The sequence below is a fragment of the Murinocardiopsis flavida genome, assembly GCF_003014485.1.
GTDB classification, from domain to species: Bacteria; Actinomycetota; Actinomycetes; order Streptosporangiales; family Streptosporangiaceae; genus Murinocardiopsis; species Murinocardiopsis flavida.
In genome coordinates this window covers 55,748-234,618 of the sequence record NZ_PYGA01000012.1, presented here as the reverse complement: position 1 = coordinate 234,618, position 178,871 = coordinate 55,748, and the positions used below count along the sequence as shown (strand labels likewise).

156 protein-coding genes, 3 tRNA genes, 1 pseudogene and 1 riboswitch (1 of these 161 cut by a window edge) are annotated in these 178,871 nt (G+C 72.4%); of the genes and pseudogenes, 74 read left to right on the top strand and 86 right to left on the bottom strand.

The features are described 5' to 3' along the window. The coding region (locus CLV63_RS17985; protein WP_146165595.1) for a serine hydrolase domain-containing protein at positions 1–523 on the bottom strand (523 nt) is incomplete at its 3' end. Positions 524–595: 72 nt separating this feature from the next. On the opposite strand from CLV63_RS17985, the gene CLV63_RS17980 reads away from it, so the two are divergent. Further along, the gene (locus tag CLV63_RS17980) at positions 596–1,234 is read left to right on the top strand and encodes a TetR/AcrR family transcriptional regulator (protein ID WP_106584290.1); all 639 of its coding nucleotides are present in this window, start codon (positions 596–598) and stop codon (positions 1,232–1,234) included. A gap of 374 nt (positions 1,235–1,608) precedes the next feature. On the opposite strand, the gene CLV63_RS17975 is transcribed toward CLV63_RS17980, so the two are convergent. Then, positions 1,609–1,697 (bottom strand) — tRNA-Ser (locus tag CLV63_RS17975). A 52-nt stretch (positions 1,698–1,749) separates the two neighbouring features. Beyond that, positions 1,750–2,268 carry a SigE family RNA polymerase sigma factor gene (locus CLV63_RS17970; protein WP_245928886.1) on the bottom strand — a complete coding sequence of 173 codons (519 nt, stop codon included), beginning with the start codon at positions 2,266–2,268 and terminating at the stop codon, positions 1,750–1,752. A gap of 451 nt (positions 2,269–2,719) precedes the next feature. Between CLV63_RS17970 and CLV63_RS17965 the strand changes: the two genes are divergently transcribed. Beyond that, positions 2,720–3,181 (top strand): hypothetical protein, encoded by a 462-nt coding sequence (locus tag CLV63_RS17965; RefSeq protein WP_106584288.1) that lies wholly within the window; start codon positions 2,720–2,722, stop codon positions 3,179–3,181. A gap of 6 nt (positions 3,182–3,187) precedes the next feature. Here CLV63_RS17965 and CLV63_RS17960 read toward each other — a convergent pair whose 3' ends face one another. Further along, entirely contained in the window at positions 3,188–4,381 is a 1,194-nt protein-coding gene (locus CLV63_RS17960; RefSeq protein WP_106584287.1) for an ATP-binding protein, read from the bottom strand. 400 nt (positions 4,382–4,781) lie between these two features. Then, positions 4,782–5,468 carry a hypothetical protein gene (locus CLV63_RS17955; protein WP_106584286.1) on the bottom strand — a complete coding sequence of 229 codons (687 nt, stop codon included), beginning with the start codon at positions 5,466–5,468 and terminating at the stop codon, positions 4,782–4,784. Between the two features lie 128 nt (positions 5,469–5,596). On the opposite strand from CLV63_RS17955, the gene hisC reads away from it, so the two are divergent. After that, positions 5,597–6,676 (top strand): histidinol-phosphate transaminase, encoded by a 1,080-nt coding sequence (hisC, locus tag CLV63_RS17950; RefSeq protein WP_106584285.1) that lies wholly within the window; start codon positions 5,597–5,599, stop codon positions 6,674–6,676. A gap of 96 nt (positions 6,677–6,772) precedes the next feature. Here hisC and CLV63_RS17945 read toward each other — a convergent pair whose 3' ends face one another. The 3 genes from CLV63_RS17945 to CLV63_RS17935 form a co-directional block, all read right to left on the bottom strand. Beyond that, positions 6,773–8,020, bottom strand: coding sequence for a transcriptional regulator (locus tag CLV63_RS17945; RefSeq protein ID WP_106584284.1), 1,248 nt, complete (start codon positions 8,018–8,020; stop codon positions 6,773–6,775). Positions 8,021–8,284: 264 nt separating this feature from the next. After that, a complete protein-coding gene (gene murA, locus CLV63_RS17940) occupies positions 8,285–9,580 on the bottom strand; it encodes a UDP-N-acetylglucosamine 1-carboxyvinyltransferase (RefSeq protein WP_106584283.1) in 1,296 nt (431 codons plus the stop codon). A 341-nt stretch (positions 9,581–9,921) separates the two neighbouring features. Then, positions 9,922–10,830, bottom strand: coding sequence for a phosphoribosylaminoimidazolesuccinocarboxamide synthase (locus tag CLV63_RS17935; protein WP_106584282.1), 909 nt, complete (start codon positions 10,828–10,830; stop codon positions 9,922–9,924). Between the two features lie 205 nt (positions 10,831–11,035). Here CLV63_RS17935 and CLV63_RS17930 point away from each other — a divergent pair, with 205 nt between their 5' ends. Continuing rightward, a complete protein-coding gene (locus tag CLV63_RS17930; RefSeq protein ID WP_106584281.1) occupies positions 11,036–12,307 on the top strand; it encodes a serine hydrolase domain-containing protein in 1,272 nt (423 codons plus the stop codon). Between the two features lie 42 nt (positions 12,308–12,349). Here CLV63_RS17930 and purB read toward each other — a convergent pair whose 3' ends face one another. The 4 genes from purB to CLV63_RS17910 all read right to left on the bottom strand — a co-directional run bounded on the left by purB (position 12,350) and on the right by CLV63_RS17910 (position 15,339). Further along, a complete protein-coding gene (gene purB / locus CLV63_RS17925; RefSeq protein ID WP_106584280.1) occupies positions 12,350–13,657 on the bottom strand; it encodes an adenylosuccinate lyase in 1,308 nt (435 codons plus the stop codon). A gap of 77 nt (positions 13,658–13,734) precedes the next feature. Next, positions 13,735–14,607, bottom strand: coding sequence for a helix-turn-helix domain-containing protein (locus CLV63_RS17920; RefSeq protein WP_106584279.1), 873 nt, complete (start codon positions 14,605–14,607; stop codon positions 13,735–13,737). Continuing rightward, complete coding sequence (locus CLV63_RS17915) at positions 14,604–15,152, bottom strand: DUF6879 family protein (RefSeq protein ID WP_106584278.1); 549 nt, start codon at positions 15,150–15,152, stop codon at positions 14,604–14,606. Before CLV63_RS17915 ends, CLV63_RS17920 begins: the two co-directional genes overlap by 4 nt. Beyond that, a complete protein-coding gene (locus tag CLV63_RS17910) occupies positions 15,136–15,339 on the bottom strand; it encodes a hypothetical protein (RefSeq protein ID WP_106584277.1) in 204 nt (67 codons plus the stop codon). Before CLV63_RS17910 ends, CLV63_RS17915 begins: the two co-directional genes overlap by 17 nt. A 354-nt stretch (positions 15,340–15,693) precedes the next feature. Between CLV63_RS17910 and CLV63_RS33610 the strand changes: the two genes are divergently transcribed. Then, positions 15,694–15,837, top strand: coding sequence for a hypothetical protein (locus CLV63_RS33610; protein ID WP_170134254.1), 144 nt, complete (start codon positions 15,694–15,696; stop codon positions 15,835–15,837). Further along, positions 15,837–16,178, top strand: a pseudogene (locus tag CLV63_RS35260) (MvdC/MvdD family ATP grasp protein); the annotation flags it as partial. The gene CLV63_RS33610 and the pseudogene CLV63_RS35260, both read left to right, overlap by 1 nt. Positions 16,179–16,290: 112 nt before the next feature. On the opposite strand, the gene purD reads toward CLV63_RS35260, so the two are convergent. From purD to fbaA, 4 genes are all read right to left on the bottom strand, one after another. Next, positions 16,291–17,544 carry a phosphoribosylamine--glycine ligase gene (gene purD / locus CLV63_RS17905; RefSeq protein ID WP_106584276.1) on the bottom strand — a complete coding sequence of 418 codons (1,254 nt, stop codon included), beginning with the start codon at positions 17,542–17,544 and terminating at the stop codon, positions 16,291–16,293. A 49-nt stretch (positions 17,545–17,593) separates the two neighbouring features. Further along, positions 17,594–18,877, bottom strand: a complete 1,284-nt coding sequence (locus CLV63_RS17900) for an adenylosuccinate synthase (protein WP_106584275.1) — start codon at positions 18,875–18,877, stop codon at positions 17,594–17,596. A 219-nt stretch (positions 18,878–19,096) separates the two neighbouring features. Continuing rightward, positions 19,097–19,513, bottom strand: coding sequence for a DUF3151 domain-containing protein (locus CLV63_RS17895; protein WP_106584274.1), 417 nt, complete (start codon positions 19,511–19,513; stop codon positions 19,097–19,099). Between the two features lie 203 nt (positions 19,514–19,716). Continuing rightward, positions 19,717–20,739, bottom strand: a complete 1,023-nt coding sequence (fbaA, locus tag CLV63_RS17890; protein ID WP_106584273.1) for a class II fructose-bisphosphate aldolase — start codon at positions 20,737–20,739, stop codon at positions 19,717–19,719. A 371-nt stretch (positions 20,740–21,110) separates the two neighbouring features. Between fbaA and CLV63_RS17885 the strand changes: the two genes are divergently transcribed. Then, entirely contained in the window at positions 21,111–21,488 is a 378-nt protein-coding gene (locus CLV63_RS17885; RefSeq protein WP_342751416.1) for a RodZ domain-containing protein, read from the top strand. A 75-nt stretch (positions 21,489–21,563) separates the two neighbouring features. On the opposite strand, the gene pyrE is transcribed toward CLV63_RS17885, so the two are convergent. Further along, positions 21,564–22,097, bottom strand: coding sequence for an orotate phosphoribosyltransferase (pyrE, locus tag CLV63_RS17880; RefSeq protein WP_106584271.1), 534 nt, complete (start codon positions 22,095–22,097; stop codon positions 21,564–21,566). Between the two features lie 102 nt (positions 22,098–22,199). Here pyrE and cutA point away from each other — a divergent pair, with 102 nt between their 5' ends. The 3 genes from cutA to CLV63_RS17865 all read left to right on the top strand — a co-directional run bounded on the left by cutA (position 22,200) and on the right by CLV63_RS17865 (position 24,052). Continuing rightward, on the top strand, positions 22,200–22,544 hold the full coding sequence (gene cutA, locus CLV63_RS17875; RefSeq protein WP_106584270.1) for a divalent-cation tolerance protein CutA: 345 nt from the start codon (positions 22,200–22,202) through the stop codon (positions 22,542–22,544). Continuing rightward, the gene (locus tag CLV63_RS17870; RefSeq protein WP_106584269.1) at positions 22,541–23,173 is read left to right on the top strand and encodes a hypothetical protein; all 633 of its coding nucleotides are present in this window, start codon (positions 22,541–22,543) and stop codon (positions 23,171–23,173) included. Before cutA ends, CLV63_RS17870 begins: the two co-directional genes overlap by 4 nt. Positions 23,174–23,299: 126 nt before the next feature. Then, positions 23,300–24,052 carry a PepSY domain-containing protein gene (locus CLV63_RS17865; protein WP_106584268.1) on the top strand — a complete coding sequence of 251 codons (753 nt, stop codon included), beginning with the start codon at positions 23,300–23,302 and terminating at the stop codon, positions 24,050–24,052. 351 nt (positions 24,053–24,403) lie between these two features. Here the strand turns inward: CLV63_RS17865 and CLV63_RS17860 are convergent, their stop codons facing one another. Continuing rightward, positions 24,404–25,159 (bottom strand): hypothetical protein, encoded by a 756-nt coding sequence (locus CLV63_RS17860; protein WP_106584267.1) that lies wholly within the window; start codon positions 25,157–25,159, stop codon positions 24,404–24,406. A 281-nt stretch (positions 25,160–25,440) separates the two neighbouring features. On the opposite strand from CLV63_RS17860, the gene CLV63_RS17855 reads away from it, so the two are divergent. From CLV63_RS17855 to CLV63_RS17840, 4 genes are all read left to right on the top strand, one after another. After that, positions 25,441–28,296: a sigma-70 family RNA polymerase sigma factor gene (locus CLV63_RS17855; protein ID WP_106584266.1), complete on the top strand. Its 2,856-nt coding sequence runs from the start codon at positions 25,441–25,443 to the stop codon at positions 28,294–28,296. Between the two features lie 238 nt (positions 28,297–28,534). Continuing rightward, positions 28,535–30,280 (top strand): NYN domain-containing protein, encoded by a 1,746-nt coding sequence (locus tag CLV63_RS17850; protein ID WP_106584265.1) that lies wholly within the window; start codon positions 28,535–28,537, stop codon positions 30,278–30,280. 125 nt (positions 30,281–30,405) lie between these two features. Continuing rightward, on the top strand, positions 30,406–30,960 hold the full coding sequence (locus tag CLV63_RS17845) for a hypothetical protein (protein WP_170134253.1): 555 nt from the start codon (positions 30,406–30,408) through the stop codon (positions 30,958–30,960). 106 nt (positions 30,961–31,066) lie between these two features. Then, on the top strand, positions 31,067–31,774 hold the full coding sequence (locus CLV63_RS17840; protein WP_106584264.1) for a helix-turn-helix domain-containing protein: 708 nt from the start codon (positions 31,067–31,069) through the stop codon (positions 31,772–31,774). 295 nt (positions 31,775–32,069) lie between these two features. On the opposite strand, the gene CLV63_RS17835 is transcribed toward CLV63_RS17840, so the two are convergent. Further along, positions 32,070–32,672, bottom strand: coding sequence for a TetR/AcrR family transcriptional regulator (locus CLV63_RS17835; protein WP_106584263.1), 603 nt, complete (start codon positions 32,670–32,672; stop codon positions 32,070–32,072). A 132-nt stretch (positions 32,673–32,804) separates the two neighbouring features. On the opposite strand from CLV63_RS17835, the gene CLV63_RS17830 reads away from it, so the two are divergent. Further along, positions 32,805–34,007: a DUF418 domain-containing protein gene (locus tag CLV63_RS17830; RefSeq protein WP_106584262.1), complete on the top strand. Its 1,203-nt coding sequence runs from the start codon at positions 32,805–32,807 to the stop codon at positions 34,005–34,007. Here CLV63_RS17830 and CLV63_RS17825 read toward each other — a convergent pair. Continuing rightward, positions 33,991–34,632 carry an HAD family hydrolase gene (locus CLV63_RS17825; RefSeq protein WP_106584261.1) on the bottom strand — a complete coding sequence of 214 codons (642 nt, stop codon included), beginning with the start codon at positions 34,630–34,632 and terminating at the stop codon, positions 33,991–33,993. The two genes, CLV63_RS17830 and CLV63_RS17825, sit on opposite strands and share 17 nt — an antisense overlap. Positions 34,633–34,738: 106 nt before the next feature. Further along, positions 34,739–34,963, top strand: a riboswitch (cobalamin riboswitch). A 145-nt stretch (positions 34,964–35,108) separates the two neighbouring features. Here CLV63_RS17825 and CLV63_RS17820 point away from each other — a divergent pair. Together CLV63_RS17820 and CLV63_RS17815 are read left to right on the top strand one after the other, a co-directional pair. Next, positions 35,109–38,780, top strand: coding sequence for a ribonucleoside-diphosphate reductase subunit alpha (locus CLV63_RS17820; protein ID WP_106584260.1), 3,672 nt, complete (start codon positions 35,109–35,111; stop codon positions 38,778–38,780). A gap of 78 nt (positions 38,781–38,858) precedes the next feature. Continuing rightward, positions 38,859–39,950 (top strand): ribonucleotide-diphosphate reductase subunit beta, encoded by a 1,092-nt coding sequence (locus CLV63_RS17815; protein ID WP_106584259.1) that lies wholly within the window; start codon positions 38,859–38,861, stop codon positions 39,948–39,950. 154 nt (positions 39,951–40,104) lie between these two features. Here CLV63_RS17815 and CLV63_RS17810 read toward each other — a convergent pair whose 3' ends face one another. Beyond that, a complete protein-coding gene (locus CLV63_RS17810) occupies positions 40,105–40,800 on the bottom strand; it encodes a hypothetical protein (protein WP_106584258.1) in 696 nt (231 codons plus the stop codon). Positions 40,801–40,969: 169 nt separating this feature from the next. Between CLV63_RS17810 and CLV63_RS17805 the strand changes: the two genes are divergently transcribed. Further along, positions 40,970–41,542 carry a putative glycolipid-binding domain-containing protein gene (locus tag CLV63_RS17805; RefSeq protein ID WP_106584257.1) on the top strand — a complete coding sequence of 191 codons (573 nt, stop codon included), beginning with the start codon at positions 40,970–40,972 and terminating at the stop codon, positions 41,540–41,542. A 22-nt stretch (positions 41,543–41,564) separates the two neighbouring features. Here the strand turns inward: CLV63_RS17805 and CLV63_RS33605 are convergent, their stop codons facing one another. Next, positions 41,565–42,476 (bottom strand): Uma2 family endonuclease, encoded by a 912-nt coding sequence (locus CLV63_RS33605; RefSeq protein WP_170134252.1) that lies wholly within the window; start codon positions 42,474–42,476, stop codon positions 41,565–41,567. A 113-nt stretch (positions 42,477–42,589) separates the two neighbouring features. Here CLV63_RS33605 and CLV63_RS17795 point away from each other — a divergent pair, with 113 nt between their 5' ends. Next, the gene (locus CLV63_RS17795; RefSeq protein WP_106584256.1) at positions 42,590–43,255 is read left to right on the top strand and encodes a DUF11 domain-containing protein; all 666 of its coding nucleotides are present in this window, start codon (positions 42,590–42,592) and stop codon (positions 43,253–43,255) included. Between the two features lie 13 nt (positions 43,256–43,268). Here the strand turns inward: CLV63_RS17795 and CLV63_RS17790 are convergent, their stop codons facing one another. Next, positions 43,269–44,255 carry a helix-turn-helix transcriptional regulator gene (locus CLV63_RS17790; protein WP_106584255.1) on the bottom strand — a complete coding sequence of 329 codons (987 nt, stop codon included), beginning with the start codon at positions 44,253–44,255 and terminating at the stop codon, positions 43,269–43,271. A 114-nt stretch (positions 44,256–44,369) separates the two neighbouring features. On the opposite strand from CLV63_RS17790, the gene CLV63_RS17785 reads away from it, so the two are divergent. After that, the gene (locus CLV63_RS17785) at positions 44,370–44,786 is read left to right on the top strand and encodes a VOC family protein (protein ID WP_106584254.1); all 417 of its coding nucleotides are present in this window, start codon (positions 44,370–44,372) and stop codon (positions 44,784–44,786) included. A 25-nt stretch (positions 44,787–44,811) separates the two neighbouring features. Here the strand turns inward: CLV63_RS17785 and CLV63_RS17780 are convergent, their stop codons facing one another. Beyond that, positions 44,812–45,213, bottom strand: a complete 402-nt coding sequence (locus CLV63_RS17780) for an MmcQ/YjbR family DNA-binding protein (protein ID WP_106584253.1) — start codon at positions 45,211–45,213, stop codon at positions 44,812–44,814. A gap of 222 nt (positions 45,214–45,435) precedes the next feature. Between CLV63_RS17780 and CLV63_RS17775 the strand changes: the two genes are divergently transcribed. Continuing rightward, positions 45,436–46,641, top strand: a complete 1,206-nt coding sequence (locus tag CLV63_RS17775; RefSeq protein WP_106584252.1) for a CaiB/BaiF CoA transferase family protein — start codon at positions 45,436–45,438, stop codon at positions 46,639–46,641. Between the two features lie 123 nt (positions 46,642–46,764). Here CLV63_RS17775 and CLV63_RS17770 read toward each other — a convergent pair whose 3' ends face one another. Genes CLV63_RS17770 through CLV63_RS17740 form a run of 7 tightly spaced genes read right to left on the bottom strand, consistent with a single transcriptional unit; the run spans position 46,765 to position 56,419 of the window. Next, positions 46,765–47,622 (bottom strand): glutamate ABC transporter substrate-binding protein, encoded by an 858-nt coding sequence (locus CLV63_RS17770; protein ID WP_106584251.1) that lies wholly within the window; start codon positions 47,620–47,622, stop codon positions 46,765–46,767. Between the two features lie 54 nt (positions 47,623–47,676). After that, on the bottom strand, positions 47,677–49,230 hold the full coding sequence (locus tag CLV63_RS17765) for a hypothetical protein (protein ID WP_146165594.1): 1,554 nt from the start codon (positions 49,228–49,230) through the stop codon (positions 47,677–47,679). 6 nt (positions 49,231–49,236) lie between these two features. Next, positions 49,237–50,025 carry an FHA domain-containing protein gene (locus CLV63_RS17760; protein WP_106584249.1) on the bottom strand — a complete coding sequence of 263 codons (789 nt, stop codon included), beginning with the start codon at positions 50,023–50,025 and terminating at the stop codon, positions 49,237–49,239. A gap of 24 nt (positions 50,026–50,049) precedes the next feature. Continuing rightward, the gene (locus CLV63_RS17755) at positions 50,050–51,357 is read right to left on the bottom strand and encodes a vWA domain-containing protein (RefSeq protein ID WP_106584248.1); all 1,308 of its coding nucleotides are present in this window, start codon (positions 51,355–51,357) and stop codon (positions 50,050–50,052) included. Next, a complete protein-coding gene (locus CLV63_RS17750; RefSeq protein WP_106584247.1) occupies positions 51,350–52,582 on the bottom strand; it encodes a PP2C family protein-serine/threonine phosphatase in 1,233 nt (410 codons plus the stop codon). Before CLV63_RS17750 ends, CLV63_RS17755 begins: the two co-directional genes overlap by 8 nt. Further along, positions 52,582–55,107 (bottom strand): serine/threonine-protein kinase, encoded by a 2,526-nt coding sequence (locus CLV63_RS17745; protein ID WP_106584246.1) that lies wholly within the window; start codon positions 55,105–55,107, stop codon positions 52,582–52,584. Before CLV63_RS17745 ends, CLV63_RS17750 begins: the two co-directional genes overlap by 1 nt. Positions 55,108–55,138: 31 nt before the next feature. Next, entirely contained in the window at positions 55,139–56,419 is a 1,281-nt protein-coding gene (locus CLV63_RS17740) for a hypothetical protein (protein WP_211301353.1), read from the bottom strand. Positions 56,420–56,889: 470 nt separating this feature from the next. On the opposite strand from CLV63_RS17740, the gene CLV63_RS17735 reads away from it, so the two are divergent. Next, entirely contained in the window at positions 56,890–57,396 is a 507-nt protein-coding gene (locus CLV63_RS17735) for an SRPBCC domain-containing protein (RefSeq protein ID WP_211301352.1), read from the top strand. 51 nt (positions 57,397–57,447) lie between these two features. Here the strand turns inward: CLV63_RS17735 and CLV63_RS17730 are convergent, their stop codons facing one another. Then, on the bottom strand, positions 57,448–58,251 hold the full coding sequence (locus tag CLV63_RS17730; protein WP_106584245.1) for a TetR/AcrR family transcriptional regulator: 804 nt from the start codon (positions 58,249–58,251) through the stop codon (positions 57,448–57,450). Positions 58,252–58,350: 99 nt separating this feature from the next. Between CLV63_RS17730 and CLV63_RS17725 the strand changes: the two genes are divergently transcribed. Together CLV63_RS17725 and CLV63_RS17720 are read left to right on the top strand one after the other, a co-directional pair. Further along, positions 58,351–59,373 (top strand): ATP-binding cassette domain-containing protein, encoded by a 1,023-nt coding sequence (locus CLV63_RS17725; protein WP_106584244.1) that lies wholly within the window; start codon positions 58,351–58,353, stop codon positions 59,371–59,373. Further along, complete coding sequence (locus CLV63_RS17720) at positions 59,370–60,194, top strand: ABC transporter permease (protein ID WP_211301351.1); 825 nt, start codon at positions 59,370–59,372, stop codon at positions 60,192–60,194. Before CLV63_RS17725 ends, CLV63_RS17720 begins: the two co-directional genes overlap by 4 nt. 64 nt (positions 60,195–60,258) lie before the next feature. Here the strand turns inward: CLV63_RS17720 and CLV63_RS17715 are convergent, their stop codons facing one another. Genes CLV63_RS17715 through CLV63_RS17705 form a run of 3 tightly spaced genes read right to left on the bottom strand, consistent with a single transcriptional unit; the run spans position 60,259 to position 62,080 of the window. Further along, a complete protein-coding gene (locus CLV63_RS17715; protein ID WP_106584243.1) occupies positions 60,259–60,978 on the bottom strand; it encodes a hypothetical protein in 720 nt (239 codons plus the stop codon). Next, the gene (locus CLV63_RS17710) at positions 60,975–61,337 is read right to left on the bottom strand and encodes a PadR family transcriptional regulator (protein ID WP_106584242.1); all 363 of its coding nucleotides are present in this window, start codon (positions 61,335–61,337) and stop codon (positions 60,975–60,977) included. The genes CLV63_RS17715 and CLV63_RS17710 overlap by 4 nt, the downstream gene beginning before the upstream one ends. Then, positions 61,337–62,080, bottom strand: a complete 744-nt coding sequence (locus CLV63_RS17705) for a CPBP family glutamic-type intramembrane protease (RefSeq protein ID WP_106584241.1) — start codon at positions 62,078–62,080, stop codon at positions 61,337–61,339. Before CLV63_RS17705 ends, CLV63_RS17710 begins: the two co-directional genes overlap by 1 nt. Before the next feature lie 220 nt (positions 62,081–62,300). Between CLV63_RS17705 and CLV63_RS17700 the strand changes: the two genes are divergently transcribed. Further along, positions 62,301–62,373, top strand: a tRNA-Lys gene (locus CLV63_RS17700). Positions 62,374–62,495: 122 nt separating this feature from the next. Here the strand turns inward: CLV63_RS17700 and CLV63_RS17695 are convergent. The 4 genes from CLV63_RS17695 to CLV63_RS17680 form a co-directional block, all read right to left on the bottom strand. Beyond that, on the bottom strand, positions 62,496–63,218 hold the full coding sequence (locus CLV63_RS17695; protein ID WP_106584240.1) for a CPBP family intramembrane glutamic endopeptidase: 723 nt from the start codon (positions 63,216–63,218) through the stop codon (positions 62,496–62,498). A 157-nt stretch (positions 63,219–63,375) separates the two neighbouring features. After that, positions 63,376–64,020, bottom strand: a complete 645-nt coding sequence (locus CLV63_RS17690; RefSeq protein WP_106584239.1) for a GPP34 family phosphoprotein — start codon at positions 64,018–64,020, stop codon at positions 63,376–63,378. Positions 64,021–64,192: 172 nt separating this feature from the next. Next, complete coding sequence (locus CLV63_RS17685) at positions 64,193–64,909, bottom strand: ABC transporter permease (RefSeq protein ID WP_106584238.1); 717 nt, start codon at positions 64,907–64,909, stop codon at positions 64,193–64,195. A gap of 76 nt (positions 64,910–64,985) precedes the next feature. Next, positions 64,986–65,870: an ABC transporter ATP-binding protein gene (locus tag CLV63_RS17680; protein ID WP_106584237.1), complete on the bottom strand. Its 885-nt coding sequence runs from the start codon at positions 65,868–65,870 to the stop codon at positions 64,986–64,988. A 165-nt stretch (positions 65,871–66,035) separates the two neighbouring features. On the opposite strand from CLV63_RS17680, the gene CLV63_RS17675 reads away from it, so the two are divergent. Genes CLV63_RS17675 through CLV63_RS17665 form a run of 3 tightly spaced genes read left to right on the top strand, consistent with a single transcriptional unit; the run spans position 66,036 to position 68,011 of the window. After that, entirely contained in the window at positions 66,036–66,248 is a 213-nt protein-coding gene (locus CLV63_RS17675; RefSeq protein WP_106584236.1) for a hypothetical protein, read from the top strand. A gap of 23 nt (positions 66,249–66,271) precedes the next feature. Beyond that, positions 66,272–67,390, top strand: coding sequence for a sensor histidine kinase (locus tag CLV63_RS17670; RefSeq protein ID WP_106584235.1), 1,119 nt, complete (start codon positions 66,272–66,274; stop codon positions 67,388–67,390). Positions 67,391–67,408: 18 nt separating this feature from the next. Next, positions 67,409–68,011 (top strand): response regulator transcription factor, encoded by a 603-nt coding sequence (locus CLV63_RS17665; protein WP_106584234.1) that lies wholly within the window; start codon positions 67,409–67,411, stop codon positions 68,009–68,011. A gap of 40 nt (positions 68,012–68,051) precedes the next feature. Here the strand turns inward: CLV63_RS17665 and CLV63_RS17660 are convergent, their stop codons facing one another. Continuing rightward, on the bottom strand, positions 68,052–68,987 hold the full coding sequence (locus tag CLV63_RS17660; protein ID WP_106584233.1) for a LysR family transcriptional regulator: 936 nt from the start codon (positions 68,985–68,987) through the stop codon (positions 68,052–68,054). A 180-nt stretch (positions 68,988–69,167) separates the two neighbouring features. Between CLV63_RS17660 and CLV63_RS17655 the strand changes: the two genes are divergently transcribed. Continuing rightward, entirely contained in the window at positions 69,168–69,515 is a 348-nt protein-coding gene (locus CLV63_RS17655; RefSeq protein ID WP_106584232.1) for a DoxX family protein, read from the top strand. A gap of 319 nt (positions 69,516–69,834) precedes the next feature. Further along, complete coding sequence (locus CLV63_RS17650; protein WP_106584231.1) at positions 69,835–71,850, top strand: Flp family type IVb pilin; 2,016 nt, start codon at positions 69,835–69,837, stop codon at positions 71,848–71,850. A gap of 4 nt (positions 71,851–71,854) precedes the next feature. Here CLV63_RS17650 and CLV63_RS17645 read toward each other — a convergent pair whose 3' ends face one another. Further along, on the bottom strand, positions 71,855–72,214 hold the full coding sequence (locus CLV63_RS17645; protein WP_106584230.1) for a hypothetical protein: 360 nt from the start codon (positions 72,212–72,214) through the stop codon (positions 71,855–71,857). Positions 72,215–72,440: 226 nt separating this feature from the next. Further along, positions 72,441–73,493, bottom strand: coding sequence for a LacI family DNA-binding transcriptional regulator (locus CLV63_RS17640; RefSeq protein WP_170134251.1), 1,053 nt, complete (start codon positions 73,491–73,493; stop codon positions 72,441–72,443). A 203-nt stretch (positions 73,494–73,696) separates the two neighbouring features. On the opposite strand from CLV63_RS17640, the gene CLV63_RS17635 reads away from it, so the two are divergent. The 8 genes from CLV63_RS17635 to CLV63_RS17600 all read left to right on the top strand — a co-directional run bounded on the left by CLV63_RS17635 (position 73,697) and on the right by CLV63_RS17600 (position 83,625). Then, positions 73,697–74,863 carry an ABC transporter substrate-binding protein gene (locus CLV63_RS17635; RefSeq protein ID WP_106584228.1) on the top strand — a complete coding sequence of 389 codons (1,167 nt, stop codon included), beginning with the start codon at positions 73,697–73,699 and terminating at the stop codon, positions 74,861–74,863. Continuing rightward, positions 74,860–76,374, top strand: a complete 1,515-nt coding sequence (locus CLV63_RS17630) for a class I adenylate-forming enzyme family protein (RefSeq protein WP_106584227.1) — start codon at positions 74,860–74,862, stop codon at positions 76,372–76,374. Before CLV63_RS17635 ends, CLV63_RS17630 begins: the two co-directional genes overlap by 4 nt. Positions 76,375–76,382: 8 nt before the next feature. After that, positions 76,383–77,552: a CaiB/BaiF CoA transferase family protein gene (locus CLV63_RS17625; protein ID WP_106584226.1), complete on the top strand. Its 1,170-nt coding sequence runs from the start codon at positions 76,383–76,385 to the stop codon at positions 77,550–77,552. A gap of 100 nt (positions 77,553–77,652) precedes the next feature. Continuing rightward, positions 77,653–78,453 (top strand): enoyl-CoA hydratase/isomerase family protein, encoded by an 801-nt coding sequence (locus CLV63_RS17620; RefSeq protein ID WP_106584225.1) that lies wholly within the window; start codon positions 77,653–77,655, stop codon positions 78,451–78,453. A gap of 123 nt (positions 78,454–78,576) precedes the next feature. Then, entirely contained in the window at positions 78,577–80,052 is a 1,476-nt protein-coding gene (locus CLV63_RS17615; RefSeq protein ID WP_211301349.1) for an MFS transporter, read from the top strand. Between the two features lie 138 nt (positions 80,053–80,190). Next, on the top strand, positions 80,191–82,458 hold the full coding sequence (locus CLV63_RS17610; RefSeq protein ID WP_106584224.1) for an ATP-binding cassette domain-containing protein: 2,268 nt from the start codon (positions 80,191–80,193) through the stop codon (positions 82,456–82,458). Positions 82,459–82,576: 118 nt separating this feature from the next. Continuing rightward, the gene (locus CLV63_RS17605; RefSeq protein WP_106584223.1) at positions 82,577–83,107 is read left to right on the top strand and encodes a hypothetical protein; all 531 of its coding nucleotides are present in this window, start codon (positions 82,577–82,579) and stop codon (positions 83,105–83,107) included. Between the two features lie 77 nt (positions 83,108–83,184). After that, positions 83,185–83,625, top strand: a complete 441-nt coding sequence (locus CLV63_RS17600; RefSeq protein ID WP_106584222.1) for a type II toxin-antitoxin system PemK/MazF family toxin — start codon at positions 83,185–83,187, stop codon at positions 83,623–83,625. A 36-nt stretch (positions 83,626–83,661) separates the two neighbouring features. On the opposite strand, the gene CLV63_RS17595 is transcribed toward CLV63_RS17600, so the two are convergent. Both CLV63_RS17595 and CLV63_RS17590 read right to left on the bottom strand, forming a co-directional pair. Further along, complete coding sequence (locus CLV63_RS17595) at positions 83,662–84,633, bottom strand: aldo/keto reductase (protein WP_106584221.1); 972 nt, start codon at positions 84,631–84,633, stop codon at positions 83,662–83,664. 231 nt (positions 84,634–84,864) lie between these two features. After that, positions 84,865–86,466, bottom strand: coding sequence for an ABC-F family ATP-binding cassette domain-containing protein (locus CLV63_RS17590; RefSeq protein WP_106584220.1), 1,602 nt, complete (start codon positions 86,464–86,466; stop codon positions 84,865–84,867). Between the two features lie 380 nt (positions 86,467–86,846). Here CLV63_RS17590 and CLV63_RS17585 point away from each other — a divergent pair, with 380 nt between their 5' ends. Beyond that, positions 86,847–87,464: a TetR/AcrR family transcriptional regulator gene (locus tag CLV63_RS17585; protein WP_106584219.1), complete on the top strand. Its 618-nt coding sequence runs from the start codon at positions 86,847–86,849 to the stop codon at positions 87,462–87,464. A gap of 70 nt (positions 87,465–87,534) precedes the next feature. Here the strand turns inward: CLV63_RS17585 and CLV63_RS17580 are convergent, their stop codons facing one another. Continuing rightward, positions 87,535–88,656: an epoxide hydrolase family protein gene (locus CLV63_RS17580; RefSeq protein ID WP_106584218.1), complete on the bottom strand. Its 1,122-nt coding sequence runs from the start codon at positions 88,654–88,656 to the stop codon at positions 87,535–87,537. Positions 88,657–88,719: 63 nt separating this feature from the next. On the opposite strand from CLV63_RS17580, the gene CLV63_RS17575 reads away from it, so the two are divergent. Beyond that, the gene (locus CLV63_RS17575) at positions 88,720–89,688 is read left to right on the top strand and encodes a helix-turn-helix transcriptional regulator (RefSeq protein ID WP_106584217.1); all 969 of its coding nucleotides are present in this window, start codon (positions 88,720–88,722) and stop codon (positions 89,686–89,688) included. 18 nt (positions 89,689–89,706) lie between these two features. On the opposite strand, the gene CLV63_RS17570 is transcribed toward CLV63_RS17575, so the two are convergent. From CLV63_RS17570 to CLV63_RS17550, 5 genes are all read right to left on the bottom strand, one after another. Further along, the gene (locus CLV63_RS17570; RefSeq protein WP_106584216.1) at positions 89,707–92,406 is read right to left on the bottom strand and encodes a PEP/pyruvate-binding domain-containing protein; all 2,700 of its coding nucleotides are present in this window, start codon (positions 92,404–92,406) and stop codon (positions 89,707–89,709) included. After that, entirely contained in the window at positions 92,393–92,851 is a 459-nt protein-coding gene (locus CLV63_RS17565; protein WP_245928885.1) for a MarR family transcriptional regulator, read from the bottom strand. The genes CLV63_RS17570 and CLV63_RS17565 overlap by 14 nt, the downstream gene beginning before the upstream one ends. 206 nt (positions 92,852–93,057) lie before the next feature. Next, positions 93,058–97,350, bottom strand: a complete 4,293-nt coding sequence (locus CLV63_RS17560) for a TIGR02680 family protein (protein ID WP_106584215.1) — start codon at positions 97,348–97,350, stop codon at positions 93,058–93,060. Further along, the gene (locus CLV63_RS17555) at positions 97,347–98,750 is read right to left on the bottom strand and encodes a DUF2398 family protein (protein WP_106584214.1); all 1,404 of its coding nucleotides are present in this window, start codon (positions 98,748–98,750) and stop codon (positions 97,347–97,349) included. The genes CLV63_RS17560 and CLV63_RS17555 overlap by 4 nt, the downstream gene beginning before the upstream one ends. Continuing rightward, positions 98,750–100,327, bottom strand: a complete 1,578-nt coding sequence (locus CLV63_RS17550) for a TIGR02677 family protein (RefSeq protein WP_106584213.1) — start codon at positions 100,325–100,327, stop codon at positions 98,750–98,752. Before CLV63_RS17550 ends, CLV63_RS17555 begins: the two co-directional genes overlap by 1 nt. A gap of 110 nt (positions 100,328–100,437) precedes the next feature. Between CLV63_RS17550 and CLV63_RS17545 the strand changes: the two genes are divergently transcribed. From CLV63_RS17545 to CLV63_RS17535, 3 genes are all read left to right on the top strand, one after another. Then, positions 100,438–100,887 carry a hypothetical protein gene (locus tag CLV63_RS17545; RefSeq protein WP_106584212.1) on the top strand — a complete coding sequence of 150 codons (450 nt, stop codon included), beginning with the start codon at positions 100,438–100,440 and terminating at the stop codon, positions 100,885–100,887. Between the two features lie 110 nt (positions 100,888–100,997). Next, a complete protein-coding gene (locus CLV63_RS17540; RefSeq protein ID WP_106584211.1) occupies positions 100,998–101,582 on the top strand; it encodes a hypothetical protein in 585 nt (194 codons plus the stop codon). A 308-nt stretch (positions 101,583–101,890) separates the two neighbouring features. After that, a complete protein-coding gene (locus tag CLV63_RS17535; RefSeq protein ID WP_245928884.1) occupies positions 101,891–102,373 on the top strand; it encodes a hypothetical protein in 483 nt (160 codons plus the stop codon). A 97-nt stretch (positions 102,374–102,470) separates the two neighbouring features. Here CLV63_RS17535 and CLV63_RS17530 read toward each other — a convergent pair whose 3' ends face one another. The 3 genes from CLV63_RS17530 to CLV63_RS17520 form a co-directional block, all read right to left on the bottom strand. Continuing rightward, positions 102,471–103,433 carry a glycine betaine ABC transporter substrate-binding protein gene (locus CLV63_RS17530; RefSeq protein WP_106584210.1) on the bottom strand — a complete coding sequence of 321 codons (963 nt, stop codon included), beginning with the start codon at positions 103,431–103,433 and terminating at the stop codon, positions 102,471–102,473. 79 nt (positions 103,434–103,512) lie between these two features. Continuing rightward, entirely contained in the window at positions 103,513–104,766 is a 1,254-nt protein-coding gene (locus CLV63_RS17525) for an ABC transporter permease (RefSeq protein WP_211301348.1), read from the bottom strand. Beyond that, positions 104,763–106,145, bottom strand: a complete 1,383-nt coding sequence (locus tag CLV63_RS17520) for a quaternary amine ABC transporter ATP-binding protein (protein WP_106584302.1) — start codon at positions 106,143–106,145, stop codon at positions 104,763–104,765. The genes CLV63_RS17525 and CLV63_RS17520 overlap by 4 nt, the downstream gene beginning before the upstream one ends. Before the next feature lie 492 nt (positions 106,146–106,637). Here CLV63_RS17520 and CLV63_RS17515 point away from each other — a divergent pair, with 492 nt between their 5' ends. Further along, the gene (locus CLV63_RS17515; RefSeq protein WP_106584209.1) at positions 106,638–107,234 is read left to right on the top strand and encodes a rhomboid family intramembrane serine protease; all 597 of its coding nucleotides are present in this window, start codon (positions 106,638–106,640) and stop codon (positions 107,232–107,234) included. A gap of 13 nt (positions 107,235–107,247) precedes the next feature. Here CLV63_RS17515 and dcd read toward each other — a convergent pair whose 3' ends face one another. After that, positions 107,248–107,823, bottom strand: a complete 576-nt coding sequence (gene dcd / locus CLV63_RS17510; protein WP_106584208.1) for a dCTP deaminase — start codon at positions 107,821–107,823, stop codon at positions 107,248–107,250. A gap of 119 nt (positions 107,824–107,942) precedes the next feature. Here dcd and CLV63_RS17505 point away from each other — a divergent pair. Next, positions 107,943–108,016, top strand: a tRNA-Gly gene (locus CLV63_RS17505). Positions 108,017–108,824: 808 nt separating this feature from the next. Here CLV63_RS17505 and CLV63_RS17500 read toward each other — a convergent pair. Further along, positions 108,825–109,352 carry a putative phosphothreonine lyase domain-containing protein gene (locus CLV63_RS17500; RefSeq protein WP_106584207.1) on the bottom strand — a complete coding sequence of 176 codons (528 nt, stop codon included), beginning with the start codon at positions 109,350–109,352 and terminating at the stop codon, positions 108,825–108,827. Between the two features lie 395 nt (positions 109,353–109,747). Between CLV63_RS17500 and CLV63_RS17495 the strand changes: the two genes are divergently transcribed. The 4 genes from CLV63_RS17495 to CLV63_RS17475 all read left to right on the top strand — a co-directional run bounded on the left by CLV63_RS17495 (position 109,748) and on the right by CLV63_RS17475 (position 115,288). Further along, complete coding sequence (locus CLV63_RS17495) at positions 109,748–111,124, top strand: hypothetical protein (protein ID WP_106584206.1); 1,377 nt, start codon at positions 109,748–109,750, stop codon at positions 111,122–111,124. Positions 111,125–112,320: 1,196 nt separating this feature from the next. Further along, on the top strand, positions 112,321–113,178 hold the full coding sequence (locus CLV63_RS17485; protein ID WP_106584204.1) for a helix-turn-helix domain-containing protein: 858 nt from the start codon (positions 112,321–112,323) through the stop codon (positions 113,176–113,178). Between the two features lie 115 nt (positions 113,179–113,293). After that, entirely contained in the window at positions 113,294–113,602 is a 309-nt protein-coding gene (locus tag CLV63_RS17480) for a DUF397 domain-containing protein (RefSeq protein ID WP_342751415.1), read from the top strand. A 276-nt stretch (positions 113,603–113,878) separates the two neighbouring features. After that, entirely contained in the window at positions 113,879–115,288 is a 1,410-nt protein-coding gene (locus tag CLV63_RS17475) for a tyrosine-type recombinase/integrase (protein ID WP_106584202.1), read from the top strand. 793 nt (positions 115,289–116,081) lie between these two features. Here CLV63_RS17475 and CLV63_RS17470 read toward each other — a convergent pair. Beyond that, positions 116,082–116,345 carry a hypothetical protein gene (locus tag CLV63_RS17470; protein ID WP_106584201.1) on the bottom strand — a complete coding sequence of 88 codons (264 nt, stop codon included), beginning with the start codon at positions 116,343–116,345 and terminating at the stop codon, positions 116,082–116,084. 608 nt (positions 116,346–116,953) lie between these two features. On the opposite strand from CLV63_RS17470, the gene CLV63_RS17465 reads away from it, so the two are divergent. The 11 genes from CLV63_RS17465 (at position 116,954) to CLV63_RS17415 (ending at position 129,356) form a co-directional block, all read left to right on the top strand. Continuing rightward, positions 116,954–117,718, top strand: a complete 765-nt coding sequence (locus tag CLV63_RS17465) for a hypothetical protein (protein WP_106584200.1) — start codon at positions 116,954–116,956, stop codon at positions 117,716–117,718. Positions 117,719–118,068: 350 nt separating this feature from the next. Then, complete coding sequence (locus tag CLV63_RS17460; RefSeq protein WP_245928883.1) at positions 118,069–118,386, top strand: hypothetical protein; 318 nt, start codon at positions 118,069–118,071, stop codon at positions 118,384–118,386. After that, positions 118,386–120,410: a hypothetical protein gene (locus CLV63_RS17455; protein WP_106584199.1), complete on the top strand. Its 2,025-nt coding sequence runs from the start codon at positions 118,386–118,388 to the stop codon at positions 120,408–120,410. Before CLV63_RS17460 ends, CLV63_RS17455 begins: the two co-directional genes overlap by 1 nt. Beyond that, positions 120,400–121,326, top strand: coding sequence for a PrgI family protein (locus tag CLV63_RS17450; RefSeq protein WP_106584198.1), 927 nt, complete (start codon positions 120,400–120,402; stop codon positions 121,324–121,326). The genes CLV63_RS17455 and CLV63_RS17450 overlap by 11 nt, the downstream gene beginning before the upstream one ends. Then, the gene (locus CLV63_RS17445) at positions 121,323–123,104 is read left to right on the top strand and encodes a VirB4 family type IV secretion system protein (protein ID WP_106584197.1); all 1,782 of its coding nucleotides are present in this window, start codon (positions 121,323–121,325) and stop codon (positions 123,102–123,104) included. The genes CLV63_RS17450 and CLV63_RS17445 overlap by 4 nt, the downstream gene beginning before the upstream one ends. After that, positions 123,101–125,407, top strand: a complete 2,307-nt coding sequence (locus tag CLV63_RS17440; protein ID WP_106584300.1) for a type IV secretory system conjugative DNA transfer family protein — start codon at positions 123,101–123,103, stop codon at positions 125,405–125,407. The genes CLV63_RS17445 and CLV63_RS17440 overlap by 4 nt, the downstream gene beginning before the upstream one ends. Positions 125,408–125,417: 10 nt before the next feature. Continuing rightward, entirely contained in the window at positions 125,418–126,227 is an 810-nt protein-coding gene (locus CLV63_RS17435) for a replication-relaxation family protein (RefSeq protein ID WP_106584196.1), read from the top strand. An 18-nt stretch (positions 126,228–126,245) separates the two neighbouring features. Further along, the gene (locus CLV63_RS17430; protein WP_245928882.1) at positions 126,246–127,286 is read left to right on the top strand and encodes a C40 family peptidase; all 1,041 of its coding nucleotides are present in this window, start codon (positions 126,246–126,248) and stop codon (positions 127,284–127,286) included. 134 nt (positions 127,287–127,420) lie between these two features. Continuing rightward, positions 127,421–127,753 carry a histone-like nucleoid-structuring protein Lsr2 gene (locus CLV63_RS17425; protein ID WP_106584195.1) on the top strand — a complete coding sequence of 111 codons (333 nt, stop codon included), beginning with the start codon at positions 127,421–127,423 and terminating at the stop codon, positions 127,751–127,753. Between the two features lie 269 nt (positions 127,754–128,022). Next, positions 128,023–128,883, top strand: a complete 861-nt coding sequence (locus CLV63_RS17420; RefSeq protein ID WP_106584194.1) for an SAM-dependent methyltransferase — start codon at positions 128,023–128,025, stop codon at positions 128,881–128,883. Between the two features lie 8 nt (positions 128,884–128,891). Next, complete coding sequence (locus tag CLV63_RS17415) at positions 128,892–129,356, top strand: hypothetical protein (RefSeq protein WP_170134250.1); 465 nt, start codon at positions 128,892–128,894, stop codon at positions 129,354–129,356. Between the two features lie 100 nt (positions 129,357–129,456). Here CLV63_RS17415 and CLV63_RS17410 read toward each other — a convergent pair whose 3' ends face one another. From CLV63_RS17410 to CLV63_RS17395, 4 genes are all read right to left on the bottom strand, one after another. Further along, positions 129,457–130,590: a DUF5954 family protein gene (locus tag CLV63_RS17410; RefSeq protein WP_106584192.1), complete on the bottom strand. Its 1,134-nt coding sequence runs from the start codon at positions 130,588–130,590 to the stop codon at positions 129,457–129,459. A gap of 175 nt (positions 130,591–130,765) precedes the next feature. Then, positions 130,766–132,427, bottom strand: a complete 1,662-nt coding sequence (locus CLV63_RS17405) for a hypothetical protein (protein ID WP_106584191.1) — start codon at positions 132,425–132,427, stop codon at positions 130,766–130,768. Between the two features lie 52 nt (positions 132,428–132,479). Next, positions 132,480–133,550 (bottom strand): hypothetical protein, encoded by a 1,071-nt coding sequence (locus CLV63_RS17400; protein ID WP_146165592.1) that lies wholly within the window; start codon positions 133,548–133,550, stop codon positions 132,480–132,482. Positions 133,551–133,680: 130 nt separating this feature from the next. Next, positions 133,681–134,445 carry a hypothetical protein gene (locus CLV63_RS17395; RefSeq protein WP_106584189.1) on the bottom strand — a complete coding sequence of 255 codons (765 nt, stop codon included), beginning with the start codon at positions 134,443–134,445 and terminating at the stop codon, positions 133,681–133,683. A gap of 133 nt (positions 134,446–134,578) precedes the next feature. Between CLV63_RS17395 and CLV63_RS17390 the strand changes: the two genes are divergently transcribed. Then, positions 134,579–135,046 carry a hypothetical protein gene (locus tag CLV63_RS17390; RefSeq protein ID WP_106584188.1) on the top strand — a complete coding sequence of 156 codons (468 nt, stop codon included), beginning with the start codon at positions 134,579–134,581 and terminating at the stop codon, positions 135,044–135,046. Between the two features lie 200 nt (positions 135,047–135,246). On the opposite strand, the gene CLV63_RS17385 is transcribed toward CLV63_RS17390, so the two are convergent. The 22 genes from CLV63_RS17385 to CLV63_RS17285 form a co-directional block, all read right to left on the bottom strand. Then, positions 135,247–136,605, bottom strand: a complete 1,359-nt coding sequence (locus CLV63_RS17385) for a hypothetical protein (protein WP_106584187.1) — start codon at positions 136,603–136,605, stop codon at positions 135,247–135,249. 1,017 nt (positions 136,606–137,622) lie between these two features. Then, complete coding sequence (locus CLV63_RS17380; RefSeq protein WP_146165591.1) at positions 137,623–138,753, bottom strand: hypothetical protein; 1,131 nt, start codon at positions 138,751–138,753, stop codon at positions 137,623–137,625. Positions 138,754–139,053: 300 nt separating this feature from the next. Further along, positions 139,054–139,683, bottom strand: a complete 630-nt coding sequence (locus tag CLV63_RS17375) for a 2'-5' RNA ligase family protein (RefSeq protein ID WP_106584185.1) — start codon at positions 139,681–139,683, stop codon at positions 139,054–139,056. A 56-nt stretch (positions 139,684–139,739) separates the two neighbouring features. Further along, positions 139,740–140,585, bottom strand: a complete 846-nt coding sequence (locus CLV63_RS17370) for an endonuclease/exonuclease/phosphatase family protein (protein WP_106584184.1) — start codon at positions 140,583–140,585, stop codon at positions 139,740–139,742. A gap of 11 nt (positions 140,586–140,596) precedes the next feature. Then, positions 140,597–141,727 (bottom strand): sigma-70 family RNA polymerase sigma factor, encoded by a 1,131-nt coding sequence (locus tag CLV63_RS33600; protein ID WP_211301347.1) that lies wholly within the window; start codon positions 141,725–141,727, stop codon positions 140,597–140,599. A gap of 119 nt (positions 141,728–141,846) precedes the next feature. Then, entirely contained in the window at positions 141,847–142,341 is a 495-nt protein-coding gene (locus tag CLV63_RS33595; RefSeq protein ID WP_170134249.1) for a hypothetical protein, read from the bottom strand. 83 nt (positions 142,342–142,424) lie between these two features. Then, entirely contained in the window at positions 142,425–143,669 is a 1,245-nt protein-coding gene (locus tag CLV63_RS17360) for a hypothetical protein (protein WP_106584183.1), read from the bottom strand. Between the two features lie 30 nt (positions 143,670–143,699). After that, positions 143,700–144,563, bottom strand: a complete 864-nt coding sequence (locus CLV63_RS17355; protein WP_106584182.1) for a hypothetical protein — start codon at positions 144,561–144,563, stop codon at positions 143,700–143,702. Between the two features lie 42 nt (positions 144,564–144,605). Beyond that, a complete protein-coding gene (locus CLV63_RS17350) occupies positions 144,606–145,496 on the bottom strand; it encodes a hypothetical protein (protein ID WP_106584181.1) in 891 nt (296 codons plus the stop codon). 12 nt (positions 145,497–145,508) lie between these two features. Further along, positions 145,509–145,997: a BlaI/MecI/CopY family transcriptional regulator gene (locus CLV63_RS17345; RefSeq protein ID WP_106584180.1), complete on the bottom strand. Its 489-nt coding sequence runs from the start codon at positions 145,995–145,997 to the stop codon at positions 145,509–145,511. Continuing rightward, positions 145,994–146,335: a helix-turn-helix domain-containing protein gene (locus CLV63_RS35255; RefSeq protein WP_394339787.1), complete on the bottom strand. Its 342-nt coding sequence runs from the start codon at positions 146,333–146,335 to the stop codon at positions 145,994–145,996. Before CLV63_RS35255 ends, CLV63_RS17345 begins: the two co-directional genes overlap by 4 nt. 19 nt (positions 146,336–146,354) lie before the next feature. Then, positions 146,355–146,702, bottom strand: a complete 348-nt coding sequence (locus tag CLV63_RS17335) for a hypothetical protein (RefSeq protein ID WP_146165590.1) — start codon at positions 146,700–146,702, stop codon at positions 146,355–146,357. 591 nt (positions 146,703–147,293) lie between these two features. Then, complete coding sequence (locus tag CLV63_RS17330) at positions 147,294–148,175, bottom strand: CPBP family glutamic-type intramembrane protease (protein WP_106584178.1); 882 nt, start codon at positions 148,173–148,175, stop codon at positions 147,294–147,296. A gap of 132 nt (positions 148,176–148,307) precedes the next feature. Then, on the bottom strand, positions 148,308–149,189 hold the full coding sequence (locus CLV63_RS17325) for an SAM-dependent methyltransferase (protein WP_106584177.1): 882 nt from the start codon (positions 149,187–149,189) through the stop codon (positions 148,308–148,310). After that, complete coding sequence (locus tag CLV63_RS17320) at positions 149,176–152,115, bottom strand: type I polyketide synthase (protein ID WP_146165589.1); 2,940 nt, start codon at positions 152,113–152,115, stop codon at positions 149,176–149,178. Before CLV63_RS17320 ends, CLV63_RS17325 begins: the two co-directional genes overlap by 14 nt. Continuing rightward, positions 152,112–152,786: a methyltransferase domain-containing protein gene (locus tag CLV63_RS17315; RefSeq protein ID WP_106584175.1), complete on the bottom strand. Its 675-nt coding sequence runs from the start codon at positions 152,784–152,786 to the stop codon at positions 152,112–152,114. Before CLV63_RS17315 ends, CLV63_RS17320 begins: the two co-directional genes overlap by 4 nt. A 57-nt stretch (positions 152,787–152,843) precedes the next feature. Then, the gene (locus CLV63_RS17310) at positions 152,844–154,151 is read right to left on the bottom strand and encodes a styrene monooxygenase/indole monooxygenase family protein (protein ID WP_106584174.1); all 1,308 of its coding nucleotides are present in this window, start codon (positions 154,149–154,151) and stop codon (positions 152,844–152,846) included. After that, positions 154,148–154,546, bottom strand: coding sequence for a hypothetical protein (locus tag CLV63_RS17305; RefSeq protein ID WP_106584173.1), 399 nt, complete (start codon positions 154,544–154,546; stop codon positions 154,148–154,150). The genes CLV63_RS17310 and CLV63_RS17305 overlap by 4 nt, the downstream gene beginning before the upstream one ends. Continuing rightward, a complete protein-coding gene (locus CLV63_RS17300) occupies positions 154,543–154,989 on the bottom strand; it encodes a roadblock/LC7 domain-containing protein (RefSeq protein WP_245928881.1) in 447 nt (148 codons plus the stop codon). Before CLV63_RS17300 ends, CLV63_RS17305 begins: the two co-directional genes overlap by 4 nt. Continuing rightward, positions 154,986–156,116: a cytochrome P450 family protein gene (locus CLV63_RS17295; RefSeq protein ID WP_106584296.1), complete on the bottom strand. Its 1,131-nt coding sequence runs from the start codon at positions 156,114–156,116 to the stop codon at positions 154,986–154,988. The genes CLV63_RS17300 and CLV63_RS17295 overlap by 4 nt, the downstream gene beginning before the upstream one ends. Then, positions 156,086–157,435, bottom strand: a complete 1,350-nt coding sequence (locus CLV63_RS17290) for a cytochrome P450 (protein ID WP_245928880.1) — start codon at positions 157,433–157,435, stop codon at positions 156,086–156,088. Before CLV63_RS17290 ends, CLV63_RS17295 begins: the two co-directional genes overlap by 31 nt. 418 nt (positions 157,436–157,853) lie before the next feature. Beyond that, a complete protein-coding gene (locus tag CLV63_RS17285) occupies positions 157,854–159,029 on the bottom strand; it encodes a helix-turn-helix domain-containing protein (protein WP_106584171.1) in 1,176 nt (391 codons plus the stop codon). 186 nt (positions 159,030–159,215) lie between these two features. Between CLV63_RS17285 and CLV63_RS17280 the strand changes: the two genes are divergently transcribed. Together CLV63_RS17280 and CLV63_RS17275 are read left to right on the top strand one after the other, a co-directional pair. Further along, positions 159,216–159,959, top strand: a complete 744-nt coding sequence (locus CLV63_RS17280; RefSeq protein ID WP_106584170.1) for an HAD family hydrolase — start codon at positions 159,216–159,218, stop codon at positions 159,957–159,959. Then, a complete protein-coding gene (locus CLV63_RS17275; RefSeq protein ID WP_146165588.1) occupies positions 159,956–161,509 on the top strand; it encodes a helix-turn-helix domain-containing protein in 1,554 nt (517 codons plus the stop codon). The genes CLV63_RS17280 and CLV63_RS17275 overlap by 4 nt, the downstream gene beginning before the upstream one ends. Before the next feature lies 1 nt (position 161,510). Here the strand turns inward: CLV63_RS17275 and CLV63_RS17270 are convergent, their stop codons facing one another. Both CLV63_RS17270 and CLV63_RS17265 read right to left on the bottom strand, forming a co-directional pair. Further along, entirely contained in the window at positions 161,511–162,419 is a 909-nt protein-coding gene (locus CLV63_RS17270) for a phosphotransferase enzyme family protein (RefSeq protein ID WP_170134248.1), read from the bottom strand. A 107-nt stretch (positions 162,420–162,526) separates the two neighbouring features. After that, positions 162,527–163,411, bottom strand: coding sequence for an aminoglycoside phosphotransferase family protein (locus CLV63_RS17265; protein ID WP_106584167.1), 885 nt, complete (start codon positions 163,409–163,411; stop codon positions 162,527–162,529). Between the two features lie 507 nt (positions 163,412–163,918). Between CLV63_RS17265 and CLV63_RS17260 the strand changes: the two genes are divergently transcribed. From CLV63_RS17260 to CLV63_RS17235, 6 genes are all read left to right on the top strand, one after another. Beyond that, positions 163,919–164,431, top strand: coding sequence for a DUF6879 family protein (locus CLV63_RS17260; RefSeq protein ID WP_106584166.1), 513 nt, complete (start codon positions 163,919–163,921; stop codon positions 164,429–164,431). Positions 164,432–164,438: 7 nt separating this feature from the next. Next, complete coding sequence (locus CLV63_RS17255) at positions 164,439–165,287, top strand: helix-turn-helix domain-containing protein (protein ID WP_106584165.1); 849 nt, start codon at positions 164,439–164,441, stop codon at positions 165,285–165,287. Between the two features lie 139 nt (positions 165,288–165,426). Next, on the top strand, positions 165,427–166,677 hold the full coding sequence (fxlM, locus tag CLV63_RS17250) for a methyltransferase, FxLD system (RefSeq protein ID WP_106584164.1): 1,251 nt from the start codon (positions 165,427–165,429) through the stop codon (positions 166,675–166,677). After that, the gene (locus CLV63_RS17245; RefSeq protein WP_106584163.1) at positions 166,677–166,820 is read left to right on the top strand and encodes an FxLD family lanthipeptide; all 144 of its coding nucleotides are present in this window, start codon (positions 166,677–166,679) and stop codon (positions 166,818–166,820) included. The genes fxlM (CLV63_RS17250) and CLV63_RS17245 overlap by 1 nt, the downstream gene beginning before the upstream one ends. Before the next feature lie 185 nt (positions 166,821–167,005). Next, positions 167,006–169,648, top strand: a complete 2,643-nt coding sequence (locus CLV63_RS17240) for a lantibiotic dehydratase (protein ID WP_245928879.1) — start codon at positions 167,006–167,008, stop codon at positions 169,646–169,648. Further along, positions 169,645–170,724 (top strand): lanthionine synthetase C family protein, encoded by a 1,080-nt coding sequence (locus CLV63_RS17235; RefSeq protein ID WP_106584161.1) that lies wholly within the window; start codon positions 169,645–169,647, stop codon positions 170,722–170,724. The genes CLV63_RS17240 and CLV63_RS17235 overlap by 4 nt, the downstream gene beginning before the upstream one ends. Positions 170,725–170,780: 56 nt before the next feature. On the opposite strand, the gene CLV63_RS17230 is transcribed toward CLV63_RS17235, so the two are convergent. Then, on the bottom strand, positions 170,781–171,980 hold the full coding sequence (locus tag CLV63_RS17230) for an IS110 family transposase (protein ID WP_106584160.1): 1,200 nt from the start codon (positions 171,978–171,980) through the stop codon (positions 170,781–170,783). 242 nt (positions 171,981–172,222) lie between these two features. Between CLV63_RS17230 and CLV63_RS17225 the strand changes: the two genes are divergently transcribed. The 4 genes from CLV63_RS17225 to fxlM (CLV63_RS17210) all read left to right on the top strand — a co-directional run bounded on the left by CLV63_RS17225 (position 172,223) and on the right by fxlM (CLV63_RS17210) (position 177,410). Then, a complete protein-coding gene (locus tag CLV63_RS17225; RefSeq protein WP_106584159.1) occupies positions 172,223–173,071 on the top strand; it encodes a thiopeptide-type bacteriocin biosynthesis protein in 849 nt (282 codons plus the stop codon). 186 nt (positions 173,072–173,257) lie between these two features. Then, positions 173,258–173,809, top strand: a complete 552-nt coding sequence (locus tag CLV63_RS17220; RefSeq protein WP_106584158.1) for a hypothetical protein — start codon at positions 173,258–173,260, stop codon at positions 173,807–173,809. Positions 173,810–174,181: 372 nt separating this feature from the next. Next, the gene (locus CLV63_RS17215; RefSeq protein ID WP_106584157.1) at positions 174,182–176,098 is read left to right on the top strand and encodes an ABC transporter ATP-binding protein; all 1,917 of its coding nucleotides are present in this window, start codon (positions 174,182–174,184) and stop codon (positions 176,096–176,098) included. Positions 176,099–176,162: 64 nt separating this feature from the next. Beyond that, positions 176,163–177,410 (top strand): methyltransferase, FxLD system, encoded by a 1,248-nt coding sequence (gene fxlM / locus CLV63_RS17210; RefSeq protein WP_245928878.1) that lies wholly within the window; start codon positions 176,163–176,165, stop codon positions 177,408–177,410. 269 nt (positions 177,411–177,679) lie between these two features. On the opposite strand, the gene CLV63_RS17205 is transcribed toward fxlM (CLV63_RS17210), so the two are convergent. Continuing rightward, positions 177,680–177,964: a DUF6087 family protein gene (locus CLV63_RS17205; protein ID WP_106584155.1), complete on the bottom strand. Its 285-nt coding sequence runs from the start codon at positions 177,962–177,964 to the stop codon at positions 177,680–177,682. A gap of 210 nt (positions 177,965–178,174) precedes the next feature. On the opposite strand from CLV63_RS17205, the gene CLV63_RS17200 reads away from it, so the two are divergent. Next, on the top strand, positions 178,175–178,871 hold the 5' portion of the coding sequence (locus CLV63_RS17200; RefSeq protein WP_106584154.1) for a protein phosphatase 2C domain-containing protein. The gene runs 119 nt beyond the window's last position; only the first 697 of its 816 coding nucleotides appear in the window; its start codon is at positions 178,175–178,177; the stop codon falls past the right edge of the window.

Here is a 178,871-nt window from a genome sequence, read left to right as displayed (position 1 = left end):
CCAGGGCCTCGACCCGCTCCGCGGGCCGGGGGCACCGGTCGCCGTCGCAGTCGGCGACCGCGACGGCCGACTCCTCCGGCAGGCCGGAGGTCTGGCTGAGGAGGTGGCGCACCGTCACCCGGGACGCGTGGCCGGGGCCGCCGAAGGCGAATTCGGGGACCCATTCGGTGACCGGGTCGTCCAGGTCGAGTGGGCCCTGCTCGACCAGTGCCATGACGGCGGTGGCGGCGACGGGCTTGGCCACCGACCCCCACAGGAACGGGGTCTCGGGCGTGACGGGGTCGCCGCGCCCGTCCGTCCCCCAGGCTCGCCGGTGCAGCGGACCGTCGGGGCCGACCACGGCGTAGGCCAGGCCCGGCGTGCCCATCTCCGCCATCCGGCCGCGCACGTACCGGTCGATGTCCGCGTACCGGCCGGAGTCCGCAGCGGGTTCCTCGGCTGCGGCCGGCGGGCCGCTTCCGAGGCAGAGCAGCACGGCCGCGCATGCGGCGGCGCACCGGACGAGGAGGGGGAGGGGCGGCATGGGCGACCTTCGGGACGGAGCGAATAACCGTATGGACGTATTACATTAACCATATCCTGATACGGTTATCAAGTGCCCAGGACCGCGGACCACGACCAGCGCCGCCGCCAGATCGCCGATGCCGTCTGCGCGCTCATCGCCGAACACGGCCTCGACGCCGTGACCGTCGCGCGGACGGCCGCAACGGCGGGCATGTCCGTCGGCCTGGTCCAGCACTACTTCCGCACCAAGGACGCCATGCTCCTGCACGCCTTCACGGAGGTGGACGCGCGGATCCGCGGCAGGATCGGCGCGCACGCGCAGGAGGGGACGGCGCACCGGCGCCCCATCGCGCGCATCATGGCCGAGGCGATGGCAGAACTCGTCCCCCTCGACGAGGTCCGCCGCACGGAGTTCCGCGTCGCACGGGCCTTCGCGGGACGGGCGCTGGACGCGCCCGCTCTCGCCCGGGTCGACATCGAGACCGCGCACGCGCTGCGGGCGGACGCCGCCCGCGCCATCCGCAACGGGATGGAGTGCGGCGAGGTCGCCGAGGACGTCGCCCCCGGGCCCGCCGCGGCTCGCCTCACCGCTGTGGTCGAAGGGCTGGCGATGCAGGTCTACCGCGACCCCGCCGGGGTTGACGGGCTGTCGGCGGCGGAGTTCACGTCAGCGGTCATCGACGCCGAGCTGGCCGCGGTCTTCACCGGAGAGTGTCGCCAGTACGGATGACACGGCTCCGGCGGCACGCGGGAACGCAGCGGTCCGACGGCCTTCGAGCGCCTATCGGGCGGCACATCACCCACAGAGCGCAGTCATGGCGGGCTCGGACGCCTCCCCGCGGGCCCTTGAGATGGGCACTGCGGGGAACGGGCCCGCTCTTCGCCGAGGCGTGCGAGGCACCCGGAGTCCGGGGGCGGACCGGTCGGTGACGGGCGGTGCTGGTCCACGATCGACTTCTTCGGCCCCGGCCCCGTCGAGTTCCCGGCATGGCCCACGGCCGCCCTGGGCTTGGCTCGAACCCATGGCACTCACGCCGCGCTCACACAGCCATCGGGAGCACACGAAAGGGGCCCCTCGTTCAATGAGAGACCCCTCGCGAACTGCGGAGGATCGGGGATTTGAACCCCGGAGAGCGTTGCCACTCAACCGCATTAGCAGTGCGGCGCCATCGACCGGACTAGGCGAATCCTCCTGGCTGGGCCAAGCGTACGAGACCCGTGCTCGCAGCGCAAAACGAAATGCGGTCAGGTGGTGGCGCGCTCGATGGCGAGGTCGGCGTCGTGGCGGAGTTTGCCGACCGCGCGGGAGACCGTGCTCTTCACGGTGCCGACGCTCACACCGAGGCGTTCGGCGACCTCGGCCTCTGTGAGGTCCTCGTAGTAGCGCAGGACCACCGTGATGCGCTGCCGGTCGGGCAGCCTGCCGATCGCGCGGCCGACGACGTCGGCGAGGTCGGTCTGCCAGGTGAGGTCGTCGACCCGCTGCTCGGGGATCTCGTCGGTGGGGAAGACGTCGAGGCGCCTGCGCCGCCACTCCGAGATCTGGGTGTTCACCATGGCCCGGCGGACGTAGCCGTCGCGTGCGTTGGGGCTGCTGATGCGCTCCCATGCGAAGAAGGTCTTGACCAGGGCCGCCTGCAAGAGGTCCTCGGCGTCGGCGTGGTTCTTGGTGAGCGATCGGGCGATGCGCAGGAGCACCGCGCCGCGGTCCTCGACATAGCGAGAGAACTCCTCGTACCTGGTCGGACTCCCTGCACCAGCCACACGATCACCGTTCCGCGCTCTCGGGCGCGTGCCGTCCCTGCTCACCATGCCTGCTCGGGCTGGTCATCGCGCGTTCATCAGCCTTGCACGGACGGTGTAATCGGTGGCCCTGTCCAGCCCTAATTCCTGACAAACGGGACGCCGGGGGTGCCGAGGGGGCCACGGGGCGCCGGGCGCGAGCGCCGGGCCGGGGTTATGGCGATGTATAGCTGATTCTAGGAATGCTGCTAGAGGACGGTAGAAAGCGCGATTCGCGCATTCGCGGTCGTGGCCGGACTCGGCCGTCGCGCCCGTCGGGGTCCGCGGCGGTGGCGCCACGCTGGCCGCTCTGTGTGCCCCCGGCCGTCACCGCCGCAGCAGGGGCCTCCGGCCGGATCAGGACACCGGAAATCCGTTGCTCTTTTTTGTGCCGTCGGCGAACTATGAAGCAAATTTCGATTGGAGCATTGAAATGTGGCAGAAGATCGCGGCAATCGCTCTCGCATCGATTTCCATGAGCGCGGGGATGATCGCCGTCGCGGCGCCCGCCTCGGCCGGCCCCACCCCCGAAACCTCCGCCCTGACGTGGATCAACGAGAGCCAGGTCCTGGCCACCACCAACCGGCAGACCGCCGCGTCGACGGGGACGACGGTCGGCACCGTCCAGGTTCGCTACGGCAATTATCAGGGGCGCCAGCACGGCTGGGGGCGCATTCTGAATCCGCGGCAGGGCTACAGTCTCGTCTTCGAGGTGGACACCAACGGCGACCGTGTGCGCGACGAGGCCGCCACGAAGTATCTGACGGGCGGTACCGCTCATACCTGGGGGGCGCCCACCTCCTCCAGTAGTGCCCGTGCCTTCCGCGCGTGCGTGCTCGCTCCCTCGCAGCCCCCCTCGTGTTCGGAGACCATCAACCGCACCGGTTGGTGGTAGGGGCCGCTACTCGGGGCGGCGGCGGAGGAAGTCGCCGAAGTGGGGGACGGTGAAGGCGATCTGGCCGCGCTCGGCGCTGTAGATGAGCCCCTTCTTGATGAGGCTGTCGCGCGCGGGGGAGAGGCTGGACGGGCGGCGGCCCAGTGACGCGGCGACCTCGGTGGTGGCGACGGGGTCGTCGCCCAGCGCGGCCATGGCGCGCATGTAGTCGCGCTCGGCGGGGGTGGCGCGCTCGAACCGGCTGCCGAAGAAGCCCACCGCCAGCTCCTCCTCGGCCTCGGGCGCGGCGACCTTGACGTCCTCGGCGGTGATGGGGCTGTGCAGGGCGAGGTCCCAGGTGACCTTGCCGTACGCCTGGACGAAGTAGGGATAGCCGTCGGAGGCGTCGTAGAGGGCTTGCAAGGCGTCGGGCTCGAAGCCGACGTTCTCGAGCAGCGCCGGTGCGGTGAGGGCGTGGTCGGCCGCGCTGCGGGCCAGGCGGTCGATGCGCGTATAGCGGAACAGGCGCTCGGAGTAGCTCTTGCTGGCGGAGAGCACGGCCGGCAGGTGCGGCAGCCCGGCGCCCACGACGATGAGCGGCCCGCCGACCTGGGAGAGTTCGTGGCAGGCCGTGCACAGCGCGGAGATGTCGTCAGGCGGGACGTCCTGCATCTCGTCGATGAAGACGGCGACGCCGACACCGAGGTCGGTGGCGATGGACGAGGCGTCGACGAACAGCTCGACGAGGTCGATCTCCAGGTCACCGGAATCGGCCCGGCCGCGCACCGCCGGCGCCTCGATGCCCGGCTGCCAGCGCGGACCGCCCTTGCCGCCTTTGCCGGCGGACTCGGGGGCCGCCTGGGCGAACGCCTTGAGCACGCCGAGCACGTGCTCGATGCGCTCGGGCGCCCGGTGCCGCGGCGCGAGTTCGCGCAGCGCCATGTGCAGCGCCGCGGCGACCGGGCGCCGGATGGACTGGTCGGGCCGGGCCTCGATCTTGCCGGTGCCCCACATGCGCTGGATGGCGAGGGAGCGGAAGGTGTTGAGCATGACGGTCTTGCCCACGCCGCGGAGCCCGGTGAGGACCATGCTGCGCTCGGGGCGGCCGCGCGCCACGCGTTCGAGGACGACTTCGAACTGCTGGACCTCGCGCTCGCGGCCGGCGAGCTCGGGCGGGCGCTGGCCCGCGCCCGGGGCGTAGGGGTTGCGCACGGGGTCCATGGCATTGGACTCTATACGGCTCTCTAGTGCCGCCTCTAGAGATCGGTAGAAAGCCGCAGACGAGCGCGCCGCCCAGTCGAGGCCGCGCAGCGCCCGGCGGTCGTGCGAGCGTGTGTGGGGGACACGCCCCTCCCTCGCTGGCCTCGCCGCCGAAGGGCCGGCGGCGAGTGCTGCAATGGCCATACTCCCCTCCCTCGTCGAACGCTTGTTCGACAAGGACGACTGTAGGGCATTGGGACGGTGTGCGCCAGTCCGCGGCTCACCGTGCGTGCCGCGCGGGTCGCAGGGCGCACGGGGTCGCGCAAGCGGTCGTACACGCGGCGGTGCAGGCGCTCGCACACGGGGTCACGCAGGCGGTGGCGCACGGGCGGCGTGCGGGGATCCCGTGGCCGGAACCCCGTCAGGACAGCACCTCGGACTCGCGCTCGACGGCGGCCTCGGTGAACTCGCGCAGCATCTCCTCGGCGTCCTCCGGGCCCAGGACGGTGGTCGTGCCGAGGTACTCGCCGTGGCGGTAGACCAGGTTGTACATCTTGACGCGCTGCTTCCCGACCTTGGTCTCCACCAGGAAGGCCCGGGACTCCTCGCCGAAGGTGGGCAGGTCCAGCGTCCGCATCGAGTAGGTGCTCTTCGTGCCGTTGGCCGAGGTCGACTGGTAGGCCGAGCAGTCCTTAGGGGGGTTGATGTCGAGCGCCTTCTTCGCCGGCTCGCCGGGCAGGTGGACCAGCATGTGCGTGATGGTGGTGCGCCCCGTGGAGAAGGTCGCCAGCGAGGTGGGTGCCGAGCGCACCTCCTTCAGGCCGCCCCACTGGTTCACGGCGTCCAGGCAGGCGGGCTTGTCGAGGGTGGTGGCCTCGCGCAGCTTCTCGGTCTGCTGCACGGTGTCGAGCTTCGCGTAGGCGCCCGACTCGGTCTGGTCCGGGACGGGCTTGGTGCCGCTGAACTCGGTGAGCTGCGCCTCGCCGAGGTCGGTGGCCGTGACCCCTGCGCCCTGCACTCCGCCGGACCCGCACCCCGCGAGTGCGGCGAGTACGACGGCGCTCAGTGCGAGTGTGGTCGCTGTGCGTGGCTTGCGGGGGTGCTCCATGGTGCTGCTTCCTGTTCTGTGCGATATTGCGGCTGGGGTACTCGGTCGGGATCAGCAGGCGTGTTAGCTGTGTGTAGCTCAACGGTCGCACTGAGTGCCTAAGGTTCGAGTATCGAGGAAGGACAGCGGTGTCGGAGCGGATTTCGCCATATTTCAGGTCCGTACTCGGGTCGATCCCGCCGTACCGGCCCGGGCGCAAGGTCGAAGGGCCCGGCGGCCGGTCGGCGAAGCTCTCCTCCAACGAGTCGCCGTACGGCCCGCTCCCGGCGGTACGCGAGGCGGTCGCCGCCGCGGCGGCCGAGCTCAACCGGTACCCCGACAGCGGCGCCACCGAGCTGACCGAGGCCATCGCCGGGCGCTTCGGCGTCCCTGCCGACCACGTGGCCGTGGGCGCCGGATCCGTCGGCGTCCTCCAGCAGCTGCTGGAGACCGCCGCCGAGCCCGGGGCCGAGGTCTGCTACGCCTGGCGCTCGTTCGAGGCCTATCCGCTGCTCGCCGGGCTGTCCGGCGCCACAGCGGTCGAGGTGCCGCTGCGCGACGAGGTGCACGACCTCGACGCGATCGCCGCCGCCATCACCGACCGCACCCGGCTCGTGTTCGTGTGCAACCCCAACAACCCCACCGGCACCGTGGTCCGCGAATCCGAGCTGACCGCGTTCCTCGACCGGGTCCCCGACCACGTCCTGGTCGTCCTCGACGAGGCGTACCGCGAGTACGTGCGCGACACCGACGTCCCCGACGGCCTCCGGCTGTACCGCGACCGCCCCAACGTCGCGGTCCTGCGCACCTTCTCCAAGGCCTACGGCCTCGCAGCGCTGCGCGTCGGGTTCCTCATCGGGCACCCGCACGTCGCCGAGGCCGTCCGCAAGACGATGGTGCCGTTCGCCGTCAACCACCTCGCCCAGTCGGCGGCGATCGCGTCGCTCGCGGCAGAGGACGAGCTGCTGGAACGCGTCGAGGCGACCGTCAAGGAGCGCGAGCGGGTCCGCGACGCCCTGCTCGCCGACGGCTGGTCGGTCCCGCACACCGAGGCCAACTTCGTCTGGCTGCGCCTCGGCGAGCAGACCATGGACTTCGCGGCGGCGTGCGAGCGCGCCGGGGTGGCGGTCCGCCCGTTCGCGGGCGAGGGCGCGCGCGTCAGCATCGGCGCGCCCGACGACAACGACGCGTTCCTCGCGGTCGCCGTCGAGTTCCCCGGGCGCAACTGACCGGGCGGGCCCGCATAGCCCGGCCGCCGGGCCGCTCGACCGCCCCGGACCGTCCGCCGGACTACCCGATCGCCCGCTCCCGGTCCGTCCGCCGGGCTACTTGACCGCGCGGTCGAGCTTCTCGACGATCAGCCGGTAGAGCTGGCGCGGCCGCCCCGGTTGCAGCGTGCGGTTGGGCGGCAGCGGCCACGCAAGTCCCTCTTCGACAAGGGTCCGCAGCAGCCGCCGCGCCGTGCGCGGGGTGACTCCGAGCATGCGGCCGGCGTTCTCGGCGTCGACCACCAGCGGCGCCTCCTCCTCGGCGATCTTCTCCGACAGCCGAAGCAGGGTCTCGCGCCCCTTGGTGCGCAGCGGCTCGGCGCCCCCGGGCCGCTGTGGCGCGCGCTGCGCCGGGACAAGGGAGCGGCCTTCGCGGTCGACGGCGAAGCTCTGGCGGCTCGCCTGTGCCCGGTTCAGCGCCGCACGGGCGTGCGCTTCGGCGTCCTGGGTCGTGCGGCCCATGCCGATGCCGACCTCGATGGCGATGCCGAGCTCGGTCTTGATGCGCTCGACGAACGGCGGCTGCCGGAAGCCCTCGGTCGCCGCGACGAGCGACCCCCGCGTGGCGGTGATCATGAACGTGTGGTCGTCGACCGGGTGCGCCGTGGCGTTGATGCGGTGCGCCTCCTGGAGCAGCAGCCGGTGCAGCGACAGCCGCAGCTCGTCGCGCCAGTAGCGGGGTGTCGAGCGCCGAGTGGAGTCGCGCAGGGTCGGGACGTCCACGACCACCACCCCGAGCTGGGCCTCCTCCAGCCGGTGGTGCGCGCCGAGCAGGCCGGCGGTCTGGAGGGCGCTGCGCACGCCGGAGTTGGTGGGCCGCAGCCGGATCGTCGGCACCCCGATGGCGTCGAGCCGCTCGGCGACCCCGCGCACGCAGGTGATGGCCATCTTGGTGGCCTTGCGCCGCCACAGCCCCTCGTGGAAGGACGTGAGCTGGCCGGTGCTCAGCAGCTCCTCGTGGACCTGGATGCCGTCGACGGGGAGGTCCACCTCGGAGTACGCCTCGACCACATCGGTGCGGCCGAGCACGTCCAGGCTCGCGCGCGTGGGGTCGAACCGGTCGTCGAGCGTGGCCCGCAGCAGCGCCTCGTGCAGGCTGGCCCCGCCGAGCGGGACGTAGGTGGCCGGCATGGTCAGCACCCCGGCCTTACGCGCGTACTCGTAGGGGACCGGGCTCGCGAACAGGTAGGCGTCGATCGCGGACCCGAGCCGCAGAACCTTGTCGGTGGCCTCTTGCTCGTCTCGATACGCGGCGGCGATGAGTCTGGCGTTCAGGGGTCCCGTGGACCCGGGGCCCATCAGCATGACCCGCTCGACGACCTCATGCGGCCCAATGACACCAATTGTCAAATCGCCAGTACGCTGCGCACTCACCTCGGGCTGCTCCCCGCTACCACTTCACGCTCTTCACTATGTGCGCCCACTGGTCCCCGACCCGGTTCTTCGTCACGGCATGGTTGCCGAGATCGTACCCATTGTGCGGGGCCTATGAAGATCGTTTCCCGCAGAACGTCGAACAGCCGGGCGGATGTTCGTGCGTCCGCCCGGCATGAACTGGACGTTCGGGTACTAGGCGGTTTCCTCGCGCACGATGTCGGCACCGAGCGCGGCAAGGCGCGTTCCGAACTGAGAGTGACCGCGGTCGACCGGGTAGCCGGGGGACACGACGGTCTCGCCCTCGGCGACCAGCCCGGCCAGCACGACGGCCGCACCGCTGCGGAGGTCGTGGGCGACGACGTCGGCGCCGATCAGCTCGGTGGGCCCGTAGACGATGACGCGGGTGCCGTCGACCTCGATCTTGGCCCCCATCTTGGTCAACTCGTCGACCAGCGCGAACCGGCCGTCGTAGATGGCCTCGTGGATGTAGCTCTCGCCCTCGGCGAGGGTCGCCAGCGCCATGAGCGGCGACTGGAGGTCGGTGGCGAATCCGGGGTACGGGGAGGTCACCGCGTTGATCGGACGCAGCGGCACCGCGGGGTCGCGGTGGACGTGCAGCACGGCGCCCTGCTGGGCGAACTGCACGCCCATCTGCTCCATCTTCCAGCGCGCGACGCCCAGGTGCTCCAGTTTCGCGCCGACGAGGCTGACGTCGCCGCCGGTGGCGGCAGCCATCATCGCGAACACGCCGGCGTCGATCCGGTCGGACATGATCGTGTGCTCGACGGCCGTGAGCTCCTCGACACCGGTGACGGTGATGTGGCCGGTGCCGCCGCCGTGGATCTGCGCGCCCATGCGGGTGAGGAACCGGATGACGTCCAGCACCTCGGGCTCCAGCGCGACGTGGTCGATGACCGTGGTCCCTGGCGCCAGCGCCGCCGCCATGATCAGGTTCTCGGTGCCGGTGTGCGAGGGCGTGTCGAGGTAGAGGTGGCCGCCCCTGAGGTTGCCCGCCTCGACGGTGATGTGGTTGCGGTCCTCGTCCTCGGTGACCTCGGCGCCCAGGCGCGCGAAGCCGCGGTAGTGGAAGTCGAGGTTGCGGCTGCCGAGGTTGCAGCCGCCCACGCCCTCGATGCGGGCGTGGCCCATGCGGTGCATCAGCGCGGGCACGAAGAGAACGGAGCCGCGGAACCGGGAGGCGATATCGGCCGGCAGCACGGCGCGCTCGGGGTCGCCGATCTCGGAGGCGTCGATGACGATCGTGCGCTCGGCGACGTGGAACTCGGTCCTGGCGCCGATGTGCTCGGCGAGGTCGAGCGCGCGGTGGACGTCCTCGATGTCGGGGACGTTGCGCAGGACGGTGCGCCCCTTCGAGGCGAGCAGAGCGGCGCCGATCATGGGCAGAACGGCGTTCTTCGCGCCCTGGACGAATGCGGTCCCGTTCAGGGGACGGCCGCCGCGGACGCGGTAGCGAACCTCCTGGCTCATGCGCTCAAGCTCCTTCCTGGTGCGGTACTGCTGGTGCGGGACTGCGAAAATGCGACTCGGCGGGGGCCTTGTGCTCGGCGCGCTGCGCGATGCGGGGGTGTCGGTCGGCGGGCCGCCGTGCGGCGGGCGGCCCTGCGGAAACAACGAGGGCGGCGCCCGGACGTCCCGGTCGGTCCATTGGGTCGGAGGGCGCCGCCGGAGAACGGTCGGCCGACTGTGCGTGCGGGGCGCACCGGGTGCTTCCGGTGTGCTTTCGCGCAGGGAGCAGCCCCTTCACCGCGGGAACATCCTCACTGTACGTCCTGGGACCGCCGCGGCACACCACCACCGGGCCGGTTTTGTCAGCCGAGGTCGGGGCGCTCCCCGGTGAGCCGTTCGTAGGCCTCGACGTACTTCTCGCGGGTCCGCGCCACCACGTCGGCGGGCAGCGGCGGCGGGGGCGCGCCGCCCGCGGGGTCCCACTCGGCAGCGGGCGAGGTGAGCCAGTCGCGGATGTACTGCTTGTCGAACGACGGCTGCGGACGGCCGGGCGCCCAGCCCTCGGCCGGCCAGAACCGGGAGGAGTCGGGGGTGAGCACCTCGTCGGCGAGCACCAGCCGGCCGTCGGCGTCGTGCCCGAACTCGAACTTGGTGTCGGCGAGCAGGATGCCCCGCTCCTCGGCGACGGCGCGGCCCCGCGCGTAGATCGCGAGCGTGCGGTCGCGCAGCTCCGCGGCGAGGCCGGCGCCGTGGCGGGCGGCGACGGCCGCGAAGGACACGTTCTCGTCGTGGTCGCCGACCTCGGCCTTGAGCGCGGGGGTGAACACCGGTTCGGCCAGCCGCGACCCGTCGGTCAGCCCCGGCGGCAGTGGGACTTCGCACACGGTCCCGCGCTCGCGGTACTCGGCGAGCCCCGAACCGGTGAGGTAGCCGCGCGCCACGCACTCCACCGGGACCATCGCGAGGTTCCGGCAGACGAGGGTGCGGCCGGCCCAGTCGGCAGGGGCGCCGGGCGGCGGGTCGGTCGAGATCACGTGGTGGCCCACGAGGTCGGCGAGCCGGTCGAACCACCACAGGGACAGCGAGGTCAGCAGCCGCCCCTTGCCGGGGATCTCGGTCGGCAGCACCCAGTCGTAGGCGGAGACCCGGTCGCTGGCGACCAGCACCAGTGCACCGTCGGCGTCGGTGTAGAGGTCGCGGACCTTGCCGGTGTGCACGTGGGTGAGCCCGGGGACCTCGGCGGGGACGGGCGCGGTGACGAAACCGCTCATGAGCCTCTCTCCAGGGCGGGGGCGCGGGCCGGGCGCGGCGCGCGGAGGCGCCCGCCGGTCGGGAGCCATGCTACTGAGCTGGGTGGACGGACGTACCGGCGGACCGGTTGAACCGGATCGGCGCCCGATACGTCTGACACCATTGGTCCCTCTCGCCACAGAGCGACCCCAAAGGGCACGGAACGGACGGATGGACGGTCTACGTATGGCACTCAGCAGGCGCGGTTTCGGCAAGCTGGCCGGGACGGCGGGACTCGGCACCGCACTCGCCGGAACGGTCGCCGCCCCGGCCCCGGCAGCGGCGCGCACCTGGCACATGGGCGGCACCGCGGTCCCCGCGCTGAAGGGCTTCGACGCCACGCTCAAGAAGTTCATGCAGGACCGCGACATCCCCGGCGGCCAGATCGCCGTCACCTACAAGGGGCGGCTCGTCCTCGCGCGCTCCTACGCGTGGACCGCCGACCCCACCCTGCGGTTCGGCCCGACCGCGCTGTTCCGCACCGCCAGCCTGTCCAAGCCGGTCACAGCGGCGGCCGTCAACGTCCTGGTCCGGCGCGGCAAGCTGAAGCTCGCCACCCCGGTCACCGAGATCCTCGACCTCGAACCGCCGTCCGGCCAGACCGCCGACGCGCGGCTGCCCAAGATCACCGTGCAGCGCCTGCTCCAGCACCTCGGCGGCTGGGACCGCGATGTTTCCGGCGACATCACCACCAAGGACGCCGACGTCGCCAAGGTGCTCGGTGTCGAGCTGCCGGTCTCCGAGAAGCAGGTCGTCACCTACGGCGCCGGCAAGGCCCTCGACAACGCGCCCGGCGCCGCCTACGCCTACAGCAACTACGGATACCTGCTCCTCGGCCAGATCATCGAGAAGGTCACCGGGGAGTCCTACGAGGCGTTCGTCAAGCGCGAGGTCTTGAAGCCGGTCGGCATCGACCGGATGCGCCTGGCGCGCTCGCTGAAGGAGCAGGCCGCGCCGACCGAGGTCCCCTATTTCTCGCAGTACAAGGGCACCACCGTGCTCGACCCCTCCGGCGCGAAGGTCGCGGCGCCCTACGGGACGATCCGGCTGGAGACCCGCGACTCCGGCGGCGCCTGGCTGGCCTCGGCGGCCGACCTGGTGCGGTTCGCGTCGATCTTCGACTCCGCCGACTCCGGCGTCCTCGACGCCGCGGCGATCAAGCGGACCTTCGCCACCCCCGAGACCGGGGTCGGCAGCGGCGGCTCCTACTACGGCATGGGCTGGCACGTACGCCCGGTGTCCGGCGGGACCGGGCGCAACACCTGGCACACCGGCAGCCTGCCGGGAACCTCCACCCTGCTGGTGCGGACCTCGCAGAACATGAGCTGGGCGGTGCTGTTCAACCAGCGCGACGACCCCTCGGGGCTGAGCTACACCAGCATCGACGGCGCCATGTGGGACGCCGTCCGCGGAGTCGGCTCGTGGCCGTCGCACGACCTGTTCCCGAAGTACTTCTGACGCCGGGTCGCGGGGGCGGGCGCCGCCCGCCCCCGCTGACGGTCAGGACAGCGACTTCAGCCGGTCGAACACCGGGGCGAGCCGCCGCACGAACCGCTCCGGGCGGCACACCTCGTCGAGCCGGGCCTCGTCGAGGGCCACGCCCCGTTCGGCCGCCCCGGCGCGCAGGGTCTCCCGGAACGGGGTCTCGGTCTCCCAGGTGCGCATCGCCGCGGCCTGGACCAGCGCGTAGACGTCCTCGCGGGACAGCCCGGTCTCGATCAGCTCCGAGACGACGGTCGAGGAGTAGATGAGGCCGTGCGTGGAGTCGAGGTTCACCCGCATCCGGTCGGCGTCGACCACCAGCCCCTTCATCAGCCGGGTGGTGAGGTTGAGCAGGTAGTCGGTCGCGATGGCGGCGTCGGGCAGCGCGATGCGCTCGGTGGAGGAGTGCGAGATGTCGCGCTCGTGCCACAGCGGGATGCCCTCCATGACCGGCACGATCTGGGCGCGGACCACGCGCGCCATGCCGCTGATCCGCTCGGAGATGATCGGGTTCTTCTTGTGCGGCATCGCACTCGAACCCTTCTGCCCCTTGCCGAACGGCTCCCACAGCTCGCGGACCTCGGTGCGCTGGCCGTGCCGCACCTCGATCGCGATGGCCTCGCACACCGTGGCGATGACGGCGAGCGCCGACACCCACTCGGAGATGCCGTCGCGCAGCACCACCTGGGTGGACACGTCGGCCGCGAGCAGGCCCAGCCGCTCCGCGACGTAGGTTTCGACCGCGGGGTCGATGTTGGAGTAGGTGCCGACCGGCCCGGAGATCGCCATGACGCCGACGGCATCGCGGGCGCGCCGCAGCCGGTCGCGGGAGCGGGCCATGCCGAACGCGAAGTCCGCCACCCGGTGCCCCCAGACGTCGGGCTCGCCGTGGATGCCGTGGGTGCGGCCCACCCGCAGGGTGGCCGCGTGCTCGATGGCGTGGTCGCGCAGCACCGCCACCAGGGTGTCGGCCTTCTCCAGCAGGATGTCGGTGGCCTCGACCAGCTGCGCCGCGAGAGCGGTGTCGAGCAGGTCGGAGGAGGTCATACCGAAGTGGACCCACTTCGCCGCATCGCGGGGCTCGGTGTTGTCGGCCCACGCGGTGAGGAACGCGATGACGTCGTGCTGGGTGACCTCCTCGATCTCCCGAACCCGCTCCGGGGTGGGTGGCGGCGCCTGGCGGACGGGCGCAACGGAGTCGGCCGGGATCGTGCCCGCGGCCGCGTGGGCCTCCATGACCAGGGTCTCGACCTGGCACCAGAGCTCGTACTTGTGGGCGTCGCCGAAGACGCGCCCCATCTCGGGAAGGGTGTAACGCTCGATCACCCGCCCATTTTCGCAGGTGCGCCGGGCAGAACGCGCGGCGGTACGCGGACGCCGGACCGGACCGGCGCCGTTCGGCCTCAGCCGCCGGCCAGGCGGCGGTACTCGTCCGCTATACGGCCCAGGTGCGTGTGCGCTGCTGCGCCGAAAGACGCGATCTCTTCCAGACCGCGGAACAACTCGACGTACGTGGCGATGTCCGCGTCGCCGGTCAATGTGGCCGTGGCGGTTTCGGTGCCCACGATGACCGCGTCCTCGTCGTACAGGTGGAAGCCGTGCCGGGGGAACAGCCCTACCGGTGTCGTCCACGGGATCAGGCCGACGTCGAGATTCTCCAGGGAGGCGGCGTCGGCGATCGCCTGGACCTGGTCGGCCATGATCGCGGGCGACCCCGCATGCCATCGCAGCGCGCCCTCGGTCAGCACCAACCGGAACCGTGTCGGGCCGTCGCCGACCGCTTCCCTGCGGTCGCCCCGCGCCGCAACAGCCGCATCGACCTCCTCGGGCGACAGAGACGCACCTGCCGGTGACCCGAACACGCATCGCGCATAGGCCGGGGTCTGCACCAGGCCGGGGACCATGGTGGGCTGGAAGCCGCGCACCAGGGAGGCGGCGGCTTCCAGCCGCTCTACCCGCCGCTGGAACCCGGCGACACCGCGCGACATGATCACCCGCGCCGACGCCTCCTCCCGGAGACCGCGCACCAAGGCGAGGAGTTCGTCCCGCTGTTCGGCGCCGACCTCGTACACGCGGCAGAGCGCGCCGACGTCGTCGGCGGAGGGGAGGAGCAGCCCTCGTTCGATCTTGGAGATCTTGGACTGGGACATGCCGGCGTGCGTCCCGGCCTCGACCCCGCCGAGACCGCGTCGGCGCCGTGCGGCGCGCAGGGCATGCGCCAGCCGGGCACGGTCCGCGGGGCCGCGTCCGGCATCGGATGTCGGAGACTGCGTCATACGGGGTGCTGGTCTCTCCATTCTTCGGGATGACGAGCCCACCAGCTCGCGAACGGTTCCGCCATAGCGACGGCGGCGTCTCGGGCGCACCGATAGCGGTCCGGTTCATCGACGGGCTCGGCCCCGACGAACCTGCTGCTCTCGTCGTAGCGCATCGTGATGGCGTGGCTGTCGTCGATCAGCCAGAAGTCGTGGTCGACGAGCCCGTCGGGTTGGTCTACCTCGGTTGTGTCGATGATCAGAATCTCCTCCCCGGCCGCTGCGTTCGGCACGTAGCCCCATTCGCACTCGTACCTGAGGTAGGCGGTCAGAGGCGTCGAGAGGACGTGCACCCGTTGGCGGCGGATCCCCGCCTCGCGTTCGGCCGCGAGCTTGGCCAGCCACGGGCGCTTGCGCTCGGCCATGGGAGCCGCGTCCCCCTTGAGGTACCGGGCGAAGTCGCCGCCGTCGGAGGCGACCTCGTAGTGATCCAGCAACTCCAAGCGGAAGATCGAACGAGTGGCCCTTGTATCGATGTAGTCGCCCAGTTCAGTCGCTGTAAGCACGCGCGGCCTCCTTGAGGAGGGAAACGGGGATCTCCACAGCGGTTTCCCCGCTGGGGAGGGTGATCTTCGCCAGTTCATCGGCGGCCAGTTCGTAGCCCTGAACGACGATGCTGGCGCGATCGGTCGCAAATACCGTCGGGCAGGTCACGCCATCGGGACATTCTCCAGCGATACGAGTCAGTCGCATGTCTTCACCCCGGGAGGTGCGTCCATCGCGGGTCTGATGTGAAGGTCTTCATGGTGCGGGTTTCTGAATTCACTTGAGGTTACGCTGCATCACTGTATTATTCCAATAATAATGGAATAATGAAATGAGCACCACCTGAGCTACGTGCTGGAGGACCCCGTGACCAGTCGCCCTGATGAGCCCTCCACACCCCCTCCCGCGGGGACTGTTGCCACTGCATCGCCTCCACCGGGGTCAGCTCCCGGATACACGCGGTCCCTCCTGGTCACCTCCCGCGACCGCTTTCCTACCGGGCTTCCTGGACGCCGTGTCCCGATCTCCGATGCCGAGCCCACCAGGCAGCGTCCGTGGGGGATGGGTCATGCGGTGGTCCCGCGCCCCGTGGCGCGCGCCAAGCATGAGAAGCCGACGGAGAACCGGGTCGAGACGCGGCCGACCGAGAACAACATCGACAACAAGATCGAACGCGATACCCAGACGGTGACGGTGACCGACTAGTGGCCGGGACGATCGTGGCCCTCGCAGCCGCCGATGATGGGGACGCGCATTGCGCTGCGGAGGCGGTGCGGCGCCGTGGGCGCTCCGTGTCTTGGTTGGACCTCTCCTGGTTCCCCCAGCGCGCCACCGTGAGTGCCATGCTGACGGAAGACGGCTGGGCAGGTCGCATCGACACACCCGACGCCACGATCGAACTCGCGGACATCGACTCGGTGTACTACCGGAGTGTGCCCCCCTTCCAACCGCCCGAAGGGCTCAGCGAGCCCGAGCACCGGTTCGCGGTGGTCGAAGCCCGATTCGGGATCGGCGGCATCCTCACCTCGCTGCCCGCCCGATGGGTCTCGCACCCGTCTGCGGTGGCCGATGCCGAGTACAAGCCGGTACAACTGGCAGCGGCGGCGCGCGCGGGCTTCACGATTCCCCCGGTATGGCTGGGCACCGCGGGCCCGGGGGTCAGGTCTGGTCGGCGGCGGCCTTCTCGGCGATGTCGGTGCGGTGGTGGGAGCCGCGGAGGTCGATGCGGGACGCCGCCTCGTAGGCGCGGGCGCGGGCCTGGGCGAGGTCGGTGCCGGTGCCGACGATGTTCAGCACCCGGCCGCCGGCGGACTTGACGTCGCGCAGGCCACTCCACGCCGTGCCGGCGTGCAGCACGTAGGCGCCCTCGACGGCGTCGGCATGGTCGAGGCCGCCGATGAGGTCGCCCTTTGTCGGTTCGCCGGGGTAGCCCTCGGCGGCGACGACCACGGTGACGGCCGCGCCCGGGTGCCATTCGAGGGGGCCGGCGCGGCCGAGCTGGCCGAGGTCGGCCGCCTGGAGCAGGCCGCCGATGGGCGACGCGAGCCGGTCGAGGACCACCTGGGTCTCGGGGTCGCCGAACCGGGCGTTGAACTCCACCACCTTCGGGCCGCGCGAGGTGAGGGCCAGGCCGACGTACAGCAGGCCCTGGTAGCGCAGACCGCGGTCCATCATGGTGCGCAGGGTGGGGTGCACCACCGAGCCCATGACGTCGTCGACGAGGCCCGCGGGGATCCACGGCAGGGGGGCGTAGGCGCCCATGCCGCCGGTGTTGGGCCCTTCGTCGCGGTCGTAGGCGCGCTTGAAGTCCTGCGCCGGCAGCAGCGGGACGGCGTGCACGCCGTCGCTGAGGACGAACAGCGACACCTCGGGGCCGTCGAGGTACTCCTCGATGACCACGCGGCCGCATTCGCGCGCGTGGCGCTCTGCCACTGCGCGGTCGTCGGTGACCACCACGCCCTTGCCGGCCGCCAGGCCGTCGTTCTTCACCACGTAGGGCGGGCCGAACTCGGTCAGCGCCTCGGCGGCCTGCGACGGGGACCGGCACACCCGGAACCGGGCGGTGGGCACACCGGCGGCCTGCATGACCTCCTTGGCGAACGCCTTGGACCCTTCGAGGCGGGCCGCCTCGCTGTCGGGGCCGAAGACGGGGATGCCGCGCCGCCGCAGTTCGTCGGAGACCCCCGCCACCAGGGGGGCCTCGGGCCCGATGACGACCAGTTCGGCGCCGATGCGCGAGGCGAGCTGGGTGACCGCCAGGCCGTCGGTGACGTTGATGACGTGGTTCTCCGCCAGCGCGGAGATGCCCGGGTTCCCCGGAGCGCAGTGCAGGCCGGTGACGCCGGGGTCGAGGGACAACGCTCTGACGAGGGCATGCTCGCGGCCGCCGCCGCCGAGGACCAGGGCTTTCACGTGAGGACCCTTGTTGGTTGTGTGTCTGACAGGGGGTTCCCGGCGCGGATCAGACGAGGGAGCGGAGCTCCAGGGTCTGGTCGCGGCCGGGGCCGACTCCGATGGCGGAGACGGGTGCTCCGGACATCTCCTCCAGAGTACGCACGTAGGTCTGCGCGTTCTTGGGAAGCGCGTCGAAGGACCGCGCCGAGGTGATGTCGTCGGACCAGCCGTCGAGGTACTCGTAGACCGGTACCGCGTGGTGGAAGTCGGTCTGGGTCATGGGGATCTCGTCGTGGCGCACGCCGTCGACGTCGTAGCCCACGCACACCGGGATCCGGTCGAGCCCCGAGAGCACGTCGAGCTTTGTCAGGAAGAAGTCGGTGATGCCGTTGACGCGGGTGGCGTAGCGGGCGATGGGGGCGTCGAACCAGCCGCAGCGGCGGTTGCGCCCGGTGGTGACGCCGTACTCGTGGCCGTGGGTGCGCAGCCAGTCGCCCGACTCGTCCAGGAGCTCGGTGGGGAACGGCCCCGAGCCGACGCGGGTGGTGTAGGCCTTCACGATGCCGACGACCTTGGTGATGCGCGTGGGGCCGATGCCGGCGCCCGTCGCGGCCCCGCCCGCGGTGGGCGAGGACGAGGTGACGAACGGGTAGGTCCCGTGGTCGATGTCGAGCAGGGTGCCCTGGGAGCCTTCGAGGTAGACGGTCTTGCCGGCATCGAGCGCCTTGTTCAGGACGAGGGAGGTGTCGGCCACGTGCGGGCGGAGCAGCTCGGCGTAGCCGAGGAACTCCTCCATGATGGGTTCGAGCTCCAGCGCGCGGCGGTTGTACACCTTGCTGAGGAGCTGGTTCTTGTCGTGGAGGGCGAGCTCGACCTTCTTGCGGAGGATGCCTTCGTCGAACATGTCCTGGACGCGCACGCCCTGCCGGGAGATCTTGTCGGCGTAGGTGGGCCCGATGCCGCGCCCGGTGGTGCCGATGCGGCCCTTGCCGAGGAACCGCTCGCTGACCTTGTCGAGCGCCCGGTGGTAGGGCATGATCAGGTGCGCGTTCGCCGAGATGAGCAGCTTGGAGGTGTCGACGCCGCGCTCGTTCAGGCCGTTGAGCTCCTCGAACAGCACACCGGGGTCGATGACCACGCCGTTGGCGATGACCGGCACCACGCCGGGCGAGAGGATGCCCGAGGGCAGCAGGTGCAGGGCGTACTTCTGGTCGCCGATCACCACGGTGTGCCCGGCGTTGTTGCCGCCCTGGTAGCGCACGACGTAGTCGACCCGGCCGCCGACAAGGTCGGTGGCCTTGCCCTTGCCCTCGTCGCCCCACTGGGCGCCCACGAGTGTGATGGCAGGCATCGGCGTCCACCTCTACTTCGCTCTCGGGTACGGCTGTGGATGGCGGCCGCACATGGCTGAACCCCTGGCGCAAGATCACGACAGGGGCTCTTGCGTATAGAGGCTACACGACCAGGCCGAGAGGTCAGAGGCGCCGGCAGCGGGGTCTGCGGCGGGCGGCCGGTGACACAGCCGCCGACCGGGCGGGTGCGCGGACCCGCCCGGTGTGCGCGGCGCCGGTCAGTCGCCGAGCGCGTCGGCGGCTTCGGGGCTGCTGTCGCGCAGGAAGGTCGAGCAGCGCTCGTACTCCTCGGCCTCACCGATGGCGCCCGACGCAGCGGCGAGCAGGTGCAGGGCGTGCAGGAAGCCGCGGTTGGGCTCGTGGTCCCAGGGGATCGGCCCGTGGCCCTTCCACCCGGCGCGGCGGAGCTGGTCCAGGCCGCGGTGGTAGCCGGTGCGCGCGTAGGCGTAGGCGGCGACGGGGTCGCCCGATTCGTAGGCGCGGGCCGCCAGGGCGGCCCAGGCCGCGGAGTGGGCGGGGAAGTTCGCGGCGACCTCTTGAGGGTCGGCGCCCTTCTCCAGTGCCTCGCGCGCTTCGGCGTTGTCGGGCAGGCGGGTGGCCGGCGGCTCGCCGAGGAGGTTCGAGGAAAGGTCCATGCCCTCATCCTGCCAGGAGATCGCGCCGGTGGGACGCCGGGATGAGGGGAGAGGGCGCACAGCGCGGCGGTGGCGGCGCGTGCGCGAGGAGGGTGAGGAGGGGAGAGAGTGCCCGGCCGCTTCGTCCGCCCAAGGAATCGGCGGCCGGACACATCTGTGCCCCGGCCCTGACACGGTGGACCGGGGACAGCAATCGGGCCCCGCTACTTCATCCGGTTGCCCGCGGACTTGAGCTGCCGCGCGGCCTCGGCGACGCGCGCGGCCATGCCGGCCTCGCCGGCCTTGCCGTAGGCGCGCGGGTCGTACGCCTTCTTGTTGCCGACCTCGCCGTCGATCTTCAGGACGCCGTCGTAGTTCTTGAAGAAGTGCTCGGCGACCGGGCGGGTGTAGGCGTACTGGGTGTCGGTGTCGATGTTCATCTTCACGACGCCGTAGTCGATGGCGGCGTGGATCTCCTCGACCGTCGACCCGGAGCCGCCGTGGAACACGAAGTCGAACGGGCCGGCCTTGCCGTACTTCGCGCCGACCGCCTCCTGGGCCTCCTTGAGGACCTCGGGGCGCAGCTTGACGTGCCCCGGCTTGTACACGCCGTGCACGTTGCCGAAGGTCAGGGCGGTCATGTAGTAGCCCTTCTCGCCGAGGCCCAGCACCTCGGCCGTACGCAGGGCGTCGCCCGGCGTGGTGTAGAGCTTCTCGTTGATCTCCCCGACGACGCCGTCCTCCTCGCCGCCGACGACGCCGACCTCGATCTCGAGGATGGTGCCGGCGTCCTTGGACAGCGCCAGCAGCTCTTCGGCGATCTGGAGGTTCTCCTCCAGCTCGACGGCCGAGCCGTCCCACATGTGCGACTGGAACAGCGGCCCCTGGCCCTTGGCGACGCGCTCCTTGGAGATGGCGAGGAGCGGGCGCACGAAGCCGTCGAGCTTGTTCTTCGGGCAGTGGTCGGTGTGCAGGGCGATGTTGACGGGGTAGCTCTCGGCCGCGACCTTGGCGAACTCGGCGAACGCCACCGACCCGGCCACCATGTCCTTGATGGTGGCGCCGGAGAGGAACTCTGCGCCTCCCGTGGAGACCTGGATGATGCCGTCGCTCTCAGCCTCCGCGAATCCGCGCAGCGCGGCATGGAGCGTCTGGCTGGAGGTCACATTGATGGCGGGGTAGGCGAAGCCCTGGGACTTCGCGCGGCCCAGCATCTCCGTGTAGACCTCTGGCGTGGCGATAGGCATGGTGATGGCTCCCTAGCTCTGCCTGGGGTGGCGACGGCGCCGCCTGAGGGCGCGGTGCCGCCAAGTCTGTCACTGGACGGTGTGTACGGGGGACGGGACCAGTATTCCGTGCTCGCGGAGTAGAGGTCTAGACCAACATACGGGGCGGGGGCCGGCGGCGGGCGCGGGCTCGGCGTATGCGGACACGTGGCGATTTCGGCACGCTTCGCGTTCGTTCGATTGCGTAGGGTAATGATGCCGGTGAGGCGAATCGGATCGTCACCCGGAGTGCATCGATTGTCGGAGTGACAACCGCTACATTCGGCTCCGTGGGAAGGCATCGCAATGATCCTCGGGGCGTTGGGCAGATCGTGGCCATCGTCGGCGCGGTAGTGCTCTTGATCACCCTCGTGGCCCTTGGGGCGTTCTTCCTCTACCGCTCGTTACCGGGCAGCGGCAGCGCCTCCGTCGTCCCGATCGCCCCGGGGTCGGCCGACGACGCCACCGTGCAGTCCACGGTCGACATGAAGGTCCTCTACATCAAGGTCGTCGGCGACGACACCCACGTCCAGGTGCGCGTCCCCGGCGGTGAGGTCGTCACCGACACCGTCATGCGGCAGGGCCAGTACGCGTCCTACTCCCAGCCCACGCTCGACGTCACCATCGCCGACCCCGGCGCGGTCGAGGTCTACATCAACGGCGAGGAGCGCGACATGTCGGACAAGGACCCCGGGTACAGCTTCAAGGTCGACACCGAGACGGTCGGCTAGCGGCTCTCCGAGGCGCAGGCCGGAGATCCAGGTCAGAGGCGCAGTTCAGAGACCCAGGTCCGGCAGCGGCGCGGGTCAGAGGCCCAGGTCCGGCAGCGTGAACGCGGCGCGGTACTCCAGGTCGGCCTGTGCCACCGCGTCGCCCGCGCCGCGGTCGACGATCACCGCCACCCCCACGACCTCGGCGCCCTCCTCGCGCAGCGCCTCCACCGCTGTCAGCACCGAGCCCCCGGTGGTCGAGGTGTCCTCGACGGCGAGCACCCGGCGCCCCTTGACGTCGGGGCCCTCGATGCGCCGTTGCAGGCCGTGCGCCTTGCCCTCCTTGCGGACGACGAACGAGTCGAGCGCCCGACCGCGGGCCGCCGCCGCGTGCAGCATGGCCGCCGCCACCGGGTCGGCGCCGAGGGTGAGGCCGCCGACCGCGTCGTAGCCGAGATCGGCGGTGGCGTCGAGCATGACCCTGCCGACGACCGGGGCGGCGTCGCCGTCGAGGGTGACCCGGCGCAGATCGACGTAGTAGTCGGCCTGGATACCGGACGACAGGGTGACCGTGCCGTGGACGACGGCCTTGGCGGTGATGAAGCTGAGGAGGTCAGCGCGATCGCTCATGGGCCCCGAGCCTAACCGCAGCGCACCCGCTCCATGGTCGGATGGGGGCACCGGCCGCGGCGCGCGGCACCGGTCGACGGCAGCGGAGAGAGGAGACGCGCGATGAGCGATCCGGGGACGGGCACCGGACCGGTCCGGGTGGAGGTCACCACCGACGCACGAGAGGAGGCCGAGCGGCTCGCCGACTCGGTCATCGCGGCGCGCCTCGCGGCGTGCGCGCAGGTCGGCGGGCCGATCGTGAGCTTCTACCGGTGGGCGGGCGAGGTGTGCCGCGACGAGGAGTGGACCATCGTCTGCAAGACCTCGGCCGACCGCCTCGACGCGCTGACCGCGCACCTGGTCGCCGAGCACACCTACGACGTCCCCGAGGTCGTCGCGACGCCGATCGTCGGCGGCAACCCGCTGTACCTGGAGTGGGTCGCCGCCGAGACCCGGGCGGGCACGTGACACCCGCGACGCCCGTCCTGCTGCACGGGCCTGGCAGGGCGGCATCGGGGTGGGACGCCGTCGCGGCGGAGCTGCTGCGGCGGGGCCGCTCCCCGCTGGCACCCGCGATCGGCGACGACGACCGGCCGCCCTACGCCGCGCGCTACGTCGCCCGCGCCAGCCTGGAGATCGCCGCGGCCGCGCCGGACACCCCGCTGCTGCTGGTCGCGGCGGCGGGGGCCGGCCCGCTGCTGCCGCCCATCGCGGCCGCGCAGCGGGCGGCGCGGCGCCCGGTCGCCGGGTACGCGCTGGTCGACGCGCTGCTGCCGCAACCCGGCGGCACCGACCGGGCCGGCCTCGTCGCCGCGCAGGTCCCCGCCGGGCTGCCGGAGGAGGACGGGACGGCCGCCCGGCCCGCTGCGGGCGGCCTCGCCGTCGCGGGGGCGGCCGCGCCCCGCCCGCCCGACTTCTACACGGAGGCGCTGCCGCCGGCACCGGACTGGCCCGACGCCCCGTGCCGCTACCTGCTCACCGATCCCCGCTTCGCCGCCTGCGCGCGACTCGCCGGCCTGCGCGGCTGGCCGGTGTCCGACCTGGTCCGGACGGGTGGCGACCCCGTGGCCCTCGTCGACGCGCTGCTCGCCGAGTAGCGCCGCCGCGCGTTTAGGGGCGCGTTAACCCTGCGGCAGCGTGCGGCTAGTGCGCGCTCGGCGAGAGTGGGTCTTGCAAGCGAAACGACGCAAGCGACACGAATCGCCGATCGACAAGGAACCGACATGCGCACGACGTCCTTCGGTAGGACCCCGATGTTCATCGCCGGCGGTGCGACCGTCGGCCTCCTCGCACTCGGCGGCGCGGGGCTCGCCATCGCCACCGACGACGGCGGCGGCCCCGCCGCCGGATCCGGCGCCAACACGGTCACCGCCGCCGGCGACGGCACCGAGAACGGCAAGGGCGGCACGGGCGGCCAGAGCGGCGCGCCAAAGATCGACCTGCTCAAGGCGGCCGGGATCGCAGCCGACGAGGTGCCCGGCGGGGTCGTCCACAGCATCGAGCTCGACGACGGCACCTGGGAGGCCGAGGTCGTCGTCGCCGACGGCAAGCGCGACTACGACGTCCGCGTCGACGCCGCGACCGGCAAGGCCCAGTCGGACCGCGACGGCAGCGCCGACGCCGAGGACCTCCAGGCGGTCGACGCGAAGGTGAGTCTCACAGAGGCCTACAAGGCCGCCGAGAAGGACCTGGGCGCCGCACCGACCGAGGCCGGGTTCGACGGCCGCGACAATGACCGCGATGACGACCGGGACGACCGGGACGACCGGGACGACCGCATCGCGCACTGGAGCTTCGAGGGCGCCGGCGGCGACCGCGACGACAACGGCGGCGACCGCGACGACAACGGTGACGACCGCGACGACAACGGTGACGACGACGGCGACGACGACCGCGATGACCGCGGCGGCGACGACGGCGGCGAGGTCGCCATCGACGCCAAGAGCGGCAAGGTCCTCGCCGGCGACGACGACTGATCCGGGCCGGTCGGCCGGCCGGCGTTCCGGATCTCCGGCCACGGCATCGGACCGACGTCCCATCACGGGACGAATGGTCGGGGCGCGCCCGCCTCCCCTTGCGGACGCGCCCCTTTCTACGTCCGGTGAACGCGACGGGTAGCGTTCACCGGATTACCGGTCGGTTCACGAGGCCGCCCTCTCCCATGAGGGCCAGAAGACCCGGATCCGGACCGGCCTTCAGCCGGAGCCCGAAGGCTCCGGCGGCCGGCGCGGTGTCCGCCCCCTCAGCGGACGGCCGCGACCGGCCCTGCCGCCGGCATTCGGTCCAGCCCCCTCGAACCAGACCGTCGCGCCGGCGGCGTTCGGGGGTCAGGTCTCCATTGGCGGCTTCCCCACGTCGCTCACGAACTCCCATGCGTGCTCGTAGGTCGCGGGGAGCGGCACGCTCCACACCTCGGCCTGGTGCTCGCGCCCGAAGTCGCGCCGGATCGAGGCGACCCGGTCCGGCAGCCCGGTGTCGACCGGCGCCAGCGCGCACATGCGGCTCCTGCTGAGGAGCGCGAGCGACTCCCCGTGCGAGAAGTAGCGGCGCAGTTCGTGGCCCATGACGATCAGCTGCGCGGTGCGCCGCCACGGGTCGGCCGAACCGTCCAGCGAGACGATGACCATCCGGTGGGTCAGCGCGGGGGACACCGCAGCGCCCCGGTACAGCTCGCTGAGGCGGGTGCGCAGGTAGGCCGTTGTCGCCAGGCCGGTGAGGGGGTCCTGGCAGTCCTCCGTCGACCGGCCGCCGTCGACCCACCCCTCGGCCAGCGCCTTCACCAGTGGGAACGGTGGCTCGTCCCAGTCGAGCACCTGGCACAGCGCGGCGAAGTCGTCCAGTGCCGTGCCGATCGTCCGCCCCGACCGCGCCCGCGCCCGGCCGAACCGCGCGCAGTCGGAGGTCATGTCCGCACCGGCCGCCGCAGCCGCGCAGACCGCGTCGACCGCCGGGGTCCACCAGTCGTCGGGCGGGTCCCACCCCGCCGACCGGCTGCGGGCGCACCATTGCGCCCGCAGCCGTCGCCTCGACCCGGTTCTCGCGCCGCTGACCAGGCTGCGGCCGTCCGCCTCGGACCTCCCCATGCTGGCCTCCTCCTGATTGCTCGGTACTCCGCCGGTCGGGTCCGCCCGAGGCGGCCCGCCCCCGTTCCGGAGGGCCGCCGCGAGCGTCTTCACCCCCAATCACGCGGAATGCTGGCGGTCATGACGCGGGTTAGGAGATATTTTCCGTAGGTGATCTCGCGGTAATCGAAGAGTCACGCAGAGGCAAAGAGCGAGTGGAGGGGCGCGGGCGCTCAGTGGCCCCGCTGAGCGCCCGCCGTTGCGCCGATGGGGACACCCGGCGCCAGTGGAGAGGTCAGGCCATGACGGAGCCGCAGCACGACTACACCGAGGTGCTCTCAGGTGACGATCGGCTGATCGACGCTGTTCGCGAAGGCGACACCGGGGCGTACGCGACCCTGTACGAGCGCCATCACGGCGCGGCCCGCGGCCTCGCCCGGCAGATGGTGCGCGGCGACGCCGAGGTCGACGACGTCGTCGCCGAGGCGTTCACCCGGGTGCTGAGCGTCGTGCAGCGCGGGGGCGGCCCCCGCGACGGCTTCCGCCCGTACCTGCTGACCGCGGTGCGGCACGTCGTCTACGACCGCTCCAGAGGCGACAAGCGGCAGGTCGTCACCGACGACATGGAGTCCTTCGACCGCGGCGAGCCCTTTGTCGACCCCGCGCTCGAAGGACTGGAGCGCTCCCTGATCGCCCGCGCCTTCCTCTCCCTGCCCGAGCGGTGGCAGTCGGTGCTGTGGCACACCGAGATCGAGGGGAGCAAACCCGGGGAGGTGGCGCCCCACCTGGGCATGAGCGCCAACAGTGTCGCGGCGCTGGCCTACCGGGCGCGCGAGGGGCTGCGCCAGGCGTACCTCCAGATGCACCTCGCCAGCGGCGCCCCCGCCGAGTCGTGCCGCCCGACGCTCGATCAGCTCGGCGCCTACGTCAGGGACGGGCTCGCCAAGCGCGACACCGCGTCGGTCGACCGCCACCTCGACGGCTGCGGCGACTGCCGCGCGGTCTACGCCGAACTCATGGACGTCAACGTCGGGCTGCGCGGGATCGTCCTCCCCCTGTTCGCCGGCCCCGCGGCGGCCGGGTACCTCGCCGCGCTGCCCGCCGGAGCGTTCTCCGGCGGCTGGTGGGGGCGGATGCCCAAGCGCCAGCAGCAGGCCACCGCGGCGGGTGCCGCAGCGGTGGCCGTCGCGGCCGCCGCCGCGCTGGCGCTGGTCAGCGACGAGCAGCCCCTGCGGCCGCAGCCCGAGCAGCCCGCTGCGGCGCCGGGGCAGCCCGCCCCGCCGGGAGACGGCGGCGGTGGCGGCGGTTCCGGCGGCGGGCCGGGCGGCGGCAGCGGCGGCGGAGGGGGCGGCAACCCGCCCGGCGCCCCGCCCGCTGCGCCGCCCGGCGCCCCCCAGGCCGATCCGCCGGCCGACCCCGACGACCCGGCCGCCCCCGATCCGGCGCGGCCCGACGACCCCCGCGACCCCGCGCCGTCCCCGAAACCGCCGCGGCCCCCCGGCACGCCGGCGTTCGCCGCGGAGATCGACCCCGTCGGCTCCCTGGTCCCCGGCAAGCCCGGGATCATCGTGATGAACGTCCGCAACACGGGCGAGCGCACCGCCGAGGACGTCGTGGCATCGATCGACCTGCCCGAGGGGGTCACCCTGACGTCGGCGCCGGGCCGGGGCAACGCCGCACCGGCGGCCCCCGCACCCGAGGCCGGCGGCGACGGCTGGACCTGCAGCCCCGCCGACACCGGCGCCGAGTGCGTGCTCATGGGCATGGACGCCGGTGCCGACAGCTCCGAGTACCTCGACGTCGACGTCGCCGGCAACGCGAGCGAGGGCGACCCGCCGCGCATCTCCGTCAGCTCCGGCACCGCCGACGCCGTCGGCGAGGGCAGCCACGGCGTCGACCCCGAGGGCATGGCGGCGCGCTACGCCACCGCCGGCCCCGTGCGCACCGAATCGGTCGGCAACGCCCTCCTGAGCTGCGTCGATGAGGAAGAGGAGGAGGACGAGGGCGGCGACGGGCACCCGTGGCCGTGGTGGCCCGACACCCCGGCCGACACCCCGACCGACCCGCCGACCGGCCCTGCCGTGCCGACCCCGCCCACGACCCCGCCCACGGCCCCGCCCGGCGGCCCCGACGCCGACGACCGGCCCGCGCCCCCGGCCCTGCCCGGCGGGGACGCCCCGACCGAAGGCCCCGGCCTGCGCGCGCCCGAGCCGCCGAAACCCACGGCGCCCACTGCGCCGCCGCGCCTGCCCCGGCTCCCGATCCCGGACGACCCCGCCCCCGCGCCCACCGCACCCGCCGACCCCACCCCCTCGGCCCCGCCGAGCTCTTCGCCCGAGCCGCCGGACGACGACGGCCCGTGCGCGCAGGCGCAGCAGCGCAAGGGCGACAAGCTCGACAACGACCTGTGGGACATGCGGCCGATGGACCGCGACCGCGACCCGTCGACCACGTCGTCCAGTTCCGCGCGCTGGACCCTGCCCGAGGGCGGCAAGGTCCGCTGGGCCGGGCTGTACTTCTCCGGTGTGGGCGCGCGCGAGGGCGCCGACGCGAAGCTGCGCGGGCCCGGCGCCGCCGCCTACACCACGGTCCGCGCCTCGGAGGTCGAGTCGGCGGAACTCCCCGGGTACTCCGCCTACAAGGCGTTCGCCGACGTCACCGAGCAGGTCGCCGCGCACGGCGGGGGCGAGTGGTGGGTCGCCGACGCCCCCACCGAGACCGGCGTGAGCGCCTACGCCGGGTGGAGCCTGGTCGTGGTGCTGGAGGACCCCGCTGAGGCGTACAACCAGGCCATGGTCCTCGACGGCACGGGCAGCGTCTTCCAGGACGAGAGCGGGCTGCGCTTCCCGCTCGCCGGGCTGACCCCGAGGGCGGTGCCCGCCACCGTGGACGTCGCGGCATGGGAGGGCGACGCCGGGCTGGAGGGCGACCGGGTCCTGCTGAACGACGCCCCGCTCACCCCGCAGGGGGCGCGGCGCACCGCCGGAAACGCGTTCGCGAGCGCGTCGCGCGGAGCGGTCGGGGACACCCTGACCTTCGGCAACGACGTCGCGCGCTTCAGCTCGCGGCTCCCGGACCGGCCGGAGCTCAATCTCGTATCGACCGGCGACGCCTACCTCGCCGGGGTCGTCGCCGTCACATCGTCCATGCGAACATGAGACACCCGAAGTGCCGTGACCCCATGGTCACCGCAGGTGGCGGCCTGTGCGGGGGTCCGACCCCGACCCGCACCGCGCCGTCCGATGCGACACCGCGAGGCGGTGCGGGCACGCAAATCCGCACAGACTTGGCTAGGCTGTGCCCCGGCTTGTCCGTGGCCGCGCGGTGGACGCCGGAAGGACCTCCTTCCCCCGCACCCGCCGGGGCCGGCCGGACCGAACGAAGGGACGGTGTCGGGTGGATCGCTGTGCGCTGTTCGTAGACGCCGGTTACCTGCTCGCCGATGGCGCGATGGCCGTGCACGGCACGCGCAACCGCGACTCCGTGTCGTGGGACTACTCCGGGCTGATGCAGCTCCTCACCGAGGTGGCGAGCGACCGCACCGGCCTCCCGCTGCTCCGCTGCTACTGGTACGAGGCCACCGCCGACGGCCGCCGCACACAGGAGCAGGACGGAATCGCCGACATCCCCGGCATCAAGTTCCGGGCGGCGAGCATCCGGCCGGGCCGCAGGGAGGGGGTCGAGAGTTACGTCCAGCGCGACGTCCTGACCCTCGCCCGCACCGGGGTGCTGTGCGACGCCGTGCTCGTGAGCGGCGACGAGGACATGGCGCAGGTCGTCTCCGAGGTGCAGGACCTCGGCGTGCGCGTCACCGTCGTGCACATCTCGGTCGAGGGCAACTGGACCATCTCGCGCGCGCTGCGCCGCGAGTGCGACGACCTCATCGAGATCGGCGTGGGGCACCTGCGCCCGCACGTCACCCTGCTGTCGGGCGCGGCGGCTGGCGACCCCACGGTCGACACCACCATGCCCATGGGCAACGGACACGGCCACAGCGTGCCGAGCACCGTCCGCCAGCCCGTTGCCGCGCACGCCGGGTCCGCCCGGCCCGAGCCCGCACCGGTGCCGGTCCCGGCGGCCGAGCCCATGTACGACACCGGCACGCAGGGGCGCGTTCCCGGGTCGGCCATGGAGCAGCTCCGCGCCATGCAGCAGAGCATCGCCGCCCAGCAGCGCGGCGACCACCTGGCCCCGCAGAACGGCGGTATCGACCCCTCCCGCACGCCGTCCGGTCCGGTCGACGCCAACGGCTTCCCCACCGGGGGCCGGCCGCACCCGCCGGCGCCGCAGCAGCCGCCCATGGGCGGCACACCGCCGGCGGGCGCGAACCCCGGGTTCCCGAACCCGTCGACGGGCCCCAATCCGTCCTTCGCGAACCCGTCCACGGGGCCCAACCCGTCGTTCCGGAACCCCTCGACCGGGCCGAACCCCTCGTTCGCGAACCCGTCCACGGGCCCCAACCAGTCCTTCGCGAACCCTGCCAACGGCGCCGCCCGCCCCTACGGCGACCCCGCGAGCGGCCCGGCCCCGAACATGCACGACCAGCGCCAAGGGGGCTACGGGCCGGGGCCCCACACCACGGGCGCGCACCGCGACCCCCTGATGGGCGGCGGCACCCAGTACGAACGCGATATACCGCCATCGAGGGGCACACCACCGGGCCAGGACCCGCGGTACGGACCGAACACCGGGGAGAACCCGGGATACGGGGGTAACAGCGGCCCAAACCCTACCTATGGGGTCAGTACGGGGACTGAGAGCGGCGCACGCAGCGCCGCCGCCCACACGGGCTTCGGTTCACCTACTGGCCCCCGCCCCGACCACAGCGTCCAGCACGGGCCCTACACCAGCCCGACCCCGCGCGTCGACTACGTCGCCCCCGGGGCGGCCGCGACCCGCAGCGCCGAGGAGGCGGTGCGGGTCGCCCGCAAAGAGGGCTCCGACTTCGCCGAGTCGATCGCGCGCGACGCACCCATGCTCTGGCTGGAAGCGGTACTGGCCCGCCGTCCGCGGATGCCGTCCGACCTTGAGGCGCGCCTGCTCCAGGGCTCGGCCCTGCCGATCGACTTCCTGCTCCGCGACGAAGTCCGCGACGCGCTCCGCGAAGGATTCTGGGACGCCCTGGAGCGCGCCAGGACATAGCCGCCCTACCCGGACGTGTTCCACGGTCGCAGCCGCGCACCGGCCCTGGTGGCGGTATGAAGGAATGGACACGCGAATCCCGTCGCGCACGGCGCCGACGTATTCGACCGCGGCAGGAGGTGGCAGTGATCCGGGTGACGACGGCCGACCTCGACCGGTTGGAGTTCCGGGCCGTGCAGTCCGGCGAGCACGCCGAGACCGCGCGGCAGCTGACCGAACTCGCCAACGCGGTCGCCCCCGAGAGCGAGATCTCCCGCGCGGAGCTGTTCGTCCGCGCCGGTGAGCAGTGGGAGATGGCCCAGGAGTTCGAGCGCGCGTCGGCCGCCTACCGCCGCGCCATCGACGACGGCGGCGCAACCATCATCGACGCCCGCGCGCTGCAATGCGGCGCGCTGCTCGAACTCGACCGCATCGAGGCGGCCTACGACCAGCTCAAAGGCGTGAGCGACGACGGTCCCCGCAACCTGCCCACGGTCCTGCACATCACCGAGACCCTCTACGCCCACGACGACCTGCGCGGCGCGCACGAGTGGGCGACCCTCGGCGTGCGGCGGTTCCGGCACGAGGACGCCACCCCGTACGTCCGCGACCTGCTCCAGGAGCTCCTCCGCATCCGGTTCCGCATCGGCGGCGACCTCGGCCTGGCCGACGACGAGTTCGACCACCTCCTCGACGGCTGACCCCGCGGCGGGCGGCGTGCGGTCCACGGCGGGCCGCTGTCGGCGGGTCGGCCGGACGGCCCGGCCGCTGCCGACGGGTCGGCCTAGAGTGGACCGGGGGGTTCTGATGTACGTCGAACGGCGGGCGCGCGCCGGCGCCGCCGCCGCGCTGTGGAGCACGCCGGGGTCCGGTTCGGGCATCCGGGTGCTGCCCGACGGCTGCATGGACGTCGTCTGGTCGGGCGGGGCCCTGCTCGCCGTCGGCCCCGACACCCGTGCCCGGCTGGCCACCGAAGGCGGCGGCGCCCGCGTCTTCGGCATTCGGTTCGACCCGGGCACCGGCCCGGCGGCGTTGGGCGTCCCGGCGGCCGAGCTGCGCGACCTCCAGGTCCCGCTGGACGACCTGTGGTCGGCCCGCGCGGCGCGGGAGCTCGCCGAGCGCCTGGCGGCGGCGGCCGACCCCGCGGCGGTCCTGGACCGCGCGTTCGCTGGGGCCGACGGCCGCATTCCGGCGGCCGACCCGGTGGTGTCCGCCGTTCTCGCGGGGGTCCGCGCGGCGGGCGGCACGTCCGTCGCCGCGGTGGCCGACGAGGTGGGTCTCAGCGAGCGCCAGGTGCGCCGCCGCTGCGAGGCGGCGTTCGGGTACGGCATGAAGACGCTGGAGCGGATCCTGCGCATGGGCAGGGCCCTCGACGGCGTGCGCGCCGGTCTGCCCCTCGCCGAGGTCGCGGCTGCGGTCGGCTACGCCGACCAGCCGCACCTGAACCGCGAGGTCAAGGCGCTCGCCGGTACGGTACCGACCGCGTTCGCCCCGCAACCCGCCCTGGTCGGATAGGACGGGTCCCCGTCCGTGGGCGCGGGCGTCCGTTCCAAAGACGTCTGGGGCCAGGGCGTCCTTGACTCCAGAGGGCGTCCGGGGGCGAGGGCGTCCTTGACCCCAGGGGACAGGAGCCAGGCTGCCCGGCAGCCTTGCCCAGGTCCGCTGGGGGGCAGGACGTTCTCGGCCATTGCTGGCGGCACGAGGCCGGGGCGGCAACCCGTGTTCTCTGCGCTGGGTGGAGGCCCGTGCTCGAAGTCATGTGCATTGGAGCGGCGCGGAGCACCGCGGTCGGGTCGGGGCGCTGGTCAGCTCACTGTGAGGGGGGCAGGCCGAGGGCGGGGAGGATGGCCTCGTCGACGATGGCGGCGAGTTCCTCCTCGCCGGGCAGTGCCGTCGCGTCGACGCTGTGCTTGAGGACGAGCGCCTCGCCGATGTCGACCACCACGGGGGTGAGGCGGGCGGGGTCGACGACGCCGTGGTCGGCGTAGTGCCGCAGGACGGTCTTGGTGAAGCGGCCGCCGCGCGCGTCGAAGACCCGGGACACCATGGCCGCGACGAACTCGGGGTCGCGTTCGCGCTCGAACATGATGGTCCCCAGGGCCCGCGCGGAGGGGGTGCGCATCCAATCGACCATCAACCGGAGGCTGCGCAGCAGGTCGCCGCGGAGGTCGTCGGCCGCCGGGCTGGGCTCCTCCTGTGGGAACTGCTCGTAGTAGGCGTCGATCAGCAGTTCCCGCGGCGAGGCCCAGCGCCGGTACAGCGAGGTCTTCGCGGTTCCCGCGCGCTTGGCGATGCCCTCCATGGTCAGCCGCCCGAATCCGACCTCGATGAGCTCCTCGATCGCGGCGGCCCGGATGGCGTCGACCAGCTCCGCCCCGCGCCGCCGGGTCCGCCCGGACGCTGCACCGCTCATCCCGCCACTCCCTTTAGATACGAACGCGTAGCTTATATGGCGATTATTAGATACGATCGCGTATCTAATCAGTGGTCCCGACCGTACACCGGCCGACGACCGCGCACCCCTTCACCCCTATGAGGAGTCCCGATGTCCCGCCCAGCCACCCGAGCCGCGACGGGTCCCATCGCAGCGGCAGGACGGTCGCTCCCCCCTGACCTCGCACGCGGCATGATGCTGCTGATCATCGCGGTCGTGCACGCCTACCTTTTCGCGTTCCCCTTCCTCCCCGGCACCGGCCACACCGCCGACCTGGGCGCCGCCGACACGGTGACGAGCAGCCTGGTCACCCTGTTCGCCGAGTCTCGCGGCTACCCGATGTTCGCAGCGCTCTTCGGCTACGGCCTGGTCATGGTGGCCCGGCGCCAGGACGCCACCAACGGCGCCCGCGCGGCGCGCAGGCTGCTGCGCCGCCGCGGCGGCTGGCTCATCGCCTTCGGCTTCCTGCACGTCGTCCTGCTCTACGCCGGCGACATCCTGACCGCCTACGGCATCCTCGCGCTGGCGTTCGCCGGCGCCCCGCGGTGGACGCCGCGGCGGATCCTCACCACCGCGGCGCTCCTCGGCGGCGCGGGCGCCCTGCTCTACTCGGCCGGCATGCTCGGGATGACCGCCCTCGCGGGCTCCGCCGGCATCCCCGCACCGGACTCCCTGCCCGCCGACGTCGCCGGGCGCGCGACCGCGTGGCCGATCATGGCGGTCCTGCTCGCACTGACCTCCATCGCGCCCGTCCTGATCGGGGTCTGGGCCGCGCAGCAGCGCATCATGGAGCAGCCCGAACAGCATCGCGCGCTGCTGCGGCGCACCGCGGCGATCGGCATCCCGGTCGCGGTCCTCGGCGGCGTCCCGCAGGTGCTGATCATCACCGGCGCGATCGCGGACCCCGGAACCTGGGCGACGTCGGCGTTCTTCGTCCTGCACCTGTTCACCGGGTACGCCGGCGGGTTCGGCTACGCGGCCCTGATCGCCCTGGTCGCCGCGCGGCTCGTCCGGCGGCCGGCCGGTCCGGGCCGGATCGCCACCGCGCTCGCCGCCTGCGGCCAGTGGTCGATGACCTGCTACCTGCTCCAGTCGGTCGCGTGGTTCGTCCTGTTCTACGCCTACACCCTCGACCTCACCCGATTCCTGAACGTGACCGCGGCCGTGCTCGTGGGCGTCGCGGTCTGGCTGGCGACGGTGGTCGTGGCCGACCTCGGCCACCGCGCGGGACGGCGCGGCCCGGCCGAGGCGCTGCTGCGCCGCCTCACCTACGGCGCGCCGGCGGGCGCACCCCCGGTCACCGCGGGTCGATGAGGGCGCGCCCCGACGCGTAGGCATCCAGCAGGCTCGGGCCGGTGTACCCGGCCCGAGCGATCCCCTCCAGGTGGTGGTCGGCGTTGACCGCCACCGTGTGCGCCAGGTGCCGGAAGAGTGGCGCATCCGACATCGAGTCGCCGTAGGCGACGCAGCGGTCCGCCGGGATCTCCCACTCGGACCGGGTCTCCTCCACGATCCGCACCTTGTCGGCCGGAGTGAGAATCCTCCTGCTGTCGAGCGGTTCGCTGAACGGCAGAACGGGGAACCGCGAGGCCGCCACCCGGTCGAACCCGTACTCCAGCAGGCGCTCCGCGTAGAAGTCCGGCGACATCGTGATGACGAGCGACCGCTCGCCGCGCTCGCGGATGTCGGCGCACACCCGGTCGATCCCGTCGAGGAACGGCCCGGCGCGGAACGCCTCGGTAACGTGTGCTTCGGTGAGACCGGCCCACAGGGCGAAGACTCCCGCGGAGAATGCGCGTGTGTCGATCTCCGCCGCGGCGAACGCCCGCTCCAGCTCGGCCAGTTCGGACTCGGTCCCCACGATCTTCGCGATCTGCGTACTGGCCGTCGTGCCGGTGAGCAGAGTGCCGTCCATGTCGAAAATGTGCAGATGACTCATCGCGCTCCAGTATCGGCCATGGTCCGCGATGTCACGCCGACACACCGCAGTTCTGCGCCGACACTCCGCTATCTTGCGGTGTTCCACAGACTCGAACACAAGATGTAGTATCTGTCCCGCTGGTGGTTCACGGGGTCGATGCGCCCGGTGAGGCAAGAGGGAACCCGGTGCGAGTCCGGGACTGCCCCGCAGCGGTGAGTGGGAACGAAAGCCGCCAACCGAGCACTGGGCGCCGCGCCATGGCGCCCGGGAAGCGGCGGCCGGTAGGACGGAGCCCTGTGCGGCTCCGGTGCCCGCGAGTCCGAAGACCTGCCATCAGCGTGCACGCGCCACGTGCACGGAACGGGGCCTCGTGGGTGGGCCGCCGCGCAACGCTCCGGGGGAGCCGTGTCCGAATCGGGCCGCTCCCTCCGTGTGCCAGCGCCCCCCGCCGCCCCGGTCGGCCGTTGTCCTCTCGAACCTTGGTTGGAGCCAGCATGACCCTCTCCGATGTCGCCCCGGTACAGCCGGCGTCCGCGTCCCCGCCGGCCGACCCGATGCGGCGTGTCCGGTTGGTCGTGGAGGAGGCATGCGCCGACCTGCCGGGCGTTTCCGCGGAGGCGGTCCTCACCGAGACGCGGCGCACCCTCTACCCCGGGATCCGCCCGGACGAGCTGGAGCTGGCGCTGATCATGGCCGCCCGCACCTTTGTCGAGTCCGACCCCGAGTACTCCCAGGTCAGCGCGCGACTGCTGCTCGACCGGCTGCGCCGCGAAGCGCTCTCGTTCCTGTCCGGCGGGTTCGACGAGGCGTCGCAGGGCGAGATGGCGCGGCGCTACGCCGACTACCTGAAGTCCTATGTGGTCCGGGGCGTGGAGCTGGAGCAGCTCGACCCGCGGCTCGAAGGGTTCGACCTCGCCCGCCTCGGCGCGGCGCTGCGGCCCGAGCGCGACCTCGACTTCACCTTCCTCGGCCTGCAAACCCTCTACGACCGCTACTTCCTGCACAGCGCGGGCACCCGCTACGAGCTCCCGCAGGCGTTCTTCATGCGGGTCGCCATGGGCCTCGCGCTGAACGAGGACGACCGCGAGGGGCGCGCCATCGAGTTCTACGAGCTGCTCAGCTCGTTCGACTTCATGGCCTCCACGCCGACCCTGTTCAACTCGGGCACGCAGCGGGCCCAGCTGTCGTCCTGCTTCCTCACCACGGTCGGCGACGACCTCCAGGGCATCTTCCACGGCATCAGCAACAACGCCCTGCTGTCCAAGTACTCCGGCGGCCTTGGCAACGACTGGACCCCCGTCCGCGGCATGGGCGCCCACATCAAGGGCACCAACGGCCAGAGCCAGGGCGTCGTCCCCTTCCTCAAGATCGCCAACGACACCGCAGTAGCGGTCAACCAGTGCTTCGCGCCCGACACCGAGGTCTACACGGCCGGCGGGGCCAAGCCGATCAGCGAGGTGGAGGTCGGCGACCTCGTTCTCGGACTGAGCGGCAACTACCGCGAGGTCACCCAGGTCATGCTCTACGGCCAGACCGACCCGATGGTCGAACTGAACGTGAAGCACTCCATCGACACCCTCAAGGTCACGGCAGGCCACCCGTTCTACGCGATCCAGGGTGTGCCCCTGGACCAGTCGAACCGCCGGACGCTGAAGTGGCTGGCCGAGGACAAGGTCCGCCCCGAGTGGGTGGCGGCCGGCGAGCTCGGCAAGGGCGACTACGTCGGCCAGGTCGTCCCCAAGGAGGTGGCCCCCGTCCAGGGGTTCACCGAGGACGACGCCCGCCTCTACGGCATCCTGCTCGGCGACGGGCACCTCGCGAAGGACGGGTTCGAGTGGGGGGTGTCGGGCAACCCGGAACTCGACACGCACCTCGACTTCGTCCGGTCCTACCTGACCGCGCGCGGCATCCACTTCTGGGAGAACGGGCGCGACGAGAGCTACGTCCAGATCCACTGGGCGTCGGGCCGCGGCGTCACGCGCGACGCCGCGACGGGGCGGATCTCCGGCGCGGGCGAGCCGACGCTGCCGTTCACCCGCGAGGACCTCTACGACGGCGACCGCGCCAAGCGCATCGCGGCCAGGTTCAGCCACCTGCCGCAGGTGCAGACGCGGGCCCTCCTGCAAGGGCTTCTGGAGACCGACGGCGGGGTGTCGCGCGGTGTGGAGATCTACTTCACGACCACGTCGCGCCCGCTCGCCACGGGGGTGCGCTACCAGCTCCTGCGCCTGGGAGTCCCGGCGGCCGGACAGTACCGTGAGCGCGCGCAGGACCACGTGGGCCGCCGTTCGGACGGCTCGGAGATCTCGTCCTCCGGCGTGGTCAAGGCGTTCGACGTCCGTGTCCCGGCGGTGTCCGGCATCGCCGAGCTGGTGGGGTGCCGGCCGCTGACCAAGCGGAACTGGATCGAGCACGGCGGGATGGTCTTCTCCCGGGTCCGGGACGCCTCCCCTGCCGCGGTCAGCCCCACGGTGTTCGACCTGAAGGTGGAGACCGACGAGTCCTACATGACCGCCGCAGGGCTCGCGCACAACGGCGGAAAGCGCAAGGGGGCGGTGTGCGCGTTCTTGGAGACGTGGCACATCGACATCGAGGAATTCCTCGACCTGCGCAAGAACACCGGTGACGAGCGGCGGCGCACCCATGACATGAACACCGCCAACTGGGTGCCCGACCTGTTCATGCGCCGGGTCGAGAGCGACGGCGAGTGGACCCTGTTCTCCCCCGACGAGGTGCCGGACCTGCACGACCTTTACGGGGCGGCGTTCGCCGAGCGCTACGAGTCCTACGAGCGGGCCGCCGACAACGGCGAGATCAAGGTGCACCGCCGGGTCCGCGCCGTCGACCTGTGGCGGCGGATGCTCACCATGCTGTTCGAGACCGGCCACCCGTGGATCACGTTCAAGGACCCGTGCAACCTGCGCTCGCCGCAGCAGCACGCCGGTGTCGTGCACTCCTCCAACCTGTGCACCGAGATCACCCTGAACACCAGCGCCGACGAGGTCGCCGTGTGCAACCTGGGCTCGGTGAACCTGGCCCGGCACACCGGCCCTGGCGGGATCGACCGCGAGCGCCTCCGCCGTACCGTGCGCACCGCCGTGCGGATGCTCGACAACGTCATCGACGTGAACTACTACACGATCCCCGAGGCCGAGCGCGCCAACATGCGGCACCGGCCCATCGGGCTGGGGCTCATGGGCCACCAGGACGCCCTGTTCGAGCTGCGGCTGCCGATCTCCTCGCAGGGCGCCGTCGACTTCGCCGACGAGTCCATGGAGCTGATCAGCTACCACGCCATCGAGGCGTCCATGGAGCTCGCCGCGGAGCGGGGCAGCTACCCCAGCTTCGACGGCTCGCTGTGGAGCCAGGGCATCCTGCCCATCGACTCCATCCGGCTGCTCGCCGAGTCCCGCGGCGGCGAACTCGACATGGACACCACCGCCCGGCTCGACTGGGCCGGCCTGCGCGAGCGGGTCCGCGCCACGGGCATGCGCAACTCCAACGTCATGGCCATCGCGCCGACCGCGACGATCGCCAACATCACGGGTGTGGGCCAGTCGATCGAGCCGATCTACCGCAACCTGTTCGTGAAGTCGAACATGTCCGGCGACTTCACCGTCACCAACCCCTACCTGGTCCGCGACCTCAAGGCGCGCGGCCGCTGGGACGACGACATGGTCGCCCAGCTCAAGCTGCACGACGGCAGCCTCGGCCGGATCGACCGGGTCCCGGACGACCTCAAGGAGCTCTACGCCACCGCGTTCGAGATCGACTCGTCCTGGCTGGTCGACGCCGGATCGCGGCGGCAGAAGTGGCTCGACCAGGCGCAGTCGCTGAACCTGTACATGGCGGTGCCCAGCGGCCGCAAGCTCGACGAGCTGTACCGGCGCGCCTGGCGCAAGGGGCTCAAGACCACCTACTACCTCCGTTCGCAGAGCGCGACCCACGTGGAGAAGTCCACGCTGAAGGGCACCGACGGCAAGCTGAACGCCGTCGCGGCCGGGACGGCGGCGGCCGCTCCGGCCGCTCCGGTCGCACCCGAAGCGGCGGCGGTGCCCGCGGTGGTGCCAGCCGAGGAGCGGGCCCGCACGGAGGAGCTGGAGCTGGACCTCGACGAGGGCGCCACCTGCTCCATCGACGACCCCGAGTGCGAAGCCTGCCAGTAGACCCGCCGCCCCCGCCCGCCCCGGGCCTGCGCGCCCGGGGCGGGCCCCGCGCACCGATCCGATGAGAGACCAGCCTCGATGACCACCGAATCCGTTTCGCCCCCCGCCGACCCGGCCGACTCCACCGGCCTCGGCGAGATCCAGCGCGACGCCGGGCGGGTCGACGTCGCCGACAAGGCGATGATCAACTCCCGCGCCGACGTCAACCAGCTCCTCCCGCTGAAGTACACCTGGGCCTGGGACAAGTACCTGGCCGGGTGCAACAACCACTGGATGCCCACCGAAGTGGCGATGCAGGCCGACATCGCGCTGTGGAAGTCGCGCGACGGCCTCACCGAGGACGAGCGCCTCATGCTCAAGCGCAACCTCGGCTTCTTCGCCACAGCGGAGTCGCTGGTCGCCAACAACATCGTGCTCGCCGTGTACCGGCACCTCACCAACCCCGAATGCCGCCAGTACCTGCTGCGCCAGGCGTTCGAGGAGGCCGTGCACACGCACACCTTCCAGTACATCTGCGAGAGCCTCGGCCTGGACGAGGGCGAGCTGTTCAACATGTACCGCGAGATCCCCTCCATCACGGAGAAGGACGCGTGGGCGCTGCGCTACACCCAGAACCTGGAGGACCCCGACTTCCAGACCGGTACGCAAGAGGCCGACCAGGCGTTCCTGCGCGACCTCGTGGCGTTCTACGTGATCTTCGAGGGGATGTGGTTCTACACCGGGTTCGCGCAGATCCTCTCGCTGGGGCGGCGCAACAAGATGATCGGCATCGCCGAGCAGTACCAGTACATCCTGCGCGACGAGTCGATCCACCTGAACTTCGGCATCGACGTCATCAACCAGATCAAGATCGAGAACCCGCACCTGTGGACGGCGGAGTTCCAGGCCGAGATCCGCACCATGCTCACGGAGGCGTGCGCACTGGAGATCGCCTACGGCCGCGAGACCATGCCGCGCGGCATCCTCGGCCTGAACGCGGAGCTGTGCGAGCAGTACATGCACTTCATCACCGACCGCAGGGCGGAGCAGATCGGCCTCGCCCCCATCTTCGGGGCGGCGGAGAACCCGTTCCCGTGGATGTCGGAGATGATGGACCTGACGAAGGAGAAGAACTTCTTCGAGACCCGGGTCATCGAGTACCAGACCGGCGGCGGCCTGGACTGGGACTGACCCGCTTGAGACCCGGCCGGGTTCCCTCTTCGGCGGAGGGGGAGCCCTGCCGTTTCGGGAGGCGGACGCGCTCCCCCCGTCGGCGCCCTGCTTCGGCAGGGCGCCGGCTTTGTCCGCCGGGCGGGGCCGATGCGCCCGGGCGCGCCCCGCGGCCTCAGCGCCGGTATTCGCCGATCCACAGGTGGGGCGCCGTCTGGTGCAGGTGCGCCGCCATCTGCCGGTAGTCGCCGATACCGCGGATGACGATGCGCAGCCGCGCGCCCGGCAGGCCCGGTGCGGGCGGCGGCTCCTTCTCCGTTGCGGCGTGCAGCAGCGCGAGGCGGTTGCGCCGCCGCCCCGCGACGAATGCGGGGTCGTTCAGGAAGACCTCCACAGCGAAGTGCTGGCGTCCGTTGTCGGTGAGGGCGGCCTCGGCGATGGCCTTGCCGGCGGCCTGTCCCAGGCTGGTCGAGACCCCCTTCGCCGACATCGTGTAGCTGCCGCCGATGGCGCGCACCTGCGCCCACGGCACCAGTTCCGCCCCTTGCCGCATGACGTACCAGAGGCCGTGGCCGTCGACAGCGAGGCCGTGCGTGCGCAGGGCCGCCGGCAGCATGAGGAGCACGAGCAGCGAGATCGCTCCGAAGAACACGGCGATGACCGTCGCGATGATCCGCTCGCCGCCGGCCCCGCCGTTGGTCAGCACGGACTCCGGCCAGATCGCCCCCGCCGCGGCGCAGGCCGTGAGGAACAGCAGCGCCCCGACCCCCGCGAGGACGCAGCCGATCCCGCTGGCGCCCGAGTTGACGAACGCGGCGTCGGCCGCCGGCCACGGCCCGCCCGGGCGCCGGGGCGCCGGTAGCTGGTCCACGGTGGATTCCTCCTGTCGGGTGGGTGCGGGGACGCGCTGGTGCCGCCGCGCGGGGTGAGACGCGAGGGGCATCCTGTCGGTTCCCGCGTGCCCGGTAGGGGTGAGCGGTGGTGATCGCGGGCGCGCCGAGGGTTACGGCCCGAGGGCCTCCGTTGGTAGAACGGTGCCCATGGCCGACATGAGCGAACACCCCGTCGCGTGGCGCCGCATCGATGTGCCCGTGGGATCGGGACTCGGTTCGCTGATCGCGGAGCCCGACGGGTACCGCCTGGAGGGCGCCGAGATGGTGGCCGACGCCGCGCAGCGGTACTCCTGCCGGTTCACCGTCCGCACCGACCTGGCGTGGGTCACGCGCGAGGCGGAGGTGGAGGTGCTGTCGGCCGAGGGGGTCCGCACGGTCCGGCTGAGCGCGCGCGGCGGGCAGTGGACCGTCGACGGTGCGCGCGTGCCGCGGCTCGACGGCTGCGTGGACGTCGACGTCGCCGCGGTGCCGCTCACCAACACGCTGCCCATCCGGCGGCTCGGTATCGCCCCCTACGAGTACCGGGACGTCGCGGTGGTCTGGATCGACGTGCCGAGCCTCGACGTGCGGCGCATGACCCAGCGCTACACGCGCCGCACGCCGGCGGGCGGCCGCGACCGCTACCAGTACAGCGACCCCGAGTTCGGGGCGTTCGAGCTGACCGTCGACCGCGACGGCCTGGTGGTCGAATACCAGGGCCTCGCCGAGCGCCTCGGCTGACCGTGCGACGCGGCGGCCCTCGTCAGGCGTAGAGGGCCGCGACGTCGACGGTGACGGGGAAGGGGCTGTCGACGCTGAGGGTGCGGTGGGCGCGGGCGGTCTCGACGTGGCGCCCGGTGCCGGGGTCGAGGGCGTCCGCCGCCAGCACGGGCGCCCCGTTGCCGCGTCGGAGCCGCCACACGTGCGGGATCCCCGCCGCGGCGTAGGAGTGGGGTGCCGCGTCAGGGCCGGGGGCGCGGTCGGGCGCCGAGTCGACGTCGACGGCGAGGACGACGTCGCGCGCGGGGCGGTGCATGCGGGCGGGGTCGTCGGCGGGGCCGGGCGCGTAGACCACCAGGTCCGGTGATGCCATCGCGCCCCCGCCGAGGTCGACCGGCAGGCGCACGCCGACCCGCAGGGACGGGGGCGCCGCCGCGTCCAGCGCGGCGCCGAGGCGCACCAGGACCCGCGCGTCGAACTCCCGGTGCACCTGGGCCGGCGCGGCGGGGGCGGCAGGGCCGGCGGCGGCCGCAGTGGGGTGGTGGCCGCGCGGGCGTTCGAGGAGGGTGCCGTCGGGCGGCGCGAAGCCGAACCGGTGGTACAGCCCGTGCGCGTCGGCGGTGTGCAGCAGCCAGCGGGCGCCGCGCCCCGGCCCGTCCTCGATCATGGCCCGCACCAGTCCGCCGCCGAATCCGCGGCCCCGTGCGGCGTGCGCCACGAACACGTCGGCGAGGTAGCAGGTGGCGCCGTCGCCGAACGCGCGGGCGAACCCCACCATCGCGCCGGAGTCCGCCCGGTAGCAGCCGACCACCCGCCACGCGGAGTCGAGCTGCGCCTCGACGTCCGCACGGGTGCGGGCGCGACCCCAATAGGCGTGCTCGGACAGGAACGCCCAGACGGCGTCCCGGTCGACGCGGTCGGGATCGTCGTCGAACTCGAACTCCACTGTGTCCATGGTTTCGGCCTCTTTCTGCGCGACACACGCGCCAGGGGGCGCGTTCGTCAACCAGACGATTACTGAGAGTTACTATTTGGGTGGCGTGTTCGCCGCGGGGGAGTGGAGGGGCGATGGTCCTGTACCGGAACGGTGCCGCGGTGCCGCGTGCCCCGATCCGGACGGTGGCCACCGCCGCGGTCCTGGCGTGGGGATTCGCCGCGCCCGCGGTGGCCGACGGCGGGCCGGCGACCGCCGGGCGGCCCGCCCTGTCCATCGCGGTGTCCGACACGCTCGACACGATGGCCAAGGGCGACCACACCACCTACCGGATCACCCTCCGCAATGACGGCGCCGAGGACGTCGAAGGGGTCGCCGTCCACCAGACCCTGCCGGTGGGGATGGCGCTCCTCGACCACGCCCCGGAGGGCGCCCGGACGGACACCGGGGTCTCCTGGGCGGCGGACCTCCCCGCCGGTGCCGAGGTCGAGTACACGGTGCGTGCGCGCATGGGCGCCTCGGACGCCGACGTCTGGCGCGCCACGGCCACCGCGTGCGCGACACGGGGCGCCGGAACCCGGCCGCTGGTGTGCGCGTCGGACGCCAACCTGCTCCCCGCTGGGGCCGCGGCGGGCGGCGGGCCGCGGGGCACCCACGACGCCGGGGTCCCCGCCGCGCGGTGGCAGCTGGCGGTGGCGGCCGCGGTCGTGCTCGCCGTGGTCGCCGGCGCGGCGTTCGTCCTGCTGTGCCATCGGATCGGCCCGTACCGCACCATCAGCGGGGCGGCGGGGCGCGGGTAGCTGCACGGGTCCGCTACGCCGCGGGCGTGTTGGCGCCGTCGGCCGGTTCGCGGGCGGCGTCACCGTAGCGCGCGGCGAGGCGCCCCAGGTGGGCGCGCAGCTCCGGCGGGTCGAGCACGGTGAAGGCGATGTCGAGCGCCCCGAGGAAGGACGCGAGGTCGTGCAGCGAGTCACTGCCGGTCTGGAGGAGGCAGGTCTCGGAGTCGAGCACGCTGAGGATCCCGGCGCCCGGGGTGATGCGCTCGGCGACGGTCTCCGCGGGCGCGTGGAACCGCACGCGGGCCCGGTGCTGCCACGCGAGCAGGCCCAGGCCGCGCAGGACGTGGGCGGCGGCGTCGCCGTCGGGGGGTTCGCGGGGGACGTATCGGGGCCCGTTGGGGTGGCGCGGGCGGATCCGGTCGGCGCGGAAGGTGCGCCAGTCGTCGCGTTCGGTGTCCCAGGCGAGCAGGTACCAGCGGTGCCCGGTGTGGACGAGGCGGTGCGGCTCGACCTGGCGCAGGGACGTCGTGCCCCGGCGGTCCAGGTAGTCGAACCGCAGCCGCTCGCAGCGGCGCGCGGCGTCGGCGATGGCGGTCAGCGTGGCCGGGGCGACCGTGGGCCCGCTCTTCGCGGCGGAGACGGTGGCCGCGCGGAGGGCGTCGACCCTGGCGCGGAGCCGCGCGGGCAGCGTCTGCTCCAGTTTCGCCAGCGCCTGGAGCGAGGTGTCCTCGATGCCGGTGACGGATCCGCCGGCCGCGGAGCGCAGGCCGACGGCGACCGCGACGGTCTCGTCCTCGTCCAGCAGCAGGGGCGGCAGGGCGTGCCCGGCGCCGAGCCGGTAGCCGCCGGCCGTGCCCGGGCTCGAGGTCACCTCGTAGCCGAGGAGGCGCAGCCGCTCCATGTCGTTGCGGACGGTGCGGGTGGTCACGCCGAGCCGGCCCGCGAGTTCGGGGCCCGGCCACGCGCGGCGCGCCTGGAGCAGTGACAGGAGCCGCATCAGGCGGACCGAGGTCTCCAGCATCGGTCGGACCTTCCCTTCCTTGCGGAACCGGAGCTTCCGCGAGCCCTCCTAGTGTCCTCTTCGGGAAGCCGCGGAGATCACCGGGGTCTTCGGGCCGGACACGAGGGAGCGATCATGCTGCGCGGATTCACCACGGTCAGTTACTGGGCGGACGATGTCGCCGCGGCACGGCGCTGGTACACCGAGCTGCTCGGGGTCGAGGCCTACTTCGAGCGGCCGGGGAACGGCCTGCCGCCGGCCTACGTCGAGTTCCGGGTCGGCGACTACCAGCATGAACTGGGCCTGATCAGCACGGACTACGCACCGGCGGACGCGCGGCCGGGCCCTGGCGGGGCGGTCATGTACTGGCACGTCGACGACGTCGCCGCGGCCGTGGAGCGACTGGTGTCGCTGGGGGCGACGGAGTACCAGCCGATCACGCACCGCGAGGCGGGGTTCGTGACCGCATCGGTGGTCGACCCGTTCGGCAACGTGCTCGGCGTCATGTACAACCCCCACTACCTGGAGGTCCTCGCCGCGCGGACGGCGTGAGCGGTACCGCAGCGGGCGGCCGGTACTACGGCGGGTCGGGGACGGGCGGCAGGTCGGTGCCGAGGACGGCGAGCAGCCGTTCTCGGTCGGCCTTGCGCAGCCCCGACACGACCCGCTCGTAGGAGTGCCGCAGCATCTCCACGATCTCGTCGTCGGGGACCGTGCCGTCGAGCAGCACACTGTTCCAGTGCTTCTTGTTGACGTGGTAGCCGGGGATCACCGCGCCGAACTGGCCGCGCAGCTCCAGGGCGAGCGCGGGTTCGCACTTGAGGGTCAGGTGCGCGGGCATGGCGCGCCCGTCCTCGGGCTGCATGAGTGCGAAGATCCGGTCGGCGACCCGGTACACCAGCAGGTTCGGGCCGAACGGCTCGTCTTCGGCGCTTTCGGGGAACCACAGCGCGGCATCCATGATCTGCTCCGGGACCACCGGGCCTCCTCTGCTCCGCTGCCGGTACGGGTCCCCAGGAGCCTAGGGCAGGGGTGCGACGGAATGGGGCGGGAAGGGGGGCGTGGCGGATCGGGGCACGGCGGATCGGGCACGGCAGGGGCGCGACGGGGGGCGCTGCGATCAGCCGGCAGCGGGCCGAGGTAGCGTCGCCACGGCGGGCCGCCGGGCACGGCGGCGCGGACGCGGGCGGGCGGAGGGCTGATGGTGCGGGACGCCGACGGCGAAGCGCGGTACGGGAGCGGCGACCGGCCCGGCGGGCTCCGGCCGGGCGCGCTCGACGGGATCACCATCGTGGACTTCTCGCGGGTGCTGGCGGGGCCGCTGGTGACCATGGTGCTGGCCGACCTGGGCGCCACCGTCGTCAAGGTCGAGCGCCCCGGGACCGGCGACGACACCCGCTCGTGGGGACCGCCGCACGACCCCACCGGCGAGGCCACCTACTTCCTGTCGGTGAACCGCAACAAGACCAGCGCGGTGCTCGACCTGGGCACACCCGAGGGCGTGCGGCGCGCACGGGAACTCGTCGCGGGCGCCGACGTCCTTGTGGAGAACTTCCGCCCCGGGGTGATGGACCGCCTCGGGCTCGGCTACGCGGACCTGCACGCGGCGCACCCGTCCCTCGTCTACTGCTCCATCAGCGCGTTCGGTCGGGGGGCCGGCGCGGCGCTGCCAGGCTACGACCTGCTCGTCCAGGCGGTGGGCGGGTTGATGAGCGTCACGGGAGACCCCGGCGGCGAGCCGCAGAAGGTGGGGGTGGCGCTGGTCGACGTCATCGCCGGGCTGTACGCCACCGTCGGGATCCTCGCGGCGCTGCGGCACAGGGAGAGGACGGGCGTCGGCCAGCGCGTCGAGGTGGAGCTGCTCATGGCGCTGCTCGCCTCGCTGTCCAACCAGGCGGCCGCCTACACGGGAGCGGGCGTGGTGCCCGCGCGGATGGGCAACGCCCACCCCAGCATCGCCCCGTACGCCACCTACCCGACCGCCGATGGGACGCTGGCGCTCGCCGTCGGCAACGACCGGCAATTCGCGGCGCTCGTCCACAGCCTGGGGATATCGGAGCTGGCGCGTGACCCCCGGTTCGCCACCAACGGGCAGCGGGTGGCGCACCGCGATGAGCTGCGTGCGCTCCTTGAGGAGCGGTTCCGCGACCGGGGGACCGCGCAGTGGGCGGCAGAGCTGACGGCGGCCGGTGTGCCGTCCGGGCCCGTCAACGACATCGCCGCGGCGTTCTCCCTGGCGCAGGACCTGGGGCTGGAGCCGGTCGTCGCCATCCCCCGCGGCGACGGTGCCCCCGACGTGCGGCTGCCGCGCAACCCCATCACCCTGTCGGCGACCCCGGCCCATTACCCGGCCCCACCGCCGCTGTTCCCCGGGGAGGACCCCGCCGACCCCGCCCCGGAGCCCTGACCCCGCCCGGGAGCACCTCGCCGCATGCAGACCGGCGGTGCGGAGGGCGGCGCGGCGCCCGCGAACACGCGGCGGCCGTCCGCTCGGTGAGTGGACGGCCGCGGCTTCAGGTCGGGTTGCGGCTCAGCTACAGCCCTCGAACTGCGGGACGCTGGTGCGCACATTCAGGTCGGTCTTGCCGAACCACTTCTTCAGCAGGTCGGCGGCCGTGCCGTCCTGGTACATCTTGGTGATGGCCTTGTTCGCCGCCTCGCAGCCGCCGAGGTCGCCCTTTGCCAGGCCGATCCCGTAGTTCTCGTCGGTGAAGGGCGCGTTGACGAACCGGAACGCGTCGGGGTCCTCACCGAGGAAACCGGCGAGGATCAGGTCGTCCGTCGAGACCGCGTCGGTGTCGCCCGCCGCGAGCTCCTTGATGCAGTCGGCGTAGGTCTCGGCCTCGGTCACCTTCGCCGCGACCCCCAGCCCGTCGCGCACCCGCGCGCCGGAGTTCGACCCGGCCTCCTGGCACAGGTTGCGGCCCTTCAGGTCGCGGACGTTGTCGACGGCGTTCTCGTCGGCCCGTACCAGGACGTCCTGATGCGCCACGTAGTACGCGCCGGCGAAGGTGACCTCGGTCTTGCGGGTCGGGGTGATGGAGTACGTGGCGGCGATCATGTCGACGTCGCCGTCCACCAGGGCCTTCTCGCGCTGGTCCGAGGTCACCGCCTGCCATTCGATGTCGTCCTCGGAGAAGCCCAGCTCCTTGGCGACGTAGGTGGCGACGTCGACGTCGAAGCCCTCGAACCTGCCTTCGCCGACCTCCAGGCCGAGGCCCGGCTGGTTGGCCTTCACCCCGATGCGCAGGGTGTCGGCGTCGAGGATGGTCGAGGTCTCGCCCTGCGCGACACCGCAGGAGGTCGCGCCGAGCAGGGCCGCCATGGCGACGGCGCACACGCCGAGGGCGCGCCTGCCGCGCGAAACGCTGCCGGAGAGCGCGCTCATCGTGCGTCCTTTGCGTGGGTCGGGAGCGGTGGTGTCCATCGGTGCGTCGCCCTCCTAGCGGTATTCGGCGAGCCGGGGCCGCACCCCGGCCAGCACCAGGCCGGCGATGATCACCGCGGTGACCGGGATGCCGACGGCCCACCCGGTGATCCACCGGTCGCCGGACTCGATGGCGGAGTCGAAGGCTCCGCGGTGCAGCGTGTAGAGCTCTTCGAGGGACTTGTCGTAGCGGTCGAACTCGCCGCGCACCTCGCCGTCGTTGGCGCCCATGCGCAGGGCGATGGCGTCGCGCCGGTCGCCGTCGGACACGAGGCCGCGCATCTTGCGGTCGGACTCCTGGTAGGTCTGGTAGGAGGCCATCACGTCGTCGAGCGCCTCGGGCTGGCCCGCGATGTCGCCGGACCTCTCCTGCTCGCCGAGGAAGCCGAGCATCCGGTTCTCGTCGCCGATCGGGGGGATGTCGCCGTTCTCGTAGTCGGCGATGCCCTTGTCGACCTTGGAGTAGTACGCGTTCAGGTTGTCGACGTCCACGAACAGGATCGACTGGGAGCTGTCGAGGTACACCTGCTGGTAGGTGTCCGCGCGCCGCGGGTCGAGCAGGAAGCGGCTCTGGTCGCCGTGGATCCCCATGCCGATGGCGCGGGCGCGCGACACGGCGAGGACGGAGTCGAACCCTTCCTCTTTCGCCCGCTGCATGTTCTGCGCCTCGTAATAGGACACCCCCGCCGCCCCGAGGGTCACCAGGGTGGTGCCGACGATGGCGGCGGCGATGGCGGGGTTGAGCCGGCGGCGGAACGCGCGGGCCAGGTAGACGTGCAGCCGGGTCAGCAGCAGCACCGCGATGATGCCGGTGAGGCCGATGGCGGCGGCGCCGCCGAGGACCCAGGTGCGCTCCGTCTCGTAGGTGGTGCGCACGATCGACGCGTTGTCGAGGGTGAGGTTGTAGGCCTTGGGCAGCACTTCGAGGCGCATCAGCTCGGTGGCCTCGCGGTACTTCTTCAGCACCGGCGCCGGCGGGGAACCCGGCCGGTAGTCGTTCTGCTCGCTGAGTTGCAGCGCCTCCGACGCGAGCCGCTCGTAGCGGCCCATGCCGTCGAGGGTCTCCTGAACCGTCTTCTGCTGGGTGGGGTCGGAACCGGCGAGCTGCGCGGCCTGGAGCATGGCGTTGTTCGCCTCGCTGCGGCGCTGCTCGTACAGGTCCAGCGACTCGGCGCGGCCCAGCCCGAGACTGCTCTCCTCGCCGATGAGCAGGACGTTGGCGACCTGCGCGTCCATGTCGCTGAGCGCGAAGTAGAGGTCGGCGGTCGCCACGACCTGCGGCCCGGCGTCGTGCCCGATGACCTGGAGGCCGTCGCGCGCGTGCGTGTAGATGACCGCGACCGTGGCGAACAGCAGCGCGATGGCGGTGATCGCCGCGAGCGTCATGGCGCGCACGCGCGCGGGCGTGGAATCGGGCCGCAGCGTCCGGCTGAGCAGCCGCATGGCGCGCCCCCGCTCGGCGGGAAGCCCGCTGTCGCGGTCGTCGGCCGCCACGGCACCGCCGCCGTTCACCGCGGGGTCCCGCGGCGCCCCCGGAGCCCCTGGGGGCGGGGTCAGATCCGTCGACATGGCGGATCATCCTCTCCGTAAAGTGATGACGGTCCACGCGCCGACGTAGATGCGGTCGCGGTCGTTCACCGGAATCTCGGTATTGACGGGTACGAGGTCGGGGGACCCGTTGAGCATGGTGCCGTTCGCGGAGCCGGGGTCGACCAGCGCCCACGACCCGTCGGGCTTCGCGATCAGCACGGCGTGCATGTGCGACACGGCGGGGTCCTCGGGCGGGGTGGCGAGGTCGATCTCCGGCGAGATGCCCCGCGACCGGCTGCCGCGGCCGATGTGGATCCGCGACCCGTACATCGGGACCTGCCGCTGCGGGCTGTACGGCGGGAACGCGATGGCGCCGGGGTCGAGTTCGCCGCGGTCTACCTGCGACCGGTAGTAGGCGAGGTCGGCCGTGACCACGGCGGTCCAGCTCCCCGTGATGGGGTTCGACGGCTGCGAGCGGGCCTGCGCCGGGACCTGGGGGCCGCCGGTGTCGGCCACCGGCGGCACCGGGGGGACCGGCGGCGGCTCCGGCGCGGGCTCGGGGACCTGCGGTTTCGGCGGCGCGGTGCTGTTGTGGTCGCGCCCGCACGCCTCGCAGAACCGGCCGGTGACCGGGAACTGGCAGTCGGCGCATACGCCGCCCTCAGGGGCCGGCGCGCCGCCGGGGTCGACCGGCGGCGGGAACGCCATCGACGGCCCGGTGGGCGGCGGCAGCCGCCCCACGGACCCGCTCGGCGGCGCGGCGGACATGCGGATGCCGCAGACGTCGCAGTACTCGTCGTCCGTCGAATTGTGCCCTGCCGCACACGTCGGCATGAAAGGACCCCTCCTAGAGCAGGATCAGCCCGCGTTGTTGCCGGGCCCGGCGGCCCGGCGTCCCCCGATACCCACGGTCCGGGTGGACCTGGTGTTCAGCGACATCTCGTCTTCCTTGTCGACGTTGCGCTTCAGCCGTGCGGTGCCGCTCTCCTTGTCGACCTCGACGACCTTGCGCAGCAGTCGTGCGGTGCCCTCGTTGCCGGACTCCTCGGCGAGCTGCATGGCCCGGCCCAGCCGCGCGGTCGCCGTGTGCTCGTCGTTGTTGTCGCGTGCGCGCAGCCCCTCCTGGATGGCCGCCGCGAGCTCGACCTGGCCGGTGTAGTGCGCCACGCGCGGGTTGAGCTGGGTGGACTTCGCTTCGTCGTCGGTCCACTCGGCGAGGATGTTGCCGGTGGCGAGGACGGTCTCCGCGGCGCCGCCGGCGACGAGCTTCACCCACCCGGCGCGCATTTCGCGGCCGGGGTCGCCGGCCGGCACCTCCACGCAGATGTGGTAGTCGCGGGCTTCGTCGCCCCAGGAGCCGGTGGGATAGTCGCCGGCCTGCGCACCGGATTCGGTGCGCTTGGCGGTGAGGTCCTCGACGGTGGGCGCGACCTGCTTGACGAACCGCAGGGTGGCGTTCTGCGGGGTCCACACCCGGAGGGCGACGTCGGCGACGGCCTTGCCCATGGCGGCCTCCGCCATGGCGCGGAAGTCGTCCTCCATCTCCTCGGGTTTGAGGATGTCGACGGTGCCGAGCAGCGCGGAGGAGATCTTGCGGACCTCCTCGACGTTCCAGTCGGTGCCGACGCCGCGGCAGTCGCACACGAAGCGCCCGGCGCAGTACGCGAGGGTGCGGTCGAAGGTCGAGGTCAGCTCGTGGTTCTGGCCGTCGGTGAGCAGGATGGCGTGCTTGATGGCCTGCGGGAACGGCTCGAACATCCGCGCGGCGAGGTTCAGCCACGGCCCCATGGTGGTGCCGCCGTAGGCGTCGAGCCTGCCGATGGCGGCCTTGGCGTCCTCGCGCGTCGCGGCGGACACCTCGACGAGCTGCTCCTGCGGCGGGTAGATCATCTGCGTGGTGTCGGTCCCCGCGACGATGGCGAAGTGGACGCCGTCGCGCAGGGCGTCGACCGCGGCCTTCGCGGCGCGCTTCGCCGCGGCGATCTTCGCGCCGTGCATGGACCCCGAGGCGTCGATGATGATCACCTCGGCGGCCTGGGCGTGGGCGGCGGCCCCGCCGGATCCGCCGCTCGCCTCGACGCTCACGACGGCGTGCACCTCGCGGCTGCCGAGCGGCAGGTGCCGGTTCTGGTCGACGTGCACGGTGAAGGCGGGCAGGTCACTCATTGCTCGGGCTCCCTGGGTAGTGCGGCCGGTCGGGTGCCGACTGGGCCGGTTCTGGCTGGACGTGGCCGGTGCTGGGCCCGGTGGCAGGCGGGTCGAAGGAGAACGCCTTCCCGGACGGCGGGCCCCCGTGCGCCGCGGCGGGCTGGGGGCGCAGCGGCACCGGGATCACGACGACGGTGATGTTGTCGTGCCCGCCGGCCTCGTTGGCGAGCCGGACGAAGGTGCGCGCCGCGGCCAGCGGGTCGGCTCCGGCGTCGGGCACGGCGGCCGCGAGGTCCTCGGCCTCGGGGAAGTAGTTCCACAGGCCGTCGCTGCACACGAGGATCGAGCCGGGCCCGCGCGGCGCGATGGCGGACACGTGGACGTCGAGCTCTGGTGCGTCGCCGCCGAGCCACGCGATGAGGGCGTGGGCGTTGCCGGAGTTCTGCGCCTCCTCAGCGGTCAGCGCCCCGGCGGCGACCATCTGCTCGGCCCAGGAGTCGTCGCGGGTGAGGGCGACCGGTGCGGTGGGCCGCTCGCCGGGGGCCGCGCCGTCGGCCGTGCCCGGCACCCAGTAGGCGCGGCTGTCGCCGACCCAGCCGATGGTGATGTCGCCGCCGCTGCCGGCGTCGGCGCCCACGAGCGCCGAGACGTAGGTGCACGCCGGGGCGCTGCGCATCGAGGTGGCGAGGCCGGCGACCCCCTGGGCGGCTGCGGTCAGCGCGGCGCGGGTGGCGCGCGCGGGGTCCTGCCCGGCCGCGACCTCGGCGGCGAGGACCCGGGCACCGGTGTCGGCGCCCAGCTCGGAGGCGTTCTCCGGGGTGGGGGACGAGGAGACGCCGTCGCACACCACGGCCGCGACCAGAGGACCGCCGTCGGGCGCGGTGGCGCCGACGATGGCCATGGAGTCCTCGTTCTTCTTGTGCCTGCGGCCGCGGTCGCTGGCGCCCGAGGCGAGGTCGAGGTGGAGTTCGACGTGGTCGCGGGCGCTCGGCTGCGACAGTCCGCAGCCCTCGCAGTAGCCGTCGCTGACCCGCGCACCGCAGTAGGCGCACCCGCTGCGCACCGGGGGCCCGGTGGGGGCGGGCGCGATGACCGTGCCGTGCCCGTTGGCGGCGCCGAACCCCGCTGCCGGGGCCGCCCCCGCGTCGGGGCCGTTGCCGTCGAGGCGCTTGCCGCACGCTTCGCAGAAGGTGTCGCCGTCGAAGAGTTCGGCCCTGCATTCGGGGCAGGCGAGCTCCGCCATCACACCCACGTCCTCGGGCGCAGGCGGTTGGCCTCGTCGATGAGCTCGTTGCGTTCGGCGAGGTCGCCCGCTGAGCGGGCCAGCCCGCGGAAGGAGTCCTCCAGGTTGAGGCGGAGGCCGTCCTCGGTGAACGGGCGGTTCAGCAGCACGGTGCCGGGCGCGGCGCGGTTGCCGGCCTCGGTCCAGCGCAGCGCGGCCTCGCAGATCTCGGCGGCGAGCTTGTTGTGCGCCTCGCCGCGCAGCCCGAGGAGTTCGAGGCGGCGCCCGGCGTTGAGCAGGTGGCCTTCCGTGAGCCGGGCGGGGTCGAAGCCCGCGACGCCGCCGCCGACCTGCGCCACGATCGCCGCCATCTGCGCGGGCAGGTACAGGCTGGACAGTTCGGGGACGCTGTCGAGGACGTCGACCGCACCGGCCTGGTCGCCCTGCGCCAGGCAGGCGCGGGCGAGGCCGAACGCGGCGCTGACGAAGGAGTAGTCGGTGTTCCACACCAGGCCGTAGTAGCGGGCGGCCTCGTCGAGTTTGCCGAGGCCGAAGCAGGCCGCGGCGAGTCCCAGCTTGGGCGCGGCCTCGCCGGGCAGGTGGTCGTAGAGGTACTGGTAGCGGTCGTGGGCCTCCTCGAAGGCCCCGGCGCTCAGCGCGATGAGCGCGCGGTACCAGGAGGTGCGCCAGTCGCCGGGGTGGGCCTGCTCGACCTCGTCGAGCGGCACCGCGGCCTCCTCGGGGTTGCCGAGGGAGATGAGGGCGCGGGTGAGCATCAGCCGGGTCTCGGTGGTGGGCTTGGACACCGCGCGCAGGCGGCGCACCAGCTCCTCGGCCGACAGCCCGGTGAAGCCCGACAGCATCCCGGCGAACGCGTCGTCGGCGTCGGTGAGCGGGATGGGCAGCGTGGTGGCGAGGGTGAGGTCGTCGGGGGTCGCCAGCAGGTGCTCCGGGTCGTCGGACTGGGCGACGAAGTGCTCGGGGCCGAACAGGTCGGACGCCGCCGGCCGGGGCTGGCCGTCGATGGTCGCCAGCACCTCCCGAAGGACGCCGGTGAGCTGCTCGGCCATGTCGGCGGAGTCGTGGAAGCGGCGCTCCATGTCGGCGTGGGTGGACCGCCGCAGGAAGCGGTCGAACGACTCGTGGAGTTGCAGCAGCGGCACCGACTCGCGCGGCGGCAGTGTGTGCGGGTGCTCCCGCATGAAGCTGAACGGAAAGCTGAGGACGGCCAGCGACCGGCCGACGGTGTAGAGGTCGAAGCTGATGGTGGGCCCGGGGTTGAGCAGTTCGGCCTCGGGGACCCGGTACCCGGGCGTGGCGTAGACGGGGCTGTCGGCGTCGTCGACGGAGCGCACGCCGCCGAGGTCGAGCAGCTTTATCTGCTCTTCGCTCTGGATGATGTTGTCGGGCTTGAAGTCGCAGTACAGCAGGCCCTTGCTGTGCAGGTAGCCGAGCGCGCGCAGGGACTCCAGGCCGTAGGCGATGACCTGGTCGAGCGGCAGCCGGGCGTGCTCGCCGTCGGCCTTGCGGCGGTCGGAGAGGAGCTCCTTGAGGGAGCGGCCCCCGACGTACTCCATGACGATGTGCCCGGTGGGCGTGCCGGTCTTGGGGTCGGGGTGCTGCACGAAGTTGATGATCTTGACGATGTTGGGATGCTCGACCTGGGCGAGGAACGCCCGCTCGGCGGCGGCGGCCTTGTGCGCCTCGGCGTCGCCGGTGTTGAGGAGCCCCTTGAGGACCACCCAGCGGTCGCTGACGTTGCGGTCGCGCGCCAGGTAGATCCAGCCCAGGCCGCCGTGGGCGATGGCGCCGAGGACCTCGTACTGGCCGGCGACGAGGTCGCCGGGCTTGAGCTTGGGGGTGAAGGAGAACTCCGCGCCGCAGTTGCGGCAGAACCCGTCGACCCGCCCGGGGCGCCCTTCGCGGGACCGTCCGACGGGTTCGGTGCAGTTGCCGCAGTAGCGGTCCTTCTCGGGCACCTCGGGGTTGGTCATGAGGGCTTCGGACGGGTCGCGGGTGGGCACCGGCGGGATCCGGACCATGCCCATACCGAGGAGGCCGCGCGAGGACCCCGACCGCGCGGACCCCACCCGCCCCGAGGGGGTGCTGCCGGTCATGAACGCGCCGGAGACCGAACGCCCCGACAGCGAGCTGCCGGTGACCGACCGGCCGGAACCGGAGCGGCCGGAGAAGGTGCGGCCCGAAGGCGAGCGGCCCGAGGGGGTGCGGCCGGACGGCGAGCGGCCCGAGGGGGTGCGCCCGGAGCCGTGTCGGCCCGGGGCAGGGGGGCCGGCGGCCTGGTGCGCCGGCTGCTGCGGCGCGCCGTACTGCGGCGGGGCCGCGCGGTGCTGGCCCCGCGGCGGCGGGCCCTGCGGGCCCGCGGGGTGCGGGCCGCCGGGAGGGGGGCCCGCCTGGTGCGGTGCCGGCCCGGGTGCGGCCGGCCCGGCCGGCTGCTGCGGGGCCTGGGGCGACGGAGCCATGCCGCAGGCGGTGCAGTAGCCGTCCTCGATGGTCCCGGAGCACCCGGGGTCGGTGCACTGGTTCATGATCTCGCCTCGCCGTACTTGGGGCCGTGGTTCACGGTCTGCCGCCGGGACCGTCGCCGTGGCCGTTGCCGGAGTTCACCGGGCCGGAGTGGGATCCGCCGGGTTTCTGGATCGCCTGCTGGTACTGCGCCAGGACCTTCGTCGCCGCGCGGAGGTCGCACGGCGCGCTCCAGAGGAGGTCGCGGGCCTCGCTGTGCAGCCGGATGACCTCGGGATCCTCGGCGCAGCCCAGCCGGACCGCTTTGATCTTGTAGGCGTCGAGGCGCCCGCGGAGCTCGCTGCGGCGGCCCAGCAGGCCGAGGACGCTCTGCTCCGCGGCGTGCGCCGCCGCGGCCGCGGTGTCGGCCGCGGCCTGGAGGTCGGCCATCGCCGCGGCGAGGTCGCCCCACCGGCCCTCGGCGCGCAGCCCGCCGAGGGCGTCGAGGCGGGCGCGGAGACCGGCGGAGTGGTCGCCGATGGGGTCGGCCGCGGGAGCCGAGATCTTCGCGACGACCTGGGCGCGGGTGTCGACGGCGGACCGGGCCGCCGCCTCGGCCGCGTCGACGGACCCGGTGAGCAGGGCGAACCGCGGCTCGAAGTCGGCCTTGAGCGCGGCGGCCTCGGTGAGTTCCGCCGCCAGCTCCTCGGCCTCGGCGGTGCGGCGGTCGAACTCGGCGAGCCGCGCGGGATCGGGCACGCCGCGCTGCGGGCCGGACTCGGTGAGGAACGACAGCGGGTCGGAGCGCACGGAGTCGCGGAGGGCGGCGATTTCGCCGGCCAACCGGTCGCGGCCCGTGTGCTCGACCCCGACCTCCCCGTACCGGGTCTCGGCCCTGGCCCAGGCCTCCTCGACGGCCTGCAAACGCGGCAGGAGCACCGTCCACGCGGAGTCGGCAGCGGAGATCATCTCGACGGCGGAGTCGTAGGCGGTGGTCATGCGGGCCACCGCTTTGTCGAGTGTCAGCCGCTCGGTGGCGTCGGTGGGGTCGAGGAGGGTGCGTTGGGAGAACCGGCTCTGCTCGCGGGGCAGCTCCACGGACTCGCCGGTGAGGAGCCGGGTGAGTTCGGCGAGGTCGTCGTGGCTGGGCCGGCTGATCTGGGCGCGCATCGCGGTGGCCTGCTCCACGACCCTGCGGTAGGCGTCGAACACCTGCCACAGTTCGGTGGTGTGGACGGCTGCGGCGGCCCAGCGCTGCTCGGTGCGGCCCGAGAGCGCGGCGCCCTTGAGGAACTGGTGGCCCTGGTTGTTGTCGAGGTCGACGAGGTTGATGGAGATGCGCTCGCGGTCGCCGGTGACGCGGGCGAGGGCATGGTCGATCGCGTCAAGTGCCATGGGCGGCCCTTCGGACCCAGGGGTGCCCACCACCGACCGCGTACCCCCTCATGCGCGCCGCGCGCGTTCTCGGACCAGAGAGAGACCTCTGCCATTGTGTCCCGAGTGTGCTGTGCCGGAATCTCAAAGTCGTACGTGCCCCCGTCTCAGGTGGGTCACGGCACCCGGCCGTCCTGAGGGGCCGGCGCTGGATGGACCGGATCCGGAACCGGTTCTCGGAGTACCGATTGTGGGCCCGGCGCGCCCGCCGCCACAAGTGATGTCGTCCGCAACGGCCATGTCCGGCCATGTCGGAACCTGTCCCTCGCCCGCCTCGTCCGGCCGTCACCGCTCCGAGGCGGCCGACAACGGACCGGTGCGGGCGGCGCGGTGCGCCGGCGGCGATCCTGGTCCACCAGGCGCGGCTGCCGGACTGAGCGCCGATTCGGGTTGCGCGCCGGTGTGCCGGGTAGCTGGCGTAGCGGACGCGTGTGCGCGGCGGCCGGGCCGCGCGCGTCCTCCCCACGGGCGACGGCGAGGAGGCGGGGCCGATGCTCCCCGACCGGTTGGATCACGAGATCGTGGTGGCGGCCCCGGTGCACCGGGTGTGGGCCGCCCTCACAGAGGGCGACCAAGTCGCCCGGTGGTACGCCTTCGACGGCGCCGAGATCACGGCACGGGACGGCGGCTCCCTCGTGTTCCGGTGGGCCGAGCACGGCGACTTCCACGGCCGGGTCGTGGCGGTCGAACCCGAGGCGTTCTTCTCCTACCGGCTGGCGGCCTTCCCCGGTGCGGCACCGGCGCCGAGCGGGTCGACCCTTGTCGAGTTCACCCTGCTGCCCAAGGGCAGCGGGGTGCGGCTGCGCGTCGAGGAGAGCGGGATCCGCGACCTCGACATGCCCGAGAAGGAGCAGGCCGAGTACGCGGCCGCCGCGGCCCAGGGCTGGGAGAACGGCCTGCATCTGCTGCGCGCCCACGTCGAGGCGGAGTGCGACTGACACGGCCCGTCCCGGTGCGGGCCGGGCGGCCGGCCCGCGGGGCCCGCCGGGCTACCCGGCGTCGGCTTCGCGGGCGCGGGCTTCGACGAGGCGCTGTACCCCGTCGAGGAGGAGGCCGAGGCTGAAGGAGAGGTCGTATTCGGCGTCCTCCTCTGCGGTGGAGTCGGCCACGGAGAACGCGCCGGCCTGCACGGCGGTGGAGAGGCTGGGGAAGCGGTCGGCGGTGATCAGCCGCTGGAGGAAGCCCTCGTAGTCCCTGTTGATGTCGGAGACCTCTGCGGGGTCGCCGTCGCCGTAGCCGCTGAAGTCGACGTGCAGCTTGGCGGTGCCCTGCACGTAGTTGTGCAGGGTGAGGATGACGCCGAGCTTCTCGGTCTCTGACAGCCGGGTGGGTTCGAGCACCTTCAGGCCGGCGTCCAGCCAGCGCAGGTGGTTGGGGGCGAGCGGGGGCCCCTTGGCGTTGATGTGCAAGGTCCAGGGGTGCCGCAGCAGGAGTGCCAGGTACTCGCGGCACCAGGTGTCGAGGCCGTCGCGCCAGCCGGGGCCGGGGGCGCCGCCGCCGAGGTCGGCCGGCTGCGGCATCCGGCCCGTGACCGCGTCGACCATCAGGGCGAGCAGGTCGTCCTTGCTCTCGACGTGCCGGTACAGCGCCATGGTGGTGACGCCGATCTGCTTGGCGACGCGGCTCATCGAGACCGCGGAGTAGCCGTCCGCATCGGCGATCCCGATGGCGGCGTCGATGATCTGCGCGAGGTGGACAGTGGGCCGCGGGCCCTTGCGCGGGGCCTCGGTGAGGCCCCACAGCTGCTCCATGACGCGGGTGATGCCGTACTCGCCGCTGTTGCTGCTGCCCATGGCCACCTTGCGTTCGTCTGCGGGTTGACGACCATCCTATTACTGTGTATATCCTACACTAAGTTTACGACATACACAGTAAATGGAGGGAAGGTTCGTATGAACGCGACTGCCGCGGCCCCACGGGCCCGAGCGGCGGCAAAGGCCGTCGGCACCGGTCCCGCCGCAATCGCGACAGCAGGCCTGCGCAAGTCCTACGGCGCCGTGACGGTGCTCGACGGCATCGACCTCACGGTGCGGGCGGGGACCGTGTTCGCCCTGCTGGGCCCCAACGGCGCGGGGAAGACGACCATGGTCAGGATCCTGACCACACTGCTGCCCCCCGACTCCGGCACGGCCGCCGTCTTCGGCGCCGACGTCGTCCGCACCCCGGAGGCCGCGCGGCGGCACTTCAGCCTCACCGGGCAGTACGCCGCAGTCGACGAACTCCTCACCGGCGAGGAGAACCTGGTGATGATGGGCAGGCTGAACCACCTCGGCGGCGCGGGGGCCCGCCGGCGGGCGGCCGAACTGCTGGACCGGTTCGACCTCGTCGACGCGCGCAAGCGCCGGGTGCGCACCTACTCCGGCGGCATGCGGCGGCGGCTCGACCTCGCGATCAGCCTCATCGCCGACCCGCCCGTGATCTTCCTGGACGAGCCGACCACCGGCCTCGACCCCCGCAGCCGCCGCGCCGTGTGGGCGGCGATCGCCCGGCTGGTCGAGTCCGGCAGCACCATCTTCCTGACCACCCAGTACCTGGAAGAGGCCGACCAGCTCGCCGACCGGGTCGCGGTCCTCCACGGCGGCCGGGTGGTCGCCGACGGCACACCCGCCGAACTGAAGGACGGCATGGCGCGCACCCTTGTCGAACTGCGGTTCGCCGCCGACGACGCCTACGGCGCCGCCGCGGCCCTCCTGTCGGGCCCCGATGTGCGGGCCGAGCCTGAGTCGCTGGTCCTGCGCGTCCCCGGCGCGGGCGACGCCGCACAGGTCAAGCACCTCCTCGACCTGCTCGAAGCGCACGATGTGCACATCAGCCGGCTGACGCTGAGCGAGCCGACCCTCGACGAGGTGTTCCTCTCGCTGACCGACCCGGCCGCCCACCACTCCGCCGCCGACACGAACCAGGACGCGACATGACCGCCACCGCCACCGCGCCGCCGGCACCCGCCCCGCCCCCGCCGCCGCGGCACGGCCGCCTCTACTGGGCGGCGGCCGACACCGGCGTCATGATCGTGCGCAGCCTGCGGCAGGTCGCACGCCAGACCGACGGACTGCTCATCGCGGTGATCCTGCCGGTCACGCTCATGCTGCTGTTCGTCTACGTGTTCGGCGGCGCCATCTCGACCGGCACCGACGCGTACATCGACTACGTCGTCCCCGGCATCATCCTGCTGTGCTCGGGCTACGGCGCCGCGCTCACCGCGGTCAGCGTCACCGCCGACATGACCGAGGGGGTCATCGACCGCTTCCGCACCCTGCCGATCATGAGCTCGGCGGTGCTCATCGGGCACGTCGTCGCCAGTCTGCTGCGCAACACGTTCTCGACCCTGCTGGTGCTCGGCACTGCGCTGCTCATGGGGTTCGACCCGAAGGCCGGGCCGCTCGAATGGCTCGGGGCCGCCGGTGTGCTGCTGCTGTTCGTGCTGGCGATGTCGTGGCTGTCGGTGGTGTTCGGGCTGCTGGCCAAGTCCCAGGAGGCCGCGGGCGGGTTCACCTTCTTCGTGCTCTTCCTGCCCTATGTGAGCAGCGCGTTCGTGCCCACCGACACCATGCCGGCGGCGCTGGCCTTCTTCGCGGAGAACCAGCCCATCACCCCGGTCACCGAGAGCGTGCGCGCCCTGCTCATGGGCACGCCGATCGACGGCAGCCTGCTGCCCGCGATCGCCTGGCTGACCGGCATCACCGTGGTCTCCTACACGCTCGCGACCACCCTGTTCCGGCGGCGGGCCGCCCGGTGACCGCGCGGCGGGCGCCGGGCCGGACGGTGGCCCGGAACGCCGCCCGCCGCGCTCCGACCCGCCGTCAGCGGGCCCGCCGGTCGCGCCAGAACGCGACGAGGGCGATGACGGCCAGCGGGAGCCCGCCGCCCACGGCGATGCCCGTGATGAAGCCGAGGGCGTCGGCGGGGTCGCAGCTCTGGACGGCCCGCACCGTGCCGACCGCGCCGACCGCGAGGACGAGCACCGCGACCAGCAGCAGGAAGCGCCGGCTGAGGAAGTTGCGCCGGCCGGGCGGCGGCGGTGGCGCGTCGAGCGCCGCGGCGGGGCCCACACTGGCCGCCTTGGGGCGCTTGTACCAGGCCCAGATCACCCAGGTCCCGCACAGCTCCCAGCCGTCCGGGGCGAGCCGCCGGTCCAGGTAGCCGTGGCCGTGGACCGAGACCATCTCGCGCCGGTACTCCCAGCGTTGGAGCAGCTCGGGGTCGCGGCGGCTGACGAACCCTCCGAGCGCGTCGACCTTGTCGACCTCCCACCCCTCGTCGCCGAACCGGTTGAGGAGCCGCTCGTCGGCGTAGATGTCGGCGGTCCACCGCCAGGTCTCGACCCCGGGGTCCGGGGCCGCCGGCCCTTCGTCCGCCGCCAGCTGGTCGGCGAACGAGGCCGCCGGCCCGAATTCGGCCTCGGGGTCGGCCTCGGCCTCGGCGGCGTAGGCGGCGAGGTCCTCGACCGTGGCCTCGACTCGGTCCGGTGGCAGCCCTTTCGCCGCGAGGCGCGCGGCGAGGTCGTCGAAGTAGCCGATCATTCCGCCTCCTTGCCGAGCACCGCGTTCACCGACGCCGCGAACCCGAGCCACAGGCCGCCCTGCTCCTTGAGCGTGGCGCGGCCGTCATGGGTGAGCCGATAGTAGCGGCGGCCCGGCCCCTTGGCGGCGGCGCGGAACTCCGCCGCCACCAGTCCGGCCTCCTCCAGGCGGTTCAGGACGGGGTACAGGGTGCCGCCCTTGATCTGGCCGAACCCGGCGTCGACAAGGGACTTGGCGATCTCGTAGCCGTAGCTCTCCCCTTCGGTGAGGTGCGCGAGGACCAGCAGGTCGAGGACGCCTTTGAGCCAGCTCGCGCGGCGGTCGCCGACGGCGCGGGCGCTCTTCGCGGGTTCCGCCATCAGGCCGCACCGGCCTGCGGCTGCGGCTCGGTGTCCTCGGGCGCCGGGAGGAACACCAGGTCGCGCAGTGAAAGGAGGGTGTGGAAGACGATGGGCAGCAGCAGGCTGCCGGTAAGGAGGTACAGCGCGGTGGGGGCGAAGCCCATGAGGGCGAAGGCGACGACGCCGGTGCGGCCCTGGTAGACACCTGCCAAGGCGAAGACCGCCAGCGCCAGCGCCGCCGCGACGTACAGGTTCAGCCCCAGCACCCCGACACCGAACGCGATGAGCAGGCCGCGGTAGAGGATCTCGCCGACCACGCCGTCGAGCACCGCGACCGCCGTGGCCATGCCCCGCTCGGTGGCCGTCCGCGGCAGCATCGCCTCGACCTTCTCCAGTCCGGGGACGGGGTGGCCCTGCCGGGCCCGCCGGCGGAGGCCGATGGTCACCCACACGACGACCGCGACGATCGCCGCCGCCAGCGCGACGCTGAACACCAGGTCATCGGGGAGCCGCAGGCCGACGTCGGCCGCTGCGAGCCCGGGGGAGGCCGCCACCGCCGCGCCGATGAGCACCGCGACCACGCACCAGAAGGCGATCGTCTCCGCGTAGTAGCGGATCAGCGCACGGGGGTCGTGGGGCCGTCTCTGCCGCAGCCGGTCGTACATGCGGTGCCCGAGCAGGGGCTCGCCGATCGCGGCGTAGGCCGCGAGCAGGCCGGCGAGCACCATGCCCGTGGTCGAGAACTCCGGCGTGATCGTCATCTGGACTCCTCCGATAGCAATGCTCCTCCGCTACCTAGACGATAAAGCTATCTAGTTAGAATAACAACCTATGTAGCACCGGATCTTCGCTCGGCCGCGCCCGAGCGGCGGACCCCGCCCATGCGCCCCGGAGCCCCGCGACAACCTGCTGTGCAAGCGGTGCGGGACTCCGGTAAACTGGCCCGGATCCACGTTTTGCCTGGTCAAACAGGCCATTCATGGGCCGTTAGCTCAATCGGCAGAGCAGCGGACTTTTAATCCGCGGGTTCAGGGTTCGATCCCCTGGCGGCCTACCGGCAACGAAACGACCAGGGCGTTCACCTGGAAAGGTGAACGCCCTTCACCGTCCCCGGCCTCACGGGCGAACGGCCGTCACCAGCGGCATGTCTGCTGCCGCAGGTGGATTCATCCGTCGTCAGACGGGGCCGGTGGCTCCGGCGAAGAACGCGTACAGGGGCAGCACCATGTTGTTGACGGCGTGGACCGCCACCGCGGGCCAGATCGATCCGCTGCGGCGCATCAGCTCGGCGGCGATGATGCCCACGATGATCGCCACGGGCAGGACGATGTTGATGCCGTGGCAGACGGCGAAGATCACCGAGCCGGACACCACACCGACGACGGGCCCGTAGCGCAGCAGGGCGTTGGTGATCACCCCGCGGAAGAGGAACTCCTCGCCGATGGGCGTGAGCACCGCCAGGAACAGCAGCGTCAGCAGCATGGGCAGCACGCCGCCGCTCGCCGCGTCGTAGTACATGCCTTGGGGGTCGGAGCCGAAGTCGGTCAGCGCCGTGATCGCCGAGACCACCACGTACTTGACGACGAGGGCGAGCAGCCCGCCGAGCACGCCGAGGAGCATCCAGCGCCAGGTGGTGCGGCGCACGCTGAAGGCGCCCCAGGAGCGGATGCGGATCAGCGCGGCCGCAGCGAAGCCGGCGAGTCCGGCGACGCCCGACCAGGACGCCACGACGAGCCCGTAGCTCACCGGCCCCAGGTCCAGGCCGAGCGGGCCGAAGGCGAGGAGTCCGGTCGTGGCGGCGAACATCGCGACCAGGCCGACGATGATCTCGGGCCAGCCGGGACGCGGGGCGGTCGGGGTCGACGCCTGCGGGTGCGGATCGGGGTGTGCGGTGGCCATAGCGGGGCTCCGTGTTCTCGTTGTCTCGGTCGGTGCTGCGGTGCTGCGGTGCTGCGGTGCTGGGGTGTTGCGGCACCGCGGCACCGCGGCGCCGCGGTGCTGGGTTGCCGCAGCACCGCGGGGCCCGGGGGCGCGCCGTGCGGGGGCGCGGCGCCGACTAGTACGAGGCGCCCCGCCCGGTGGCCATGACGGCCGCGCGGATCGCTATGCGGAGTCCGGGGACGGCGGTGTCGAAGCGCTCTTGGATCGCCGTGAGCATCGGCCGGTGCGCCGAGCGCTCGCCCGGGGTGAACGCCGTCCAGATGTCGCCTTCGGCGGCGATCGCGGCCAAGGCCGCGTCACCGAAGGGGACCGCCGCAGCGTCGTGTCCGGCGAGGACCGCGTTGCGCGTGTGCTCGCGCAGCACGCGGACCTGCTCCGGGTGGCCGAGGGTGACGGTGCGGGTGGGGAAGATCCCCAGCGCCCGGCCGCGGTCCACCGTGATCGTCCCGTTCGCGGTGAGCTGTTCGCGCACCGCCTTCTCGGCCTCAGCCGCCCTGAGGTAGACGGCGGAGTTGAAGTGCCGCGGCTTGTCCGGGGACACATCGGCCAGTACGTCGGCGAGGAACGGGTCTTCCGGTGGCCGGGCGGTGGTGCGCTCCGCCGTGGCGTTGTGGACGCGGAGCTGCCCGGCGGCGGTCAGCTGGGCCAGCGCCGCGGCGCACAGCAGCTGGCCGCGGTACGCGATGCTGACGGGATCGAACCTGTTCTGGTCGATGTCATAGCTGAGCAGGTAGAGCCGTTGCGGCAGGGTCAGGTCCATGTCGTCCTCCGAAGGCGTCGCTGTGCGCGGATCGTGCAACGATGACGGCAGACCGTGGCGGGGCTCGCCCCACTGGCGGCGTGTCGCCCCGCCGACCGCGCGATTGCGATGGCGGGGCCGCTCGCCGTCCCCTGGTGCCCGGCGTCCTGCGGCCGGGCCGCGGCCGGGGGCGTCATCGGCGCGGCTCCCAGCGGAAGACCTGGGTGGCCAGCGCGATGGCGACGGCGACCCAGCCCAGCGTGGGCACCAGCAGGATCAGGGAGTCCGCGATGGGAACGCCGCCGTTCCAGGCGTTGACGACCAGCTCGCTCGCCGAACCGCCGGGCAGCACCCGCTTGAGCAGGGTGAGCTCCTCGGTGCCGGTGAACCCCACCCAGCCGGCGACGACGAGGGTGCCGACGAGGATGGGCAGCGTGGTCACCTGGGCGTGTTCGGGGGAGTTCGTCAGCCCGGCCGTCGCCAGCCCCAGGCCGAGCATCATGGCCACCGTCGCGAGGACGGCCCCCGCGAGGAGGAGGGGGTCGGCCGGCCCTCCGGCCACAACGGCCAGCACGGCCAGGATCGCGGTCACCTGGGCCAGCGAGATGGCGGTCACCGGGAGCAGCAGTCCGGCGAGGATGCCCGTGTCGCCCGCCGCGGTGGAGCGCAGCCGCTTGAGGAAGAGGTTCTGCCGGCGGGCGGCGAGCGTGGTCACCGCGGTGGTGTAGAGGCTCATGGCCGCGATGAGGAACATCAGCACCGCGGCGACCGCCCCGCGATCCAGGCCCGGGACCTTGTCGTACAGGTAGATGTACCCGGCGCCGGACGCCGCGGGGATGACGAACATGGTGACCAGAACCAGCCGGTTCCGGAAGATCTGGATCAGCTCGCCCAGAGCGATCGAGAGCATGGTGAAGGTCCTTGTCGTGCGGGCCCGGCGGGTGTGCTGGGCGGGTGGGCCGGGTGGGTTGGGCCAGGCGGGTGGGCTAGGCGGTACCGATGGAGCGGAAGACGTCGTCGAGCCGGGTCGGCCCGGCCTGGAGCTCCCGGAGCTCCACGGCGTGCTCGTGGGCCCAGCCGAGCAGGAGGTGCAGGTCTCGTTGCAGGCCGAACGTCTCGATCAGGAAGGTCTCGCCGCTCTCGCGCGCGGCGTCCAGGGGCGGCGGCGGTGCGGTGTCCGGCAGGGAGAAGCGGATCTCGGCCGGCAGGGTCTGCGTCAGCTCGAAGACGGTCCCCTCCTTGTGGAAGGCGCCCTTGTGCATGAGCCCGATGCGGTCGGCGCGCTGCTGGGCCTCTTCGAGGTAGTGCGTGGTGAGGACGATGGTGGCGCCGTCCTCGCGCAGCCGGTCGACGGTGTCCCAGAGGTCGTCCCTCGACTGGATGTCCAGGCCGGTGGTCGGCTCGTCCAGGAAGACCAGTTCCGGCGCCCCGTACACGGCCGTCGCGAAGTCCAGCCGCCGCTTCTCGCCGCCGGAGAGCTGGGCGACCTTGGTGCCCGCCTTGCGCGTGAGTCCGACGGCGCCGAGCACGCGCTCGACCGTGTCCCTGCGCCGGGTGAGGCTCCCGATCAGCCGGATCGACTCGCGCACCGTCAGATCGGGGGAGAATCCGCTCTCCTGGAGCATGATGCCCATCCGGGGCCGCACGGCGCGGCGGTCGCGCGGGCTCTGGCCGAAGACCCGCACGGTGCCCGAGGTGGCGGCGCGGTGGCCTTCGACGGTCTCCAGGGTCGAGGTCTTCCCGGCGCCGTTCGTGCCGAGCAGGGCGTAGAGCTCGCCCCGGCGCACCTGGAAGGTCAGGTCCCGCACGGCGTGGAAGTCGCCGTAGGTGAGGTTCAGGCGTTCGACGTCGATGACTGGCGTTGAGGACATGTGTCCATTCCAGCCGCCGGCGCGCTCGACCGGCAGTGGGACCACGTCACCACCTCGCAATGACGTTTCTCCGGGTGAAGGCATGACGCGGTGTCACTGGTGGTGGAGCGGGGCCGGGACGGATCCTGGGGGCAGCCCCTGCCGTCCGACCCCGGAGAACCGCACATGGACACCCGACCCCCGAGCGTCCCGCCGGCGGCCGCCGAGGCGGCCATGGCGGCCCGCGCGGCGTTCTCCGGCCGTGGCCGCCGCACCTACGCTGACCCCATGGCCCCCTTGTTCGAGAACGCCCCGCGGCCGTCGCCGGCCGCACCGGCGCGTGCCGCGACGATCCCCCTGCCCGGCCCGGACGCGCGGCAGCCGGCCGGCGACCGGTGAGGCCGGCCGTGGAGGGGGACCGCATGGCGTCCGAGGAGACCACCGAGGAGGCGCAGGGGCAGCTGCGCGCGCTCAACCTCAACATGGTGACCGCGTCGATCTCGACCGTCGGGGCGCTCCTGATGGCGATCGGCGCCGAGACCGCGGGGCAGATCGCCGTGCTGGGCGTCGGCCTGATGGCGGCGCTGATCGCCATCACGCGGTGGGGGGCGGGCCGCCTCCTCGTCTCACTGTCCTGCCTGCTCGTCACCGCTGCCGTGTGGACCTTCGGCGTGCTGCTGGTGGACAACGCGACCCCGGCCTACAACTTCGCCCTCGTGGGCGCCGTCGTCGTGCACCAGATGCCGCGCCACCGCCGCGCCGTGATCGCGGGGCTGGCCGCCTTCGTCGCGGCGGTACTCGTCGCGCGGCTGGCGGTGTCGGACTGGGACTTCGCCGAGGTCCTGCTCAAGTACCTCGTCGTCACCGTCGGCGTCGGCGTGTCGGGGGTCGTCCTCGCGTTCCTGCACCAGCGGGTCTCCGTCCTCATCATGGAGCTGGAGCGGGCGCGGGAGCGCGATGCGGAGCTGGCCGTGGTGCGCGAGCGCATCCGGTTCGCCAGCGACCTGCACGACATCCAGGGCCACACCCTGCACGTGGTGAAGCTGAAGACCGCACTGGCGCAGAAGCTGCTGCACAGCGACATCGGGCGGGTCGAGGAGGAGCTCCGGGAGGTGCACGCACTCGTCGGCGACACCATCACCCAGACGAAGGAGCTCGCCTACGCGCAGCGGCGGCTCAACCTGTCGGCGGAGCTGGAGAACGCGAAGAACCTCTTCAGCGCGGCGGGCATCCGCGTGCGCGTCGACCGCGAGGGCGAGGCCGGCACCGGCGCGAGCGAGCTGCTCGGCCAGGTCCTCAGGGAGACGACGACCAACATCCTGCGGCACGCGCAGGCGGAGCAGGTGGAGATCACCCTCTCGGAGTCGGGTATCTCCATCGTCAACGACGGCGCGCGCGAGGATGCGCCGCCGGAGTTCCGCGGTCTCGCCACCCTCAGGGACCGGGTGGCGGGCGAGGGCGGCCGGCTCACTGCCGAGCAGCAGGACGGGCGGTTCCTGACGGCGGCGGAGTTCCCCCCGCGACCCGACGCCGCACGTTAGAACACGGAAGGACGACCGATGACCACCGTGGTGCTCGCCGATGACGAGGCCCTCCTCCGCAAGGCGCTGGCCGCGCTGCTCCCGCTCGAGGACGAGATCACCGTGCTCGCCGAAGGAGAGGACGGCTCGGAGGCCGTACAGGCCACGCTGTACCACCAGCCCGATGTGCTCGTCATCGACCTGGAGATGCCCGGTGTCGACGGGCTCGAGGCGGTCTCGGCGATCCGCCGTGCGCGGCCGGACCAGGTGATCCTCATGCTGACCCGGCACGCGCGGCCCGGTGTGCTCCGCAAGGCGCTGAAGCTCGGCGTCCAGGGCTTCGTCAGCAAGTCCGCGGAACCGGCCCACATCGCCTCGGTCATCAAGGCCCTGCACGGCGGCAAGCGGTGGATCGACCCGGACGTGTCGGCGCTCGCCGTCATCGACGACTGCCCGCTCACCGACCGCGAGGCCGACGTGCTGCGGGCGACCGGCGGGGGGTACTCGGTCGCCGACATCGCCGCCCAGCTCCACCTGGCGGAGGGCACGGTGCGCAACTACCTCTCCAACGCGATGCAGAAGACCCAGACGCGGACCCGCCACGAGGCGGCGCGGTACGCCCGCGAGCACGACTGGCTGTAGCCGCCGCCGGGGCCGCGGTCCACAACCGCGCGCCGGCCCCTCAGCGCGCGTCCGGCCGGGGGCCGGGGCCGTCCCCGCTGCGCTGCGGCGCCGCGGCCGCCAGGCAGCAGCGGACGAAGTCCCGGACGACCGGGTCGGCGTCGTCGGCCGGCGCCCAGGCGACGGCGACCGTGCTGGGGGCGACCCCGCTGAGGGGCCGGTACACGATGCCGGGGCGCGCGTAGAAGCGGGCGGCGGATTCGGGGGCGAGGGCGATCCCGTAGCCGTTGGCGATCGCGCCGAGCCAGTCGTCGGGCCGGTCGGCGATCGCCCCGATGCGGACCGGCCTGCCGTCGCGCTCGTCGGCCGCCAGCCAGTAGTCCCGCCATCGGCCCGTCTCGGGCCGGGCCGCCACGAACGGCTCGTCCCACAGCTCCCTGAAGGCGATCAGTTCGCGCGTTGCGAGCGGGTGCGCCGCGGGCAGCGCGACCCAGCGGGGCTCGGTGAACAACGGTTCCACGCGCAGCGCGTCCTGGCCGGGGAACGGCAGCCGCAGCAGGGCGGCGTCGACGTCGCCGGCCGCGAGCCCCGCGGTCGGGTCCGACCACGCCGCCTGGCGCATCTCGACCCGCCATCCCCGCCGAAGCCGGGCGAACGCCGCGATGACGTCCTGGGTCGCCTCATTGGCGCCGCTGGCCATGGCGCCGAGCTTCAGCACGCGGGCAGCCCGCCCGGCCGCGTTCGCCGCCTCCCGCCGCGCCCGGTCCCACGCGGCCAGCAGTTCGGGCACCCGCTCCGCCAGCGCGCGGCCCGGTGCGGTGAGGGACATCCCGGCCCGCGACCGCGTGAACAGCGTGGCGCCGAGCCGGGCCTCCAACTGCCGGATCTGCTTGGTCAGCGCGGGCTGCGACACGAACAGCCGGTCGGCCGCGCGGGTGAGGTTGCCCTCCTCCGCCACGGCCGCGAAGTAGCGCAGCAACCGGGTGTCGACATCCATGCCGCCAGGTTATGGACGCAGGTATTGGACGCCGATCCGGGGTGCGGTGAGGATCGATCAGGAGGCGGGCAGCGGCCCGCCGCCAGGAGGCGCCCACTGCTGCGGACCCCGGCCGCACCCCGCCGCACCCCCGCCGGCCAGTGGGCGCCTCCGTGTTCCCGATCGAACGGAGACCACGGTTTGTCCACTGCCTACGTCGTCGTCACCGCCCTCACGATCGCGGCGAACGCCGGTATCGCCGCCGCGGACCTCGCACGCGTCCGGTTCGTCTACGCCAACGCGGCCGAGGTGGGCGTCCCGCCGTCCTGGATGCCGCCGCTCGCGGCCCTCAAACTCGCGGGGGCGGCCGGGCTCCTGCTCGGCCTCCTGGGATTCGACCTCATCGGAGTCGCCGCGGCGACCGGACTCGTCCTGTTCTACGTGGGCGCGCTCGCGTCCCACGTCCGCGCCCGCGTCTTCCACAACATCGCCTTTCCCGGCGGCTACTTCGCGCTGGCCGCCGGGTCCCTCGCACTCGCCCTCGTGTGAGGGCCGCCCGGACGACCGCCCGAACCGCCGCCTGGAGCGGTGTCCCGGACGGCCGCCCGGGGCGGTGTCCCGGGCGGCGCCGCCGGATTGAGCCCACAGGCCCATGCCGCCCGCGCCCCCGAGTTGGTAGCTTCCAGCGATCTGATGATCACCGGCCCAGCGATCCGGCGCCGTGCGGGTCGCGGAGCGCGGTGCACGAGCGGTGCGCGCTCCTCGACCCCCCTTGCCCTCAGGCCCTGCCACCAGCGGACGACGGCCCCGTCTCCAAAGGTGGACCGAACGTCGCTCCCGGGTGTCCCGACCGATTCCAGGAGCCCCCTTGCTGAAGCGCATCCACGACCCTGAGCGCGGCGCGGGGGCCGTCGAGTACGCGAGCGTCATCGTGCTCGTCGCGGCGATCCTGGCCGGGCTGATCATGGCGGGCGTACCCGCGAGCGTCACCCCCGCCGTCGACGACGCGCTCTGCGCCCTGACGGGCGGCCCCGAGTGCGACGAACCCGACCCCGGCGCCCCGCAGCAGGCGAACGAGGCCGGCGCCCACCCCGCCAAGGCGCCGGTCGACGACGACTGGCAGGTCCCCTTGGACGAACTCCCGTCGGCGAAGAGCGGCGCAGGGAAGGACGGCGGGGACGGCGGCGACTCCGGCGAGGACAAGGGCATGTGGCGCCCCCCTGAGGACGAGGAGTGGTTCGAGTTCGACGACCGCGGCGACTACAACTGGGACTGCGGGAAGGTCTTCGACGTCGCCTGCAAGATCGGCGGCGGGTTCAGCGCGGGCGGGCGGGACATCTTCGACGGCGCGGCCTCGGCGGCCTGCCTGGTCCACATCTGCTCCCACTCCGGCTTCAAGGACACGTGGGGCGGTGCCACGCAGATCTTCAAGCAGAGCCCCATCACCACGGGCAAGCAGATGTGGAAGGGGTTGACCGACCCCCTCAAGGAGGACTGGCGGAAGGGCGGCCCGGGCAAGGCCATCTCCCACGGGGTCCCCGCCGCGGTCGGGGGCCTGCTCAAACCCTTCAAGCTGCTGAAAGACGGCGACGGCGATTCGGACAAGAAGGAGCCGGACAACAAGAAGGGCGGCGACAAGCCGGCCGAGCGGCCGGGCAAGCGCGCCAAGAAGCTCCTGGACAAGGCCCGCAGGAGCGCCGAGCGCGGCGACACCGAGGCGGCCGATCGCGCCGTCAAGGACGCCCAGGACACCATCGACAAGGAGCGGAAGCGGGCGCGCGCCGAGGGCTGCCCGGTGTCGGCACCCGGCGGCGGCGTCCGCAGCGGCACACCGATGGTGTCGGCGCCGGTCGGCGCCCTGCTCCTCGCCGACGGCTGCGACGAGGGCGAGCAGTTGGCGCGGGACATCGGGGTCAGCGGCGACCGCGAGATCGACCGGATCCTCAAGGAGGAGAAGAAGCGCAGCGACTTCTACGGCACGCGCAAGGGCAAGGCGGCGGCCAAGCAGGTCAAGGAGCTCGACAAGATCGTCGACGAGACCCAGGCCCTCGCCGACTCCGGCGACGTCAAGGCGGCGCGCAAGCGGGTCGACCAAGCAGAGGCGCTCGTCAAGGACCTCCAGCGCAGGGCCCGCAAGGAGAAGGACCCCGAGCGCAAGCGGCTCCTGGAGGACGCCGTTCGGACCGGCGAGGCCCGGTTGCAGCGCACCCAGGACTTCGCGCGCACCGCGGCCGTCGTCGACCGGTTCGACGGCATCTATGCGTCGGACCCGCGGGTGCAGGCCGGTGACCAACGGGGCAAGCAGATCCTGAAGGACGTCTGGGACATGTACACGCCGGTGATCGACTACGAAGGCACCGGTCCGCCCCGCCTCGACACGGCCAAGCGCGGCGCCGACGGCGAGACCGGGCGCCCCGTGCTGCACATCGACCGCTCGCGGTACAACAGCGAGACCGAGATCTCCGGCGCGGTCGCCCAGGCGCTGCTCCTCGAACGTCACGGCTACCACCAGAAGTCCTCCACCGGTCTGCGCAACATCGCCGACATCCGGAACGACGGCCACAACGAGTCGGACCGCCGGCGGTACGTCGAGAGGTCCATCGAGGTGAACACCGACGCCTACCGCGCCTCGGTGCACATGCTCGCCCGCGACGGAATCGAACCCGCCAACGTCGGCGATCCGGTCCTCCGCGGCGTCTACGAGAATGCCATCGAGTACGCGGACGACATGGCGGACGAGCCGGACCGCACGCGTGAGGACCTGATCGTCGAGGGCGTGCGCGACTCCATGTACCAGCGCAACGACGGGCTCGGCGGCAAGACTCCCGCCGACTCGTTCATCGAGGAGTACGACGAGGCGATGCGCGACCGCAAGGGCGACTGACCCGTCAGGCGGCGAAGAACCGCCGCGCGCTCGCGCGGAGGATCAGCACCAGGCCGACCACGGGGAAGACCAGCCCGATCACGGCGAGGGGGTCGCCCTGGGCGAACCTGCCGATCTCGCCCAGCAGCATCAGCACGTGGACGGCGACGATCGCGGCGCGGACCCACCGCTCCGCCCGCGGCAGCCGCAGGGCCGCCACCACGCAGATCGCGGCGAGGAGGGCGTAGGGCAGGGAGTAGCCGAGGGCGAACGCGTCGCCCTCGCCCAGGGCCGCCACGACGTTGAGCAGCAGCACCACGGCGACGGCCCAGAGCAGCACGCGCTGGGCGAGCAGGGACCTGGGGAGGGGGCGGTGCGGGTTCATGCGGCCTCCAACGGGGACGTCGGCGGCCCCGAGGGCCGGGCGGCAAGGGCACCGGGGGCGGACAACTGGGGCGAACCGCTCCGATGCCGGGCGCCGGGGGCTGCGCACCGCATGCGGGAACGGGGTGACCACGCGATCACCCGGATATGAGACCACATACCGGGACGCCGTGCCGCCCACCCTCCCCGGGCGCGATGTCCGCCCGTGCGTAACGCGGCCGGGGTCCTCAGCGCGGGGGCGCGGTGGATCCGCGGACGAGGAGTTCGGGGGGCGGGTCGTCGATGCGCTCGTGCCGGACGGGTGCGCCGTCGAGGAGGCGGAGGATCGCCGCGACGGAGCGCCGTCCGAGCTCGCGGAGCGGCAGCCGGACCACGGTGAGCGGGGGCGACAGGTGGGCGGCGAAGAAGACGTCGTGCACCGCTGCGATCGAGAGGTCGCCGGGGACCCGCAGCCCGGATTCGCGCGCGGCGGTCATGGCCCCGACCGCGCTCAGGACGTTGCTGACCACGACGGCCGTCGGCGGCGCCGGGCCGTCGAGGAGCCGGGGCAGCGCCGCGGCCCCTTCGTCGGAGGTGTGCCCGCCGCGCAACTGCGGGCCTTCGGGCAGCCCGGCCCCGTGCAGGGCGCGCCGCCATCCGCGGACGCGCGACTCCGAGCGGGCCTTGGGCGTGCCGAGTTTGAGGTGCCCGATCGCGGTGTGGCCGAGGTCGATGAGATGCCGGGTGGCGAGGTGGCTCGCCGCTTCGTCGTCGAGCGCGACGCTGGCGATGTCGCCGCGGGTGCGGTCGTTGACCAGGACGAGGGGCAGGCGGGCCGAGGCGATCCGGGCGATGATGCCGTCGGCGGTGCCGCTGCCGCGTTGCAGCAGCAGCCCGTCGATGCGGTTGCCGCGGACGACCTGCTCGAACATCGCGTCGTTGCGGGCGAGTTCGGCGGCGTCGGCGAGGAGCAGCGCGTAGCCGGACGCCGCGGCCTCGGCCTGCGCGCCGGTGAGGATCTCGCTGTAGACGGGGTTGCTGGTGTCGTGGACAGCCATGCCGAGGATGCCGGACTCGGAGCGGCGCAGGGCGCGGGCGACCTCGTTGGGGGTGTAGCGCAGGTCGGCGGCGACGGCGAGGACGCGTTCGCGGGTGTCGTCGCGGATGCGCAGGGTGTCGTCGCCGCGCAGGAGCCGCGACACCACCGCCGGGCTGACGCCCGCGGCGGCGGCGACGTCGGTGATCTTCGCGCGGCCGTTACCCGGCCGTGATGGGCGGGCGGGTTGACGCTTGTCGGGCACGGCTGGAAGCATACCGGCATCGATAAATCGATTTACCAAACGGCAGAGCAGACGCGGGAACGGCGGCGGCGTCCCGGATCTCCGCGGCGGCCCGCGCCGCGGCCCGCGCCGCGGCCCGCCGCGCCCCGCCGGGCCCCAAGGTCCGGCGGCGGCCGCCGGACGGGGATCCCCGGCGGCGCGCCGAGCGACAAGGAGGACACCGCATGACGGTCCTGAAAGGCATGGCCTGGTCGCATCAGCGCGGCGTCGGCTGCCTGCGCGCGGTCTCCGACGCGTACGCGCGGCGCACCCCCGGTGTGCGCATCACCTGGGACGCGCGGTCCCTGCGCGACTTCGAGGACGTCCCGATCGCCGCGCTCGCCGCCGAGTACGACCTGATCGCGATGGACCACCCCTACGTCGGGCAGGCCCACGCCGCCGCCGCGCTGGTGCCGCTCGACACCGTCCTGCCCGCTGCCGTGCTGGCCGAGCAGCGGCGCGACGCCGTCGGCCCGGGCTACGACGGGTACACCTGGGCCGGCGGCCAGTGGGCCGCCGCCATGGACGTCGCGGCGCAGGTGTCGGCCTACCGGCCGGACCTGCTGGCGGGGATCGGCGTCGACGCCCCGCCCCGCTCCTGGGACGGGGTGCTGGACCTGCTGGCGTCGCTGCCGCCGGGGCTGCGCGCCGTGCTCCCGGCGAACCCCACGCACCTGCTGGCGAGCCTGCTCACGCTGTGCGCGCAGCAGGCCGGCGGGGCAGCGGGGTGGCTGGGCCCCCGCGGACTCGACCCCGAGGTCGCGGTGCCCGCCGCCGAGCGTCTCCTGGCGCTGCTGGACCTGGTGGACCCGGTGTCGTTGCGGACCGACCCGATCGGCGCGCTCGAATCGATGTCCGCCGGTACGGCGGTCTGCTACGCGCCGATCGTGTTCGGGTACGTGAACTACGCCCGCCCCGACCACCCCGGCGCCGCGGTGCGCTTCGCCGACATCCCCTCGCCCGACGGCGCACCGGCCGGGTCGCTGCTCGGCGGTGTCGGCCTCGCCGTCTCCGCCGCGAGCACGGGGGTCGCCGCCGCCGCGGAGTTCGTGGCCCACGTGGCGGGCGCCGACTGCCAGCGCGGCGAGTACGTGCGCGCGGGCGGCCAGCCCGGGAGCCGGACCGCGTGGACGGACCCCGAGGCCGACGCGGCGTGCGGCGGGTTCTTCGGCGCGACGCTGGCGACGGTGGACCGCGCTTACGTCCGCCCGCGCGACCCGGTGTACCCGGTGGTGCACCGGCGGGGCGGTGCGGCGGTCCACGAGCTGGTGCGGCAGCGGGCCGAACCGGCGGCGGTCGTACGGCGGTTCAACGAGGTGTGCGCGGCGCTCTACGCGGACGCCGGGCGATGACCACCCTGGCGGGGCTGGTCGCGGCGGCGCACGGCGAGTTCGCCGCGCTGCCGGCGGTGCACACGCCGGCGGGCGCCGTGACGTTCGGCCGGCTCGGCGCCATGGCGCGGTCGCTCGCCGCCGGGCTGGCGCGGCGCGGCGTGCGCCCCGGCGACCGGGTGCTGATCGCGCTGCGCAACAGCCCGGAGGTGCTCGCCGTTGAGCACGGGCTCTGGCTCGGCGGGTTCGTGCGCGTCGCCGTCGGCACCCGGCTGCACCCGGCCGAGGTCGCCGGGATCGCCGTCGACTGCGCGGCGGCGGCCGTCGTCTGCGAGCCGCCGCTCGCCGCGGCGCTCGACGGACTCCCGCCCGGCTGCCGGATCCTCGCGCGGGGACCCGACCTCGACGGGCTGCTCGCCGCGGCGGCCGACCCGCCCGAGCCGCGCCGCGACCCCGCCGAACTCGTCGCGCTGATGTACACCTCGGGCAGCACCGGGCGGCCGAAGGGCGCCAGGGTGACGAGCGGCGCGTGGGTCGCGATGCTGGCGGAGATGCGCCGCGCGCTGCCGCGGTTCGGCCCCGGCGACGTCGTGCTGCATGCCGCGCCGATGAGCCACTTCGGCGGGTCGGTGGGGTCGGCGTACACGCTCGCCGGTGCCGCCGCGGTGCCGCTCGACCGGTTCGACCCGGCCGCAGCCGTGGCGGCGGTCGAGCGGTACCGGGTGACCGCCGTCGCGCTGGTCCCCACGATGCTGGAGCGGTTGACGGCGGCGGCGCGCTCCGCCGCCGCCGATGTCGGGTCGCTGCGCGCGGTCGTCTACGGTGCGGCGCCGATGCCGTCGGCGGCCGTCGACCGCGCACGTGACGCGTTCGGCGACGTGCTGCACCAGTTCTACGGGCTCAGTGAGGCGCTCGCCCCGCTGACCGTGCTGCCGGCGGCGGACCACGCGGCGGACGCCGGCGAGCGGCGGTCGTCGATCGGGCGGCCCGTCGAATCGGTCGAGGTTCGGATCGTCGGCGGGGACGGCGGCCCGGTGGCTGCGGGCCAGACCGGCGAGATCGCCGTGCGCGGCCCGCAGGTCATGTCCGGGTACTGGCGGGACGGCGCCGGGCCGCGCCCGGTGCGCGACGGCGGCTGGTTCCGCACCGGCGACCTCGGCCGCTTCGACGGCGCGGGGTACCTGCACCTCGCCGGGCGGCGCAGCGAGGTGATCATCACCGGCGGGTTCAACGTCCACCCGGCAGAGGTGGAGCAGGCCGTCGCCGCGCTCGACGGCGTGGCGGAGGTGGCGGTCCTCGGCGTGCCGGACGCGCAGTGGGGAGAGGCGGTCGCGGCCGTCGTGGTGCGCTCGCCCGGCAGCGCGATCACGGCGGCCGACGTCCGCCGCTCCTGCGCGGACCGGCTGGCGGGGTACAAGAAGCCGCGCCGCGTGGTCTTCGCCGCGGAGCTGCCGACGAACAGCACGGGAAAGGTCGCCAAAGGGCGGCTCCGGTCGCGGCTGGCGAGCCGCGGTGACAACGAGGAGGAATAGCCGTGCCAATGGCACTGGAGGGTGTGCGCATCCTCGACTTCACCCAGATGATGCTCGGCCCTTACGGGACGCAGATGCTGGCCGACCTCGGCGCCGACGTGATCAAGGTCGAGCGGCTGGACGGCGAGTGGGAGCGGGGCCTCAAGTTGCAGGGCGGCCTCGTCGGGGGCGACTCGGCGGCGTTCCTGGCGATGAACCGCAACAAGCGCTCCGTCGCGGTGGACCTGTCGTCGCGGCCGGTCCGCGACGCCCTGCTGGAGATCGGCGCGGGCTGCGACGTCGTCGTGGAGAACTTCCGCCCCGGCGTGCTCGACCGCAAGGGGCTGGGCTACGCGGACTTCCAGCGGGTCCGGCCGGACATCGTCTACTGCTCCGGGTCGGGCTGGGGCCAGGACACCCCCTACGCCAGGGAGGGGCGGCCGGGCCAGGACCTGCTGATCCAGGCCATGTCCGGGCTGGCGGCGAACGGCGGCCGCAGCGGCGACCCGCCCACACCGGCCGGCACGGCGGTCGTGGACGCCGCGACGGCGCTCACCCTCGTCAACGGGATCCTCGCCGCGCTCATGGCGCGGGTGCGCCACGGCATCGGCCAGCGGGTCGAGGTCGACCTGTACTCGACGGCGATCGCCTTGCAGTGCCAGGAGATCTCCTCGCTGGTGAACCAGGACGCGGAGTTCTCGCGCTCGGCGGCCGGCGTGGGGCAGGCGTGGCTGGACGCGCCGTTCGGGATCTACCGCACGGCCGACGGCTGGATGGCCGTCGCCATGGCGCCGCTGGAGGTGGTCGGGCCGCTGTTCGGCGTCCCGGAGGTCGCGTCGATGGACTCCTGGGGCGCCCGCGACGACGTCAAGCGGCGCATCGAGGAGCGCACCGCGCTGCGCCCCACTGAGGAGTGGCTCGACACGCTGCTGCCGGCCGGCGTGTGGTGCGCCCGCGTGCGCGGCACCAAGGAGGCGGTGGACGAGCTGCGGGCCGACGGTTCGGACCTGATCGTGCGCACCCGGCACGCCGCAGCGGGCGACATCGAGCTGATCGGCTGCCCGATCCGCATGTCGGAGACCCCGTGGCGGCTGCGGTACGCGCCGCCGTCGATCGGCGAGCACACAGCGGAGGTCCTCGGCGAGGTGCTCGCACCGGGCGACCTCGCCCGGCTGCGCACGGACGGGGTGATCGCGTGACGTCCGGGGCGGGCCGGCTGCGGCGGGCGGGGCGGCCGCCGCGCGCGGCCCGCGGCGCCGTGCCCGGTGTCCGCACGCGGTGTGCGGGAGGTGAGTGCGCATGAGCGCCGGACCTGCGGAGCGGGTGCACGAGCACCTGGTGGAGACCCGCGGCGACGGGGTCGCCGTGCTGCGGGTCGACCGCGAGGACGCGCTGGGGGCGCTGTCCCGCGGCATGGTCGAGGCGCTGGGCCGCTACCTCGCCCGGCTGCGGACCGACGACGACGTGCGGGTGCTCGTGCTCACCGGGACCGGCCGCGGGTTCGTCGCGGGCGCCGACATCGGCGAGTACAACGGGGTGTCGCGCACCGCGTTCGACGACTACCAGCGGCTCTCGCGCGGCGTGTTCGACCAGCTGGCGCAGTTGCCGCAGCCGACCGTCGCCGCCGTCAACGGCTACGCGCTGGGCGGCGGGTTCGAGCTCGCGCTGTGCTGCGACCTCGTCGTCGCCTCGACCGGCGCCCGCTTCGGCCTGCCGGAGGTCTCGCTCGGGCTGCTGCCGGGCGGCGGGGGCACCGTCCGATTGGCGCGGGCGATCGGCGCCCGCACCACCAAGGAGCTGGTGCTGACCGGCCGCCGGATGAAACCCGCCGAGGCGCGCGACCTCGGCCTGCTCACGGCGGTGACGGAGCCCGACGAGCTGATGGCGCGCGCCGGTGAACTCGCCGCGACGATCGCCGCCCAGGCGCCCCTGGCGGTGCGCGAGGGCAAGCGCCTGGTCGACGACGGCCTGGACACGGGGCTCGCCACCGCGCTCACCCGCGAGCAGCAGACGCTGTCGTGGCTGTACGGCACTGCCGACGCGCAGGAGGGCGTCGCGGCGTTCCTGGAGAAGCGCCCGGCGGTGTTCCGCGGGCGCTGACCTCGCACTCCGGAACAGCGCAGCCGAGCGCGGCGGAATCCGGGCCGGCACCGGCGGGGAGGGGCGCCCCGGCGGCGGCGGTTCTACCGGGCGGCCGCGGATCGGGAGCGTAGAGTCCGAGCGGTGAGCGGAATCAGGTGGGGCAGCGCGCAGGCGCGCTGGGTGCTGCTCGCGACCGTCACCGGGTCGGGCATGGGGTTCCTCGACGGCAGCGTGGTGGGTGTCGCGCTGCCCGCGATCGGCCGCGAGCTGCACGCCGAGGTCTCGGGTCTGCAATGGATCCTCAACGGGTACATGCTGGCGCTGGCGTCGCTGATCCTCATCAGCGGCTCGCTGGGCGACCGGATCGGGCGGCGCCGGGTCTTCCTGATCGGCACCGTGTGGTTCGCCGTCGCGTCGCTGGCCTGCGCCGCGGCGCCGACCGTCGAGCTGCTCGTCGCCGCGCGGGTGCTCCAGGGGGTCGGCGCGGCGCTGCTCACCCCCGGCAGCCTCGCCCTTCTGGAGGCGGAGTTCGCCGAGGAGGACCGCGGCCGCGCCATCGGCGCGTGGTCGGGGCTGACCGGGGTCGCGAACGCCATCGGCCCGTTCGTCGGCGGCTGGCTGGTCGACGCCGGGGACTGGCGCTTCATCTTCCTGCTCAACATCCCCCTCGCCGTCATCGTGGTGGTCGTGGCGGTGCGCCACGTCCCGGAGTCGCGCGACGCCGGCGCCGGGTCGGCCCGCGATCTCGACTGGACCGCCGCGGCGCTGACCGTTGTGGGGCTGGGCGGCACCACCTACGCGCTGACCGCCGCCGGCGAGGCGGGCGTCACCGCGCCGTCGGTGCTGGTCGCGGCGGGGCTCGGCGTCCTGGCCCTGCTGCTGTTCGGGTGGTCGCTGCGCCGCAGCTCGCGCCCCCTGATCCCGCCGCGGTTGTTCGCCTCGCGGCTGTTCGTCGCGGCGAACCTCGTCACGATCGGGGTGTACGCGGGCCTGGGGATCATGTTCTTCCTGCTGGTCGTGCAGTTGCAGCAGGTGCTCGACTACAGCGCGGTGCAGGCCGGTGCCGCCACCCTGCCGATCACCCTGCTGATGCTGACGCTGTCGGCGCGCTCCGGCGACCTGGCCCGGCGGTTCGGGCCGCGCGCGCAGATGAGCATCGGGCCGCTCGCCATGGCCTGCGGACTGCTGCTGATGCTGCGCATCGGCCCGGGGGCCGGGTACCTGACGGAGGTGCTGCCCGCCGTCCTGGTGCTGGGACTCGGCTTGGCGGCCACCGTGGCGCCGCTCACGGCCACGGCGCTCGGCGCGGCGGGGCCCGCGGACGCCGGGACGGCGTCGGGCGTCAACAACGCGATCTCGCGCGCGGCGCAGCTGACGGCGGTCGCCGCCATCCCCGCCGCGGTGGGGATCAACGGGACCTCCTACCTCGACCCGGTGCGGTTCAGCGCCGGGTTCCACAGCGCGATGCTGGTCGCCGCCGCCATCGCCGCGGTGTCCGGCGCCGTCGCGTTCCTGCTGATCCGCCGCCCCGCCGCTCCGCCGCCGTGCGGGTCCGACTACGTGTGCGGGCTCGACTCCGCGCCGCTGCGCGCAGCGGCCGAACCGGCGGCCGACTGAAGGTCGCCCCCGCCGCCCGGACCCCGCACCGGCGGGCCGCCCGGGTGCCCGGAATCACCGCCGAGTTCCTGACATGAGATGTCAGGAACGCCGCTTAGCGTGCCGCGTACGCACACGGCGCACAGCGGAGGGACCGGAATGCAGCATGACTTCATCGAGATCACGGGCGCGCGGGAGCACAACCTCAAAGGCGTGTCCCTGCGCGTGCCCAAGCGCGCGATCACGGTGTTCACGGGCGTGTCCGGCTCGGGCAAGTCGTCGCTGGTGTTCGGGACGATCGCGGCGGAGTCGCAGCGGCAGCTGAACGAGACGTTCAGCGCCTTCGCGCGCAACAGGCTGCCCCGCCACGGGCGCCCCGATGCCGACGCGATCGCCAACCTCTCCACGGCGATCGTCGTCGACCAGAAGCGGCTCGGCGGGAACTCGCGGTCGACGGTCGGCACCATCACCGACATCTACGCGCTGCTGCGGCTGCTGTACTCGCGAGTGGGCACCCCGTTCGTGGGCTTCTCCAACGTGTTCTCGTTCAACGACCCGCAGGGCATGTGCCCCGAGTGCCACGGCCTCGGCCGGATCGACGTCCTCGACCTCGACGCGTTCTTCGACCTCGACCTGTCGCTGAACGACGGCGCGCTGCGCTACCCCGACTTCCGGGTCGGCACCTACTACTGGGGTTACTACGTGAACTCCGGCCACTTCGACAACGACAAGCCGCTGCGCGACTACACCGGGGACGAGTGGCACATGCTGCTGTACGGCAGCGACGGCAAGGTCGGCTTCGACACCGCCTACGGCAAGCTGTACTCCGACTACGAGGGCGCCGTCGACCGCTTCACCCGCCTGTACATCAGGAAGGGCGCAGAGGACATGTCGGAGCGCGGCCGCGCGGCGTACCTGTCGTTCGTCGTCTCGGGCCGGTGCGGGGCGTGCGGCGGCACCCGCCTCAACCCCGAGGTCCTCGGCTGCACGATCGACGGCCGCAACATCGCCGAACTCGCCGCGATGGAGGCGGTCGACCTCGTCGAGGTGCTGCGCGGCATCGACGCCCCGGTCGGCGCGACCGTCCTCGCCGAGCTGATCGAGCGGATCGAGCACCTCATCGGGATCGGGCTGGGCTACCTGAGCCTCGACCGGCGCACCGCCACCCTCTCCGGCGGGGAGTCGCAGCGCATCAAGATGGTGCGGCACCTCGGCAGCAGCCTGACCGACGTCATGTACATCTTCGACGAGCCGAGCATCGGCCTGCACGCGCGCGACGTCCGGCGGCTCAACACCCTGCTGCGGGAGCTGCGCGACAAGGGGAACACCGTGCTGGTCGTGGAGCACGATCCCGACGTCATCGAGATCGCCGACCACGTGGTGGACCTCGGGCCGCGCGCGGGCGCCGACGGCGGCGAGATCGTCTACGAGGGCGGCCTCGCGGGGCTGGCCGCCGCCGACACGCTGACGGCGCGGCACCTGCGCACCGGGGTCCGGCTCAAGGAGCGGGTGCGGCGGCCCACCGGCCGGCTCAAGATCACCGGGGCGGCGACGCACAACCTCAGGGACGTGAGCGTCGCCGTGCCGACCGGGGTGCTCACGGCGGTGACCGGGGTCGCCGGTTCGGGGAAGAGCACCCTGATCAACGAGCACTTCCTGGTGGAGAACCCCGAGGCGGTCGTCATCGACCAGTCGGCCATCGGCACGTCCCGGCGGTCCAACCCGGCGACCTACACCGGGGCGATGGACGACATCCGCCGCCTCTTCGCCAAGGCGAACGGGGTGAGCGCCTCACTGTTCAGCGCCAACTCCAAGGGCGCCTGCGAGGCGTGCAACGGCTTGGGGGTCATCTACACCGAACTCGCGTTCATGGCCCCGATGACCTCGACGTGCGAGGTGTGCCAAGGGCGCCGCTTCAAGTCCGGGGTCCTGGCGCACACGGTGCGCGGCCGCACCATCAGCGACGTCCTGGCCATGCCGGTGGCGGAGGCCGCGGCGTTCTTCACCGAACCGGGGATCGCCGCGGTGCTGGGCTCCCTGGAAGCCGTCGGGCTCGGCTACCTGACGCTCGGCCAGCCGGTCAGCACGCTGTCGGGCGGCGAATGCCAGCGGATCAAACTCGCGGGGGAGCTGCGCAAGAGCGCGGCGACCTACGTCCTGGACGAGCCGACGACCGGCCTGCACATGTCCGATGTGGCGCACCTGCTGCGGATCCTGGAGCGGCTGGTCGACGGCGGCGGGACGGTCGTGGTGATCGAGCACGACCTCGACGTCGTCAAGAGCGCCGACTGGGTCATCGACCTGGGCCCCGAAGGCGGCCGCGACGGCGGCGCCGTTGTGTTCGAGGGGACGCCGGGGGAGATGGCGGCGTCCGGCGACTCGCACACGGCGCGCCACCTCAGGGAGGACGTGCGCAGGTCGGGGTGACCGGTCCCGGTCCGCCGTTCCGGGGCGGGCCGGGACCCGTGTCCAGCGGGTTTTTCGCATCGGATTGGATATATTGGGCCGACCTGGATCCGATCCACCAACACAAGGGGCGACCCCCATGCACCCTCAATACGGCGGCGAGCAGGACCCCTACGGCAACCAGCCCTACGGTCAGCACGGGTACGCCCAGCAGGGATACGGGGGGTACGGGCAGCAGCCCTACGGGTATCCCATGGAGCGGCCCGGAACGGTGCTGGCGGTCCGCATCCTCACCTTCATCGCCGCGGTCGTCGCACTGCTCTTCGCCGCGCTCTTCGGCGCGGCCTTCGCGATCCCCGAGGTGCAGGACGGCCTGGCCGCGGGGGCCGCCGACGCCGGGCTCCCCGCGGGGACCGGCATCGTCATCGTCGCCGTGGCCCTGGGGTTCTTCGGCGGCTACGGGATCATCTCGCTGATCCTGGGCAGCATCGGCGGCAAGCGCTCCAGCGGCGTGTGGTGGTTCCAGATCCTCTTCCAGGGGCTGATGCTGGCCTTGGAGCTGCTGTCCTTCGTCACGGGCGGTTTCGGGGCGATCGTCTTCATCGTCTACACCGGGGTCATCGTGCTGCTCCTCTCGATGTCCAGCACGCGGGAGTGGTACAAGGGCTGACCCCGAGAGGCCCGCGGCGCTCCCTGCCGCCGCGGGCGGGTCTCCACGCCGGCGCCGATCCGCCCTAGGATTCCGCTGTGCACAACTCAGCAAAGGACGGCCGCGCCGACCACCCGCACCGCGGGGAGGTCCGCGAGGTGCCGACCGCGCGCAACGCCACCAGCCTGGAGTACAGCCCCGATCGCGACGGCAGGGCCGACGCAGGGGAGATCGTGTGGACGTGGGTCCCCTACGAGGAGGACCCGCAGCGGGGCAAGGACCGCCCGCTGCTCGTCGTGGGCCGCCGCGGCACCGAGCTGCACGCCCTCATGCTGTCGTCCCAGGAGCCCGACACCTGGGAGGAGCACGACTGGTTCGACCTGGGGGCGTGGGACGACAGCGGCCGCCCGTCCCACGTCCGCCTCGACCGGCTGTTCCAACTGGGGGAGTCCGACATCCGCCGCGAGGGCGCGATCCTCGACGGGCGCCGGTTCGCCGAGGTCGCCGCGGTCCTGCGGGAGCGCTACGGCTGGCACTGACAGCGGGCCGGGGCCGCAGGCCCCGCCCCGGCGCGGTCAGGCCGAGGCGCGGTCGAGCCGCGCGACCTCGGCGTCGGTCAGCCGCACGTCGGCCACCGCCAGCAGCGCCGACAGCTGCGCGACCGTGCGGGCGCTCGCCAGCGGGGTGGCGACGGTGGGCTTCGCCGCCAGCCAGGCGAGGGCGACCGTGGCCAGTTCGACGCCCCGCTCCGTGGCGATCGCGTCGAGCGCGGTGATCACGGCGCGGCCGCGCGCGGTCTCCAGGTGCTTGCCGGCCCCCGCCGCGCGGACGCTCTCGACCTGGGCGCCGCTGCGGTACTTGCCGGTGAGGAAGCCCGAGGCGAGCGCGTAGTAGGGCACCGCGACCAGGCCGTGCCGCGCGGCGGTGTCGGCGAGCGGCCCCTCGTAGGTGTCGCGGGACACCAGGTTGTAGTGGGGCTGGACGGCCACGTACGAGGCGAGGCCCTCGCGCTCGGATACCGCCAGCGACTCCTGGAGGCGTTCGGCGCTCAGGTTGGACGCGCCGATGTGGCGGACCTTGCCGTCGCGGACGAGCCCGTCGAGCGTCCCGAGAATCTCCTCCACGGGGACGCCGGGGTCGTCGAAGTGGGTGTAGAAGAGGTCGATGTAGTCGGTGCGCAGGCGGCGCAGCGACGCCTCGATCCCGCCCTTGATCGTCGCGGCGGCCAGCCCCTTGTACTCGGGGTGCCCGCCGACCTTGGTGGCGAGCACGACGTCGTCGCGGTTGCCGCGCGAGGCGAGCCAGTTGCCGATGACGGCCTCCGACTCGCCGCCCTGGTTGCCCGGCACCCAGGCCGAGTAGACGTCGGCGGTGTCGACGAAGTTGCCGCCCGCGGCGAGGTAGCCGTCGAGCACCGCGAAGGACTGCTCTTCGTCGGCGCCCCACCCGAAGACGTTGCCGCCGAGGGCGACCGGATAGACGTCCAGGTCGGATGGTCCCAGCCGGAGCCGGTGCGGGGTGCGGTCGTTGGGTCCGATTTCAGCCATGTGCAGAGCAAACCGCACCCGGCACCGCGCTATTCCGTGCCCCGCGGCTCCGGCGTGTCGGCGCGGGACGGCAGCCCGCACGGTGTGCGCCCGGGCGCGGGGCCGCATCCACGGCCCGTCCTCGTGTCCGGGGCGGTCCTGGCCGGCCGCCGCCCGCTCGCCTGTGCCCGCGTGGACCGGCCGCCGCCGCATCGGGCCCCGGCCCCCGCGCACCGCGGGGGCCGGGGCCGGTCATGGCGCCTCCGTCTCCGTCACGCTCCCGCCGTCGGTCGACCACCAGCGGGTGATCCCGAGCCCGCGCAGGAACGGCAGGTCGTGCCCTGCGACCAGCAGTGCGCCCCGGTAGTCGGCGAGCGCCAGCGTCAGCTGCCCGACGCTGTGCAGGTCGAGGCTGTTGGTCGGCTCATCGAGGATGAGCAGTTGCGGCGGGGTCCCGGCCAGCAGCAGGCACGCGAGGCTGACGCGGAACCGCTCGCCGCCCGACAGCACCCCCGCCGGCTGGTCGGGCCGGTCGCCCCGGATGAGGAACCGGGCCAGCCCGGCGCGGACCTCGTGCGGGGTCGCCCGCGGCGCCGCGGCGCGCACGTTGTCGAGGACGCTAATGCCGTCGTCCAGCGTGTCCAGCCGCTGCGGCAGGTAGCCCACCGGGCCGCCGCGGGTGATCGCCGCCCCCGGCAGTTCGGCCCGCCCCGCTGCGGCGCGCAGCAGGGTGGTCTTGCCCGAGCCGTTGCGGCCGAGGACGCCCACCCGTTCCGGGCCGCGGATGGACAGGGTGGCGCCGGGCCGCCGCACCTCCAGGACGGTGCGCCCGGCGGGGACGTCGGCGCGTGCCACGTCGATGCGGATCCGGTCGTCGTCGCGTACGGCGTGCTCGGCGTCGGCCAGGCTCCGTTCGGCGTCGGCGACCTTGGCGGCCTGCATGATGCGGTGCTTGCCCGCCGAGACCTCCGCCTCCCGTTTGCGCTGCTTCATGATGACGCGCGGTTCGCGCTTCTGCGCGTACATCTTCTTGCCGTACCGCACCCGGCGGTCCAGCTTGGTGCGCGCCTCGACGAGTTGGCGCTGTTCGCGGCGGACGTCGGCCTCCGCGGCCCGCGCCATCCGCTGCGCCGCCTCCTGTTCGGCGGCGAGCTGTTCGGTGTAGTCGGTGTAGTTGCCTCCGTAGTGGTGGACGGACCCGTCGCGGAGTTCGGCGATGTGGTCCACGAGGTCGAGGAGTTCGCGGTCGTGGCTGACCACGATCAGGACCCCCTTCCAGGACCGCACCGCGTCGTAGAGCCGGTGCCGGGCCGCCCGGTCGAGATTGTTGGTGGGCTCGTCCAGCAGCGTGACGGCGGTGCGGCGCAGGACCAGCCCTGCCAGCCCGGTGAGGACCGCCTCCCCGCCGGACAGGCGGCCCACCGTCCGGTCGAGGACGTCGGTGCCGCCGTCGGGCGCCGGTGCGACACCGAACCGCTGGAGCTGTGCGCGGGCGCGCTCCTCGACGTCCCAGGCGTCGCCGATGGCGGCGAAGTGCACCGGTGCCGCGTCGCCGTTCTCGACGGCGCGCAGCGCGGCGCGCACCGGGGCGATCCCGAGCAGGTCGGCCACTGTGCGGTCGGCGTGCAGTGCGACGTCCTGAGCGAGGTACCCGACCTCGCCGGACGATGCGGCGTCGCCCGATGTGGGCGCGAGGTCGCCCGCGATCAGCCGCAGCAGCGTGGACTTGCCGGACCCGTTGAGCCCGACCAGCCCGGTGCGGCCGGTGGCGAACGCGGCGTCGAGGCCGGTGAGGACGGGTGTGCCGTCGGGCCAGTCAAAGGACAGTCCGGTGCACACGATGGATGGTGACATGCGGGGCCTCCCGGTCGGTGGCGCGCCGGACCCGGGTCGGGGTCGGTGGGCGCGAGGCGGCGGGCCCGCGCGGGATCGCGTCGGGCGGCGCTGCGGATGAAGTCGCCCCGCGGCGGCGGGGAAGGGGACCGCCCCTGCTGAGGGGCGGAACGGGGGCCGCACGGCAGGGTCAGGCGTGCGGTGCGGCCGGTGCCGGGCGCGGGCTGCGCGCCGTCGGCCGAGGGCTCAGGAGACCGGCTCGACGGCGCGACGCGACCGGGGCGCGAAGGCGTTCGGCAGGCCCAAGGGAATCGGCTCCTCAGTCGATCGATTAAACGCGACTATCATCGCGTTAGAGAGTATGGCACGACAGCTCTCACTAGTGCAACTATGGTCGCGTTATGAGTTCCGATGCTGACGGCGCCCCCGCGCGCCCCGGCGGCCGCACCGCCCGCAACACCGCCGCCGTACTCGACGCGACGCTCGCCGAACTCGGCGACAGCGGATACGCGGGGCTGACCGTGGAGCGGATCGCCGCGCGCTCAGGCGTACACAAGGCCACCGTCTACCGGCGCTGGGGCGGCGTCGACGGCCTGCTCGCCGCTTCGCTGGCGCGATCGCGCGAGGACGGCTGGGCGCCGCGGCGCACCGGCGCGCTGCGCGGCGACCTCGCCGCGCTGGGGCACGAGGTCGTCCTCGGCTTCACAGGGTCGGACCTGCGCTCCGTGCCGGCGGCCGCCATCTCGGCGGCCTTTCAATCCGACCGCGCCGCCGACGCGCTGCGCGCGTTCTTCGCCGACCGCCACGAACGCAGCGCGGCCGTCGTCACCGAGGCGATCGAACGCGGCGAGGCCCCCGCCGGCACGGACCCGTGCGAAGTCGTCCGGGCCGCCGTGGCGCCCCTGTACTACCGGCTGTGCGTCAGCAGGGAGCCGGTGGCGGCGGCCGACGTCGACCGCGCGGCGCGGCTCGCCGCCGACGCGGCGGGCACCGGCGCGTTCGTCCCCCCTGCCGCCTGAACCCCCGCCGCGCACCGCGGCGGGGACGCGGCGGTCCCGGCGGCGGGCGCCGCCGGGACCGCCGGTGTCCTCAGAGTGACCGGAAGAAGCCCCGGATGTCGTCCACGAGCAGGTCGGGAGCGTCGTGTGCGGCGAAGTGGCTGCCGGTGTCGTAGGTGTGCCAGGACACGATGTTGTGGTGGTCGCGCTCGGCGAACGGGCGGATGGACTGGAAGTCGAACGCGAAGTTCGCGAGCCCCGTGGGGACGGTGGTCGGCTCCGTCGGCGCCTCGGCGTGCGCGTCCTCGTAGTAGAAGCGCGCGGACGATGCCGCGGTGTTGGTCAGCCAGTAGGTCATCACGTTGGTGAGGATGTAGTCGCGGCTCACGGCGTCGCCGAAGAGCTGGCAGCTCCACGCGAGCTGCCCCACCGGCGAATCGGCGAGCGCGTGCGCCAGGTTCTGGGGCGCCTGGGACTGGAGCTTGTCGTAGGCTCCCTGGTTCTCGTAGAACCATTGCAGGAACTTCACCCGGCCCGTGTCCTCCTCGCTCAGGCCGTCGAGCTCGCCCGGAGTCCCGTTGGGGAACGAGAAGATCTGGGTGACGTGGACGCCGGTCACGTGCTCGGGGTCGAAGCGGCCGATCTCGGGCGACACCAGGGAGCCGCCGTCGTTGCCGTGCGCCCCGTAGCTGTCGTAGCCCAGCCGGCGCATGAGCTCGGCCCACGCCTTGGCGGTGCGGTACCGGTTCCAGCCCCGCTCTGTCGTCGGACCGGAGAACCCGAAGCCCGGAAGCGACGGGATGACCAGGTGGAACGCGTCGGCGGGGTTCCCGCCGTGCGCCCGGGGGTCGCTGAGCGGGCCGATCACGTCCAGGTACTCCGCGGGCGTCGTCGGCCAGCCGTGGGTGAGGATCAGCGGGGTCGCATCGGGCTCGGGGGAGCGCACGTGCAGGAAGTGGATGTGCTGGCCGTCGATCTCGGTGCTGAACTGGGGGTAGCTGTTCAGCTTCGCCTCCCAGGCGCGCCAGTCGTAGCCGTCCTTCCAGTAATCCACCAGCTTCTGGACGTATTCGAGGGAGACCCCGTAGTCGGATCCGACGCCGGGCAGTTCGCCGGTGAAGCGGGTCCGGTCGAGCCGGTAGCGCAGGTCGTCGAGGTCGGCCTCGGGGATCTCGATGCGGAAGGGGCGGATTTCGGTGCTGTTGTTCTCCATGTCGCCGACACTAGAGGGTCCTTAGGAAGAGTTCGTTCCTAATGAACTGGCACAGTGGAGAATATGTTGGAGACATCGGCACGACTGCTGAAACTGCTGTCCCTACTCCAGACCCCGCGCCACTGGCAGGGGGCCGAGCTTGCCGAGCGCCTCAGTGTCAGTGGGCGCACGGTGCGCAACGACGTCGAGCGCCTGCGCGGACTCGGCTACCCCGTCGACGCCACCCGCGGTTCGGCGGGCGGGTACCGGCTCGCCGCGGGCGCCTCCATGCCGCCGCTGCTGCTCGACGACGAGGAGGCGGTGGCGGTCGCCATCGGCCTGCGCACCGCTGCGGAGAGCGCCATGGAGGGCGTCGAGGAGACGTCCCTGCGTGCGCTCGCCAAACTGGAGCAGGTGCTGCCCTCCCGCCTGCGGCGCAGGGTCGGGGCGCTGCGCGACCACACCGTGCCCGTCCCGGCCGACCGGCGCGGTACGCGGGTCCCGACCGACACCCTCGTCACCATCGCGGGCGCCTGCCGCGACAACGAGCGGCTGCGCTTCGACTACCGGAACCACAGTGGGTCGGCCGGGCGCCGCAGCACCGAACCGTACGGGCTGGTCACCTGGGGTCGGCGCTGGTACCTGGTCGCGTGGGACCTGGACCGCGCGGACTGGCGCACGTTCCGCGCCGACCGGATCGAACCGCTCACCCCCACAGGCCCGCGGTTCACGCCGCGGGACCTGCCTGAAGGGGGCGACCTCGCGGCGTACGTGTCGCGGCGGGTCTCGGCCGCGGCGTGGCGCTACCGGGCCAGCATCACGGTGCACGCCCCCGCCGAGGCGGTGACCGCCCGGATCTCCCCTGCGGTCGGCACCGTCACGGCCGTCGACGAGCACACCAGCGTCCTGCACACGGGGGCCGACGAACTGGAGACCCTCGCCGTTTACACCGGCATGCTCGGCGTCGACTTCACCGTCGACGACCCGCCCGAGCTGGTCGCCCACCTCCGCATCCTCGCCGACAGGTACGCCAGGGCCGCTCCGACGCTCTGACGCGGCGGCCGGCGGCGGTCACCGCACCGGGGCCGGGTCGTCCCGGTGCTCCGCGTCGGCGGCGACGGACACGGCCCCAGAGGTGCCGTCGACCGTCACCTCGTCGCCGCTCTCGACGCGCCCGGTCGCGTGCGCGACGCCCACCACGGCGGGGATGCCGTACTCCCTGGCGACGACCGCGCCGTGCGAGTTCGCGCCGCCCATCTCCATCACCAGGCCCCCGGCGGTGAGGAACAGCGGGGTCCACCCGGGGTCGGTCGAGGGGCAGACGAGGATCTCGCCCGGTTCCAGGTGCGCGCCGACCGGGTCGAGCACCACCCGCGCGGTGCCGGTGGCCGTACCGGAGGACGCCGGGGTGCCGGTCAGCCCGCCGCCCTCGGGGAGGGCGCCGGTGGCGACCGCCTCGGGTTCGGTGCCGTCGGACAGCACGATGCGGGGCAGGTGCCGGCGGCCCAGCTCCCGGTTGTAGGCGTCCTTCCGCTCCGCCACCCGCGCACGCAGGTCGGTGCCGTCCAGGCCGGAGCGGGCCTCGGCGAGGTCGACGAAGAAGACGTCGTCGGGGTGCTCCAGGAGGCCGCGCCCCGCGAGGTCGGCGCCCACAGCGGTGAGGTGGGTCCGCGCGGCCGCCAAGACGACCACGAAGCAGTACTTCGGCAGTTCCCGGATGCCCAGCAGGGCGCGGGCCCGGCCGAGCGCGAAGCGCGCCGCTCCGGCCCGCGCCCCGCTCACCCGGCCGCTCAGCTCCTCGATCATCGCCTCGGCCTCGGCGGCGCCGCGGGCGAACAGCGTGTCGGGCGCCAGGCCGGGGTCGTCCAGCCGCAGGTAGTTCGCCAGCACGCCGATGATGTGCGTGGGGTCCTCCGCCCAGCGGGGCCGCCCCAGATCGATCTCGCCGACGGTGCGGTGGCCGTACTCGGTCAGGAACCCGGCGAGCCCGCCCGCGAGCGGTTCGGGCAGCGCGTCCTTGTGGAACCGCTCGGCGAGGTCCGCGGGCGGGGTGCCGCGCAGCAGCGCCGCGGCGTCGTCGTCGGCGGCGACCCGCTGGGCGAGGTGCCACAGGGCGAGGTCCATCTCGGTGGTGACGTTGTCCGGCAGGCCGCGCAGCACGGTCGCGATCTCGCCGGGCCGCGCGTGCCCGCGCAGCAGCAGGGACGCCAGGCCGAGCGCCGCCGCTCCGGCGAGGCCGAGCGGCAGCAGCCGCACGGCGGTCGGGCCGAACGTGGTGCCGAGCAGCTCCTCGGCGCGGTCGAGTCGCTCGACGGGCTTCGCCGCGGTGGCCGCCGCCTGTGCGCGCAGACCCGCGGCGAAGCGGCGGGCGTCCCGGTTCGCCCAGGCCGGGGACACCGCAGCGGCGGCGGCCCGCAGAGGGAGGCCGTTGCGCAGCGCGAACGGCACGGCGCGGCGCAGGAACGGCAGTGCCGAGGTCCGGGTCAGGCTGAACCGCGGATCGTCGGCCAGCGCGCGGACCACCACGGCGGATCGCGCCTCCATGACCCCGAGCAGCCTCAGGGCGATCGCGCGGCCCACCGTGCTGCGCAGCGGGGTGGTCGCGTCGATGAACAGCCGCCCGCCGCCCTCGGCGAGGGCCGGCGCGCCGTCGCGGAGGTCGGGGACCGGCAGCCCGATCATGCGGGCGACGCCGCCCGTGGCCACCCTGACAGCCGACGCGCCCATGGGTGTGAACGGCCGGAACATGCCCTGGGCGAGGTTGATGTTGAGGAAGGCGCGCGCGCCGTCGGCGTGGGTGCGGCGCACCGGCACCGGGTACAGCGTGGTGATCGGTCGGGACTGGGTGAGCCACAGCGCGCCCTCGGCGTCGATGGCCCACTCGGTGTCCTGGGGCGCGCCGTAGTGCCGCTCGACCCGGTCGCCGAGCCGGGCGAGCTCCGCCACCCGGTCGTCGGTGATGGCGGGTGCGTCGGCCGCGGTGCCGGACGTGTCGGCCGCCGCGGCGACGGTCTCGGTGCCGCCGCCGGGCAGCGAGCGGACCGCGTGCAGCTTGTCGCCGGTGCGGCGCTCGATGATGCGGCCGGTGTCGGTGTCGACCACGAAGTGGTCGGGGTTGACCGCCCCCGACACCACCGATTCGCCGAGCCCGGGAGCGGCGTCGATCACGGACTGGCGGCGGGTGCCGGTGACGGGGTTCGCCGTGAACATGACCCCGGCGAGTTCCGCCTGCACCATGTCCTGGATGACCACGGCGAGCAGCACGGAGCGGTGGTCGACCCCGTTCGCCGCGCGGTAGGCCACGGCGCGGTCGGTCCACAGCGATGCCCAGCAGTTCCGCACGGCGTCGAGGACGGCGTCGGCGCCGATGACGTTGAGGTAGGTGTCCTGCTGGCCGGCGAAGCTGGCACCTGGGAGGTCCTCCGCCGTCGCCGACGACCGGACGGCGACGGGCGTCTCCGACCCGTCCCGGACAGCGGCGGCGACGTCGTCGGGGACGGGGACGGCCAGGACCAGTTCGCGCGCCCGCTGCGCCAGCGCCCGCAGGGCGGCGGTGTCGCCTGGGTCGGTGGCGTCCAGTTCGTCGAGGACGCCGTCGAGCGCCCCGCCGACGGCGCTGCGGTAGGCGGCGGTGGTCAGGCAGCGGCCGGGCGGGACGGGCAGTCCGGCGCGGGTGAGGACGCCGAGGTTGGCGGCCTTGCCGCCGACCAGCGCCACCGTGTCGGGCTCGATCTCGGCGAAGGACAGGACGAGCGGTTCAGGTGTGGTCATGGCTGCGTCTCCTAGCGGACTCGCCGAGCAGCTCCATCGCGCGGGCGACGAGGCGGCGTTCGTCGGCGGTGAGGTCGTTGACCAGTGAGAGCTGTGCCTCGGCGCGGAGGCGCTCGAATCGGCGCAGGAAGGCCGTACCGGTCTCGGTGAGGACGATGCGCCTGGCCCGGCGGTCCTCGGGGTCGTCGCGTCGGGCCACGAGGCCCCGCCGGACGAGCTGGTCGATGAGGCGGCTGGTGGCCGAGACCGACCGGCCGATGCGCTCGGCGAGTTCGCGCTGGGTGGGCGCGCCCGACCGGTCGAGCAGGTAGAGGGTCGCGACCTGGATCATGGACGGCTCGTTGTGCTCGAGCCCCCGCAGGGCCTCCAGCGCGAAGTCCGGCATCAGCGCACGCCGGACGTCCCCGATATCCCCGGCCAGCCGCTCCAGATCCGCCCCGTCCACGATCAAACTCCTTGCGTCACTGCAACTAATGCATCAACGCAACAATAACCCGCCCCTTCCTCCGAACCAAGCCCCCGCCGCCCGCGCCCTCAGCCTCCGGCCCGCAATGCCGTCGACCCCTCCCCTCAACTCCGCGCGACGTCGAAGGCCGCCGCTCGCGCTTCGCGCGGAGCGGCGGCCTTGGCGGGTCCGCTGGGGACGGGGCGTCAGGCGGGCAGGTTGTCGAGTGGCTCGGCGAGCATGCCCTCTTCCGGGACGGGGGTGGGGACGGTGCGGGTGGGTGGGAAGCCGAGTTCCTCGGCGGCGAGGGCGGCGGAGGTCGGGCCGCCGCCGTCGTCGACCAGGCGGCCGCCGTCCCACAGCATCAGCAGGGCCGACACCGTGTGCCCCGCCTCGTCGTGCTTCAGGTCGTAGTGGGCGGCCTGCGGGATCGCCGCGTAGGCGAGCCACAGGTCGTAGCCGGTCATGAACACGTCCAGGTCGAACTTCACGGTGAGTTCCACCAGGTCGGGGCGGTACATCTCGTCGATCCCCGCGAACGCCTCGTCCAGCGCGATCAGCCGCGGGCACGTGGGGTACCCGGACTCGTACTGGGCGTTGGCGGCGGCGAACAGCGGCAGGTGCAGCGCCGCGGCCTTCTCCCCGCCCGACAGCTTGGAGTGCCGTCCCGACGTCAGCTTCTCCTCGGACTTGCCCGGCTGGGTGATGCGCAGTTCGAACCGGTGCCAGTCGCGGTAGTCCAGGACCCGACCGAGCAGCTTGCGGTACGAGGACACCTGGTCGGCCGCACGCGCGGCCCGGATCTGGTCGCGGAGGTGGCCGCGCAGCTTGGCGAGCCCGGCCGCGCCGAGCGCGTGCGGGTCCCGCTTGAGCAGCTGGACGACCGCCCGCTGCGACTCGGTGAGCCGGTCGCTGCTCACCCAGCCGATCCCGATCGCGGTCTTGGACGACATCGGGCGGGCCCGCATCTCGGCGTTCATGGCCGTCACCAGGTCGCGGGCCTCCCGGGTGCGCTCGTGGATCTGGCTGGCGAGCCCGGTGAGGAGTTCGTCCTCCATGACGCCGCGCTCGCGCTCGTCCAGCAGCCGGCCCTGCTCCTCGACCTGTTCGGCGATGCGCGCGGCGAACTCCGCCACCGGCACCCGGGTCTCGGCGTCGTCGATGGTGATGAGGTTCAGCCCGTCGTCCTGCTGGCTCCACATCGCCTCGAACCCGGGGCCGGGGCCCGACCTGGCGTCGGCGAGCTCGTTCTCCAACGCGGCGTAGGCGTCGGTGAGGTTCTTGGCGTTGCCGGTGATCGCGGTGTGGCTCGGCCCGGACTCCCCGACGGCCCGGCGCAGCAGGTCGAGCAGCTCCGCGAGCTGCGCGGGCAGCACACCGTCGACCTCGGCGGCGGCGTCGCGGGACTCCGGCAGCGACAGCGCCGCGTTCAGCGCGGTCGCGGTCTCCGCGGGGTCCGGCCACGACTCCTCCGGCAGCCAACGAGGACTGATGGGCACGTCGAGCGCCGCGCGGACCTCGGGGAGCGCGCAGGACCGCAGCCGCGCCAGCGCCTCGTGCCGCTCGGTCAGCGCCTCGGCGAGCTGCCGCCCGGCGGCGTCGTGCTTGGCCTGCTCGCCGGAGTAGGCCACCCGCGCCTCGCCGGCCCGTGCGGTCGCGGCGTCGGCGGTGGCCGCCGCCGACGCGATCCCCTCCTCGGCCCGCGTGATCTGCGGCAGGAGCTCCTGGAGCGCGGTACCGATGTTGTCGTTCAGGGACGCGAGGGTGTGCTCCTCCTGGGTCAGTTCGGTGCGCAGCCGGGCGATGCGCCGCGCGGCCTCCTCGTTGGTGCGCTCGTCCTCGTGGAGGAGCCCGCTGCGCCCCTCGATGTCCTTCTCGCCGTCGCTCTCGGTGTCGCGCAGGCGCACGAGCGTGGCGCCCAGGGCGGTCACGTCGGCCACGGCCTGTTCCACGGCGGCGAGGGCGTCGCCGTCGTGCGGGAGCCGGTGCCGGTCGGCGTCGCGCCGCAGCGCGTCGCGGGAGGTGCCGTAGTCGGCGGTCGCGCGGTCCAGGCGCTTGCGCGCGCCGCCGAGCACCCGCTCCGCCTGCTGCACGGCGCCGCCTTCGCTCTGGACGCGGCCGAGCGCCGCGGCGATCCCGTGGGTCTTCGGTAGGTCGGCCCGGGCGTCGGCGAAGCGCCGCCGCCGCGCCTCCAGGTCGGCGAGTTCGGCGTCGAGTCCGGCGGCGCGGTCGCGCAGCTCGGCGATGCCGGCGTCGCATTCGGCGAGCCTGCGGCGGCGCCGGGCGGCCCGCGCCGTCGCGCCGATGAACTCGGAGTCGGCCTTGGGGAAGGACCCCTGCTGCGGGCCGACGCCGAACCGCCCGGCCCTGGTGACCACGGCGCCGGCGGGTTCGGCGGGGAGGGCGTCGTCGGCCAGCGCGATCGACGCGAGGATCCCCTGGACGACCTCGACCGGGACGAGGTCCTGGTCGGCCTCTGCCACCAGGACCTCGGCGAGCGACGGTCCGCCGGGGCGCAGCTCCGGCGGCAGTGCCGCCAGGTAGCCGTCGGGTTCGCGGTCGGCGAGCGCCTGCGCGGTGAGCGCCGGGTCGGGGTGGACCCAGGCGGTGAGCAGGTGCGCGCCGTAGAGCGCCCCTTCGACGGCCGCGGCGACGGCGGGGTCGGTGCCGGGGGCGAAGTCGACGAGCTGCCACAGCGGCGCGCCCGGCCGCGCGGAGCGGTCGGCCGGGCGCAGGTCCGATGCCGAGGGGGCGTCGTCGTGCTCGGCGGCCACCGCGTCGCGCTCGTCCTGGGCGGCGCCGAGGGCCGTTTCGGTGTCCGCGCGCTCCCGCTTGCGCTGCGCGGTGGTGTCGCGCAGCGCCTCGACGCGGTTCTCCGCGTGCCGGGCGAGGAGTTCGCCCAGCCCGGGTGCGTCCGGTTCGCCGAGCAGTTCGAGGCCGGAGCGCAGGGCCGCGAGGTCTTCGGGCGAGGGCAGGTTCGGGCCGCCCGTCGGGGCCACCCACGCCTCGCCCCAAGCGGTGAGGCGGGCGGACGCGTCGGCCTGCGCGGTGTCGAGCGCGGACGTGGCGGCTTTCAGGCCGTCCTCTGCCGCGGCGAGGTCGTCCTCGGCGGCGGTCGCGGCCTGGGCGCAGCGGTCGCGCTCCTCGGCCGCGGCGGCCGTGGCCCGGAACCGCCCGCGCACCGCGTCGATCTCGGAGCTCCTGGTCGCGACGTGCGCCGACACCGCCTCTCGCAGGTGCCCGCTGGAGCCGCTGAGGTCGTCGTCGGCGAGCGCGATCCCGGCGCGGAGCGCGGTCTCGTGCAGCCGCTCGGTCGTCCGGGCCGCCTCCGCACGCGTGCGGGCCAGGGCACCCGACCGCTCGGCGAGTTCGCTCCGGAGGCGCTCGGCGGCCCTCTCGGCGTTGCGCAGGCCCGTCTCGGACTGCTCCAGGTTCTCCCGCTGCGCCGCGACGAGCCGCTGCTGCTCGGCCAGGCTCTCGCGGCCGGCGTAGGCGGGGTGCTTCTTGAGTCCGTCGAGGTCGCCCTGGTGCCCGGCGCGCCGGTCGGCGGCGTCGGCGCGCTCGCTCTCCGCTGCCGCGCGCTGCTCCTCGGCCGCCCGCATGGCGTCGGCGGTCGACCGGACCGCCGCGGCGTGCTCGACGACCTTGGCGCGCCGCCGGTCGGCCTCTGCCAGCCGCGCGCCCGCCTCGACCCGCAGGTAGGTGCCGTAGGACCCGCGGAACGCCTCGATCGCGGCGCCGACCTTGGACAGCCCCGCGAACGAGGTCTCGACCGCCTTGAGGTTGTCGAAGTCGCGGGCGACCTGCGCGACCAGCTCCTCGTTGATCGGGCGCAGCCCCGCGGTGAGGGTGTCGGACACCTTCTCGGGGTTCAGCCCCTGGGCGAGCATCGGCCGCCGCAGTTGCAGCAGCAGGTTCACCAGCTGATCGTACTTTTGCGCGCCCAGCCCGAACAGCCGCGCGTCGACCGCCGCCCGGTACTCCCACGCCTTCCCGGTGACCGCCCCGCGGCCGAGGAGCCCGGTGAGCATCTTCTTGGTGAGCGGCTGCGCGTTCTCGTTCAGCAGGCCGAGGTCGACGCCCATGCGCCCGTCGGCGACGAAGTACCAGCGGGACACGTCCGCGTCGTGGCGCTGGGCGCGCAGCCCCACACCGATGGTCACCGCCTCCGCGCCGCCACCGGGCAGCGGGCGGGCGAACTCCATCCACACGTACCCGTGCGCGGTGTCCTGCCCCTGGTAGAGCAGGTTGGACTTCATGGTGCGCTCTTCACCGCTGAACGGGTCGAGGCGGCGGGCGTCGACCTGGCCGTCCAGGATGAACGGGAACAGCACCTCCAGCGCCTTGGTCTTGCCCGACCCGTTGTGCCCGCGCAGGACCAGCCGCCCGTCGGCGAAGAGGAACTCCTCGTCGTCGTAGTCCCACAGGTTGACGATGCCGGCGCGGCTCGGCTTGAAGCGCCCCTCCGCATCGGGGGCCGCGGGGGTTTCGGCGGTCACAGGTCCTCCTCGGGTCCGGCGTGGAAGTCGAGCATGGCCTGGGGGTCGCCGTCGGCCCGGCCGGGCAGCGCCTGGGTGATGTTGCGGTAGCGGGCGGCGGCGGGCAGGACGAGCACGCCCCCGGGCCCCGGCTCGACCAGCCGCAGCCGGGCGAGCAGGCCGAGGGCCGCGCCGCGCAGGCCGGCGGGGTCGGCGCGCCAGGTGTCGGTGAACGACTCCGGGCCGAATTCGGCGTAGAGCGCGTCGACCATCTCGGCGAGGGTGTGGTCGGGGACGAACAGCACCTCGCCCGCTGCGTCGCCGCCGGGCGCCTCCGCCGCCCCGGCGGGGGCCTCCCGTCCGGGGTCGGCCTCTGCCGCGGCCGGCGCGGCGCGGTCGATGCGCGCGACCAGGTCGGCGTGCGCCCCGGCGCCGGACGGGTGCGCCACCCAGTGCAGCCGCTCCTTCGCCCACCCCTCCTCGCGCAGTTCGGCGAACTTGGCGAGGAGCAGCCCCGCGGCGCGGTTCACGGCCCCGCCGCGCCCGGGGAACGCGGTGTCGCTGAAGTCGCCCGTGGAGTCGACCAGTAGCACACCCTCGGCCCGGACCTCGGCGCGCACCCCCGTGAACCGCCGGACGGCGGCGAGCTCCGCCGGGTGGCGCAGCGCCTGCGCGATGGCGGGGCCGACCTCGGCGTCGTAGACCACCGGGCGCTCGACCAGCGCCCGGCGCGCCTGCCGCAGCCGGGCGGGGCCGTCGACGCGCTCCTCGCCGGTGCGCCCGCCCGCGTGCAGCAGGTCGGCGACCGACGCCAGGTGCTGCAACGGCCGCGCCGGCTTGAACAGCGCGCCGCAGACGTCGTGGTCGATGTCGTACAGGGCGTCGCCGCGCTCGGGGTCGCGCGCCCACGACTCGCTGGAACCGTCGGAGACCCGCAGCGCGCCCCGCGCGGCCAGCCAGTCGACGGCGTCGACGACGGCGGCGCGGTGCGCCCGCAGCAGCGGGTCGAAGCCCAGGCCGCCGATCGCGGCCGCGTCGGCGGCGAGGCGGCGCACCAGGTCGGCGAGGCTGATCTCGACCCGCGAGCGGTGCAGCGACGCCAGGATCAGGCACAGGTAGGCGATGCGGCGCCGGTCGAACCTGCGGTCGGCGCCCCTGCCGCCGCGCAGCCACTGGGTGGGGTCGAGCGTGTCGAAGACCCGGGTGAGGCGCGCGTGCTCGCCGGTGATGCGCACCCCGTAGCCGAGGAACGCGCGGAAGTCGGTGGTGAGCTGGTCGGCCCATCGGGTGACCTGCGCCAGCGCGGCGGGGGTGGGATGGCGGGCGGTGATGAGCGGATGCCGCAGCAGCAGCCGCACGGCACGCTGGTAGGACTCCAGGTCGGCGGCTGCGACGTCGGCCGCCACCGTGACGCGCGCCATCACTCGGCCCCTTCGGCGGCGGCAGGACGCGCCGCGCCGGGCCGGTCGAGCTCCAGCCGCAGGCCGGGCAGCCGCAGGCTCCCGTGCGCGGTGTGCACGACGCTGCCGGCGGCGTCGGGGACGAGGGTCAGCGCCACCGAATCGGCCTCCGAACGCCCCGGCACCCGGCCGGTGACCGGCACCGGCCGGGTCGGCAGCGCCTTGGTGAGCAGCCGCAGCAGCGCGGCGGTCTCGCGCTCGTCCAGCGCCCTGCCGTGCGCGCCGCGCACAGCGAGCGCGGTGGCGGCGGCGCGCTCCGCCGTGCGGCGCTGCCGCTGCCCGTCGCGCATGCTCGCCCGCTGCGCCTTGTTGTCGGTGCGCACCGCCTTGGGCTGGCCGGGGCCGCCGCCCTTGCCGGTGCGGAACACCGGCAGGTGCACCTCGACGCCCGGGGCGTCCCACCAGGTGGCGCGGGACGAGATCTGGTCGGCGTCGTCGTGCGCGGCGCCGACGTGGCGGACCGAGCCGAGGTTGAACGCCGCCGCCGCCAGCGCGTGGACGGCGTCGTCGTCGGGGGAGTCGGTGACCCACTCGGCGAGGTGCCGCAGCTGCGTCGTCCGGCTCACCCCGGTCTCGCGCGACTCGGTGACCTGCCGCAGCAGCGCGATGACCCCGGAGATGGCGGCCCGGGTGGCGGCGAGCATGCGCTGCGCGCCGGAGTCGTCGCCCCCGGTCCCGACGAACCACTCGTGCAGCCCGTCCCAGCGCCGCTGCCAGTCGGCGAGCCGGTCCTGCGGCAGCATCAGCACCCGCTCGTCGGCCTCTGCCGCGCGCCGGACCAGGGTCCCCGTGCCGGTGTGCTCGACCTCGCGGACCGCCTCGGCCAGCAGCGGCGCGAAGCGGCTCAGCTCCCCGCTGAAGTCGCCCATGTGCGACAGCAGGGCCTGCTTGTAGCGCAGGAACCGCTCCGGCGACGCGTCGGTGGTGCGGCCCAGGTCGGCGAGCATCAGGTAGAAGCGCGCCGCCCGCTGGGTCATGTCGGTCAAGGTGGCGTCGAGCCGCATCAGGCGGCGGTAGACCTCGTCGGTGTCGCCGGCGCCGTTGGCCTGCGCCAGCGCCCGGAGGTCGCGCAGGAGTTCGGTGACGACGAGCCGCGACAGGTTCGCGTCGCTCACCCTGGCGCTGAGCACGGCCTGCACCGCCTGGTAGGTGCGGTAGCCGATCTCGGTGAACTGGTAGATGGAGTTGCGGTTGCGGTAGTTGGCGAGGCTGCCGGCGCGCGACGCGTCCTCGGCGCGGTGCAGGACGTCCTCGTCGCGCAGGTCGTCGAGGAGGCGGCGCAGGTTCGCGCCGGGGTCGGGGACGCCGTCGTGCTCGCGCGCCAGCTCCGCCAGCGCCTCGGCGACCTCGCTCGGCGCGGCCTGCGGGCGGTGGGTCGCGCGCAGCCGGTCGAGCGCCCGCAGCACCCAGTAGTACGCGAGGTGGTTCTCGCGCTGGGTGAACGCGAACAGCCGGAGCCGCTCCTCCAGCGTCAACCCGTCGAAGTCGACGGCGCCGCCCGTGCCGTGCGGCGCCCCCTGCGCGCCGACCTCCTCCATGCGTCCCCCTTCCGCTGCGCCGACCGGCCGCCTCACAGCCTGCCATCGCTCGGGGACACGGTCCGGCGGACACGGTATCGTCCTGATTCCGCACCAGGTGAGGAGCCCGGATGATGTGGCGTCTCGAAGCCGTCGACGCCGACCTCGCTGCCCGCCTCGGCGCCGCCGACCCCGCGGCGCAGCGGCGCATGGCCGGGGCCGCCGCCCGCGCCGCCGCTGCGTTCACCGGCCTCGCCGACCCCGCGCCGATGGCGGCCCTGCACGCCCTCGACAACGGGCAGGTCGACGACGCCGTGCACACCGCGGCCGCCGCGCACGCCGCCCACCTCACCGGCTGCTACTGGGACGCCCACGACGCATGGGCCGACGCCGACGACGAGGTGTCGGCGCCCCGCCCGCCTGACACCGACCTCGACCGCTCCTGCGCGGCCCAGGCGGTGGCCGAGGCCGTGCGCGCCGACCCGCGTGCCGCGGCGCTGGAGGCGGTGTACTTCGCCGCGATCGCGGTCGGCGGGCTCGCCGCGCTGAACGGGCTGATCCGCTCGCAGCGCGACCCCTGACCGGGCCGCAGCGGGCCCGGGCGCGCCGAATGGAGTGCTATGTCCGCTTATAGTCCTTTCATGGGAAGGTCGGGCAGCCGCCGCGCCTCCCGGGGACACGGGGGAGCACGGTGCGGCGCGACACCATCATCTCGATCGTCATCGGATCACTCGTCGGCGCCTTCTTCGGCCGCGACTGGTTGAGCTGGGCCGGCCCGGCGGTGCCCCGATGGCAGGCCGCCCTCGACACCGCGGGGTGGACCGTGTTCGGCGCGTTCGCCGCCGCCGGGGTGCTCATCGCCGCGGCGGCGCTCCGCGGCCCCGCGCCCGCGGCGGCGGGGGCCGGCGGCCCGCCGAAATGGGGCTGGTTCCCCGTGGTGATCGCGGTGGAGGTCGCGCTGATCATCGGCGGCCAGAACCTGCTCAACGGCCCGTGGGACCGCCCCGAATGGGCCCCCGTGTGGACCATGGCGGTCGTCGGCGCGCACTTCGTGCCGTTCGGCCTGGTGCTGCGCATCCGCGCCTTCCACGTCCTCGCCTGTGCGCTGTGCGCGCTGGCAGCGGTGACCGTGCTCGCGGCGGCAGCGCTGGGCGGGACGGGGGCCTGGTACGCGCTGCCGGGCTTCGGCGGGGCCGCGGCGCTGTGGGGCTTCGCCGGGTGGGCGCTGTGGCGCACCGCCCGGGGGCGCGCAATGGAGTCCGCCCCCGCGTCCTGAGCGCCGCCGCGCCGTGCGTACCCCCGCGTGGAAGCGTTCCCGCACGTCGGCGGCTCCGCGGCCGGGAAAGCCCGCGGTTGCGCGGAAATCGTGCCGAATTCCCAGGTTTGCCAATGCCGGTTTCGGCCGTCCCGACCGCCCCGGAGCCGATATCGTGCAAGCGGCGGCCGCCGCGATCCGGGTTCTCCCGGTGCGGGCCCGCGTGCCTCCCGACCCCTCTGGCGGCACCGCTGCGTTGTCCCGCGCGATCCGAACCCGCCGCCGCGAAGTCCGCCTGTACGGCCCGCATCCTCCAGAGAGGCACGTCCGTGACCGAGAGTGTTCGCCTGGTCTGCCCGTTCGGACGCAAGCGCGCGGAGTTGTGGGGCGGTGCGGCGCTCGCCGCGCTGGGGCTCGCGACCGCCGCGCTCACCGCAGCGAGCTGGGCGGGTGTCGCCCTCGGAATCCTGCTCGCAGGGGCGGGCGGCGCCCTGATCTGGCACGCGGCGCTGCTGCGGGCCCCGGTGCTGGAGGTCGGCGACGGCGAGTTCCGCTACGTCCGCGGCCGCTACATCGTCCGGCTGCCGTTCTCCGAGATCGGCTCCTACTACGTGCTGCCCGGCCGCACCCGCTCGCTCGGCCTGTGCGACACCGCCGGCCGGCCGCGCGTCTTCCCCTCGGTCGAGGGCCGCCGCGCGAACCGCCCCTACCTGCCGCTCACCGGCCTCACCTCGCCCGGCCGGGTCGACACCTTCATGAGCACCGCCGGAATCCCGCAGCGCGACCGCTCCCTCACATCCGGGGCCACCTGAGCGGCACCGACGACGAAGGGCCGCCTCCCGTTCGGGAGGCGGCCCTGCCGGTGATCGGCGGCCGGCCGGGGTCAGCGGGCCGGCGGGGCGGAGCGCGTCAGAACTTCAGCCCCTCGGCGTCCTTGCCGAGGACCTCCTGCACGAACTCCGGGTTGTCCTTCAGCCAGGCGCGGGCGCCTTCCTCTTCCTTGTCCTTGTGGTCCTCGAGGACGACCTTCTCCATGTCGGCGAGCGTGTCGTCGTCGACCTTGAACTTCTTCAGCCACCCGTTCAGCTCGCCGAAGTCCTCGGAGAAGCCCTCACGGCCCACCATGTGGATCTTCTCGGCGCCGCCCATGGACTCCTTCGGGTCCTCCAGGTCCTTCAGGTCGAACTTGGCGTAGGAGGGGTGCGGGCGCCACAGGGTGACGACGATCGGCTTCTCGTCCTTGATCGCGGACTCCAGCTCGGTCAGCATCGCCGGCGTGGACGACTCGACGAGCTCGTACTCGTCCTTCAGGCCGTAGTCGGGGAGCATGCTCTCCTTGGTGGTCTTCACCAGGCCCGACCCGGACTCGATGCCGATGATCTTGCCGTCGAACTCGTCGCCCTTGCCCTTGAGGTCCTCGATGCTGTTGACGTCCTCGACGTACTCCGGCACCGTGATCTGGAGGCTGGCGTTCTCGTTCCAGGCGCCGAGGTCCTCGAGCTGGTCGCCGTACTGGTCCCAGTACGACTTGTGCGTGGTGGGCAGCCAGGTGTCTAGGAAGAGGTCGATGTCGCCCTGGGCCGTGCCCTCGTACATCGGGCCGACGTCGACGTTCTTGATGTCGACCGTGTAGCCCTTCTCCTCCAGGATCACCTTCCACAGGTTGGTGACGGTGATGTCCTCTTCCCACGGGATGAGGCCGATGCTGATCGTCTTGCCGGCACCCTCGCCCTCCTCGGGTCCGGTGTCGACACCCCCGCCCTCGCCCGCGCACGCCCCGGCGAACAGAACCAGGGATGCCGCTGCGGCGCCGATGCCCAGCAGTCGTCTCGATCGCTTAACCACGTTGTACTCCTCGTATCGTGCGTTCATTGGCGGGCGGATCGAGCGGGGATCCGTCCCACCCGCTCAGGCGCTGGCGCCGCGGCGGGTTCGGTGGTCGGTCGTTGGGTCAGCGGGACGCAGCGGCGCGCTGCGCCTTCGCCGCCGGCGAGAACCGGGTCACCGCTCCGGTGAGCCGGTCGAGGTAGATGGCGAGGATCACGACGCCGATACCGCCTTCGAAACCGATGGGGATCTGCGCCTGGGCGATGCCGGTGTAGACCTGGTTGCCCAGGCCCGATGCGCCCACCATTCCGGCGATGACCACCATCGACAGGCTCAGCATGATCACCTGGTTGATGCCGGCCATGATCGTGGACAGTGCGAGCGGGAGCTGGATGTTGCGCAGGATCTGGGAATCGGGCGCGCCGAACGCCTCACCGGCCTCCACCAGCTCCTTGTCGACCTGGCGGATGCCCAGCTCGGTGAGCCGGACCCCCGGGGGCATGGCGAAGATGACGGTGGCGATGACACCGGGCACTTCGCCGACGCTGAAGAACGAGATGGCCGGCAGCAGGTAGACGAAGGCCGGCAGCGTCTGCATGAAGTCCAGCACCGGCTTGAGGACGTTGCTGACCCGGTCGTTGTAGGCGGCCAGCACGCCGAGCGGCAGCGCGATGGCGACGGCGACCGCGGTCGCGACGATGATCAGCGCGAGCGTGCTCATGGCGTCGTCGAACAGGCCCATGCTGATGATCAGCAGGAACCCGAGCAGCGAGAAGATCGCCAGTCCCGTCCCGGCGATGAGCCACGCCACCAGCACGAACAGCATCGTCACCAGCAGCGAGAGCTGCACGCCCACGATGAAGTGCAGCGCGATGAACGCCGCCAGGCCGCAGATGACGTAGATCGCGAGCCGCCGCTGCCGGGGGTCGCGCGTCATGGTGAAGCTCAGCACCGCAAGGGCGAGGAACAGCGGGATCGCCGGGAGGAGCTGCGGGTAGACGAACCTCGCCTCCTCGCCGAACAGTGACTGGGCCCAGGTGAACAGCACCGGGTCGAGCTGCGACAGCATCGCCGTCGTCGCGCCGCCGTAGGCCTCGGCGGCCCAGACCGCGATCCACACCGCGAACGGGATCGTGGCGGAGTAGCGGTGCCCGCGCAGCCACAGGCCCACGGCCACGACAACGGACGCCGCGACGAAGAGCTGGGTGGCCGACGGCTCCGACAGTGTGACGCCGAGGAACTCGACACAGACCTCGATGATCGTGCCGATGATGTCGAACAACCAGGCGAGGTTGTCCTTCAGGAAGTCGACACCGGCCTTGAACCCGTCGCCGACGGGCACGCGCGGGACGGTGATGGACAGAGCGGGCAGGTTCATCGCTCGCTCCCCTCCTCGGCGGTGTCCGCTTCGGGCGGGCCGTCGCTCGCCCGCGCCGCGGCGGAATCGGTGTCCTCGGCCGCGGGCGCGTCCGATGCGGCGGCGGTGGCGCCGCCCTCGTCGGCACCCTTGACGCTGCTGTCGCCTTCGCCGTCGGCGGCAACTTCGCCGCCGCCGGCACCGTTGCCGGTGTCGTCCCCGCTGCCGATCGGCGCGAGCGCCGCGAGCAGGGTCACCCGGGGGATGACCCCGACGAGCCGGCCGTCGCCGTCGACAACGGCCAGCGGGTAGGGGCTCTCGGCGGCCTGGTGGAACAGGTCGGCGACCGCGGTGTCGGGGTGGACGCGCTCGATGTCGCCGTCGACGAGCCCGTCGAGCTCCTTGACGCCGTTGCGCACGGCCTCGCCGATGGCGCCTTCGCGCACCGCGCCGACCAGCTGGCGGTTGCGCCGCACGACGAACGCCGAGACGGTCTGGTTCTCGCGCATGGTGCGCAGCGCGGCGCGCGGCCCGTGGCTGGGGTCGATCACCGGAATGGGCGGCTCCATGACCGAGGACGCGGTGAGCACCCGGGTGCGGTCGACGTCCTCGACGAACTGGGCGACGTAGTCGTTCGCCGGGTCGTTGAGGATCTCCTCGGCCGTGCCGATCTGCGCCACGCGTCCGTCGCGCAGCACGCAGATGCGGTCGCCGAGCCGCATGGCCTCGTTCAGGTCGTGCGTGATGAACACGATCGTCTTGCCGAGGGTCGCCTGGAGCTCCAGCAGCTGCGACTGCATGTCGCGGCGGATCAGGGGGTCGAGCGCGCTGAACGCCTCGTCCATGAGGATGATGTCGGTGTCGGCAGCGAGCGCCCGTGCCAGGCCCACACGCTGCTGCATCCCACCGGACAGCTGGGTGGGCAGGTGGTCCTCCCAGCCGTCGAGCCCCACGAGGCCCAGCGACTCCTTCGCCTTGACCAGCCGCTCCTCGCGCGGGACCCCGCGGACCTCCAGGCCGTAGGCGGCGTTCTCCAGCACCGTCCGGTGCGGGAACAGCGCGAAGTGCTGGAAGACCATGCTGATCTTCTGGCTGCGCAGGCGGCGCAGCTCGGCGGGCGGCAGGCCGGTGATCTGGGTCCCCTCGATCTCCACCGTCCCGGCCGTGGGCTCCAGCAGTCCGTTGAGCATGCGGATCAGGGTGGACTTCCCCGAGCCGGAGAGTCCCATGACAACGAAGATCTCGCCGGCTTTGACGTCGAAGTTCACGTCGATGACGGCCGCGGTCACGTCGAGCTGTTTGATCTCGTCGCGGTGGCGGCCGTCGCCGAGCAACTCGACGGCCTTGTTGGCGCGTTTGCCGAATACTTTGTAGAGCTTGTCCGCTCTTACTGCTGGCACGGTCCCCTCTTCGGTCGTCCGGCCGCGTAGGACGCGGCGGCCCACCAGTAATGGCGGCACCCGACCCGCCCCTCCGCGGCCTGTTAGCGGTGGCGCGAGCGCTTCACGGTCGGTAACGGTATGCCCAGATCCTGGACGGAGAGCGCCGCTGGTAACCGTGCCTGCACTGTTTGTTTACGCCCGTTTTAGCTCGATAGATCACCATACAGACGCGGCCCTGGACTTTCCCTGTGACTGGTCACGGAGAGATAACGCGTTTACTCATTGTGCCGACGGAAACTTGACCTGCGACATGCAGATCTCTGCGATTCGGGCAAGCTTTTGTGATTTACGACACAGTCCGATTATCTGTGAAACACGCCACTCGATACGCAACGTTCCAGCTCAGATCGGCCACAAAACGGTCACCGGCCAGTGTCGATCGCGCTCGCGCCCCAACTCCCGGCGCCGAGATCCCGCACCGCCGGACGGCTCTCACATACAGTCGAAAACGTGACGCAGTCCCGGATACGCGCCATCCTGACCGTTGTAGCGCTCACCGCGCTCATGTGGGTGCTGGAGATCTTCGACCTCATCACGGGCAACGCGCTCGATACGTTCGGTATTCGGCCGCGCACCTTCGATGACGTCTACACCATCTTCACCGCGCCGTTCCTCCATTACGGCTTCGACCACCTGATCGCCAACAGCGTGCCGATGCTCGTCCTCGGCTCCCTGGTCGCCTTCAGCGGCATCGGCCGGTTCGCCGGGGCCTCGCTGATCATCATCCTGGTCAGCGGCATCGGCGTCTGGTTCACCTCGCCCCCCGGCAGCATCACGCTGGGCGCGAGCGGGCTGATCTTCGGCTACTTCGGCTTCCTGGTCCTACGCGGCATCATCGAACGCAAGACCATCGACATCGTCATCATGATCTGCGTGGTCCTGTTCTACGGCGCCATGATCTGGGGCGCGCTCCCCGGCCAAGAGGGCATCTCCTGGCAGGCGCACCTCTTCGGCTTCATCGGCGGCCTCCTCTCCGCCTACCTGCTCCCCCGCCGCGACCAGCCCCGCCCCTTCCCCGCCACCACCCCCGGCCCTTACGCCTACTGAGGACGGCGCGGATTCAGATCTCGGTGCGTGAGAAGTTCAGGTACGAGCGGGACGCCGTCGGCCCCCGCTGGTGCTGGTAGCGCGACCCGTACCCGGCCGTGCCATAGGGGTGCTCCGCCGGCGAGGTCAGCCGGAACATGCACAACTGGCCGATCTTCATCCCCGGGTACAGCTTCACCGGCAGCGTGGCGACGTTCGACAGCTCCAACGTGACATGCCCCGAGAACCCCGGGTCGATGAACCCGGCGGTCGAGTGGGTCAGCAGACCCAGCCGCCCGAGCGAACTCTTGCCCTCCAGCCGGCTCGCGATGTCATCAGGCAGCGTGACCATCTCGAACGTCGAGGCGAGCACGAACTCACCGGGGTGCAGGATGAACGTTTCGTCGCCCTTGACCTCGATCAGCCGGGTCAGGTCGGGCTGCTCGACGGCGGGGTCGATGTGCGGGTATCGGTGGTTCTCGAACACCCGGAAGAACCGGTCGAGGCGGACATCGACACTCGACGGCTGGATCAGCCCGGGGTCGTATGGATCGACCCTGACCCGCCCGGACTCGATTTCAGACCTGATGTCGCGATCGGAGAGCAGCACGCTCCAGAACCTACCGCCAACCCGACCCCGCCGCCGCGCATCCCGCCAACACCCCGGCTGCACACCAATGCCCGATACGGTAAGCTCCCATAAGAGCCGCCGCCCCCAGTCGGCAGCACGCGGATGTAGTTCAATGGCAGAACTTCAGCTTCCCAAGCTGATAGCGCGGGTTCGATTCCCGTCATCCGCTCCATGATCAACATTGGCCCTAACCTGCGGATATAACCCGCAGGGCAAGGGCTATTTTCACGCCAAGGGCTCACCAAGGGCTCACACCCCTCGAAAGCGGGGCCGGATCACCGCCCGCACGGCCCCCGTCCGCGGCACCGCTGCGGAGTTTTCTTGGTCGGCCCGGGCCCGATCCGGGGAGCCGATTGGTCACAGGCGGAATCCAGCCCTACGGTCTCCGGCATGGGCCGGAAAAGACTCGCCATCTTTCAGGCGCGGCTTCGCAGCGGCCGCGGGGAGTTCCGTTCCTGATGGTGACGGGGCACGGGCGGGCCGGATCGATGTGGTGAGGACCTGAACGCCGCCGCCCTCACGAAGGCGGCGGCTAACTCCAACAGGACGTGTCCGCGGGCGAGGAGACTCGCAGTAGCGCTCTCCGTGACGTAAGTGCCTGAAAGTGCAAATCCGGGATCATGCACCGAAATAGCCCGATCACGGAAAGGTGCACCGCAGGCGGACGCTGCGTCCGACAGGAATGCACCAACACCAGACCATCGACTGTCTGGCACGGCTTCGGGATCAACGGTCCTGCCCCGACGGAGTACCTAGACAAGCTGGCATCGAAGGCCCACGATCCGCACGTTCAGGGCTGGACTCTGCATCGGCTGTGCAACATCCCGCGCGCGCTCTCAGGGCTGGGGCCGGGCACCATGCTTCCGAGCTTCAGGCAAGTCCTGCCACGCTCAGCTTGCCGTCCTGAGTGAGCAGGGAAAGCTCGTCGAGCAGGCCGCTGCCGAACACGCCCCCGCACCCGTCGCTGCTGAGACCGTGCCTCAGTCTGGGAAGGGGCCGTAGGGCTCGTCGCGAGAGAAAACCTCCTCGGGTGTGCGTTCCTCCTGCTCCTCGGGATCACCGAACAGGGCGTGCTGATCGCCTGGGGTGTAACCGGAGCGGCGCTGGTCGAAGTCCATGGACTCGGCCTGGGAGACATACAGCGAGGCGCCCTTTCCGTAATGCAACGCCAGGGTGGCGGCGTCCTCCTTGTAGGACAAGCGCTGGCCGGTACCCATGGCGCGCAGTTCGGCTAGCACGCGGGCGACATCGCGCTGATCCCGCCAGTCCTTTGTGTAGACGCAGATCAGCACACCTTTACCTGGTTTGTGGTCGGTGGCGACCTTGGCCGCATACCCCAGACGCCCCTCCTCAGTGGCCGCCACGACGTCGGCCCAGACGCCGCGCACCCACTCAACGTCAGGGAAGAGCATCCACTTGCCGGTGACCCCCGCATTGGCCAGCCCTGTCACCTCCTTCTTCTCCGCCTCCGACAGTGCCATGTTGATCGCATAGCGCCACGGGCCCATCTGTCACTCCCTCAGTCCGAGTGCCGTTCACTGATCCGACAGGGCGGACTCTAAACAGGGGTGATGACAATCCGTGTCTGCGTGAATGCGTCTGGCGCCTGCCGTGCCGGCGTGAACGGACAGCCTCGTGCCGCGCCCAGCTGATGCTCGTCCCGGGCCAGCGCCTCGCGAACTCCTCCGGCCCAGGCCCGTGCGGTCGGCAGTGGTGTCGTCGCGCTTGAGGCGCCGCAGATCATTCCGAGGCGCGATCGGCGCGATCGCCGTGGGAGCGACTGGATCCGCTGTAACAACACTCGGAGGCCGTTGAGATTGCGACCAACCTAGACCAGTGCTGTACCTCTCTACGCTAAAGTGCTGTAGTATCTACAGCAATCGAGTTTGGAAAGGTGCAGCAGATGAGCTACCTCCGTGTTCTCGCCAACGGATCCAGTACCGACCATCCCGTCCCCGACCTGCCATTCGTCGACGACACCCACATACCCACCGCTGACGGCAAGGCCGTCGAAGCCGTAGGGCGCAACCGCGGCAACGGGATGTGGGGCCGCTTCGACCGCTCCCGCGGCGGCGAAGGCTGGCTGGCCTTCACCACCGACCCGCTGCGCCAGGACCTGGCCTGGTGCGTGCGCGCCCATCCCGAGCACGGCCGCTCGGTCCTGCTGGTGCGCGACGGCGACGGCGCCGCCCTGCACACCGACTGGACCGGCCGGCCGCTGCTCTTCCGCTCGGGCGGCTACTTCTGGGACGGCACCACCTGGTTCCGGCCGCTACAGGTCTGGGACGGGGCCAGCGAGTCCTTCGCCGAGCGGCCCGTCAAGGCCGCGCGCACCGTCAGCGCCGCCGACCTGCTCGACGACTCCACCGACGCCGAGCAAGGCCGCATCCGAAAGATCGCCACGATCGACGTCGAAGCAGCACTCACGGTGCAGGGCTGGGGCCACGACCTGGCCCGCTGGGCGGCCGCGCGCGGCGATGGCGCACTGCCCCTGCACCAGTGCGTGGTCAAACTCAGCGCGCCCGAACTCGCCGGCGACCAGTTGCTCGGCGTCGCCGAAACGGCCCAGACCGCGGGCATCGCCGCCTCGACACTGCGGGCCTACCTCGCACGCGGCCAGAGCGAGGTCCCCCCGCCTCAGACCGTGCTGGGCGGGCGCAGCATGTGGGCCCGCCCGGTGGCCGCCGATTGGGCCGAGCAGCGCCGGCGCTCCGACGAGGGCGTGCACAGCGTCCTGACCAGCGACGGCACCGGACACGCGCTCTCGGTCGGCGCCCAGCGGATCCAGGAGCGCTTCCACGCCTCCTTCACGGCCCAGTTGTGGGACAACCCCGACCAGCGCAAGCGCTGGGCCCTGCGCCATCGCACCAAGGACGAAGTGGAACGCACCGCTCAGGAACTCGCCTGGTCGGTGGCCGTCTCCCTTGACGAGATCGTGCCCATGCACCACCTGGCCGCGGCCGTGCGCTCCGCGGTCCTGGCCGAGTTCCGCAGCGACGTCGAGAGGGTCCGCACCCGCAGCGGCTCCGTCGAGAAAGGGGATCTGAACCTGGACCTGGCGATCGCGAAGATGCTCGACTGGGTGATCCGCCACGACTCGGCCGTCGCACGCCGGCTGGTCCAGGAGATCGTGGGGCGCGCCCACCGCGAACTGGAGATCGAACCCCCGGTCACCGCCTACGGGCTGGAGCAGGCTTTGGCCCTGGACGGTGAACTGGACAGCGCGGTGGTCAGGGAGTTCCTCGAACGCGCACTCCCGCCCGCCACCCAGGCGGGCTGAGGTTCGGGTGGTGCCGCGTGCGGAACCACCCCGCGCGCGGCACCTTCACGTCCCATGGGCGCGTCGAACGGCGTTCACGCGTCGATGCGTTCCGGATGGCTCGGCGACATCCCCGCTACGCGCCGAAACTCGGCTCGGCTGCGGGGAGCATCCACCTTCTGCTACTTAGTGTATTCGTATAACTGCAAAGTGCTACAGTAGGTGACGGGTCTTGGCGCCATCCGGCGGCCCTGGGTGGTCGTCTGGCTGTTCGTGACCCGATTGCGACCAATGCCGCCTGGGTATACCCAAGAGCGTATTTTCCCAAGTCGAGGCTGCGGTGACCACCCATGATCGCAGTCGGTCGAAGTTGGACGTTTCAATCCCATTTCCGACGATGCGCGTTATGGTGTGGGCGGGTCAGCCGCCGGCGGCGCCGACGACTGACCCGCACTAGACGGTGACTACGCGCTCGCTTGCATCGCATTGCGTAGTCGCCGGAATGGGGCTCCGGGGGGAGCTACTCACCGTGGCTCTTCTCGGGGCTCCCCAGCCACTGGAGAACCGGACCGAGTGAGGGCAGGACCGGTTTGAGCAGCTCCTGCAGGACGAGCATGCAGCCGAACCGGACTGCGTACCGCAGCGCCAACTTGGCCCAGCCTGCCCGTTTCGGCTTCCGGCCCCCGACCGGCCCCTTGCGGTGCCGACCGCGGTAGGCAGCCTCATCATCGCGCATTGACCTTTCCTTTCCTGGCATGGAGGCGGGCGCCTCCGACCTGACTCCCCCGGCCGGAGGAGCAGGTGGTTCTGATCAGGAAAGGTGTGGCGATGTGCCTTGGCCCGGGCCCGTGCCCCCGGTGGGCATCAACTCCGCGGGGCGGATGCCGACGCGAGCGCACCGCGGCCCCGTGTTCGCCGAACACGGGTTCGTGATCCGGGCGGGCCCTTCGGTCTGTGCTCCCCGTGGTGTGCGCATGGCCTCCCGCTGCCGTGGCGTGCTCGCCCGCGCCTAGAGCGTTAGGCATACCTCACATTCATGCGCACCAACTAGTTTGATATCTTGCGACCTGCAACATGACGAAATTCTCTCTAGTCACCAATTTGGGACAAAGACATACTCTGATGGTGTCATGTTGCAAATTCGCACCTGCACATCCTCATGATCCTCAGGAGATGCAGTACTCGAATCGTACCGAACCCCCTAGGAGGAGGCCACCATGGACCCCACCAGTACCCCGGCCGTGGACCGCGCCCTGCTGACCGAGGCGCTGAACAACCTGCGCCGCGAGGCCGGCCTGACCCAGGAGCAGGTTGCCAAGGAGGCGGGCTGGTCGCCAGCCAAGCTCATCCGACTTGAAAGCGGCAAGCAGGTCATCGGCAAGGCGGACTTGAAGGAGCTGCTCGGCCAGTACGGTCTCGCCAGCACGCCGCACGGCACGGAGCTGATCGAGCTTGCGCTGCGGGCATCCCGACGAGGCTGGCCCGAGCAGCACCGGGCCCTGCTTGAACCCGGATACCTGCGCTACATCGGCCTCGAGGCCGGGGCCGCGGTCATCCGCGAATCCCACAACCTCGTGATCTCGGGACTGCTCCAGACCCCGGAGTACGCCCATGCGGTGGTCGAGGGCAATCCCGCCGTCGCCGACCCCGACACCATCGTCGACGTGCGGCTACGCCGCCAGGAGGAACTCCGGTCGCGTGCACGGCCTCCCCAGGAGATCCACATCGTCGACGAAGCGGCCATCCGGCGCTACGTCGGCGGCGAGGGTACCGGCATCATGCGGCGGCAGTTGGAGTACATGATCGAACTCGCCGCTCAGCCGCGAATCGACATCCGCATAGTCCCATACACCGCTGGGTATCACCCCGGCCTGCATGAGCCGGTCGTCATCTTGGAATACGAAGTCCGATTGAATCCCATGCTCTTTAAAGAGACATCGGGAAGGATTCTCCATTACACCGACCCGGAAGTCGTGAGCCGATGCCAATCCAAATTCACTCGGGTGCTCACCTCCATGTGCCTCAGCGCCGAGGAGTCGAAGCAGATGATCGCGGATTCGGCCCGTACCATGTGAGGCGTGAGTGCTGGAGTGCCGTGTGATCCCTGAGATGCTGATGCGCTCCCACATGGCCGCATCCGGCCCAGCATCGACCGCACTGGTCAGAACCCATTTCTGAGCGGATCCGGCGGTGGTCCGGATTCTTGGAGTGCAGCTCGGGGCATGCTCTCCTAAAGCGAATCACATTCTAGAGTGCGCCCCTGGGCTGCGGTGCGGCGCCCGACAAGGAGAGTGCTACGTGGGTTTACCAAGCGACGATCTCCAATGGCGAACCAGTAGCTACACGAGTATATCGAATTGCGTGGAAGTAGCCGATCACGGGCCGGGTAGCTTCGTCCGCGACTCCAAGAACAGAAACATCGGTCACCTGGAATTCTCACGGCGCGAATGGATCGCTTTCCTCTCGTCCACCGCACGACCAACCGTGGACAGCACTTGACATTCGACGCCACCCTCGACGCGCGGGTCCACGTCCTGCCGACCACCACCGGTGGGGCGCCGCCGCGCCGAACGCGGCCCCTGGAGGGCCTCCGCCCTCCCCCGTACTCCACGAGAAGCCCGCACAGGGCAGTGGCCAGGAGATTCTGGTCGTGCTAGGGCGATCTGCCCCGGGGTCCAGCCCGCCGCACCGGGCCCGACCTCACGGCGCACGGATCGCCGGAAAAGACTCGCCGATTCCTTAGGAGGTCGGCCGGAGTCGGGTGATCGTGTGGGCATGGCACAAATCGAATCGCGCACCCTCAGCGACGGATCGGCCCGCTACCGAGTCAAATGGCGCCTGGGCGGAGCCCGAACGGGCGGCTGGCAGTTTGAGACCTTCGACAACCACCCCGCGGCCGTCTCGTTCAAGCTTGCGGTGGAACACGCCGGCCACCAGTGGCCGGACGGGTGGGTGGAGGGGTTCGGCTGGCACCCCGACTACCGACCCGGCTTCGGATGGACCGCGCGTGAGGACGAGACCGAGGATGCGGAGCCGGTGCGGTTCCGGGAGTACGCCCTCGACATCATCGCCTCGATGTCGGGCATCGACGACCGCACCCGCGCCGACTACACCCGTGACCTGCGCCGCCATCTACTGCCCTACTTCGGCGGCATGGACGTCCGCGATCCGCGCGCCCTCTCGGCCAAGGCGGTGCGCGAATGGGTCAACCGGCTGCGCGACGGAATTCCCGACCCCACGATCCCGATCAATCCCACCACCGGGGCCGGCAGCAAGAAGGGCGCCAAGCGCGGGCACAAGCACGGATGGCTGCGCGAGCCCTTGCGGCCCAAGACGATCCAGAACCTGCACGGGCTGCTCTTCATCATCCTGGAGAGCGCCGTCAAGACCGAGCCGCCGCTGCGCCAGTCCAACCCGGCGGCCAGGACGAAGCTGCCCCGGGTCGATGACGGCGAGGGCGACGAGGAGATGTGCTTCCTCACCCGCGAGGAATTCGCGTTGCTGCGTGCCTCGATCCAGGAGGACGTGCGCGACATGCTAGAGGTGTTCTTCCTGACCGGAATGCGCTACAGCGAACTCACCGCGGTGCAGGTCCGCGACGTCACCACCCGCAGGCAGCGGGACCCGAGTACGGGCCGAACGGTCTTGACCGGGTATGTGGAGGTGCGCCGCGCGTGGAAGCGCCGCCCCGACAACACCTTCGAACTCGGCGCCCCCAAGACCAAGAAGTCGCGCCGCCGGATCGCGCTGAGTCCTCGGGCGACCGCACTGGTGACGGCGCGGACGACAGGCAAGAAGCCCACCGACTTCCTCTTCACGACCAAGAACGGCTGCTGGTGGCGCCACGCCTCCTTCTACACCCGCCGGTGGAGCCCTGCCGTGAAGAAGGCCCAAGCCGAGGGGCTGCACAAGAAACCGCGCATCCACGACCTGCGCCACAGCCACGTCGCTCTGCTGATCGAGGAGAACCTGCACCCGTTCAAGATCCAGCGCCGCCTGGGGCATCAATCGATCACGACGACCATGGACCGGTACGGGCACCTGATCAGCGACATCGACGACGAGATCCTCGCCGCGATCGACGGGGAGCCAGACCTTGCGCTGTACGAGCCGTCGGCGGCCCTCACCGACAGTGCGGAGGTCGCCTCGATGGGTGGATCGCATCTGAAACTCGTCGAACCATAGAAGGCCGAGTTCCTGGGGCTGATCGCACGGCGGCCGTCGGGGCTGCGACCTCTGATGGCGTGAATTTCCTCGTGCTCCGTAGACAGGTAGAAAGCGGCTTCGTGGCCGGTGCGTTGGTACTGGTGCCCAGGTGGGAAGCGCATGTCCCCACGTGCGCGGGGCAGATCGTTGTACGGTCGTCGTACACCCTGTACGATCACCGTGCAACGTGCGGATTGGGATTCAATAGATCATCCGCTTGTGGAATGTTCTATTTTTTCGCGGCCGAACAAGAGGAAGAGCGGACCCGATTTCGCTGGAATCGAATAATTCGGGCCCGCCCTTTTAATGGGACCCGGCTAACGGACCGTATCCGTTAGCCGGGGTTTCCACCGCGAAGCAGGTCGATCACGAACCCGATGATCACGCTTGCAGCTCCCCGGGCGACCCCGCCCAGAGCCGGACCCACCCACCAAGGGGGAGTCCACCGCTTCCGCATACACGGGTCGCTGTTGTCCATGCCCCACCTCCTCCCGAGCGGCCGCCCCACTGCCTGGTGCGGTCGGTACCGACCGCTCTGCAGATGTACGGTCGGCGTCCCCGGGTGGAGAACGACGACATTACCGGGATCCAGCGACCCGCACCACGAAAGAGCTTCGGCTCGGCCTCCTATGAAGTTCATTCCAGCGCTCTGGCCTGCCCGCCTTTTGGAGAATGAAATGCAGTTCTCCCAGGTGGCCGATGGCGCTCCCTCCCGTGTGGAGGGGGCGGGTCGCCGTAGCGGGCGCTGCTGAGCGCGGCTGGACATGTAGGTCTACGGGGCACCGGAAGAGACGAGTAGCCGATCGGCCGCGGCCGTCGAAGGTCCGTCCCAGACCCGCTCGGCGTGCAACACGGTGGTGCGGTGCCCGGCGGCCCACTCGGTGAAGGCGTTCAGGCCGCGCGTCTCACCGGCCGTTGTGAGGTGGTAGCCCGAGCTGTTGATCCAGAACCGGGTGGGGCCCTCGATGTGCGTGCCGAGCCCCACGGCGAGCAGGCCGTCGCGCACCTGGCGCTCGATGTCGATGCCGTCACCCATGATTGGCGCGGTGCCGTGTTCACGGCGCACTGCGAACGCGGGAGCCCGCGGCGCCGACGAAGACCTTGACCGACAAGCCACAGGGCGAATCCGGTCCGTGAGGACCAAGAGCCCGGCGCTGGGTCGAAACCGCGGTACATGGACGCGCTCCTCTCCGAACCACCTCCGCTCGCGGTAGACACCGATGACACCTCCGGCACCGGCCCGAGGACCAACCGTGCAACTCGCCGCGGACGGCCACGGAGTGGTGGCCCTGAACACGAGGTGCCACGTCTGTCTCCCACCGACCAGGCGCTGGTGGCCCCTCGGGGCCGGTGCCGCTGACCCGGCCACCGGCTGGTCCCTGACCCGGAGTCTCACGGTGCGCGAACGGTGACACGGCGCTGACACTCCACGAACACGCTGCTCAGTCCGTGTCCCGTGCCCGATTCCTTTCGCCGGTTCCTGCGGTGATGCTGCGCCGCATGTCACGACGGTGCGGCTGCCCCTACTGTCCGCACACGGTCTCCCGCGTGCTCGCACTGCGGCAGCGCGGTGTCGGTGCGGTGATCGCCGGGGCTCCTGAGGTGGGTGGTGTCCGCGACGGCACGCACCCCCTGGAGGCTCCTATGGGCACCGCAACCGACTGGGACGGGCGGGCACGCTCACCACTGAACCGCGCTGAGGCCGAGTTCCTGCGTATCGCCCCCGACCGCCTGCTCCTCGACGGACCCTCGGCCGCGCTGATCGGCGCGGCCGCCCCGGTCCCGCTCAATCAGGTGCGCGAGGCGCTGCTGCGCCCGATGGGCCACGCGGTGCGCGACGCGGTCTGGCGCACGATCATCGCCCGCGCGGTGCACGACCGGGAGTGGATGCTCGGCGCGGTCGGGCTGGCCATGCCGGCGCTGCGCGCCGCCGCGCACCGCTCGTGCCGCGGCCTGGACGCCGATGCCCGCGACGACGTCGACGCCGCCGTGCTAGCCGGCTTCATCGCCGCGGTGCGCGCGGCCGATCCCGGATGGACGCGGCTGGTGTGGCGGCTGCGGTGCCGGGCCCAGCGCGCCGGCCTTCAGGCCCGCCACCACCAGACCCAGGAGGCGACGATCCCGGCCGCGACCGCGGCCTCGGAGGCGCCCCGCGCGCCGTGGGGCCACCCCGACCTGGTGCTGGCCGCCGCGGTGAAGCAGGGCGTGATCAGCGCGGGCGAGGCCCAGCTGATCGCGGAATCCCGCCTGGAGCCCACCACCCTGAAGCAGATCGCCGCCGACCTCGGTGTCCCGTACCTGAGGCTGCACAAGCGCCGCTCCCGCGCCGAGGCGCGGCTGGTCGCCGCGATCACCGCCGGGGACCTCCCCACACTTCTCAGCACATCGCAGCCCGATGACCTGGGCTGACCGCCCGCTGCGCCGGGCCGGTGGAAATCCGTATGTCTACTTTCGGGCTCTTCTCGCGAGTTTTCGGGGGTGAGAGTCCGGCCGTCGCCCGTGTGATCGCCTGCCTGCCCTGACAGCCGATCGCCCCTGCTGATTCCGATTCGAGCGAAGGAGGAGCCCGCGCGTCGGGCGGCGCCGGACTCTCCCCGCCGCCGGTGGCGGCGGGCGAGCCCGCTGGTGGAGGCCCCATGAAGTCCCGAACCCCTGCACCCTGCCCCCGAGCCCAGAGCCGCTCCGAGCCCGGCCCGCACGCTTCCCCGGCCCTCGCGCCGCGTTGCCGCCGTGCCCGGGCCGCGGCCCGCAGTGCGACGGTGGCGGCCGGCGCGCTGCTCCTCGCGCTGGCCCTCAGCGCCGATGAGGCCGCGTGGGCGGCCGAGGACCCCGCCACCGGCACCGAGGAACTGGTCGCGGTCGTCAACCGCATCCGCACCGTCATCGTGTCGTTGGCCGCGGCGCTGGCCACCCTGCTGCTGACCATCGGCGGGCTGCGCTGGCTGCTGGCCGGCGGGGATCCGGGCGAGATAGACAAGGCGCGGCGCGCCCTGATGGGGGCCGCGATCGGCTACGGCATCGCGATCCTGGCCACCGTTTTGATGACGATCCTCGACTACATCGTGGGCGGCCAGTGATGGCGCCCGGGCAGCCGGTGGCCGCGGAGCAGTACCCGGAGCCGCCCTCGACCGAGCCCGGCCCGGAGCCGAGCCCGCCCCCCGAACCCGAACCGGAGCCCGACGGCGACGGCGGAGATGGGGGTGGGGGCGGTTCGGAGGAGTACCCCGAGCCGCCCTCCACCGAGCCCGGCCCCCCGCCGCCGGATCTGCCCAGCCCCAGCAACGAGGACCCCCCGCAACCCCTCGGCGGGGAGTGCGGGTGGGTCGAGGTGTCCTGCCACGTCACCAACTGGTTCCGCGATCTGGTGCGCGATGCGCTGAATCCGCTGTTCGGGTGGGTGGGGGAGTACGCCTTTCACACCCCGGAGCCCACCGAGGCGGTCCACGCGCTGTGGTCCGGCGTGCTGGGCACCGCCACCGTCCTCTACGTGCTGCTGGTCGTGGCCGGCGGGATCGTCGTGATGGGCCACGAAACCGTGCAGACCCGGTATTCGGCCCGGGAGATCGCGCCGCGCCTGGTGATCGGGTTCGTCGCCGCGAACCTGTCGCTGTGGGTGGCCACCCAGATGATCACCGGCGCCAACGCGATCTCGGCCGCGATCGCCGCCCAGGGCATCGACGCCGAGGAGGCCGCGAAGAACTTCTCCGAGCGCCTCGGCGTGATCTTGCAGGAGTCGGTGGTGTTCATCGTGCTACTGCTGGTCGCCGTCGTCGTGCTGCTGGTGGTGTGGCTGGCGACCGAGGCGGTGCGCACCGTCATGACCATCACCATGATCGTCGCCGCACCGATCCTGCTCATGTTTCACGCCCTGCCCTACACCCAGCGCCTGGCCGCCCTGTGGTGGCGCACCATGGCCGGGCTCATGGCCATCCCCATCGCCCAGGCCTTGGCGTTCCTGGCGTTCATGCAGCTCTTCTTCGAGGGCCAGATGCAGTTCTTCGGGACCTGGGAGGCCGAGGACGCCCAGGGCTCGGCGAGCGGGCCCGGCCCCACAGGGGCGGGCATGGTGATGATGGCCTCCCACCTGGTGCTCGCAGCCGAGCCGGATGAGGGCCAGGGCGGGATGCTCATGAGTTTGATGATGTTCTTGACCCTGCTCTACATCCAGGTGAGGATCCCGTTCTGGATCTTCAAGCTCGTGTGGTCGCCCAACGTCGGCTCCTCCCCGCTGGCCTCCATCATCCGCACCGTGGCGATGGCGGCCGTGTTCCGCACGCTGCTGCCCGGGCGCGCCGGCGCCCGCACCTCCACCGCGGCCTCGGCGAAAACCCCCTCCCCGGCCGGGGCACCGGCCCCCGGGCGGGGGCGGGACTTCTCCCACCTGGGCACGCGCCGCGACCCCGCGCACGCGCCGCCGCTGCGCACCGGGACACCCGCCGGCGCCCCGGCAGGGCCGGCCTCGTGGCGCACGGTCGCCGAGGACCTCAACGCCCGCACCAGCACACCCCGCACCGCCACCGCGGGCGGGGGCGCCGACCCCGGTGGCGCGCCCGGCCTGGGCGGCACTGCGCGCCGCCCGGTCAACGCCCCCCGCCTGCCCCTCGGACCCGACGCCCCGCCCGGCTCCCCGCGCGACCGCGCACTCGGGCCCGCGCCCGGATCGGGTGCTCCGCCCAACCCGCCGGGGCCGGGCCGCCGCGCCTCAGGTAACCCGGCCCCGAGGGCGGGCGCGCCCCGTGCGGGCCCGGGTGTGCAGCCGGGCCGCACCGCTGCGGCGCCCGGGCGCCCCCGGCTCGTGCCCGCCCCGACCACGCCCCCCTCACGGGCCGTGCAACCGGGTTTGTTCCCCGGCCCGCCCCGGTGGCGCCAGGGCGTACTGCCCACCGCACCCCCCACGCGGGTGCCGGGCCGCACGGCCACCGTGCGCCTGGGCGAGGCGGGCCCGCCCCCGGAGGCCCCTGCCCGCCCCCTAACGGGACAGGAACCGCTGTTCGAGGCTCCGGCGCGCCCGGCCGGGCCCCGTCCGCCTATCCAGCCGCCCCTGCCCGACTTCCCTTCGCTGCGCCGCCTGCGCCGAAAAGAGGACCGCCGTGACCAGTGACGAACCCTCGACCTGGCGGGCCCGTATCCCCGCCGACATCGACCGCCCCGACCCTGTCCTCGCCGGGCTCAGCGTCCGCCAACTCCTGCTGCTGGCGCCGGTGGCGCTGTGCGCCTGGGCCCTGATCGCCGCCACCCGCGGCCTGATCCCGCTGTGGGCCACCGGCGCGGCCCTGGTCCCGCTGGCCGGGGCCGCGATCGCCCTGGTCCTGGGCCGGCGCGACGGCATCGGCCTGGACCGCCTCGCCGCCCTGGCGCTCACGTGGCGGCGCGGGCCCAAGCACCGCGTCGGCGCACCGGACGGGGTCGCGCCGCTGCCGGATTGGGCCCCGGCCGATCCGGGCGGGCCGCACCTGGAGCCGCTGCGGCTGCCCGCCTCCGCCATCACCGCCTCCGGGGTCGTCGATCTGGACGGGCGGTGCGCGGTCATGATCGCCTCCTCCACCGCGAACCTGCACCTGGCCTCCGGGCGCGAGCAGGACGCCGCCATCGCCGCCTTCGCCGCCCTGCTGCACGCGCTCACCGCCCCGGCCCAGATCCTCGTCCGCGGCACCCGCCTGGACCTCGCGCCGTTCGCCGACTCGCTGCGCGCGGGCGCGCCCCACCTGCCCCACCCCGCCCTGGAGGAGGCCGCCCACGCCCACGCCGACTTCCTCACCCACCTGCAAGAGAGCCGCGAACTGCTGCACCGCACCGTCATCGTCGTCCTCACCGCGCCGGGCCGCGCCGAGGCGGTCGGTCCGGGCCTGGTGCGCCGGGCCGAGGATGTCGCCGCCCAGCTCGGCGGGCTCGGCGTGGCCGCCCAGGTCTGCGACGGCGACGCCGCCACCCACGTGCTGCGGTCCTGCCTGCACCCCGCCTCCACCCGCCCCGACGACGCCGCCGGCCCCGCCGGTCCTGAGGAGGAGGTTTCATGAGGCTGCGCGACCGGCTGCGTCCCCGCAGCGAGAAGGGGTCGGCCCGCCTGGGCGGGCCCGCGATCGAGATCGGGCCCCGCCACCTCGGCGTGGACGACGCCTACTGCCAGACCCTCATCGTCACCGGCTACCCGCCCGAGGTCCACGCCGCCTGGGCCCAGTCGCTGCTGACCTACCCCGGGCGCATCGACGCCGCCCTGCACATCACCCCCCACGACCCCGGCCTGGCCGCATCCCGGCTGCGGCGCCGCCGCGCCCGCCTGGAATCGTCCTGGCGCTTCGACGCCGCCCGCGGCCGCATCGAGGACCCCGAACGCGCCGCCGCGACCGCCGATGCCGCCGAGCTGGCCGAGCGCCTGGCCACCGGGCACTCCAAGCTGTTCACCTGCGCGCTGTACCTCACCGTGCACGCCCCCACTCCGGAGGCGCTGGCCGCCGAGGTCGAGCACGTGCGCACCCTGGCCGCCTCCCTGCTCATCGACACCGTCCCGGCGACCTTCCGGGCGCTGCACGGCTGGATCGCCACCCTGCCCCTGGGCACCGACCCGCTGTCCATGGGCCGCACCATGGACACCGACGCCATCGCCGCCGCCCTGCCCTTCGCCAGCCCCGACCTGGCCGCCGACCTCGGGCCCACCACAGTGGTCTACGGCGCCAACACCCACTCCGCCGGGCTGGTGATGTGGGACCGGTTCCACGGCGGACTCGACAACCACAACGCCGTCATCCTCGCCCGCTCCGGCGCCGGCAAGTCCTACCTCGCCAAACTCGAGATCCTGCGCTCCTTGATGGTGGGCATCGAGGTCGCCGTCATCGACCCCGAAGACGAATACGCCCGCCTCGCCGAACACGTCGGCGGCACCCGCATCCCGCTCGGCACGCCCCAGGGCCGCATCAACCCCTTCGACCTCGGCGAGGGCGAGGACGCGCTCACCGAGCGGGCCCTGTTCCTGCACACCCTCATCGCCACCATGCTCGGCCCCCTGGAGCCAGGCCCGGCCGCCGCGCTGGACCGCGCCATCCTGACCGCCTACGCCGAGGCCGGGATCACCACCGATGCCCGCACCTGGTCCCGCACCCCGCCGGTGATGGCCGACCTCGTGGCCGCCCTGCACGCCGACACCGATGATCCCGACACCGCCGATCTGGCCCACCGTCTGGCCCCGTATGTGAGCGGGTCGCGCTCGGGCCTGTTCGACGGGCCCACCGCCACCCCGGTGCGCGGCCACCTCGTCGTCGCCTCCCTCAAACGCCTGCCCGAGGAACTCAAGACCGTCGGCATGCTGCTCCTGCTGGATGCGCTGTGGCGCCGCCTCACCGACCCTCGTGACCGGCGCCCGCGGATGATCACCGTGGACGAGGGCTGGGTGCTGCTCCAGGACCCCGTCGCCGCGAAGTACCTGTTCCGGTTGGCGAAGTCGGCGCGCAAGCACTGGGCCGGCCTCACGCTGATCACCCAGGACGTCGGCGACGTTCTCGCCACCGACCTGGGCCGCTCCGTGGTCTCCAACGCCGCCACCCAGATCGTGCTGCGCCAGGCCCCGCAGAACCTGGACGCGGTCGCCGCCGCGTTCGGCCTCTCCCAGGGCGAGCGCCACATCGCCGCCACCGCGCCGCGCGGCGACGCGCTCCTGCTCGCCGGGCACCACCGGGCCGGCCTGCACGCCCTGGCCGCACCCGAGGAGCACGCCATCGTCACCAGCGACCCGGCCGAACTCGCCGCCCAGCACACCGACGACGGGCACGACGATTCCGGGGCGGGGGAGGGGCCGTGGTGAGCGCCACCCACCTGGCGGCGCTCCTCGCCTGGGGCCCCGTCGCCGCCGTCGCCGTCGGGGCGTGCTGGGTCGCGGCCACCCTCGGCGTGCGCCTGCTCCGCCACACCGTCCTGGCCCGCCAGGCCCGCATCATCGAGATCCTGCCCCCGCCCGAGGCGACGCTGCCAAGCGCCGAGGCCTTCTGGTCCCACACCCTCGGCCTGCTCAAACCCCGCTGGCAGCGCGCCTTCACCCAACCCCACCTCGCCTTCGAATACGTCGCCACCGCCGGCGGGGTCCACATCCAACTGTGGGTGCCCGGCACCGTCCCGCCCGGGGTGGCCGAGCGCGCCATCAGCGCGGCCTGGCCCGGCGCCACCACGACCACCCGCCCCACCCCGCCCGCCCCCGCGCACGCGGCGGTGCGCACCGGCGGGTGGATGCGCCTGGCCCGCGGCGACGAATACCCCCTGCGCACCGGCTTCAGCGAGGACCCGCTGCGCGCCCTACTCGGCGCCATGGGCGGGCTGCGCCCCGGCCAGAGCGCATGCGTGCGCATCAGCGCCCGACCCGCCACCGGCGCCCGGCTGCGCCGCGCCCGCACCGCGGCCGCCCGCATCCGCGGCGCCGCCCCCGCCCCGCTGGCCCTGCTCGACCCCCTCACCCCCGGCGCCACCACCGCGACCGGGTCGACGTGGCCCGACGCCGCCGGCACCGTCCGCACCATTCTCACCAAGGCCGCCGCACCCCGCCTGGCCTGCCAGGTCAGCTACCACCTCGCCTCGACCACCACCTCAGCCGACGAGGCCGAGCGGCTGCGCGGCCACGCCCACGCCCTCGCAAGCAGCTTCGCGGTGTTCACCTCCGGCACCAACCACCTGCGCCGGCGCCGCATGTGGGCCCCCGCCGCCTGGGCGGGCTCCCGCTACCTCGCCCGCGGCTACCTGCTGTCGGTGGCCGAACTCGCCGCCATCGCCCACCTGCCCACCGACGCCGCCATCCCCGGCCTGGAACGCGCCGGCGCCCGCCCGATCGCCCCCACCCCGGCCATCCCCCGCGGCGGGCCGGACGCGCGGGTCCTGGGCGATGCCGACGCCGGCGCCCCCCGCCCGATCGCCGCCGGGGTGAGCGAGTCCCGCCAGCACACCCACATCATCGGCGCCACCGGCAAGGGCAAGTCCACCCTGCTGGCCAACCTCGTCCTCCAGGACGCCGCCTACAGGCGGGCCGCGCTCGTCGTCGACCCGCGCGGCGACTTGGTCACCGACATCATCGCCCGCCTGCCCGAACCCGCCATCGGCAAGGTGGTGCTGTTCGACCCCGACGACAACGCGCCCCCGCCGCGGCTCAACCTCCTCCAAGGCGACCCTGACTTCACCTCCGACACCGTGGTGGGCATCTTCCGCCGGATCTATGACCAGTGGTGGGGGCCCCGCACCGACGACATCCTGCGCGCCGCCACCCTCACCCTCACCCGCACCGGCGATGCCTCTCTGACCCTGGGCGAGATCCCGCGGCTGCTCGCCGACGACGCCTTCCGCGCCCGCCTGCTCACCCGCATCGCCGACGACGCGCTGCGCGACTTCTGGACCTGGTACGAGGCGTTGAGTCCGGGCGGGCGCACCGCCGCCACCGGCCCCGTGCTCAACAAGCTCCGCACCGCGTTGCTGCGGCCGTGGGTGCGCCAGGTCATCGCCTCCGGGCCCTCCACCATCGACCTCACCCGCACCTTCGACTCCGGCGGCCTGGTCCTGATGCGGCTGCCCAAAGGCCGCCTCGGTGAAGACACCTCCAGCCTCATCGGGTCCTTCGCACTCGCCGCCACTTGGCAGGCCGTGCTCTCCCGGATCACCGTGCCCGAACGGCTGCGCCCCGATACGGCGGCCTTCATCGACGAGGCCCACAACTTCCTCAACCTCCCGGGGAGCCTGTCGGACATGTTCGCCGAGGCCCGCGGCTACCACCTCAGCCTCATCCTGGCCCACCAGGAACGCGGCCAGTTCCCCGCTGAACTCCGCAAGGCGCTGTCGGCGAATGCCCGCTCCAAGATCTACTTCGCCATCTCCCCCGACGACGCCGCCGATCTGGCCCAGCACACCCACCCCAGCCTCAGCGGCTACGACCTCACCCACCTCGGCGACTTCCAAGCCGCTGCCCGCCTGCTCGTGGGCGGGCGCGAGCGCCCCGCCTTCACGATGCGCACCCGGCCTCTGCCCCCGGTGATCCCCGGCCGGGCCACCGAAGTGCGCAAAGCCGCCCGAACCCACACCCCCACCGCCCCCGCCCCCTCGGCGCCCGTCACCGACGTGCGCGCCCGACCCTGAAGGGAGCACCATGGCGCCCGCCGCCCGGGCCCGCACCGCACTGGCCTCCCGCCTCACCCCCCGCGACCGCGCGATCCTCGACGCCCTGCACACCCACCGCGTTCTGACCACCCACCACATCGCCGCCCTGTTCTATTCCGGCCACACCCGCCGCACCCGCACCCGGCTGGCCACCCTGCACGACCTGGGCGCCGTGGAGCGCTTCCGTCCCCACCGCACGTCCGGCTCGGCCCCCGTGCACTGGGTCCTCGCCCCGGCCGGCGCCCGCGCCCTGGCCGAGTACCGCGGCATTGACATCGCCGAACTGGGCTACCGGCCCGACCGGGCCCTGGCCATCGCCCACTCCTCCCGGCTGGCCCACACCACCGGGATCCTCGACGTCATGACCGTCTTCACCACCGCGGCCCGCAGCAGCCCCGGCGCGGCGGTGGAGACCTGGTGGGGCGAGGTGCGCTGCGCCCGCGAATGGGGCCGCCACGCCCGGCCTGATGCCTACACCCGTATCCACACCGGGACGGCCCGCATCGATCTGTTCATCGAATACGACACCGGGACCGAACCCCTGGAGCGGGTCGCCGCGAAGCTGCCGGGCTATGCGGCCCTGGCCGCGGCCACCGCGATCACCACCCCGGTGGCCGTCATCACCCGCGGCCACCAGCGCGAAGCCCACCTCGCCGAGGTCCTCACCGCCGCCACCACCGACCGCGTCCCGGTGTGGCTCTCCACCGCCGACCGGATCACCGGACCCGGCCCGGCCGCGCCCGTGTGGCGCCGCGCCGCCGCCCCCTCCCGCCACTCCTGGGACGCGCTGGCCGCCTGAGCAGAGGAGGGAGTCCCCGTGGGCAAGCTCGTCGCCGCCATCCTCGGGATCCTGTTCATCCCCGTCGTGTTCATCCCCGCCGCCGCCTCCACCCGGACCCAGGACCCCGCCCCCGCATCGGTCGAGGGCATCCCCCCGCGGCTGCTGGACGCTTACACCCGCGCCGCCGCCGCACTGGCCGGAATGGAGCCCCAGTGCACCGGGATGCGCTGGCAAGTCCTCGCCGGCATCGGCAAGATCGAATCGTCCCTGCTCGCCGGCCACGACATCGACGCCGCCGGCGACGTGTCCCCGCCGATGATCGGGCCACGCCTGGACGGCTCCGGCGTGGGCGGCAACACCACACCGCACCGCGACACCGACGGCGGGCGCTTCGACGGCGACACCGAATACGACCGGGCCGTCGGCCCCAACCAGCACCTCCCCAGCGGGTGGGACACCTTCGGCGCCGACGGCAACGGCGACGGTAAGAAGAACCCCCACAACGTCTACGACAGCGCGCTCGCCTCAGCCCGCGAACTCTGCCTCAGCGCCGGCAGCGGCGGCGTCGACTTCACCGACCGCGACCAGCTCGCCGACGCGCTGTTCCGCTACAACCGCAGCCATGACTACGTCACCGACGTGCTCGCCGCGATCAAGGAGTTCGACACCGCCCCCAGGACCCCCCGCGGCCCCGCGGGCAGCAGGGCCGGGGCCAAGGCCGCACGGTGGGCGCTGAAGCAGGTGGGCAAGCCCTACATCTGGGGCGGCACGGGCCCCACCGGGTTCGACTGCTCCGGGCTGACCATGAAGGCCTGGGCCGCGGCCGGGGTGGACCTTCCCCGGGTCACCACTGAGCAGTTCCGGGCAGGCCCACGCGTCAGCCTGAACGAGCTCCGGCCCGGGGACCTGCTGTTCTACGACACCGGCGGCCCCGGCGGCGCCCCCGCCCATATGACCATGTACGTCGGCGGAGGCGAAATGGTCAACGCCCCCAGCTCAGGAAAGAAGATCAGGGTCGACCCCGTGGACCACGCCTATTACGCACCCAAATTCATGGGGGCGGTCCGACCCGGCTGAAAACACCGATTCGGGCCCCGATAGGAATCCATTCGGCAACTCGATCGAGATTGACGGACGTCGGTTTGCCGGATTCGCTGAAATTACATTATGCTATTCAATGAACCAGGAACACTGATATTCGGGGGCTTCTAATGGCGCAGAAAGTTCAAATCCTGCTCGTCGACGACCTTGACGGGGGAGAGGCTGAGGAGACCGTCACGTTCGGCATCGACGGCTCCTCCTACGAGATCGACCTCAACACCCCCAACGCGAAGATGCTGCGCGAGGCACTCACTCCTTTCGTTGAAGCGGCACGAAAAGCGACCGGACCAAAGCGGTCGAACGGAAAGACCACAGGGCGCACGTCCGGCCGGGGCGAGAACGCCAGAATCCGTGATTGGGCCAAAGCAGCCGGAAAGTCGATCAACGAGCGTGGAAGGATCCCGCAGGCGGTCATGGACGAATACCGGGCGGCCAACGGCTGACGCTCTGCGCGGTGAGGGGGAGGCGGCACCGCCGCCTCCCCCTCACCATCGGTGGGACGATATGAGACGGGTCGACATGTTCGCGATGATAGAACGGGAGGGTGCACCTGTGCAGATGACGGCAAACACTTTGGTCGTGCGATTGCTGGGCTGCGCTTCGCTACGAGCGGGCGTTGACGGGAGCGGGTGAATACCCGCTTCGCCCTCTGCGAGCCCACTCCAGCGTTTAGGATGCGGGTCACGCCCCCAGTGGATTGAGGTGCCTTCCCATGGCTGAGAACGACGCCCCCGCACCCGCACCGTTCCCCCCGGAAATCGACGTGACCGTCGCCTCGGTCGCGCGCATGTACGACGTCGCGCTCGGCGGTAAGGACAACTTCGAGGCCGACCGTGCGGGTGCCGCAGCGCTTGAGGAACTCAACCCCGGAACCATCGCGCTGGCCCGCGCCAACCGGGCGTTCCTGAACCGGGGTGTGGAGTTCGTCGCCCGGGACCTCGGCATCACCCAGTTCCTCGACCTCGGCTCCGGGCTGCCCACGGCGCAGAACACCCACCAGATCGCCCAGGAGTTCTCCCCGACGTCGCGGGTCGTCTACATCGACATCGACCCCATCGTGCTGGTGCACGGCCGGGCGATCCTCGCCGACAACCCCTTCACCTCGGTCGACGTCGCCGACCTCACCAAGGTCGAGGAGGTCCTCGCCGCGCCCAACACCCGACGCCTGGTCGACCTCGATGAGCCGGTGTGTTTGATGCTGGTCTCCCTGGGCCACTGCCTGCCCGACGACCAGTTCACCGGTCTGATCGACCGCTACTTCGAGAACTTCGCGCCGGGCTCGGCGCTGGTGTACTCCCACATCGTCTCCGACGACCCCGCCTCGGCGCAGGCGTTCACCCGGCGCGTCCTCGACACGGGGGCCGCCTGGGGCCGGGTCCGCTCCCCGCAGGAGGCCGAGGCGGCGCTGGGCGGGCTGGAGATCGTCTCACCGGGCCTCGACGGATCGGAGCCCGCACGCCTGGTCGAGTGCTCCACATGGCGCAACCCGGGGATCGCACCGGCCAGCCGTCCGCCCGAGCCCGAGACCATGATCTGGGAGCACGCCGGGGTGGGCGTCAAACCGCGAGGATGAGGGCCCCGTTGACGGGCGTGCGCGCTGCGCTACCGGTGTGGGCGCGGGCGGGCCACGACGAGGCCGGCCTGCCCAGTTCGGTGGCCTACCTCCCACAGGCCGACCTCGCTCCCTGGACCCCCGATCAGCTCGGGTTCGGCACCGTGGCCCGCCTCCTGGCCGGGCAGCGCCTGCCCATGGCGCAGGGGATCGGTGCGGATCTGACCGTGAGGGACCGGCTGCGACTGATCACATTCACTCCTGCCTCCGGACAGGACCCCGACGCCGACACGGTGCACGCCGAATCGGTGCTCGACGTGGCCACGGGGGTATTCGACCGTCCGGCGCCGGCGGAGTGGAACGAGAAGGCCTTCGCCATGGGGTTCCTCGTGGTCGCCACCGGTCCCCGGGCGGTGGCGCGTGGCACCAGCGCCCTCAGGGGTTTCGCCAGGGCGCACCTGGCTGCGGTCGCGGTGGTCGCCTCCTCCCGCTGACGGGAGTGCGCATCGATGGTACGCAGGCGACCTCGCCCGAGGTGCGGGCTCCGGAGCGCAGCGCTGCGTGCAACCCGCCCGGTCCTCGCCTGCCGAGGATTCAGCGCCCGTTTTGGGCACCGGGGATGAACCGCGCTGTGTCCTTGCCGGGACGCGAGGGCGGAGCGTCGTCGTCGGGTCTGAGTAACCCCTGATCGGCGTCTTGCTCGTACTGCGCGGCCGGGGGCAGATACGGGTCGAAGTCGCTCTCCCGCGGGGACTCCAGCCCGTCGAACCCCTGGCGCACGACCCGGATCACGCGCACGAGGCGGTAGTCGCGGTCCAGCACGGTCACGGTGTCAGGAGTCGCTTTCTCGTAGTGCGCGAGTGCCCGGGCGCAGGCCTCGCGCTCGCGTACGGGGGCGGTGTTCCAGTCGTCGTCGCAGCTGCGGGCCTCCAGGTGGGCGCGCAGGGCGTTGCGGGCTGCTGCGGGGGTGGAGTGCTCTTCTCCGACCGGGCGCCATCCTGTCTCGGCCTCGCGTGTGAGGAGTTCGAAGCCGGGACGCAGCCTGATGAGGTCGGGGTGGGTTTCGTTGCGCACCAGGGCGTCCTCGGTGACCTCGGCTGGCACGGGGCCTCCCGCGGGGACCAGCCGACGCAGCATCGCCGTGAGCGCGGCGTCGTCGGCGCCTGCGGGGGCGTGGATGCTCAAGTCCTCGCCGCCGGCGGTGTGCGTGGCGTCCGGCCCGCGCGCCGCGGTGGAGTCGCTGCTGCGCGGCGGTTCGGGGACGCCGTCGATGAGGGGCACGTAGCGTTCGATGCGCACGATCCGGTAGCGCTGCCCCAGGACGACAAGCTCATCATGGGCTTCCCAGTCGAGCAGGTGGGCGGCCTCGCCGTACTCGCGCCGCCGCTCGTCCTCCTGCTCCTCGGCGCACTGTTTGAGGAAGAAACTGGCCAGGCAGTCGCGGCCGTCCTGCGGGCTGGTCCCGGCGGGGCCGCAGGCCACCCAGCGGCCGCCGCTCTCGCGGGCCGGCTGGAAGCGGGGGTAGAGGATCGCGAGGTCGCCACGGTATTCCGACGCGGTCGTCCCGGCCCGAGCGTCCGCTGGCGCAGGGTGCGCCGATTCCGTCGTGCCGGGATGCATGTTCTGCAAGTGCAGCTCGCGGACGAGCTCGGAGAACGGGTCGCCCGGGCCGGCCGCGGGGATGCTCCACGAGCAGTGCGGGCAGGTGAGGGTGTGCGCAGGGTCCATGAAGATGCTCCGGGTCGCGGTCGCTTGTCATCACCTCCTGCGGCACGCAGGACTGGTCCGAACAGAGAACCTTGAGCTGGGCCCGGATGGTGCTGGGGGCGGGGTGGGGCGCATCTCGGCGGATGCGCGGCTTGGGCATTTGGGGGCGCGGCGCGGTCCGGGCGGGGACGGTGTGTCAGGGCGGTTCCAGCAGCGCGGGCAGTGCCGTGGAGGGCAGGTCGGATGCGGTGAGCAGGCGGTGCATCCCGTGGTCGCGGGCCAGGCGGGCGACGGCCTCGCGCAGGCGGGTGTCGAGGTCGCTGGAGGGGACTTGGGCGAGGAGGAGGACGGCGGTGTCGATCCGGTGGCGTCCGGCGGCGCGGCCCAGGTCGGGGTGCTCGGCCAGGACCGCGCGTGCCGTGCCCGCGGGTGCATCGGGGAGCTGTTCCAGCGCCCCGGCCAGCGCGGCCAGCGGGTCGGCTCCGGTGCTCAGCATGTCGTCCAGTTCGGTGTGGAGCTGCTCGGCGGGTGCCGGGTCCTGGGGCCACACCGCTTCCGGGGCGGGGCACAAGTCCGGCGGGGGGAGGGTGATCGCGCGGGCGGCGGGCCGCCCGGCCCGCGGCGCCAGCGCGAGGGTGTAGGTGGGAACGATGTCGCCCCCGCCGGCGTGCAGGTGGACCCAGGACACGACCCCGGTCTCGGGCCCTTCGGCGGTGCTGGCGGTGACGAGGTCGCCGGGGGCCAGGAGGTCGCGGCCGCGGCCCAGGCCCAGCCGGCGGGGCAGCGGCGGGGGACCGGGCGCGGGGCGGGGCAGCCACGCCCACAGCTGCCCGCTTGTGGCGGTGGTCAAGTCCGCGGGCAGTTCCGGAGACCTCGGGTAGTTCGGGCCGGGCGCGTTCGCGATCGCCACGACCCGCCCGACGGCGAACTCCCCGTGGGCGAGTTGGCGCATGAGGTGGTAACCGTGCCAGGTGAGCAGTTCGGTCCAGTCACCCAACCGGGCGAGGTGCCCGCTGAAGGGCAGAACTCCCTCGAGTTTGCTGGGGCGCGGGGAGTGCAGAGCGTCGTGAGTGATCTGGTCCAGGCCGGCCGGGCCCAGCGCGGCGTCGGCGAGCTGAACGGTGTAGGCGGCGGTGAGACCGGCTCGGCCGGGTCGGTGGCGCAGGTGGGTGGCCAGGACCTGCACGGTTCGGCCGGGGGTGGTGGCCGGGTCCGCACCTCGGGTGCGTCCGTCGAGGTTGGTGGAGGCGTCGAGGTCGATAATGTCCCCAGGCGCGTAGAGCACAGACGGGTCATGGCGGATCACGCCGGAGCGCCCGATCGTGCAGTCCAGGGGTGTTGCGGGTCCGGGGTGGGCGACGGGCACGGCGATGTGCGCGCCCGCGATCGTCTTACGCAGCCGCTCCAGGTGGCAGAGTAGATCCCGGGTGTGCCGGACCAGTCTCCGCAGCTGCGGCCCGGTGAGTCGCTCGCGGTGGGACCACCGTTCAACGGTTTCGTACAGGTGCCCGATCTGGGTGCGTACGGCGCAGACGTGGTCGCTGGCGTGGCGGGGTCCCCGGCTCAAGGGCAGGGGGCCGGGATCGAAGGCCGTGAAGATGCGCCCGCGGTCGCGGCGGGGCGGCTCCAGGCGGGCGAGGATGCGCCGGGCGGCGTCCTGGCAGTGCCAGGGGCAGAACACGCTCGTGTCGGCGCGGGTCCAGTCGTTCTGCTGCTCGGCCGCGGCCCGGGCCGCCTCCCCCAGCGCGGCGGGCGCGAGCCCGCCGGGCAGGACCACGCGCAGCCGCTCCCCGCAGGCGTCGCAGACCACCTCCGCCCACGGGTGGGGGCCACCCGTCTCGGCCCCGACCATCCCCATTCCGCTCCACCTCTCCTGGGGTTCCCGCCGTCGCGCCCAGGGCCGGGGGGTGTCAGCCGCGCGCGGGGGCGGTGGAGTCCTCGCCTAGAAGCACGCGGGTGCGGCCCTCCGGCGTGTGCAGGACGACCTCACGCAAATCCTGCCACCGGGTCTGCGTGCTTCGCCGGCCCGGCGCGGCCTCGCGCCCAACAGCCGCGTCGGGCCAGCTGGACAATACCGCCAGCCACGCCTGGACCGGGACGTGCGGCTCGTTTGCGCCCTGGCAGGTGGCGGTGAAAAAGCTCCGGCGGGGCCAGGCGGGGTCGGGTTGGCGGGGTAGGCGGTGGCCCGTATTGGAGTGGACGCAGCGCAGACGGGTCGGCCCGGTCTGCACTGCGAGCATGGTGTGGCCCGTGGCGGCGGACTGCTCGGCCAACCAGATGTCGGTGGAGACGCCGGTGGGCGCCCGCGTGAGCAGGGCGGCCGAGCCCCAATCGTCCACGCTCCAGAAGTCCCACGGGCCCAGGCGATCGCGGTCGGCGTCGAGGACGACGTGGAACGTGATGTCACCGGGGTCGACGTCCAGCACGCACTGCACGTCGACCTCCACCTGCCAGGCTTCGCCGGGCCAGGGGGCGCGCGCCTGGTTGAACGGCTCGTTGCGCAAGACGACGGCATCCAGCGGATGCACGAGCGGCTGTTCCTGGACTCGGTGCCGGGCGGTCCGCGTCAGGAGGGTGTCGGCGTGCTCTTGCAGCGGGTGCGTCCCCAACGTGGGAGAGGCGCGGGTGACCAGGTCCCAGGCGCTGCGCACCCCGGCATCGCCGCCGGCACGGGGACCCACCGGGTACCCGGCCGCTGCCAAGGACTCCATCAGCCGCATTTCCAGGTCGCTGTCGGCCAGCAGCGCCTCCAGTTCCTCATCGTGGCCGCGGATGCGGTCGGGCGCTGCCAGGGCGCACAGCGCCACCAGGGACAGCAGGACATGGCTGTTATTGGAGAGATCGGCGAAGCTGAGGTCGGGCCAGCGGTGTCGGATCTGCTGCTGCGCCGTTTCGACCGCCAGCATCCACGCCGGGTCCGCGGAGCCGCGCACCGCGAAATGCATGGCGGGATTCCATTCCGGGGGGAAGCTGGTGCCCATCGCCGCCTCCCCGCTGCCTCGGTCGGATGCGATTGTCCCACGCAGGCCGCGGCGGGTCTCGCGCGTTGGTGCGGTGGCCCGGCGCAGACCCGGTTCGGGCCGATGCCCAGGGCGGGTCGCGTCGCCGGTCTCAGCCGCGACCGGGGTACCAGACCTGGTGGTCGGGCGCCACCGGCGCCAGGCGCTCGGCGACGAGGCCCGGGTCGACCTCGCCGGTCGCCACCAGCAGCTCGGCGACGCCGCGCACCACCGCCCAGACGTCGGGCGCCTCCAGCAGGACCGCGATGTCGCGCTCGGCCTGGCGCGGCCAGATGAGCCACCCCTCGACGGAGTTGACGTGCACCTCGGCGGTGACCGGCATGTGGAGGAGTACGTCGAGGCTGGCAAGCACCATCGGATCGTGGTAGCCCAGCTCTTTGGCGCGTTTCAAATACGCCTGCGCGGGCGCCATGCGGGCGGTGGACTGGAGGTGGGCGTCACTGCCGCCCAGCGCGCACCCCCCGGTGACCCCGTCTGCGCGGCCGAGGGAGACCCAGAGGCGTTTGACTTCGATCCCTGCCAGGGTCGCGACCGCGGCTTGCGCCGCCATGCCTGTCGCCTTGAGGTCCTCCCAATGCGGGTGGCTGATGTCCTCCCAGTACCGGGCCAGGGGATGGGGGGCGCTCGGGTGGTCGATGCGTTGCACGGCGGCGATCGCCTCCGCCAGCACCGGGCGGGCTCCGTCCTGCGCTGATTCCACAACGTGGGCGGTGAGACGGGTGCGCGGAGGGCCGTCGACGCGCAGCAGGTGCCCGGCGACAACGGTTCCATCCACCAGATGCAGGCGGGCCTCGCCCCCTTCGGCCTGCCGGAGGAGGGCCTCGATCTGCCGGGTCGCCTGCGGTGGTGTCGCCATCTGCACTCCTGGTCCGGGGGGTGTTCTACGGTATCGTCCGCAGGCGCCGACCGGGCGTGACCACGGTGCACGGGGCGGGAGCCATCCCTGTCGGGGCTGAGCGTGCTCGGGCGGTCCACGGCAGACTGGGCCTATGGCACAGGACGTGATGAGGGTTCTTCTCTGCGATGAGCCCGGGTGCGGGGCCGAGTTGGCGGCGCCCGCGTCGCGGATGGCGGAGAAGGCCCACGCGGCGGGCTGGCAGCACCGTCTGCTGCTGGGCGCGTGGGCTGGTGAGGACGATGGGTGGGAGGAGCGCACGGACCGTTGCCCGGACCATCCGGCGGTGCCCTACGAGGCGGGGCGGTGGCGGGTGCGCGGTGCCGCAGCCGAGCAGGCGGTGCTGGAGCAGGGGCTCCGCGCGCTACGGGACGCGTGGCCGGATGCGGCCGCCCTGTCGGTGATCGAGCCCGGCACCCAGCCGCCCGGTGACGCGTGGTGGCGGACCGAGGTCGAGGTCGGCACCCGGGCGCGGGCCGAGGATGCCGCCCGGATCCTGACCGAGGCCGGGGTGGCGGGGGTGAGCGCCAGCCCGGTGCGCCAGGCCAGCAGCCCGCGCTAGGGCGGAGCGAGCCTTGCCCCGGCGGGCGGGGTGCCGCCTTGCACCGAGGCGTTGCGCTCCCGATGGGTATGCGCAGGCCGGTGGCCCTGCGGCCGCGGTATTCCAGGACGGCGCGGGTGCGGGCGCGCGTCCGTGCCGCAGGAGCGGGCACCCTGCCTGGCGGCGGGGCACCCGCTCCCGACGGGCTGCGGCCGGTTTGCTCAGCTGGTTTCAGAGGGGGGCAGGACGCGGTCGAGGTAGTCGTTGCGCGCGGCCTCGGTGAGTTTGCCGTCCAGCGACAGCGCGGTCCTCAGCGAGCGCGCGGTCACCGCGCGGGGGATCTCCATCTCCCGTTCCGCTTGTCCGACGAGTTCGCCGATCATGTGCTGGGCGCGGCTGGGGTCGTGGCGCACGAGCCAGTCCAGCGTCTTGGCGATGGCGGGCGTGATCCCGTGGAAGCCCATGGCCCCCTCGGGATCGGTGCGTCGGCCGCGGGCGAACTCGCCCAGCAGGGCGTAGCGCAAGGTCGTTGCCAGGTCCCCGGTAGGGATGATGCGGTCCAGGCTCACGGCCACGTTCCATCCGAGTTCGTCGGCGACCTGGGCGACGGCGGGCTCGGTGCGGTGGCGCAGGGCCCAGCGCTTGCGCCGTTCGGGCCGTTCCCACAGCCAGGAGAAGAACATCTTGGCGAGCCTGCGCCGCAGGTCGGCCTGGCCGACCGGGAGCGAGAACGTGTCCTCGGCCTCGGCCACGGTGGCGGTCACGGTCTCCGGTGACCGTTGGCGCTGCTCGGCCCAGTCCGCAGCGACCGGGCGGGCCCACATGCTGCGCCCGTGGACGACGGATTGTTCCGGGGGGACGTCGCCTTCGCCGCGGGCGATGTAGGAGCGGAGGGTTGAGGCGCCGATGCCGCCGATCCGGGCCATCTCGGGGATCCCGACCAGGTGGTCGGCGGCCAGTTCGGGTGCGGAGAGCGTCACCACGCACGCCGCGAGCGGCGTCGCGGCGCCGCGTTGGGCGCGCAGGGACGCCCAGAGGGCGAGGTCGTCGCTGAAGCGGGTGGCGGGGGCGGCCTGGGGGTCCAGGTTGGTGATCTTGAGGAGGCGCCCCGCGGCGGCGTCGGCGGAGTCGTCGAGGAGGTCGGCGGCGGTGACGGTGACGGCGGCGCGGGCGGGGCGGTGGTCGTAGGCCTCGCTGGCGGCGTCGTAGACCTGGCCGGGCCGGTACCAGGTGGTGCCGTCCCACCAGTACCCGCCGGAGCGGTAGAGCAGGGGGCGGCCCCACCAGTCCATGTGGACGGCGGAGGCGTCGTCGTGGCGGTAGAGGAGCACGGTGGTGCCGTGGTCGGGGTGGTGGCGCAGGGCCCAGCCGAGGTCGTGGCGGAGGGGGTCGGTGGTGAAGGCCAGCCAGCCCTCGTCCTGTTCATCCCAGCGTCCCCACATGCCCTCGGCGACACCGCGGCCCACGGCCTCGACGGCGCGGGGGTCCTGGACGGGGATGTGGGCGTCGTCGACGAAGGGGATGCCGGGGACGGGGTGGTCGGTGCGGATGCCGTTGGCGACGGGGCGGAACGTGTGCATGAGGTGCTGTGCCCTTCCACGCGACTAGTGCTGTATTTATTTACAGCACTGGGAGTGTAACCCTCTACAGCGTCATGTAAACCTCGGCTCGTCCGGTTCCGCGGCGTGCCGCGGAACCGGGGGCCGGCATGCGGAGATCGAGGTATGCCGATCCGGGGCCGGACCGAGGAGGCCGCCCGGGTCCTGATCGAATCCGGGCAGGCGTGAGCGTTCGGCCCTGTCTCCGAGGCCGGCAGCCGGGAGGGCGTGGATCAGTGCGCGGGGGCCCAGGGTGGGATCGGCGTCCGACCCGGTGTAGGGGGCGCGGATGCGGCCCTCGGAATCGCGGCACAGGTGGGTCTGGATGACGTGCAGGCGGTGCGGGACGCTCCAGCGGCTCTCCGGGGTGTTGCCCGGTGCCAGCGCCCGCCCGCACGGGCCCGGCGCCGCCGAGTTCCAGGGAGCAGGCGGGGCGGGGAGCCGACGGAGCGGTGGTGATGGGCACGGCGAGCTGGGCGCCCTGAGTGCGGCGTGTCGGTGGGTCAGCAGGTCGCGGGTGCGGAGGGAGGGGGCGTGCTGGGCGTTGGTGAAGGTCTCCTCACCGAGCGCCGCCGGCTCGGGTGGGGTTGGAGGTCCTCGGCGAGCGCGGACAGCCCGGAGACGCACGCATCGGCAGCGCGGCGCGGCGAAGTCCTCAGGGGTGTGGCTGAGATGCTCGGCGTCCCATTCCGCATCGCCGGCGGCGAAGGCGGCGTTGCGGTTCGTGCTGGGGGCCTGGAGTCGGGCGAGGTGGCGGCGGGCGGCGTGGAGCCAGTGACGGTGGCAGTACACCGGCTCCTCGCCATCAACGGTGGCGGCCCGGTCGTTGTGGGTTTCAGCCGTGGTGATGGAGTTCCGCGGTCAGATCCAGGGAGTGGGTGGCGGCTGGCAGGGCCACGCGCAGCGGTGCGGTGCAGTCGGCGCAGGCCAGTTCGGCCCAGGGGCCGGGTGGAGGGGCGAGGGCCGCGGGGTGTTCCCGGGGCGGAGGGTGGGCGCTGGTCAGGGGCGGGGCGCGGTGGCGATGTCGGACAGGCGAAGGCGGGTGGACCCGGCAGGTCCGTGCAGGAGGAGGTCGCCGAGTTGCTCCCAGGTGCGCACGGGCACCTCTTCGGTGCGGGACGGGGGCGCGGTGTGGTCTCCGGCGGCGGCGCGCAGGGCCGAGCCGGGCCAGGCCGACAGGACCGCGGCCCAGATGTGGGTGGGCACCGCAGGCTCCTCGTCGTCGAGGGCGTCGAGGGCGTCGAGGGCGGTCACCGTGAAGAAGGTGTTGCGCGCCATCGCGTGCTGAGGGCTCAGCGGGGAGTACCAGTCGACGCTCTCGCGGTAGGCCGCATGCACGCAGCGCAGCCGGGCGGGCCCGATCTGGGCGGCGATCACCGTACCGGTCCAGGCTGCGCCTCGGCTGGCGAGCCAGACGTCGGTGCTGCCCGGGGGGCGCCGGGTGAGGATGGCGGCCGCGGTGTGGTAGCCGTGCGTTCGCTCGGCGGCCGGTTGGGGCTCCCAGGTGTCCAGGTCGATCACGATCGGGAGGGTGCGGGGGTGGTGCGGGGCGGTGTCGGGGGGGGGGGCGTAGGCCACCTCCGCGTGCCGGGGCCGGCCGGGGGCGGGCTCGGCCGCGCCGCAGAACGGGTCGTTGAGCAGGACGTGGTCCTCCAGGGGGCGCGTCAGCGGCGGGAACGGGCGCGCGAGGCGGCGCTGGATGGCCGGGGCGCGTAGGAGCGCGTCCGCGGTCTCCACGACCGGGCGCTCGGACAGGGCCGGGCGTGCCCGCCGGGCGTGGTCCACGGTGTCCCAGGCGCGGGCGATCGCCGTGTCCGCGCTGCCGTCGGCGTAGGGGCCGACGCGGTGCCCGGCGGCGGCCAGGCCGTCCACCAGGCGCATCTCCAGGTCGCTGTCGGCCAGCAGCGCCTCCAGTGCCTCATCGGTGCTGCTGGGGGCCGTGTAGCAGACCAGGGCCAACAGGGCCGCCAGTTCCAGTGGGGCCGTGCGTTCCGCGTGGACCTCGTTGTGCGTCCACTCGGACCAGTGCGTGAGCATCCACGCCCGGGCGGCCTCCACCGCGCGCACCCACCCCGGGTCGCGGGCACCATTGAGGAGGATGGCACCGCTTATGCCCCAGGAACCGCCCACAACCGGGTCTCCCACTGTTCGCGCTGGATCGGGCGCAGGCGGGGCGTTGCGCCCGCCACGGCCCATTCTGCCGAGGCCGTGCAATGCCCCGCGACCCCGAGCGCGGGCGAGTTGCCAGGCACTGCACGGCGCAGCGCGGTGCTCCTCGCCGCTGTGCTCATGTTCGGTGGGAGCCGCGCATGGTGATGCCTGCGGGACCGTGCCGGGCGCGCCGCCCCCGCGGTGCTGCTCGGGCGGTTCTGCGCCGCGCGGGCACCCGGAACGCTCCACAAGGCCGCGCGCAGCTGTGCCCGAAGCGGGTCATGCCAGGCTGATGCCGGCCAGTTCGTTCCACCGGTATTCGTGGGCGTCGGCGTCCTGGATCACCTCGACCAGGGCGAGGCGGGTGATGCGCAGCGGGGCGCGGGCGGGTCGTGAGCGGCGCAGGGCGCTGGCGACGTCGCCGGAGTCGCCGGCGGTGTGGCAGTAGCCGGTGGTGATGTGCGGGGCGCTCGGCTGGTAGGACACGGCGTCGGTGCCGAGGACCTCGCGGATCACCTGGGTGGCGGTGTCGGTGAGCGCCGCGAACGCCTCGTCGGCGTCCAGGTCCAGGACCGCGCCCGAGCCGCCGGCGCTGGGGGCGGCCACCGTCGTGAACGCCGGGGTGCCGGTGAAGGCGCCGGTGAACCGCTCGATCAGCGCGGCGCGACGGGGTGCGGTCAGGGGCGCCTGGCCGGGGGCGCCGACCATCTGCACGGTCGCGTGCAGCCACGCGGGCTGCACCGGGGCCACCATGTGCGTGAAGCGGTCGGTGAGGATGTCGCGGTGGCGCCGGACCAGGTTGGCGAAGGCGGCGTTCTCCTCCCGGTCCAGTTCGGGGAGGGCGTAGATGTGCGGGACGCGCTCTCCGGCGTTCCATCGGGTGGTGCCGCCGCCGATGAAGGGGCGCATGGGAATCTCCTGACGCTGTCGGGTGGGCCGGGCGGTCCGGGGTGTGCCTGTGGTGGTCAGATCCAGTCGGGTTGGGCGGCGGCGGTGTCGATCAGGTCGGTGTCCAGGGTGATGAGGATCCCGGCGTGGTCGCTGTGGCCGTGGTCGAGCACCGTGTAGTCCACCAGGGCGGGCAGCAGGGCGGGGGTGAGGTGGGCCTGGTCGACGCGGACCTTCCCGGCAGTGGGCGCGAGCAGGTCGGGGTCGCCGCGGTGGCGGGACAGGTGCAGGGCGGCGTCGGTGAGCCCGCCGGCGTGCAGCTTCTCCCCGACGATGCGGTTGGGCACCCAGTCGCCGCTCGCGTCGCGTGTCCAGCGGGAGGAGCGGTTGTAGCGGGGGATCGACTCAGAGGCCGGGGCCTGGTCGTCGAGTGGGAAGTGGTTGATGTCGCCGGCCACGATCCCCGCGCCCTGGTAGCGCCAGGCGCGTGCGGCGACGATCTGGGCCTCGATCGCGGCCTGGTTGGCGGAGTAGGGGGTGAGGTGGGCGCTGATGACGGTGAGCGGCAGCGCCATCTTGTCGACTTCAAGAACGCCCACGCCGAGGCCGTGGTGGAGTTCGCGGGCGTATCTGGTCTCCCATTGGGTCCAGCGCAGCGGCCCGGGCCGGTACATGACGGCGGTGGGGTTGGCGGAGCGGCTGGGGGTGATCCCGCCGAGCACGCGCAGGCCTAGCGCGTGTTCGGCCGCGGCGAGGCGCTGGTGGCTGTGGTCCTCCCACCTGGCGAGTTCCTGGGCGCACAGCACGTGCGGTGCATGTGCGGCGATCGCGGCCATCAGGGGGTCCCAGCGCCCGTCGGGGCGCCCCTCGGAGTCGGCGGTCCCGCCGTAGGCGAGGTTCTGGCTCAGGACACGCAGCAGCATCAGACCGCCTTTCAGCTGGTGGGGGAGGGCGTGGCGCGGTGGTTGCCGCGGATCTGTGTAACGCGGGGCCGGGAGATATGGAGCAGGGCGGCGATCGCGCTATCGGTCCAGCCCTCTCCGGCGAGTTCGGCGATCAGGGCGCTGCGCTGGGCCGTCAGGGTGCGGATGCACTCCTCGACCTTGTCCAGGTGGGCGTCGATGAGTCGGACGCGTCGCGCCGGTTCAGCGATGGCCTCCACGTCGGCGCGGATCTGGCGGCGCTCGGCCTTCAGGTCCCGGCTGCCGCGCCCGTCTTGGCCCGGCGGGGTGGGCTCGGGGCGCAGTGGCGCCGGGGCGGGGGTGACCAGGAGGGCGGTGGCGTCGTCGAACTGTTTGGCGCGCGGGAGCCGGCGCCCGTGGGGGTCGGCGCGCTCGGCGGCGCGGACCGCATCGAGCAGCGCGGCGGTCCCGGCTCGATCCACCAGATCGAGGAGGGCGGCCCAGTCGCCCAGGCCGAAACCGTGCCAGCGGGCGGCGCCGTCGGTGAGCAGGGCGTAGCGGCGCACCTCGGCGGCGGGCACGGACCCGGTCAGCGCGTACTCGGCGGCGGCCGGGTCGGCGGCCGCCACCCAGAACCCGCCCTCGCGGTTGCGGGCGGCGCGTTCGGCGCCGACCTTGGCGAGCCGGTGCTGCTGGTGCTCGGGTGAGCCCAGCGGGGCGGCGTCCATGGCGCGGCGCTGTTGGGGTGCGACCTCGTCGATGCGGGTGTCGCAGCGGACCTCGACGCCCTCGTTCGTCTCGATGAGCAGGGTGGAGTCGCACAGCACGAGGTAGTCGAGGGCGTGGTCGCCGAGGCGGGTGATGATCACGGTGGCGCTCGGGGTGCCGGGGTGGGTCAGGTCGCAGCCGGGGTGGGCGCGGGCCACCGCCTCGATGGCCGCGGCCAGGGCGGCGGCCAGTTCGGTGTCGGGTGCCGTGTTGAGGGTGCTGAGGAGGTGGGCGGCGAGCGCGGCGACGTACCACGGGGTGCCGTGGGAGCATCCGTTGTCCAGTTCGGCGGGCCCGCCTGCTCCGTCGAGCAGGACCGCGACGGGCCCGGATACGGCGATGACGTCTTCGTTGGGGCGTGGGGACCCGGGGCGGGTATCAGAGGCGATGTGCATGCGGCTCCTCGTCGCGTGGTGGTGGTTCGGTGGGGCGGTGGTGATGCGGGCGCCGGTGCGCCACCGGTCGCGGTGCGCCGCGCCTCGTGCGCGGTTCAGGGGCGGCGGAGGGTGCCTGCCTAGGTCGGCCTCCGGCCGCACCGGCTCAGTCGGGCCGCCTCGTCGGCGGCCGGGCTGGACTGCCACGAGTCCGCGGGGGCGGTGATGCCCGCGGCATCGAGGCGCGCCAGCACGGTGGCCTCATGGCGGGAGAACCCCTGGGCGATCTCCCTGGGAGCCATCCGGGAGGCGAGCAACCGGAGTTCGCCCGCGGTCACCTCGGCGAGTCGGCGCTGCGGTGGCCCCGATCCGAGGATGCGCGCGATCTGGGTCGCGGATTCGGTGGAGCGGCCGGCCGGGGGTTCGGAGCCGGAATCGCGAGCGGGTGTGCGGTCGGCAGGGTGGTCCGCGGGCGCCGCCGTTCCCTCGGCCCGTGTGCGTCTCCGGCACCCGGAGCCGTGCAGCAGTTCAGGGGCGTGGCGCGGCGGGGTCCCGGTGCGCTGGGCGATCGGGGACGCGGTCGGCCCGTGTTCGTCGGCTTTGCGCAGGTCGGTGGGGGAACTGTCGGGGTCCATGGTCTCCTCTTCATCGGGGGCGCCGATCCACGGTGGGCGGTGTGCGTGGGCGCACGGCGCGGCGCCTGCGCGCGGGGCAGGTCTCAGTCGGGCAGCCGGGCGAGGCGGGCCTGGACCTCGGTCCGGCGCGGCGATCCGGTCGCCTCGTACAGCGCGAGGGCGCGTTCCAGGTCGCGCCGGGTGGCGGGGGTGTCGTGGCGGGCCTCGGCGATGTCCGCGTGCAGCAGGCGTGAATCGGCCTCTTCCTCGGTCGCCCCGAGAAGGCGGGCGGCGGTGCGGCTGCGTTCGGCGGTGCGTTCGGCGGCCCCGGCGTCGCCGCGGCCGAGCAGAGCGCGGCCGAGACCGGCGCGGCACCGCAGAGCCTGGTAGCCGTCGTTGATGCGGTCGAAGTAGGTGAGGGCGTCGGTGTAACCCTGGATCGCGTGGTCGTACCGGCCGGCGGCGCGGTCGATGTCGGCGAGCTTGCGGGTGAGCAGTGCGCAGCCGCGCTCGGCGCCGAGGTCGGCGTGGATGAGCCGGCTGTGGTCGGTGGCGGTGCGGGCCTGCTCCAGATCAGCGGTCAGGAGCAGGGCGGTGGCGAGGCTTTCCAGTGTGGTGGCCTCGCCCTGGCGGTCGCCGGCCTGGCGCCAGAGGGGGAGGGCCTCCTCCAAGTGGCCCCGCCCCAGTTGCACCCGGTCGGTGCGGATGCAGGCGTTGGCGGTGAGCAGGTGGACCGTGGCGAGCGGTTCGGGGGCGCCGAGGCGCAGAGCCGAGCGCATCGCCGCCTCCAGCAGGTCGGCCGTCGGCTCGTGGAGTTTCAGGGTGGCCGAGGCCTGCTTGGTGAGGTCGGCGAACTGCCAGCCGAGGGTGTCGTCGCCGCGCGCATACGCCTGGCGGGCGATTGCGGTCAGGGTCGGCAGGTGGGCGCGCATCCAGTCCAGCGCCGCATCGTAGGTGTCGGGCCCGACCCCGGCCACCGGCGGCGATTCGAAGGCCGGGGCCCATCGGGCGCCCCAGGGGTTGAGGGCGCGGCTGGCCCTCGCGGCGGCGGAGACGTAGTAGGCGGCGAGTCGGACCTCGGCGGCCGTGCGCTCCTCGGGAGCCAGGCGGGTGGCGGCCCAGGCCAGCAGAGCCGGATCCGCCCCCCGCCACTCGTTGCCGTGGGGGTCGCGGTGCAGGTGGCCGGTGTCGGTGAGGATGTCGAGGAGGTCGCGTACGAGTTGTTCGGGCTGGCCGGCCAGGGCGCGTGCGGCGTCGAACTCCACCGGCGCGGCGGGGTGGAGGCCGAGGCGGGCGGCCAGGGCGCGTGCGGCGTCGGGCAGGGCCTCAAGCGTGGTGGGCGAGGTCATCGCAGTCCCTTCCGGGCGTGGCGGGGCGTGTCAGACGTGTTCGACGTGGACCAGGGCAGGGTCGATGGCGGCGGTGTCGAGGGTGAGAAGGAGCGCGTCGTGGTCGCTGTCCTTGGCGGGCCGTACCTCGTAGCCGGCCAGGGCCGGGACCAGCGGCTCGGTGACGTGGATCTGGTCGCAGCGCACCCCGCCCGGCGCGGTGGGCCCCAGCAGTGCGGGGTCGCCGCGCAGGGCGGCCATGTGGGCGGCGACGTCGGTGAACCGGCCCCGGTCGAAGACCTCGGCGACGGTGTAATCGGGGCGCAGGTCGCCGGCGGGGCCCCTCCAGCGCCCGACGACGTTGGCCGCGGGCAGGGTGGCGGGGGCGACGACCGGGCCCTGGCCGGGGCGCGGCAGGGGGTGGTGGTTGATGTCGCCACCGATAATGCCGACATCGCCGTAGCGGCGCACCCGCCAGGCCAGGTGGGCGGCGCGGTCGGCGGCCGCGGGGGCGCTGACCGGGCTCAGGTGCGCCGAGGACACGGCGATGGGGCGCGGGCTGCCCGGGACGTTGAAGACCCCGATGCCGGCGAACCCGTGTGTTGAGGTCGGGTCGGTGTAGCGGGTCTCCCACTGGGTGAGTTCGAGGGCGTCCGGGGCATACATCAGCGACGCCGAGCTCGTCGGTGACAGGGCGTCGGGCGGCAGGGCGAGTCCGAGTTCGGCGATCGCGCGGATGGCGTGGGAACGGTTGTGGTCGGTCCAGCCGGCGGTTTCCTGGAGCAGGACGATGTGGGCGCCGGAGTCGCGGATCAGGGCGGCCAGCCCGGGCCACCGGTCGCGGGGCGGCTCCTCGCCGTCCAGGGGGAGGATGCCGCCGAGTTGGAGGTTGAGGGAGAGCACGGTCAGGAGCACAGGAGGTTCCCTTCTGAAGGTGCGGAGTCCGGCAGCGGGTGGTCAGAGGCCGATGGTGGCGGTGACCAGGCGGTGGTCGGTGTCGAGCAGGCCTGCGGGGATGTGGACCCGGTAGCTGCCGGGCACGAACAGTTCGGGGTCGTTGACGAGTAGGAGGTCGATGGCCTGGGAGCCGCCGTGTTCCGCGCGGGTGTTGGTGGTCGGCACGAGCTGATCGGCGGGGTCGGCGCCGCGGTGCCGCCAGTCGAGTTCGGCTAGGGCGTGGAATCCGCACCCGTCCACCCGGCCACCGTCGGGGCTCCAGGTGCCGATGAGGTGGTCGACGGCGCGGGTGTCCCGGGTCCACGCGGTGCCGGGTCCGCCGGGTTGCCAGCCTTTGTGGTGGCGTTTGTGCGGCGGTGTGGCTGGCCAGTCCTTCTCGGGCCAGTGCGGTCCGCTCCCGGTGCCGTTGAGGTCGCCGCCCAGCAGGGTGGGCGGCCCTTCGACGGTCCAGGAGATGTGGCGGGCCTCCTTCAGTCGGGTGTCGCCGTCCTTGGGGTGCCAGTGCTGCAGCACGACGCGCAGCTCGCGTCCGGTACCGGTGCGCAGTTCGGCGACGTTGCGTCGGGACAGGTTGGGGATGGAGCGTTCGTCGCCCCACCAGGTCATCTCCAGCCGGGTGGGGTCATAGATCAGCGCGGGCGGGTGGTCGGAGCGGTCGCACCACCCGATCTCGATGGCATAGGGGGTGCCGTAGCGGCGGCGCAGCGCGGAGGCGGCCCGGTACCCGCCGCGCCCGCCGCCGGCCCACCACTGGGTGGCCTCGTTGACCAGGATGAGAGCAGGTGGCTCGTCGACGTCGGTGAAGATCCGGGCAAAGGGGTCGTCGAACGCGAATCCTTGCTCGTGGAGTCCGTTCTCCAGGTTGATCAGGGCGATGGGCAGAGCGGTCATCGCGATCTCCGTTCAGCGGTGAGGGGGCGCCGGTTCCGGGGCGCGGTGGTTCTTGATGCCGGTGGCGGGGTGGTCGCGGGTGAGGCGGTGCGACGCGTCCACGAGCGCGTATGCGGGCAGGTCCAGCAGGGCGGCATCGCCGTCCTCGGCCTCCGCCAGGGCCCGGCGCAGATCGGCGCGGTCCAGTGCCGTGCACTGCCGAACGAGCAGGGCGAGTGCCCCCGAACGGTCGTCCCCGGCGTCGGCGAGCAGGCCGTGGATCCGGTCGGTGATGTACTCCGCGCGGCTGACCCGAGCCTCCCACCAGGTGTGGTCCGTCCTTGTGCGCCGCACCAAGCGCTTTCTGAGCAGGACCATCAGCGCGCCGGCGACGGTGCTGTAGTCGCGCCGCCCATGGGCGCTCCGGGCCATCACCTCGTTCACCTGACGCACGATCATCGGCGTGCCGGTCTGCCACAGGGCCTCCATGACCGCCGATTCCAGTGGCCCCAGGCCCGTCATCGGCCCAGCCGCCGGCTGCCGCGGGCGCGGAGCTGCACGCCGGCGCGTTCCAGAGTCCTGCGGATGTAGCCGTAGGAGCGGCCGGTCTGCTGCGCCAGCATCCGGATCGAGGCACCCTGGGTGTATGCCTGCGCCAGATCCTCGGCGCGGACCCGGTCCTCGGGCGGGACGCAGCTGCGTTTCCTGCGGCGCAGGGTGATGCCCCGGTTGCGCATGAGGGTGCGGATCCGGTCCTCGCTGAGTGCGGTGCGCGCAGCGATGTCGACCACCCGCAGGCCCTCGTCGAGGTGGAGGCTGATTATGGCGGCGGGTGTGGTGGGGGGCGGGGTGTCGGTCATCGGCGGCCAATCGTGTGCGTCACGGAGTACGGGCGGGGAGTCGAGGCGGGTTGCCCCCGGTGAGGGCTTGGCGGGCCGCGCGCCCGGCGGCATCCAGCAGGGCCGCCGCTCGCTCCGCGACGTGGCTCTCTTCACCGATCGGGGCGATGTCGACGGCGTCGGAGGCGCTCGGGATCCTGCTGGGCAGGCACCAGTGCAGGAGCCCGGTTTCATCGGGGCGCAGAGTCACGGTGACGGCGCGCCCGAACCGGGTCAGCACGACGTCTGCTTCTGCCGAACTCGCAATGACGCGCATCCCGCGTCGGGCGCAGGCGGTGCTCAACCGCTGGCGGGGGCCGTCGCCGCGCAATGTGCGTTCACGGTTCACGGCGCCACCAGTGCGCGCGCGGCGTAGCGGGGACTGTCGGATCTGGTCGGGACGACATTGCCCGGTCCCCAGATGCAGCACAGGATGCTGATGCGGCCCGCGGGGTCAAGGTCCGCATAAAGCGTTGCGCTGATCCGGATGCGATAGCCGGGGTGGTCGGTGTCGTCGCGCTCGAGGCCCCGGACACTTCCAGCGCCGTGTCCGGGGCGCCCTCGCGCCACAGCCGCCCCCCTCCCCCGAACAGCGTGACCTTGGCCTTGCGTGTGGTCTTGGGCGGGGGGTCGAATCGCAGGCGGTGGTGACCCCGTTGGGCCCGTACCGTCCACTGGGTGCGGTGGGTGTTCGATCCGGTGGCGGGTTTGGCGTACTTGGCCGTTGGTGCGGCGTGCTCGGCAGTGGGGTTGTCGCTGGTGCCGCGCTTGCGGGCGGCGTGGACCTCGGTGCTGGTACGGGCGTGGTTCAGGGTCATAAGGTTCGGTTCTTCATCGTGATCGGGAGAGCAGTCCCTCGGAGGGGCGGGCGGCCTCCTCCACCGGGCCGCCCGCCAGCGGGTCGGTGCCGAATCGCTGCTTTGGGGAAGCGGGGACCGGTTCACAGGGCGGCGACGGGCGGCCAGGCGATGATCAGCGCGGAGTAGCCCACGTTGTAGGCGGCGTGGGCGGTGATGATGGGCCAGGCCCGCCCGGTGCGCCGGTACAGCCACACCATCAGCACCGCGGCCGGAACCATCGCCAACACCGGGAAGCCGTAGTAGGCGTGGTAGGCGAGCTTCGCCACGACGGCCACGGTGTAGACCTCGGCGGCCGGGCGGCGGGCCGCGCCCAGCACCACCACCAGCAGCGCCACCACGACGACCTCTTCGACCAGGGCGGTGGTGATCTGGGTGGGACCGAGCATCGCCGCGGTCCAGGCCGCGTCGGCGCGGGTGTCGATGGCGAACCCGCCCGCCATCGCGCTGGGCACTACCGCGGCGAGCACCCACCCGCCGACCATCCAGACCACCAGCCCGGCCAGCGCTAGTGCGAACACCCTTCGCCCTTGGCGGCGTGAGCGCGTCCGCTCGGCTCCAGTGGCAGTTCGAACCCAGGCCGGGGCGAACAGGTCCGTCACCCGCAGCCTGCGCCGCCAGGCCACCAGCCACGCGCTCAGGCCCGTGATGGCGAGGAGGACGACGTGCATGATCCATCCCGGCAGTGCCGACTGCCAGAACGTGTCGGCGTCGGGGGCCGGGGTGAGCGGCGCGGTGCCCCCGGCGAGGTAGCCCATGACGATGCCCAGAAGCGGGTAGCCGAACACGAGCACATAGATGAGCAGGAACGCCGCGTAGGCCGCCCAGGCCGGCATCGGCCGGGCCTGGGGGAGCAGGTCGGCGGGGGTGGGGTCGGGCAGCAGCCGCTGCCACCCGCGCGGCGGGTCCTCAGTCCCGGGCGCGGTGGTGGTGCGGGGGGCCGGGGCGGGGGAGTGTGTCGTCATTGACCGTTTCTCGTGTTCGGGGTGTCGGGTGTTCGGAATGTCGGGTTGCGTGGATCGAAACCACAGCGCCACGCGCCTGGGGTTCGTAGCGTTGGTGCTGGTCGGGCCCGCGCTACGGGGGCGGGCCCGACCTCAGGGGACGCGGCAGAGTCCGCCGTAGACCCACGCCTGCGCGGGATCGGATCCGGTGGCGGGCGGTGGGTGTGGTGCACCGGCCGGGTCGGGGTCGGTCACGGTGAGGTCGGGCCGCCAGGAGCCGATGTAGCCCAGACCCGGGTCGACGGGTTCCGTGCCGTGGAAGAACCGCGTGACCTGCTCGGGGGAGCGGACCTGGCCGGGGATGCCACGCTCGGTGTAGTAGTCCTGCAAGAACGCGGCGCGTTGGGGCGCCATGGCGTTGTCGACATGAGAGATCGCGATGTAGGAGCCGGGGGGGAGTGCGTCGCGCAGCGTCTGCACGACCCGGTGGGGGTGCTGGTCGTCAGGCAGGAAGTGCAGTACGGCCACGAGCAGCAGCGCGACCGGCTGGTTGAAGTCGATGAATGCGTTCACATCGGGGTGGTCGAGGATCTGGGCGGGGTCGCGCAGGTCGCCCTGGACCACGGTGGTGGTGCTCGGGTCTTCGGCCAGGATGGCGCGGGCGTGGGAGAGGACCATGGGGTCGTAATCGACGTAGACCACCCGGGGCTCCCGCCCGGGGACGTGGCGGGCGGCGACCTGGTGGGTGGGGTTCTGCGAGGGCAGGCCCGAGCCGATGTCGAGGAACTGGTCGATGCCGGACTCTGAGAGGTATCGGACGACACGGCCGAGCCACTTGCGGTTGGCGAGGGCCATATCTCGCATCTCGGGGACTTGCTCCAGGAGGGCGTCCAGCGCACTGCGGTCGACCTCGAAGTTGTCCGTGCCGCCGAGCATCAGGTTGTACATGCGTGCGGCCGAGGGGCGGCTGAGGTCGACACCCGGTACCGGCCGCGCGGGCCTGGTGTTGTCGTAGAAGAAGTCAGGGTTCGGCATGGTCGGCTCGCCTCCGGTCGGGTGTCGGGTCGGTGGCCGGGAGCAGGGGCAGCAGGGCGTCGGCGATGCCCTGGATGGTCGGGGCATGCGCGATCGCGGCGGCGTCGAGGTGGTGCAGTGCGGGGTGCAGGCCGGCCAGGCGGGCGCGCAGGACGAGGTGGTCGCGGGAGTCGAGTCCGAGGTCGTCCAGGGGGGTGTCGCGCTCGTCGAGGGCCGGGGGGCGGGCGAGAAGTGGGGCGACGGCGGCGTGGACGGTGTCGGCGAGGATGGCGCGACGCTGGGCGGGGGGTGCGGTGGACAGTGCCGCGGTCAGCGCGCTGGAAGCAGACTCCGTGTTCGCTGTGACCGGGGGGTGGTGGTTCCACCGGCGCGGCGGAAGGAACGCGGGACGGCGGCGGGCGGCCACGGGCCAGGCGGGGGTGTGGCCGCGGGTGAACAGCTCGGCTGCGGCGGCGAGGAACCCGGTGTACTCATCGTCTCCGCTGAGGGCAGTGATGGTGCCGGGCAGGCGGTGGTGGGCCAGGGTGTCGGTGATCGCGCCGGCGAGTACCGGGCGGGTGCCGACCTCCAGGAACAGGCTCTGCTCTCGGGCGGCGGTGCGCACGGCGGTGTGGGCCTCGACGGGGGCGCGGAGTTGGCGGATCCAGTAGGCGGCGTCCAGGGTGGTGCCGTCCACGAGGTGTCCGGTGACGGTGGAGACCATCGCCACCTGGCCGGGGGTGGGGGTGATGGCGCCGATCTCGGCCGCGAACGCGCCCAGCCGGGTCTCCAGCAGGGGGGAGTGCGCGGGCGGTGCGCCGACCACCCGCCGCGCGAACACCCTCTCGGCCTCCAGGTCGGCTTGGAGGTGATCGAGGTCCACCTCCGGGCCCGACAGCACCGTTTGGTGCGGGGCGTTGGCGGCGGCGATGACGACCCGGCCGCCCACCCGGGCGCGCAGTCCCTCGGCGCGAGGTCGGGTGAGCCCGGTGGCGAGCAGCCCGCCGTGCTCGGCGACGGCGGCGAGGTGGCGGCTGCGGGCGCACACCAGCAGGGCCGCGTCCTCCAGGGTCAGGGCGCCGGCGGTGTGGGCGGCGGCGATCTCGCCGAGGGAATGCCCGACCACCAGGTCCGGGTGCACCCCGTGGGAGCGCCACAGCGCGGCGAGGCCGACCTGGACGGTGAACGCCGCCTGCTGGAGGGCGGCCACCCCGGCGGGGGTGGCGCCGGGGCGCCAGGGCACGTGCCCGGGGTAGCGGGCCATCGCCTCTTGGACGTGGGCGACCGTGTCGCGGAACACGGGGAACCGCTCCGCGAGGGCGGTGCCGGTGGAGGGGTCGTGGGCGGCTTGGCCGGGGAACACGAACACCACGCGTGCCTCGGGACGGGGGTGGTGGGGGCCGACGACCGTCGGGTGGGGGCGGTCTGAGGCGAGGGCGTGCAGGGCGTCGCGGGCTTGGGCGGGGGTGGCGGTGATGACGGCGGCGCGGTGCGGTCCGTGGTCGCGGCCGGTGGCGGACAAGGCGGCCGCGGCGTGCAGGTCGGCGGTGTCGCCGAGGTGGCGGGCGGTGTCGGCGGCGGTGCCGGCGAGCAGGTGCGGCGCGTGGGTGGACAGTGCCAGGACCGCCGGCCCGCCTTCCTCCTCACCCGTCGGGCTCGGAGGGGCGGGGGGTTGGGTGAGGGCGGCGTGGGCGTTGGTGCCGCCGAAGCCGAAACTGGACACCCCCACCAGGGCGGTGCCGTCGGCGGATCCCGGCAGCGGGGTGGTCCTGGTCGGGACGGTGAGGGCCAGGTCCTTCAGGGCGGGGCGGATCGCGGTGTGGTGCAGGGTGGGCGGGATTTCGCCGTGGTGGGCGATCAGCGCGGCCTTGATCAGGCCGGCCAGGCCTGCGGCGCCTTCGGTGTGGCCGAGGTTGGATTTGACCGAGCCGATACGCAGGGGGTCCGCCGGGTCGCGGTCGAACGCCGCGGCGAGCGCTTCGGCTTCGGTGCGGTCGCCGGCCTTGGTGCCGGTGCCGTGGGCCTCCACATAACCGATCCGGTCCGTCTGGATCCCCGCCTGGGCATAGACCTCGGTCAGCAGCGCGGCCTGGGTGTCGGGGTTCGGCGCGAACACCCCGCCGCGGGATTTGCCGTCGGAGTTGACGGCGCTGGCGGCCAGTAGCGCATACACCCGATCCGACCCCGGGGTGGTGTCGTGGTGGCGGCGCAGGATGAGGGCGACCACCGCCTCGCTGCGCACGTAGCCGTCGGCTGCGGCGTCGAAGGGGGCGCACCGGCCTTGGGGGGAGAGGACCCCGCCCTCGGTGAACGCGCGGCTGATCAGCGGGTTGCGGATGAGGTTGGCGCCGATGACGACCGCGGTGTCGACGTCGCCGGCCTCCAGATCGCGGCGGGCGTAATGGGCGGCGACGAGGCTGGAGGAGCAGGCGGCGTCGATGGTCAGCGCCGGGCCACGCGTGTCCAGGTGGTGGGCGGTGCGGGCGGCGAGCATGCTCAGACCCACTCCGCCGGCGGCCAGCATCCCCGGCCGCTGTCCCGGCGCGAAGCGCAGCATGGCGTGGTCCATGGCGGCGCATCCGGCATAGATCCCGGTGCGCGACCCGGCGACCGTGCTCAGCGGGATGCCCGCGTCGTCCAGGGCCTCCACCGCAACCTCCAGCCCGAGGCGCTGCTGCGGGTCCAGTTCGGCGGCCTCCTCCGCGCTGATTTTGAAGAAGCCGTGGTCGAAGGCGTCGATATCGATCACCCCGGCGCGCCACGGCGCCTCGGTCCGGTCCTCCTCGGCGAGCAGGGTGCGCATCTGCTCCCAACGCGGGGCGGGGATCGGCGCGACCGCGTCGCGCCCCTCCAGGAGCAGGTCCCAGAACGCTGCGGGTCCGCGGACGCCGCCGGGCAGGCGGCACCCGATCCCGGTGATCGCCGCGGTGCGGGGGTCGGGGGTCATCGGGCCACCGCCGTCCACAGCGCCACACACCCCACGACCCGCACCTGCACTTGGTCGAAGCGCGCGTGCAGCTCGCGCTTCAGGTCGCCCACGGTGTCGCCGCGGTTGGAGAGCCACCCGGCGCGGTTGTAGGCGTCCATGAGGGCCCGGGCCTGCACGGTGGCGTGCACCCCGGGGCCATGGGGCAGCAGGGTCGCCCCGAAGACTGCCCCGCCCCGCACCGCGACTGCGGCGATGTTGTCGAAGAGCACGGCCTTCTCGGTGATCCCCCGGCCGGGCAGGCAGTGCAGGAGGAAGGTCGAGCCCACCGAGTCCATGCTGGCGGGCGCCAGCGGGAACGGTGTGCGGGCGTCGGCGCGGTAGGTGCGGGGCTGGTGGCGGGAGAGGCGCTGCGCCGCGGTGGACAGCGGTCCGGGGTAGGTGTCGAGCAGGTGCAGGCCGGTCAGCGGCGTGGCCGGCTCCGCGGCCGTGGCCCGGTCCAGCAGGTGGCCCGTCCCGACGCCGATGTCGAGGTGTACCGGTCCCAGGTGGTCCCGGTACACCTCGACCAGGTTCTCGGCGGGGCAGCGCCACACCCACCGGCAGGACGCTCCGAGCACGAGTGTGTCGTAGAGGGCGAGGGTGCGCGGCCGGTAGATCACCGGCGACGAGGGGTTCGGGGTGTCGGGCATGGCGGCGACCTCGCAGTCAGGGTGGAGGTGTCAGCGGCGGGCGAGGACGGGTGCGGTTCAGCGGTGCGCGGCGGCGACCCGGGTGAGGTAGGCGTGGGCGTGCTCGGCGTCGAACATCCAGTCCGTCAGGGTGCGGGGGTCGTCGATGCCGGCGGCCCACCGGTCGGCGACCTCCGGCACCGCGCCGGCCGCCCCGAGCAGCGCGGGGAAGTGGGCGGGGAAGATCCCGTGGGAGATCTCGGAGAATCGGGCCGCGGGCCGGCCGTGGGCCTCCCAGAACGCGTCGAACGCGGTTTCCATGAACTCGCGGTCGAACGGGCGCTCGCCTCGGGCGGTGATGCGGTCGGCATAGGCCTGGGCGCCGCGGGTCGAGGTCGCCCAAGTCTGGCCGGACAGGGGCCCGGTGGTGATCACCGCATCAGCCATGCCCAGCACGGCCGCACCGGAGTCCAGGACGCCGACCGGGCACCGCACGACGGGGTTGACCTGCTGGACCAGGACGGCGCGCCCGCCGATGGGCCGGGCGCCGCGCAGGCGTTCGGCGATCTGCGGCGCCCACACCCGGACCTGCTCCATGAGGATCGCGACCGCGTGCTCGGGGGCGATCGCGTGGCGGGCGACCTCCCGGCCCTGCGCGTCGGTGATGCGCCTGGGCAGCGCGGCATCCAGCGGCCCGCCCGGATGCCCGAGCCCCATCAGCCCGTACCCGGGGCCCGCGTGGGTCAGCACCGGGGCGAAGAACACCTCGCCCCCATGGGCGAGAGCCCCGCCCGGTTGGGCCGCGACGACCTCCACCACCCCGTCCTCGGCGCCCGGCACGGTATCGCCGTCCAGGTAGACCTGGACGATGGTGCGCGGATGCGCCCCGCCCTGGCGGCCGGGGTCGACGTCGAACAACTCGCCCAGGACACCCCCGCCGACGGCGACGACCACCAGGTCGAACATCTGGGTGAAGTAGCCCAGGTCGGACACGGTGACGCCGTGGGTGATGACCCGGCCCCGGCGGGTCGCCTCGCCCTTCTCCTTGAAGACCTCCAGCCAGTCGGCCATCTTCAGCCGCCGATCGACCGAGATGGTGTGTCCGCCGGGGAAGCGCCCGGTGAAGCCGGCATCGCCGCCCGGGGTGCGCACCTGCATGCGGATCCGGTCGATGGGCGGGGCGTGCTCCGCCCAGACCGGCAGGCCCGCGGCGCGTTCGGCGGCCAGGACTGAGGGCGGGGTGAACTGGAGTACTGAGGGCGCGCCGGTGCGGACCTCCTCGGTGGACTGGCCGGTGAGCAGGGTGATGTCGTAGCCGCGGTCCAGGAGCTGGTGGGCCAGGTACAGGCCGGATTGGCCGGCTCCGACGATGGCGATCTTCCTCATACCCCACCCCCACCGCTGAGGGGAGCGCCGGATGGGGTGACGGTGACCAGCCGCGCGTACTCCAGCTCGCCCACGAGGGGGTGGATGATGTTCGCGGGATCGAAGGGGCGCCCGAGCGCTGCGGCGGTGCGGATCTCCTCGGCCAGCATCAGGGGCGCGGCCCGCTCGGTGAGCGCGGCCACCGTGAGCGGCCCGGCCTCCCCCAGGATGGCGAGGAGCGTGCGTGCCTCCGCGATCCCCGGGATCCCCGGCTCCGGTCCGTTCGCATCCTGGCCGGCGACGGTGACGGTGTGGTCGGGGGTGATGGGGTAGCGGGCGCGCTGCGGGCAGCCGGGGTCGGTGTACTCGTACGGAGCCACGACGACGGCGGTGTTCTGTTGCTGGGACACGGTCATGCTTTCTTCTCGGGTGTCTCGGCGTTGAGGAGTTGGTCGCGCACGGCGGGTGTGAGCGCGTGGCCGGCGTCGTCGACCAGCAGCGACATCTGGTAGGCGACGACCTTGGTGTCGGCGTCTTTTCGGGTGAGTACGGCCAGGCGGGAACCGTCGCTGATGGCCATGACCACCAGGTGTCCGCGGCGCATGCGCAGCAGGAGCTGCTCGGGTTCGCCGGAGCCGAACATCCGTCCGGCGGACTCGGCGAGTCCGTGCAGGCCGCTGACCGCCGCGGCGAGCTGGTCGGCGTGGTCCCCGGGCAGATCCGGTGAGGCGGCCAGGCCCATCCCGTCGGAGGTGAGCAGCAGGGCGTGCTCGACCCCGGCGGTGTCGGCGGCGAAGGTGCGCAGCAGCCACGCGAAATCGTCCGCGGTCTCCAGCTCAGCCGGTGTGGGTGGCGTCACGGCGTACTCCCGGTCTCGACGCGGGCAGTTGCGGTGAGGTGGACCGGCAGCCCGGCGGGGGAGTGGATGAACACCGAGGCGACTGGCGGAGGTGCTTTGGTCCGGCGCAGGTCGGGAAAGCGGGCGACCAGCGCGGCGAGCCCGATCTGGAGTTCGAGGCGGGCCAATGCCGCACCGAGGCAGATGTGGGGCCCGTGCCCCAGCCCCAGGTGGCGGGGACGTCGCCGGGTGGCATCGAACTCCTCGGCATCTCGCCCGTAGTGGGCGGTGTCGCGGTTGGCGGCGAGGTAGGCCAGCAGCACGGGCTCGCCGGTGGCGATGGTGCGCCCGGCGATGGTGATGTCCTCGGCGGCGAACAGGAACGGCAGCGCCGCCACCGAGCTCGCCTGGCGCAGGGACTCCTCCACCACCGCCGGCAACTCCAGAAGCCCGCCCTGCACCGCCGTCATCTGGTCGGGGCGGTCCAGCAGCGCGGCGATGGCGTTGACCAGCGCCGAGGCGGTGGTCTCGAACCCCGCCGTCAGCAGCAACCACAAGGTGTCGCGCAGCTCCGCATCACCGAGTCGGTCCCCCTGCTCCCGGGCACGGAGGAGCGCCGAGACCACATCCTCGCCGGGTTCGTCCTGCTTGGTGGCGATCAGCTCATCGAGGTAGGCGGTCACCTCGGCGCGCATGGCGCGCACCTGCTCGGGCGGGGCGGTGGAGAACGCGACGGTGACCATCTGGCGGATGCGGTCGTGATCGGCCTCGCCGATGCCGAACAGCGCCCCGAACACCGCCATCGACAAGGGGTAGGCGTAGTGGGCCTTGAGGTCGACCGGCCCCGGCTCGGCGGCGAGGCCGTCGAGCAGACCGCGGGCGATGGCCTCCACGGCCGGGCGCAGCGCTGCGATTCGGGCCCGGGTGAAGGCTTGGGAGATGAGTCCGCGCAACCGGCGGTGTTCGTCCCCGTCGGCGGTGAGCATGTTGTCCAGGTGGACCATCGCCGCCACCGGGTGGTCCTCGGGCACCTCGCCGGAGGTCAGGGCGGTCCAGTGGCGCCAGTTGCGGCGGAACCGCCGGTCCGTCAGCGCGGCGCGCAGGTCGGTGTCGCGGGTCAGCGCCCAGACCTCCAGCCCGTCGACCACCACGCGGACCAGCGGCCCCGCGGCCGCGAGGTCGCGTGCTTGGATGGCGGCGCGGCCGGGGACGAGGACGATCGGCTCGGGGCGTGGGGGCATGAGGGCGCTCCAGTCGCAGACGCAGGGGTGGGCCGTGCAGGTGAGCTCGTGGGTTCGAACTCCACGGGCAGGGTTTCCAGGCCGTGGGCGAAGGGGGAGCGGCGCCAGACCAGCGCGTCCTCGCCTACGGCCAAGCGGGGCGGGGGCAGCAGTTCCAGTACGGCTTCGACCGCGTCGATACCGATCTGGCGGGCCAGGTGGCGGGCCGGGCACTGGTGCGGTCCCGTGCCGAAGGACAGGTGCGCCTGAGATCCCGACAGCCCGGCCGTGCTCGGCCGCGGGGCCGCGACGGGATCGGAGTTGGCGGGCCCGTAGCCGATGATCAGGCAGTCGCCCTCGCGCACCCGTGCACCGGCCAGGCTCATGTCGGCGGCGGGATAGCGGCCCGGCAGCAGCGTGATCGGCGGGCGGCGCCACAGCACCGCGTCGACCGCTTCCTCTATCCGGGTGCGCGCCCCCACCACCGCGGAGCGGAATGCCGTATCCGTCAGCAGGGTGTGCAGGGTGTTGGCGATGAGGTTCATCAGCGGGTCGTGGGCCGCGGAGATAATGAGGATGAGCTGGTGAGCGACCTCTTCATCGTCCAGGCCGTGGGGGTGGGCGACCATGCGCGAGACGATGTCGGGGCCCGGATGCGCCCGGCGCTGGGAGGTGACGGCCTGGGCATAGGCGAACAGGCCCATCCGTGCGGCCTCGGCGTCCTCGCCGCCGTCCCACACCTGGCGCATCAGCGACACCAGTTCGTTGCCCTGGTCGGCGTTCAAGCCGAAGTAGCGGTTCAACAACATGAGTGGCAGCCGGAACGCGATGTCGGCGACCAGGTCGCAGCGTCCCGACGGCGTCGCGTCGGCCAGCAGTTTGGCGGTGATCTCGCGTACCGCCAGCCGGGTGCCGGAAGAGGAGATCGCTTCCAGCGCGGCCACGATCACCGCCCGGTAGCGGCTGTGGTCCGGCTCGTCGGACGCCAGCGCGTTGCGGAAGTACCAGAACGGGCCGGGCACGCCGGCCGGGGTGGCGCGGTGCTCGCGGGCCTCGCGCCAGCGCCGCGGATCCCGCGGAAACCGCACTGGGTCCTGGAGAACTTCCTTGTTCAGGTCATAGCCGAGCAGCACCCACGCCATCACCCCCGGCGCGGCCTCCACCGGTGCGATCGGGCCGAACCGCTCCCGCAACCCTTCGAGCACCACAGGGAGGTCATCGGCCAGCGCGGCACCGTAGATCGGCACCGCGCCTGCGTGCGGCGGCGCCGCGGTCGAGTGCTCGGATTGCTGAGGCCGGCCCATCAGCGCCCCTGGCGGGCGTCGGAAGGACGAAAGCAGAACGTGTCGCCGCGCTGGCGTCGAGGGGCGCAGCCGCAGTGCGGAGTGGAAGGGAGAACCGTCATGACAACTCGCTCGGTGCGTGGGGCGACGATGTGTGTGCCGTACGCAGCCGAGTCTTGGCAGCGGGAACCGAGAGGTCTACTCCCATGGGGGACGTCCCCACGGGGACAACCACTCTCCGAGCGTGGCCGGGAATGGTCGACAATTGCGGGCGCTCTCGCTGCGGAGTGTCGGTAGCCATACCGTCACGGTGCGGCGTCTAAAGGCGCCCCTGGAAGGTGACCGGTAGTGACGTCTCAGATGTCACTACTGTCATCGCAGGTCACGCGTCAGAGCGCGCCTTCTCTGATACCAGCCGGTCGTGGTACTCGACCACGAGCCGTTCACCCGGGTACAGGCTTCGCAGCTCCGACAGGAGATCGCTGGCACGGCTCAGCATGGACCCCGATCGCCGGTCGAACTCGAACGCACCCGAGCCGACCGCCACCGCCTCATCAAGGTCGCCACGGCGGGCAGCGAGCATCCCAAGGTTGATCCGGGCATCGGCGAGACGCATCGGCCACCGCCTCCCGTCGGGCTGCTCACACTGCCGCACGACCTCCGCGGCGTGCTCGGCGGCAACCCCATCCCAGCCCAGCAGCGTATAGATCGTTGCCGCGTAGAACTCGTATTTCGACGGGTCGAAAATGAAGTGATGCTCCGGATGATCGGGCTTCGAGAGCTGCGCCAATAGCCGCTGACCATGCTGGATCGCCTCATGCGCCCGGTCATCGCCCATCCGCGCCCGCGCCTTGGCCTCTTGCAGCACGAGCTGCACACCTGCGCTGGTCACTCCGGCGCGGTCACGGCCTGCCTGAGCGACGGCCACCACGTCCTCGAACCGGCCTTCGGTGAGGGCGAACCACGCATCCATCTCGAACGACCAGCCGATGACCTCGCCGTGCCCGGCCTGCTCGCCGAGCCGGAACGCCGCGCGGCGCGCGGTATTGGCGGCGTGGTGATCGCGTACGTCGTAGTGCACGCACCCGAGTAGGCACGCCAACCAGCCCACTTGGACCAGCAGTTCCCTGTGTTGAGAGAGGGTGGTGCGCCCGTCGAGAAGGCTGAGCGCGCGGTCCATCAGCGCTTTGGAGCGGTCGCGCAGCTCATGTCCGGGCATGGTGGGATATGCGCGGCACAGGCGGTCGACGCCGACGGCCAGAATCTCGATGGTCCCCATGCTGACATCAGAGTGCTCGGCGCGGCGAACGGCATCGAGGAGATGCAGTTCCTGCTCGGCGGACACAGACTCCGGACTGCTGGCAGGAACACCGCTGATCCCGAGCGCAGTGCTGATCCGGGCGATCGCACCGGCGGTCGGTGCCCGACGGCCCGCGAGGATATGGGAGATGTAGGACCGGTCGTAGGTGGTCCGCCGCGCCAATTCGCCCATGCTGACCCCCTGGGCGTTCATCTCTTCGCGCATCGATGTGCGGAAGTTCTTAGAGGGGGCGCTCATGGTGGTCCCGACCCTTCCTGAATGCTCGCACTCTCAGAGTGCGGCGGTGCCACCGCAGCCGTTGCGCGAACGTCCTCTCCAGCGACATCATGTTCGCCTCCAGGCTGCGACCGCACCTCTGGGGGTACATGCTAAAGGGTGCCCCGAATGCGCCACTCGTGGATGAGTCACCGTGGAGATACGCCGATGCTCGATCGCCTGCTCCTGCTCTGGGATGTCGACCACACTCTGATCGACATCCGCGGGGTGGGAAGCCTGGTGTTCGGCGAAGCGTTCCAGGAGGCCACGGGCCGCCCCATGAGCGCCGGTATGGCCACCGCGCACGGGCACACCGAGCCTGTCCTGCTGGAGAAGACCCTCGACCTCAACGGGATCGGTGACCGCGACGAGGACCTGTTCCGCCGCTTCGCCGACGCCCAGGCCGCCTCCTACCGAGCCCACCTCGTCGACCTAACGCAGCGAGGGCGTGTCCTGCCCGGGGTGGAGACAGCTTTGCGTACGCTGCGCGCACACCCTGGGGTCGTGCAGACGGTCCTGACCGGCAACACCCGCGCGTCAGCCAAGATCAAGGTCGGTGCCTTCGGCCTCGATCGCTATCTCGACCTGGAGATCGGTGCCTACGGCGACGACGACGCCCACCGGCCTACCCTCGTCGACATCGCCCGTCAGCGCGCTGGCCGCTGTCACGGCGCGGTGTTCGACACGACAGCCACGATCCTGATCGGGGACACACCCAAGGACGTCGAAGCGGCGCATTCGGCAGGAGTCCGAGTAATTGCAATCGCGTCCGGGAGTAGCACCTCTGCGGAGTTGGCCCGCGCGGGGGCCGATCGCGTGGTCACGACGCTCGACGGAGTTGATGCTCCTCATCTGGTGACCGAACTGCTCGCGGGCCTCTCCCGGAACCTGACCAGTGGAGAACAGCAGTGAACAGCACGGCGGACCCTTGTCCCGCCTGCGGGCAGCCCGCGGTCGGGCGCGGCGCCGGATGTGTCCAGCACTCGGTACCGGAGAACCTGTGGCGCCATCCCACGCTGGCGAAGGCAGTCGCCGATCTCGATCTGGCGGCAGTGATTCGGTTCCTCCGTGCCAACACGGAAATGACCCAAGAGGCACTTGGCCTGCTCATGGGAATCCGACATCACCGGGTTTCCGAATTGGAAAACGGACGCCGACAAATCTGGGACATCCGTGTTTTCAAGCGAGCGGTCCAGGGATTGGGGGTTTCCAATCAATTCATTGACTCTAATGAAGAAAGAGTGAATGTAACCGAGTGGCAAGTTCCGTTTCCATTGAGGGCTTCAGTGCCCCCGCGACCTGTTAACGATCCTGTGGATGCTGACATTCAGGGGCATGGCCGGCGTGTGCTGTCGCTGTCGTTCACCCATGGAGCGCTGAGTCAGTCGGTCGAGAACGCGCAGTCGTTGTGGCAGGTGGACCTCGCCGATGAGGGGCAGATGCGGATTTTGTCCGTCTCGGCGAGGGAGATCACGACTCCGGTGCTGCGGTGGCTGGTCGCCCCACCGACAGTTCTCGAACTCCCACTAACGGGAACGGCGACGGTGAGGGCGGATGATGTGGCCGCAATTCGCCGTGCCTGTCAACTGTTCGAAATGTTGGATCACGAGTTCGGCGGGGGACACGCGAGGATCGCTGCGGTGCAGTACTTGCACAGTGAGGTCAGACCGTTGCTCGCGGGGCGCTACACCACCGAAGTCGGCAGGGAGTTGTTTGCAGCAACCGCCCATTTCTCCTTCAAGGTCGGCGCGATGGCCTACGACGCGGGTCTGCATGGGCTCGCCCGGCGCTACTTCGTGCAGTCCCTGAACTTTGCGCACCTGGCCTCCGATACGGCTCTGGCCGGCAAGGCGCTGGCGCTGATGAGCCACCAGGCGAACTTTCTTGGCGATTATCGCAGCGCGGTGGACTTCGCCCGTTCCGCCAAGGCCGGCACCCGCAGTGCCGTGACCCCGGGCGTCTATGCGATGTACTCGGCGATGGAAGCCCGCGGTCTGGCCTCGCTCGGCGAAGAGCGCCAATGCACGGCTGCTCTGGCAGAGATGGAGGGTGGTTTCGCGAAGCGCCACGCTGAGGAGCCCGCGTGGCTCGGCTACTTCGACGAGGCAGAGGTGCACGACGAGTTCGCCCACTGCTTCCACGACCTTGGCCACGCCCAACTCGCTGTCGAGCATGCCCGCACAGCGAGCACGCTCACACGGCAGGAGTATCGGCGCAGCCGGACTTTCGCCGGTCTCATTCTGGCTGGTGCCCACTTACTGGACCAGAATGCCGCGGATGTGGAGCACGCCTGCGCCCTCGCCGAGCAGACATTGAGCGAGGCCGGCCCCCTGCGCTCGGCCCGCGTGCACTCATACATCCGGCGGTTCGACGACCGCCTGGCCCCCTACGCGGCAACAGTGGCCGTCCAGCGCTTCCGCGCCGAGTCCCTGAATCGGCTCGGACGTGCAGGCACGGCCTGATTCACACGCCCGGGGTCCACGCAGTCGGCAAGGCGGGATCGCGCACGGTGGCGATGCGCTTCGCAGCCTCGGCGCGAAGCCGCGGTTCACGCCCGGTCCGGGCGCACAGCCAGGCGGTCATCCGCAGCTTTCGGATTTCCAACAGCGTCGCGTATCCCGACCAGTCGCGGATATCGGCGCCGTAGGCGTCGACGAAACCGGCGTACTCCTCGGGTGTGTACCAACCAAGGTCGGCGTAGGTGGCGGCGACGATCAGGTCCCACTCGCGCGGGCCGCAGGAGACCCGTTCCAGGTCCAGCATCACCACGTGCCCGTCGGAGCCGCGCACCACGTTCTTGCGGTGCGCGTCGCCGTGGACCGGCCCTGGCTGCAAGGTGAAGTCGAGCTCGGTGAACGCCTGGCGGAGCTCGCCCCGACGGCGGCGGAGGAAGGCCACATCGGCGGAATCCAGCCCGTGCGCTGCGCTGAGGTAACCCTCGACTCCGGCTAGCGGATCCAGCCTCGGAAGGTCAATTTCGGTCGGGGGCGCAAGCCCGTGCAATTGGTGGAGGAGCTGTCCAAGATTGCGGGTGGAGGCGATTGAGGGATCCGGAACCTGCTCCCACAGGCTCACCACCCACGCGTCGATGCTGATGAGGTCGGAGCGGATCGGCCGCACGACGGGGAAGTGCTCGGTGAGTAACCACTGAGCGATGCTGATCTCCCTGGCCACGCGCCCGGTGTTCGCGGCGGAGGTGACCCGCAGCACGACCTGGTGGTGGGGTACGGCGAAGCTCGCGTTTTCCCCCACCGGCCCTAAAGGCCGCAGACCGGTCGGGTCCAGGCCAACGCGTGAACATACCGCGTCCGCGACCTGAGCAGCGGTTTCCGCGGTGAGGTGTCCTTTGGCCCCTGCGTCATATCCACTCAACCGCGCCGCCCCTTTCGGCTCTCCCGAAGCCTCGCTCGCTACAGCAGCACTGGATCCTGCGCTGCGCGGACTGCTCAGGCAGCGCCCTCTCTGGACCGTGGTGGTCCCTAATAGGGATTCCACGCCCGTGGGCGTGCAGGGTCAGCCAGATCGGCGATCCGCACCTGGATCTCGGTGTCCACCTCCACACTCTCGCCGGCTTTCTGCGCCAGCCAGGACACCATGATTAGTTCCCACACGCGCTTGTACACCGGATAGCCCTCCCAAGTCCGGACGTCGAAGCCGTAGACCGTGCAGAACTCCCGGTACTCGGTCTCGGTGTGCCAGCCCAGTCCGGTGTAAAGAGCGGTAAGCACCAGGTCCCATTCCGGTGGTCCCCAACACACCCCATCCAAGTCGTAGAGCACCGCGCCGTGCTTGGTCATCTGCACGTTGCCGATATTGGCATCGCCGTGAATCACCGAACGGGCCAGCCCAGTGCGCACTCCGGCGTAGGCCGCGCGGAGGTCGATAAGGCGTCGCTGCAAGACCTGCTTGTCCTCTGACGGGATCTGAGCACGGTGGATCCGATCACCGATGCGGCTGAACGGCGCGAGTGCGGGCAATTCGAGGTCGGCGGGAGGAGCGAGCCGGTGCAATCTCGCCAGCAGCGTCGCCAACTCGACCGGGACCGTCCACTCCCCGTAGATGGCCTCCCACAGGGTCACGACCGCGCCATCCCCGCTGATCCATGGCTGTGCACCAGGAAGCGGTCGGCCGACGGGAAGGCCGGCGGAGTCCAACCAGCGCGCGACCCGCACTTCGCGCCGCGCGCCTTCATGGTTCCGGGCGGAGCGCTCCACCCGGGCGATCACCCGTCCATGGTCGAGCGCGACCACGGCGCGCTCACCCAACCGGAGGAGCGTGGTGCCGCTGGAGCCGATGTGTGCTTGATCGGCGGCGTGTTTCGCCGCCCGTAAGACAGTCTCTGTTAGCGCGTCTCCCTCGGGCACAGCGCTCCTCCGGATCGTTCGCCTGGATCCCGCAGACTATCGGCGTGGTGATGATCGGCTCCCAGCACGACCTCGAAGGGCCTTGACCCCACGCCTCGCCGCGACCATCGCGACGATGCGCTAAGAACTCCTAACGCAATGCGCTTCGAGGATCAGACAGAAGCGCTTGGCGTTCGGGACTTTGGGAACGCCCGTATGTTGACCATGCCCGACTGGTAGCGGAGTGTGGATTCGGCCCATCCAACCGGAGGTGGAATCTCGTGGATCTTCCTAATGATCACGACGACATCGTGTTGTCCTTCTACTGCAAGACCCCCGGCTCATTCGACGAGAAGGACTGTCCGGCCTTCCACAGGACCAACCGCAATACCTGGATGGTGCAGGGCGAGCGGCGCGAGGACCCCCAGGTCAGGGCGCAGCTTCGAGCACCGAAGGAGACCGAGGGTGCCGTGGAGATCCCCGACGACCTCGCGGACCTGTTCGCCCGCATGTACGCCAAGGAGCACTATGGAGTTGATCTCGGCAGAGCGGCGGAACGAGCTGATTCTCAGCTCCCGCACACGCCTCAAGCTGGAACTGAGGGACCGCTACGCAGTTGATTCGACCCTGTTCGACGCCTGGCGGCGCGGCGACGCCGGCACCGTCAGGGAACTCACGGCGCCTGCCGCGACGAGGGTGGCCGCCCAGGTCGCCGACGGGGTGAGCGTGCGGCGGATCAAGGTCCTGTCCGAGCCGCCGTCGGACTACATGAGGCACATGCTCGACGTGAGCGGGGTCTTGGTGGAGGCGGGGGAGGATATCCGTTGGCTTCCGCGCCGCCTTGCCTCGAATGTGCTGCTGCCCGCCAACGACTTCAATGTCCTGGACGGCACGAGCGTGGTCTTCAACGTGCTGGATGGCGATGACTCCCCGGCCGAGCAGCAGCTCTGGACCTCCATGGAGGTCGTGAATAGGTGTGTCTCGGCGTTCGAGGACGCCTGGGAATTCGCGATCCCGCACCGCGACTACCTGTCCACCTAGTCCCCGAATGACAGGTTCATCGGCTGAGGCCGCCCGGCAGGAGTTCGCCGGGCGGCTCCGTGAACTACGCAAAGACGCCGGATTGACCGGCCGCGGGCTTGCCACCGCGACCGGGCTGCGACCGGCGAAGATCTCCCGGATCGAGCACGGACGGCAGAATCCCACCGAAGACGACATCCGGACGTGGGCGAAAGCCTGCACTGCGGCCCCGCAGATCCCCGAACTGATCGCCGCGCACCGCGAAGTCGAGCAGTTGTGGACCGAGCACCGCCGCAATCTGCGCGCAGGGATGGTGCACGTCCAAGGGCGTGGCACCGATGTCTACACGCAGACCCGTCTCCTGCGGGTGTATGAGTCGAATGTGATCCCCGGGATCGTGCAGACCCTCGGCTATGCGACGGCCGGGCTGGCGACCGTCGCCTATGTTCACGGTCGGCCGGCCCACGAGGTCGAGCCGGCGGCACGGGCGAAACTGGAGATGCAGCGGCTGCTCACCGCGCCGACCGGGGCGAACACCTACTCTTTCGTGATCGAGGCCGGAGCGCTGGACCACGGCGTCGGCGGCCCCGCAGTGATGAACGGCCAGTTCGACTTCCTGATCGAGGTGACGAGGATGCCGCACGTTGCGTTCGGGATCATCCCGCCGCTTGCCGCGCGGCACATCCGGCCGGGCGAAGGCTTCTACATCTTCGATGAGGGCCTGGTGCGCAGCGAGACCTGGACCGGGCTGATGAGGACCCGGCGCCAGGATCAGATCGCGTTCTACGTGAAGATCTTCGGGATGCTGCGGGGCATGGCCGTCTACGGGGCGCCCGCCCGGGACTTGATCGAGGACGCCAGGAATCGGCTTCGCTGAAATCTCGTGAAACTTTCTGGCCCTCGCGCCTCACCATCGGCCAATCTCGGGTGACGGCGGACCCTGCCCGGTGACGGACGGCGTCACTCATCGCGGTGTCCGTTCGCAATGCCGGTTTTTTCGAGAGGACGACACCTGTATGCGCGTTGACGTTGTGGGCGGTAGCGAGCGCCTTCGTCACGAGATGGTCGATCGGTTGGCCGCTGAGCAAAAGGCGAAGGGCTTGGCGCTGCGGCCCGACGTCGAGGCGGCGCTCAGGAGCGTTCCCCGGGACCTGTTCGCCCCGGGAATCCCGCTGGAACAGGCGTATGCGAACGCTGCGATCCCCACGAAGCGGCGCGGCCAGGAGACCATCAGCTCGGTCTCGGACCCTTTCCTGATCGCGGAGATGCTCGGCCAGGCGGCGGAGGCGCTCGGCGACATGGCGGGCCGGCACGTGCTGGAGATCGGTAGCGGTGGCTACAACGCTGCGCTCCTGCGCGAACTCGTCGGCCCGTCGGGATCGGTCACGACCGTCGATATCGACCCCGAAGTGACCGACCGCGGCGAAGCGTGCCTTGACCGAGCCGGCTATGGCGATGTCACCGTGGTGTGCGCCGACGCCGAGCACCCGATCGCACCGGGGCGTCAATACGACTTGATCGTGGTCACGGCCGGCGCGTGGGATGTCCCGCCGGCCTGGCGCGACCAGCTCACCGACGACGGCGTGCTGGTGGTGCCGGTGCGCACGTTCGGGTTGACCCGGTCGTGGGCGCTGCGACGCCGGGGGAGCCGACTAGTGAGCGAGAGCCACCGCCAGTGCGGGTTCGTCTCCATCCAGGGCTCTGGAGCCCGCGCGATGCGCTACGTCGACATTGCCGACGGTGTCCACCTGCGGCTGGACGAGGGCCAGCAGGTCGATGCCACCGTTGTCGCCGAACGCCTGATGGAACCCCGCGAAGAGGCGTGGGCCGGGATGAGCCTGGCTCCCCGAACCGTCCTGTCCGACCTGGACCTGTGGCTGGCCGCCCGCCTTGCGCGCGAGGCGACGGAGTTCGTGGTGCTGTCGGCGCAGGCGGAGGCCGTCGAGTCCGGCACCGTCGCGCCGGCGTGGCGGTTTGGCACCCCGGCCGCGGTCCACGACGGCGCCTTCGCCTACCGGTCGAAGCTGCGGTGGGCCGACCGGCGTTTGGATCTGGGTGCCTACGCCCACGGCCCGCAGGCCAAAGCGGCGGCCGGACAGATGGTCGAGCACATGCGCGCATGGGTGGACGCGGGCTGCCCCTCCCCGGTTCTGCACGTCCTTCCCGCGCAGACCCCCGACGGCGAGTTGCCGGAGGGGACTGTAGTGGACAAGCGGCACACCCGCCTTGTCCTGGCCTTCACCTCCGATGAGAAGGGAACCCCCTGATGGACCCCAAAGAAAAGGAATACGAGCTGAACCTGCGCCTGGTCGACGTCGGGCCCGCTGCCGGTGGTTTCGCCACGAGTACCGACGACGGCTGCGGGTCGGGAAACACCGGCTCGGACGCCTGCACCGGCGACGGCAGCTAGGGGCCTGCGCACCCGATCGGGCCCGGCCGCCCCAAGGCCGGGCCTTCACCGGTCTGTCCGCCCCGAATGTGGAGCCAGCGATGTACCACGCGGCGGATGCGGCGTTGATCAGGGCCGCTTCCTACCCCCGGGACCTGACGCTTCCCGCATGGCCCGACCTGACCGTGGACCGGACCGAGGAGTGGATGACATGGCTCGATGAAGCGTGGGCGCTGCCGGGATTCGCCGCCGCCCTCGGGCACGCCGCCCCGCCCTTGGCCGCCCAGATCACGCGCGCACTCGCCGGTGGGCAGATGAAGGCACGCAGGCGACGACGCCTGGTGGAGGCCACGGTCCGCTACCTGCTGCGGTGGACGACCCGCGCGACCCCCTTCGGCAGGTTCGCCGGGGTTGCGCCGGTCGAATTCGGCCCCCGCGCGGTCGTTCGCTGGGAGGATCGCCACCAGGAGGTCGCCCGCCCGGATGAGGGTGCGATCAGCGAATGCGCGATGGTGGCCGAGCGGGACCCGGCGACGCTGCGCACCGTCGCGGTAGCGACGAACGCACTGGGATACGCACGCGGCGCAACGTGGGTCCTGCCGTGCGCCCGGGTCCAGGACGGACGGGTCTGCGATGTCGAGATCGACCTGACCGAACCGATTCGGGTCGCACTCGGAGCGGCCGACGCTGCGATCCCGTTCACGGAGCTGGCGGCGGCGGTGGCCGCGGAATCGGCCCTCGACCACGCAGCGGCCGAGAAGCTGCTGGCCGCACTGGTGGACGCGGGTGTGCTGCTGTCGGCGATCCGGCCACCGATGACCGCCACCGGCCCGGCCGCCTACCTCGCCCGCCACATCGACCCACCCGCCCCCGAGGACGAGGCCGCGATCGACCAGCGGATCGACTGCTCGGTCACCGTGCCACCCGCCGTGCTCCACGAGGCCCAGGACGCCGCAGGCGCACTCGTCGCCCTCGCGCCGCATCTGCCCGGATGGTCGGACTACCACCGCGCGTTCATCGAGCGGTGGGGGCCGGGCGCGGCCGTGCCCCTGCGCGAGGTCCTCACCGTCCTGGGATACCCGGGCGGCTACCGGGGCGCGACCCGCCGTGCTCAGTCCACTTTCACCGACCGCGACGCCCGGCTCGCCGCGCTCGCCCAGCAGGCTGTCCTTGAGGGCTGCACCGAAGTGGTCCTCGATGACGCGCTGATCGCCTCGCTGCGCGGCGACGATGAGCGGCCGCCGATCCCGCATACCGAACTGAGGTTCACCCTCGCCGCCGCAACGCCCCGCGACCTCGATCGAGGCGCGTTCACGCTGACGGTGGTGAGCGGGGCCCGCCACGCAGGCGTGGCGGCCGCCCGGTTCCTGCACCTGCTCACCCCTGACGAACTGGACCGGTTCCGCCGCGTCTACGGTGGCCTGCCGACCGCCCTGCCCGACGCGGACACCGTGCAGGTGTCCGGGCCTCCGCTAAATGCCCGGCTGGCCACCGTTGCCCGCACCCCCGAACTCCTGCCCATCCTGCCTGTCGGCGACCTGCACCCCGATCCCGCGGTGACGGTGAAGGACTTGGCGGTGACCGGTGACGGCCGCCGGCTCTGGCTGATATCGCTGGCCACCGGACGCCCGGTCGAACCGCTGCTGTTCAACTGCGTGTCCCTGCCCGACTCCCAGCAGCCGCTCATCCGGTTCCTCACCGAGATCTGGACCGCCTGGACGGCGCCCTGCGCACGGTTCGACTGGGGGCACGCCCAGGCGCTGCCGTTCCTGCCCCGGATCCGGCGGGGCCGCTCCATCCTGCACCCGGCCCGCTGGAGGATTCCCCAGTCAGCGCTGCCCGCCCGCACCGCGCCGTGGCGGCAGTGGCTGGACGTCTGGCAGCGACGCCGCCAACGCCTCCGGATCCCACGCGCGGTGCTGATCGGCGACGACGACGTTAGGCTGCGTCTCGACCTGGACGAGAACGCCCATCTCGCAGTGCTGCGCAGCCACCTCGACCGGCACAGCGGCGCCGTCCTCACCGAAGCCCCTGGGATGCCCGGCTGGATCGATGCCAGACCGGCCGAGCTCCTGCTCACCCTCGCCCGCACCCCACCGCGCCACCAACCGCCCACCCGCAAGGTGCGCCCCGCGGGCTCGGTCCAGCACCTCCCCGGCCGTTCCCCGTGGCTGGACGCCCGCTTCTACGGCCACACTGAGCAGATCCTCGCCTGCCTGGACCGCATCCCCGACCTCCCTGCGGGGTGGTGGTTCCTGCGCTACCCCGATCCCGAACCGCACCTGCGGCTACGGATTCCCCTGCATGGCACCGCCCCGTTCGCCGACACAGCCCGCGACCTCGCCGGGGGTGCGGAACGGCTGGCGGACGAGGGCCTGCTGGCCGACTACACACTGGCCACCTACCGGCCCGAGGCCCGCTACGGCACCGGGCCAACCCTCGCTGCGGCCGAGCAGGTGTTCGCCGCCGACTCCCGCTTCGTCCTCCGGCGCCTGGCCGGGGATCGGCAGGTCGCAACGGCCGCCGCAATGATCGCCATCGCGCACGCCTTCACCGGCGACGGAGCGCGCTGGCTCTCCGACCACGTGCCCCACCGCAGTGGGCCCCGCCTGGAGCCCGCTCAGGCGACCCAAGCCTGCCACCCCTGCGGAGACGAGGTACTGGCCTCGGCGCTGACCGCCTACCGCGCCCTCGCCGAACACGACGGTCTGGACATCGACCAACTCCTGGCCGATCTCTTGCATCTGCACCACGCCCGCATGATCGGCGTCGACACCGCGTCCGAACGGCACTGCCTGCGTCTGGCCCGCGCCGCCGCCCGAACCGGCCTGATGGGCAGGGCGTCATGACGGCAGGGCAGTGCCTCGCCGAGGGAGCAGCGGGGATCGCGCTCCTCCATATGGAAACCGGCAACACCGGTGCGGTGTTCGCGATGCTGGAACAGGCCGTCGCCGGCGGCGTCAGCACCGCCGAGGGCGCCGGCCTCTACTACGGCGCTCCCGCCCTCTCCTTCGTCCTCGGCACGTGTGATCAGCCGGGACTCGCCAAGGCGAAGGCCACCGCCGCCGCGGGGACCGCAACGGTGACGCGCCGCCGCCTGGACGCCGCCCACCGCCGCATCGACCAGCGCCACCGACCGTCCTACGCCGAATACGACCTCATTAGCGGGCTCACCGGACTCGGCGTCGTCCTGCGCCGCACCGGTGATCCCGACCTGCTCGGCGACGTGCTGACCTACCTGGTCCGCCTCACCGAACCCCTCGGCGCACTGCCCGGCTGGTGGTGCCGGCACGGCCCCGGACGCGACCGGCCCGCCGCGGCCGGAGGCCACGGCAACCACGGCATCGCCCACGGCATCACCGGCCCGCTCGCCCTTTTGGCGCTCACGCACCTCGACGGCATCCGGGTCGAGGGCCACGCCGAAGCGATCATCCGGATCCTGCGCTGGTTGGACGACTGGCAGCGCCATACCGGCGACGGCGCCCCATGGTGGCCACAGACCCTCACCACTACCGAACTCGACCGCGCCGAGTCCGCCCAGCCCGGTCCGCTGCGGCCGTCCTGGTGCTACGGAACCCCGGGCATCGCCCGCGTCCAGCAGCTCGCCGGCCGCTCCCTCGGCGACACCGCCCGCCGACGCACCGCCGAGAACGCGTTCTCCGGCTGCGTGAACGACCCCGCGCAACGGGCCCGGCTCATCGACCCCGGTCTGTGCCACGGAACCGCGGGACTTCTGGCGACCGGGCGACGCATGGCCGCAGACGCCCTCACACCCATGGCGTTCCCGTCGCTGGCGAGCCTGCACCAGCGCACCGCCCCCGTCAGCGACGGCGGTCCCGCGGGCTTGCTCACCGGCGCGGCGGGCGCCGCGCTGGCCGCCGCCGGGACCGAGACCTCGTGGGACGCCTGCCTTCTGCTCTGCTGACCGAAAGGATTCCCAATGAGGTTGTCAACCCGGAGCGGTGACGGACCGTGAACGGTTCAGGCGACCGCGGCCAGCTTCGCAGGAGGAACCGCCGCGTAGGGCCGCTCCTCGCGCAGCATCGCCCAGAGCACATTCACCCGGCGACGGGCCAACGCGAGCACGGCTTGGACATGGCGTTTCCCCTCGGCCCGCTTGCGCTCGTAGAACGCCTTCGAGGCCGGGCAACAACGGATGCTGACCTGCGCGGACATGTAGAACACCCGCAGCAGACGACGGCTGTAGTGCTTGGGCCGGCGCAAGTTGCCGCTGATCCTGCCCGAATCCCGAGGCACGGGTGCGACCCCCGCGACGCCGGCCAGCCGGTCCGCACTGCCGAACGCGGCCATGTCACCGCCGGTGGCGGCGATGAACTCCGCACCCAGCAGGGTGCCGATGCCGGGCAGGCTTGTGATCACCCCAGCGTGTCGGTGCTCGCGAAACCGGCCCTCGATGGCCGCGTCGGCCTCGGCGAGTTCGGCGTCGAGGGCGATCACCTCCTTGGCCAGGCGCTCGACCACCGCGGCGGCGGCTTTCTCGCCCCTCACGGTGGTGCGCTGGGCCTGGGCGGCCTCGATCGCGGCCTCAGCGACGTGAGCGGCGTTGCGGACCTTACGCGAACGCAACCAGGTTTCCAGGCGGTCCCTGCCCATCCTGCGCAGTGCGCGGGGGGTCCGGTAGCCGGTCAACAGCACCAGAGCCGCCTTGGAGGCGCTGTAGTCGAAGGCGCGTTCCAGGGCGGGGAAGTAGCCCAGGAGCTGGTCGCGCAGCCGGTTGATGGCCCGGGTGCGGTCACAGGCCAGGTCGGTGCGCCGGGCGGTGAGGATGCGCAGGTCCGCGGCGATCTCGTCGAAGGACGCGATCGGGTGCAGGTCGCGGCGCATCCTCGCCTGGTCGGCGATGACGAAGGCGTCCTTGGCATCGGTCTTGCCGTCGCCCCGGTAGGCCCCGGAGGCGTGGTGCACGGTCCGGCCCGGGATGTAGACGAGGTCCTGGCCGTGGTCGAGCAGCACGGTGATGAGCAGGGCGCCGCCCCCGCTGTTGAGGTCGATCGCCCACCGTGCGCCCTCGCCCAGGGTGTTGACCTCGGCGATCAGATCGAGGATCTCGCCCTCGTCATTGGCGACCTTCTTCGACAGCAGCCGCTTGCCGTCGGTGTCGATCACCGTGCAGTGGTGGTGGGTCTTGCCCGCGTCCACACCGGCCCAGAGCTGGGGCATCGGCTCCTCCGTCGTCATAGTCCACATGGGAGTCCCAGACGACGACCGCACCGTCGTGTCCCTACACAGCGATCTGTTCGCGTATCCCAATCAGCGGTCGGGTCGTCGTGGAGCGCCAGGCGGCCAATCCTTTCCAGCCACCCAGGTGACAACACCATGACAGCCATACCTGGCGCTCCTGGGGTTCTCCCGACCCTACGGACGGTCAGGAACGAACTCCCAAGAGAAAGGTAGGGACCACCATGCGCACACCCTGGACACAGGTGAACATCACCTATCCCGGCTTCGACCGGCAGCAGCGGGAGCACCACGCCGTCGACCACCTTGCCCGTGCCTTCGCCACCGCTGACGCCGAGCGCCTGGTCGCCTCCTGGTTCTTCATCCGCAAGGGGCCCTGGCGGATCCGCTACCGGATCGCCGACGGCGCCGACCACGATCCGACCACGGGCGCTGACCCCCTATTCCCCTTGCTTACCGACGGCTTCGACTGGCACGGCGACATCTACGAACCAGAGGTCCACGCCTTCGGCGGGACTGCGGGTATGGACGCCGCGCACGCCCTGTTCCACCACGACAGCCGCCACCTGATCGCCTTCCTCAGCAACGACGCCACCGACGATCGCCGGGAACGATCACTCGTCCTGTGCACAGCGCTCATGCGGGCGGCAGGACTGGACTTCAACGAACAGGGCGACGTCTGGGCCAAGGTCGCCGAACAGCGCCCTGATCCGACCGGCACAAGCCCCGACCCACCGGTGTGGAGAACCTTCACCGGCGACATCCGCCATCTCCTCCTCGGCGAGGCCCGTGCCGACCTCATCGGCGACGAATGGCTCGCCGCGTTCAAAGGAGCCGGCGAAACACTCCGATCCCTACGCGAAGGCGGCCTGCTCGATCGGGGGATCCGCGCGATCATCGCACTGCACGTCATCTTCCACTGGAACCGGCTGGGGCTGCCGGCGGCTACACAAGCCCGACTCGCGCGGGCAGCGAAAGAAGCCGTCTTCGACACCGCCTCGACCGATCGCGCGAAACTCCCGGCTCAGGCGATCACGCGACGCCTCACCGAAAGCGCCGCATCACCCCTCTAGTCTGCGGCGTCCCGGAGTCGGCACTGATCTGCGGCGACCCCAGCCTCGCCTCCCGGATCGAGCACACAAGGAAAGGTAGGTAACAACGTGGATGACGTCCTTCCGCGTTCGAACATCGCGAAACTCGTCCCCAGCGACCAATCGGCGCTTCCCGACGGCCGGTCAACGATCGATGTGCTTCACGCAATGGTCACCGAATGGGCGGGTATCAGCGGCGGCAGGATCTCAGCCGCACGCGAGGGACGGAAATGGGTTCGGCTCTCCGACGACCCGTGGACCATCGGGGACCGGCGATCCCCCGGAAGCGCATCCGACGTCGCCGCCGTGTTCAACCACGCCAACGCCCGGGCCCGGGCGAGCGGATACCGCAAGGACATCATCGGCAACGCCCCGGACGGCTCCTACATGTGCGCGGTCACACGGCTGGACGACGCCCCCGCGGTCCTGCTCGCGATCCTCGACCGCCAACTCAGCGGTGCCGACGAGATCGCGACGTGGTACATGGCGAGCGTGTGCGCCCCCCGCCACTGCCTCTACCACGCACCGGATGCGGACCTGCGGAATCCGCGGACCCCCACCCCGCCGGGGCCGGTCCAATGGCCCCGGATCCCGGCCCCGCAGTGGCTGCCCGGAACCGGTGCGGTCGAGGAGACCGACGCCATCCGGGCGATGACGCAGGACGGCAGCCCGACACGGCACACCGGTCTGGTCCGGCCGCCAACACCGCCATTCCTGTGAGCCCACAAGACGATTTCGCGGGCCCACGGCTCGACCGCGCACACGCGCCCAACAGCACACCCGACAGGGGTCGCACCGGCGGAGACCACATCCGGTACTGATCCGCCATGGCCGAATCCCGGCTCCACCGCCTCTGACCGCGGTCGGCGCCGCGCACCGCCCGGGGTGTCGTCCCCGGACCGAATGGCAGATGGTGATCGAACGCCTGTCCGATACCCGGGTTGCGCCGAAAGCGGCTGGCGCGTCCCGGGGGCGGCCGGTCATCGTGGCAGTCCTGCCCTCCACCTTTCTCCTGATGGGAGTCACATGCGCCTGCCCCGCAGGAAGCGAAAACCCGCCCCGCGCCCACCCGACCCCGCCCCCAATGAGCAGATGGCGGCGTCGAAGTACGCGCCCTACCTCGACGAACTCGCCGCGACGTCGATCTGGCACATGTCGACCCGGCTGCCCCGCCTGATCGGCCTCGCCTGGACCTGGGCATGGCGGGCCGACCGCACGGACACCGCCGCGACCATCGGCCTGAACTTGGCTGCCGGGGTGTTCACCGCGGTGGGCCTGTTCGCCGTCACCGGGGTCCTGGAGCCGCTGTTCACCGGCGGACCGACGCCGGAGCGCGTCCGGGCGGCGCTGCCCTCTCTGGCGCTGGTCGCCGGCGCCTACGCCGCGCGGGCGCTGCTCCAGGCCGGGGCGGGGTGGGCCCAGGCCCGGCTGCGCCCCCAGGTCGAGCGCCTCACCGAACTGCACCTGTTCGACCTCACCAGCCGGATCGGGCTAGAAGCTTTCGACGACTCCGAGTTCAACGACACGATGTACCGGGCGCGCGACCGCGGCCAGTACGAGGCGGCCCAGGTCATCACCTCCGCGGTCGACGTCCTCACCAGCATGGTCAGCATCACCGCCGCCGCCGGAGTGCTGGCCGTGCTGCACCCGGTCCTGCTGCCCCTGCTGGCGCTCACCGTGATCCCCGACGGGTGGGCCGCGGCCCGGGCCGCGCGCATGCGCTATGAGCGGATCCGCGACCTCACCCCGGGCCGGCGCCGCAAGTGGGCCCTGGGCGACATGCTCGCCTCCCGCGATTCGGCCGCCGAGCTGCGGGCGTTCACCATGCGCGGTTTCCTCATCGACGAGTACACCCGCATCTCCGACATCGAACGCGCGGCGATGCTCGCGGTAGCGCGCCGCCAGACGGTGATCCGCCTGCTCGGAGAAGGGGCCGGAGGCGTGGCCACCGCCGTGACGTATGCGGCGCTGGGGGCCCTGCTGGTCGCCGGTGCGATGCCGCTGGCGGTGGCGGGGACCGCGGTCTTCGCGATCCGCACCGCGCAGTCCTCGCTGTCGACCCTGCTGTTCTCCCTGTCGGCGACCTATGAGTCCGGACTGTACTTCTCCGACTTCCTGGAGTTCTCGCGCCGGGCCGCGCAACGGCTGCCCGACGCCCCGACGGCGCGGGAGACCGCACGGCTCGCCGCGGTGCGGGCCCGCGGTGTGGTGTTCGCCTACCCGGGCGAGCAGACCCCCGCCCTCGACGGCGTCGACATCGACATCACCCGGGGCGAGGTGGTGGCGCTGGTGGGGGAGAACGGGTCCGGCAAGTCGACCCTGGCCCGGCTCATCGCCGGGCTCTACACCCCGCAGTCCGGGTCGATCACCTGGAACGGGACCGACATCGCCGGGATGGACCCCGACGCGCTGCGCGGCCGCATCGGACTGATCAACCAGGAGTACACCCAGTGGCCCCTCTCAGCCCAGCGCAACATCACCATGTCCGCCGAAGCCGACGGCACCCGCCTGGAAGAGGCGGCCCGGCTCAGCGGCGCCGACGAGGTCGTTACCGGCCTCGCCTATGGGTGGGACACCATGCTGGACAAGCGCTTCGTCGACGGAGCGGACCTGTCCGGCGGCCAATGGCAGCGCATCGCCTCGGCGCGCGGCCTGTACCGCGACGCCGATCTGCTGATCGCGGATGAGCCCACCTCCGCCTTGGACGCGCGTGCGGAGAAGCGGTTGTTCGAGAGCCTGCACGCGCACGCCCAGGGGCGCACGGTCCTGCTGATCACCCACCGGCTCGCCTCGGTGCGCATGGCCGACCGGATCTACGTACTGGAGAAGGGCCGCGTCGTCGAGCACGGCGACCACGAGAACCTGATGGCGTGCGGGGGGCTGTACGCCGAACTGTTCCGCATGCAGGCCCAGGCCTACGAAGAGGGCGCGCCCCTGACACACGACACCGGATCGGACACCGCGGTGAGCAGTCCGTTGGCGGAAAAGACGCCGGGCCTCACCCATTGACCCCTGACCGCGGTCCTGTCCAGCGAGCCCCGCACCGATCGACCATCACGAGAGGGACCCCGTCGTGCCCGAGAATCCCGCCGCACCCGCCCAGCACGCGAGCGCGGCCCAGCTGCGCACCGCCCTGGCCGACCAGCTCCGCGACGGCGGCCACACCCGCACACCGGCTGTCGAGGAGGCCCTGCACACCGTGGCCCGCCACCTCTTCCTCCCGGACACCGGTCTTGAGGACGCCTACGCCAACGACACGGTCGCGATCAAGCACGCCGCGGACGGTACCGCGCTCAGCTGCGCCTCCCAGCCCAGCATCGTCGCCCTCCAGTTGGAGCAGCTTGAGGCCCGCCCCGCCCAGCGCATCCTCGAACTCGGCGCGGGCACCGGCTACAACGCCGCCCTCCTCGGCCGCCTCGTGGGCGATCGAGGACAGGTGATCACGGTCGACGTCGACGACGAACTCCTCGCCGGCGCCCGCGCCCGCCTTGCCGAAACCGGCGTCGCCAACGTCGAGACCATCCTGGGCGACGGCGCCCTGGGGCACCCGCCCGGCGCCCCCTACGACCGCATCATCGCCACGGTCGGCGCCCACCACCTGCCTGTGGCCTGGCTGGAGCAGCTGGCACCCGGCGGGCGGCTCGTGGCCCCCGTCCGCATCGCCGGAGACGCCCACCGCTCCATCGCCTTCGAGGCCGAGGGCGAGCACTGGCGCGGGGTCGACAGCCGGATGTGCACCTTCATGCCGCTACGCAACAGCATCGGCGACGACCCGCGCAGGCGACTGGACATCACCGGCCACAACACCGTGCACCTGCACATCAACCAGGACCAGCGCATCGAGAACGCCCAGGTCCGCGGCGTGCTGGAGGAACCCGCGGCGACGGTATGGACCGGCGTGGAGTTCGGCACCGGGCAGTCCTTCGAGCCGATGTGGATGTGGCTCGCCCTGAGCCTCGACAACCCGGTGTCCCGCATGCCCGTCCAGCGCCGGGCCGTCGAGGAGGGCCTGGTCGCCCCGGGCTTGCGGTGGGGCGACATGGCCGGTGTGCCGACCAGCGGCCGAGGGCTGGCCTACATGACGACGCGCCCGGCACCCGGGGCCCCGGGCCGCGAGGTCGGGGTGATCGGCCACGCGCAGGCCGGCCACGCCCTGGCCGAGGAGATGGCCGCGCTCATCCAGCAGTGGCAGCGCCGTCGGGACCAGGAGATCACCTTCGCGCTCTACCCCGCCACCGCCCAAGTCCCGGCCGCGGCGCCGGGCCGCTTCGTGCTGGAGCGCGGCGCCCACCGCCTCATCGTGTCCTGGGCAACACCGTGACCGGGCGCGCCGACCCGCCGACGACCTGCCTCGCCCGCGGGTCGAATGCGCCGTCCGGGCGAGCAGGCACCGGCCGCGCCCGCCGCACTCAGCAACGGCCCCACGGCACGGCACAGGCGAAGCGCGTGGGGACGACTCCCCGTCCCGGGCCGCGGGAGGGGACGAACCCGTCATCGCGCGGGCACCTCGCCTCGCCGCGCGTCGGGTCGGAGACCGCCTCCAGCCCCCGCACACCCGATGCGCACGAACCAGCGTCGGGCGGTGGGGGTTCACGGGGAGCCGGCGGGCCGCCGCTCATCGGCCCACCGCTGGGCCGTCGCCATGTCGGGTGCGGTCCCGGCGGGGACGTAGGTGAAACCGTCCCACTCCTCCAGCACACGCGGTTCCTCAGGCCGGGCATGGCCCGGCCCGCCGTGCAGGGGCCGGCGGCGGCGGTAGATGTCCAGCACGGGGCGGCGGCGCTTGGTGAAGGCGGACAGCGGGTCGTCCGGGTCGATGCGCGGCACGGCGCGCGAGGGCTGGTTCGGGGGCCCGGGCCGACGGTGCTTTCCCATACGACTCATGGTCTCAGGCCGCCTGCGGAGTCGCCTATGCAGCGCTGCCCTTCGCCCGGCTGTCTCCGAAGGTCGCCACGCCCCGGCGCGCGGCCACGCCAGTATCGTGCCGACCCGTATGGGCCGACGGGGAGGCCTCGCGACCCCAAGTCTTGAGCACCGCGCCCGAACCACCACTGACGATGACCGCCGACCCTGTGGAGCCCGTTCATGCCGTTCACCCTCGCCACCGAACCCGGCGATCCCGAGTGCCCCAACGAGGACTTCGCCGCCGCCGGCGCCGACTGCGCGGTCCTCCTGGACGGCGCGACCGCCCAACCCTGGGAGCAGGACGGGTGCGTCCACGGCGTGGCGTGGGTGACCCGCCGCCTGGGCGGAGCCCTCCTCGCCCACATCACCCCCCAGGTCGCACTCCGCGACGCGCTCGCCGCGGCCATCACCGACACCGCGCGCCTGCACGCCGAGGCATGCGACCTGAGCCGCCAGCAGTCGCCCTCGGCCACGGTCGTCGCCATCCGCCTCACCGCAACCGAGCTCGACTACCTTGTGCTGGCCGACTCGGTCCTGGCCGTCGAAGCGCACACCGGCCCTGCCCGGATCATCACCGATACCCGGCTTGACGACCTGCGTGCACGCCTGGAGCACCGGCCGCCCCCCAACGACTCCGGGGGCTGCGTCGAACAGGACCGGGCACGGCACAAGGCGCTGCGCGATCACCGCAACACCACGGGAGGGTTCTGGACGGCCGGCGCCGACCCGCGCGCGGCCGAGGAGGCCCTCACCGGGGCGATCCCGCTTTCGGAGATCGCGGCCGCCACGCTGCTCACCGATGGGGCGACCCGCCTGGTCGAGGTGTTCAAGCAGACGACCTGGCAGGCGACCTTGGAAACCCTGCACGCCCACGGCC

What these genes read in the sequence shown, in the direction of transcription:
- CLV63_RS17965 (WP_106584288.1), top strand. Translation starts at nt 2,720, where the DNA reads ATGTGGCAGAAGATCGCGGCAATCGCTCTCGCATCGATTTCCATGAGC.
- CLV63_RS17960 (WP_106584287.1), bottom strand. Translation starts at nt 4,381, where the DNA reads ATGGACCCCGTGCGCAACCCCTACGCCCCGGGCGCGGGCCAGCGCCCG.
- CLV63_RS17955 (WP_106584286.1), bottom strand. Translation starts at nt 5,468, where the DNA reads ATGGAGCACCCCCGCAAGCCACGCACAGCGACCACACTCGCACTGAGC.
- CLV63_RS17945 (WP_106584284.1), bottom strand. Translation starts at nt 8,020, where the DNA reads ATGCTGATGGGCCCCGGGTCCACGGGACCCCTGAACGCCAGACTCATC.
- murA (WP_106584283.1), bottom strand. Translation starts at nt 9,580, where the DNA reads ATGAGCCAGGAGGTTCGCTACCGCGTCCGCGGCGGCCGTCCCCTGAAC.
- CLV63_RS17935 (WP_106584282.1), bottom strand. Translation starts at nt 10,830, where the DNA reads ATGAGCGGTTTCGTCACCGCGCCCGTCCCCGCCGAGGTCCCCGGGCTC.
- CLV63_RS17930 (WP_106584281.1), top strand. Translation starts at nt 11,036, where the DNA reads ATGGCACTCAGCAGGCGCGGTTTCGGCAAGCTGGCCGGGACGGCGGGA.
- CLV63_RS17920 (WP_106584279.1), bottom strand. Translation starts at nt 14,607, where the DNA reads ATGACGCAGTCTCCGACATCCGATGCCGGACGCGGCCCCGCGGACCGT.
- CLV63_RS17910 (WP_106584277.1), bottom strand. Translation starts at nt 15,339, where the DNA reads ATGCGACTGACTCGTATCGCTGGAGAATGTCCCGATGGCGTGACCTGC.
- CLV63_RS33610 (WP_170134254.1), top strand. Translation starts at nt 15,694, where the DNA reads ATGGGTCATGCGGTGGTCCCGCGCCCCGTGGCGCGCGCCAAGCATGAG.
- CLV63_RS17900 (WP_106584275.1), bottom strand. Translation starts at nt 18,877, where the DNA reads ATGCCTGCCATCACACTCGTGGGCGCCCAGTGGGGCGACGAGGGCAAG.
- CLV63_RS17895 (WP_106584274.1), bottom strand. Translation starts at nt 19,513, where the DNA reads ATGGACCTTTCCTCGAACCTCCTCGGCGAGCCGCCGGCCACCCGCCTG.
- fbaA (WP_106584273.1), bottom strand. Translation starts at nt 20,739, where the DNA reads ATGCCTATCGCCACGCCAGAGGTCTACACGGAGATGCTGGGCCGCGCG.
- pyrE (WP_106584271.1), bottom strand. Translation starts at nt 22,097, where the DNA reads ATGAGCGATCGCGCTGACCTCCTCAGCTTCATCACCGCCAAGGCCGTC.
- cutA (WP_106584270.1), top strand. Translation starts at nt 22,200, where the DNA reads ATGAGCGATCCGGGGACGGGCACCGGACCGGTCCGGGTGGAGGTCACC.
- CLV63_RS17865 (WP_106584268.1), top strand. Translation starts at nt 23,300, where the DNA reads ATGCGCACGACGTCCTTCGGTAGGACCCCGATGTTCATCGCCGGCGGT.
- CLV63_RS17860 (WP_106584267.1), bottom strand. Translation starts at nt 25,159, where the DNA reads ATGGGGAGGTCCGAGGCGGACGGCCGCAGCCTGGTCAGCGGCGCGAGA.
- CLV63_RS17855 (WP_106584266.1), top strand. Translation starts at nt 25,441, where the DNA reads ATGACGGAGCCGCAGCACGACTACACCGAGGTGCTCTCAGGTGACGAT.
- CLV63_RS17840 (WP_106584264.1), top strand. Translation starts at nt 31,067, where the DNA reads ATGTACGTCGAACGGCGGGCGCGCGCCGGCGCCGCCGCCGCGCTGTGG.
- CLV63_RS17835 (WP_106584263.1), bottom strand. Translation starts at nt 32,672, where the DNA reads ATGAGCGGTGCAGCGTCCGGGCGGACCCGGCGGCGCGGGGCGGAGCTG.
- CLV63_RS17830 (WP_106584262.1), top strand. Translation starts at nt 32,805, where the DNA reads ATGTCCCGCCCAGCCACCCGAGCCGCGACGGGTCCCATCGCAGCGGCA.
- CLV63_RS17825 (WP_106584261.1), bottom strand. Translation starts at nt 34,632, where the DNA reads ATGAGTCATCTGCACATTTTCGACATGGACGGCACTCTGCTCACCGGC.
- CLV63_RS17820 (WP_106584260.1), top strand. Translation starts at nt 35,109, where the DNA reads ATGACCCTCTCCGATGTCGCCCCGGTACAGCCGGCGTCCGCGTCCCCG.
- CLV63_RS17815 (WP_106584259.1), top strand. Translation starts at nt 38,859, where the DNA reads ATGACCACCGAATCCGTTTCGCCCCCCGCCGACCCGGCCGACTCCACC.
- CLV63_RS17805 (WP_106584257.1), top strand. Translation starts at nt 40,970, where the DNA reads ATGGCCGACATGAGCGAACACCCCGTCGCGTGGCGCCGCATCGATGTG.
- CLV63_RS33605 (WP_170134252.1), bottom strand. Translation starts at nt 42,476, where the DNA reads ATGGACACAGTGGAGTTCGAGTTCGACGACGATCCCGACCGCGTCGAC.
- CLV63_RS17795 (WP_106584256.1), top strand. Translation starts at nt 42,590, where the DNA reads ATGGTCCTGTACCGGAACGGTGCCGCGGTGCCGCGTGCCCCGATCCGG.
- CLV63_RS17790 (WP_106584255.1), bottom strand. Translation starts at nt 44,255, where the DNA reads ATGCTGGAGACCTCGGTCCGCCTGATGCGGCTCCTGTCACTGCTCCAG.
- CLV63_RS17785 (WP_106584254.1), top strand. Translation starts at nt 44,370, where the DNA reads ATGCTGCGCGGATTCACCACGGTCAGTTACTGGGCGGACGATGTCGCC.
- CLV63_RS17775 (WP_106584252.1), top strand. Translation starts at nt 45,436, where the DNA reads ATGGTGCGGGACGCCGACGGCGAAGCGCGGTACGGGAGCGGCGACCGG.
- CLV63_RS17770 (WP_106584251.1), bottom strand. Translation starts at nt 47,622, where the DNA reads ATGAGCGCGCTCTCCGGCAGCGTTTCGCGCGGCAGGCGCGCCCTCGGC.
- CLV63_RS17765 (WP_146165594.1), bottom strand. Translation starts at nt 49,230, where the DNA reads ATGTCGACGGATCTGACCCCGCCCCCAGGGGCTCCGGGGGCGCCGCGG.
- CLV63_RS17760 (WP_106584249.1), bottom strand. Translation starts at nt 50,025, where the DNA reads ATGCCGACGTGTGCGGCAGGGCACAATTCGACGGACGACGAGTACTGC.
- CLV63_RS17755 (WP_106584248.1), bottom strand. Translation starts at nt 51,357, where the DNA reads ATGAGTGACCTGCCCGCCTTCACCGTGCACGTCGACCAGAACCGGCAC.
- CLV63_RS17750 (WP_106584247.1), bottom strand. Translation starts at nt 52,582, where the DNA reads ATGGCGGAGCTCGCCTGCCCCGAATGCAGGGCCGAACTCTTCGACGGC.
- CLV63_RS17745 (WP_106584246.1), bottom strand. Translation starts at nt 55,107, where the DNA reads ATGAACCAGTGCACCGACCCCGGGTGCTCCGGGACCATCGAGGACGGC.
- CLV63_RS17740 (WP_211301353.1), bottom strand. Translation starts at nt 56,419, where the DNA reads ATGGCACTTGACGCGATCGACCATGCCCTCGCCCGCGTCACCGGCGAC.
- CLV63_RS17730 (WP_106584245.1), bottom strand. Translation starts at nt 58,251, where the DNA reads ATGGGCAGCAGCAACAGCGGCGAGTACGGCATCACCCGCGTCATGGAG.
- CLV63_RS17725 (WP_106584244.1), top strand. Translation starts at nt 58,351, where the DNA reads ATGAACGCGACTGCCGCGGCCCCACGGGCCCGAGCGGCGGCAAAGGCC.
- CLV63_RS17720 (WP_211301351.1), top strand. Translation starts at nt 59,370, where the DNA reads ATGACCGCCACCGCCACCGCGCCGCCGGCACCCGCCCCGCCCCCGCCG.
- CLV63_RS17715 (WP_106584243.1), bottom strand. Translation starts at nt 60,978, where the DNA reads ATGATCGGCTACTTCGACGACCTCGCCGCGCGCCTCGCGGCGAAAGGG.
- CLV63_RS17710 (WP_106584242.1), bottom strand. Translation starts at nt 61,337, where the DNA reads ATGGCGGAACCCGCGAAGAGCGCCCGCGCCGTCGGCGACCGCCGCGCG.
- CLV63_RS17705 (WP_106584241.1), bottom strand. Translation starts at nt 62,080, where the DNA reads ATGACGATCACGCCGGAGTTCTCGACCACGGGCATGGTGCTCGCCGGC.
- CLV63_RS17695 (WP_106584240.1), bottom strand. Translation starts at nt 63,218, where the DNA reads ATGGCCACCGCACACCCCGATCCGCACCCGCAGGCGTCGACCCCGACC.
- CLV63_RS17690 (WP_106584239.1), bottom strand. Translation starts at nt 64,020, where the DNA reads ATGGACCTGACCCTGCCGCAACGGCTCTACCTGCTCAGCTATGACATC.
- CLV63_RS17685 (WP_106584238.1), bottom strand. Translation starts at nt 64,909, where the DNA reads ATGCTCTCGATCGCTCTGGGCGAGCTGATCCAGATCTTCCGGAACCGG.
- CLV63_RS17680 (WP_106584237.1), bottom strand. Translation starts at nt 65,870, where the DNA reads ATGTCCTCAACGCCAGTCATCGACGTCGAACGCCTGAACCTCACCTAC.
- CLV63_RS17675 (WP_106584236.1), top strand. Translation starts at nt 66,036, where the DNA reads ATGGACACCCGACCCCCGAGCGTCCCGCCGGCGGCCGCCGAGGCGGCC.
- CLV63_RS17670 (WP_106584235.1), top strand. Translation starts at nt 66,272, where the DNA reads ATGGCGTCCGAGGAGACCACCGAGGAGGCGCAGGGGCAGCTGCGCGCG.
- CLV63_RS17665 (WP_106584234.1), top strand. Translation starts at nt 67,409, where the DNA reads ATGACCACCGTGGTGCTCGCCGATGACGAGGCCCTCCTCCGCAAGGCG.
- CLV63_RS17660 (WP_106584233.1), bottom strand. Translation starts at nt 68,987, where the DNA reads ATGGATGTCGACACCCGGTTGCTGCGCTACTTCGCGGCCGTGGCGGAG.
- CLV63_RS17645 (WP_106584230.1), bottom strand. Translation starts at nt 72,214, where the DNA reads ATGAACCCGCACCGCCCCCTCCCCAGGTCCCTGCTCGCCCAGCGCGTG.
- CLV63_RS17635 (WP_106584228.1), top strand. Translation starts at nt 73,697, where the DNA reads ATGACGGTCCTGAAAGGCATGGCCTGGTCGCATCAGCGCGGCGTCGGC.
- CLV63_RS17630 (WP_106584227.1), top strand. Translation starts at nt 74,860, where the DNA reads ATGACCACCCTGGCGGGGCTGGTCGCGGCGGCGCACGGCGAGTTCGCC.
- CLV63_RS17625 (WP_106584226.1), top strand. Translation starts at nt 76,383, where the DNA reads ATGGCACTGGAGGGTGTGCGCATCCTCGACTTCACCCAGATGATGCTC.
- CLV63_RS17620 (WP_106584225.1), top strand. Translation starts at nt 77,653, where the DNA reads ATGAGCGCCGGACCTGCGGAGCGGGTGCACGAGCACCTGGTGGAGACC.
- CLV63_RS17610 (WP_106584224.1), top strand. Translation starts at nt 80,191, where the DNA reads ATGCAGCATGACTTCATCGAGATCACGGGCGCGCGGGAGCACAACCTC.
- CLV63_RS17605 (WP_106584223.1), top strand. Translation starts at nt 82,577, where the DNA reads ATGCACCCTCAATACGGCGGCGAGCAGGACCCCTACGGCAACCAGCCC.
- CLV63_RS17595 (WP_106584221.1), bottom strand. Translation starts at nt 84,633, where the DNA reads ATGGCTGAAATCGGACCCAACGACCGCACCCCGCACCGGCTCCGGCTG.
- CLV63_RS17590 (WP_106584220.1), bottom strand. Translation starts at nt 86,466, where the DNA reads ATGTCACCATCCATCGTGTGCACCGGACTGTCCTTTGACTGGCCCGAC.
- CLV63_RS17585 (WP_106584219.1), top strand. Translation starts at nt 86,847, where the DNA reads ATGAGTTCCGATGCTGACGGCGCCCCCGCGCGCCCCGGCGGCCGCACC.
- CLV63_RS17580 (WP_106584218.1), bottom strand. Translation starts at nt 88,656, where the DNA reads ATGGAGAACAACAGCACCGAAATCCGCCCCTTCCGCATCGAGATCCCC.
- CLV63_RS17575 (WP_106584217.1), top strand. Translation starts at nt 88,720, where the DNA reads ATGTTGGAGACATCGGCACGACTGCTGAAACTGCTGTCCCTACTCCAG.
- CLV63_RS17570 (WP_106584216.1), bottom strand. Translation starts at nt 92,406, where the DNA reads ATGACCACACCTGAACCGCTCGTCCTGTCCTTCGCCGAGATCGAGCCC.
- CLV63_RS17555 (WP_106584214.1), bottom strand. Translation starts at nt 98,750, where the DNA reads ATGGCGCGCGTCACGGTGGCGGCCGACGTCGCAGCCGCCGACCTGGAG.
- CLV63_RS17550 (WP_106584213.1), bottom strand. Translation starts at nt 100,327, where the DNA reads ATGGAGGAGGTCGGCGCGCAGGGGGCGCCGCACGGCACGGGCGGCGCC.
- CLV63_RS17545 (WP_106584212.1), top strand. Translation starts at nt 100,438, where the DNA reads ATGATGTGGCGTCTCGAAGCCGTCGACGCCGACCTCGCTGCCCGCCTC.
- CLV63_RS17530 (WP_106584210.1), bottom strand. Translation starts at nt 103,433, where the DNA reads ATGAACGCACGATACGAGGAGTACAACGTGGTTAAGCGATCGAGACGA.
- CLV63_RS17525 (WP_211301348.1), bottom strand. Translation starts at nt 104,766, where the DNA reads ATGAACCTGCCCGCTCTGTCCATCACCGTCCCGCGCGTGCCCGTCGGC.
- CLV63_RS17500 (WP_106584207.1), bottom strand. Translation starts at nt 109,352, where the DNA reads ATGGGCCCGTGGCGCTATGCGATCAACATGGCACTGTCGGAGGCGGAG.
- CLV63_RS17495 (WP_106584206.1), top strand. Translation starts at nt 109,748, where the DNA reads ATGAGCTACCTCCGTGTTCTCGCCAACGGATCCAGTACCGACCATCCC.
- CLV63_RS17485 (WP_106584204.1), top strand. Translation starts at nt 112,321, where the DNA reads ATGGACCCCACCAGTACCCCGGCCGTGGACCGCGCCCTGCTGACCGAG.
- CLV63_RS17475 (WP_106584202.1), top strand. Translation starts at nt 113,879, where the DNA reads ATGGCACAAATCGAATCGCGCACCCTCAGCGACGGATCGGCCCGCTAC.
- CLV63_RS17470 (WP_106584201.1), bottom strand. Translation starts at nt 116,345, where the DNA reads ATGGGTGACGGCATCGACATCGAGCGCCAGGTGCGCGACGGCCTGCTC.
- CLV63_RS17465 (WP_106584200.1), top strand. Translation starts at nt 116,954, where the DNA reads ATGGGCACCGCAACCGACTGGGACGGGCGGGCACGCTCACCACTGAAC.
- CLV63_RS17455 (WP_106584199.1), top strand. Translation starts at nt 118,386, where the DNA reads ATGGCGCCCGGGCAGCCGGTGGCCGCGGAGCAGTACCCGGAGCCGCCC.
- CLV63_RS17445 (WP_106584197.1), top strand. Translation starts at nt 121,323, where the DNA reads ATGAGGCTGCGCGACCGGCTGCGTCCCCGCAGCGAGAAGGGGTCGGCC.
- CLV63_RS17435 (WP_106584196.1), top strand. Translation starts at nt 125,418, where the DNA reads ATGGCGCCCGCCGCCCGGGCCCGCACCGCACTGGCCTCCCGCCTCACC.
- CLV63_RS17425 (WP_106584195.1), top strand. Translation starts at nt 127,421, where the DNA reads ATGGCGCAGAAAGTTCAAATCCTGCTCGTCGACGACCTTGACGGGGGA.
- CLV63_RS17420 (WP_106584194.1), top strand. Translation starts at nt 128,023, where the DNA reads ATGGCTGAGAACGACGCCCCCGCACCCGCACCGTTCCCCCCGGAAATC.
- CLV63_RS17410 (WP_106584192.1), bottom strand. Translation starts at nt 130,590, where the DNA reads ATGGACCCTGCGCACACCCTCACCTGCCCGCACTGCTCGTGGAGCATC.
- CLV63_RS17405 (WP_106584191.1), bottom strand. Translation starts at nt 132,427, where the DNA reads ATGGGGATGGTCGGGGCCGAGACGGGTGGCCCCCACCCGTGGGCGGAG.
- CLV63_RS17400 (WP_146165592.1), bottom strand. Translation starts at nt 133,550, where the DNA reads ATGGGCACCAGCTTCCCCCCGGAATGGAATCCCGCCATGCATTTCGCG.
- CLV63_RS17395 (WP_106584189.1), bottom strand. Translation starts at nt 134,445, where the DNA reads ATGGCGACACCACCGCAGGCGACCCGGCAGATCGAGGCCCTCCTCCGG.
- CLV63_RS17390 (WP_106584188.1), top strand. Translation starts at nt 134,579, where the DNA reads ATGGCACAGGACGTGATGAGGGTTCTTCTCTGCGATGAGCCCGGGTGC.
- CLV63_RS17385 (WP_106584187.1), bottom strand. Translation starts at nt 136,605, where the DNA reads ATGCACACGTTCCGCCCCGTCGCCAACGGCATCCGCACCGACCACCCC.
- CLV63_RS17375 (WP_106584185.1), bottom strand. Translation starts at nt 139,683, where the DNA reads ATGCGCCCCTTCATCGGCGGCGGCACCACCCGATGGAACGCCGGAGAG.
- CLV63_RS17370 (WP_106584184.1), bottom strand. Translation starts at nt 140,585, where the DNA reads ATGCTGCTGCGTGTCCTGAGCCAGAACCTCGCCTACGGCGGGACCGCC.
- CLV63_RS33600 (WP_211301347.1), bottom strand. Translation starts at nt 141,727, where the DNA reads ATGCACATCGCCTCTGATACCCGCCCCGGGTCCCCACGCCCCAACGAA.
- CLV63_RS33595 (WP_170134249.1), bottom strand. Translation starts at nt 142,341, where the DNA reads ATGGACCCCGACAGTTCCCCCACCGACCTGCGCAAAGCCGACGAACAC.
- CLV63_RS17360 (WP_106584183.1), bottom strand. Translation starts at nt 143,669, where the DNA reads ATGACCTCGCCCACCACGCTTGAGGCCCTGCCCGACGCCGCACGCGCC.
- CLV63_RS17350 (WP_106584181.1), bottom strand. Translation starts at nt 145,496, where the DNA reads ATGACCGCTCTGCCCATCGCCCTGATCAACCTGGAGAACGGACTCCAC.
- CLV63_RS17345 (WP_106584180.1), bottom strand. Translation starts at nt 145,997, where the DNA reads ATGACGGGCCTGGGGCCACTGGAATCGGCGGTCATGGAGGCCCTGTGG.
- CLV63_RS35255 (WP_394339787.1), bottom strand. Translation starts at nt 146,335, where the DNA reads ATGACCGACACCCCGCCCCCCACCACACCCGCCGCCATAATCAGCCTC.
- CLV63_RS17330 (WP_106584178.1), bottom strand. Translation starts at nt 148,175, where the DNA reads ATGACGACACACTCCCCCGCCCCGGCCCCCCGCACCACCACCGCGCCC.
- CLV63_RS17325 (WP_106584177.1), bottom strand. Translation starts at nt 149,189, where the DNA reads ATGCCGAACCCTGACTTCTTCTACGACAACACCAGGCCCGCGCGGCCG.
- CLV63_RS17320 (WP_146165589.1), bottom strand. Translation starts at nt 152,115, where the DNA reads ATGACCCCCGACCCCCGCACCGCGGCGATCACCGGGATCGGGTGCCGC.
- CLV63_RS17315 (WP_106584175.1), bottom strand. Translation starts at nt 152,786, where the DNA reads ATGCCCGACACCCCGAACCCCTCGTCGCCGGTGATCTACCGGCCGCGC.
- CLV63_RS17310 (WP_106584174.1), bottom strand. Translation starts at nt 154,151, where the DNA reads ATGAGGAAGATCGCCATCGTCGGAGCCGGCCAATCCGGCCTGTACCTG.
- CLV63_RS17305 (WP_106584173.1), bottom strand. Translation starts at nt 154,546, where the DNA reads ATGACCGTGTCCCAGCAACAGAACACCGCCGTCGTCGTGGCTCCGTAC.
- CLV63_RS17285 (WP_106584171.1), bottom strand. Translation starts at nt 159,029, where the DNA reads ATGAGCGCCCCCTCTAAGAACTTCCGCACATCGATGCGCGAAGAGATG.
- CLV63_RS17280 (WP_106584170.1), top strand. Translation starts at nt 159,216, where the DNA reads ATGCTCGATCGCCTGCTCCTGCTCTGGGATGTCGACCACACTCTGATC.
- CLV63_RS17260 (WP_106584166.1), top strand. Translation starts at nt 163,919, where the DNA reads ATGGAGTTGATCTCGGCAGAGCGGCGGAACGAGCTGATTCTCAGCTCC.
- CLV63_RS17255 (WP_106584165.1), top strand. Translation starts at nt 164,439, where the DNA reads ATGACAGGTTCATCGGCTGAGGCCGCCCGGCAGGAGTTCGCCGGGCGG.
- fxlM (WP_106584164.1), top strand. Translation starts at nt 165,427, where the DNA reads ATGCGCGTTGACGTTGTGGGCGGTAGCGAGCGCCTTCGTCACGAGATG.
- CLV63_RS17245 (WP_106584163.1), top strand. Translation starts at nt 166,677, where the DNA reads ATGGACCCCAAAGAAAAGGAATACGAGCTGAACCTGCGCCTGGTCGAC.
- CLV63_RS17240 (WP_245928879.1), top strand. Translation starts at nt 167,006, where the DNA reads ATGACATGGCTCGATGAAGCGTGGGCGCTGCCGGGATTCGCCGCCGCC.
- CLV63_RS17235 (WP_106584161.1), top strand. Translation starts at nt 169,645, where the DNA reads ATGACGGCAGGGCAGTGCCTCGCCGAGGGAGCAGCGGGGATCGCGCTC.
- CLV63_RS17230 (WP_106584160.1), bottom strand. Translation starts at nt 171,980, where the DNA reads ATGCCCCAGCTCTGGGCCGGTGTGGACGCGGGCAAGACCCACCACCAC.
- CLV63_RS17225 (WP_106584159.1), top strand. Translation starts at nt 172,223, where the DNA reads ATGCGCACACCCTGGACACAGGTGAACATCACCTATCCCGGCTTCGAC.
- CLV63_RS17220 (WP_106584158.1), top strand. Translation starts at nt 173,258, where the DNA reads ATGGTCACCGAATGGGCGGGTATCAGCGGCGGCAGGATCTCAGCCGCA.
- CLV63_RS17215 (WP_106584157.1), top strand. Translation starts at nt 174,182, where the DNA reads ATGGCGGCGTCGAAGTACGCGCCCTACCTCGACGAACTCGCCGCGACG.
- CLV63_RS17205 (WP_106584155.1), bottom strand. Translation starts at nt 177,964, where the DNA reads ATGGGAAAGCACCGTCGGCCCGGGCCCCCGAACCAGCCCTCGCGCGCC.